This is a genomic window from Methylocystis rosea SV97 (assembly GCF_000372845.1).
GTDB lineage: Bacteria > Pseudomonadota > Alphaproteobacteria > Rhizobiales > Beijerinckiaceae > Methylocystis > Methylocystis rosea.
Genome location: NZ_KB889964.1, coordinates 113,494 through 344,179, shown reverse-complemented (window position 1 = coordinate 344,179; position 230,686 = coordinate 113,494). Strand labels below are relative to the sequence as shown.

Annotated in this window: 191 protein-coding genes, 3 tRNA genes and 24 pseudogenes (2 of these 218 running past the window's edge); 119 read left to right on the top strand and 99 right to left on the bottom strand. The window is 60.6% G+C overall.

The annotated features are described in order from the left end of the window. From A3OO_RS0120685 to gloB, 3 genes are all read right to left on the bottom strand, one after another. Positions 1–75: the start of a DUF5765 domain-containing protein gene (locus A3OO_RS0120685; protein ID WP_026223206.1), read on the bottom strand. It extends 765 nt beyond the left edge of the window; the window shows 75 of its 840 coding nt (coding positions 1–75); it begins with the start codon at positions 73–75; its stop codon lies beyond the left edge, outside the window. A 90-nt stretch (positions 76–165) separates the two neighbouring features. After that, positions 166–621: a cupin domain-containing protein gene (locus tag A3OO_RS0120680; protein ID WP_018409753.1), complete on the bottom strand. Its 456-nt coding sequence runs from the start codon at positions 619–621 to the stop codon at positions 166–168. Further along, complete coding sequence (gene gloB, locus A3OO_RS0120675) at positions 618–1,394, bottom strand: hydroxyacylglutathione hydrolase (protein ID WP_018409752.1); 777 nt, start codon at positions 1,392–1,394, stop codon at positions 618–620. Before gloB ends, A3OO_RS0120680 begins: the two co-directional genes overlap by 4 nt. Positions 1,395–1,498: 104 nt before the next feature. Between gloB and A3OO_RS0120665 the strand changes: the two genes are divergently transcribed. Further along, on the top strand, positions 1,499–2,254 hold the full coding sequence (locus A3OO_RS0120665) for a class I SAM-dependent methyltransferase (protein ID WP_018409750.1): 756 nt from the start codon (positions 1,499–1,501) through the stop codon (positions 2,252–2,254). A 172-nt stretch (positions 2,255–2,426) separates the two neighbouring features. Here the strand turns inward: A3OO_RS0120665 and A3OO_RS0120660 are convergent, their stop codons facing one another. Beyond that, on the bottom strand, positions 2,427–3,110 hold the full coding sequence (locus A3OO_RS0120660) for an alpha/beta hydrolase (RefSeq protein WP_018409749.1): 684 nt from the start codon (positions 3,108–3,110) through the stop codon (positions 2,427–2,429). Positions 3,111–3,691: 581 nt separating this feature from the next. On the opposite strand from A3OO_RS0120660, the gene A3OO_RS0120650 reads away from it, so the two are divergent. Both A3OO_RS0120650 and A3OO_RS0120645 read left to right on the top strand, forming a co-directional pair. Continuing rightward, the gene (locus tag A3OO_RS0120650; RefSeq protein WP_018409746.1) at positions 3,692–3,892 is read left to right on the top strand and encodes a DUF2905 domain-containing protein; all 201 of its coding nucleotides are present in this window, start codon (positions 3,692–3,694) and stop codon (positions 3,890–3,892) included. A gap of 56 nt (positions 3,893–3,948) precedes the next feature. Continuing rightward, a complete protein-coding gene (locus A3OO_RS0120645) occupies positions 3,949–4,737 on the top strand; it encodes a bestrophin-like domain (RefSeq protein ID WP_245257249.1) in 789 nt (262 codons plus the stop codon). Positions 4,738–4,746: 9 nt separating this feature from the next. On the opposite strand, the gene A3OO_RS0120640 is transcribed toward A3OO_RS0120645, so the two are convergent. Continuing rightward, a complete protein-coding gene (locus tag A3OO_RS0120640; protein WP_018409744.1) occupies positions 4,747–6,051 on the bottom strand; it encodes an SGNH/GDSL hydrolase family protein in 1,305 nt (434 codons plus the stop codon). A 154-nt stretch (positions 6,052–6,205) separates the two neighbouring features. Here A3OO_RS0120640 and A3OO_RS22465 point away from each other — a divergent pair, with 154 nt between their 5' ends. After that, positions 6,206–6,988 carry an FkbM family methyltransferase gene (locus tag A3OO_RS22465; protein WP_198008884.1) on the top strand — a complete coding sequence of 261 codons (783 nt, stop codon included), beginning with the start codon at positions 6,206–6,208 and terminating at the stop codon, positions 6,986–6,988. Between the two features lie 334 nt (positions 6,989–7,322). On the opposite strand, the pseudogene A3OO_RS24485 reads toward A3OO_RS22465, so the two are convergent. The 6 genes and pseudogenes from A3OO_RS24485 to A3OO_RS0120600 form a co-directional block, all read right to left on the bottom strand. After that, positions 7,323–7,712 (bottom strand): annotated as a pseudogene (locus A3OO_RS24485) (transposase family protein); the annotation flags it as partial. Next, entirely contained in the window at positions 7,711–8,391 is a 681-nt protein-coding gene (locus A3OO_RS22455) for a class I SAM-dependent methyltransferase (protein WP_245257259.1), read from the bottom strand. The gene A3OO_RS22455 and the pseudogene A3OO_RS24485, both read right to left, overlap by 2 nt. A gap of 295 nt (positions 8,392–8,686) precedes the next feature. Next, on the bottom strand, positions 8,687–9,523 hold the full coding sequence (locus tag A3OO_RS22450) for a class I SAM-dependent methyltransferase (protein WP_018409739.1): 837 nt from the start codon (positions 9,521–9,523) through the stop codon (positions 8,687–8,689). 157 nt (positions 9,524–9,680) lie between these two features. Then, positions 9,681–10,805, bottom strand: coding sequence for a class I SAM-dependent methyltransferase (locus A3OO_RS22770; protein WP_018409738.1), 1,125 nt, complete (start codon positions 10,803–10,805; stop codon positions 9,681–9,683). Between the two features lie 61 nt (positions 10,806–10,866). Beyond that, positions 10,867–11,715 carry a class I SAM-dependent methyltransferase gene (locus A3OO_RS0120605; RefSeq protein WP_018409737.1) on the bottom strand — a complete coding sequence of 283 codons (849 nt, stop codon included), beginning with the start codon at positions 11,713–11,715 and terminating at the stop codon, positions 10,867–10,869. A gap of 26 nt (positions 11,716–11,741) precedes the next feature. After that, a complete protein-coding gene (locus A3OO_RS0120600; RefSeq protein WP_156824988.1) occupies positions 11,742–14,456 on the bottom strand; it encodes a glycoside hydrolase family 99-like domain-containing protein in 2,715 nt (904 codons plus the stop codon). Between the two features lie 433 nt (positions 14,457–14,889). Between A3OO_RS0120600 and A3OO_RS0120595 the strand changes: the two genes are divergently transcribed. The 7 genes from A3OO_RS0120595 to A3OO_RS0120565 all read left to right on the top strand — a co-directional run bounded on the left by A3OO_RS0120595 (position 14,890) and on the right by A3OO_RS0120565 (position 23,576). Continuing rightward, the gene (locus A3OO_RS0120595) at positions 14,890–15,657 is read left to right on the top strand and encodes a TylF/MycF/NovP-related O-methyltransferase (RefSeq protein ID WP_018409735.1); all 768 of its coding nucleotides are present in this window, start codon (positions 14,890–14,892) and stop codon (positions 15,655–15,657) included. Between the two features lie 96 nt (positions 15,658–15,753). Next, on the top strand, positions 15,754–16,494 hold the full coding sequence (locus A3OO_RS0120590; protein WP_018409734.1) for a class I SAM-dependent methyltransferase: 741 nt from the start codon (positions 15,754–15,756) through the stop codon (positions 16,492–16,494). A gap of 219 nt (positions 16,495–16,713) precedes the next feature. Next, on the top strand, positions 16,714–18,495 hold the full coding sequence (locus tag A3OO_RS0120585; protein ID WP_083909833.1) for a twitch domain-containing radical SAM protein: 1,782 nt from the start codon (positions 16,714–16,716) through the stop codon (positions 18,493–18,495). A gap of 225 nt (positions 18,496–18,720) precedes the next feature. Beyond that, complete coding sequence (locus tag A3OO_RS23885) at positions 18,721–19,479, top strand: hypothetical protein (RefSeq protein WP_156824987.1); 759 nt, start codon at positions 18,721–18,723, stop codon at positions 19,477–19,479. 85 nt (positions 19,480–19,564) lie between these two features. Next, positions 19,565–20,551, top strand: a complete 987-nt coding sequence (locus A3OO_RS0120575) for a GSCFA domain-containing protein (RefSeq protein WP_083909832.1) — start codon at positions 19,565–19,567, stop codon at positions 20,549–20,551. Positions 20,552–20,612: 61 nt separating this feature from the next. Beyond that, entirely contained in the window at positions 20,613–21,689 is a 1,077-nt protein-coding gene (locus A3OO_RS24480) for a hypothetical protein (RefSeq protein ID WP_245257248.1), read from the top strand. Positions 21,690–21,803: 114 nt separating this feature from the next. Next, a complete protein-coding gene (locus tag A3OO_RS0120565; protein WP_018409729.1) occupies positions 21,804–23,576 on the top strand; it encodes a hypothetical protein in 1,773 nt (590 codons plus the stop codon). A 145-nt stretch (positions 23,577–23,721) separates the two neighbouring features. Here A3OO_RS0120565 and A3OO_RS0120560 read toward each other — a convergent pair whose 3' ends face one another. The 5 genes from A3OO_RS0120560 to galE form a co-directional block, all read right to left on the bottom strand. Next, positions 23,722–24,813, bottom strand: coding sequence for an IS5/IS1182 family transposase (locus A3OO_RS0120560; RefSeq protein ID WP_018407228.1), 1,092 nt, complete (start codon positions 24,811–24,813; stop codon positions 23,722–23,724). 505 nt (positions 24,814–25,318) lie between these two features. Then, positions 25,319–25,395 (bottom strand) — tRNA-Arg (locus A3OO_RS0120550). A 77-nt stretch (positions 25,396–25,472) separates the two neighbouring features. Then, positions 25,473–25,940 (bottom strand): SRPBCC family protein, encoded by a 468-nt coding sequence (locus tag A3OO_RS0120545; RefSeq protein ID WP_018409727.1) that lies wholly within the window; start codon positions 25,938–25,940, stop codon positions 25,473–25,475. A gap of 2 nt (positions 25,941–25,942) precedes the next feature. Then, positions 25,943–26,272 carry an ArsR/SmtB family transcription factor gene (locus A3OO_RS0120540; RefSeq protein ID WP_018409726.1) on the bottom strand — a complete coding sequence of 110 codons (330 nt, stop codon included), beginning with the start codon at positions 26,270–26,272 and terminating at the stop codon, positions 25,943–25,945. A gap of 85 nt (positions 26,273–26,357) precedes the next feature. Then, positions 26,358–27,347, bottom strand: a complete 990-nt coding sequence (gene galE, locus A3OO_RS0120535) for a UDP-glucose 4-epimerase GalE (RefSeq protein WP_018409725.1) — start codon at positions 27,345–27,347, stop codon at positions 26,358–26,360. Positions 27,348–27,562: 215 nt separating this feature from the next. On the opposite strand from galE, the gene galU reads away from it, so the two are divergent. The 4 genes from galU (at position 27,563) to murA (ending at position 31,396) form a co-directional block, all read left to right on the top strand. After that, positions 27,563–28,447 (top strand): UTP--glucose-1-phosphate uridylyltransferase GalU, encoded by an 885-nt coding sequence (gene galU / locus A3OO_RS0120530; RefSeq protein ID WP_018409724.1) that lies wholly within the window; start codon positions 27,563–27,565, stop codon positions 28,445–28,447. A 173-nt stretch (positions 28,448–28,620) separates the two neighbouring features. Then, on the top strand, positions 28,621–29,841 hold the full coding sequence (locus A3OO_RS0120520; protein WP_018409722.1) for a beta-ketoacyl-[acyl-carrier-protein] synthase family protein: 1,221 nt from the start codon (positions 28,621–28,623) through the stop codon (positions 29,839–29,841). A 53-nt stretch (positions 29,842–29,894) separates the two neighbouring features. Then, a complete protein-coding gene (locus A3OO_RS0120515; protein WP_018409721.1) occupies positions 29,895–30,101 on the top strand; it encodes a hypothetical protein in 207 nt (68 codons plus the stop codon). Then, positions 30,101–31,396 carry a UDP-N-acetylglucosamine 1-carboxyvinyltransferase gene (gene murA, locus A3OO_RS0120510; protein WP_018409720.1) on the top strand — a complete coding sequence of 432 codons (1,296 nt, stop codon included), beginning with the start codon at positions 30,101–30,103 and terminating at the stop codon, positions 31,394–31,396. The genes A3OO_RS0120515 and murA overlap by 1 nt, the downstream gene beginning before the upstream one ends. A 133-nt stretch (positions 31,397–31,529) precedes the next feature. On the opposite strand, the gene A3OO_RS0120505 is transcribed toward murA, so the two are convergent. From A3OO_RS0120505 to A3OO_RS0120495, 3 genes are all read right to left on the bottom strand, one after another. After that, on the bottom strand, positions 31,530–33,788 hold the full coding sequence (locus tag A3OO_RS0120505) for a transglycosylase domain-containing protein (RefSeq protein ID WP_342446772.1): 2,259 nt from the start codon (positions 33,786–33,788) through the stop codon (positions 31,530–31,532). A gap of 218 nt (positions 33,789–34,006) precedes the next feature. Then, positions 34,007–39,856, bottom strand: coding sequence for an alpha-2-macroglobulin family protein (locus A3OO_RS0120500; RefSeq protein ID WP_018409718.1), 5,850 nt, complete (start codon positions 39,854–39,856; stop codon positions 34,007–34,009). After that, a complete protein-coding gene (locus tag A3OO_RS0120495) occupies positions 39,853–45,018 on the bottom strand; it encodes a hypothetical protein (protein ID WP_156824983.1) in 5,166 nt (1,721 codons plus the stop codon). The genes A3OO_RS0120500 and A3OO_RS0120495 overlap by 4 nt, the downstream gene beginning before the upstream one ends. Before the next feature lie 180 nt (positions 45,019–45,198). Here A3OO_RS0120495 and A3OO_RS0120490 point away from each other — a divergent pair, with 180 nt between their 5' ends. Then, complete coding sequence (locus tag A3OO_RS0120490; RefSeq protein ID WP_051080429.1) at positions 45,199–45,591, top strand: SH3 domain-containing protein; 393 nt, start codon at positions 45,199–45,201, stop codon at positions 45,589–45,591. Between the two features lies 1 nt (position 45,592). On the opposite strand, the gene A3OO_RS24645 is transcribed toward A3OO_RS0120490, so the two are convergent. Continuing rightward, positions 45,593–47,845, bottom strand: a complete 2,253-nt coding sequence (locus A3OO_RS24645; protein ID WP_018409715.1) for a lytic transglycosylase domain-containing protein — start codon at positions 47,843–47,845, stop codon at positions 45,593–45,595. 218 nt (positions 47,846–48,063) lie between these two features. On the opposite strand from A3OO_RS24645, the gene dapA reads away from it, so the two are divergent. Then, positions 48,064–48,957 carry a 4-hydroxy-tetrahydrodipicolinate synthase gene (dapA, locus tag A3OO_RS0120480; RefSeq protein WP_018409714.1) on the top strand — a complete coding sequence of 298 codons (894 nt, stop codon included), beginning with the start codon at positions 48,064–48,066 and terminating at the stop codon, positions 48,955–48,957. Positions 48,958–49,006: 49 nt separating this feature from the next. After that, positions 49,007–49,483 carry an SsrA-binding protein SmpB gene (gene smpB / locus A3OO_RS0120475; protein ID WP_018409713.1) on the top strand — a complete coding sequence of 159 codons (477 nt, stop codon included), beginning with the start codon at positions 49,007–49,009 and terminating at the stop codon, positions 49,481–49,483. A gap of 72 nt (positions 49,484–49,555) precedes the next feature. On the opposite strand, the gene A3OO_RS0120470 is transcribed toward smpB, so the two are convergent. Beyond that, complete coding sequence (locus A3OO_RS0120470; RefSeq protein ID WP_018409712.1) at positions 49,556–50,167, bottom strand: LabA-like NYN domain-containing protein; 612 nt, start codon at positions 50,165–50,167, stop codon at positions 49,556–49,558. Positions 50,168–50,553: 386 nt separating this feature from the next. Here A3OO_RS0120470 and rpoZ point away from each other — a divergent pair, with 386 nt between their 5' ends. Continuing rightward, positions 50,554–50,940 (top strand): DNA-directed RNA polymerase subunit omega, encoded by a 387-nt coding sequence (gene rpoZ, locus A3OO_RS0120465; RefSeq protein WP_018409711.1) that lies wholly within the window; start codon positions 50,554–50,556, stop codon positions 50,938–50,940. A gap of 221 nt (positions 50,941–51,161) precedes the next feature. After that, positions 51,162–53,369, top strand: coding sequence for a RelA/SpoT family protein (locus A3OO_RS0120460; protein ID WP_018409710.1), 2,208 nt, complete (start codon positions 51,162–51,164; stop codon positions 53,367–53,369). 40 nt (positions 53,370–53,409) lie between these two features. Here A3OO_RS0120460 and A3OO_RS0120455 read toward each other — a convergent pair whose 3' ends face one another. Beyond that, positions 53,410–54,291, bottom strand: a complete 882-nt coding sequence (locus tag A3OO_RS0120455; protein WP_026223202.1) for an AraC family transcriptional regulator — start codon at positions 54,289–54,291, stop codon at positions 53,410–53,412. A gap of 113 nt (positions 54,292–54,404) precedes the next feature. Between A3OO_RS0120455 and A3OO_RS0120450 the strand changes: the two genes are divergently transcribed. From A3OO_RS0120450 to recO, 6 genes are all read left to right on the top strand, one after another. Beyond that, positions 54,405–55,160 (top strand): pyridoxine 5'-phosphate synthase, encoded by a 756-nt coding sequence (locus A3OO_RS0120450; RefSeq protein ID WP_018409708.1) that lies wholly within the window; start codon positions 54,405–54,407, stop codon positions 55,158–55,160. 250 nt (positions 55,161–55,410) lie between these two features. After that, positions 55,411–56,181: a signal peptidase I gene (gene lepB, locus A3OO_RS0120445; protein ID WP_018409707.1), complete on the top strand. Its 771-nt coding sequence runs from the start codon at positions 55,411–55,413 to the stop codon at positions 56,179–56,181. Between the two features lie 19 nt (positions 56,182–56,200). Further along, positions 56,201–56,908 (top strand): ribonuclease III, encoded by a 708-nt coding sequence (gene rnc / locus A3OO_RS0120440; RefSeq protein WP_018409706.1) that lies wholly within the window; start codon positions 56,201–56,203, stop codon positions 56,906–56,908. Next, positions 56,905–57,831: a GTPase Era gene (era, locus tag A3OO_RS0120435; protein ID WP_018409705.1), complete on the top strand. Its 927-nt coding sequence runs from the start codon at positions 56,905–56,907 to the stop codon at positions 57,829–57,831. The genes rnc and era overlap by 4 nt, the downstream gene beginning before the upstream one ends. 63 nt (positions 57,832–57,894) lie before the next feature. Continuing rightward, positions 57,895–58,101 carry a DUF1737 domain-containing protein gene (locus tag A3OO_RS0120430; protein ID WP_026223201.1) on the top strand — a complete coding sequence of 69 codons (207 nt, stop codon included), beginning with the start codon at positions 57,895–57,897 and terminating at the stop codon, positions 58,099–58,101. Positions 58,102–58,108: 7 nt separating this feature from the next. Continuing rightward, positions 58,109–58,840 (top strand): DNA repair protein RecO, encoded by a 732-nt coding sequence (gene recO / locus A3OO_RS0120425; protein WP_018409703.1) that lies wholly within the window; start codon positions 58,109–58,111, stop codon positions 58,838–58,840. 102 nt (positions 58,841–58,942) lie between these two features. Here recO and A3OO_RS0120420 read toward each other — a convergent pair whose 3' ends face one another. Then, positions 58,943–59,242, bottom strand: a complete 300-nt coding sequence (locus tag A3OO_RS0120420; protein ID WP_018409702.1) for a hypothetical protein — start codon at positions 59,240–59,242, stop codon at positions 58,943–58,945. Positions 59,243–59,431: 189 nt separating this feature from the next. On the opposite strand from A3OO_RS0120420, the gene parC reads away from it, so the two are divergent. Further along, a complete protein-coding gene (parC, locus tag A3OO_RS0120415; RefSeq protein ID WP_018409701.1) occupies positions 59,432–61,699 on the top strand; it encodes a DNA topoisomerase IV subunit A in 2,268 nt (755 codons plus the stop codon). A gap of 32 nt (positions 61,700–61,731) precedes the next feature. Here the strand turns inward: parC and A3OO_RS0120410 are convergent, their stop codons facing one another. The 4 genes from A3OO_RS0120410 to A3OO_RS0120395 all read right to left on the bottom strand — a co-directional run bounded on the left by A3OO_RS0120410 (position 61,732) and on the right by A3OO_RS0120395 (position 64,648). Continuing rightward, positions 61,732–62,139: a hypothetical protein gene (locus A3OO_RS0120410; RefSeq protein ID WP_018409700.1), complete on the bottom strand. Its 408-nt coding sequence runs from the start codon at positions 62,137–62,139 to the stop codon at positions 61,732–61,734. Between the two features lie 219 nt (positions 62,140–62,358). Then, positions 62,359–62,955 (bottom strand): hypothetical protein, encoded by a 597-nt coding sequence (locus A3OO_RS0120405; protein ID WP_245257247.1) that lies wholly within the window; start codon positions 62,953–62,955, stop codon positions 62,359–62,361. Between the two features lie 14 nt (positions 62,956–62,969). Then, a complete protein-coding gene (cysE, locus tag A3OO_RS0120400) occupies positions 62,970–63,809 on the bottom strand; it encodes a serine O-acetyltransferase (RefSeq protein WP_018409698.1) in 840 nt (279 codons plus the stop codon). 71 nt (positions 63,810–63,880) lie between these two features. Then, positions 63,881–64,648, bottom strand: a complete 768-nt coding sequence (locus tag A3OO_RS0120395; RefSeq protein ID WP_018409697.1) for an alpha/beta fold hydrolase — start codon at positions 64,646–64,648, stop codon at positions 63,881–63,883. Between the two features lie 161 nt (positions 64,649–64,809). Here A3OO_RS0120395 and A3OO_RS0120390 point away from each other — a divergent pair. The 3 genes from A3OO_RS0120390 to thrS all read left to right on the top strand — a co-directional run bounded on the left by A3OO_RS0120390 (position 64,810) and on the right by thrS (position 68,277). After that, positions 64,810–64,886, top strand: a tRNA-Arg gene (locus A3OO_RS0120390). A 428-nt stretch (positions 64,887–65,314) separates the two neighbouring features. Continuing rightward, entirely contained in the window at positions 65,315–65,566 is a 252-nt protein-coding gene (locus A3OO_RS0120385; RefSeq protein ID WP_018409696.1) for a hypothetical protein, read from the top strand. Between the two features lie 758 nt (positions 65,567–66,324). Next, positions 66,325–68,277 carry a threonine--tRNA ligase gene (gene thrS / locus A3OO_RS0120375; RefSeq protein WP_018409694.1) on the top strand — a complete coding sequence of 651 codons (1,953 nt, stop codon included), beginning with the start codon at positions 66,325–66,327 and terminating at the stop codon, positions 68,275–68,277. A 256-nt stretch (positions 68,278–68,533) separates the two neighbouring features. Here thrS and rpmB read toward each other — a convergent pair whose 3' ends face one another. Further along, a complete protein-coding gene (rpmB, locus tag A3OO_RS0120365) occupies positions 68,534–68,827 on the bottom strand; it encodes a 50S ribosomal protein L28 (protein ID WP_018409692.1) in 294 nt (97 codons plus the stop codon). A 383-nt stretch (positions 68,828–69,210) separates the two neighbouring features. Here rpmB and A3OO_RS0120360 point away from each other — a divergent pair, with 383 nt between their 5' ends. From A3OO_RS0120360 to A3OO_RS0120350, 3 genes are all read left to right on the top strand, one after another. Next, positions 69,211–70,101, top strand: a complete 891-nt coding sequence (locus tag A3OO_RS0120360) for an NAD(P)-dependent methylenetetrahydromethanopterin dehydrogenase (RefSeq protein WP_018409691.1) — start codon at positions 69,211–69,213, stop codon at positions 70,099–70,101. A 153-nt stretch (positions 70,102–70,254) separates the two neighbouring features. Continuing rightward, positions 70,255–70,764, top strand: a complete 510-nt coding sequence (fae, locus tag A3OO_RS0120355) for a formaldehyde-activating enzyme (protein ID WP_026223198.1) — start codon at positions 70,255–70,257, stop codon at positions 70,762–70,764. A 66-nt stretch (positions 70,765–70,830) separates the two neighbouring features. Next, positions 70,831–71,865, top strand: a complete 1,035-nt coding sequence (locus tag A3OO_RS0120350) for a hydantoinase/oxoprolinase family protein (protein ID WP_018409689.1) — start codon at positions 70,831–70,833, stop codon at positions 71,863–71,865. Positions 71,866–71,875: 10 nt separating this feature from the next. Here A3OO_RS0120350 and A3OO_RS0120345 read toward each other — a convergent pair whose 3' ends face one another. Genes A3OO_RS0120345 through A3OO_RS0120320 form a run of 6 tightly spaced genes read right to left on the bottom strand, consistent with a single transcriptional unit; the run spans position 71,876 to position 77,668 of the window. After that, positions 71,876–73,291, bottom strand: coding sequence for an outer membrane beta-barrel protein (locus tag A3OO_RS0120345; RefSeq protein ID WP_018409688.1), 1,416 nt, complete (start codon positions 73,289–73,291; stop codon positions 71,876–71,878). 50 nt (positions 73,292–73,341) lie between these two features. Beyond that, positions 73,342–73,923: a DUF447 domain-containing protein gene (locus A3OO_RS0120340; RefSeq protein ID WP_018409687.1), complete on the bottom strand. Its 582-nt coding sequence runs from the start codon at positions 73,921–73,923 to the stop codon at positions 73,342–73,344. Continuing rightward, the gene (locus A3OO_RS0120335) at positions 73,907–75,328 is read right to left on the bottom strand and encodes a DUF6513 domain-containing protein (RefSeq protein WP_018409686.1); all 1,422 of its coding nucleotides are present in this window, start codon (positions 75,326–75,328) and stop codon (positions 73,907–73,909) included. Before A3OO_RS0120335 ends, A3OO_RS0120340 begins: the two co-directional genes overlap by 17 nt. A gap of 12 nt (positions 75,329–75,340) precedes the next feature. Continuing rightward, complete coding sequence (locus A3OO_RS0120330) at positions 75,341–75,898, bottom strand: flavoprotein (protein WP_018409685.1); 558 nt, start codon at positions 75,896–75,898, stop codon at positions 75,341–75,343. Beyond that, positions 75,898–76,536, bottom strand: coding sequence for an amino acid kinase family protein (locus A3OO_RS0120325; protein WP_018409684.1), 639 nt, complete (start codon positions 76,534–76,536; stop codon positions 75,898–75,900). Before A3OO_RS0120325 ends, A3OO_RS0120330 begins: the two co-directional genes overlap by 1 nt. Further along, entirely contained in the window at positions 76,523–77,668 is a 1,146-nt protein-coding gene (locus tag A3OO_RS0120320; protein ID WP_018409683.1) for a (5-formylfuran-3-yl)methyl phosphate synthase, read from the bottom strand. Before A3OO_RS0120320 ends, A3OO_RS0120325 begins: the two co-directional genes overlap by 14 nt. 177 nt (positions 77,669–77,845) lie before the next feature. Here A3OO_RS0120320 and A3OO_RS22435 point away from each other — a divergent pair. Continuing rightward, a pseudogene (locus A3OO_RS22435) lies at positions 77,846–78,530 on the top strand (type 1 glutamine amidotransferase domain-containing protein). Between the two features lie 56 nt (positions 78,531–78,586). On the opposite strand, the gene A3OO_RS0120310 reads toward A3OO_RS22435, so the two are convergent. From A3OO_RS0120310 to A3OO_RS0120295, 4 genes are all read right to left on the bottom strand, one after another. After that, positions 78,587–79,903: a bifunctional folylpolyglutamate synthase/dihydrofolate synthase gene (locus tag A3OO_RS0120310; RefSeq protein ID WP_018409681.1), complete on the bottom strand. Its 1,317-nt coding sequence runs from the start codon at positions 79,901–79,903 to the stop codon at positions 78,587–78,589. Between the two features lie 20 nt (positions 79,904–79,923). After that, positions 79,924–80,790, bottom strand: coding sequence for an acetyl-CoA carboxylase, carboxyltransferase subunit beta (accD, locus tag A3OO_RS0120305; RefSeq protein WP_018409680.1), 867 nt, complete (start codon positions 80,788–80,790; stop codon positions 79,924–79,926). Beyond that, on the bottom strand, positions 80,787–81,653 hold the full coding sequence (trpA, locus tag A3OO_RS22430; RefSeq protein WP_040574164.1) for a tryptophan synthase subunit alpha: 867 nt from the start codon (positions 81,651–81,653) through the stop codon (positions 80,787–80,789). Before trpA ends, accD begins: the two co-directional genes overlap by 4 nt. Positions 81,654–81,801: 148 nt before the next feature. Then, positions 81,802–83,736 (bottom strand): potassium transporter Kup, encoded by a 1,935-nt coding sequence (locus tag A3OO_RS0120295; protein WP_018409678.1) that lies wholly within the window; start codon positions 83,734–83,736, stop codon positions 81,802–81,804. A gap of 310 nt (positions 83,737–84,046) precedes the next feature. On the opposite strand from A3OO_RS0120295, the gene A3OO_RS0120290 reads away from it, so the two are divergent. Next, positions 84,047–84,844, top strand: coding sequence for a dienelactone hydrolase family protein (locus tag A3OO_RS0120290; RefSeq protein ID WP_018409677.1), 798 nt, complete (start codon positions 84,047–84,049; stop codon positions 84,842–84,844). Between the two features lie 6 nt (positions 84,845–84,850). On the opposite strand, the gene A3OO_RS0120285 is transcribed toward A3OO_RS0120290, so the two are convergent. Together A3OO_RS0120285 and A3OO_RS0120280 are read right to left on the bottom strand one after the other, a co-directional pair. Then, on the bottom strand, positions 84,851–85,660 hold the full coding sequence (locus tag A3OO_RS0120285) for a cyclase family protein (RefSeq protein ID WP_018409676.1): 810 nt from the start codon (positions 85,658–85,660) through the stop codon (positions 84,851–84,853). A 39-nt stretch (positions 85,661–85,699) separates the two neighbouring features. Then, on the bottom strand, positions 85,700–85,906 hold the full coding sequence (locus A3OO_RS0120280) for a DUF1674 domain-containing protein (protein WP_018409675.1): 207 nt from the start codon (positions 85,904–85,906) through the stop codon (positions 85,700–85,702). 152 nt (positions 85,907–86,058) lie between these two features. Here A3OO_RS0120280 and A3OO_RS0120275 point away from each other — a divergent pair, with 152 nt between their 5' ends. Then, positions 86,059–87,405 carry an RsmB/NOP family class I SAM-dependent RNA methyltransferase gene (locus A3OO_RS0120275; RefSeq protein WP_018409674.1) on the top strand — a complete coding sequence of 449 codons (1,347 nt, stop codon included), beginning with the start codon at positions 86,059–86,061 and terminating at the stop codon, positions 87,403–87,405. A 2-nt stretch (positions 87,406–87,407) separates the two neighbouring features. On the opposite strand, the gene A3OO_RS0120270 is transcribed toward A3OO_RS0120275, so the two are convergent. Together A3OO_RS0120270 and A3OO_RS0120265 are read right to left on the bottom strand one after the other, a co-directional pair. Continuing rightward, positions 87,408–87,917, bottom strand: coding sequence for an RNA pyrophosphohydrolase (locus tag A3OO_RS0120270; RefSeq protein WP_026223195.1), 510 nt, complete (start codon positions 87,915–87,917; stop codon positions 87,408–87,410). 194 nt (positions 87,918–88,111) lie between these two features. Further along, complete coding sequence (locus A3OO_RS0120265) at positions 88,112–89,206, bottom strand: Ppx/GppA phosphatase family protein (protein WP_018409672.1); 1,095 nt, start codon at positions 89,204–89,206, stop codon at positions 88,112–88,114. Between the two features lie 244 nt (positions 89,207–89,450). Here A3OO_RS0120265 and A3OO_RS0120260 point away from each other — a divergent pair. Then, a tRNA-Gln gene (locus A3OO_RS0120260) sits at positions 89,451–89,524 on the top strand. A gap of 312 nt (positions 89,525–89,836) precedes the next feature. Here the strand turns inward: A3OO_RS0120260 and A3OO_RS0120255 are convergent. The 9 genes from A3OO_RS0120255 to A3OO_RS0120205 all read right to left on the bottom strand — a co-directional run bounded on the left by A3OO_RS0120255 (position 89,837) and on the right by A3OO_RS0120205 (position 99,229). After that, positions 89,837–91,426, bottom strand: coding sequence for a recombinase family protein (locus A3OO_RS0120255; RefSeq protein ID WP_018409671.1), 1,590 nt, complete (start codon positions 91,424–91,426; stop codon positions 89,837–89,839). After that, positions 91,423–92,004, bottom strand: coding sequence for a DUF2924 domain-containing protein (locus A3OO_RS22425; protein WP_018409670.1), 582 nt, complete (start codon positions 92,002–92,004; stop codon positions 91,423–91,425). Before A3OO_RS22425 ends, A3OO_RS0120255 begins: the two co-directional genes overlap by 4 nt. A gap of 3 nt (positions 92,005–92,007) precedes the next feature. Beyond that, entirely contained in the window at positions 92,008–92,601 is a 594-nt protein-coding gene (locus tag A3OO_RS0120245; RefSeq protein ID WP_018409669.1) for a DUF3489 domain-containing protein, read from the bottom strand. A gap of 316 nt (positions 92,602–92,917) precedes the next feature. Next, on the bottom strand, positions 92,918–94,009 hold the full coding sequence (locus A3OO_RS0120240; protein ID WP_018407228.1) for an IS5/IS1182 family transposase: 1,092 nt from the start codon (positions 94,007–94,009) through the stop codon (positions 92,918–92,920). 383 nt (positions 94,010–94,392) lie between these two features. Further along, positions 94,393–95,661 carry an NAD(P)/FAD-dependent oxidoreductase gene (locus tag A3OO_RS0120230; protein WP_018409668.1) on the bottom strand — a complete coding sequence of 423 codons (1,269 nt, stop codon included), beginning with the start codon at positions 95,659–95,661 and terminating at the stop codon, positions 94,393–94,395. Positions 95,662–95,776: 115 nt separating this feature from the next. Next, positions 95,777–96,082, bottom strand: coding sequence for an SRPBCC family protein (locus A3OO_RS22420; RefSeq protein WP_018409667.1), 306 nt, complete (start codon positions 96,080–96,082; stop codon positions 95,777–95,779). 68 nt (positions 96,083–96,150) lie between these two features. Beyond that, on the bottom strand, positions 96,151–96,642 hold the full coding sequence (locus tag A3OO_RS22415; protein WP_040574102.1) for an SRPBCC family protein: 492 nt from the start codon (positions 96,640–96,642) through the stop codon (positions 96,151–96,153). A 117-nt stretch (positions 96,643–96,759) separates the two neighbouring features. After that, a complete protein-coding gene (locus A3OO_RS0120215; protein ID WP_018409665.1) occupies positions 96,760–97,914 on the bottom strand; it encodes an NAD(P)/FAD-dependent oxidoreductase in 1,155 nt (384 codons plus the stop codon). Positions 97,915–98,503: 589 nt separating this feature from the next. Continuing rightward, entirely contained in the window at positions 98,504–99,229 is a 726-nt protein-coding gene (locus A3OO_RS0120205) for an SDR family NAD(P)-dependent oxidoreductase (protein ID WP_018409663.1), read from the bottom strand. Positions 99,230–99,486: 257 nt separating this feature from the next. Between A3OO_RS0120205 and A3OO_RS0120200 the strand changes: the two genes are divergently transcribed. Continuing rightward, a complete protein-coding gene (locus A3OO_RS0120200) occupies positions 99,487–101,046 on the top strand; it encodes a patatin-like phospholipase family protein (RefSeq protein ID WP_018409662.1) in 1,560 nt (519 codons plus the stop codon). A gap of 440 nt (positions 101,047–101,486) precedes the next feature. On the opposite strand, the gene A3OO_RS0120195 is transcribed toward A3OO_RS0120200, so the two are convergent. Further along, on the bottom strand, positions 101,487–102,401 hold the full coding sequence (locus A3OO_RS0120195; protein ID WP_018409661.1) for a sterol desaturase family protein: 915 nt from the start codon (positions 102,399–102,401) through the stop codon (positions 101,487–101,489). 124 nt (positions 102,402–102,525) lie between these two features. Here A3OO_RS0120195 and A3OO_RS0120190 point away from each other — a divergent pair, with 124 nt between their 5' ends. Both A3OO_RS0120190 and A3OO_RS0120185 read left to right on the top strand, forming a co-directional pair. Next, positions 102,526–102,996, top strand: a complete 471-nt coding sequence (locus A3OO_RS0120190; RefSeq protein WP_018409660.1) for an SRPBCC family protein — start codon at positions 102,526–102,528, stop codon at positions 102,994–102,996. 50 nt (positions 102,997–103,046) lie between these two features. Further along, the gene (locus A3OO_RS0120185; RefSeq protein ID WP_018409659.1) at positions 103,047–103,496 is read left to right on the top strand and encodes a PAS sensor domain-containing protein; all 450 of its coding nucleotides are present in this window, start codon (positions 103,047–103,049) and stop codon (positions 103,494–103,496) included. Between the two features lie 93 nt (positions 103,497–103,589). On the opposite strand, the gene A3OO_RS0120180 is transcribed toward A3OO_RS0120185, so the two are convergent. The 5 genes from A3OO_RS0120180 to A3OO_RS0120160 form a co-directional block, all read right to left on the bottom strand. After that, complete coding sequence (locus tag A3OO_RS0120180) at positions 103,590–104,180, bottom strand: cytochrome b/b6 domain-containing protein (RefSeq protein ID WP_342446773.1); 591 nt, start codon at positions 104,178–104,180, stop codon at positions 103,590–103,592. Positions 104,181–104,573: 393 nt separating this feature from the next. Next, positions 104,574–105,062: a hypothetical protein gene (locus A3OO_RS0120175; RefSeq protein WP_156824981.1), complete on the bottom strand. Its 489-nt coding sequence runs from the start codon at positions 105,060–105,062 to the stop codon at positions 104,574–104,576. Positions 105,063–105,280: 218 nt separating this feature from the next. Beyond that, positions 105,281–106,978, bottom strand: coding sequence for a DUF262 domain-containing protein (locus tag A3OO_RS0120170; RefSeq protein ID WP_018409656.1), 1,698 nt, complete (start codon positions 106,976–106,978; stop codon positions 105,281–105,283). After that, complete coding sequence (locus A3OO_RS23870; protein ID WP_156824980.1) at positions 106,968–107,168, bottom strand: plasmid mobilization protein; 201 nt, start codon at positions 107,166–107,168, stop codon at positions 106,968–106,970. The genes A3OO_RS0120170 and A3OO_RS23870 overlap by 11 nt, the downstream gene beginning before the upstream one ends. A 238-nt stretch (positions 107,169–107,406) precedes the next feature. Then, positions 107,407–108,333, bottom strand: coding sequence for an IS1595 family transposase (locus A3OO_RS0120160; protein WP_083909836.1), 927 nt, complete (start codon positions 108,331–108,333; stop codon positions 107,407–107,409). Between the two features lie 548 nt (positions 108,334–108,881). Here A3OO_RS0120160 and A3OO_RS22410 point away from each other — a divergent pair. The 14 genes and pseudogenes from A3OO_RS22410 to A3OO_RS23840 all read left to right on the top strand — a co-directional run bounded on the left by A3OO_RS22410 (position 108,882) and on the right by A3OO_RS23840 (position 127,790). Next, positions 108,882–109,978 (top strand): annotated as a pseudogene (locus A3OO_RS22410) (IS110 family RNA-guided transposase). Between the two features lie 337 nt (positions 109,979–110,315). Then, positions 110,316–111,489 (top strand): annotated as a pseudogene (locus A3OO_RS22405) (IS3 family transposase). A gap of 224 nt (positions 111,490–111,713) precedes the next feature. Next, on the top strand, positions 111,714–113,270 hold the full coding sequence (locus A3OO_RS0120140) for a SulP family inorganic anion transporter (protein ID WP_018409651.1): 1,557 nt from the start codon (positions 111,714–111,716) through the stop codon (positions 113,268–113,270). A gap of 410 nt (positions 113,271–113,680) precedes the next feature. Beyond that, positions 113,681–113,824 carry a hypothetical protein gene (locus tag A3OO_RS23855; protein WP_156824977.1) on the top strand — a complete coding sequence of 48 codons (144 nt, stop codon included), beginning with the start codon at positions 113,681–113,683 and terminating at the stop codon, positions 113,822–113,824. Between the two features lie 66 nt (positions 113,825–113,890). After that, positions 113,891–114,055 (top strand): hypothetical protein, encoded by a 165-nt coding sequence (locus tag A3OO_RS23850; RefSeq protein WP_018409649.1) that lies wholly within the window; start codon positions 113,891–113,893, stop codon positions 114,053–114,055. Between the two features lie 535 nt (positions 114,056–114,590). Beyond that, a pseudogene (gene fdhF / locus A3OO_RS0120120) lies at positions 114,591–117,459 on the top strand (formate dehydrogenase subunit alpha). Then, positions 117,456–117,746, top strand: coding sequence for a formate dehydrogenase subunit delta (locus A3OO_RS0120115; RefSeq protein ID WP_245257245.1), 291 nt, complete (start codon positions 117,456–117,458; stop codon positions 117,744–117,746). The pseudogene fdhF and the gene A3OO_RS0120115 overlap by 4 nt, the downstream one beginning before the upstream one ends. A 107-nt stretch (positions 117,747–117,853) precedes the next feature. After that, positions 117,854–119,617: a dihydroxy-acid dehydratase gene (gene ilvD, locus A3OO_RS0120110; RefSeq protein ID WP_040574100.1), complete on the top strand. Its 1,764-nt coding sequence runs from the start codon at positions 117,854–117,856 to the stop codon at positions 119,615–119,617. A 27-nt stretch (positions 119,618–119,644) separates the two neighbouring features. Then, positions 119,645–119,902 carry a hypothetical protein gene (locus A3OO_RS23845; protein ID WP_156824976.1) on the top strand — a complete coding sequence of 86 codons (258 nt, stop codon included), beginning with the start codon at positions 119,645–119,647 and terminating at the stop codon, positions 119,900–119,902. 44 nt (positions 119,903–119,946) lie between these two features. Further along, positions 119,947–121,050 carry a dihydroorotase gene (gene pyrC / locus A3OO_RS0120105; protein WP_051080425.1) on the top strand — a complete coding sequence of 368 codons (1,104 nt, stop codon included), beginning with the start codon at positions 119,947–119,949 and terminating at the stop codon, positions 121,048–121,050. Positions 121,051–121,232: 182 nt separating this feature from the next. Beyond that, positions 121,233–121,916, top strand: a complete 684-nt coding sequence (locus A3OO_RS22400) for a DUF6671 family protein (protein ID WP_245257244.1) — start codon at positions 121,233–121,235, stop codon at positions 121,914–121,916. A 567-nt stretch (positions 121,917–122,483) separates the two neighbouring features. After that, positions 122,484–124,019 carry an acyl-CoA carboxylase subunit beta gene (locus tag A3OO_RS0120095; protein WP_026223191.1) on the top strand — a complete coding sequence of 512 codons (1,536 nt, stop codon included), beginning with the start codon at positions 122,484–122,486 and terminating at the stop codon, positions 124,017–124,019. A 992-nt stretch (positions 124,020–125,011) separates the two neighbouring features. Next, the gene (locus tag A3OO_RS0120085; protein ID WP_018409639.1) at positions 125,012–126,649 is read left to right on the top strand and encodes a formylmethanofuran dehydrogenase subunit A; all 1,638 of its coding nucleotides are present in this window, start codon (positions 125,012–125,014) and stop codon (positions 126,647–126,649) included. Positions 126,650–127,526: 877 nt separating this feature from the next. Continuing rightward, a complete protein-coding gene (locus tag A3OO_RS23840) occupies positions 127,527–127,790 on the top strand; it encodes a hypothetical protein (protein ID WP_156824975.1) in 264 nt (87 codons plus the stop codon). 229 nt (positions 127,791–128,019) lie between these two features. Here A3OO_RS23840 and A3OO_RS22395 read toward each other — a convergent pair. The 6 genes and pseudogenes from A3OO_RS22395 to A3OO_RS0120045 form a co-directional block, all read right to left on the bottom strand. After that, positions 128,020–129,160, bottom strand: a pseudogene (locus A3OO_RS22395) (aminotransferase class III-fold pyridoxal phosphate-dependent enzyme). A gap of 170 nt (positions 129,161–129,330) precedes the next feature. Beyond that, positions 129,331–130,236 carry a sulfate adenylyltransferase subunit CysD gene (gene cysD / locus A3OO_RS0120065; RefSeq protein ID WP_026223190.1) on the bottom strand — a complete coding sequence of 302 codons (906 nt, stop codon included), beginning with the start codon at positions 130,234–130,236 and terminating at the stop codon, positions 129,331–129,333. 92 nt (positions 130,237–130,328) lie between these two features. After that, entirely contained in the window at positions 130,329–131,576 is a 1,248-nt protein-coding gene (ccrA, locus tag A3OO_RS22390) for a crotonyl-CoA carboxylase/reductase (protein WP_245257258.1), read from the bottom strand. Between the two features lie 173 nt (positions 131,577–131,749). After that, positions 131,750–132,388 (bottom strand): annotated as a pseudogene (gene bioD / locus A3OO_RS22385) (dethiobiotin synthase). Positions 132,389–132,668: 280 nt separating this feature from the next. Continuing rightward, positions 132,669–135,278, bottom strand: a complete 2,610-nt coding sequence (locus A3OO_RS0120050; protein ID WP_018409631.1) for a YbcC family protein — start codon at positions 135,276–135,278, stop codon at positions 132,669–132,671. Positions 135,279–135,296: 18 nt separating this feature from the next. Then, positions 135,297–136,886, bottom strand: coding sequence for an NADH-quinone oxidoreductase subunit L (locus A3OO_RS0120045; RefSeq protein WP_026223189.1), 1,590 nt, complete (start codon positions 136,884–136,886; stop codon positions 135,297–135,299). Between the two features lie 101 nt (positions 136,887–136,987). On the opposite strand from A3OO_RS0120045, the gene A3OO_RS0120040 reads away from it, so the two are divergent. Continuing rightward, positions 136,988–137,893, top strand: coding sequence for a LysR family transcriptional regulator (locus A3OO_RS0120040; protein ID WP_018409629.1), 906 nt, complete (start codon positions 136,988–136,990; stop codon positions 137,891–137,893). On the opposite strand, the gene A3OO_RS22380 is transcribed toward A3OO_RS0120040, so the two are convergent. Beyond that, positions 137,879–138,793 carry a LysR substrate-binding domain-containing protein gene (locus tag A3OO_RS22380; RefSeq protein WP_018409628.1) on the bottom strand — a complete coding sequence of 305 codons (915 nt, stop codon included), beginning with the start codon at positions 138,791–138,793 and terminating at the stop codon, positions 137,879–137,881. The genes A3OO_RS0120040 and A3OO_RS22380 overlap by 15 nt on opposite strands. 467 nt (positions 138,794–139,260) lie before the next feature. Between A3OO_RS22380 and A3OO_RS0120030 the strand changes: the two genes are divergently transcribed. From A3OO_RS0120030 to A3OO_RS0120015, 4 genes are all read left to right on the top strand, one after another. Beyond that, complete coding sequence (locus A3OO_RS0120030; RefSeq protein WP_018409627.1) at positions 139,261–140,847, top strand: MFS transporter; 1,587 nt, start codon at positions 139,261–139,263, stop codon at positions 140,845–140,847. After that, positions 140,847–142,436, top strand: a complete 1,590-nt coding sequence (locus tag A3OO_RS0120025; protein ID WP_018409626.1) for an efflux transporter outer membrane subunit — start codon at positions 140,847–140,849, stop codon at positions 142,434–142,436. The genes A3OO_RS0120030 and A3OO_RS0120025 overlap by 1 nt, the downstream gene beginning before the upstream one ends. A 55-nt stretch (positions 142,437–142,491) precedes the next feature. Continuing rightward, positions 142,492–143,685, top strand: coding sequence for an HlyD family secretion protein (locus A3OO_RS0120020; protein WP_018409625.1), 1,194 nt, complete (start codon positions 142,492–142,494; stop codon positions 143,683–143,685). 86 nt (positions 143,686–143,771) lie between these two features. Beyond that, the gene (locus A3OO_RS0120015; protein ID WP_018409624.1) at positions 143,772–144,473 is read left to right on the top strand and encodes a hypothetical protein; all 702 of its coding nucleotides are present in this window, start codon (positions 143,772–143,774) and stop codon (positions 144,471–144,473) included. Positions 144,474–145,261: 788 nt separating this feature from the next. Here A3OO_RS0120015 and A3OO_RS24125 read toward each other — a convergent pair. Further along, positions 145,262–145,606, bottom strand: a complete 345-nt coding sequence (locus A3OO_RS24125; RefSeq protein ID WP_198008880.1) for a hypothetical protein — start codon at positions 145,604–145,606, stop codon at positions 145,262–145,264. On the opposite strand from A3OO_RS24125, the gene A3OO_RS0120000 reads away from it, so the two are divergent. After that, positions 145,578–147,350: an ISKra4 family transposase gene (locus A3OO_RS0120000; protein ID WP_198008879.1), complete on the top strand. Its 1,773-nt coding sequence runs from the start codon at positions 145,578–145,580 to the stop codon at positions 147,348–147,350. The genes A3OO_RS24125 and A3OO_RS0120000 overlap by 29 nt on opposite strands. Before the next feature lie 100 nt (positions 147,351–147,450). Here the strand turns inward: A3OO_RS0120000 and A3OO_RS0119995 are convergent, their stop codons facing one another. Continuing rightward, a complete protein-coding gene (locus tag A3OO_RS0119995; protein ID WP_018409620.1) occupies positions 147,451–149,235 on the bottom strand; it encodes a PHA/PHB synthase family protein in 1,785 nt (594 codons plus the stop codon). Positions 149,236–149,646: 411 nt separating this feature from the next. On the opposite strand from A3OO_RS0119995, the gene A3OO_RS22375 reads away from it, so the two are divergent. The 3 genes from A3OO_RS22375 (at position 149,647) to A3OO_RS0119975 (ending at position 151,926) form a co-directional block, all read left to right on the top strand. Next, positions 149,647–149,877 (top strand): hypothetical protein, encoded by a 231-nt coding sequence (locus tag A3OO_RS22375; RefSeq protein WP_026223127.1) that lies wholly within the window; start codon positions 149,647–149,649, stop codon positions 149,875–149,877. A 491-nt stretch (positions 149,878–150,368) separates the two neighbouring features. Continuing rightward, positions 150,369–150,833 carry a hypothetical protein gene (locus tag A3OO_RS0119980; RefSeq protein WP_156824970.1) on the top strand — a complete coding sequence of 155 codons (465 nt, stop codon included), beginning with the start codon at positions 150,369–150,371 and terminating at the stop codon, positions 150,831–150,833. 439 nt (positions 150,834–151,272) lie between these two features. Further along, entirely contained in the window at positions 151,273–151,926 is a 654-nt protein-coding gene (locus A3OO_RS0119975; protein WP_245257257.1) for a diguanylate cyclase, read from the top strand. A gap of 250 nt (positions 151,927–152,176) precedes the next feature. On the opposite strand, the gene A3OO_RS0119970 is transcribed toward A3OO_RS0119975, so the two are convergent. Continuing rightward, on the bottom strand, positions 152,177–152,368 hold the full coding sequence (locus A3OO_RS0119970; protein ID WP_245257243.1) for a hypothetical protein: 192 nt from the start codon (positions 152,366–152,368) through the stop codon (positions 152,177–152,179). Positions 152,369–153,028: 660 nt separating this feature from the next. Between A3OO_RS0119970 and A3OO_RS23830 the strand changes: the two genes are divergently transcribed. From A3OO_RS23830 to A3OO_RS0119940, 5 genes and pseudogenes are all read left to right on the top strand, one after another. After that, positions 153,029–153,379, top strand: coding sequence for a nucleotidyltransferase family protein (locus tag A3OO_RS23830; RefSeq protein ID WP_156824969.1), 351 nt, complete (start codon positions 153,029–153,031; stop codon positions 153,377–153,379). 167 nt (positions 153,380–153,546) lie between these two features. Next, positions 153,547–153,855, top strand: coding sequence for a hypothetical protein (locus A3OO_RS0119955; RefSeq protein WP_018409613.1), 309 nt, complete (start codon positions 153,547–153,549; stop codon positions 153,853–153,855). A gap of 57 nt (positions 153,856–153,912) precedes the next feature. Continuing rightward, positions 153,913–154,497, top strand: a complete 585-nt coding sequence (locus A3OO_RS0119950; protein ID WP_018409612.1) for a hypothetical protein — start codon at positions 153,913–153,915, stop codon at positions 154,495–154,497. Between the two features lie 535 nt (positions 154,498–155,032). Beyond that, positions 155,033–155,317: pseudogene (locus A3OO_RS24465) on the top strand (IS21 family transposase); the annotation flags it as partial. An 11-nt stretch (positions 155,318–155,328) separates the two neighbouring features. Continuing rightward, the gene (locus tag A3OO_RS0119940; RefSeq protein WP_018409610.1) at positions 155,329–155,592 is read left to right on the top strand and encodes an ATP-binding protein; all 264 of its coding nucleotides are present in this window, start codon (positions 155,329–155,331) and stop codon (positions 155,590–155,592) included. Between the two features lie 274 nt (positions 155,593–155,866). On the opposite strand, the gene smbP (A3OO_RS22370) is transcribed toward A3OO_RS0119940, so the two are convergent. Next, complete coding sequence (gene smbP / locus A3OO_RS22370) at positions 155,867–156,220, bottom strand: small metal-binding protein SmbP (RefSeq protein ID WP_245257242.1); 354 nt, start codon at positions 156,218–156,220, stop codon at positions 155,867–155,869. A 477-nt stretch (positions 156,221–156,697) separates the two neighbouring features. Beyond that, positions 156,698–157,063, bottom strand: a pseudogene (locus A3OO_RS23825) (transposase); the annotation flags it as partial. A 275-nt stretch (positions 157,064–157,338) separates the two neighbouring features. Here A3OO_RS23825 and A3OO_RS0119910 point away from each other — a divergent pair. From A3OO_RS0119910 to smbP (A3OO_RS0119895), 3 genes are all read left to right on the top strand, one after another. Next, positions 157,339–157,950, top strand: a complete 612-nt coding sequence (locus A3OO_RS0119910; protein WP_018409605.1) for a replication-relaxation family protein — start codon at positions 157,339–157,341, stop codon at positions 157,948–157,950. Between the two features lie 18 nt (positions 157,951–157,968). Beyond that, entirely contained in the window at positions 157,969–158,289 is a 321-nt protein-coding gene (locus A3OO_RS0119905) for a hypothetical protein (RefSeq protein WP_018409604.1), read from the top strand. Between the two features lie 343 nt (positions 158,290–158,632). Further along, entirely contained in the window at positions 158,633–158,941 is a 309-nt protein-coding gene (smbP, locus tag A3OO_RS0119895) for a small metal-binding protein SmbP (protein ID WP_198008878.1), read from the top strand. 416 nt (positions 158,942–159,357) lie between these two features. Here the strand turns inward: smbP (A3OO_RS0119895) and A3OO_RS22765 are convergent, their stop codons facing one another. Together A3OO_RS22765 and A3OO_RS0119875 are read right to left on the bottom strand one after the other, a co-directional pair. Next, positions 159,358–160,185: an OmpA family protein gene (locus tag A3OO_RS22765; protein ID WP_026223187.1), complete on the bottom strand. Its 828-nt coding sequence runs from the start codon at positions 160,183–160,185 to the stop codon at positions 159,358–159,360. 478 nt (positions 160,186–160,663) lie between these two features. Continuing rightward, a complete protein-coding gene (locus A3OO_RS0119875; protein WP_018409598.1) occupies positions 160,664–160,924 on the bottom strand; it encodes a hypothetical protein in 261 nt (86 codons plus the stop codon). A gap of 210 nt (positions 160,925–161,134) precedes the next feature. On the opposite strand from A3OO_RS0119875, the gene A3OO_RS0119870 reads away from it, so the two are divergent. Both A3OO_RS0119870 and A3OO_RS0119865 read left to right on the top strand, forming a co-directional pair. Beyond that, positions 161,135–161,512 carry a phasin family protein gene (locus A3OO_RS0119870; RefSeq protein WP_018409597.1) on the top strand — a complete coding sequence of 126 codons (378 nt, stop codon included), beginning with the start codon at positions 161,135–161,137 and terminating at the stop codon, positions 161,510–161,512. A gap of 129 nt (positions 161,513–161,641) precedes the next feature. Continuing rightward, on the top strand, positions 161,642–161,989 hold the full coding sequence (locus A3OO_RS0119865) for a DUF3768 domain-containing protein (RefSeq protein WP_018409596.1): 348 nt from the start codon (positions 161,642–161,644) through the stop codon (positions 161,987–161,989). Between the two features lie 1,212 nt (positions 161,990–163,201). Here A3OO_RS0119865 and A3OO_RS24640 read toward each other — a convergent pair. The 7 genes and pseudogenes from A3OO_RS24640 to istA form a co-directional block, all read right to left on the bottom strand. Continuing rightward, positions 163,202–163,333: a hypothetical protein gene (locus A3OO_RS24640; protein WP_018409595.1), complete on the bottom strand. Its 132-nt coding sequence runs from the start codon at positions 163,331–163,333 to the stop codon at positions 163,202–163,204. Positions 163,334–163,434: 101 nt separating this feature from the next. Further along, positions 163,435–163,674 (bottom strand): annotated as a pseudogene (locus A3OO_RS23295) (DUF4167 domain-containing protein); the annotation flags it as partial. A 913-nt stretch (positions 163,675–164,587) separates the two neighbouring features. Continuing rightward, positions 164,588–164,781, bottom strand: a pseudogene (locus A3OO_RS22345) (cold-shock protein). Between the two features lie 586 nt (positions 164,782–165,367). Then, positions 165,368–166,404: pseudogene (locus tag A3OO_RS22340) on the bottom strand (IS110 family RNA-guided transposase). A gap of 648 nt (positions 166,405–167,052) precedes the next feature. Beyond that, positions 167,053–167,439: pseudogene (locus tag A3OO_RS23290) on the bottom strand (TniQ family protein); the annotation flags it as partial. After that, positions 167,436–167,873 carry a TniB family NTP-binding protein gene (locus A3OO_RS24120; protein ID WP_245257256.1) on the bottom strand — a complete coding sequence of 146 codons (438 nt, stop codon included), beginning with the start codon at positions 167,871–167,873 and terminating at the stop codon, positions 167,436–167,438. The pseudogene A3OO_RS23290 and the gene A3OO_RS24120, both read right to left, overlap by 4 nt. Positions 167,874–167,891: 18 nt before the next feature. Further along, positions 167,892–169,002, bottom strand: a pseudogene (gene istA / locus A3OO_RS24460) (IS21 family transposase); the annotation flags it as partial. A 426-nt stretch (positions 169,003–169,428) separates the two neighbouring features. On the opposite strand from istA, the gene A3OO_RS0119825 reads away from it, so the two are divergent. Together A3OO_RS0119825 and tnpC (A3OO_RS22330) are read left to right on the top strand one after the other, a co-directional pair. After that, entirely contained in the window at positions 169,429–171,033 is a 1,605-nt protein-coding gene (locus A3OO_RS0119825) for a SulP family inorganic anion transporter (protein ID WP_342446770.1), read from the top strand. Positions 171,034–171,397: 364 nt separating this feature from the next. Further along, positions 171,398–172,303, top strand: a complete 906-nt coding sequence (gene tnpC, locus A3OO_RS22330; RefSeq protein WP_342446769.1) for an IS66 family transposase — start codon at positions 171,398–171,400, stop codon at positions 172,301–172,303. A gap of 235 nt (positions 172,304–172,538) precedes the next feature. On the opposite strand, the pseudogene A3OO_RS24455 reads toward tnpC (A3OO_RS22330), so the two are convergent. Continuing rightward, positions 172,539–172,684 (bottom strand): annotated as a pseudogene (locus tag A3OO_RS24455) (helix-turn-helix domain-containing protein); the annotation flags it as partial. Between the two features lie 395 nt (positions 172,685–173,079). Between A3OO_RS24455 and A3OO_RS24895 the strand changes: the two are divergent. The 8 genes and pseudogenes from A3OO_RS24895 to A3OO_RS0119770 all read left to right on the top strand — a co-directional run bounded on the left by A3OO_RS24895 (position 173,080) and on the right by A3OO_RS0119770 (position 186,657). Further along, a pseudogene (locus A3OO_RS24895) lies at positions 173,080–173,830 on the top strand (IS5 family transposase). A 73-nt stretch (positions 173,831–173,903) separates the two neighbouring features. Next, positions 173,904–174,925: pseudogene (locus A3OO_RS22325) on the top strand (IS110 family RNA-guided transposase). A gap of 912 nt (positions 174,926–175,837) precedes the next feature. Then, complete coding sequence (locus A3OO_RS0119800) at positions 175,838–176,239, top strand: FixH family protein (RefSeq protein ID WP_156825001.1); 402 nt, start codon at positions 175,838–175,840, stop codon at positions 176,237–176,239. A gap of 53 nt (positions 176,240–176,292) precedes the next feature. Continuing rightward, positions 176,293–177,483: a TolC family protein gene (locus A3OO_RS0119795; protein WP_018409584.1), complete on the top strand. Its 1,191-nt coding sequence runs from the start codon at positions 176,293–176,295 to the stop codon at positions 177,481–177,483. Next, on the top strand, positions 177,480–178,904 hold the full coding sequence (locus A3OO_RS0119790) for an efflux RND transporter periplasmic adaptor subunit (protein ID WP_018409583.1): 1,425 nt from the start codon (positions 177,480–177,482) through the stop codon (positions 178,902–178,904). Before A3OO_RS0119795 ends, A3OO_RS0119790 begins: the two co-directional genes overlap by 4 nt. After that, positions 178,901–182,062 (top strand): efflux RND transporter permease subunit, encoded by a 3,162-nt coding sequence (locus tag A3OO_RS0119785; protein ID WP_018409582.1) that lies wholly within the window; start codon positions 178,901–178,903, stop codon positions 182,060–182,062. Before A3OO_RS0119790 ends, A3OO_RS0119785 begins: the two co-directional genes overlap by 4 nt. A gap of 666 nt (positions 182,063–182,728) precedes the next feature. Then, entirely contained in the window at positions 182,729–185,020 is a 2,292-nt protein-coding gene (locus A3OO_RS0119775) for a copper-transporting P-type ATPase (RefSeq protein WP_018409580.1), read from the top strand. Between the two features lie 431 nt (positions 185,021–185,451). Further along, a complete protein-coding gene (locus A3OO_RS0119770) occupies positions 185,452–186,657 on the top strand; it encodes a GGDEF domain-containing protein (protein ID WP_026223180.1) in 1,206 nt (401 codons plus the stop codon). A 42-nt stretch (positions 186,658–186,699) separates the two neighbouring features. On the opposite strand, the pseudogene A3OO_RS23280 reads toward A3OO_RS0119770, so the two are convergent. After that, positions 186,700–187,085: pseudogene (locus tag A3OO_RS23280) on the bottom strand (ISKra4-like element ISMet1 family transposase); the annotation flags it as partial. Positions 187,086–187,165: 80 nt separating this feature from the next. Here A3OO_RS23280 and tnpA (A3OO_RS0119765) point away from each other — a divergent pair. The 3 genes from tnpA (A3OO_RS0119765) (at position 187,166) to tnpC (A3OO_RS0119755) (ending at position 189,550) form a co-directional block, all read left to right on the top strand. Beyond that, positions 187,166–187,600 carry an IS66-like element accessory protein TnpA gene (gene tnpA, locus A3OO_RS0119765; RefSeq protein ID WP_026223174.1) on the top strand — a complete coding sequence of 145 codons (435 nt, stop codon included), beginning with the start codon at positions 187,166–187,168 and terminating at the stop codon, positions 187,598–187,600. After that, a complete protein-coding gene (gene tnpB, locus A3OO_RS0119760; protein WP_018409578.1) occupies positions 187,597–187,953 on the top strand; it encodes an IS66 family insertion sequence element accessory protein TnpB in 357 nt (118 codons plus the stop codon). The genes tnpA (A3OO_RS0119765) and tnpB (A3OO_RS0119760) overlap by 4 nt, the downstream gene beginning before the upstream one ends. Positions 187,954–188,020: 67 nt before the next feature. Continuing rightward, entirely contained in the window at positions 188,021–189,550 is a 1,530-nt protein-coding gene (gene tnpC / locus A3OO_RS0119755) for an IS66 family transposase (protein WP_018409553.1), read from the top strand. A 17-nt stretch (positions 189,551–189,567) separates the two neighbouring features. On the opposite strand, the pseudogene A3OO_RS24440 reads toward tnpC (A3OO_RS0119755), so the two are convergent. Both A3OO_RS24440 and A3OO_RS22315 read right to left on the bottom strand, forming a co-directional pair. Further along, a pseudogene (locus tag A3OO_RS24440) lies at positions 189,568–190,070 on the bottom strand (ISKra4-like element ISMet1 family transposase); the annotation flags it as partial. A gap of 126 nt (positions 190,071–190,196) precedes the next feature. Further along, positions 190,197–191,333, bottom strand: coding sequence for a sensor histidine kinase (locus A3OO_RS22315; protein ID WP_245257238.1), 1,137 nt, complete (start codon positions 191,331–191,333; stop codon positions 190,197–190,199). Positions 191,334–191,457: 124 nt separating this feature from the next. Here A3OO_RS22315 and A3OO_RS0119735 point away from each other — a divergent pair, with 124 nt between their 5' ends. After that, a complete protein-coding gene (locus A3OO_RS0119735) occupies positions 191,458–191,940 on the top strand; it encodes a response regulator (RefSeq protein ID WP_245257237.1) in 483 nt (160 codons plus the stop codon). A 162-nt stretch (positions 191,941–192,102) separates the two neighbouring features. On the opposite strand, the gene A3OO_RS24890 is transcribed toward A3OO_RS0119735, so the two are convergent. Next, positions 192,103–192,204 (bottom strand): ParB N-terminal domain-containing protein, encoded by a 102-nt coding sequence (locus tag A3OO_RS24890; protein ID WP_425338982.1) that lies wholly within the window; start codon positions 192,202–192,204, stop codon positions 192,103–192,105. A gap of 92 nt (positions 192,205–192,296) precedes the next feature. Further along, positions 192,297–192,617 (bottom strand): annotated as a pseudogene (locus A3OO_RS23270) (phosphate acyltransferase); the annotation flags it as partial. 621 nt (positions 192,618–193,238) lie between these two features. Between A3OO_RS23270 and A3OO_RS0119720 the strand changes: the two are divergent. The 3 genes from A3OO_RS0119720 (at position 193,239) to A3OO_RS23265 (ending at position 195,159) form a co-directional block, all read left to right on the top strand. Then, positions 193,239–193,613 (top strand): phasin family protein, encoded by a 375-nt coding sequence (locus tag A3OO_RS0119720; RefSeq protein WP_018409572.1) that lies wholly within the window; start codon positions 193,239–193,241, stop codon positions 193,611–193,613. A 522-nt stretch (positions 193,614–194,135) separates the two neighbouring features. After that, complete coding sequence (locus A3OO_RS24105; RefSeq protein WP_198008877.1) at positions 194,136–194,351, top strand: hypothetical protein; 216 nt, start codon at positions 194,136–194,138, stop codon at positions 194,349–194,351. A 652-nt stretch (positions 194,352–195,003) separates the two neighbouring features. Next, the gene (locus A3OO_RS23265; RefSeq protein WP_018409569.1) at positions 195,004–195,159 is read left to right on the top strand and encodes a cold-shock protein; all 156 of its coding nucleotides are present in this window, start codon (positions 195,004–195,006) and stop codon (positions 195,157–195,159) included. 152 nt (positions 195,160–195,311) lie between these two features. Here A3OO_RS23265 and groL read toward each other — a convergent pair whose 3' ends face one another. Further along, positions 195,312–196,943 carry a chaperonin GroEL gene (gene groL, locus A3OO_RS0119695; RefSeq protein ID WP_018409568.1) on the bottom strand — a complete coding sequence of 544 codons (1,632 nt, stop codon included), beginning with the start codon at positions 196,941–196,943 and terminating at the stop codon, positions 195,312–195,314. Positions 196,944–196,997: 54 nt separating this feature from the next. Then, positions 196,998–197,285, bottom strand: coding sequence for a co-chaperone GroES (gene groES, locus A3OO_RS0119690; protein WP_018409567.1), 288 nt, complete (start codon positions 197,283–197,285; stop codon positions 196,998–197,000). A gap of 765 nt (positions 197,286–198,050) precedes the next feature. Here groES and A3OO_RS0119680 point away from each other — a divergent pair. The 4 genes and pseudogenes from A3OO_RS0119680 to A3OO_RS0119665 form a co-directional block, all read left to right on the top strand. Continuing rightward, positions 198,051–198,350 (top strand): annotated as a pseudogene (locus A3OO_RS0119680) (glutaminase); the annotation flags it as partial. Positions 198,351–198,352: 2 nt separating this feature from the next. Further along, positions 198,353–198,517: a hypothetical protein gene (locus A3OO_RS24100; protein WP_018409564.1), complete on the top strand. Its 165-nt coding sequence runs from the start codon at positions 198,353–198,355 to the stop codon at positions 198,515–198,517. A 126-nt stretch (positions 198,518–198,643) separates the two neighbouring features. Continuing rightward, positions 198,644–198,766 carry a hypothetical protein gene (locus A3OO_RS24635; protein ID WP_280642665.1) on the top strand — a complete coding sequence of 41 codons (123 nt, stop codon included), beginning with the start codon at positions 198,644–198,646 and terminating at the stop codon, positions 198,764–198,766. 255 nt (positions 198,767–199,021) lie between these two features. Further along, the gene (locus tag A3OO_RS0119665) at positions 199,022–200,119 is read left to right on the top strand and encodes an L-dopachrome tautomerase-related protein (RefSeq protein ID WP_026223176.1); all 1,098 of its coding nucleotides are present in this window, start codon (positions 199,022–199,024) and stop codon (positions 200,117–200,119) included. 48 nt (positions 200,120–200,167) lie between these two features. Here the strand turns inward: A3OO_RS0119665 and A3OO_RS0119660 are convergent, their stop codons facing one another. Then, complete coding sequence (locus A3OO_RS0119660; protein ID WP_280642668.1) at positions 200,168–201,055, bottom strand: LysR family transcriptional regulator; 888 nt, start codon at positions 201,053–201,055, stop codon at positions 200,168–200,170. Between the two features lie 223 nt (positions 201,056–201,278). Between A3OO_RS0119660 and amoA the strand changes: the two genes are divergently transcribed. The 9 genes from amoA (at position 201,279) to tnpC (A3OO_RS0119615) (ending at position 208,626) form a co-directional block, all read left to right on the top strand. Then, a complete protein-coding gene (gene amoA, locus A3OO_RS0119655; protein ID WP_198008876.1) occupies positions 201,279–202,043 on the top strand; it encodes a bacterial ammonia monooxygenase, subunit AmoA in 765 nt (254 codons plus the stop codon). A gap of 15 nt (positions 202,044–202,058) precedes the next feature. Next, the gene (gene amoB, locus A3OO_RS0119650; RefSeq protein WP_018409560.1) at positions 202,059–203,294 is read left to right on the top strand and encodes a bacterial ammonia monooxygenase, subunit AmoB; all 1,236 of its coding nucleotides are present in this window, start codon (positions 202,059–202,061) and stop codon (positions 203,292–203,294) included. A 69-nt stretch (positions 203,295–203,363) separates the two neighbouring features. After that, positions 203,364–204,140 (top strand): bacterial ammonia monooxygenase, subunit AmoC, encoded by a 777-nt coding sequence (amoC, locus tag A3OO_RS0119645; protein WP_018409559.1) that lies wholly within the window; start codon positions 203,364–203,366, stop codon positions 204,138–204,140. A gap of 115 nt (positions 204,141–204,255) precedes the next feature. Then, a complete protein-coding gene (locus A3OO_RS0119640; RefSeq protein WP_018409558.1) occupies positions 204,256–204,642 on the top strand; it encodes a tautomerase family protein in 387 nt (128 codons plus the stop codon). Between the two features lie 53 nt (positions 204,643–204,695). Next, positions 204,696–205,742 (top strand): enolase C-terminal domain-like protein, encoded by a 1,047-nt coding sequence (locus A3OO_RS0119635; protein WP_198008875.1) that lies wholly within the window; start codon positions 204,696–204,698, stop codon positions 205,740–205,742. Positions 205,743–205,798: 56 nt separating this feature from the next. Beyond that, positions 205,799–206,167 carry a hypothetical protein gene (locus A3OO_RS0119630; protein WP_018409556.1) on the top strand — a complete coding sequence of 123 codons (369 nt, stop codon included), beginning with the start codon at positions 205,799–205,801 and terminating at the stop codon, positions 206,165–206,167. Positions 206,168–206,241: 74 nt separating this feature from the next. Then, positions 206,242–206,676 carry an IS66-like element accessory protein TnpA gene (tnpA, locus tag A3OO_RS0119625; RefSeq protein ID WP_026223174.1) on the top strand — a complete coding sequence of 145 codons (435 nt, stop codon included), beginning with the start codon at positions 206,242–206,244 and terminating at the stop codon, positions 206,674–206,676. After that, positions 206,673–207,029 carry an IS66 family insertion sequence element accessory protein TnpB gene (gene tnpB / locus A3OO_RS0119620; RefSeq protein WP_018409554.1) on the top strand — a complete coding sequence of 119 codons (357 nt, stop codon included), beginning with the start codon at positions 206,673–206,675 and terminating at the stop codon, positions 207,027–207,029. Before tnpA (A3OO_RS0119625) ends, tnpB (A3OO_RS0119620) begins: the two co-directional genes overlap by 4 nt. 67 nt (positions 207,030–207,096) lie before the next feature. Continuing rightward, the gene (gene tnpC, locus A3OO_RS0119615; protein WP_018409553.1) at positions 207,097–208,626 is read left to right on the top strand and encodes an IS66 family transposase; all 1,530 of its coding nucleotides are present in this window, start codon (positions 207,097–207,099) and stop codon (positions 208,624–208,626) included. On the opposite strand, the gene A3OO_RS24885 is transcribed toward tnpC (A3OO_RS0119615), so the two are convergent. Beyond that, positions 208,590–209,504, bottom strand: a complete 915-nt coding sequence (locus tag A3OO_RS24885) for a TniQ family protein (protein WP_026223173.1) — start codon at positions 209,502–209,504, stop codon at positions 208,590–208,592. The genes tnpC (A3OO_RS0119615) and A3OO_RS24885 overlap by 37 nt on opposite strands. Positions 209,505–209,743: 239 nt before the next feature. Then, the gene (locus A3OO_RS24095; protein ID WP_198008874.1) at positions 209,744–210,343 is read right to left on the bottom strand and encodes a TniB family NTP-binding protein; all 600 of its coding nucleotides are present in this window, start codon (positions 210,341–210,343) and stop codon (positions 209,744–209,746) included. 494 nt (positions 210,344–210,837) lie between these two features. Between A3OO_RS24095 and A3OO_RS24880 the strand changes: the two genes are divergently transcribed. Then, on the top strand, positions 210,838–211,305 hold the full coding sequence (locus A3OO_RS24880) for a hypothetical protein (RefSeq protein WP_156824964.1): 468 nt from the start codon (positions 210,838–210,840) through the stop codon (positions 211,303–211,305). Positions 211,306–211,326: 21 nt separating this feature from the next. Here the strand turns inward: A3OO_RS24880 and A3OO_RS22300 are convergent, their stop codons facing one another. Next, entirely contained in the window at positions 211,327–211,641 is a 315-nt protein-coding gene (locus A3OO_RS22300; protein WP_018409547.1) for an IS5/IS1182 family transposase, read from the bottom strand. A gap of 68 nt (positions 211,642–211,709) precedes the next feature. On the opposite strand from A3OO_RS22300, the pseudogene A3OO_RS22295 reads away from it, so the two are divergent. Beyond that, a pseudogene (locus A3OO_RS22295) lies at positions 211,710–211,971 on the top strand (transposase); the annotation flags it as partial. A gap of 236 nt (positions 211,972–212,207) precedes the next feature. Here A3OO_RS22295 and A3OO_RS0119575 read toward each other — a convergent pair. Continuing rightward, positions 212,208–213,260 carry an IS110 family RNA-guided transposase gene (locus A3OO_RS0119575; protein WP_018409546.1) on the bottom strand — a complete coding sequence of 351 codons (1,053 nt, stop codon included), beginning with the start codon at positions 213,258–213,260 and terminating at the stop codon, positions 212,208–212,210. Between the two features lie 65 nt (positions 213,261–213,325). On the opposite strand from A3OO_RS0119575, the pseudogene A3OO_RS22290 reads away from it, so the two are divergent. Continuing rightward, positions 213,326–214,248 (top strand): annotated as a pseudogene (locus A3OO_RS22290) (IS3 family transposase); the annotation flags it as partial. Between the two features lie 175 nt (positions 214,249–214,423). Continuing rightward, a complete protein-coding gene (locus tag A3OO_RS0119565) occupies positions 214,424–215,407 on the top strand; it encodes an NAD(P)-dependent alcohol dehydrogenase (RefSeq protein ID WP_018409545.1) in 984 nt (327 codons plus the stop codon). Between the two features lie 171 nt (positions 215,408–215,578). Here A3OO_RS0119565 and A3OO_RS0119555 read toward each other — a convergent pair whose 3' ends face one another. Continuing rightward, on the bottom strand, positions 215,579–215,821 hold the full coding sequence (locus tag A3OO_RS0119555) for a hypothetical protein (RefSeq protein ID WP_018409544.1): 243 nt from the start codon (positions 215,819–215,821) through the stop codon (positions 215,579–215,581). A 561-nt stretch (positions 215,822–216,382) separates the two neighbouring features. Between A3OO_RS0119555 and A3OO_RS23235 the strand changes: the two genes are divergently transcribed. Then, positions 216,383–217,125, top strand: a protein-coding gene (locus A3OO_RS23235) for an IS5 family transposase (protein ID WP_156824962.1) whose coding sequence is annotated in 2 segments (ribosomal slippage) — positions 216,383–216,713 and positions 216,713–217,125 — 744 coding nt in all. Because the reading frame shifts where the segments join, the coding sequence is not laid out codon by codon here. Positions 217,126–217,175: 50 nt separating this feature from the next. On the opposite strand, the gene A3OO_RS0119540 is transcribed toward A3OO_RS23235, so the two are convergent. After that, positions 217,176–217,649 (bottom strand): TonB-dependent receptor plug domain-containing protein, encoded by a 474-nt coding sequence (locus A3OO_RS0119540; protein WP_018409541.1) that lies wholly within the window; start codon positions 217,647–217,649, stop codon positions 217,176–217,178. A gap of 39 nt (positions 217,650–217,688) precedes the next feature. On the opposite strand from A3OO_RS0119540, the gene A3OO_RS0119535 reads away from it, so the two are divergent. Genes A3OO_RS0119535 through A3OO_RS0119525 form a run of 3 tightly spaced genes read left to right on the top strand, consistent with a single transcriptional unit; the run spans position 217,689 to position 220,839 of the window. Continuing rightward, the gene (locus A3OO_RS0119535) at positions 217,689–218,516 is read left to right on the top strand and encodes a chromate resistance protein ChrB domain-containing protein (protein ID WP_018409540.1); all 828 of its coding nucleotides are present in this window, start codon (positions 217,689–217,691) and stop codon (positions 218,514–218,516) included. After that, complete coding sequence (gene chrA / locus A3OO_RS0119530; RefSeq protein WP_018409539.1) at positions 218,513–219,889, top strand: chromate efflux transporter; 1,377 nt, start codon at positions 218,513–218,515, stop codon at positions 219,887–219,889. Before A3OO_RS0119535 ends, chrA begins: the two co-directional genes overlap by 4 nt. 59 nt (positions 219,890–219,948) lie before the next feature. Beyond that, positions 219,949–220,839: a DUF1259 domain-containing protein gene (locus tag A3OO_RS0119525; RefSeq protein WP_018409538.1), complete on the top strand. Its 891-nt coding sequence runs from the start codon at positions 219,949–219,951 to the stop codon at positions 220,837–220,839. Between the two features lie 155 nt (positions 220,840–220,994). On the opposite strand, the pseudogene A3OO_RS22285 reads toward A3OO_RS0119525, so the two are convergent. The 3 genes and pseudogenes from A3OO_RS22285 to A3OO_RS0119510 form a co-directional block, all read right to left on the bottom strand. Further along, positions 220,995–221,270, bottom strand: a pseudogene (locus A3OO_RS22285) (thermonuclease family protein); the annotation flags it as partial. A gap of 94 nt (positions 221,271–221,364) precedes the next feature. After that, positions 221,365–221,607 (bottom strand): hypothetical protein, encoded by a 243-nt coding sequence (locus tag A3OO_RS0119515; RefSeq protein ID WP_245257234.1) that lies wholly within the window; start codon positions 221,605–221,607, stop codon positions 221,365–221,367. A 24-nt stretch (positions 221,608–221,631) separates the two neighbouring features. Next, the gene (locus A3OO_RS0119510) at positions 221,632–222,216 is read right to left on the bottom strand and encodes a hypothetical protein (RefSeq protein WP_026223171.1); all 585 of its coding nucleotides are present in this window, start codon (positions 222,214–222,216) and stop codon (positions 221,632–221,634) included. Between the two features lie 211 nt (positions 222,217–222,427). On the opposite strand from A3OO_RS0119510, the gene A3OO_RS22280 reads away from it, so the two are divergent. Further along, a complete protein-coding gene (locus A3OO_RS22280; RefSeq protein ID WP_040574093.1) occupies positions 222,428–222,877 on the top strand; it encodes a hypothetical protein in 450 nt (149 codons plus the stop codon). A gap of 497 nt (positions 222,878–223,374) precedes the next feature. Here the strand turns inward: A3OO_RS22280 and merA are convergent, their stop codons facing one another. From merA to merT, 3 genes are read right to left on the bottom strand one after another with little or no spacing between them, the layout of a single operon-like run. Then, a complete protein-coding gene (merA, locus tag A3OO_RS0119485; RefSeq protein ID WP_018409530.1) occupies positions 223,375–225,213 on the bottom strand; it encodes a mercury(II) reductase in 1,839 nt (612 codons plus the stop codon). 3 nt (positions 225,214–225,216) lie between these two features. Further along, the gene (merP, locus tag A3OO_RS0119480) at positions 225,217–225,495 is read right to left on the bottom strand and encodes a mercury resistance system periplasmic binding protein MerP (protein WP_018409529.1); all 279 of its coding nucleotides are present in this window, start codon (positions 225,493–225,495) and stop codon (positions 225,217–225,219) included. A 17-nt stretch (positions 225,496–225,512) separates the two neighbouring features. Continuing rightward, positions 225,513–225,917, bottom strand: a complete 405-nt coding sequence (gene merT, locus A3OO_RS0119475; protein WP_018409528.1) for a mercuric ion transporter MerT — start codon at positions 225,915–225,917, stop codon at positions 225,513–225,515. Positions 225,918–226,202: 285 nt separating this feature from the next. On the opposite strand from merT, the gene A3OO_RS0119465 reads away from it, so the two are divergent. The 7 genes from A3OO_RS0119465 to A3OO_RS0119435 form a co-directional block, all read left to right on the top strand. After that, positions 226,203–226,682 (top strand): MerR family transcriptional regulator, encoded by a 480-nt coding sequence (locus A3OO_RS0119465; RefSeq protein WP_018409526.1) that lies wholly within the window; start codon positions 226,203–226,205, stop codon positions 226,680–226,682. A gap of 585 nt (positions 226,683–227,267) precedes the next feature. Then, entirely contained in the window at positions 227,268–227,414 is a 147-nt protein-coding gene (locus A3OO_RS23785; protein ID WP_156824960.1) for a hypothetical protein, read from the top strand. A 33-nt stretch (positions 227,415–227,447) separates the two neighbouring features. Next, positions 227,448–227,900, top strand: a complete 453-nt coding sequence (locus A3OO_RS22730; RefSeq protein WP_280642667.1) for a M28 family peptidase — start codon at positions 227,448–227,450, stop codon at positions 227,898–227,900. Between the two features lie 348 nt (positions 227,901–228,248). Next, complete coding sequence (locus A3OO_RS24090) at positions 228,249–228,854, top strand: radical SAM protein (protein ID WP_198008873.1); 606 nt, start codon at positions 228,249–228,251, stop codon at positions 228,852–228,854. Continuing rightward, positions 228,842–229,243 carry a radical SAM protein gene (locus tag A3OO_RS24085; protein ID WP_018409525.1) on the top strand — a complete coding sequence of 134 codons (402 nt, stop codon included), beginning with the start codon at positions 228,842–228,844 and terminating at the stop codon, positions 229,241–229,243. The genes A3OO_RS24090 and A3OO_RS24085 overlap by 13 nt, the downstream gene beginning before the upstream one ends. A 667-nt stretch (positions 229,244–229,910) precedes the next feature. After that, the gene (locus A3OO_RS22265; protein WP_051080427.1) at positions 229,911–230,297 is read left to right on the top strand and encodes a single-stranded DNA-binding protein; all 387 of its coding nucleotides are present in this window, start codon (positions 229,911–229,913) and stop codon (positions 230,295–230,297) included. Positions 230,298–230,654: 357 nt separating this feature from the next. After that, positions 230,655–230,686, top strand: the 5' end (the start) of a protein-coding gene (locus tag A3OO_RS0119435) for a ParA family protein (RefSeq protein WP_018409521.1). Its footprint extends 766 nt past the window's final position; only the first 32 of its 798 coding nucleotides appear in the window; the start codon lies at positions 230,655–230,657; its stop codon lies off the right edge, out of view.

Below are 230,686 nucleotides of genomic sequence, written 5' to 3'. Positions count from 1 at the left end.
TTTGAGCGCCGAATAGGCCGCGCCGGCGATCCCCGCCGTCGCCAACACCGCTGACGCCTCTCCACTCCAACACATTCGGACATTTCCTCATTTTTATTGTCTGCGACCCGATACACTATCCGCCGGGTCGGTCAAAGCCCCCGATCGGCTGAAAAGCCCTTGAGTTCAGGCTGGAACGTCGGGGGAGAAGTCCGCCGGCGCCAGCTCGAAGCCGGCGAATTCAAAGCCCGGCGCGACCGTGCACCCGACGAGGGTCCATTCGCTCGCCCCCCGGCCGAGGCTTCTCGCCGACTGCCAAACGCCTGCGGGGACGAAGGCCTGTGGCCGCTCGCCCGCCGCGAGTTCGGCGCCCAGGCGCAAGACTTCGGTCGGGGCGCCCTGCGTCGCGATCTTAAGCTCCAGCGCCGCGCCGGCGTAGAAGTGCCAGACTTCGGCGGCGTCGACCCGATGCCAGTGGGAGATTTCGCCGCCGGGCAGCAGATAATAGATCGCCGTCGAGGCGGCGCGGGGGCCGCCGACCGGCATGGGATCGCGGAAGGTCTGCCGATAAGAGCCGCCCTCGGGATGTGGCGCGAGATCGAGAAGCCGCACGACCTCCTGCGTCGAAAGCGCGCTTGTCATGCGGCGAAACTGTTCTTGCGTTCGCGCATCGCCGCGAACACGGCGAAAGGATCGGCGTCCTGCATGCCCATCGCGGCCTTCACGCTGGGGTCCTCGACCCGCAAGAACGGGTTTGTGGCGTTTTCCAGCGCAATCGTCGTCGGGAGCGTGAATTTTCCGTTCTCGCGCAGCTCGGCGACCGTTTGCGCCCGTTCGCGCAGCACCGGATTGTCTGGATCGACGGTGAGCGCGAATTTGGCGTTGGCCTGCGTATATTCATGGCCGCAATAGACGCGCGTTTCGCCGGGCAGATTGGCGAGCGCTTCGAGGGTGAGACGCATCATGTCCATGGTGCCCTCAAAAACGCGGCCGCAGCCAAGCGAGAAGAGCGTGTCGCCGACAAACACAATTTCATTGTCGCCGAAATAATAGGCGATGTGTCCAAGCGTATGGCCGGGCGTTTCGATGACGCGCGCGCGCGCCTCGCCGACTTCCACGCTATCGCCCTCTGAAACCGCGCGATCGAGCGGCGGGAGGCGGTGCGCGTCCTTGGCTGCGCCGATGACCTTCATGCGCGGAAAGCGCGACTTGAGCATCTGCGTTCCCTGCACGTGATCGGCGTGGTGATGGGTCAGCAGCAGATGCGTCAGCGGCCAGCCGCGCCGCTCCGCCTCTTTGGCGATCGCTTCGCCGTCCGGCGCGTCGACGCTCGCGGTCGCCCCGAGCTCCGGCTCATGAATGAGCAGGCCGAAATTGTCATTCAGGCAGATAAACTGCGCGACTTCCAATGCCATGGGCGTCGTCTCCTTGGGCGGCTGTCTATCATACCGCTTCGCAAAAAACGCGACAGCCGAACGCGAGAGACCGGCGCGCCTTGCGCCACTGATCGATTGAGTCGATGATCGAGGCCATGCTCGACGTCGTCAATTTGCGGGCCTTTTACGACACGGCGCTGGGGGAAGTCGCGCGCCGCCTGGTGTCGCGGCTGGTGCGCACGCGCTGGCAGGATCACGCCGGGCTGCGCGTGCTCGGTCTTGGCTATGCGACGCCTTATCTCGACAGTTTTCGGGAGAAGGCGCAGCGGGTTCTCGCCTTCATGCCGGCCACGCAGGGCGTCGTCCATTGGCCGCCCGACGGGCGCTCCGCCTCGGCCCTGGTGGAGCCGTCGATGACGCCGCTGCCCGACGCCAGCATGGATCGCATCCTGATCGTGCATGCGCTGGAGACGGACGAACATCCGCATGATCTGCTCGAAGAAATCTGGCGCATTCTCGCGCCCGGCGGCCGGGTGCTGATCGTCGCCCCGAGTCGCACCGGCCTTTGGGCGCGCGTCGACACGACGCCCTTCGGACAGGGGCACCCCTATTCGCGCGGCCAGTTGCAGCAGTTGCTGCAGGAAGCGCAGTTCCTGCCGCTTTATTGGGACGAGGCGCTTTACGTGCCGCCGTTCCAGCGCGCGTCGCTGCTGCGCTCGGCGCCGGCCTTCGAGCGAATCGCCGGCCGGTTCTCGCTGCCCGGCGGCGGCGTGCATATTGTCGAGGCGACGAAGCAGCTCTATCGCCCGGTGATGCGTCGCGCCGTGCGCCGCGTCCCGGTCGAACTTGAACCGGCGATGGAGCCGGCGGGCGCAGAGGCCGGGCTTGAGGGAATTTGAGGCTTCGGATGAGCTGTCGATTCGACGGCTCGGCTAGAGCGCTTCAAGACTGCTTGGACTCACGTGATCGATCTTGGACTCATGTGATCGATAAGGAATCGCTCAACATCAAAATGTTGGAGCAGGTTCTCATCGAAAAAGTCCGCCAATTTTTCGGAACCGGACCTAAACGTCACCGGCGGCGAAGCTCGACGGCGACGCCGAAGGATTGCGCCAGGAACAGGGCGCCGTGGATCAGCCCTGTTTCGTCGATTCCATGGCCAAGCCGCGCCGAGAGGTGCCATTGGGTCGGCACGCCGGAGTCGGCGAGCGCATTGGCGGACATGAGCAGCGCCTCGACGGGGATCATTTCGTCTTCTTCGCCGTGCGCCAAAAGGACGGCCGGCGGTTTCTCATAGGCCATCGGCGCTTCGTCCGCCTGCGCCGGCCCGAGCACATAGACGCCCGAATAGCCGAGAATCGCGCGCGGCGCGCGCTTGCGGCGCAGTCCCGTATGCAGCGCCATCATCGTGCCCTGGCTAAATCCGATGAGCGCCAGCGCTCTGTCGTCGAGGCCGCGCCGGTCGAGTTCGGCGTCGAGAAAGGCGTCGAGCGTCGGACGCGCAGCGATGCAGCCGCGCCAGCGCTCTTCGGGATCGCGCATGGTGAGCGGAAACCATTGTCGTCCGGTCGGCGATGCGGCGCAACGATCAGGCGCATGCGGCGCGACGAAATCGGCGTCGGGAAGGAAGGCGCTCCATTGGCGGCCGATGTCGATGAGATCGGCGCCGTCGGCGCCGTAGCCATGAAGAAAAACGACGAGCTGCTTCGGCTTGCCGGAGCGCGCCTGCACCTTGGGACCATCAATCGCCGCCATGAACCTGCGCCCTTCCGTCGCGTCGCATATGCGCTGGAAGGTTTATGCGCGAAGGTCCGCGCCGGCGCAACGGCGCGCGAAACTATAATGTCTTCACAAAAAACGAGACGATCTTGAACGCATAGATGCAAGCGGCGGCCAGCGTGCTGTGCTTGACCATGGTCATGGCGAGATAAATGTGATCAGGCCTCATGAAAACCCTCATAGTCGCACGCAACCGCTGCGCGCCGGCGATCGCATCAGGAGCGACCCATTCAACGAGACGGTTGCTTTGCAAAGCGTCGCGCGGCCTGCGTCTCCAACAGGCTCCCGCAAGAGGCGCGCCATGCGCCGTCAGTTCGATTGCGTCGGTTCGCCGCAGGCGAAAACCGAATGTCATGCGTCGAACCCTTCGCCGGCACCTAAACTTTGACAAAGCGCCTGGTCAAGCGAAGGGGGCTGAGATTCCTAGCTTTGCGACAATGTGTCACCTGAGAGCGGCTATCGCGAACGACCCGCCGGCGCTGCTGGCGATTTCGCTGAAATGCGCGACATAGCAACGTGAAAGTCATCGATCAGGAACGCGACGAAAGGCTTAACCTGTGGCCAAGTTTCTCATCATCGCCGGGCTCGTCATGGTCGGCCTCGGCATTCTTTGGATGGTCGGCGAGAGATTTGGCCTCGGGCGTCTGCCAGGCGACATCGTCGTCGAGCGCGGCAATTTCAAATTCTACTTTCCGCTCGCCACGTCGCTCATTTTGAGCGTCGTCGTCAGTCTGCTCTTGTGGTTCTTCAATCGATAAGGCCTTTGACAATTTGCCGCAGGCATTCGCTAATGCCGCCCAACAAGGAGGCGCCGGTGCCGCAAATCTTTAAGCATCTCTCCGTCATGCAAATGGCCCTGCTGTTCTGCCTGGGCTCGCTGGCCGGGACATGGCTCGGCGTATTTCTTTGTCGCCGCCTCGCCCACGAGCGGATACACGGCCGTCGCAACGCCAACGAGATGATTGGCCTGACATTGGCGTCCTTTTCGACGCTTTACGGAATTCTACTGGGACTGCTGGCGGTCGAGGCCTATCAAGATTTCTCCGCGGTCGCCGACGTCGTCTCAAAGGAAGCGCTCACGATCGCCGCTCTTCACCGAGACTTCGACGGCTTTCCGCAGCCGACCAGCAGCGAGCTTCAGGAAAAACTTCGCAGCTACGCACTCGAGGCGGTCGAGGCCGTACATCCGCCGCCTGATGTCCGTCGCCAAGCCCATTCACGTTCGCCGGGATTGACCGCGCTATTCGACCAGGTCATGAACTTTCAGCCCAAGCTCAAAAGCCAGGAGATGGTCCAAGCCGAGACGTTCTCGCGTCTTAATACGCTTGTCGAGCATCGCCGCTATCTCATCGCCGCCGGCGACAGCGGCATTCCGAAGGAGCTCTGGTGGGTTATGTGTCTTGGCGGATTCCTGTTGCTTGGCCTCGTGATCATTTTCGACATGGAACTTCATGTCCATCTGATCCTCAGCGGCGCTATTGCGCTCTTTATGGGATCGGTCGTGTTTTTGATTGCCGCGATGGACAATCCGTTCAACGGTGGGATGACGGTCGATTCAGGGCCGATCGAATCGGTGCTGCAGACTTTCGAGACTCCGCGCTGAGACCGCTCATCAGTCGCTGCACTTTTTTTCGAACCGCCATTCGTCAGCCAGCCGAGCGGCGATCGCCTTGGCGACAACGCGGTTGCCGACGCTTTCGCCGGTCGCCGGGTCGGCGGAAAAGTGAATATGATCTGCGTAAACCGTGTCTGGAGTCGCGGAGAAAACGTCCAGCAGGCTATGGACGGCGATTCCATCCTGCTTCAGCTTGAGCAGCGTATCGGCCATCTTGAGATACAGATCCTTGTAGCTCAAATCGCCAACCACGCCTTTTTCCTCTTCGGTTAGGGTCTTGCCGTAAACCGGCGCGGGCTGAATGAAGAACACCGCTTTTGCGCCCTGCGCCTGAGCAAGCGCAGCGGTCGTTTTGAAATATTTTTTATACTGATCAAGGTTGTACTCGTAGACTTCGTCGCGGCTCCATTCCTTGGGCACGGAAAAATTCGTCAGATGCGACTTATGAAGCGACGCCATGTTTTTCATAATTGAATCGTTGAGCTTGGTGCGGGCCACGTCGACCAAAAAGAATATCGCGTTCGATGACCTCAAAAGCGGCATATTGAAGTAAAACGAATAAAATGAGTTCAGCGCCGCGCCGCCGAGTATGGGCAAATAGCTGCCCGATGCAGATGGATTCACTAAGATAAAGTTGTTCGAAGGCCATTCGAAACGTTTTGACCAAGACGTCCATTTCTCGAGAAGCATATCCTTCTCATTGAAGCCTTCCAGGGTAACGATGCCATCGAAAACTTCTCCAAAGAGGAGGGTCATGATGGCCTGTTGCGGCTGCTTCCAGCCACCATCGGCGCCGTTATAAACTTCGAATGATTTCCGTCCCTCCGGAGGAGCATAGCATCTATTCAGCTGTTCTTCGAGGTATTTGGGTTTACCTTTTTCCGTTTGGCCAAACATGGCGGCCACCGATCCGCCGCTCACCATGATGCGAAACGTGTCGGTCTCCTTTTTGTAGGGAAAGTCGCGTCCGAACAAGCCGACATTGTTTATCTCGAACTCTGAATTCTCGCAGGGCGGATTATCCGCATGAACGTTGGTCAAATAAGGGTGAGGGTAAACAGTATCCATGTAGCGGCACTTGAGGTTTCTCTTCGACGTCATGTGCACCACGAACGTATTCGAACGGCTCTCTTCGCGCGTTTGCGGGCTAACGAGTTTTCCTTCGCTCAGAAAATAATAAAGAGTGAAGCCGGCTTCTACAGCAAGCAAACACAGCACGACCACAATGAAGTTAGCGGCGATGCGAACGCTGCGGCGCGGCGTTTTGGCCGGACTGTTTGTTGTTTCGCCTGTTCCGTTCATCAAAAGCCCTTTCCAATTGTGCCTGGCTCGTGCAAAAGAACTCCAACCACATCAGCCATGAGACTAAACGTGGTTTCGCCAATTAACAATGCGCTGGCGCCGCTCACATTCGCGCGCACAAAGCGAATAGCACCGAGAGTTGAAGGGCGCCGACATGTGGATCTCCTACGCTCAAAATTTCGAAGACGTCATGCTCGCACGCGCCTTCGCGGATCTCGCGGAAGGCGTCTATGTTGATGTTGGCGCATGGGACCCGGACCTCGAATCCGTGACGCGGCATTTCTACGAACGTGGGTGGCGCGGGGTCAATGTCGAGCCAAATCCTTATTATTTCAGGCGATTGCAGGAGCGGCGTCCGCGCGACGTCAATCTATCGGTCGCGGTCGGCGCGCGCGCGAGTCAGGCGACCATGACGCTCGTCCACGATACCGGCATGTCCAGCCTCGACGCCAAGGTGGCGGCGTCGCATGCGCCGCTCGGCTTCGAACAGGAGGAGATGCAAGTAGAGGTGCGCACACTCAACAGTATTTTTGAGGAGCAGGCGCCGTCCACAGTGCATTTTCTCAAGATCGACTGCGAAGGATCTGAGCGAGACGTCATCGTAGAGTTTGACCTTCGCCGGTTTCGGCCGTGGATCATACTGGTTGAATCCGTGGCGCCGGGCGTCGCCAGGACAGAGTCACACAGTTCGTGGGAACCGCATATTTTGCGGTCCGATTATGTGTTTGCCTACTTCGATGGACTCAACCGCTTTTATGTCGCGCGCGAACACGCCGACCTGCAAGAGCATTTTGCTGTTCCGCCCAACGTGTTCGACGATTTTTACGTCGACCGAATGATGCAGATGGGGCTGGCCCTGGAAGCCAAACGCAAGAAGGCCGCAAAGAAGGACAGAGCGGCCTGGTGGCGCACGCCATTCGTGGCGCGGCGCGGGTGATCTGATCCGGCGGCGTCGACGCTCCGCCGAAGTGGCGCCGCTGACGGGCAGCGTGCTCATTCAGCACAGCCCCCTGGCGCGCATCGGCGCCGCGGCGCAGGAGCGCAGCTCTTTGTCGTCGGCGAAGCGCCTCGCGCCGCGCGCGAGACGCGGGCAGTCGCTATTGACCCCAAGGCCGTCGCAGCGCTCGCGCTCGTCGCGGCGGCGCTGTGGCTTTGGTATGCGAGCCGCCTTGGCGGAGTCTGGCCGCCGGATGGCGACGGCGGGAATGGCGACTAGATCAAATATTGGTTGTTTGATCCCGGGATTTGATGGTGCGATCTTTTCTATGGAAGGGAAGCCGCGCAGGAAATGCGGCGCCGGCCAAGCAATCGGTGACGTTCCCGCCGGTGAGCAGGAAGGCGATCGGGCGACATTGCGCATCGGTCAACGCATGGACTTTCGTCGGGCTTACGCCACGCGAGCGCCCGATGGCGTGATTTTTCTCCCCCTTGCCGCCTTGCCGAGCGATGCGCTTTCACTGCCAAGGAGTCGATGAGAACCTCCGCCGGGGGCCCGCCAGCTAGCGCCCCCGCGTGGAAAGATCGACCCCTGACGCCTTTTTTGCCGCCCAGCGCACATAACGATTGTAGAGCGTCTTCTCGGGCCCATAGTCCGTCAGCCACTCGATCCAGCGACCGCCTGACTTGAGCACATAAACGATGTGTGCGTGAACACGCTCTTCAATCGCGAATTCCGACGACGACGGCTTGATAGACCGGCGGCGCGCTTGGAGCGAGCTTCAATAAGCGAAAATATTTCGACCACGCCTTTTCGATCCAAACCTTCGGAACCAGCGCATCTCCATAGACGTCCGCTGTCCGAACCCCTTCATCGACAGTCGTTAGATATAAGTATTCCCCCGCGGCAAAACTTGCGCGAAGGCTGGAAAGCCGGGGCTTGTATTGAGACAGCAGGCGCCAACGTTCGCTGCGGGATTCGATGTCGGGAATTTCGAGATAGTCGAGAAATGAATCGTCTTCCACAGTGAAAACGAAAATACAGCCCGGCGCCGCGACCCGATACATTTCGGCTATGAGGTTCGTCGCCACCGTCTCTGGGAGGTGAGTAAACACCGAAAGCGCCGAGATCACATTGAAATAGCCGTCGGGAAACGGCAAGCCAGCCCCCGCCTCGGTCAAGGTAAATTGACCCGGCACGCCAAGATACCGGCACAGCGTTATCGCGTTCGGGTCTATGTCGACTCCATAGAGATTTTCCGCTGGAACGTCGCGCGCGAAGGTCCGGGTGATCCGACCCCAGCCACACCCGATGTCGAGAACACGCGAGTCTTTACCTAACGGTCTGCCGGACGCGCGGGAATACTCCTCCGCGTATTCCCAGAAGGCATGGGCGCGCGACATCGACTCCTCGTCAACGGCGCCATTGTAACCCATCTGGATCGACGAGTGCGGAAACCGCGGGAACTCGACTCCATCGATATAAGGTTCACGCACGCTGCGCTGAAGCAGCGAAAGCCAAGCGTCTTTCGATACTCCGGAAAATTTATCGGTGATGGACATTCGATCGCCCTTGCGCTGCCGGACAGGTTTATGTCGACGGTGAACCGTTCCGCCGGTTTCGCCGCGAATCCGGCCAAGGCGAAATCGCCAGCCGCGCGACTACCGAGGAACATTCATATGGAATTTCCATGCATACCTAAATCAGAGGCTTTCTGCAAACCGTCACGTCGGTGTATTCGCCGATAACTCCATGATACTGATCCCAAAATCGAATAATGCGCACGTCGAATGGAGCCCACTCGGCAATTTGCTTGCTGATATCGTAACCGTAATAGAATGTGACCAATGATCCTTTGTCGCTAATCGGATTGCCATGATATTCGGGTGTCTCGATTAGATGTTCGACTTGCCCATCTGGGGTCAAGCGCGCGGTGCAAGCGGCTGCCTCCGCCCGCCATTTTTGAATCGGGAACGTATGTATGTAATATCCGCCCGGCTTGAGCGTCCGGTAGACTTCGGAATATGCTTTCTCTGGATGAAATACATGCTCCATGACGTCGAGCGTCACGACAAGGTCGAAGACACAGTCGCCAAACGTCTGATTTTCGAGATCCTCGTTTCTGTAACCGCCAATGTTCTCACCTAGCGGTTGATCCGGATAATATTGAGACGAGATATAGTTTGGAGCGCACTCCCGCAAACGCAGTGAAATTCCCCGTTCCGAGGGCGACGACTGGTGAATAGCGAGATGGCGCCAATTTGGTAGCGTTTCATTCATGACGAGAGCCACCGCGCGCTCCCGAACCGTGGACATACAGTTCCAGCATACGAGCGAATCGCGAAACCATTCCGAATAAGCCCGAAAAAGCTGATCCGTGTCGCAACAGGGACAATGACCCGCGAATTCATATTGGAACGCCGGGGCCTCCGCTTCCTGCGGCGGAGGCGCCGCCGGCGTATGGGCCGTTGTCGAGTCGCTCAGAGAAACGTCTTCGGCTGCAGCCGCGGCGTCTGCCTTCTCCACGTCCGACATGTCAGATCGCCTCGGTGTAGGCGCGTCAGATTCTCCTGCCGCGTCAGTTCCACCTAAAGTGTTCATTATAACGCTCCGTCTCGAAATAAAGACCGCCGACGCCGCGGATGAGGTCATCCTACTCGCAACACATCGTATGTCGATACCGTCGGCTGTCTCACTTACGGCGCCGCACCACCACCAAGTCCTGATAGAAATGGAAGCACCCGATGAAGTCGACGAGTTCGAACTCGTCCCCGAGTTTCTTTTCGATAAATGACCGCGTCAGCCAGACATTGCGGTAATAGTCGCCGGACACTCCGATGCTCTCGAGCTGATTGTTTTGCGCGGAATCGTAAATTCCCTGCTCCCTCCATGCCTCGAGAGTCGCGCGAGGCATCCCCGCATGAAGCGCGATCATCGCATTGTCGGATAAAACGGTGAAAAGCCCAACGCCGCCGGGTTTCAATACGCGCGCAAGCTCGGCGAGCCATATCGTCATGTTGTCTTCGGCCAGATGGCTGAAAACCGAATACGCATAGATTAGATCAACAGAATTTGCAGGCTGATCGAGCGGAGGCTTGGCGCCACATGCTTTGAAGTGCGGCCCGACATTAACGTTGGCCCACTCCACGGCGAAAGAGTCGATATCGAAACCAACGAGCGTTGAATTCGCGCCCAGATCTGCAACAACGTGGCGAGCGACGCGCGCCGAGCCGCAGCCCCAATCGAGGATTGTCGGAAAATCCGCAAACGTCTTCTTGAAGTTTTTCTTCATCGCCTTTTCGAAACCGCGAAAGATGGCGCGGCCGAACATCACGTAATGCAGCAAGTTCTCGGCGCCGATCCTGGCGGCGACGTCCGGCGGCGGACCTGCGAACGAGAGGTCACTCAAAAGAAGGTCGAGTGTGTAGCCTCGTTCCTTCAGGGGATTCAAAATCGCGCGCGACTCGATCGTGATCTCCCGCTCCTTGCGGATATCGTGTTCCGAGTGCAAAATATCGATCGTAAACGCCGATAACGCGGCATTGGGGTGCCAAGGATAAAGCTCCGCATAGACGCCGCTCGGCGCGAGCCGCTCCGGGACAAATGGCCGACCGTTCACGACAATGTGCGTATTTTCCACCCAGCCCCAATGAGGAAGACTCCAGCCGGCGATCGTCGTCTTGTCCTCCGATAGAACAACACTATTGACGTTCCATAAGAAAGGCGCTTCGGTCACCTCATAGAGGTCTGAATTGGGCACGAAAACGATCGGATCGATTGTCTGCGTGCGCACGGATTTGTGACTAAGCTCGTTCAAAGCTACCGCCTCCTGTCGATACACCCTAGAAAAGTCCGCTCAGCGCGGCAGACGAAAGCCGTCAGGCCTTCTGCGCTATGACGAGCGCTTGCCAGAACTGGTTCGGATCATCGATATACGCCCAAAGCCGGAAATACTTCTCCCATTGCGATTTTATGAAGCTTTCGGGAATGGCGGCGTCGCCGTAGACATCGGCGGTCATGTAGTCTCCGCCGCCCGAGGTCGGCATGTAACAGAAGCGCCCCGCGTCAAACTCCCTCAGCAGTTCTGACACTTTGGGTTTGAAGCGGGAGAGAGCGGCATGCCACTCAGATTCCGGACGTTCCGGAATCTCACTGATGAATTGTAAGAAGCGGCGAGGTTCGGCAGTGTAAGCAAGGACGCAGCCGCTGCGCGACACGCGGCTCAGTTCTGACATCCAGTGCGTTGCGATCGGTTCTGGCAAATGGCTGAACACCGAATAGGCGATGACCACGTCGAAGGAATTGTCCGGGAAAGGAAGCGCGCCGCGCGGCTCGATGAGTTTGTAGGTGCCGGGAACTCCGAGCATGCGACATAGCGAAAGGATCTCCGAATCGATGTCGACGCCATGCAATCCGGTTTCGGCGACGTCGTTCCAGAACAAACGCATATAGCGCCCCCAGCCGCAGCCAAAATCCAAGAGCTGCGTTCCCGCGTGAAGCGGATTGCCGAGGGCTTCTGCATATCCTTTTACATATTTGTAGAAGTTGAAACCTTCTCGAAGAGCGTGTTCGTCGGACGACCCTACCCAGCCTTCCTGGGTGCGGGCATGCGGGAAGCGCGGCATTGCCACGCCATTGATGTTTGGTTCGTACACGCTATCGATGAGAACTTTGAGCCAGGCCTCGTCGTCGGCAAGATTAAACAGAGCTTTTGCAGGAGGGAGCATCCTAATTTTCCTTCGGAGAATACGCGTTAATAGGGGGCAGCCGCGGACGTGGAAGTGCTGGCGTAGTTCGCGATTGTGAAGCCATTTGCGGCGACGAGCGTCGGGAACAGGCGCTCGAAAGCGTGAGCGAAGGTCCCGTCGATGGCGCCGAGTTCTGGCCCAAATTCGGCGCCTTCGTAAGGCAAATCGGCAACTTTTTTCATCGCCGACAACCGGAACCAGAACATGCTCCCCGCGACGAAATCGCGAAGCGGGAATCCTTCAAGCCCAGCTTTCGATAAAATCGTCTCGACATTAATTTTGTTGTCGCGCATGCCGACTGGATCTCTGATGGAGAACATCGCCTCGGTTGGCGCGACGAGGCCGACCTTTTGGTTGGCTGCAAAGGCGGCCAAAGCCGCCTTGACGGAGTCAGGACGACCGATCAGTCCGTCCAGGAGGCCTCGACGCCACTGGTGGCCGGCCGAAAGGTGCGTGGATTTCTTGGAGTGCAGCTTGCAGCCGATCTCATACCCGAGCCCGTCGGCGATTCGCAAAGCCTGGAGGAATGGCCATATGTCGCGGCCTTTATTTTCCGAGACGACGACCCTGACGGGATCGAGGAGGTCGATCAATTTCCTTGCTGCGGCCTCATCCCAGCTATTAGGGATTGACGCGATGACATCCATTCGAGCAACTTTCCTCGCTGCGTTGACTGCGGCGGCGAATTCCTCGATCAGATCCTCATAAAAAACGTGAATGCACAGTACGATTTTGGCCTTCTTTGTTCTTTTCGCGGCCACGCGACGCGCCAACGATGAGAGCGCCGCCTCGTTCGAGAGCCCCTCGGCGCGAACATTGGCCACGGCCGCGAGATAGCCGTAGCCAAATTTGCGGTCGGGTTCGAGGTAGGTGCCTTCCGCCCATTCGTTCCAAGCGTTGATGAAGACGAAGCGTTGGCCTTCGGCGTTGTTTTTTTTCGACCACTCGGTCGTCCCTTGGAGCCAGCGATGGAATTTCCTTGGGGTGGCGCCATGGAAGGTGTGACCCTGGGAAGGTTTGCGCGCTTCATTGTCCCAGCCCATCATCACGCCAGCGAAATACTCTCGCGGGCGTTTTTCGCAGCCAAGCTTTTCCAGTAATTTAAGGTAAGCGTCGACGGCTTCGCCATAGTCGTACACCTTGCCCCTGAAGTCGGGGTTCAACAGTTCCACCGTGTTGTTGATTTCACGAACGGCCACCGCATGAGGCGGAAATTGACAAACCGCGTCGAAGCCGATGTCTTCTGGATGGTCGAAACCGAATGCAGTCGTGGCGACCAGATAAAGACCCGGCAAACCAGCTTGCGCAGCTAAATCTCGCCAAATCTGGACCATGTTCTCAACGTCTGGAATAATGGTCGGCCGGTAGATCACAATCATCGGCTTTCCATCGACTCGGATATACCGAGGATCTCTCATGAAACGGTACAGATCGTTGAACACGCGGGCATGGTCTTCCGGCGTGTGGTTCTGTTTCATCAGGATATCTTTTTCGGCTCCATCCCAACGCCGAGTCCAGTTCTCGTTGGCCCAACACAAACAGAAGGGGAAATCGAACTCTTCGGCTTGTTGCGAGAGCAGAAATTCGATCGGCTTCTCGAGCAGCCTGTGGCCGTCGAACCAGTAATAGTGGAAACAAAATCCGGAAACGCCATAAAGCTTCGCCAATTCGATCTGACGCGCCATGACGTCGGGCACGCGCAGGTCGTAAAAGCCTAGTTCGCCCGGCAGCCGGGGCTGATATTGTCCGCTGAACTGGGGGACCGCCTTGGAAACGCCCCTCCATTCGGTGAAGCCCTTGCCCCACCACCGGTCATTTTCCGGGATCGGATGAAACTGCGGAAGATAAAAGGCCAAAATCGATGGATCGTTCGGCGGAACGCTGATCGCCTTCGCCGCCAGCGGAGCGTAGCTTGGGTCGCGGCCACCCATAGCGACGCTCACCTGCTCCTTATAAAGAGAGAAATAGGGATCGGATGCTCTCTCGATTGCGCGTTTCGACTCCAGGTTCGCCCCTCCCGCGTGGCGCACCCTTGGACTGCGGCTCAATGAGGAGAGCCCTGGCTTAGGGTCCCGGCCCTCGCGTGCGCCGAAATTTAAGTAATGGATGAGCGGGTTGGCGCCCGCGTCTCTCACGTCGGCATTGGCCTGCAGGTAGCGGGAGGTGCTAAAAGCTGGACTTGGGTTGTACCCAAGTCTCCAACCATATCGAATGAAGTGTTCGAGTGGATCCCCCCGCACATCGGGATAGTGGGATATGTAAAAATCCGGCTTGAATAGTTTCGACCGGTAAATGAGATCATACCCTGCGGCAAATTGGCGTGCCCCCTGCGGCAACAAAGCGTTCTTCGCGGCTTGGCCGATCCAATCGGTCGGTCCCACATCTTCTGGGGGCCTCGCGGAGCGCGTGTTGCGGTCTGAGCAGCTGATGAAATGCAGCAGCGGATTCGCACCGCTATGCGCGGCGTCTTCGTAAGTCTGAAGATACCAGATCGTGTTGAAGTTTTCGCTCGGATTGCGGCCTTCGCGCCATCCGCTCTCGAGATAATGCTTGGCCGCGTCGATTTTTGACTCGGCCACGTCGGGATATGCGGCGTAATAATATTGAGAATCAATCAGGCCACGTAGCCTCCGGATCTCCGGACGAATGAAAGCCATTGCGTCGGTTGCTTTTTTGGCGATCGACCCGAGTAAAAGCATGTTGGCCGCGGTTCGCTTCACAATCTGTAACTCCACAGAATTCCGTCACTTTTTACGACGAACCTCTCGAACATGCCAAGCCCCCAAAATTGGAAAATCGGAAAAGTGGCGTCGGTCGAGCAACGAAGCCTTCGGGGCGATGACTAGCGGAGGCAGCTTCACGCCCCACACACCGGGCCGGTCACCGTCTTTCGCTTTCGCACGAATCCTCGTGCACCCGGCTTTAAGTCTTGCCCGCGCCGCGTTATGCACTCATCCGCAAGACCATCAAACGCTGCGTGCGCCGGTATGGGTCTTTCCTAGCGTTCGGGACCATTGGGGTGTCCCCAAAATTCGTTTGCGCTGATTCGAAACTCAGATTCAAGCGGTCGAAGCTCTCAACATCGGATTCCGACGAAGGATGCGAAATCTTCTAAGTGCCACGGTGTAGCCGCACAACCAACAGAAGCCCCCTATGACGCCGAGCGATTTGTATCTCGATCTCGTCAAGCGAACTCTGACCAATCTCCTCTATATCGATGCGGAGCCTCGCTACGATCCCCAGAATGACGGCGCCGAATCGCGGCGGCTCCGCACGAACGGGCTGGATTGGCCGGCCTGGGGCCTCACGATGGTCGGCATGAAGCGCCTCGACAACATACAAACGCTCGTCGAGGCGGCGTTGGCCGAGGAAATCCCGGGCGATCTGTTCGAGGCAGGCGTCTGGCGGGGAGGAGCCGGCATCCTGATGCGCGCGATCCTGGCCGCCCACGCCGATACGACGCGGCGCGTCTGGCTGGCCGACAGCTTCCAAGGCTTGCCGAGACCGCATGTCGAACGCTTCCCCATGGACGCCGGGGACACTCATTATCAGTACGAAGCGTTGAAAGTGTCGCTCGAGACCGTGAAGGCGAATTTCGCGCGCTTTGGTCTTCTCGACAGCCGTCTCGAGTTCGTTGAAGGCTTTTTCAGCGAGACCCTCGATCGAGCCGCCGTCGAACGCATCGCCGTGTTGCGGCTGGACGGGGACATGTACGAGTCGACCTATGTCGCGCTCACCGCCCTCTATGACAAAGTTTCTCCTGGAGGCTTTGTCATCGTTGATGATTACGGCTATCTCGAATCCTGTCGACGGGCGGTCGCCGATTTTCTGTCGTCACGAAGCCTCGCCGTCGAACTCCATCAAATCGATTGGACCGGCGTTTACTGGAAAAAGCCGGTGTGCGGCGAGGGAGGGTCGTAGAATCACAACCTCCGCGCCGAAGTGCTGGAATTGCTTGTCGAATTTGATATGCTGAACATTATGAGATCGCTCGTGAGAATTTTATGCCGCTGATAAATGACGCCCGCTCGACTTCCCGCTGAATTATACCGTTACACGGTCGATCCTGGTTCGGATGCGGCGAGCGCGTGGGTGTGGCGCTTCATAGGCGATCAGCGCCGCGTCTTGGATTTGGGGGCGGGGCCTGGATCGATCGCCCGCTCCCTGGTCACGGACAAGGGCTGCCGGGTGACGGCGGTCGACGTCGACGCTGAGTGCGTCGACGTTTGCTCCGGCTTTTGTGAACGCGCCGCTCGCGTCGACCTGAACGAAGCCGATTGGCTGAGCAAGATTCCGACAGGTCCCTATGACGCCGTGATCCTCGCGGACGTTCTGGAACATTTGTACGATCCTTGGGCGGTCCTCGATTCCGCCAAGACATTGCTCGCGCCGGAAGGCGCCTTGATCGTGTCGCTCCCCCATTCGGGCCACGCGAGTCTGATTTCGTGTCTCCTCAAAGGCACGTTCCGCTATAGCGAATGGGGGCTTCTGGACCGAACGCATCTTCGCTTTTTTGGAATGAAAAACATCGAGGAATTGGTTACGGGAGCGGGTCTGAGCGTTATTGACGCCGGATTCGTTATGCGGCGTCCGGAAGAAACGGAATTCGCGGACCTCTGGGCCACTCTGTCAGACGAGGAACAAAGCTTCTTGCGCGCAAGCCGCTTCGCCAGCGTGTATCAAGTGGTGCTAAAGGCCGTTCCCTCCGAAAGGGAGAAGGAGACGCGCTCGTTGGAGGGTTTTCTGGAGCGACACTGAATCTGAGTGAGGGGTGAAGGCGTAACGGGTTGGTTGCCAAGCCATCCCCGCTCCGAGAAAGGAGCGTTACGCCATGACCGAGACTAAAGATGGCGCGTCTCACCGTAATTCAACATTTTCCCGCCACCCAAATCACGATGTCGCCACAATACTGCTCCAAAAAAAATTCAGACTTTCTCTATAGTTACCTGTGCTGCAGACAAATAGGAGCGTTTAGCCATGGCGGAAGGCGACGATGGGGACAAGACAGAGGAATTGCCGCCCACGTTCTGTATTCACCCGTTTATCGAGGTGAATGTGGCCACGGCCGGATCTGCGAGGCCATGCTGCGCTTACCATCCGCTCCTATCACAAGATGGGCGCGCGATGTCGGTCTATGAGAGTTCGCTTGAGGAGATATGGAACTCTAACGCGATGCGCTCAATTCGGCGTAATCTCGTGGAAGGAAGGCAGGATCCGGGTTGTGGGTATTGTTATGGACACGAGACAGCCGGAATTCCGAGCTTGAGGATAATCAACAGCCAAGCTTGGCAAGGCGGCTACATCAATCCCCGAAACGAAAGCTTCTCGGATTTGATTCAGCGTGCTCGAGATAATGATTACCGCATGCCGAATGGTCCCAATTGGGTCGATCTCGACGTGGGCAATTTGTGCAACCTTAAATGCAGGATGTGTATGCCGGCGTCGAGTTCGAGTATCGCCAACGATCCTGTTCACTCACGTTGGACGCCAGACTATGAAGTCGCGGCGCGGTGGCAGGGGACCGGAATGATTATCGCTCCGGCGCGTGTGCTGGGGGTTGGCTACGACGGCTTGTCTAAACTCGACGCATCAGGAGAGTCGCCTGTCGCTTGGATAAGCGGCGTGGCGACGATCAGCATGAAAAGCGCGCCGCGCGAAGTGTCGTCCATTCGAATCAAACTCGTTGGCGCGGAGCCGCAAAGCATAATCGAGATGTTTGTGAATGGCGTATCGATGTTTCGCGGCGAGATGTCTGGAGCGGCTCTGGAGCAAACAGTCGAATTGCCCAAGGAAACGATGGACGCGGATGAGCTTGTTCTTCGTATCGAATGTCCGACGCTCGTCGGCGTTGAAGAAGTGAAGTTGATCAGGGCGGAAACAGGAAAAAGCAAGGTAGGTCTGAGCCGTTTTTCGAGTGGCAGGCAATGGTTTAAAGATGAGGATTTTATTTTCAATGATCTACTTTATAAAGTTGGCGACATCACGAAAATCAACATGATCGGCGGCGAGCCGATGTTGATCAAGGAGGTTTTGTCCACCCTGAAATATTTGGTCAGCAAAGACCTTGCAAAAAATATTACCCTCACAGCGGTCACAAATGGGACCGTGGTCAGCGAAGAACTGTGTGAAATCTTGCCGAAGTTTAAGAGTGTCGTTCTAGGCATAAGCCTTGACGGCGTAGGCGGGGTGAATGATTACATTCGCGCCAATTCAGAATGGGCCCAAATAGATAGCAACATTAAGAAATTAAAACAAATTAACAACGCATATATTTATGTAAATATTACATATCAAGCGTATAATATGCTTCATCTGGCCCCATTGGCTAGTTATTGCTTGAAAAACGAATTGACTTTCCGTTACCATTTTCTTCAATCCCCTCGTCACCTCAGCTGTGCGGTGATGCCTCTGGCGGCGAGAAGAGAGGCCATCGTGAGAATGAATAATTTCCTCGCAGGCTGTTCGACTGAGGAAATCTATCATTTAGCACGTCTTAATATTAAGGGCTCCATCCATGAACTGTGCGGTTTGCTCCATGCGAATCAGGCCGAACCGGATCCTGCTCTTCTCGACGATTTCATCACCTTCACCAACGATATGGATGTCAGTCGAGGGCAAAACTTTTCCTTAGTGAACCCGGAGCTGCTGCAGTTCATTGAAGCTTCGGGTGTGAAATGGACTGATCAGACGCGTTTCGCCAAACCAAGTCTGGGGGCGCCGGCATTCCAGAGCATGGAGTTTGATAGCCTCGCGGGCTAGCGTGAATAAAATTCGCACAAATTTGCTTTTCAGGTGCGCCGGTTGATCGCTAGGACGTCAGCTATTGAATATCGATAAAGCAGGGCGGCTAGATTGATCAGTAAAGGGGTGAATGGGATAACGAGGCAAATAAGCTATCGTTCCTGAAAAAATAGACTGGAGCTGGGATCTTGTCAGCCAAATATTGGCTCAGCAGTCAAGATCGTCCACCAACAGGGGAATTGAATGACGTATGAAGACCCTATAATTATAGCCGGGCATTCTCATGCGGCTGCCTTAGGTCTCCACTTCGGAACGGGAGAAAAAAATGCAGTCTTAAAACCCCTTCTTCACGAGGGTTATGACGATTTCGTTGGATTGAGCTATACATTGCCGATTGATGCAGCATACTGGGATGCGCTATATGATGCATCTACAGACAAGTCAGTTGGCCTTCTCTACAACGGCAGCCAGCATATTCATAACTTCCTGTTGATACATGAACCTGAATTCGATTTTTGTTTGCCAAATTGCGAAGGGGGTGTTGATGAAGAAAAATTCATTGTTCCTAACCGAGTAATACGTGAGCTATATTTAGTTGGGCTTAATGAAATGCTTCAAATTATTCTTCGTTTAAAGGAAATAAAGGGGTGCAAGCCGTTTTTAATTGGCTCTCCCCCTCCGCGAGGAGATGATCAATTGCAATCGTCATATGAGGCGAAGGATTCGTGGTTTGAAGCATTTGCAAAGTTGCTGTTCATTAATTTGGATAATGTTAAGATTAGTAGCCCACGTTTAAGGTATAAAGCGTGGGTAATACTTCAGTTGCTGCTGGATGAAATTGCTAAACAGCATGATCTAATATTTGTCTCGGCGCCTCTCGAGGCGGGCGATGCTAATGGTTATCTGCGGCCCGAGTTTATTCAAGATTTCACCCACGCTAATGGGGGCTATGGAAAGCTAATGCTGGATCGTATAAGAGATAAGCTCGCCGCTAGCAACTAGGAGGACGCTCGTGCATCCGTATAAGAATGCTCCTTCTCGTAGTTTCTGGTCACGCTCTGTTTCGCAATCATTTCGACCGAATGAAATGATCGCCGTCGACTATCCTCTTATTAAACATGGCGACAAAGTCGCCTCGGCGGGAAGTTGTTTTGCGTCAAATCTAGTGCCTTATTTAACGCGTTCTGGCTTTACATATTTGCAAACTGAATTGCGTCACCCTAATTTTAGGCAAATTCCTGGAGAAAATCTCGGATATGATAAATTTAGCGCTGCATATGGCAACATCTATACAATTCGGCAACTCCTGCAATTATTACGTCGTAGTCGCTCCATGTATTGGCCTTCTGAAGATCGTTGGATAACGGGCGATGCGGTAATTGACCCGTTCAGACCGGGCTTAAAATATTACGCTACGTCGAATGAGGAATTTGAGCTTCTAACGCGACAGCATCTGAAAGCCTGCCTGCGCGTATTCTCTGAAGCCGACGTGTTCATATTCACGCTTGGCCTGACGGAAGCATGGGTGTCGCGCGAGGACGGGGCAGTTTTTCCCGCATGCCCCGGCACTATCGCCGGAACTTTCGATCCTGAGAAACATGTATTTAAGAATTTCACCGTTCTTGAGATGAGCGCCGACCTAAAGGATTTCATAAATGAATTGCGAGAGATCAACGCTGATGTCCGAATTGTTTTGACAGTTTCGCCTGTTCCGCTCGTCGCGACTGCGACCGCCAATCATGTGATTTGCGCATCGACCTATAGCAAATCTGCGCTTCGCGTGGTGGCTGAGGAGGTTTCGACTGCATTGAGGGAAGTGACGTATTTTCCTGCATATGAAATCGTTACCGGTCCGCAATCCCCGAAGGAGTATTTTGAAGCAGACCGGCGTAATGTAAGCGTTGCGGCGGTCGATCAAGTAATGGGAGTGTTTCTGGCGTGTTGTGAGCAGCCGCACGAGGGCGCCTCATCGGCCTCACAGACTGAAGAGATGCGGCTATCGGACGACATCGAGTTGCTGGCAAAGAAATTCGCTGACATCGAATGTGAGGAGGTGATGGTCGAAAAGAAATGACGGTCGGGTTATTCCGAATGAATAGCCCTGCGGCCAGATCTGAGGCGGGCCTGCTGTTACATTGCTGTCGGGAGGGCGACACCAAGGTATTCTTCGCACTAGCAAGGAGTCCATTCAAAAGATGACGTCGGCCAATGCAACGCGCCATGCAAATGAACGCAAGAAGCTCTTTGTGCACATCGGCATGTTCAAGACCGGCACTACAGCCATTCAGTATTTCCTCCAGGAGAACATGGAGAGGCTGTACGATCAGGGGGTTCTCTATCCAAAAACGGGGCGTCATCCGCACTCGCCCGTCCAGCACGGTTTGATCGGTGAGATGTTCCTGCCCCAGCCGCTTTCTGCGGGCGACTTCACCTTGCCAGGCCCCATCGATCGACAATCGACGTTGAAGGCGCTGCTCGACGAGATCGAGTCCAGCTGTGCTTCGCGCATAATCCTTTCGGCTGAAGCGCTGTGCATACTTCCGGCGGAAGGCGTCAAGGAGTTTGGGCAAGGGTTCACGGATTTCGATATCGTGCCGATAGTATATTTCCGCAACTTCGCGGATTTGGCGGACGCCTCGTACCAGACTCACGTCATCCACAACATTACAACCAAGCCTTTCAGCGAAATGGGCTTCGAACATTGGGTCGACATGGACCTCGTTGCGATGTGCCGCAACTGGAGCGCGATCGCGTACGACGGCAGGATTCTGGTGCAGGATTACGACGACCCTGACGAGCGCAACTCGATTCTGACTTTCGCCCGTATGACCGGTCTTGACATGAATAGGCTTGGCCCCCCGGACCGCGAGCAGAGACTGAACGTGTCGGTCAGCGCGACCCTCGTGGCGATCAAGAGCGAGCTTGTGCGCGGCGGCGCATCCGTTCTCGAGGCGGATCGTTTACTGGCTCAGCTTCAGATTCTTCCATTTGCGGAGCGGCAGACAATGCTGCCGCCCGCGTTGAACCGCGATTTGCGCCAAGCCTATACGAAGCAGCTGAGACTGCTCGCGGCCAGCGAGTTCGTCGTAGGGCTGGACGCAGTCAGGCTCGAACGGGAGCCGGAAGCGCCGCCGGAAAAGATTCAAATATCGAATCTGGTCGACGCGCTCTTCTCGATCGGACGGGCGGTAGCCCGCATGAAAAGCGCCTAGAGGATTTAACGACGAGCTTGATCGTCCATGAGCCAACCGGCGCATCATGGGCAATACGGTCGTGTCTCGAACTCTAATGCTGAGTCCGGTCGAGCCGGCGCCAAGAGGAACCGAATGATGGGCCGCTCTTTCGCGCTTGTTCTCCCGCGCGTGCTGTCTCTCGCTTTGGCGCTGATGGCGCCGCTCGCGCAGGCGCAGACCCTCGCGCCCGATCCGCAAACGCCCAACGCCTTTACGCCGCTTGCGCCGAGGGGCGACGGCGGCTGCTCCATCCTGCCGACGAACGGCGCGCCCGCCGCCGATCTCGGCCGCGACTGCGATTTCGCATTCGACGCGGCCTCTGGCCAAGTCTGGGGGCCGAAGCAGGCCGGGCAGTGGGGGTCAGGCGTCGTCATGGTGGTCGCGGCGCGGGCTTTCGCCGACCGCGCGTCCGGCGCTAACGTCATCGACGCTCAGTTGACCGGCCGCTCGAGCATCACCAACCCAACCCCAGCGCCTGGTTCGATCGCGGACACATATTCGGATTGGGGCGGCGCGCCCGGAAGCAACTGGAGCGTTCAACATTTTAATCGCATTCTATGCGGCGTCAGCAGCGCCACTGCGGACAATTTTCCGCCGACGACGAAGAGCTGGGCGGAGTCCGCCATCACGGGCTGGGATTCGACCGGACAGATCGCATGCGCCTCGACCATCGGCGCGGCGGCGGGCAATTTCGCCACGCGCACATCGGATCATCGAACTGCGGTTGGAAAGAGCAGCACAGGATCGGACGCGATCAACGCGCTTGCCATAAATGACGACACAGCCGGATACGCCATCGCCGCAGGCTCAGTCTCTCTCGCCTGGCACAAGCCGGGCGCGCTCGGCGTCACGCTCGCTTCACAGCTAGATATCACTGCAGCTGGGGCAATAGCGGACGTTCACCCCGCTACGGCTGCGTGGCCCCGCGGGACGGCCTTAGGGCAACTCATCACGTCCGGAGCCTATCCCAGCGCAGGACGGCCTTTGCAAAATCCAACCGCTGCGATCGCCTTTTGGCCCAGCGGGGCCGGACCCGTTTTTCGAAAGGGAATCGTCGCCGGTAAGTCGGCGTTCGATACCTCCGTCGGCTCTGGCGGGCGCGGCGTCTTTGCCGAACTCAGCGCGGGGCAGTCTGTTCGGTGGATCGACGACTCGAACGCCGTGCAGGCGGAGATGTGGGGGCAAAATTCCGCTGGCGTTGTGGCGAAGCCCAGCGTTCTCGTTTATGCCTCTAACGCAAAGATAAGAGTCAACGATACTGTTTCCTTGGAGACTGTCCTTACGCCTGCGGGATTGTCGTCTGGCGGAGGACCGCTTTATCTGAATCGAACCGGCGCACATGATGTGAATGTCGGTGGCAGACTGAACACGGTTTCCCTCGGACTTAGCGCGTCCGGCCTCAACAACGTTACAGCAGCGGGTTCGATCGGGCTTGGCTCTGGCGGAGTCGACGACCGAATTCATATGGACGCGGCGGGAAACATTTACCCCACGGTCACGAACTCGATTGTCAATGGCGCTTCGACTGCACGATGGTCGGAAGTCAATTCAACAAAAAGCTATGCACTGAATCAAATGGCGTATCCGGCGCTTCCGTCAATTGCTTCATGCGGGACAAGTCCTCCTGCTGTATCGCCTGGCAGCTCGAATAACGCGGGACGTTTCACGCTCGGAACGGGTTCGCCCACGGGCTGTGCGATCACATTCGCAGATGCGTTCCCAAACAATGCATATTGCACCGTTACCGTCGCGAGCGCCTACAAAGGAACCTATTACATTTCTGGACAAAGTAAGACGGGATTCGTTGTGACTCTTAGCGCGCCGACGGATTCCGTCGTTTTCCAATACACCTGCTTGGGGAATTGACCCTGAGGAAATCAGCTGGACGCCTCCAATAACCCTGTTTTCTTGGGTCGATAGCGCGGCATGACGCGGATCGACGTCTTCGCGCAGGGTGACATTTGGCCTTGCTGCGTCCCGTGCGTCGTTGAGCGGCGGCCATTCCCGTCGCTCATATTCCTGACGCGGGCGCCCCTCGCTCGTGCAGCCATACGAAGCGGCGCATGTTGTAGGCGAGATTGGCGAGCCCGATCTTGAGCCGCGCCCGCGCCAGGCCGATGGTTCGAACGAACAGGCCCATCAGCCCCTTCTGATGCGCGAACACATGCTCGACGGCGCTACGCACTTTCGACTTCTGCGCATTGGCGAAGCGCGTGCGCTCCGGCATCGCCTTGCCCTTGGGCTTCTTGCGATGAATGCGCGAGACGAAGCCGCGCCGCAACAGCATCGCTTCATTCTTCGCCGAGCGATACGCCGTATCTGCATAGACCTCGCTCGCTGTGTTGGCGCGGTCGAGAACATCCTCGAGCCTTGCGCCGTCATGCGCGGCGGCGTGTGTCGCCGTCCATTTGCGGATCAGCCCATGCGCCCGGTCGATCGACACATGGTTCTTGTATCCGAAGGCGGGGATGGCGAGATCGACCGGCGGAACCGAGCCGTCCTCCCGCACTTTGGCTTTCGTGTATTTGACCGTCCAGCGCGCATCGCGATCTTTCTGCGCGAGCTTCGCCGGCTTGTCCTTCCAGCCCTCTGGAATGCGGCCGTCCTTGATCGCCTGCTTCTCGCCGTTCGTATTGCGCTGCTTGGGCGCGGCGACAATCGTGGCGTCGACGATCTGGCCCGACATCGCGAGAAAGCCGGCCTCGCGCAGCGCTGCGTCAAACTGCTCGAACAAGACGTCGGCCGCATTCGCCTTCTTCAGCGCCTCGCGGAATGTCCAGATCGTATTGGCGTCGGGAACGGCGTCGGCTAAACCCAATCCGAGAAAGCGCATGAACGACAGACGGTCCTTGATCAGATATTCGCAGCGCTCGTCCGACAACGAATGCATGGCTTGCAGGATCAGCACCTTGAACATGAACACATGATCGAACGGCGGACGCCCACCCTTGGAGCGATCGGCGCGCGGCACTGCCGCCTCCAGCGCCGCCCGGAACATCTCAAAATCGACCAGCGCCTTCACGCGCTCAAGATCGTCGCCTTTGGCCGACAGCTCCGCCAGCCGTTCGTCGACGTCGAAAAATCCGGGCGTTCCCTTCGCCATGGCCGCGATCCCCTTGCGACATGACCAAGTGAATCAACTCAACGCCGATTTGGCCAGAGGTTTTTGGAGGCGTCCAGCTTTTGGAAACGGCTGAAATGTCGGCATCGCAATGATTTCGTTGTCCGGGCCGCCTATCCCCTGCAGGCGGCCGACGACTCGGTGTGCACGGAAGCAGCCGCAGCCGTACGTTCGCACCCGTGCGCTATTTCTCTGCTCAAGGATTCACACAGGATAGGCCACTCACGTCGACAAAAACTCTTTTTTGAGCAGTCGGTAAAGCCTGTCAGCCGACGCCATCAACGAGCGCACGATCGCGGACGCGCTTGGCCAGCGCACGATTGAAATGGCGCGGCATTATGCACGCGGCGCAGACCTTCGACCCAAGATGCGAGGCGTGGTTGCCAAGTTCGACGAAGAGCTGAACAAGCGCCGAACAAAAACTGTCAAACCTAGCTGAGGAATTTTTCAAACCTAGAACATTGATATTTATAAGTCTTGATATTATTGGCGGTCCCGAAGGGATTCGAACCCCTGACCTTCGGTTTAGGAAACCGCTGCTCTATCCTGCTGAGCTACGGGACCGCGTCGCCTCTCTCTAGCATAGAGCGCGTTTTTGAAAAATTGCGTTATGGGCTCGTCGGCGCCTGCGGGCGTGCTCCTCAGGAAATATTCCGCGCCACTTCTTCGAGCTGCGCGATGCAAGCGCCCCAGCCGTCGTAGAATCCCAGCTCTTCATGGCGTCGGCGTTCGGCGTCGTCCTTGTGCATGACGCGGGCGACGTAGCGCGTGCCGGCGCCCTCGTCCGCCATGGTCAGGATCGCGGTGAACGCGAGCCAGGGCGAGGCGGGACGCCAGCCGCCGACCAGCATCGAGGTGAAGACGATGCGTTCCTGCGGCGTAATGTCGAGAAAGCAGCCGGGATTGTCGCTTTCTCCGCCATCCGGACCGCTCATGAACGTGTGAAAGGCGCCGCCGGGACATAAATCGAAGGCGCGGACCTCCGTCGTCCAGGGTCGCGGGCACCACCATTCCTTCAAGAGCGCCGGGTCGGTCCAAGCCTTCCAGACGCGCGCGCGGGGGGCGGCCACGAAGCGGGAAATTTCAAGGTCCAGTTTTTGATCGCCCATCCCTAATCCTCGCTTTTTTCCAGGAACGCATCCAAACGATCGAAGCGCGCCTCCCAATGCGCGCGTTGCCGCGCGAGCCACGCCTGCGCGGCGTCGAATCTTTTTGGCTGGATGCGGCAAGTGCGCACGCGCCCGACCTTACGGCTCGTCACAAGCCCGCTCCGCTCCAGAGTTTGCAAATGCTGCATGACCGCAGGCAGCGACATGTTGAGCGGCCTGGCCAAGTCGCTGACATTCGCCGGCCCGCGCGCAAGGCGCTCGACCATGGCCCGCCGCGTCGGATCGGCGAGCGCCGAGAACATGCGATCGAGGCTCTCGGAACGCTTAGGCATCTGCTTAAGTATCATTGCGCGGCGTCAGCGGCAACAAAAACTTCACAAACCGCTTAAGTGTTGGGCGGACGATTACGGCGCTGCATCAGTCGCCGCGCGCGATCAGACGCTTTTCCCACTCCAGCGCCTGGCGAACGATCTCGTCGAGGTTGTCATGCTGCGGCGTCCAACCGAGCGTCCGGCGAATTCTTTCGTTTGCCGCGACGATCGCCGCGGGGTCGCCCGGCCGTCGCGGCGCCATCTCGACGTCGAAATCAACGCCGGAAACCCGCTTCACCGATTCGATCACTTCGAGAACGGAAAAGCCGCGCTCATAGCCGCAATTGGCGGTGAGATTGGCGCCGCCGTCGCGCAGATAACGCAAGGCGTCGAGATGGGCGCGCGAGAGGTCGGTGACCTGGATATAATCGCGCACGCATGTGCCGTCCGGCGTCGGGTAATCATCGCCGAAAACCTGCAGCTTCGGGCGCAGGCCGAGCGCCGTCTGCACGGCGACCTTGATGAGATGCGTGGCCTCGGGCGTCGATTGCCCCGAACGCCCCTTCGGATCCGCGCCGGCGACATTGAAATAGCGCAGGGCGACATAGGCAAGGCCGTGCGCGCGCGCCGTATCCTCCAGCATCCACTCGACCATGAGCTTCGATCGCCCATAGGGCGAAACCGGCTTCAACGGCTCGTCCTCGCTGACCGGATTTTGCAGCGGGTCGCCGTAGACGGCGGCGGTCGAAGAAAAAATGAAGCGTTTGACGCGACGCGCCACCGCCGTCGCGAGCAGGGTGCGCGCTTTCGCCGTATTGTTGAGATAATAGCCGAGGGGATCGGCGACGGAGTCGGGAACGACGATCTTTGCGGCGAAGTGAATGATCTCATCGACGCCGTGGCGCTCGATCAGATCCGCGACGAGATCCGCGTCGCCGAAATCGCCGACGACGAGCGGCGTCCCCTCCGGAACCGACCAGCGAAAACCGGTGGATAGATCGTCGAGCACGACGGGCGGACCTTCGCCGGCGTCGAGCAGTTCGAGAACCGTATGACTGCCGATATAGCCGGCGCCGCCCGTAACCAGAACCGTCATGCCGCAACCTTCCTCTCGTATCTTCGACAGATGTTCACGCCGCGGTCCTGACGCCTCATGTCTTTTGCGCCGTTCGCGTCGCGAACTCTACGATCCAGCCAAATCGTGCTAAACGGCCGAGTTTCAAGCCGCCTTCGGTCGACCTGGGCGAGTCGCCTCCGGAGCGATTCGCCGCTATCACCCCTTCGCCGTCTCACCTCTCAACGGGCTTCTCCATGAGCAAACGCATTCGCAAGGCTGTTTTCCCCGTCGCCGGCCTCGGCACGCGCTTTCTGCCCGCCACCAAGGCCGTGCCGAAGGAGATGCTGACCGTCGTCGACCGCCCGGTCGTGCAGCACGTCGTGGACGAAGCGCGAGAAGCCGGAATAGAGCATTTCATTTTCGTCACCGGGCGCGGCAAGGGGGCCATCGAAGATCACTTCGACATGGCCTATGAGCTTGAGGACACGCTGCGCCGCCGCAACAAGTCCAAGGAATATGAAGCCCTGATGTCGGACCTGCCGGCCGCCGGGGCGACAAGCTTCACCCGTCAGCAGGCGCCGCTTGGCCTCGGCCACGCCGTATGGTGCGCGCGCGACATCATCGGCGACGAGCCCTTCGCGGTGCTGCTGCCCGACATGATCACGCTTCCGGCGCGGGGCCAGAACGCGCGCTGTCTCGCCGAGGCGGTCGCGGCCTACGAAAAACACGGCGGCAATATCATCGCGGTGGAGGAAGTGAAGCCGGAAGAGACGCATCAATACGGCATCGTCGCGCGCGGCAAGGATTATGGTTCGACCTTCGAAATCACCGGCATGGTCGAGAAGCCGCCGCAGGGAACCGCGCCCAGTAATTTCATCATTTCCGGTCGCTATATTCTGGAGCCGGAAATTTTCGGGTTGCTCGAAAAGCATGAAAAAGGCGCTGGCGGCGAAATTCAGCTCACCGACGCCATGATCCATCTTGCGAAGACACGGCCCTTCCACGCCGTACGCTTCGACGGACGCACCTATGACACGGGCTCAAAGCTCGGGTTTCTGGCGGCCAATGTGGCTTTTGGGCTGGCGCGGCCGGACGTCGCGGAGGGCCTGCGCGCCGAGCTGAAGAAGTTGCTTGATTAGAGCGTACATCCAGAAAAGACAGTGGCTTGTGAGCGTCTTGGGCGAACGGCGGCTCTTGTCTGCGGCGCGGTCCGCCGTTTGACGCCGGCGCGCGCCTCATTAAACCTTCAAACGATTCTTAAGATCGGCGCGTCGCCGCGCGCGGTTGAAATCAAGCAAAGGATTGAACATTGATGCCGCAACAGGGCGCCGCGCGTAGAATCGTCATTACCGGAATGGGCGCGGTGTCGGCCGCCGGCATTGGCGCGACGCCGCTGTGGCGCGCGGCGCGCGACGGCGTGTCTTGCGTGCGCCCGCTGAAATCGGAGCGCCCCTATGTGGGGCGAATCAAGATCGCCGCGCAGGTCCCGGATTTCGATCCCGCCGCCTTTCTCGAAGCCGAACTACTCCCCTACTGCGATCCCTTCACCCAATTTTCCATTGTCGCCGCAGATGAAGCGCTGGCGCAAGCCGGGTTTGAGCGCAAGGCGGTCGGCGGGCCGCGCACGGCGGTCATCATCGGCACCGGCATCGGCGGCGCCACGACCATCGATAATAACGCCTATCTCGAATATAAGCTCGACGGCCGTCCCGATACGTTGACCGTGCCGCGCCTGATACCGAGCGCCGCGCCGACGACTCTCGGCATGCGCTACGGCGCCAAGGGACCGACCTTCGCGCTCGCCTCCGCCTGTTCCTCGGCGGCGCAGGCCATCGGCGAAGCCTTTGAAATGCTGCGCGCCGGCCGCGCCGATCGCGCGATCGCGGGCGGCGCCGAAGCCTGCGTGATCAACGGTTCGATTCGTTCGTGGGAGGCGCTGCGCGTTCTCACCCCGGATCTCTGCCGCCCGTTTTCGTCAAAGCGCAACGGCATGACGCTTGGCGAAGGCGCCGCTGTCTTCATCCTGGAGACGCTGGAAGGCGCGCTGGCGCGCGGCGCGACGCCGCTCTGCGAACTCGCCGGCTATGGCACGACAAGCGACGCTTTCGATCCGCTGCGCGCCGATGTCGAAGGCCCGTCGCGCTGCATGCGGCTTGCGCTCGACAGCGCCGGACTGGAGCCCGGCGACGTCGACTATCTCAACGCCCATGGCACCGCGACCTACGCCAATGACATCACCGAGTCCCTGGCGATGCGCGCCGTCTTTGGCGACGCGCCGCCGCCGGTTTCGTCAACGAAACCCGTGCATGGCCATGCGCTCGGCGCAAGCGGCGGGCTGGAGCTCGTCGTGACGATTTCCGCGCTGCGCGATCAAATCGCCCCGCCGACGATCAATTTTCTTGAGCCTGACCCCAAATGCGCGGTCGACGCCATTCCCAATGTCGCGCGGCAAATGCCGATTCGCGTCGCGCTCTCGAATTCTTTCGCCTTTGGCGGCATCAACGCCACGCTCGCCGTGCGGGCGATGATTTAATCGGGTAGGGCCCTAGAATCGCAGGAGTTTTGCACGAGGGGCGGTCGACCGCGATGACAGAGAACGACGAGCAGGGCAGGAGGGGCGCCCCAAAAGGGGCGGATTTTAGCCCGAAGTCTAACAGCGAGCCGAAGAAGAAGGCGGCGCTTGCCGCCGCCTTGCGCGCCAATCTTGCCCGTCGCAAGGCGCGCGAGCGCGCGCTGCGGGACCAGGCGCCAGCGAAACACGGCGAGGACTCGAAAACCGACAGCGAGGGGTGATGGATAAGATCAAGATCGTCGGCGGGACCAGGCTCAATGGCGTGATCCCGATTTCCGGCGCGAAGAACGCCGCCTTGCCGTTGATGATCGCATCGCTCCTGACGCGCGAAACCGTGACGCTCGCCAACATGCCGCTCCTCGCGGATGTGATGCTTCTCGAGCGCATTCTCGGCAATCATGGCGTGGATTACGCCATCGCCGGCAAGCGCACCGGCGAGTCCGTCGACGCCGGCCGAACCGTCCATCTCACCGCGCGTGAAATCGTCGACACCACCGCGCCCTATGATCTCGTCTCGCGCATGCGCGCCAGCTTCTGGGTGCTCGCGCCGCTTGTCGCGCGTTGCGGCGAGGCGCGCGTATCGCTGCCGGGCGGCTGCGCGATCGGCACGCGGCCGGTCGATCTGCTGCTCATGGCGCTGGAAAAGCTCGGCGCCAAACTCGACATCGAAAATGGTTACGTCGTCGCCTCGGCGAAGAACGGCCTTGTCGGCGCCGAGATCGACTTTCCTAAAGTCACGGTCGGCGGCACGCATACCGCGCTGATGGCGGCGTCGCTCGCGCGCGGGACCACCGTGCTGCGCAACGCCGCGCGCGAACCCGAAGTCGTCGATCTTGCCGACTGTCTCATAAAAATGGGCGCGCGCATCAAGGGCGCCGGCCAGTCGACGATCGAGATCGAGGGCGTGGGTTCGCTTTTCGGGGCAAGACACGCCGTCATGCCCGACCGCATCGAGGCGGGCACCTACGCCATGGCGGTGGCGATGACGGGGGGCGACGTTCTGCTCGCCGGCGCGCGCGCCGATCTTCTGCAGGCAGGGCTCGACGCCCTCGTGCAGGCCGGCGCCAGCATCACCGAGACGAATGAAGGACTGCGGGTGACGCGTAACGGCGCCGGCATTTCGCCGGTCGATGTCACGACGGCGCCCTTCCCGGCCTTCCCGACCGATCTGCAGGCGCAGTTCATGGCGCTGATGACGCGCGCCAAGGGCGTTTCGCGCATCACCGAAACGATTTTCGAGAACCGCTTCATGCATGTGCAGGAGCTCGCGCGGCTCGGCGCTCAAATCAAGCTTGAAGGGGACACGGCGATCGTGACGGGAGCCGATCACCTCGATGGCGCGCCGGTCATGGCGACAGATCTGCGCGCTTCCGTCTCGCTCGTCATTGCGGCGCTCGCCGCGCGCGGCGAGACGACGATTAATCGCGTCTATCATCTCGATCGCGGTTTTGAGCGCCTGGAGAAGAAGCTGCGCGGCTGCGGCGCGGAAATCGAGCGCATCACCGCGGCGGGGTGAGCGATCATTTTTGGGTTCTGTCATTTCCGACGCGCGATCACGAATCAGTAAAACCGTACTGTGATGATGACGCTCCCCTAGATCCCGATCAGGCCTTCAGCCTTTCGAGATTGACAGAGATGATAAACACCCCTCACTCGATCACAACCCTCACTGCGCGCGACGTGACAGGGGCGAGCGCGAGCCGCGCCTGAATGCGGTGCGCGCCGGGCGTCATCGGCCAGAACACGGTCTCGTTCGCTTGCGCCGTGGCGAAAGGTTCGCCGTCGATCGTCCAAACGATCTGCGAATCTGCGGCTGACGGCGCGAGCTTCAAGGCGAGTCGGTTGAAGCGCTCGGGCTGCTCCGGGTTTCGCCAGATATGCGTGTTGTGTTCCGGCGTCGTGATGACGAGCGGCGCGACGCTCATCGCTCGAGAGTTGCACATATGATCCGCTTCCTCACGCTGAGGAGCGCCTGAAAGGCGCGTCTCGAAGGCTGGCGGCGCGCAGAGCGCTGTTTCCGGAACATCCTTCGAGACGCCGCTTCGCGGCTCCTCAGGATGAGGACGCGGATCTTGCGTCTGGCTCCAATCGGCGTCTTCCGGCTTCACCCATTCGCGCAGCGTTTGCGCGCAGTCGGCGCCATCGCCAGCGCGACAGAGGTCGATGGCGATTCGTCCCGGCGGCGGCGCAAAAGTTTCCGGCGCGATGTCTCCGGGCTTGGCGTCTTGCAGCTTCGCCAGCACGCCATGGGCGAGCCGCGCCGCCGATGACACGCCCGTCATCGCGCGCATCGCGCCGGCGTCGCCGCGCCCGATCCATACGCCGACGATGAATTTATGCGAAAAGGCCATCGTCCAGGCGTCGCGATAGGCTTGCGACGTGCCGGTCTTCACGGCGACCGCGAACGGATATTCGAGCGGCCCGTAGCGCGGAAAGGACGGAAGCCGCGCCTGCGGATCAGAAAGCATCGAGGCGATCAGCCGTGCGCTGTCGACCGACAAGACGCGCCGCGCCGGTCGTCGCGATTCGTCGCGCGTGAACGCAAGGTCGCGCATGATCCCATCGTCGGCGAGGGCGGCATAGGCGCGCATCACATCTTCGAGCCGGGTCGGCAGCGCGCCGATCGCCATGGAGATCCCGAAACTCTCCGCCGGCGTTTCGAGATCGTGCAGGCCGAGGTCGCGAAGGAAATTGAAATTCGCCTCAAGGCCCACGCGCCGCAGCAGATTGGTCGCCGGCACATTGCGGGAATTGGCGAGCGCCTGACGTGGCGTGAGCGGTCCAAGATAGAGCCCGTCGGCGTTCGATACGCCCGAGGCCCCTTCGGGAATATCGTTCAAAAGATCCGTTGTCTTGAGAACGCCGCGCTCGAACGCCAGCGCATAGATGAAGGGCTTCAATGTCGAGCCGGGAGAACGCCGCACGCGGGTGAAATCGAAGGCCCCGGCCTGCGGGTCGTTGTAGTCGGAGGAGCCGACGTCGGCGATGACGGCGTTGGTTCCGCGCTCGACGACCATCACCGCGACCTGCCGCGCGCCGCGGCGGCGGAAATTCGATAGATAGCGGCGCGCGAGATGCAGCACGTCTCGTTCGATGGCCAAATCGATCGTCGCATTGATGCGTCGGTCGCCTTCCGCCGCCGGCCGCGCCAAGCCTTCATGCGCGAGCGCTTCGTAGCGCAGCGCCAGATGCAGAGTTTCGGGACGCCGCTTGGCGTCGAGCGGGCGCATATGATCGAGTTCGGCGCGCGCCAGCGCCGCCTGCGCGGCGTCGAGCGCGCCTTCGTCTTCGAGCCGCGCGACAGCATATCGCGCGCGCGCCGTCGCCAATTTAAGACCGCTCTCGCGTGTGATGTTCATCCGTCCTGGCGATTGCGGAATGGCGGCGAGCAGCGCCGCCTGCGCCCAGGAGAGGTCTTCGACCGGCTTGTCGAAATAAAAACGCGCGGCGTAGGCGACGCCATGTCCGTTCAGCCCATAGGGCGCAAGGCGCAGATAATGCGCGAGCGTCGCGTCGCGTCCGTGGCGCGCGACGATGGCGAGCGCTGTTCCCGCCTGCATCAGCTTTTCGGCGAAGCTGCGCGGCCTCTCCGTTTGCATCCGCGCAACCTGCATGGCGATCGTCGAGGCGCCTTCGCGTCTGCCGCGTGAGGTCAGATTGCGCCATGCGGCGCGCAGCAGTGCGCGGACGTCAACGCCGGGATGATCGTAAAAGCGGCGATCTTCGAGAGCGAGCGTCGCGCGCGCCACGCGCTGCGGAATGGATGCAAGCGGCCAGTAGCCATAGTTGACGTGCGTCGTGTTCGTCGCAGGATCGCGAGTCTTCTCGCCGATCTGCGTGAGAAAGGCGCCGTTGCGGTCATAGACGATGGCGCTGGCGCGCGGCGCGACAAGCTCGGCGCGTGACAACGCCTCGCGCGAGAGCCAGGCGGCGGTTGCAATGAATGTCGCGATGAGAGCAAGAAAGATGCAGTTCGCGAACCCTCTCCCGCTTGCGGGAGAGGGTGGCCCCGCGAAGCGGGGTCGGGTGAGGGCGAACCCAGCGACCCTCATCCGTCATGCTTCGCATGACACCTTCTCCCGCAAGCGGGAGAAGGCGCGCGTCGGCGTGACGTCGCTAACTTTCATTACTTCCCAATCTCCAGCCGCGCGCCGGCGCTCGTCGCCCGAAGGCCCTTCTTGTACATCGCCTCGACAATCGCTGGCGGCTGCGTATAGGCGCCCGCCGTCTGTGCGCGGAGGCGGAAGGCGAAGCGGTAGGCTCCCTTCGGCAGCGAATCATAGGCGTAGAACACCCGGTCATCGCCGAAGGCGACCCATGTCGGCGGCAGCGACGGCGCAATTGAGGGCTGCGCTTCAGCAGGCGCCGTGGCGAGATTGGGATTGAGCGGCTCGAAGCCCGCCGCGAGCGGGATCGAGATCGCGATATGGGTGCGATCTTCGGGATTGACCACTTCCGCCGTCTCTTCGATGAGGTCGCCCTGCTTCACCTGCAAAACGCTATCGCGAGCTTCGATCTTTTCCGGCGCCTTGCCGCTTTCGATGCGCCAGCCCTGCCGCGTGATCGTAAAGCCGTCGCTCGTCGCCTGAGCCTTGGCGCCCGGCTCCGCCGGCATGTAGCTTGTCTCGATCATCGCGACGAGCGGCGCGTTGGAGCCGTTGGCGATCTTCAGCGGCGCGTCGCTGCTGGAGACATGGCGCACGACCGGCGTATTGGCGTCGAGCGTCAGCGCGCGATCCTGTCCGCCATCGTTGAAGGTCACGCCGATCGCTGCGGTCGGCCGCCGCCACCCCTCGGCGAGCGCTTCGATGGCGGCGGCGTCGGCGTTGGTCGTTCCCCAGCCGTCGCCTTCGCCAAGCCGCAACAGAGCGTCGCGCAGCGCATTGGCGCGCGGATCGCCTGAGGCGGTGAGCGCCGCAGCGCGCACCATTTCGGCGAGGCTACGAGTCTCGGAAGGCAGAATGATCGGCGAAGCGCTTTCCGACGCCTGTCCCGCATAGACCTGCAGGCCATTGCGGCTGGCGAATTTCACGCGGCTCCACATCGTGTCGATCAGCGACGCGAGCGCGCGCTGATCGACATTGGGCAGAAGCGCGGCGGCGGCGGCCATCTGCGCGACGCTGAGATTGGGCAGGAAGTCGGCGCGCCGCGAAAATTCCGCGACATAAGAGTCGTCGAGCTTGCCGCCTTCAGCGAGCGCCGAAAGCGCCTCGACGCGCTCGCGCAACTCATCGCCCGAAAGCAGTCGCGGATAGTCGGAGCGCAGTGACAATTTCAGGATATTGGCGAGACGATCCAGTAGCGTCTTGTCGATCGGCTCTCCGGCGCGTTCCGCCCGCGCAAGGAAGTCATAAGACCAGGCGGTCAGCGAGACATTGCCGCGCGCCCGCGGCCAGAAGGCGACGAGCCCGTCCGCGTCGATCGACTGGTCGATGATTTGCGCCGTCGATTTCACATTGGCGGAGACGCGAACCTCGAGCCCCGCCGCCGCGAGAATTGGCCCGAAGCTTTTCAGCGCCAGACCGCCGCGCGCGAGCGACAGGCGTTGCTCGGTGCAGCCATAGGGATATTCGACAAGCGCGTTCAACCCGGCGACGAGCTTCACGATCGACGGATCGGCGGCGACGATCGTCTCGCGCGAGAAGCTGCCCGGCCGCGCCTGCTCGCCAGTGGGAGCAATCGTCTTGGTTTCGCCGGGCGCGATCTCGACCAATTCGAAGCGGCGCGTCGCTTCGCGATCCTGCTTCACCGGCAGGGCAATTTCGACCGCGTCTTTCGCGCGGTCGGCGTCACGCTCGATACGGAAGCCGAGCGTCGCGGCGCCGGCGAGTTGCGCCGGAGCCGCAGCGCGCAGATCGACGCGCACTGGTCTGTTCGGCGCCCATTCGATTTTGCGGCTGGTCTCGCCCGTGAGCGTCAGCGCGGGCGCCGCGATCGACGCCTTGCCGGCGCCGCCGGGTCCTTCGACGACGCGCGCGACGAGGCCGATGTCGAAGGAGTCGCCCGGCCGGATGAATCGCGGCAGCGCCGGCTGCGCAACGAGCGCCTGACGGATCAGCATCTCGCCGCCCGCCGCGCCGAAACGATCTGGCCCGCTCACCGCCTTGGCGCGCAGCTTGAACACGGTCAGCGTATCGGGAAGCTGCACCTTGATTTTGACGACGCCATCGGGGCCGATCTTCACGCTCGGCAGATAGATCGGCACAGGCGTGAAATTCTTGCGCACGGAGATATTGTTCTCGGCGCCCCATTCCTGCAGCTCGTCGCCGTCGCCGCCGGCGATCTCTTCGAGCGGAATGACGCCGAAAGCCATGTTGCGCGTGTCGCGCGCCGCCATTTTGGTTTCGCGCTCGACGATGAAGTCGGGCAGCGGATCGAGCGGGCGTTCCTTTGCAAGCGACAGCACCGCCTGATCGACCATCCAGAAGGTCGCTTCGCCGGCGAGCGGCTTGCCCGCGTCGTCGGAAAGCCGCAGGGCGACCTCGACCGCGTCGCCCGGGCGCGCCTTCGTAGGATGGTCGAGCTTCACATTGACGATGTTCTTGACCGGCGTCACCTCGATCCATTTCGTCGCTGCGATGGTGACAGGCTTGCCCTGGTCGAAGCTCGCCGTCGGCTGCGGCGGCGCATCCTTCAGCCGCCCGCGCATGATCAGGAAATGCACGGCGAGCTTCGGCGTCTGCTCCTTTTTCACCGGCAGCGTATAGCGCCCGAAACCATTGCTGATATCGACGAACTCATAGTCGTAGACGCCGTTCGGCTGTTCGACGATGGCGAGGGCGCGCGCGTTCTGGAACGGCGACTGGATGATGAGCGTCGCGGACTCGCCCGGCGCATATTTGTCCTTGTCGGTCGTGATCGTCGCGGATTCGGCGGGCGGCCGCGCGAAAGTGACAGGCGTATCGCCGCCGACGAAGAAGTCGACGCTCACCTGCTGCCGGCGCTTGAGCCTGTCATAGGCCTCGAGCTGCACGACATAGACGCCGGCGTCGTGCGTCGCCAATTCGACCTTCTGCGCCTCCTTGGCGCTCGTCACCTTGCGTTCGATCAGAACGTCGTCCTGCGTCTGCGTGACATATTTCGCCGCGCCCTGCGCGAAGTCGGAGGCCTGCAGCGTTGAAATCCAGTTGCGCTTGATGAGCCGCAGCGTCATCTCAAGACCGACGACCGCGTCCCCCTTGCCGTCAATGGCGATGAGCTCCGGCGTCACCGCGCCGGGACGCTCGACATAGCGGGGCGTCTTCACGCCGAGCACGAAGGGCGGCAGCGCGATGACATTCTGCACATTGCGCACTTCGATGCCGTCGTCGCCCGTCACCGTCGCTTCGATGGAGTAGCGGCGTGGCTGCGCGGTCGGCTCGATCGCGGTGTCGAAGGTCATGCGCGCGGCGCCGCCGGCGTCGGTGCGCTGATCGCGCTCGAGCACCGCGGTCGATTTAAACTTGCCCTCGCCGGAGAAACGCGCGTCGGTCGAAAAGAGAAAGCCTTCGCGGCCGGGCGGCGTAAAGACATGCGGGAACTGCGCGGCTCGCCATTTGACGGGGCGCTCCGCCGCAAGTCCGCCCGCGAAATAGCGGGCGAGGAGATCGACGTCGAAAGTCCCGTCGAGCGCAACGGTCTGCGGCGCGTTGAGCACGACCTCAAACGTCGGCAGGCGATAGGCTTCCTTCTTGAAGGTGAACTGGCCGCAGGAAATGTCCTGAGCCGGCTCCGTCGCTTCGCTCTCTCCCTCAGCGGCTTCCTCCGTTTCGGTCTTCTGCGCTTCCGGCTTCTTCGTCTTTTTCGGCGCATCCGGTTCGAACCGCGCAGAATAGTCGCCGGTCGCCTGAGTTTGCGCGTCGAATTTGTGATAGAAGCCGCCGGAGGAGTCGAGCTTCACCGGAATGCGCCATTCCTGATTGGCGGGCCCTGTCACGACAAGCGTTCCGCCGGTCTTCGTCAGGCTCAGCGCCCCGCCGCGGTAGCTGCGCACGAAGCCTTTGATGTGCGCGAATTCTTCCGGCCGATAAATGGGCCGCTCCGAGAAGAGATGGCAGAGCGTGCGCGGCTTTTCGGCGCGCGGCTGGTCAGCCTCGCTCGTCCAGGCGAGCCATTCCGATTCCGGCTTTGACCATATTTCCCGCGAATATTCCGATGGCGCGCTGTTGGGGTCGATGACGAGCGTGTCGAGCCCCTTGTTAGCCACGATGCGGCGCGCTTCGCCGGCGCCGCGCTTGTCGGGCGTCCAGGAAAGGAAGCCGGAAGCGTCGGTCGTTCCGCTCGCGAGCGTGACGAATTTTTCGTCCTTGATTCCTTCGACGCGGATTTGCACGCCGCTCACGGGCTGCGTCGTCGACAGCGACGTGACCGCGAAACGCACCCGCGTCGGCTCTTCGATGGCCGACAGCGAGAGATCTGTGATCTGCACGCGCAGCCAGCGGCGCTTGTCGTCATCAACCGCGCGCAGGCCGACGAGATAAGTCCCCGGCTGATCGCGGCCGCTGACTTTGGCGAAATCCTCCTTGAGATCGACGCCGAATTTCGCATCGGGGCCGTTGCGGCGGATTGGAAGATCGACCAGCCGCGACACCGCGGGAGATCCAAGCGATTTGATGCGCTGCTTGATCGCCTCCGCCTCGATGTTGGCGGTCTCGCTCCAGGATTTCGGCTCGTTGCCCGGCAGAGGCGGCGCATCGGAATCGCTCGTCTCGACGCCATGCGCCGGGAAGGGAAAGAAATCCCGCGACAGCGGATCGACGGCGTGGATGCGGATGTCGGCGCGATCATAGCCGCGCCCGCGCAGCGGCAGAAGTTGCGGGCCCAAGCGCTCGGCGACGCCATAGCCCGCGTCCCATTGCAGCGCCGGCGCGTCGCGCGTGAAGGCGAAGCGCTGCGAAAAGGCGCTCGCCAGCGCGCGTCCTTGCGAGTCTTTCAGCGCGCCTTGCGCGATGGAGAGTTCGTAAATCTGGTCCGACAGGAATTTCGCGACCATGCGCAGTCGCCTGCCGTCTGTTTCGACGGCAAGATCGTCGACGGGCGGCGTGATGCGCAGCGCCTCGCGCGCGCGCAGAATGTCGATCGTCTCGGGCGTCGCACTAAAGGAGAGCGTGAGCTGCCGCTTGCTCGCCGGCGCATAGGGGATGGCGGCGGCGTCGCCTTCTTCGTCGCCGCTCTCGGGCGTCGTAAGATAGGATGCGCAGCGCAGCACGTTTTCGGCGCGGTCGTCGCTCCAGCCGTGGCCGCAGCTCGCCTCAGTCGCCGCGAAGGGCGGAGCGGTGCGCAGCCGCAATTCATAGGTCTGGTCGTCAAGTCCGGCTTCGTCGGAAAGCCGCAGCCGCAGGATGGCGACGCGGCCGTCGGCGATCCGTTCACGGAAACGGATGACGTAGGTCTGCTCCTCGGCGCGCTCGCCCCGCTCCAGCGCGCGGATCTCATAGGCCGAAGCGCTGAGCATTTGTCCGCCTTGCGGCGAAACGCCAGGCGAAGGACGAACTTCGATCGTGAGCAGCCGCGTCAGCGCGGCGACGTCGACCGGCTCGGCGAATGTGAGGGCGATCTGCGTCAGTTCGAGCTGCGGATCGGCGCCCTCGGCTGGATTGGTGGAACGCGGCGTCGGCAGCAGCGCGACGAGTCTGGTCTCCGCCGCGCCGAGCTTCACGTCGACGCGCGACAGCGGTCTCCAGGCGTCGGCGGGACGAAACTGCAGCGCGCGCGGACCGAGCCAGCGCCATTCGCCGGCGGGCTGCGGGGTCATCGTCACAAATTTTTGCGGCGTGTCTTCCGCTCCGCCGGCCTTCGGCCCCGTGTCGCTGGAGAAGAAGACCGTCACCGGATCATAAGCGCGCAAAAACCGATCCGGCGCGACGCGCGCGCCATCGGCGCGTTGCACGCGGTCGAACACGGGCGGGGCCTCGGCGCGCAGCGGCGCCGCCGCGCCAAGAAACGCGCAAAGAGAGAGAAGCAGAAGTTTTTTCATCGCCGCGCCTTTCGAAATCATTGCGCCTTGCTTTTCTTCATGCCGGCCTTGTCGAGCAGCTCGGCGACGATCTCCGCAGGCGGCGCGTTCACAGGCGGCGACAGCCCGACGATCGCGACACGGATCGTCGTCGCAGGCGCCTCGGCGGGCGTGCGCGCCTCGATAAAATAGCGGCCCGGCGAAAGCGTCATCGTTTGCGCGACGCCTTCGCCAAGCGCCTTGCCTTGCGCATCCATGAGCCGCGCGCTGACGCGGTCGGGCTCCGCGCGCACGCCAAGGCCGATGTCGCGCGCTTCCTTCACCTCGAAGCTGAAGAGCGCGCTTGCGCCGGGCGAAATCGCCACCGCGTCGTTCACGCCTTCATGCGCCTCGATGACGGGCTGCGTCGAAATATCGAGCATGCCGGAGAGCGCGCCGTCGTAGGGCGCGTAAATGTCGAGCGTCGCTTCGCCCGGCTTCATGTAGCGATGAAGATCGACGCCATTCGCGAAGGCGTGCGTCTCGCGCCTGCCGTTCTGGGTGAAACCGACGATCGCCGGCGCGGCGCTTGTCGCTCTCAACAGCGCAGGTTTGTCGCCCTTGATCGAAAAGCGCATCGCCGCGCCCTCCAGCGCCACGCGCTGCGGAAGATTGAGCGTGCGCGCCGAAGCCGCGGGCCAGGGCGATGCGCCGGCGCGCTCGATCCAAAAGGCGACGAGGCCAGGGCCGTGTTCGATAATCGCTTCGCCGGCGCCGTCGAGCGTAATGTTCTCGCCGTGCGTGATCCGACCGCTGTTCGCAATGACGGTCGCCTGCGCGCCGCTGACGATTAGCCTGTCATTTTTCTCAGCGTCGAGCGGCAGCGACATCTGTCCGGCCGCCGGGAAGAACCGCGTAAATGCGCGCGTTGCGTCGAGCCTTTTGTTCTCGCCCGGCTCGCGCGCGATGCGCGCCGGCAGCGGCGTTTGCGTCATGTTGACGAGAAGCACGCGCGATTTGACGCCGTGCAGAAGGCGCGACGTGGCGGCGCTGTCGCCAAAGACGACGCGCGGCTGCGCAAAGGCGGCGAGTCCGCCCGCGAGGTCGAGCGCGAGCGGCCCCGCGGCTTCATCCATGTCGATAGGCTGGGCGCTCATCGGCGGGACGATTCCAGCGAACAACGCGCCGCCTTTGATCGCTGGCCGGTTGTCGACGTCAATGGCGCCAAGCGCGACGCGCATCGGCGCGCTGCCTTCACCGTTCCAAAGCGCCAGCGGCGAGTCGCCGGCAAGCGCCAGCGCCGCGCCCTTCGCCACGCCGACGCCGCGTCCGCCATCAAGCGCCGGCTGGGCGAAGGCGGAGCGCGCAAGCCACAGCCGCAGCTTGCCGACGGCTGGCGCGAGCGGAACGAGATGCGCCCGTTCGGCATCGCCGATCTCGAGCGAAATCTCGGCGCCCTTCCAATCGAAGGCGGCGACGTCGATTCGCGACGCGCAATCGCCCCGGCTCATCAGCCATAGTTCCTGCGCTTGCGGCGCGAGCGGTCCGGAGCGCGCCGCGCGCAACAATGTCCCCGCCATCGAGCCGGCGGCGATGTCGTCCTTCGACGCTAGGGTTACGAGGGCCGCGTCGGGCGTTGCGATCTTGGCGACGCAGACCCCCGCGACGCCGTCAACCGGATCCAAGGCGACTTCGCCAAGCTTGCGCGCGCGGCGTTCGATTGCGCGGACGGCGAGCGTGATCGGCGCGTCTTCGCCGCCGATCGCCCACACGACCGCGCGCATTTCGGCGTCGTTGGCCGCAGGCCATGCGGCGGCGGGCGCGCGTCCGCGCTCGACCCCGATGGCGCGCCATTGGCCGTCGGCGTCGCGCCGTTCGATTGAGATGGCGACGTCGGCTTCCGAACGCGCCGCGATGAGCGCGAGACTCGCCGAGGGAGCAGGCGGCAGAGAAAGGATATGCGCGCCGGCGCTGTTCAGCGTCTTCTCGCCCGAGAGCGCCAGTGCGCCGTCATTCTTCTCAATGGGCAGCGCCAGGCGAAGCTCGACGCCGCTGAGAGGCGCGTCCTCGCTTTCCGCGGCTTCTCCTTCATTGGAAACTTCTTCGGTTTCCTCGCTCGGCGCTTCTTCAGTCTCCACTGGGGCGCTTGGCTGTGCGCCGAGTCGTTCGAGTTCGAGCCGGTAATTTCCCGCTGGCAGGCGTCGCGACAGCGCGACATTCCAATCGTCGGCGCGCGGCTGCAGGCGCTCGATCACGTCGCCCCCGCCGTCTTTCAGCACGCCGATTGTTTCGATGTCTCCGAAGCTCGCAAGGTCGACGACGCTGTCATTCGCCAGCGAAAAATCGACGTGCGTCGGCGGTTGGACCGCACGCGGCGCATCCGGCTGCAATTCCTTCGAATTGAGTGAAATCTCGTAGTCGAGGCGATCGTCATGGGCGAGGCTTCGCGCCTCAACCCGATAGTCGCCCGCCGACAGCTTCGATTTGAACGACCTTCCCGCAGCAACCTTGCCGACGCTCTCCTTCTCGCCTTTGAAAATTTCGCCAGCCATGCCTTCGCCGATCGAAAGATCAATCTCCGCGTCGCCATGGAGCGCGAAGCGCCAGACGTCGGGCGCACGCGGCGCGTCGCGCGCCTGCGGCTCGCGCCATTGCAGTTTTTGTTCTTTGCCGAAGGGCAGGGGATGCGGACCATGGCCTTCGAGCGCCTTTGCGGCGATGATGGGCGTCAGTCGCGCAACCATGCGCGCTTCGACGTCTCTCGGCATGACGACCAGCCGATAGGCGCCTTTCTCGAACCGCCGCGTCAAACGCTGCATTTCGCCCGGCGCTGCGAGCGGCCAACCGTCGGCGTCCTCCAATCTCGCGCGCCATTTCTGCTTCAGGCCGAGAAGCTCGATGCGGTATTCGCCCTCGCGCGTGATCTCGATCGGCACGATGGCGCCCTTGCCGGAATCGAGCGTCGAGCGCGCGATTCCTGCATCGACAAGCTTCGCCGTCGGCGCGAGCGTCGCAGGCGAGACGGCAAGGCCGAGATGGCCTGAAGACTCCTTCGCTGTTACGGCCGCGCGATAGCCGCCGGCGCGCAGAAAGGCCGTCACCAGCGCGTTGTCGCCAGGCCCATTCGCTTCGCCTTCGCCAAGACGCGGCGAGACATTCGCGCCGACGCGCAGCGCGGTCTTCATGCGCCCGAGCGTTTCGACCCGGTAAAGGCCGCCTTGCGCGACGTCGAAGCGCAGACGTTTCGTTTCGTCGCGGCCAAGATCGAAAAAGGCCGGACGCGCGACTGAGGCTGAAAGCGGGGTGGACGCGGGCTTGCCTGCTTCATCCACCTTTGCCGGCGTCGGTTCGGCAACGAAGATGAGGCCCAGCGCGCGCGGTTTTTCGGAGGCCGCGATCTTTATTGTCGCCAGACGCTGCTCATTCTCTTCCCTTTGATCGGTGAGGGTCAGCACGACGTCGGCGTTATGCCCATCGTGCGCAATCACCTTGCCGGTCTTGGGCAGCCGCGCCGGCAGCGCAATGTCTTTACCTGCGTCCTGCCAGAGCGCCAATGGCGCCTTGTCGAGCTCAACGGGAAGCGCGACGACGCGCGGCCCGGTTAAGAGTTGCGGCGCGACATTCGTCAGGATGAGATAGGAGCTGTCCCTTTCGAGAGTCTGCGTCGCGAAGGAAATCGTGGAGCGTGAAGGCGCCGCCGCAGGCGCAGATACAGAGAGTCCGGGCGGGCCGAGCGTCACGTCGATCACGCCGCCGGAATCGCCCTTCGGCTCGAGCTTGAGAAAATAATAGCCCGCCTGGAGATCGTAGCGCGCGGAGTCCTTGCCGTCTGCGCGGGGCGGCAGCGCGCCAAGCGCCGGTTCGATCGAAGCGTCGACCTTGACGCCTTTCGCATCGATCGCGACAAGTCCATCGCGCGTCGCCTCGAAGAGGATCGATGTCGGCCCGAAGAGATTGAACTTTCCCCGCCACGCTTTTCCGGCGCCGATGCGCGGCGCGTCCGAGGCGATCACCCGCGTCTTGCCGTCCTTCTCGATCCGCGCAAAGAGCGCCGTGGCAGGGGCTTCGTCGCCGCCGTCGCCAGCAAGATCAACGCCGACGAGATGCGGTCCAGACGCTTCGAATGTTTCGCGGTCCGACTGACGCAGTCCACGCAGCGTGAACGCCTGACCCTCGTAGCCGGAGACTTCAAGACGCGCGTTTGTCTTGCCGTCGGACGCGAGCCTTACGTTTGCGGACGGCGTGCGGCTGTTCTTCGAGATCGTCGCAATATCTTTGACTTCATTGCGCCGCGCTTCAATCCGCGCCGGCGTCGTCTGCGCGAGGTCGAGACGAAAGGCGTCATAGCTTGCCGGCGCGCCGAAACGCTCGGCGCCGAAGGGGCCGATCACGCCCTCGGCGACGCCCGCCGCGAGCAGCGCCGGCTCTTCAAGGCGCAGCAAGAAGGGCTGCCCCGCGTCGCCTTGCGCCCAGACCAGCTTTTCGCCGCCATAGGCGGTGACGACATAGCGGCCCGGCTCCAGTGCGCCTTCAACGCGCAGTCGATTCATCGCGCGGCCCGGCTTTGTTTCGACCGTCTCCTGCTCGAAGGCGAGATCGACGAGTTCGCCGTCGCTACGCCAGACGCGCAAGTCGCTGAGCGCCCGGCCGATCGCCTCAAGGCTCACGCGACCCTCTGCGCCGACGTCGAAGGAATAGGAGCGTTGCTGCAGATCGCCGAGTTCACCGCTCTGGATGCGCCCTGGCGCGAGCGTCGGCTTCGACGGGCTGGCTTCGACGAACGCCTGCGCGGAGAGCGCGGCCTTGCCGCTCGCGCCTTTCACGCCGAAAACCCGTAGCTTGTAGACGCCCTTATCGAGCAACGCGTCGATGCGTCCGTCGCGCAGGCCGGGCGCGCCGCTTGAATCAAGCGGGCCGGCGATCATGTCAACGAGTTCGATGCGCGCGCCGGAGGGACTTTTTGCACGAATCGAATAGCGGCCTGGCGCTGGCACGGCGATGAGACTCGCGCCGTCGCGGTCCGCCGCCAACTCGCTTGGCGTAAAGCTGATCGAGCTTGGTTTGGCTCTTGTCTCGGCGATTGCATTCTGCGTGGCGCGCCACAACGGCTGCGCAAAATACGCCGCAAAGGCGGCGACAAGAGAAAACGCGATCCGCCGCATGAGCGCACCGTAAGCCAGCGGCGGACTTGCCGGAAAGGCCGCGCCGCCGCTGGAATGAAGCATAGGCCGCGCGCCGCGTCTGAGTCGAGAGCCACGCGCCTCTCGCTGCGCCGACGATTCGTCCATGCCGCTGTCCCACGTGCTTGTTTGGCCGGCGCCATTTGGAGCCGGCGGGAATATCTTTTAGGCTAGGTGCTGCGTCTGGGGATTGCGCGAGCGCACATCAAAACCAGGGAAGTCGGCATGCGTCGGTCGCTATTTGCCTTTGTTCTTTTCGGCGCGCTCTCCTGCGCTCAGCAGGCGGCGGCGATAAAGCTGACGCTCGCCTATCCGGCGGTGCTGCGCGCGGGTCCAGAGGAGAATTATGCGGCGATCACCACCGCGCCGGCGGGGACGGAAGTCAAAATCTTGCGCGACGATCCAAGCTGGACGCGCATCGCCATCGACAAGAAGCGTTTTTTTGTCGCGACCCTAGAGCTTGTGTTCATGTCGTCTAGGGTCACCCAGACGTCCGGCTGCGATTTCGGCTATCCCTATTCGGGCAGCAATCAATATTTTGCCGAGCCGCTGACGGAGCTGCGCCACAGCTGGCCGCTGGGCGAACTCCTCGGTTCTCATAACCGCTTTCCTTGCTAGATCACAGGCTGTCGCCGGCGCGGGCCAGTTCGACTTGCGGCGACCGCGTTCCCTTGTCCTCGAACTTCGCCCGATAGACGACGAAATTCTCCATCACTCGCTGCACGTAATTGCGCGTTTCGGTGATCGGAATCCGCTCGACCCAGTCGATCGGATCGACATTGGGCTTGCGTGGGTCGCCATAGGCGTCGATCCATTGTTTCACCCGACCGCCGCCGGCGTTGTAGGCGGCGAAGGTTAGGAGATAGGCGCCCCGATATTCGCCCAGCAGAATGCCGAGATGCGCCGCGCCGAGCTGCGCGTTGAAGGGCGGGTCGCTCAGCATCCGCGACATGTCGAAGCTGACGCCGCGCATAAAGGCGGTGTGCCGCGCCGTCGAGGCGATCATCTGCATCAGGCCCATGGCGCCGGCGGAGGAGACGGCCTTGGGATCGAAGGCGCTTTCCTGGCGTGCGACGGCGAAGACGATCGAACGGGACGCGGAGCCAGGAAGCGCGTTGAAATCGGGAACGCCATAGGCGGGGAAGGCGACGTCGTCGAGCGCGATCCCCCGATAGGAGGCGGCCTTGCCGTAAATGAGCGAGAGTTTCGCGTCGCCCTGGCGCGCGATGACATCTCCGAGCGCCGCGACCTGCGCCTCGTCCTGCAAGTATTTTGCGCCGTCGAGCGCAAGCGGCGCCGCGACCTCCTTCTCGCCCACGGAGAACAGCAGCTCCGCGACGCGAACCGCTTCGGTTCGGCGGTCGCCGGAGGCCGCTGTCGGCGGCGGGCGAAGCGGGCGCTCATCGGCGCCGAGGCGGGAATTGGCGAGCTGCCCATAGAACGTCGTCGAATGCGCGGCCGCCTGCAGATAGAAATTGCGCGCTTTGGAGTCGTCCTCGGCGTGCGCGGCTTCCGCCGCGCGTCCGAGCCAATAGTACGCGCGAGACTTCTGCAGCGGAGTCTCGGCGACCTGCGCAAGCCGCGTGAAATGGCGCTCGGCTTTGATCGGTTCGTTCAAGAACCGCAGAGCGATCCAGCCGGCGTTGAATTCGGCGTCGACCTTGTTGCTGGTCTTGGCGGCGGCATGATCCGCGCAAAGCGTGTAAGCGGTCTGCGGATCTCCCTGGTCGAGAAGCTTGCGGGCGACGATGCGCCGCTCCTCCCACCAGGCGTCGCCGTCGACGACCTTCTCGATGTCGCGCGGCGCATTGCGCAGCAGCGCGCCGGCTTCAGCGAATTTCTTGTCGTTACGCAGCTTGTGCACACGTCCGTAAAGCAGTCCGGGATCGTTCTGCACAGACGCCGGCAAAGAAGCCGCCAGCTTATCGACCCCGGAAATGCGCGCGCGGGCGAGCAGCGTGACGTCCTTGCCGGCGAGTTCGGCGCTGCGCAACGCGAGCGTATTCTTTCCGGCGTAGAGCAGACGATCGGCGCGGAACTTGTGATCGGCCGGCGTCAGAAACTCGCCGAGCTCCTTATTGAAGGTCGTATCGAACCCCTGTCCGATATCCTCGTTGCGCCAGGCGTCGCGCGCCAGCGCCGCCGCCGATTCGAAATCTCCCTCGCGAGCGATCGCCCGCGCCACGGCATATTTGCCAAAGCCGGTGAGCGGCTTGTTTTCCGCAAACCAGGCCAGCACGGTCTTGTCGGCGTGACGCTCGGCGACGAGCGCCTGCTCGCCGCGACGGCGCAACCAGTCGCCGGCGGGCCAATCCGGGTGAGCCGCAAGGAATTCGGCGATGCGCCTGAATCCGGCTTCGTGGGCATGAAGCCGAAGGCCGGTCCATCGCGCGGCGGCCTCCGCAAGCGGCGCATGGAGCCGCGACGCGGCGTCGTCGCCTTGCGCGAAATCTCCGGACCTGTATGCGGCGACCGCCTGGGTGAAAACCTCGGCGTCGTCTCCCAACAGGGCGGCGGCGGGACGCGCCATCGCGTCGACGTTGAGCCGGTTCTGCGCGGGCGCATAGGCGACGACCGGCGGCAGCGCGCCTTCATCGGCGGCAAAAAGCGAATTTTCCAGAGGATGCGCCGCCTCATCGTCGCCGCGTTTGCGGTCGACGAACTCGTGCACCGTCTCCTGCAACGTGCCGACCCGCGAGCGCCAGGCGCCGAGACTGAAGGGGATCGAAGGCGTCCAGCGCGAGGCGGTTTTGCGCTTCGCCTCGCCGTCGCCAAGACGGTCAAGGCCGGTGAAAGCGGGCGCCGCGATCACGAGGGCGGCTATGCCGACTGTCAGTTTGAACCGCGTCGCGACCCGTCGAGGCAACATCATCACCGCGTTTCCCTACTGGTGTGAAAAAGCTGCGCTCATTTGGTTTACGAAGGGTCAACTTCGCGCGCCCGCTGTCTTCGACCTCTTGTCGTCTCCCATTATAGCGTAAGGCTTTATAGCGTGGGGCTTTCCTCGACGCAGCCCAACCGCTATGAAGGGCATTCAATCTTAGCGACGCGATTACGGCGGCTCTGAGGCGTAGGGAAAGCATTGATTCTATGAGTGGAAAGCCGATTTTTCATGGGTCGATGACGGCCCTGGTCACGCCGTTTTCCCATGGAGAGGTCGACTATGACGCACTGCGTGCGCTGATCGATTGGCAGATCGAAAATGGAACGCATGGCCTCGTGCCCGTCGGCACCACGGGGGAGAGCCCGACGCTGAGCCATGAAGAGCATGGGCGCGTCATCACCGAGACGATCCGCGCCGCGCGCGGGCGCGTGCCGATCGTCGCGGGCGCGGGCTCGAACAACACCCGCGAGGCGATCGCCATCGCCGGCCATGCCGAGCGCGCGGGCGCCGATGGGCTGCTCATCGTGACGCCCTATTACAATAAGCCCAACCAGGAAGGGCTTTATCTGCACTTCAAGGCGATCAACGACGCCGTCTCGATTCCCATCATCATCTACAATATCCCGCCGCGCTCGGTCATCGATATGAGCGTCGAGACCATGAAGCGCTGCGCCGAGTTGAGGAATGTCGTCGGCGTGAAGGACGCCACGGGCAACATCGGGCGCATTTCGCTTCAACGCGCGGCGATGGGCCCGGAATTCATCCAGCTTTCGGGCGACGATCTCACGGCGCTCGCCTGCATGGCGGCGGGCGCGCATGGGTGCATCTCGGTCGTCGCCAACATCGCGCCGCGGCTTTGCGCCGATCTGCAGAACGCCTGTCTTGCCGGCGACTACGCCAAGGCGCTGGAGATTCAGGACAGGCTGACGCCGCTGCATGTCGCGACCTTCATTGAGGCCGGCGTCACGGGCGCGAAATATGGGCTGTCGCTTCTGGGCAAGGTTGAAGAAGAGGTGCGTCTTCCTCTGGTGCCCTGCACGCAACCCACTAAGGATCGCATACGCGCGGCGATGATCCACGCCGGCGTGCTCCCCGCCTAAGGCGCCAGATTCGCGTCTCTCCTTCATCGAGACGCTTTGAGGAAAATCAGTGGCCGCAAAGCCGGATCCGAATTTCAAGGTCGTCGCCGATAACCGCAAGGCGCGCTACAATTATGAAATCGGCGAAATTTTCGAAGCGGGGCTGGCGCTGACGGGCACTGAGGTGAAGTCGCTGCGCACGGGCAAGGCGACGATCGCCGAAAGCTACGCCCATGTCGATCGGCAAGGCGAGGCATGGCTGGTCAACGCCAACATTCCCGAATATCTCGCCGGCAATCGCTTCAACCATCCGCCGAAGCGGCCGCGCAAACTGCTGCTCAAGTCGCGGGAGATCGCCAAGCTCTCGCAGGCTATCGAGCGCGAAGGCATGACGATCGTGCCGCTGAAGCTCTATTTCAACGCCAAGGGCAGGGCCAAGCTGCAGATCGCCCTCGGAAAGGGCAAGAAGCTGCACGATAAACGTGAAGTCGAAAAGAAGCGCGACTGGAGCCGCGAAAAAGGCCGGCTGTTGCGCGCGCGCGGCTGACCCCGACCTACAAAAATTCGGCGCCCCTATATTGAGACGCCGAACCTTTGGTGTTCCGTTCGGACCTTGGCGTCACTCGCCTTCTTCTTCTTCGGCGTGAGCCGCTTGCGGCGCGGGACGAGGACGCTCCTGATACCGCTGCATGCGCTCTGCGCGCTCGCCGGGATCGCGGCCGATCTTGCCGACAAGATGGATAAGGTCGATGAATTCGTCGGCCTGCCGACGCAATTCGTCGGCGATCATCGGCGGCTGGGTGGTGATCGTCGAAATGACCGAAACCCGCACGCCGCGCCGCTGCACGGCCTCGACCAGCGACCGGAAGTCGCCGTCGCCGGAGAACAGAACCATGTGGTCGATATGCCCGGCCATTTCCATGGCGTCGACCGCGAGCTCAATGTCCATATTTCCTTTAACTTTGCGGCGGCCAAGCGAATCGACGAACTCCTTGGTCGGCTTGGTCACGACCGCATAGCCGTTGTAATCCAGCCAATCGATCAGAGGACGGATCGACGAATACTCTTGATCCTCGATTAAGGCGGTGTAGTAGAACGCGCGGATCAGGCGGCCCTTGCCCTGGAATTCGCGGAGCAAGCGCTTATAATCAATATCGAATCCAAGCGATTTCGCGGTCGCGTATAAGTTCGCGCCATCAATGAACAACGCAGTTCGTTCGATATCTGCCATTTTAGTCTCGCGGTCGGGTTAAGGTGTTAACGCGGGCGGCGCCGGCTAACGCCGTCAACCCGCAGTTCGGCGTTTCGCTCAATCTCAACGTCCGGCGCCTAAATTAACAAATCGCGACTGCGCCGTTCTCGCTGCATTCGCCGGCTAATCACAGCCATCTTTGAAAAGCGCCGCACGCATCTCTAGCAAATACATCGCCTCTCCATGTCACAGCGTCAAGAGGAACTGCGTTTTTTTACGGGGCCATGATTGGGCATTTTCTAGAAAAAATCCGCTCAGCAGCGTCAAAAAAAATCGCCCGCGCGTCTAGAGCCACGAGATTATTGCCTATTTTTCCTAATTGGCGTATCAGCGCCACTCCCGAACCGAATGGAGCTTGACAGCAGATGGCGCGCGTTACTGTCGAAGATTGCGTCGACAAGATCGAAAATCGCTTCGACCTTGTCCTTCTCGCGGCGCATCGGGCGCGAAACATCTCGTCTGGTCAGCCGATCCTCGTCGATCGCGACCGTGACAAAAATCCTGTGGTCGCCCTGCGCGAGATCGCAGAGTCGGCGCTCGCGCCGGAAGACCTCTCCGAGGATTTCATCCACTCGCTGCAGCATCACGTCGAAGTCGACGAGCCGGAGGCCGAAGCGGCGCCGGCCTTGACCCCCGCGGTCGCTGGCGAACTCGAAGTCGAGGGCCCATTCGACCGGATGACGGAAGAAGACCTGCTGCGCGGTCTCGAAGGGCTTGTGCCGCCCGCAGAGGTCGAGGACGAAGCGGAGTAGGTTCGCCCGATCCCGCCGGCGGGGCGTGCGCGACACGTCTCCGCCGGACGTCTCCTACCAGAGCTGCGCATTCGCGCATCGTCGTCGTTGGTCATGGCGGCCGGCGTGCGCTATTCTCTCAACACACTCGCCGCTCCGGCGCCGCTCGCTTGCCTTTTGCGTGGAATTTACGCTTGGGCGGCGGCCGGGTCGGCGCATAACCGGTCATTGGCGCCACGCGCATGATGCGTCAGTACGAGCTTGTCGAACGCGTGCGGAAGTATAACCCGCGCGTCGACGAAGATTTGCTAAACCGGGCCTATGTCTACGCGATGAAGGCGCACGGGGCGCAAACCCGCGCCTCAGGCGACCCTTATTTTTCCCACCCGCTCGAAGTCGCGGCGATCCTCACCGATCTGAAGCTCGACGACGCGACGATCGTCGCGGCCGTTCTGCACGATACGCTCGAAGACACTGACGCCACGCGCGAAGAGATCGACCGGCTGTTTGGCGAACAGATTGGCAAACTTGTCGAGGGCCTGACCAAGATCGAAAAACTCGATCTCGTCACCAAGCAGGCGCGGCAGGGCGAGAACTTCCGCAAATTGCTGCTCGCCGTCGCCGAAGACGTGCGCGTGCTGCTCGTCAAGCTCGCCGACCGCCTGCACAATATGCGCACGCTGCATTTCGTCCCGCAGGAAAAGCGCGCGCGCATCGCACAGGAGACGCTCGACATCTATGCGCCGCTCGCCGGCCGCATGGGCATGCAGCGCCTGCGCGAGGAGCTCGAGGGCCTCGCCTTCCGGCATTTGATGCCGGAAGCGCATCAGACCATCGAGCAGCGACTGCATGATCTGCGCGCGAAGAACGGACGCATCATCAAGCGCATCGAGGACGAACTCACCAAGGAGTTCGAGGCGCGCGGCATCACCGCGGCGGTCACCGGACGCCAGAAGACGACCTTTTCGGTGTGGCGCAAGATGGAGCGCAAGTCGATCTCCTTCGAGCAGTTGTCCGACATCTTCGGCTTTCGGATCATCGTCGGCGCGGTGGAGGATTGCTATCGCGCGCTCGGCGTCGTGCATACGAAGTGGCCCAACGTCCCCGGCCGCTTCAAGGATTACATCTCGACGCCGAAACAGAACGACTATCGTTCCATCCATACGACCGTGATCGGTCCTGGCCACCAGCGCGTCGAACTTCAGATTCGCACCGCCGAAATGCATGAGATCGCGCGCTTCGGCATCGCCGCGCACGCGCTCTACAAGGACGCGGTCGGCGCGCATGGCCGCGAGCAGCTCGCCAAGGAAAGCCGCGCCTTCCGCTGGCTGCAGGAAACGCTCGATCTCCTCGCGCATGGCGACAATCCCGAGGAGTTTCTCGAGCACACGCGGCTCGAACTCTTTCAAGATCAGGTGTTCTGCTTCACGCCGAAGGGCGGATTGATCGCGCTGCCGCGCGGCGCGACGCCGATCGATTTCGCCTACGCCGTGCACACGAAGCTTGGCGATTCAGCCGTTGGCGCGAAGATCAACGGGCGCGTCGGCCCGGTGTTGTCGCAGCTGAAAAACGGCGACGAGGTCGAGATCATCCGCGCCGAGGGGCATGTGCCCCCTGCCGCCTGGGAGGGCGCGGTGGCGACCGGCAAGGCGCGCGCCGCGATCCGACGCGCGACGCGCGACGCGGTGCGCCAGCAATATGCCGGGCTCGGCCGCCAGATCGTCGAACGCGCCTTCGAGCGCGCCGGCCGCGTCTGGAGCGAAGAGAAATTGAAGGCGGCGCTGACCCGGCTCGCGCGGCCATCGGTCGAGGATGCGCTCGCCGCCGTGGGGCGCGGCGAAATCTATTCGGGCGACGTCGTCAAAGCGGTCTATCCGGATTTCAGCGAAGAGCGCAAAGCCGCGCCCACCGCCATCGGTCCTGGGGAGCCGGGCTGGTTCGGCGTCAAGGCGAACGCCAATGTCGTCTTCAAAGCGCCCGGCGCGAAAGAGGGCAGCGGCGCAATTCCGATTCGCGGGCTGCGCGGCGACGCGCCGGTGCGTTTCGCGCCGGACGGCGGCGCCGTGCCGGGCGACCGCATCGTCGGCATTTTCACGCCCGGCGAAGGCATCACCATCTATCCGATCCAGTCGCCGTCGCTGACCGCGTTCGACGACCAGCCCGAACGCTGGCTCGACGTGCGCTGGGATATCGAAGCCGGCTCTTCGGCGCTGTTTCCCGTTCGCATCGTCGTCACCGCGCTCAACGAGCCCGGTTCGCTCGGCGCGCTCGCGACGCTCATCGGCGAGACCGGCGCCAATATCGACAACATCAGCTTCAAGGCCCATTCGCCGGATTTCCGCGAAATGACCTTCGATCTCGAAGTCGCCGATCTGAAACATTTGAATGGCGTCGTCACGCGGCTGCGCGCGAGCGCTTTGGTGAGCAAGGTCGAGCGGATGATTGGGTGAGGGGCCTCCGCAGAGCCGCGCGGCGGGTCCGCGACCCGCACTATTTGAGCGGCAGATAGATCTCGGTCAAATGGCGGTGTTCGGGCGTGTCGTGATCAAGGTTCAGATAGTGGAAATAGACCGGGAAATCCCGCAATTCCTCTCCCGATTCCGGTAGCCAATCCCGATAGAGCGCGTAAACGCTCTCGTCGATCCGGTCACGAGAACCGGCATGGATGGTCATGGCGCAGCGGCCGCCCGGGATCGTCTTGGTGACGACGCCGTGGTCATTGGCGGCAACCGGCGCCGGCGCCGATCCGCAAATATCGAAGCGGAACTCCTCGGGCGGCGTCGTGTTGGGGTCATTATAAGGCACGCCGTAGGTCTCGCATTGGCTGACCGGAGAAAGCCCCGACGATTTTCGCCAGGCGATGAAGCGCTGCACTGAATCGTTGAGCAGCGCCGGCGCGCCGCGATGTTCGAGCGCCGCGACCAATATTGGTTCGACGTCGATGATCTTAACGTCCATGTCTTCGGTCCTTTCGCTGGGTGGGAGGCTTATTCGAGATCGCGCGCTCCATGACGCCCAGTCCGGCTTCTTGCGAAACGCGCTGGGCGTCTGGCCGAACGCGGCTTTGAAGGCCCGGGAAAAGGATTCTGGGTTCTCGAACCCAGAATCCAAAGCGACGTCGATGATCGGCGCGGTCGGATTGAACGCCAGTCGATAAGAGGCTCTCTTGAGCCTCATGAATTGGATGTAGCGTGAGAGGCTAATCCCGCAGTTCTGGGAAAATTGCCGATGGAAGTGAAATTTTGAAAAGTTCGCGACGTCGCTCAGCACGTCGATGGTAAGTTCTTCGTCGAGATGCTTGTCGATGTAATCCAGCACGCGATTGATGCGTCGCGCATAGTCAGGTTCCTTTCGTCTTGTCCTGGTCTCCATGTTTGCATCGTAGCAAGCGCAACGGCCGGCTTCCTGACTGAAATTGCTCTTTGCGCCGCCGCGCCGGCCGCGCGCCCAATGACAAACCGTCCGCCCGCGCGCTATAGAGCGCAATGACCTCGCCGCCCCTTCGCCTTGGCGTTAACGTCGATCATGTCGCCACCGTCCGCAACGCGCGCGGCGGTCCGCGGCCCGACCCCGTTCGCGCCGCGCTGCTCGCCATCGAGGCCGGCGCCGATGGCGTCACCGCGCATCTGCGGGAAGACCGCCGTCACATCAACGACGCGGACATGGCGCGGCTGAAGGCGGCGATTTCGAAGCCGCTCAATTTCGAAATGGCGGCGACCGAGCAGATGCTCGACATCGCCGTCGCGACCGCGCCGCACGCCGTCTGTCTCGTGCCGGAAAAGCGCACGGAGCGCACGACCGAGGGCGGTCTCGACGTCGTCGGCCAGCACGACTACCTCTTGCCTTACGTCGATCAGCTGACGCGGGAAGGCGTGCGCGTCTCGCTGTTCATCGAGCCGTCGACCGAGGCGATTGACGCCGCCGTGTCGGTCAAGGCGCCTGTCGTCGAGCTCCATACAGGCGCCTGGTGCCACGCCGTCGAAGTCGGGGACATGGGCCGGGCCGAGGCGGAATTCGCGCGGGTCGCCGAAGCCGCCGCCTATGGCGCCGCCCTCGGCCTCGAAATTCACGCCGGGCACGGCCTCGATTATGAGACGGCGCGCCGCGTGAGCGCCTTGGCGCAGATCGTCGAACTCAACATCGGCCATTTTCTCATCGGCGAGGCGATATTCGTCGGGCTCGCCGAGGCGATCCGTCGGATGCGGGAGGCGATGGCGCAGGGCCGGGCGCAAGCCTTCTAGGGCCAAGGCGCGGCCTGGTGGCGGATCGCAAGCGCAGGCGCGGCGTTAGCGTTAATCCCGATCGGGCGGAGACGCGCTGGCTGAGCGCGCTAAGGTGGCGGGCGGTCATCCATTTGACGCCGGCCCGGGGCTATTCTTTGGCTCGGGCGAAGGTTCTCATGGAAGCTTTAGCGTGTTAAGCCGGGCGGCCGGGCGGGCCGACGCCGCCCCAATGCATGAGGAGTAAGTCGGCTTGAGCAGGAACGTTCCGGTGGCTGAAAAACGCGAAGAGGGCGGGGTTCTCGAAACCATCAAGGTCATCCTTCAGGCGCTGGCGATCGCGCTTGTCATTCGCACGCTGCTCTTTCAGCCGTTCAATATTCCTTCGGGCTCGATGATCCCGACGCTGCTGATCGGCGATTATGTTTTCGTGTCGAAATACGCCTACGGCTATTCGAATTACTCGATGCCGTTCGGCCCCGACATTTTTTCCGGCCGCATTCTGGCGTCGCCCCCCAACCGCGGCGACGTCATCGTCTTCAAGCTGCCGCGGGACAATGAGACCGACTATATCAAGCGCGTCATTGGCCTTCCCGGCGACCGCATCCAGGTCATCGACGGCCGGCTCTATATCAACGGCGTCATCGTGCCTCGTACGTCGCTCGAAAAGGAAGTGACGGAGAACCGCGAAGGCCGCGAAGTCCCCGTGACGACCTACGAGGAAACGCTGCCGGGCAACGGCGATCATCCCGCGGTCGAACATACGATCATCGAAATCGAGGGCGATCACGGCATCAACGACAACACCGAGCTGTTCGTGGTGCCGCCCGATCACTATTTCATGATGGGTGATAATCGCGACAACTCCACCGATTCGCGCATCGCGCCAGAGCTTGGCGGCGTCGGCTTCGTGCCCTTCGTCAATCTCGTGGGCCGCGCCGAGATCATCTTCTTCTCGGTCAGGAAGGACGAATCGGCGCTCGCTTTCTGGCGCTGGCCATGGTCCGTGCGGTGGGACCGGCTGTTCCGGCCCGTTCATTGATCGGACGCACAGGCGTGACATGACGCGCGGCCGCGACAAGGGGCTCGCTGATCTCGAGGCGCGTATCGGACATGACTTCGCCGATCCGGCGCTGCTCGGCCGCGCGCTGACGCATGTCAGCGCGTCGCCAGCCCGGCGCGATTCATACGAACGGCTGGAGTTTCTGGGCGACCGCGTGCTCGGCCTCGCCGTGGCGCACATGCTCTATGACGCCTTTCCAAACGAGAGCGAAGGCGAACTGTCACGCCGCCTGGCGGCGCTGGTGCGCAAGGAGACCTGCGCCGAAGTGGCCGAAGTCTGGGGCGTTGGCGCAGCGATGCGGCTCGGCGAGGGCGAGGCCCAGACCGGCGGACGCGGCAAACGCGCCTTGCTCGGCGACATTTGCGAAGCGATCATCGGCGCAGCCTTTCTCGACGGGGGCGCCGCTGCGGCTGAACATATCGTACGCAAGGCGTTCAGCGACCGTATGGCGGCGAGCGGCCAGGATTTGCGCGACGCGAAGACCGCCTTGCAGGAATGGGCTCAGGCGCGCGGCCTTGCGACGCCCCGCTACCGGCTCGTCGCCCGCAGCGGACCGGACCACGCGCCCTTCTTCGAGGTCGTCGTGGAGGTGCAGGGATTTACGGCGGCGCCCGGATCGGGCGCCTCGAAACGGGTCGCGGAACAGGCCGCTGCGGCGGCATTTCTGGCGCGCGAGGACGCGGCCACAGGGAAGGGCGATACATGAGCGGCGACGACGAATTGGCGCGGGAAGACACGCGCTGCGGCTTCGCGGCGCTGGTCGGCGCGCCCAACGCCGGCAAGTCGACGCTGCTTAATCAACTCGTCGGCGCCAAGGTCTCGATCGTCTCGCGCAAGGCGCAGACGACGCGGGCGCTCATTCGCGGCATCGCCATCGAGGGCGCGGCGCAGATCATCCTGGTCGACACGCCGGGCATCTTCAAGCCCAAGCGGCGACTCGATCGCGCCATGGTCGCGAGCGCGCTCTCCGGCGCGGCCGACGCCGACGTGATCGCGCTGCTCATCGACTCCCGCAAGGGGATCGACGAAGAAGTGGACGCGATACTGACGCAGCTTCAGCACGCCAAGGCGCCCAAGCTCCTCGTCCTCAACAAGATCGATCTCATTCCCCGCGAAAGGCTGCTGGCGCTGGCGCAAACGCTCAACGCGCGCGAAAAATTCGACGAAACGTTCATGATCTCGGCGCTGAAAGGCGACGGCGTCGACGATCTGCGCAAGGCGCTCGCGCAGCGCATGGGGCCCTCGCCCTGGCTCTATCCCGAGGATCAGCTCTCGGACGCGCCGCTGCGGCTGCTCGCCGCGGAAATCACCCGCGAGCAGATCTATGAGCGGCTGCACGACGAATTGCCCTATCAGTCGACTGTCGAGACCGACTCCTGGACCAATCAGAAGGACGGCTCGGCGCGCATCGAGCAGACGATCTTTGTCGCGCGCGACAGCCAGAAGAAGATCGTCATCGGCGAAGGCGGCCGCACCATCAAGGCCATCGGTCAGGCGGCGCGCCGCGAGATCGCCGAGGCCGCCGAACAGCCGGTGCATCTCTTCCTGTTCGTGAAGGTCCGGGAAAATTGGGCCGACGACCCAGAGCGCTATCGCGAGATGCGCCTGGATTTCCCCAAGGGCAAATAATATCGGCCAAGATGGGTGATTCGCGCGGCGCTGGAGAATCGAATGTCGAACGAACGCAAGGCGATGACCGCCTATCGTTTTCTCACCGGGCCAGACGACGCGGCGTTTTGCCATCGCGTCACGGAAGCGTTGAGCCTCGGCTGGCGACTCCACGGATCGCCGTCGCTCACCTTCGACCCGACGCAAAACCGGGTGATTTGCGGCCAGGCTTTGATCAAGGATGTCGAAGGCTTAGATTACAGGCCGGATATGAAGCTTTCCGAAGTGTGAGCCTGATATGGAATGGCGCGACGACGCTCTTATTCTCGGCGCGCGTCGGCATGGCGAAACGTCTGTCATCCTCGAAGTGATGACGCGCGGACACGGCCGCCATCTTGGTCTCGTGCGCGGCGGTCGTTCGCGCCGGCTCCGTCCGATTCTGCAACCCGGCAATCTCGTCGCGGCGCGGTGGCGCGCGCGTCTCGAGGATCATCTCGGCGCCTTGACGGTCGAGCCGCTCGCCGCCCGCGCCGCCTATTTCCTCGACCGCGCCGCGGCGCTCCATGGCGTCGTCTCGCTCTGCGCGTTGCTGCGTCTGCTGCCGGAGCGCGATCCGCATGAGGAATTGTTCGAAATGGCCGACGCCATTGCGACGCTGTTCGGCGACATTCGCGCCGCCGAAGGCGCCGCGACGATGTTGGCGCGATTCGAGCTTGCGCTGCTCGGCGCGCTCGGCTTCGGGCTCGATCTCAACGCCTGCGCGCTGACCGGCGCGAAGGACGATCTCGCCTATGTGTCGCCGAAATCGGGCCGCGCGGTGAGCCGCGCCGCCGGCGCGCCATGGCGCGACAAACTCCTGCTCTATCCCGACTTTCTTCAGCATGAGAGCATTGTGGCGGAACAGGCCGATCTCATCGCCGCGTTCCGATTGACCGGATATTTCCTGACGCGCGACGTGCTCAAGCCGCGCGGCGTCGCGCTGCCGGCGGCGCGCGAACTTTACGTCGGCGCTCTTTTGCGCGTGGCGTGAGGAAAAAAGAGCGGCCGCGTCGGCGTATCGCTTAGAGCGCTTCCCGATCACATGGAAATGCAGGTTCTCATCGAAAAGTCCGTCGACTTTTTCGGAACCTGCTTAGCGGCGCTTGTCCCCGCAAATATAGCGCGATTCATGGCTGCTGACGCCGTAGCCCTGATCGATGTCGACGAGCACCTCGCGGCAGATCGCCTGCATGTCTTCGTCACCGTCGCGCGCCTGAGGCGCGCGGTCCCGCGCCGCGAGCGCCGGGCCGGAGACCGTCGATCTATCCAGGGCGAATGAGGCGGAGGTGACAAGCAGCGCCGAGATGAGCGCCAAAAACAGTTTCTTCATGGACGCCATGTTTTGAAAGCCGCGGAAAACCGGCGAAAAGTCGACCGCGCCGATCCGCGCCATCGCTTCGCAGCCTTCTAAAGGACGAAACGCGGCGCCCGCAAGACATTATTTGTTACAATGCTGCACAAAACGCAGTCGATGCGTCGACAATGTCCTTTCACAGTTAAAGAGCCGCTTCGAAATCCTTCGCTTGCGCCGACGCCCTCGCGGCCATAGTACCGATCGCAAAGGCAGAATCGGGTTTTTGACATGGCGCAAAAAGGCGGCGCGGGAACGGGAAAAGGCAAGGGCGCAAGCGACGTTAGCGTGATCGCGCCCGTCGATCTGCGCGAGGCGCTTGAGGAGCGCTATCTGCGTTACGCGCTTTCGACCATCACCGGCCGCGCGCTGCCCGACGCCCGCGACGGGCTTAAACCCGTGCACCGACGCATCCTTTACGGCATGCATATCCTTCGCCTCGATCCCGGCGCGCCGTTCAAGAAATGCGCAAAAATCGTCGGCGACGTGATGGGCTCGTTCCACCCGCACGGCGATCAGGCGATCTATGACGCGCTGGTGCGCCTCGCGCAGGATTTCTCCTCCCGCTATCCGCTGGTCGACGGGCAGGGCAATTTCGGCAATGTGGACGGCGATTCGGCGGCCGCCTATCGCTACACCGAGGCGCGCATGACGGCGGTCGCGCGCTCTCTTCTGGAAGGCATCGACGAAGACGCGATCGACTTCATCCCCAACTATTCCGGCGAGGAGAAGGAGCCGGTGGTGCTGCCGTCGGCGCTGCCCAATCTGCTCGCCAATGGCGCGCAGGGGATCGCCGTCGGCATGGCGACGTCGATCCCGCCGCATAATCTCGCCGAGCTGTGCGACGCGGCGCTCTATCTCATCTCCCACCGCAAGGCGACCGCCGAACAGCTGCTGACTTTCGTGCAGGGCCCGGATTTTCCAACCGGCGGCATCATCGTCGACAAGCGCGACGAGATCATCGAGACCTATCGCACCGGGCGCGGCTCGTTTCGTGTGCGCGCGCGTTGGATGAAAGAGGAGCTGCCGCGCGGCGGATGGGTCGTCGTCGTCACCGAAATTCCCTACGGCGTGCAGAAGTCGCGCCTTATCGAACGGCTCGCCGAACTCATCTCCGAGCGCAAACTGCCGCTCGTCGCCGATGTGCGCGATGAATCGGCGGAAGACGTGCGCATCGTTTTCGAGCCGCGCGCGCGCACCGTCGACCCGGCGCTGATGATGGAGACCCTGTTCAAGCTCTCCGAGCTCGAAACGCGTTTTCCGATGAACATGAATGTGCTCGTCGACGGCGTGACGCCGCGCGTCGTTTCGCTCGACGAGGCCTTAAGGCAATGGCTCGACCATCGCCGAACCGTGCTGCAGCGCCGCTCGCGCCACCGCCTCGCCGCGATCGTTCGGCGCATCGAGCAGTTGGAAGGCATGGTCATCGTCTTCCTCAATCTCGACGAGGTGATCCGCATCATCCGCGAAGAGGACGACGCCAAGGGGGAATTGAAAAAGGCGTTCAAGCTGACCGATTTGCAGGTCGAATACATTCTCGACACGCGGCTGCGCGCTCTGCGCCGGCTCGAAGAAATGGAGCTGAAGAAGGAGCTCAGCGAGCTTTCGGCCGAGCGCAAGGAGATCGAGGCGCTGCTCGCCGATGAGGACAAGCAGTGGAAGACCATCGCCTGGCAGGTGCGCGAGCTGAAGAAAACCTACGGCCCGCAGACGCCGAAGGGCAAGCGGCGCACGACCTTTGAAGACGCGCCCGAGGCGATCGATCTCGACCTCGCCGAGGCGATGATCGAACGCGAGCCGGTGACCATCGTCGTCTCGAAGAAGGGCTGGATTCGCGCGCTCAAGGGTCATGTGCAGGATCTCTCGACGCTGCAGTTCAAGGGCGACGACGAACTCGGCGCCTCCTTCTTCGCGCAGACGACGTCGAAAATCCTGGCGCTCGCGTCGAATGGCAAGGCCTATACGTTAGAGGCCTCGAAACTTCCCGGCGGGCGCGGACATGGCGAGCCGATCCGGCTCTTCGCCGAGATCGAGGAAGGCGCCGACGTCGTCGCCGTTCTGCCGCATGTCGCGGGCGCCGCGCTGCTGCTGGTGACGAATGACGGGCGCGGCTTCGTCGTGAGCGAGGACGATCTTTTGTCATCGACGCGCAAGGGACGTGCGGCGCTCAACGTCGAGCCGCCCTCTATATTGAAGATCGTAACGCAGGCGGAGGGCGATCATGTCGCCATCATCGGCGAGAATAGAAAGCTCCTGGTGTTTCCCTTGAGCGAAGCGCCGCGCATGGCGCGCGGCAAGGGCGTGCGCATGCAGCGCTATAAGGACGGCGGCGTCGCGGATGCGAAGGTTTTCGCGCTGAAGGACGGTTTGACATGGACCGACGCCTCTAGCCGCGTCTTCACGATCGACAGAGCGGAACTCAAGGACTGGATCGGCCACCGCGCCGAAGCGGGACGACTGCCGCCGAGAGGGTTTCCGCGGAATAACAGGTTTGGGTGAAATCAGTCGGCGTTGGGGACCGTCTCGACGTCTTACTGCGTCGGCCCCATAGTGCCCGTGTCGCGCAGGCGATTGCCGCGCACCCAGCCTGTGACGCTGTCTGCGCTTTTCGGGCTCACATACATCACAGAGACCCAGCCGTCGGCCGTTTGAGCATAGGAGATCAAATTGTCGCCCGGCACGACGAAAACGCCCTTCATCGCGCAGTGGACGCTGGGCGCCGAGTAGAATTGCAGCCGTCCTGTCCCGATCACGACATTGCCGCGCGGCGGAGAAATCAGAGGCGCCGTGTTGGAACCCGCCGGGGGCTCTTTGCAGTTCTTGATGTCGCGCGCGAAAGCCGAGGGGCCGTGAAGCGTGGCGCCAAGCGCGATGGCGGCAAGCAAGACCTTCTTAACAAGCAAGACCTTCATAACAAGCAAGACCTTCTTAAGATGCATTTTCGTCTACTTAATTGTCCGACGCTGACGTGTGCGCCCCCCATCCGGCGCTTCGCGCCACCTTCCCCCGTTTCACGGGAGAAGGGAGAACGGCGCCGTCGTTGGCTGACGTCGAAGATTCACGAATCTTCATGACGCGCGCAACCTGCTCCCTCTCCTGCGCGAAGCGCGGGGGAGGGTTGGGGAGGGGGCTTTTCCTGCAAGCGTTTGGCAGGAACCTCAATCCGTCTTCGAAAAATCCGGGATCTTGAATCCAAGCTTGCCCTGTCGCCAGAGCGTGAAGGCGACGCCGCCGGCCACAACAACGAAAACGCCGAAAGCGATGTAGAGATAAATTTCCTCGTCGGTGACGAGGCCGACCGAGAACGGATGTCGGCCTTCAAAACTCTTGGCGCCGTCGTCGCTCGTCAGCTTGGCGTAGAGCACATAGGCGCCGGGCTCCCTAAAATTCTGGTCGAAATTCACCATGCCGTTGCGGAATTTCTGCACCGGCAGACGGCCGACGATATCGGCTTCGGGGTCGGCATCGCCGTTCGGCCCCTTGCCGCGCAGGATGCGGATGTCCCAATTCATGTCGCGCAATTCATTGTCGGCGGCGTCGAGCACGATGACGCTCGGGCCGACGTCGGGCAGCGCGATGCACTCCCGATCGACATTCTTCTTGGGCTGCATGGCGACGAATTTCATCGACTTGCCGCCAAGATCGATCGGACATTCCGGGTCGTAATAATGCCAACCGGCGGCTGTCGCGGCGCGTGGAGACAGCAACGACGCCGCGACAAAAACGAGCGCAAAGCTCAGGAGAATTTTGCTCAAGGTCAACTCCGCCTTCACATGCCGGCGTCGAGATAGGCCAGCATCTGATCCATGGCAAGCGCCGGCTCGGCGCAGCGCGCCTCGCCGACGATCCGGGCCGGCACGCCGGCGACGGTCTTGTTGGCGGGAACCGGGTCGAGCACGACCGAGCCCGCGGCGATCATGGCGCAGCGGCCGATCTCGATATTGCCGAGGACTTTCGCGCCGGCGCCGATCAATACGCCGCGCCTGACCTTGGGATGGCGGTCGCCGCGCGCCTTGCCGGTGCCCCCTAACGTCACGCCATGCAGCATCGACACTTCGTCTTCGACGACGCTGGTCGCGCCGATGACGACGCCGGTCGCGTGATCGATGAAAATGCTCTTGCCGATCACGGCGGCAGGGTGGATGTCGACCTGGAAGGTCTGTGACGACAGGCTCTGCAGGATCAGCGCGAAGTCGCTGCGGCCGTTCTTCCACAGCCAATGCGCCAGACGATAGGTCTGCAGCGAATGGAAGCCTTTGAAATAGAGCGCCGGCTCGATCAGCCTTGTGCAGGCGGGATCGCGCTCGAGCACGGCGAGCAGGTCGGCGCGGAATGCCTCGACCAAGCCCGGCTCGCGCGCGGCGCATTCTTCGAACGCCTGACGGATCGCGATATAGGGCGCCTCCGGCCGATCGAGCCGCTGCGCCACGCGATGCGCGACGACGCCCAAGACGCCGTTCTGCGACAGGATCGCCGGATGCAGGAAGCCGCCGAGTTCCGGTTCGCGCCGCAGCACGTCCTCCGCCTCCGCGCGCAGCCGCGCGAACAGCGGGTCATTCTGGGCGAAGTCGATGATCTTCGCGCCAAGTTCGCGCGTTTCGGCGCCCATCCGCCCCTCCTTGGTCAGGCAATGATATAGCGGAGCGCTCGGACAATAGCACGGGGCCCCGCCGGCGGCCGTTAAGGCCGTGTGTCCAGGAACTCCAGCACCGCCTGCTTGTAGATCCTGTCGCCGACCGCCCGGTTGTGGTCGCGGCCGGGAATATCGACCACGCGAGCATTCGGGAAGAACTCGGCCAGCGGGAGCGGGTCGCCGGCGACGTCGTCGCGCGTGCCGACGCAGATCAGCACTGGCGCGGTGATGCGCGCGAGCGACTCTGGCTCGACGGACTTGCGGGCGCCGCGCACGCAGGCGGCGAGGGCGGCGAGGTCGCTGCGGGTGGATTCGGCGAAGCCGCGAAAGATTTTGAGAGTCGAATCGTCGATGTCCTCGATGCGCTCAATCTCCATGGCTTCGGCGAGGCCACGCGGCAGGCCGGAGTTCTCGATGAGATTTTCGCCGATGCCGCCGAGGATCAAGGAGCGCACGCGCTCGGGCGCCGTCAGCGCCAGCACCGTGCCGATGCGTCCGCCGAGCGAATAGCCCATGACGTCGGCGCGCGGGATCGACAGATGGTCGAGCAGATGCACGATGTCGGCGGCCATCAGGTCGAGACTATATTGCGCCGGATCGTACAGCTTGGCGGAGCGACCATGGCCGCGATTGTCGAAGACAATGACGCGGCGGCCGTCTTCAGTCAGCGTCTTGACCCATTGCGTGAACAGCCAGTTCACGGCATGGGTCGAGGCGAAGCCATGCACGAGGACGATCGGTTCGCCGCGATCTTCCGTTAAAGGCTCGAAATCCACATAGGCTATCTCGACGCCATCCGACAGGAACGTTTCCATTATAAATCCCACTTAGAGCCTTTTATCTAAATGCTTGCGCCGTCGACGCAAGGCTGCGCGCGGCGAAAGTAAATGCGCTCTTGCCATTCGCGTCGCTTGCCGGTAAACGAGCCGGCACGTCGCCATAGCCCGTTTATCGCATCGGGGCTATGGCGAAGCAGGCGCCCGTAGCTCAGCTGGATAGAGCACCAGACTACGAATCTGGGGGTCAGAGGTTCGAATCCTTTCGGGCGCGCCATCCTATCAAAGCTCACAAGCCAAAAGGCTGACGAGCTGCTAGCCCTTCCCCGCGCGGGTCGCCCAAAAGTTGACGGCGAAACACGTCCTGAGCGCTCGCGATTACAATAACGCGCGGTCATAGCAAAACGCGGATGCCCCATCACCTGGGTCGCAAATCACGCTTCGGATTCTCGTGACTGGATGGTGGCGCGACACAAACCGAGACGCGCCGCTTTCATGTCGCTCCCTTCCAAGCCTGCATTGAGGGCAAAGGAGGCGCCGGTCTGAGCCAATTTCAACGATTGCTCCCGCGCGTCTGGCCGCCGTCCTCATCGATTCGACAACAGCTCACCGCCATTGCTGGCCTTGTCTGAACGGTAGATAGGTCCATATTTTCCGCAGGGCCGGCCGCCATTTGGGCCAAGTCGACTTGGTGGAGACGCCACAATGATCGAAACATTGATAGGACTCATCTTTCTCGTCATCATCATCGGGGTTTTTTGGTGGGCCGCGACGACCTTGCTCCGTGTCATTCCTCTCGCGGAGCCATTTCGAACAGTTGTTCACGTGCTCGTCGTTTTGGTCGGGGTGTTCATCGTTCTTTATGTGGCGCAGATGTTCCTGTCGGCAGCCGGCATTAAAGTGCCATGGCCCAAGATTGGCGAAGCGAAATCAATACACTTGATCATGCCTGCCTGAGTGATCCGTTCACAGTGAGGACTCGCGCAGCTGCACCGCTCGGGTGCTGCTGACGAGTCTACAACGCGTGCGGCCGTCGCTCTGAAAATTCCCCGCAACGATCTTCCCCTGTCGGCGCAATTTTGAACTCCTCGAGCACGCGCCTCGCGGTTTCCGCGCGTCTCCAGGGCGGTTGTTGTCGGGAATACTTCGCATGCGATGAGCGCTGAAGGCTTAGGTTGCTCGCAAAAGAATCCAGCGACAGGTTGGTCACGTAATTCACCGACTTCTTTTTTGTCCGACGGCGTCTCCCATATGATGTGCCTATTCGGCGTGGTCATTGTGAACAAGCCAAAGCCGTAGCCATCGCACTGAAGGGAATGTACATCATGGATACCCAGACGCTCCTCATCATTATTATTGTTCTTCTCATCCTTGGCGGCGGTTGGTACGGCCGAGGGCGTTGGTTTTAGTCCGAGAGGCCGACGCGCGCCGCATAACGCGGCTCTTGGCATGCCGTCTTACGGCGAGGTTACCCTGTTTTAGGGCGACTCTGTCTCCGATCGCGCGCGCCTCGGTATCGGTCCTAGAGGCGCGCTAGCTCAACCTTGACTTGCTTGCCGGTAAGCGTCCGGTAGGCAATACACGCTCCCAGGCGCGCCGCGTCTTCCTCCTCAGACACGCTTGCGCCGGCGCGCGGGCGGCGTTATGAAGGCGCCGTTCATCCAAAGCGACTTACGTCGACTCGTATCGGCGACTGAGCGCGACAGGAGCGTACTATGGTAGCGGTTACATTCCCCGACGGGGCGTCCCGTCAGTTCGAGCCCGGCGTTTCGGGCGTCGACATCGCCAAGAGCATCTCTCCCTCTCTCGCCAAGCGCAGCGTCGCCATGACGCTCGACGGCGCGCTCGTCGATCTGACAAGACCGATTGAGCGCGACTCGAAGATCGAATTCGTCACGCGCGAAGATCCGCGCGCGCTGGAGCTCATCCGTCACGACGCCGCGCATGTGCTGGCGGAGGCGGTGCAGGAGCTTTATCCCGGCACGCAGGTGACGATCGGCCCGGTCATCGAGAACGGCTTCTATTACGATTTCTTCCGCGCCGAGCCGTTCACGCTCGAAGACCTGCCGGCGATCGAAAAGAAGATGCGCGAGATCGTCGCGCGCGACGCCAAGATCACGCGCGAAGTGTGGAATCGCGACGACGCCAAGCAATGGTTTCTGACCAAAGGCGAGATTTTCAAGGGCGAGCTCATTGACTCGATCAAGTCCGATGAGCCCTTGAGCGTCTATCGGCAAGGCCAGTGGCTCGATCTCTGTCGCGGCCCGCACATGCCCTCCGTCGGCAAGGTCGGCACGGCTTTCAAGCTGATGAAGGTCGCGGGCGCCTATTGGCGTGGCGATTCGACGAAGCCGATGCTGTCGCGCATCTACGGCACGGCCTGGACGACGCAGGAGCAACTCGACGCCCATCTGCACCGGCTGGAGGAAGCCGAGCGGCGCGATCACCGCCGCCTGGGGCGCGAGATGGACCTGTTCCATTTTCAGGAGGAAGGCCCCGGCGCGATCTTCTGGCACCCGAAGGGCTGGGCGCTGTTCCAGAACGTCATCTCCTACATGCGCCGGCGCCTGAAGGCCGATTATCAGGAAGTCAACGCGCCGCTGCTCCTCGACAAGTCGCTGTGGGAGACGTCCGGCCACTGGGAATGGTTTCGCGAAAACATGTTCGTCTCAGCGCCCGCGCGCGAACAGACGGACGAAGATCGGCTGTACGCGATCAAGCCGATGAATTGTCCTGGCCATATCCAGATCTTCAAACACGGCCTCAAGTCATACCGCGATCTGCCGCTGCGCATGGCCGAGTTCGGCGTCGTGCATCGCTATGAGCCGTCCGGCGCGCTGCATGGCCTGCTGCGCGTGCGCGCCTTCACGCAGGACGATGCGCATGTCTTCTGCACCGAAGCGCAGATGGCCGAAGAATGCCTCAAGATCAATGATCTCATTCTGTCGACCTACGCCGATTTCGGCTTCGAGGAAGTCGTCGTGAAGCTCTCGACGCGTCCCGAAAAGCGCGTCGGCTCCGACGAGGCTTGGGACGAAGCCGAGGCGATCATGACGCGGGTCTTGAGCGAAATCGAAGCGGGCTCGGGCGGACGAATCAAGACGGGCATTAATCCGGGCGAGGGCGCGTTCTACGGCCCCAAGTTCGAATATACGCTGCGCGACGCGATCGGCCGCGAGTGGCAATGCGGCACGACGCAGGTCGACTTCAACCTGCCGTCGCGCTTTGGCGCCTATTACATCGGCCCGGACAGCGAGAAGAAGACGCCGGTGATGATCCACCGCGCGATCTTCGGCTCGCTCGAACGCTTCACCGGCATTCTGATCGAGCATTTCGCCGGACATCTGCCGCTGTGGCTGTCGCCGCTGCAGATCGTCATTTGCACGATCACGCAGGACGCCGACGACTATGCCTATGAGGTCGCCGCCGCGGCGCGAAAGCTCGGGCTTGCGGTCGAGGTCGACGCGCGCAACGAGAAGATCACCTACAAGGTGCGCGAACATTCGCTGGCGAAGGTTCCCGTGCTGCTCGTCGCGGGCAAGAAAGAGGCGGCCGAGCGCACGATCTCAATGCGCCGGCTGGGCTCGCAGGCGCAGACGCAGCTTTCGCTCGACGAGGCGTTGAAGCGGCTGGCGGAGGAAGCGACGCCGCCGGATCTGCGGGGTTAGTTTTATCGACGGGCTGACGCCGGGAGCGCAATCCCTCTCCCTTTGGGAGAGGGTGGCCCGGCGGGAGCCGGGTCGGGTGAGGGGTTTATCCCTCTACACGTCAGGCGCTTTCCCCTCATCCGTCGCGCTTCGCGCGCCACCTTCTCCCCATGGGAGAAGGGATGCCCGCCTTTTTCAGCGACAAACTCGGGGCGCGGCAAAACAAAAGCCCCGCCGCAAGGCGACGGGGCCAAATGTCAAAACAGAAGGCGAAGCTTTAAGCGCTCGCGGCCGCCTGCTTCTTCTCGATTTCGCGCTTGAGCGTTCGGGCGTTCTTCGACAGCTCTTCGGTCTTCGCCTTCGCGAGGAAGGCGTCAAGCCCGCCGCGATGCTCCACCGACCGCAGCGCCGCCGCGGAGATGCGCAGTCGCACCGAACGCGCCAGCGCCTCTGAGGCGAGCGTCACATTGACGAGATTGGGCAGAAACCGCGTCTTCGTCTTCCGATTGGAATGGCTGACGAGATTGCCGGACTGCACGCCCTTTCCGGTCAGCTCGCAACGGCGGGACATAATGGTTCCTTTCGCTCTATTCTTCCATGCGTGGACCGCGGCGCCAGTCGCCCACGATCGCCAGCAGAGGGTGAAAAAGACAGCGAGGCGCGACGACGATGCGCCGAGCCTCGATTGCGGGGCTTATAGAGGCAAAGCGCGGCCGCCGTCAACCAACAGCCGCCGCCATGGGGCCGCACGCTGCGGCGCACACGCCTCTAGACATCGGCTTCGTTCTGGGTTCTAAGCCTCCCACCGCTCCGGGCGAGGCCGAGGCGCGCGCCCGCGCGCCGTTCGTTTAGCCGGAATCATGGAGAGATCGAGGGGCTGGAGGTTATCTCCCGCCGCGCGTCGCCTATGGCCGCGTAAGACGCGAAAATCGAGGGAAAGGTTGGGGAGATTCAATGGCCAAAGCGATTCTGCACATGCTCAGCACGTTGAAGCATATGAGTCCCTTCGATGTGAACATGGCCCTCGACGCCGGCTATGACGCGGCGATTCCTTACACCAATGTCACGCTCGACGAAGTCACCGCGCTCGTGCAGGACGCGATGTTCTCGCGCGCCCCTTCGGCCGCGCTGCGCACCGGCATCTTTTTCGCCGGCCGCGACGCCGTGCTCGCGCTCGACATGATGGACACCGCAAAGAAAGCGCTGCTAAAGCCCTTCGAAGTGTCGCTCTTCGCCGATCCCTACGGCTCCTTCACCACCGCCGGCGCGATGGTCGCCTGCGTCGAAAAAATTCTGCGGGAGAAGAAACAGCGCGAGCTCAAGGGCGCGAAAGTCGTCATCTATGGGGCGACGGGCGTTGTTGGCTATTCCGCCGCGGTCATCTCGGCGCTCGAGGGCGCTGAAGTCACCGTCGTCGGCTATAGCGGCCTCGAGCGTGTCGCCAAGCTCGCCGACGAAATGTGCAAGCGTTTTAACATCAAGGTGGCGCCTGCCGACGGCTCCACGCCAGAACAAGTGCGGGAATTGCTGCGCCAGCATGAAATCGCGCTGTGCGCGGCGCGCGCCGGCGTCCAGGTGCTGTCGAAGGAAGATCTTACCGCCGCCAAGGATCTCTTGATCGCCGCCGACGTCAACGCCGTGCCGCCGCTTGGCGTTGAAGGCTGCGGTCTGCACGACAATGGCGTCGTGGTTTCGCCTCATGGCGCGCTGGGCATCGGCGCGCTGGCGATCGGCAACGTCAAATACGGCACGGAAGCTGGTCTCTTCAAGAAGATGGCGACGTCCGACGAGCCGCTTTGCCTCGACTTCCGTCACGCTTTCGCATTGGCCCGCGAACTCGTGTGACGTCTCGCGCGCTTGCCAGGTCTCGCGCCTTGGCAAGAACGCGCGAAAATGGTTGAGTCCGCGCCGCGAGCGTGGGCTCTTATCGCCGCGCGCCCCGCGTGCGGCTCGCTTAGGGCGCCTGTGAATCCGGCGCCAGAATTCTGGGAGAAAAACATGGCTTTGATCAACAAAATGCTGGTCGGCGAGTCGCTGGTCGGCGACGGTAATGAAGTTGCGCATATCGATCTGATCATGGGGCCGCGCGGCTCCGCGGCCGAGCTCGCTTTCGCCAACGCGCTCGTCAACAACAAGGACGGCTTCACGACGCTGCTCGCGGTCGTCGCGCCGAACCTGCTGTGCAAGCCCAACACGATCCTCTTCAACAAGGTGACGATCAAGGGCGCCAAGCAGGCCGTGCAGATGTTCGGCCCGGCGCAGCATGGCGTCGCCAAGGCTGTTGCGGATTCGGTCGCCGAGGGCGTGATCCCGATGGATGAGGCCGACGACATCTTCATTGCGGTCGGCGTGTTCATTCACTGGGACGCTTCGGACGACAAGAAGATCCAGGACTACAATTATACCGCGACGAAGGAAGCGATCGCGCGCGCCGTCAAGGGCGAGCCGAAGGCTTCGGAAGTCGTCGCTAAGCGCAACGAAGCCAAGCACCCCTTCGCGCCGAACTGATCCGCGCAGCATCTTCGAAATTGAAGGGGGGCCGCGCGGCTCCCCTTTTTCTTTTGGGAGTGGCGGATGGCGGCGGTCATCGGCTGGGATATCGGCGGCGCCCATATCAAGGCGGCGCGCGCGGATGACGGGCGCCTGACAGCGGTCGTTCAAATCGCCTGCGCCCCCCATGAAAGCGTCGCAAGCCTGGAGCAGGCGCTACGCGCCGCGCGTTCGGCGCTCGGCGAGGCAGAGCGTCATCGCGTCACAATGACGGCGGAGCTCTCCGACGCGTTCGAAACTAGGGCGCGCGGCGTCGTTACGGTGGCCGCCATCGCCGCGCGCGAGATCGGCGTTCCTGACATTCTTTTTTACGCCGGCGAACACGGCTTCATCAGCCGCGACGAGGTAGGCGCCCATGTCGACGCCGTCGCTTCGGCCAATTGGCGCGCCTCAGCCGAATTCGTCGCGCGCCATTGCGCCGAGGCGCTGTTCATCGACATTGGATCGACGACGACGGACCTTGCGCCGATTTGCGTCGGACGTGTCGCGGCGCTTGGGGCGAGCGACGCCGAGCGCCTCGCTTATGGAGAACTCGCCTACGCCGGATTTTCACGTGGCGCGCCTCAGGCCTATGCGGCGCGCGCGCCGGTCGCCGGACGGTGGACGCCGCTCGTCAACGAGGCCTTTGCGTCGATGGCCGACGTAAGGCGCGTGCTCGGCGATCTCCGCGAAGGCGAAACCGACGCCGACCTGTCGCCGACGGCGGACGGTCGCCCGAAGACGGTTGCGGCGTCGCGCGCGCGGCTGGCGCGTCTTGCCGGGCGTGACGCCGCCGAATTGAGCGATGCGCAATGGCGTGCCTTCGCGCTGTATCTTGCGCGCGCGCAATTGCGCGCCATCGAAGATCAGATGGCGCTGCCCCAATCGCGCGACGCGCTGGCGTTCGATGCGCCGATCATCGGCGCCGGCGTCGGCCGCAGACTCGCAGCGCGTCTGGCGCATGCGCAAGGCCGGACATTCATCGATTTCGCCGATCTGATTGCGGCGCCGCCTGCCTTGGCCGAAAGGGCCGCGAATTGCGCGCCGGCTTCGGCGCTGGCGTTGCTGGAAGTCCGGTAGCGCACAATAATCATTGGATTGTGAATGGCGCGATGACGTCCATCGAGAAAAGGCCCTGCGTGCGCTTTGGACCGTTCGGCCCGAAGAAGGGCGCCGCATCATTCACCGCCGCCTCCCATCGAAATTCGGGTCTCAGGATCAATCCTGAGAAATATGGAATCCCCGTCAGCTTTTGCGAAAAAGTGACTCCGGCGGTGATCGCAAGATAGCTCGTCCCTTGTCCCTGCGGCTGCACAATTACCGATGGAGCGGGAAAGCCGTGTTCGGAGTTGACGCTGTCGAAGTAGCCCGGATAGGCGGCGGCGAAGAAATTTTTGGCGTCGCGCCAAAATTCGACGCGGGCGCCGAGTTTGATCGAATCGTCGATCTTGTACGTCGCATATTGGGCGATCCCATATGCGTTGGCTCCGCGAGGATGTTGCGGGATGAGAGAAGTATTCAAACCGAAGCCGTTCGGAAGAGCGTTAAGCGCATCGAAATAGGATCCGAAAATCGATACGGGGTACCCGCCGCTTTCCCGAAAATAGCTGATGTCCGACGCGAAGCTCAGATTTTCGGTGACTTTCCAGGTCGCCGTCAAATTATTGTACATGAGCCAAGCGTTGTTAGGATTGCAGGCGCACGCCGCAGGAATGCCGCCGATGACGCCATCCGGCCAACCCACCAACAGAGGGTCTTTCACATTCGGATTTTCTGGTCCGGAATGCGTAATCGCGAGGATCGAAAGGTCGCCACCGAGCAGGTTCAAGGCAAATCCGGCATGGAACGAGGGCGAATTGTTGTTGTCGCCGGGCCAGCCCATTGTGGTGTCCACGCCGGAGACAATGCCGGCGTATAGATCGAGCCAGTCCGTTGCATGGACGATCGACATGATGCCGGTGTCGACGAAGGGTCCGAAATTCGAGCTATAGGAGCGCGTATAAAAAACATTGTCCTTCGACGTGAGCTTCTCGATGCCATTATAGCTCATGAATTGTCCGACAGTGACGTCGACGCCGCCCTCGGTGAGAATTGGCAGGTGGGCCTGGAGATTCGCCTCAACGATCGAAAGCTGCGTGCGATCGTGAATGAGGTATTCGGTCTGGCCCAGGAACTGCGTGTAACGAGCGTCTGTGCCGAGCATTCCGATGAAGCCAAGCCCGAAGTCCAGGCCGGTCGCCTTCTGGTCGAGAGGACGCTCCACATTCAGTATCGCTTGATTGAATTGCGGCCAGTTGGCGCGATCCGTTTCAAGATGACCGAAGTTTATCTTGTTATAGGGATGCGCGAAGTTGACGGCGACGCCTCCCGACAAAAAGCCGTCGATCGACAGGCTATCGAGCCAGCTTGGCGTAGACGAAGATGGCTTCGTCGCCGCGTCGCCGCAAATGGCCTGCGACGTCGAAAGGAGAATGATCGCCGCCATCGCGCAGACGTTTCGGTTCATCGCACGCTTCTTTCGTGGGGCATGCTTGCGAATCGAGCGACAAAGGTTCGCTAACGCGACGCGCGCTTTTCCGCTCGCTCCTTATATGCGTCAATTTTCTCCATCACCATGTTCCAGGCTTCGAGCTCAGCGTCGCCGGCGGTTTTGTCGATGGCGATCTGCAGATAGGCCAGTTCTCTCTCGATCTTTTCGGGCGGCAGCATGTCGAGCCGCGTCGCGAGAATCGCCGCTTCCAGCACGGCGGCGCGCGCGCGGTTCATGCCGAGAAAGGCGCGATGCGACTCAATCCGCCTCACTCTGCAGAAGAAGCGCGGCCGCGATTCATGCTCCTCGACGCGCGCGACGATGAGTTGGGCGTGCGCCAGCGCGGCGGAGAGGCGCGGCGCCGGCCAGTCTTCAATGTCGGTGAGCGGCCAGTTGCGTTGGCCGACGACGAGTCCGGCAAAAATCCGCGCGTCGTCGGTAAAGCTCGCCGTTAGTTTCGGGTTATGCGCGAGATTGAACAGAGTCGAAGATGGACGAAACGGCGCGGCGATCCAGAAGCCATGTTCCTCGATCAATCCGAGCGGCGCGATATGCGGTCGACCTTCCGGCGACAGCGTCGTGATGACGCATTCATGTATCAGAGGCATCTTTTGCAGGTCCTTCGCCCGCTTTGCGCATCGTGTGACCCATTTCCTTGAAGCGCGTCGCGTCCTCTTCGTTGATCTCCGTCGCGACGCCGAAGTCGAGCGGTTCATCTTGACGATAGCGCTTGCCGAGCTTGTAGGCGATCTCGGCTTTCATCAATTCCGCGCCAAGATAAAAAGCGTGGGCGCCGTCATGTTCGACGTCAAGATGCGGGAAGAGCGCCATCGCGTCGGCTGCGACGTGGTGGAACCCTTTGGCGTAGATATGCACGCCGTCCTGCGTCACATCTATGCGGAAATTAGCATCGCGCAGTTCGCGCGCAAGCGCGGCAATCTCTTCCGGCGTTGCAGCATAGGGTTTGCGGTCGTGGATCTGCAGCAGGGCGTCGCTATAGCCCTTTGGCAGAGCGCGGTCGGCGCGCGCCGCAAACATCAAACGTCTTGCGGCGTCGTGCTCCTGCAGCGTTCGCCGCGTATGAGGGGACACCTGCACCGTGAGTAGATGCCGTATATCGAGTTCGGAACATATGCCGAGCATAGCCGCGGTGACGCCGGCGGAGTCGGCGTCGGTAAGCTCCGTGAGATTGCCCGTTCCCATCATGATCTCGGCCTCAGGCTCGCGGGCGCGCAGTTCGACGTAGCGGGCGATCGAGGCGGCGAGGCCGAAGTGAATCGGATCGAGAATCGGATCGAGAATGGCGCTGATTCCGCGCTCGCGCGCGCGGCGTGCGGCGTGCTGCAGCGAGTCGAGATCGCCGTGCGGCCGCGGCGTCAGAATCGGAATAATGGGCGAATTGTCGGGAAGGATCGACAGCGTTTCTTCGTCCAAACTCAAGAGGTGATCGACGCCGGCCTTCGCCGCGCGTTCAAGCTCGGCGACATTGGCCGAGTCGACGCTCACCTTCAGGCCGTGGACCTTGAGCGCCGCGATCGCGTCCTCGAGATGATCGAAAGGCGTATCCGGCAGACAGCCGAGATCGATGACGTCGGCGCCGCCGGCGGCGAGTTCGCGCGCCTTGACCGAAATGTCCGCGACGCTCATCTTTGACGCGTCGACGATCTCGGCAAAAATCTGCATGTCGTAGCGTGAGAGATCCGGCGCCGCGCCGCCGCGCCCGAGATAGGCGGGAAGATCGGCGATCTCTTCCGGCCCGCGTTCAAAGGCGACGCCGAAATCCTCGGTCAGCACGGCGAGATCGGCGCGACAGCGCCCCGGCAAGATGACGCGGTCAGCCTGCACGGGTCGCGGCAGGCGCCGGTGAATGATCTCCTGTGTCATGAGCGCCGCGACCTTCACCCCAATGTCGTGGATACGCCACTCCTGCGCCGCTTCGCCGAAGCTCGCGACCAGGCGCTCCAACCGTGGCAGTGCAAGATGGCCGGTGAGGAACAGCAGGCGCTCGCTCATGCGGAGCTTTCGTTAAGGTTGCGGCTCGACTTCGCGGCGGCGGCGCTCCACCGCCTCCTGCAGCGCCGCGAGGCTTTCGACGACCTGCGTCGCTTCGAAGGATTTGAGCGCGTCGGTATTCTGCAAATCGATGCGGCGCGGATAGACCATCACCATGCCTTTGGGCGCGCGCGTCTCGAGTTCGGGCGCGGTGTCGCAGGCGAAGACGATCGTCGGCACACGGCATTTGCCGGCCTGCGCGAAGACATTCGTCGCAAGATTGTCGGAAATGCCGGCGACGCATTTCGCGACGGTGTTCGAGGTCGCGGGCGCGAGAACCAGCGTGTGATAGAAATTGTAGTAGAAATTTCCGACCGGTGCGGCGCTCGCGGTGGTGTCCTTAAAGATGCGAACCGTCTCCGGCAGATCGAGATCGTGCTTATACATGCGCACGACTTCCGCCGCCGCCTTGCTGACGAAAAGATCGACGTGATCGAGCGAGCGGATCATCTCGAGACATTCGGTGAAGAAATGCCCAGATCCGGTGAGCGCCCAACCCCAGCGCGGCGTGACTACTTTCTTTTTTGTCATCAGGCGAACTTCCGCGTTGGAAAATTTGCGATGGCTGCGCCCGGCGGGACGCCGTCGGCAAGGAGCGCGGCGGCGTGCGGGAGAGACGAGGGGCCGGCGAGGAAGAGCGGCGTCCCATCGAGATAATCCGGAAGCGCCGGATCGATAACGCCCTTGCGCATAATCTCGCTCAGTAAGGCGCCATCGCCGACATCGACGCTCTTGATGAGCGCGAGCGCGCAAGCGCCCATTTTTTTGGCAAGCCAGGCGGCGAGACTGTCGGAGGTGACGTCCCAGGATGGCGCAATGTCATCTGCGGCGGCGACCATTGCGCTCGGCCGCCAAATGGCGATTTGTCCTCGGGCGTGCGCCGCTGAGATTGCGCCACGAGAGGCCGCGAGCTCCAGCGAATCGTCACGATTCGCGAGCGCCAGCGCATATTGCTCCATCGCCAGAACCGCCATGGCGTGCGCGGTCGCATCGTCGTAGCGCATTGTCGGCTGCGCGGCGCGCACCGCGTCGGCGAAGGGTCCGCCGCCGGGAACGATCGTCAGCGGCCGCGGACAGCGCTTCAGCGCCGCAAGCCAATCGGCGAGCGCCGGGGAAGCATGCAGGCTCCCGCCGAGTTTTACGACGAGGGGCGCGTTACTTGACGGCATCGATGCGCATCGGCGCCGGCTGCAGGCGACGCGCGTCCTCATGGGCGCGCGCGCGGCGGATTTTCACGCCGACAGCGCCTGGCGCGACATCGAGCTTTTCGACCTGGACAGTGACGGCGCGCACCCGTTCATGCAGCAGAACGCTTTCGGCGAGGCGCTCGGCGATCGTTTCGACCAGCTCGATATGGCCGCCGGCGAGAATCATTTTGATCGCGTCCATGATCACGTCGTAGGAGAAGATCGAGCGCATGTCGTCGGAACCGTTGATGCGGGTCACGTCCGCTTCTACGTTGAAACGCACACGTTGCGTATGGCCGTGTTCGTGGGCGTAGGCGCCGATCTCGACGGGCGCCACATAATCCTTGAGAAACACGCAATCGGTGTCGTTCGCGCCCGCAGGTTCGATATAGCCGCGGCCGAGGAACGACAAATGGGCGAAAAAATCGGCGTGCGCGCCTCGGGTCGATGGGATCAGATCGCGGATCAGCGTCGTGGCGTGGGAGTCGATGGCGGCGCGCCGCTCGCCATGCGCGCAGAGCGCGCCGCGAAAGCCAAGCACGTCGGCGCCCGTGACAAGCAGGCGCGGCACGTCCGGAGACTCCAATGCGCCGGCGAGCCCGGAGGCGAGCCCGAGCGCGCGGCAGCGCGCCACGAATTCGGACAGTGCGCCGACGCTCATATAGTCGAGCAGTCGGCCCTTGCCCTTATGCGCCGTGTCCAGCATCGCCCCATGAAAGCCGGCGCCAGCCAGCGGCTCAAGGGTGTCGAACTCGGGGCCGAGATCGGCGAAGAGCACGGCGACGAGCCGCGTTTTTGCGGTCAGCGGCGCCAGCGCCTCGATGATCTCGACGGCGTCGGGCGTCGCCGGCAGGGCAAACTTCACATAATCGACGCCTGCTGCGACGACCTCTTCAAAGTCGCGCAGCGCATGCGCGACGTCGTGCGGCAACTCGACGACGGCGCTGACCGGGCGGCGGCCGTCGACGAAGGCGACAATATCAGCGACGGTGTCCAGGGGTAGGGCGCCCAGCGCGCCGCGCGAGGGCGCCTTGCAATCGATGATGTCGGCGCCGCGCGCGAGGGCGATCTCCGCCTCGTCGCGGGAGAGAACGCTCGCCAACATCAGGGTCATGAGTTCTTGGCTCCAGTCGTTGCGCAACGCGCATCTGCGCGCTTGTGGAGCAAATTTTTCCCGAATCCAAGTGGCCTCGGCGCCTACCGTCCTGCTCGCGCTGCGCGCCGCCGGACCATTGCGTCATTTTTTCGCAAGCCCAAGCATGCGAACATACTCCCGAAACAGGAGAAATCCGTGAAAATTCTCATCGTCCTCACCTCGCATGACAGGCTCGGCGACACAGGCCGAATGACAGGCTTCTGGCTGGAAGAGCTCGCAGCGCCCTATTACGTCTTTCTCGACGCCGGAGCCGAGATCACGCTTGCCTCGCCCCAAGGGCGGTCAGCCGCCGTTGGACCCAAAGAGCAATGAACCTGAATTTCAGACCGATCTCACCCGCCGGTTCCAAGCGGATGAGGCCGCCAAGGCGCGCCTCGCCGACACGGCGCGGCTCGATAGCGTCCGTCAGGACGATTTCGACTCGGTCTTCTATCCCGGCGGCCATGGGCCGATGTGGGACCTCGCCGAGGACCCGAATTCGATCAGGCTGATCGAATCCTTCGTCCGCGCCGACAAACCCATCGCGCTCGTCTGCCACGCGCCGGGCGTGCTGCGCCATGTCAAAGGTCCGGATGACCGGCCGCTGGTCGCGGGCAAGACGGTGACAGGGTTCACCAATGGCGAGGAGGAGGCGGTTGGCCTCACCCACGTCGTTCCGTTCCTTGTCGAGGACGAGCTTCAGGTGAAGGGCGCGCGCTTCTCGAAGGCGGCGGACTGGGCCCCACATGTCGTCCGGGACGGCCAGTTGATCACAGGCCAGAACCCGGCTTCCTCCGGTCCGGCGGCCCGCAAGCTTGTGGAGAAGCTTACAAAAGCGTGAGACCCGGCTGTCTCGGCGATGTCGCGGCGCGGGCGAAACGGGCGGCGAGCACGGTTCTATTCCACCAGCGAGCCATTGGCCGCCAGCACCGAGGCGGCAAGATAGAGCGAACCGGCGATCAGCACGCGCGGCGGCGCGTCGAAGCTGCGCGTCGAAAGGAGCGCGAGCGCTTCCTCGACGCCGGACGCTGCGGCGCCGGGCATTCCCTCAGCCCTGGCGAGGTTCGCGACATCCTCGGGCGGCCAGCTCTTATGCTCGCCCTCGACCGGCACCGCGACAACCTCGCGCGCCAGTCCGACGAAATGCTTGAGCAGCGCGCGAATGTCCTTGGTCGTCTGCGCGCCGCAGATCAGGGCCAGCGGCCGCGGCGCCTTGTCGTGGAACTCGGCCATCGCCTCGGCCAGAACGCGGCCGCCATCCTCATTATGGCCGCCGTCGAGCCACACCTCGGCGCCGGGCGGCGCGAGATCGACGATCTTTCCGCGCGTGAGCCGCTGCAGCCGCGCCGGCCATTCGGCGCGCGTCAGCCCCGCCTCGATCGCCGCGGGCGGAATCTCCGGGGCGACGGCGCGCAGGGCGGCGATCGCGCCGGCGGCGTTTTCATGCTGGTGGCGTCCGGCGAGCCGCGGCAGCGGCAGATCGAGCAAGCCGCGCTCGTCCTCATAAACGAGGCGCCCGTTCTCGTTGGAGATGTGGAAGTCCCTGCCGGCGACGATCAGCGGCGCGCCGACGCGTCGCGCTTCTCGCTCCAGCGCCCTTTCCACGGCCTCCGACTGGAAGCCGATCACGGCCGGCGCGCCCTTCTTCAATATTCCGGCCTTCTCATAGGCGATTTTTTCGACCGTATCGCCAAGGAACTCGAGATGGTCGAGGGAGATCGAGGTGATGACGGCGCATTTGGGCTGCGAGATGACATTGGTCGCGTCATAGCGCCCGCCGAGGCCCGTCTCGAGCAGCAGCCAGTCGGCCGGCGCTTCGGCGAAGAGCAAAAAGGCCGCCGCCGTCGTGATCTCGAAGAAGGTGATCGGCTGCCCCGCGTTCGCCTGTTCGCAGCGTTCGAGCGCCGCCTTCAGACGCTCGTCGTCGACAAGCGTTCCGCCGCCGTCGGCGCCAAGACGAATCCGCTCATTGAAGCGCAGCAGGTGAGGGGACGTGTAGACATGCACGCGCTTGCCGGCGGCTTCGAGCATCGCGCGCAGAAAGGCGATCGTCGAGCCTTTGCCGTTGGTGCCGGCGACGTGAATGACGGGCGGCAGTCTGAGCTCCGGTCGGCCGAGCGCGGCGAGCAGCCGCTCCGTGCGGCCGAGCGACAGGTCAATCCTCTTGGGATGGAGCGTGAGGAGTCGCGACAGGATCGCGTCGTGCTGATCCATTGCGGCTGCGCCTCGCGATGTCAGGCGGCGGCGCGTCGCGGCGGCGACTTGGTCAGGAGACCGCACAGGCGCGCCAGCGTCTCGCGCAGCTCCTGACGTGGCACCACCATATCGACCATGCCGTGATCGCGCAGATATTCGGCGCGCTGGAAGCCTTCGGGAAGCTTCTCGCGGATCGTCTGCTCGATGACGCGGGCGCCGGCGAAGCCGATGATCGCGCCGGGCTCGGCGATCTGTACGTCGCCGAGCATGGCGTAGGACGCCGTGACGCCGCCGGTCGTCGGATTGGTGAGCACGACGATATAAGGCAGGCGCGCCTCGCGCAGGCGCTGCACGGCGATGGTCGTGCGCGGCATCTGCATGAGCGAGAACATGCCCTCCTGCATGCGCGCGCCGCCGGACGCCGTGAAGATCACGAAAGGCGTACGTTTGGCGAGGGCGTATTCGCAGCCGGCGATGATCGCCTCGCCAGCGGCCATGCCGAGCGAGCCGCCCAGGAATTCGAAATCCTGAACGGCGACGGTGACCGGCGAGCCTTCGAGATTGCCGAAGGCGACCGTCACGGCGTCCGCCATGCCGGTTTTGACCCGATATTCTTTCAGCTTGTCGACGTAACGCTTGATGTCTCGAAACTTGAGGGGATCCAAAGGCGCTTCTGGCGTCGGAATCAGCTCGCATTCGGCGTCGTCGAAAAGGCTTGCGAGCCGCGTCTCGACGGGACAGCGCATGTGGTAGCCCGAGCCGGGCACGACATAGAGATTGGCCTCGATGTCCTTGTGGAAGACGAGCTGGCCGCTCTCGGGACATTTCACCCAGAGATTTTCCGGCGCTTCGCGCTTGATCAGCGCCTTGATCTTCGGCGGGACGACGTTCGAATACCAATTCATGACACGAGCCTCGTCAGCCAACTCATCACGCCGCCTTTAGGGCGGGCGTCGCGCACGCCTTCGGCGATGGACGCGACGAGCGCCGTCACAGCGTCAACGCTCGAAGGTCCGGCGCGGCCCTCCGCGTCGAGCGAAGCCTTGAGCGCTTGGACCAGCGCCGTGCCGACAACGACGCCATCGGCGTTACGGGCGAGCTCGGCGGCGTTCTCCGCATTTTTGACGCCAAAGCCGACGGCGATCGGCAGCGCCGTGTGCCGCTTGATGCGCGCAACAGCCTGACTGACGCCAGCGTAGTCGGCAAGCGCCGCGCCGGTGATGCCGGTAAGCGACACATAATAGACGAAGCCGCTTGTATTTTCGAGCACCTTGGGAAGCCGCTTGTCGTCGGTTGTCGGCGTTGCGAGGCGGATGAAGTTCAGCCCGGCCTCGCGCGCGGGGGTGCAGAGTTCCGAGTCTTCCTCCGGCGGCAGGTCCACGACGATCAGGCCATCGACGCCGGCGTTCCGGGCGTCGCGCAGGAAGGCGTCGACGCCGTAAACATAAATTGGATTGTAGTAGCCCATCAGCACGATGGGGGTGGCGTCGTCTCCGGCGCGAAAGTCGGCGACGAGCTTTAAGGTCTTCTTGAGCGTGGTCCCCGCCTTGAGCGCGCGCAGGCCCGCCGCCTGGATCGCCGGTCCATCCGCCATCGGATCGGTGAAAGGCATGCCGACCTCGATGACGTCCGCCCCGGCGCCGGGCAGGCCGCGCAATATGTCGAGCGACGTCGCGAGATCCGGGTCGCCCGCCATCACAAAGGTCACGAGGGCGGCGCGCCCTTCCTTCTTGAGGGCGGCGAAGCGATCATCGATGCGGGTGGGCATAAGCGACAGACGTCCTTCGTAAGCCGGCGAATTCTTCAAAAGGCCCTCTCGACCGGGCGCCGCCGGACCTTTTCGGCTCTCAGGCGAGCCACGCGGGCCGCCGTTGCTTAGTGCCTGGGTCCCGTCCCGTCCACTGTTTTCGCGCGCGCTAAATCGTCACTTGCGCGCCCAATTCGACGACGCGGTCGGACGGGATTGAGAAGAAGTCCGTCGCATTGGCGGCTTGGCGGGTGAGCGCGACATAGAGCTTGTCCTGCCAGACGGGCATTTCGGAGGAGGGGCTTTCCTTGATCGAACGCCGCCCCAGGAAGAAGCTCGTGGTCATGATGTCGTATTTGAACCCGGCCTTGCGCATGGCGGCGAGCGCGGCCGGAACGCGAGGACTCTCCATAAAGCCGTAGTGGAGCGTGGCGCGGTAGAAATCGTCGCTGAGCTTATCAATTTCAAAGCGCTTGCCCGGCGCAACACGGGGCCGGTCCTCCGTTTTCACGCAGATCACCAGCACGCGCTCGTGCAGAACCTTGTTGTGCTTGAGATTGTGCATCAGCGCGGTCGGCGCGACAGCCGGATCGCTCGTCAGAAAGACCGCCGTGCCGGGCACGCGCGTCGGCTTCGACTTCTGCAGCATCGCGATGAGCTCCATCATTGGAATGGAGTCGCGATGGGTTTTCTCGGCGAGAAGACGCGTGCCGCGCGTCCAGGTCCACATGATGATCATGACGCAGCCGCCGAGCGCGAGCGGCACCCAGCCGCCATCTTTGACCTTCATCAGATTGGCGGTGAGAAAAGCGAATTCGACGACCAGGAAAGAAGCGGCGAAGAGGATCGCCGCGAACAGCGGCCAGCCCCATTTGCGCCAGGCGACGATGAACAGCAGCGACGTCGAAAGCACCATGGTGCCGGTGACTGCGATGCCATAGGCGGAGGCAAGCGCCGACGAGCTCTTGAAAGCGATGACGAGCAGCAGCACGCCGATGAGCAGCAGCCGGTTGATGCGGCCGATATAGATCTGGCCCTCCTGCGACGCCGAGGTATGCGTCACCTCCAACCGGGGAATGAGGCCAAGCTGAATCGCTTGCCGCGCCAGCGAGAACGCGCCGGTGATCACCGCTTGCGCGGCGATTGTCGTGGCCAACGTCGAAAGGACGACAAGCGGCAAAAGCCCCCAGTCCGGCGCGAGCAGGAAGAATGGGTTGCCGACGGCTTCGGGGCGCGACAACACGAGCGCGCCCTGACCAAGATAGTTGAGCAGCAGCGCCGGCAACACGAATCCGAGCCAGGCTATACGGATCGGCCCGCGACCGAAATGCCCCATGTCGGCGTAAAGCGCCTCGACGCCGGTGACCGCGAGGAAAACCGAGCCGAGGACGGCGAAGCCGAGCCAGCCGTGGGTCACGAGAAAGGCGATGCCTTGCCGCGGATCGAAACTGCGCAGCACCTGCGGCGCTTCGGGAACATGCATCGCGCCCAACACGCCAATGGTCAGGAAAAAGACGATCATGATCGGCCCGAAAAAAGCCGCCACACGCGCCGTTCCGTGACTTTGCACCCAGAATAGCGTGACGAGAATGAAGATGGTGATCGGGAGAACGAATTCGCTGAAGCGGTGAGTGACAAGCTCCAGGCCTTCGATCGCCGACATCACCGAGATCGCCGGCGTGATAATCGCCTCGCCGGCGAAGAGCGCCGCGCCGCCGACGCCGAGCATGAAAGCGACTTTCGTGCGACGTCCCATGGCGGTCTGGGCCAAGGCCATCAGCGAAAGGATGCCGCCTTCGCCGCGGTTGTCGGCGCGCATGACGAAGATGACGTATTTGATCGTCACCGTGAAAATCAGCGCAAAAATAAGCAGCGAGATGGCGCCGATGACGGATTCCTCCGTCAGCGCGTCATGCTCCACCTGATGGGCGAGCGACTCGCGCAGGGCGTATAACGGGCTGGTGCCGATGTCGCCATAGACGACGCCGATCGATCCGATGATGAGGCCGGCGAGCCCGCCCTTGGCGCGCTCGTCTCCGAGTAGCGCATGAGCTTGCGTCCCATCGCCGCCGGAGGCGGGACCGGCGTCGGATCGCTGCATCATGGGAGGTTTCCTTTGATAGGAGCCGCCGCGCCTTTTATCGACAGTCTCGGAAGAGGGCGCACGCCCGGGGCGAGAACGAGGGCGACCAAGGCTTCCTCTCTCCTTCGGCGTGGGTCCGCCGATGACGGTGCGGCGATATACGAGGTTTTGCGCGCAAAGAGAAGTCGAGGTTGCGGCGCAATATTGGCGCGCCAGACTTTACGCGCCCTAAAGGGGTTCGCGGCGATCGGAACTTCGTCATGGTCGGCCGGCTGGACACGGCCCGTCCGTTTCATAGCTAATCCTCGACGTCAGCTTTGTAGGAGGCCTCGTGACCTTCCCTTCGAACAACCAAGCCCGGTTCGCCCAAGCGGCGGGCGCGCCCGCGCCAAGCGCCATCGCCACGGACGTCGAAGGTCTCGAGGCCGGCATGACGAAGCTGCCGGGCGGCGCGCCGGCCTACTTCGCTCGGCCACTGGCGGGAGCCAATTTCCCGATCATTCTCGTGGCGCAGGAAATCTTTGGCCTGCACGAACATATCCGCGACGTCGTAAGGCGTTTCGCGAAGCTTGGCTTTGTCGCCATCGCGCCCGACTTCCTCATTCGCTACGGGGATCCGCAAGAAGCGCCAGACATAGAGGCCATTCGCGCCATCGTCGCCAAGGTTCCCGACGCCGAGACGATGGCGATATTCGATCAGGCGCTCGCTTGCGCCGCGACGAGAGGCGGAGACGCCAAACGCGCGGCGATCACCGGATTTTGCTGGGGTGGGCGCATCGCCTGGCTCTATGCCGCGCACAATCCGCAACTCCTCGCCTGCATTCCCTGGTACGGGCGGCTTGATGGGCCGCGTACGCCGGCGCAGCCGCGCTGGCCAATCGACATCGCGGGGGAGCTGAAAACGCCGACGATGGGGTTGTACGGCGGCGCTGACCCGAGCATTCCCGCCGAACTCATCGAGACCATGCGCGCGCGTCTGAAGACGGCGCAGGCGCCTGCCGAGATCATCGTCTATGCCGATGCGCCGCATGCGTTCTTCGCCGATTATCGTGACAGCTATCGGCCGGACGCCGCCAGCGACGCCTGGGAAAGGGCGCTGGCCTTCCTGCGCGCCAAGGGCGTCGGGTAACCGCGTTTACCGCGGGACGAGCGCGATGATGCGGGCGGGGCCGCCTGAGCCTTTTTCGATCTTCATCGGCAGGGCGATGACGACCGCGCCGGTCGGCGGCAGCTGATCAAGGCTGGTGAGGTTCTCGAGCCCGCCGATATTGGCGGCGCCAATGATCCGGTGCACCAAAAAATCCTGTGATGGTCCGTTGTCGACGCTCGCCGTGTCGACGCCGATGAGGTTGGGGCGGCGCTCTTTCGCGAGCCAGGCCGCCGCCTCCGGGCCAAAAGACGGAAAATGGAGGTGGGTTGCGCCGCCCGGCGTGTCGTCGCCGAGATAGGCCTTCTTGTCAGGCCAGCGTGCGCTCCATCCGGTGCGCAGCAGCACGATCGCTTTGTCGGGAATGCGGCCATGCGCCGCCTCCCAGGCGGCGATGTCTTCGATCGTCAGCAGATAGTCCGGGTTCGCCGCGGCCTTGGTGGCGACGTCGATGACGATCGCCGGACCGACGAAGCGCTCGACCGGGATCTCGGAGTTCGTCCAGTGGCCCTCGGCGAAATGCATCGGCGCGTCGAGATGCGTGCCGCCGTGCTCGGGCGAACAAAATTCGTTGGCGAAATAGAAGAACCCGGCCTTGGTCGGCCCCTTGTGCAGCACTTTAAGCTCGAAACCCGACGGCGACGTCGGCCAGTAGACGGTTTCGGCGTTGAAGGCGTGGCTGAGGTCGACGACCTTGCTCGACGCGAGATCGAGGCTCTGCGCTTGCGCCGGCTCCAGTCGGGCGGCGGAGAACGTCAGACACAGCAACAGACCGCCTAACGCTGTTCGTTTTTTCATATCGGGACGCTCTCCAGAAACGCGCTCGCGCGCATCGGATCAAAAATCGCTAGCAATTCCTTTGACTTCCCAATCGCCGTAGCGCGACGGGTCGGGTCCGTCGCGGCCGCCAAGTTCTTGCGGCGGGGCGGGAGCTTGCTCGGCCTCACGGCGACGCGCCTGCGCTTCGGCCAATGCGCGCTGCGCGGCGGGCGGCGGCTGCGCGCGCCGCTCTGTCGAATTCGCTGTGTCTTCTGCCTTGGACACGGTCCGATCCTGTGTGCATTCATCGCCCGCCGCCGCGCTATTGTGCTATGATTCGGTTCGGTCGCGGAGGGAGAAGCCGTTTGGCGAACAGCGACAGTAGATCAATTTCCGCCCGGACCAAATCGGCGCGTCAAGGGACCCGGCAAGGTTTCGTGCCCGCCGAAGCGGTGCGGGAGGCCGAAGCCGCGAAGATTCCCGGGTTGCCGGCGCGCCTCGCCGCCGCCAACATCATCGGCGACATCGTGCAGGGCGGCCATCGTCTCGATGAGTGTTTCGCCCCGAACGCCGTTCCTTCGCGCCTATCCGGGCTCGACGCCCGCGACGTGTCGCTCACGCGCTCGATCGTCACGGTCGCGGTGCGCCGGCTTGGCCTCATCCGCTACGTGCTTGCCGAACTCCTGGAAAAAGGGCTGCCGCGTCAGGCCGCGCGGCTTGAGTTCTCGCTGATCGCCGCGGCCGCGCAAATCCTGTTTCTCGACGCGGCCGATCACGCCGCCGTCGATCTCGCGGTGCGCGCGGCGCGCCTTGAACCGAAAACCGCCGGCTTTAGCGGGCTGGTCAACGGCGTGCTGCGCAATCTCGCGCGACGTCGCGAGGAATTCCTGGAGATCGCCGCGAGCGGCGAGCATGATGCGCCGCCGTGGCTGGCGCAGCGCTGGCGCAAGCATTATGGCGAAGACACGGGGCGCGCCATCGCGGCCATGCACATGCTCGAGCCGCCCCTCGACGTGTCAGTCAAAGACGATCCCGAAGGCTGGGCCGAGCGGCTCGACGGCGTCGTGCTGCCGACGGGCTCGGTGCGGCTGCGCAGCCACGCGCCGATCAGCGAACTTCCGGGCTATGAGGACGGCGAATGGTGGGTGCAGGACGCCGCCGCCGCTCTGCCGGCGCGCCTGCTGGCGCCGCGGCCGGATGAGCGCGTGCTCGACATGTGCGCCGCGCCTGGCGGCAAGACGGCGCAGATGGCGCTTGCCCGCGCGCAGGTGGTCGCTCTGGACCGTTCGGCGGAGCGCCTGAAGCTGCTCGCCGCCAATCTCGCGCGGCTACAATTGCACGCGGAGGTTGCGGTCGGCGACGCCGCCGCCTATCAGGCGCAGCCTTTCGACGCGATTTTGATCGATGCGCCCTGTTCGGCGACGGGAACGATCCGGCGTCATCCCGACGTGTCCTGGACCAAGAAGCCGGGCGACATCGAAACGCTCGCGAGCTTGCAGACTAAGCTGCTCAATCGTGCGGCGCTCCTGACGCGGGCGGGCGGGCGCATCGTCTATTGTTCCTGCTCGCTGGAGCCTGAGGAAGGCGAACAGCAGATCGCCGCGTTTTTGCGCCGCAATCCCGATTTTCGTCGAATGCCGATTGATCCTGGCGAGGGCGTCCCGCAGGAGTTTATCAACCGAGACGGCGATCTGCGCACCTTGCCGCATTATTGGCCGAACGAAGATGCGCGCCTTGCCGGCATCGACGGATTCTTCGCCGCCCGGCTGCTGCGGTCGGCCTAGCTTTAGGCCCGCGCCGCGACGAGGGGCGCGAATTCCTTCACCACCTGCTCATAGACGATCCGCTTGAACGGCACGATCAGCTCTGGCAGCGCCGAAAGCGTCTCCCAGCGCCAGGCGTCAAATTCAGGTTTGTGCGCGCCGTGGCCCGGTGCATGAATATCGATCTCGCTTTCGTCGCCGGTGAAGCGCAGGGCGAACCAGCGCTGGATTTGGCCGACATATTTGCCGCTCCAGCGGTTGTTGGAGTTTCTAGGGAGATCGTAGCAAAGCCAGTCAGGAGCCTCGCCGAGAAGGGCGACGCTCGACACATTGGTCTCTTCGTGAAGCTCGCGTAGCGCCGCCTCATAGGGCGTCTCGCCCTCGTCGATGCCCCCTTGCGGCATCTGCCAGAGATAGGGCGGGCGGGTCTGGTCGTGGGCGCCTTTGGCGCGCCGCCGCCCGATAAAGGCGAGACCTTGCGCATTGAGCAACAAGACGCCGACGCAGGGCCGATACAATCCGCGTCCGCTCATCGCCGCGCCTCGCGGCAAGGCCAATGTTGGCGCGCTCCATCGACTGCGTCTGTCATCCGCTCCCCAAGCGTTCGAATTTTGTCCGGGGACATTTCTGACGCCTCGCGCGCCCGCCGTCGAGCCGCCAGAGAAAGAATCTGCTCAGACATTTTGTTCCCTGTCGAGCACATGATTCGATGCCAAGGGGCAGCGCTCTAGACGCGCCGCGTCAGCGCGCCATCTGCCTCCATCAGCTCCAGCAGCATGCCTTCCCGCAACCCGCGGTCGGCTATGCGCGTCCGCTGCGCCGGAAAAAGCGCGCGAATCGCCTCGAAAATCGCGCAGCCGGCAAGGACGAGATCGGCGCGTTGCGGTCCGATGCAGCCGTTGGCGACGCGCTCATCGAAATCCATGTCCCGCAGCCGCAGGATCGCCCGGGTTGCGTCATCGTCGCTCATCCACAGGCCGTCGACGCGCCAGCGGTCGTAACGCTCGAGCCCAAGATGAACGCCGGCCAGGGTGGTGACCGTTCCCGACGTGCCCAGAAGATGGAAGCGCGGACAGCGGCGCTCCGAGGCCATGCGCCGCGCGAAGGGGGTAAGAGTTTCGCGCACCTGTTGAGCCATGGCCGCGAAGGTCTCGGCCGAGACGCAGCGGCCGCCGAAATGCTCCGCGAGCGTCACGACGCCGAGTTCGAGCGACGTCCAGGCGCGAAAGGCGTAAGCGCCATTTTCGCTGCGCCGTTCGCGCGTCAGCCATACGAGCTCGGTGGATCCGCCGCCGATGTCGAAAAGCAGCACGCTCTCGGCGGCGGGATCAGCGAGCGATCCGCAGCCGCGGGCGGCGAAGCGCGCCTCGGTTTCGCGGTCAATGATCTCGAGCTGCAGTCCGGTGCGTTCGCGAACGCGCTCGACAAATTCATCGCCGTTCGCGGCGCTGCGGCACGCCTGGGTCGCGACAAGCCGGGCGCGGGTGACGCCGCGCGCATCCATTTTTTCGCGGCAGATTTCGAGCGCTGCGATGGTGCGCTCGATCGCTTCCTCGCTGATCCGGCCAGCCTTGCCGAGGCCTTCCCCCAGCCGCACGATGCGCGAGAAGGCGTCGATAATGCGCAAAAAATCATTGTTGCGCCGGCGCGGCCTGTGCTCGGGCCGGGCGATCAGCAGCCGACAGTTGTTGGTGCCGAGGTCGAGCGCAGCATAGGTGTGGCGCGCGTCGAGCGCGCCAGAAGCGACGCCGGAGTTGATGTGAAGCTCGGGCGCGGCCTGCGCCGACGCCGACGCCGTAGACGGTAGACCGGTTTCCCTCACTCGATCCCTTCCGCGAAGCGCTCCATCCCGCCTTGCGCCGCATCGACGGGAGCGGAGCGGCGATCATCGTAACGCCAGAAGGCTGGCGTAAATTTCTTTCATGCAGGATCGGCGCGCCGCCCGCAAGGGCGTTTCCTGAGGGCATTTAGAGCGCCAGCGGCGGGCGTTGGCGGCCGGAAGGTTGACACTGTCGGCGGCGCTCTCTAAGTCACCAGCCGTTCGCGCGCGCTCTGCGCGGCGCCGTTGGGGGATAGTTCAACGGTAGAACAGCGGACTCTGACTCCGTTAATCTTGGTTCGAATCCAGGTCCCCCAGCCAATTACTTCCCAAATATAGAGACTTCTCCGACATACCCACAATGGCCCGCATTCCGTGGGGGTTTGCGCGGGCGAAAATTGGAGACCGGCGAGGCGGGGCGGTTCCGCCCCTTTTTCGGCCCGTGGTCTCCAACCCGGATTTTTGAATTTTCGAATTTCCGTCTCGACCGACGCGGAGACGAGGTTCGCTCATGGCTGAGACCGGTTCGACGCGGCGAGGCTCAAGGGGGTGGGGACGAACGTCGGCGCGCAGCTGAAGATTGCGCGACGCTGACGTCCTGCGCCGGGCGGCCCTTATCGATTCTGGGTAAGGTCAGGCTGAGAGGAAGAGCCGCTCCTGTTCCGCCCAGCTGAGCGGAAGATCGGAAAGAAGCCTGGTCGCGGTGAGATTTGTGGGCGCGCGGCTATCGGCGATCGCGTCGACGATCTTCGGCGAAAGATAGGCGAAAGACGCCAGCCGCCGAACATATCTGGCTCCCAGTCCTTCGCGCGTGGCGATCGTTGAAAAGTCGAGTGTCGGATCTTTTGCCATCGCGTCGATCCAGCCGCGCGCTCTGGCGACGGCGCGGAGCAGGGCGGTCCGTGAGACCTCATCCATGCCAGGGGCGGAGCCTGGGATATGAATCGCGCCTTTTCGGACGGCGCCGCCGGGCGTGAAGGGGATCACGATGGCGGATGCCGCAGGCGGTTCGCCAGCGCCAGCTGAGTCATTGCCGGCGCTTGCAATGGGAGAGAACGCGATCTTGATTTCCCCTCGGCCGATGATGGCGCGCGCAAGGCTATGTTCCAAAAGTTCGCGGTCTGAGCATTGGATGGATTGATTGTCCGAATGGTTCTCGCGCAGGGCATTCACGACAAGTCGCTCGACATCGGGCGCCGAGACGCGCGGCGCGGCGCCCGCTTCCTGCTTGCGCCCCTGCAGCAATGCCTGGGAGACATAATAACGGTAGCGCACACCCTTCTTGTTGGCATGCATCGGCGTCATCGGGTTGCCGCGATCGTCGAAGATTTTGCCACAGAGGAGCGAGGGCGACGACCGCCGCGAATTGGAGCGCGCGGCGGCTTGTTCTTGTAGTCGTTGTTGAACAGCCTCGAAGATCTCCCGGTCCAGAATCCCTTCGTGTTCGCCTCGATAGGCTTCGCCGCGATAAACGATGTCTCCGACATAGATCCTGTTCTTCAACAGATAGAACAGCGCGCCGACGCCGAAGCGGGGGACGGGCGCGTCCGGGGGCGCGGCCCGCTTCGCCTTGGGCCGAACGCCCTCCCTCTGCAGGAGAGCGGCCAGTTCCACGATCGAGCCGACGCGCAGATAGGCGGTGAAAATCCTTCTCACGACGGCTGCATCTTCGGGAACGATCTCCAGCTTCTTGTCGACGCTGCGATAGCCAAGCGGCACGGGGCCACCGACCCAGATGCCCTTTCGCTTGGACGCAGCGATCTTGTCCCTCACCCGCTCGCCGATCACCTCCCGCTCGAACTGGGCGAAGGACAACAGGACGTTTAGGGTCAATCGACCCATGCTCGACGTGGTGTTGAAGGACTGGGTGACCGAGACGAAGGAGACGCTACATTCGTCGAAGAGTTCGACGAGCTTGGCGAAGTCGGCGAGAGACCGGGTGAGGCGATCAACCTTGTAGACGACGACGACGTCGATCTGCCGCGCCCGCACGAGATCCATCAAGCTCTGGAGGGCAGGGCGGTCGAGGGAGGCTCCGGACAATCCGCCATCGTCGAAACGGTCGCGAAGCAGCGTCCAGCCCTCATGGGCCTGGCTTTTGACATAGGCCTCGCAGGCCTCCCTCTGGGCGTCGAGGGAGTTGAAGGCGAGATCGAGATTATGCTCGGTCGATTTTCTTGTGTAGATGCCGCAGCGCTGACCCTTGGGAGCCGTATGCTTCACGGCGCGCCTCCCGTCCGGACGCTGGAGCGGCGGCCCGATCGGGAGGAAGGCGTCGCCGGGCGGGCGCGCGCATCGCCTTTTTCCTCGCCGGCTTTTTCTGGCGTCGATGCAGCGTCCCCGGTTCCGGCTTTCGTCCGCAAGCCGAAAAAGCGGGGTCCGCTCCAGCTGACCCCGGTGATCTTCTTCGCGATCGTGGACAGGCTGTCATAGGTTTCGCCTCGCCAGCAAAAGCCGCCGGGGACGACCATCACCTCGTGCAGCACGCCCTTGTGTTCTCGAACAATGACGGAGCCGACCTTCACCTGTCGGGGCGGCTCCGCGCCGGGCGAGGCCGCCGTGGACCGCAACAGGCGGGACGTCTGCCGCGCAAGCCCGCCATAAGCCCGTTCCTGGATGTGATAGGCGATGGCACGAGCGAGCAAGTCCTTTGAGAAGGTGGGAGACGGATCGCAGCCGAAGACTTCCCGCCAGCGCATTCGCAGCTCAGTGACGTTCATCGCGCCGACCCGCGCGATCTCCGCCTCGATATCGTCAGCTGGCGCGATCGCCGGCTGTGCGTTCTTCGCAGACCGGGCCATGGATCACGCCGCCGCCGAGGCTGACGCCTTCCCGACGATCCGATAGACGGCCACTTCGCCGTCGCGCGTGCGTTCGATCGTGTATCCCCGCTTGCGCAGCCCCGTGAGCGCCGCCCGCGTCGTATGGGGCAACCATCCCGTCGCTTCGATCAGCGCATCGAGCGTCGCGCCGGTCTTCACACCCATCATCTCGATCAGCAGCGCCTGCTTCGATCCGGCGCGGGGAGCTTGCATATCCGCGCTGGCTGTCGACGCATGGTCTTTGCTGCGCGCTTTTGACCGACCCCTCGATTGAGATGATTCAGACGCATTACTGACCTTCAGCGGCCTGGCCGGCGCCTGCTCTTCTTCATCGGCGCCGATGGCTTTCCGTCCGGCTACTGTGATGACGAGGCTGATCGGTCGATCGCCCTCCATCCGCCAAACCGGCATGCCCGGCTTGGCCTTCATCTCACGCATGAGCTTGCGCGCCACGAGGCTCGCGCGGACTTTCGCCGCGGCCGCTTTGTTCATCTTTGCCGGCGCGATCGCCAACCCATCATCCCGCGCTGCGGCGGCCGACAAAACAATCAACTGGGAGTCGGTAAGCTTCGACATGATCTTCTCCTCACGTGGAAGACAGCATGCGCTGTCACCAGCGCGACCCCGCAGTGGCCTCATGGGCCAGCAGGGTGAGGAGAAGGTCGGCGCAATCGCCGCCGTCGGTCGTCAGGAACGCTCCGTTCCGCAGGGAAGTCCAGTGATTTCTGGCGAGTGGGGGCTAACCTGGAGCGGATAGAGCAGCTGGACGCCTCCAATAACCCTGTTTTCTTGGGTCGATAGCGCGGCATGACGCGGATCGACGTCTTCGCGCAGGGTGACATTTGGCCTTGCTGCGTCCCGTGCGTCGTTGAGCGGCGGCCATTCCCGTCGCTCATATTCCTGACGCGGGCGCCCCTCGCTCGTGCAGCCATACGAAGCGGCGCATGTTGTAGGCGAGATTGGCGAGCCCGATCTTGAGCCGCGCCCGCGCCAGGCCGATGGTTCGAACGAACAGGCCCATCAGCCCCTTCTGATGCGCGAACACATGCTCGACGGCGCTACGCACTTTCGACTTCTGCGCATTGGCGAAGCGCGTGCGCTCCGGCATCGCCTTGCCCTTGGGCTTCTTGCGATGAATGCGCGAGACGAAGCCGCGCCGCAACAGCATCGCTTCATTCTTCGCCGAGCGATACGCCGTATCTGCATAGACCTCGCTCGCTGTGTTGGCGCGGTCGAGAACATCCTCGAGCCTTGCGCCGTCATGCGCGGCGGCGTGTGTCGCCGTCCATTTGCGGATCAGCCCATGCGCCCGGTCGATCGACACATGGTTCTTGTATCCGAAGGCGGGGATGGCGAGATCGACCGGCGGAACCGAGCCGTCCTCCCGCACTTTGGCTTTCGTGTATTTGACCGTCCAGCGCGCATCGCGATCTTTCTGCGCGAGCTTCGCCGGCTTGTCCTTCCAGCCCTCTGGAATGCGGCCGTCCTTGATCGCCTGCTTCTCGCCGTTCGTATTGCGCTGCTTGGGCGCGGCGACAATCGTGGCGTCGACGATCTGGCCCGACATCGCGAGAAAGCCGGCCTCGCGCAGCGCTGCGTCAAACTGCTCGAACAAGACGTCGGCCGCATTCGCCTTCTTCAGCGCCTCGCGGAATGTCCAGATCGTATTGGCGTCGGGAACGGCGTCGGCTAAACCCAATCCGAGAAAGCGCATGAACGACAGACGGTCCTTGATCAGATATTCGCAGCGCTCGTCCGACAACGAATGCATGGCTTGCAGGATCAGCACCTTGAACATGAACACATGATCGAACGGCGGACGCCCACCCTTGGAGCGATCGGCGCGCGGCACTGCCGCCTCCAGCGCCGCCCGGAACATCTCAAAATCGACCAGCGCCTTCACGCGCTCAAGATCGTCGCCTTTGGCCGACAGCTCCGCCAGCCGTTCGTCGACGTCGAAAAATCCGGGCGTTCCCTTCGCCATGGCCGCGATCCCCTTGCGACATGACCAAGTGAATCAACTCAACGCCGATTTGGCCAGAGGTTTTTGGAGGCGTCCAGCTGACTCTTAATCAGCGGGTCCAAGGTTCGAGCCCTTGTGCGCCCACCAATAAAATCAAATAGTTAGCGATTTCGCTCGTCTGGAAGATAAGGATTGGTGACCAAATGGTGACCAATAATCCTACTCTTTTGGCTCACGCTTAGCCCTGTCGCCTCCAAACAGCTGCCCCCAGCAAGATCGACATAGCTGAATAGCGAACCTGTTCGCTTGTCCCCGCCTCGCATGATCCATCCCCGCTGCCGCAAGCAGAGTGAATCACAGCGAGTTTCGAGTTTCCAAGCGCCAGCGACTTTTTCAACAACCTGCTAGAGGCGTTTTTCATTCTGGCGCGGGCTTCCGCCGCGCCAGAATTCGCGCAGTGGTTTATTTGCAAAACGGGCGACCGAAAATTCACCGAGGTCTACATCTCGGGTGCGGCCTTCCGAAACCAACTCCGCAATGAGCTCCCCAAAGATTGGCGCGTATTTAAGCGCTTGGCCCGCCCCCAGACAATGGAACAGATTCGAAATTTGGTCGTCCGGGCCGAGAATGAATTTTAAGTCGGGGGTAATATCGAAGTAGGAGACATATCCACCGCCGTAAATTGGCGTGCCCATGCCGGGGAACCGATCCCGCACCTTCTCGCTATATCGTGCTAACTGTTGCTGCGTCACGGCATAGTTGCCAGCGTCGTAGATGATGTCGGCGCCGGCTGGGTTCATCAGGCTACGACCAAAACTAGCCGCGATTTTATGCGATCCTCTTTCACGCGGCTGATGCATGTGCAGGATAGAACCTCGCCAGCGCCGGAAATAAGCGAGATTGACGTAATCGGCGATGATAGGGAGGCTTTCGGGTAGGTCTGAGGAACTGATTAGCCAATTCGCCGCGTAAACGGGTTCGAGCGCCACGGGAATGTGCAGCCCTAGTGGGGCGAACAAATCGGCGCTCCAACCTCCAGCCGCATTCACGACAAAATCACAGCGAACCTCGCCATGATTGGTCCGGACGCCGCATAGCGCGCCGCAACCGTCCAAGATGAAATCTTCAACGCGTGTGTGCTCATACAACGTCACTTCATTTACCGCGACTGCCGCTTGCATGGTGCGCAGAACGTCGGATGCTTCTAATTGCAGAACCTCAGGCTCGAAGAAATAAAGCTCCTCAGGATCGAGCCGCAGCTTGCCGCTGGTCAGTCGATTCGCTTCCGCTTGATCGATCGCATCGAAGTCGATCCCGGCTCCTTGCATCGAGCTCTCGAGATCCCGCCAAGGATTGACCCCGCCGGTTGAAGAAGCGCCCGAGCCGATCCAGATCGCGCCGACTTGATCCCACGCTACCGACACTCCCCAGACCTGTGAGAGATCCTTCCACATATTGGTCGATCTCGCAGCAAGGCGCGCGGCAGCCACGGAGGAATTCGCCGACCGAACGATGGCGCTATGGCGTGAGCTTAGGCCAGCGCCAAGAACGGCTTTTTCGACTAGGCAGACTTTGCCCCTTCCAGCGGCACCCTGTCTGCGAGCGAGGGAGACGGCCGTGGCCACGCCAAGGCAGCCGCCTCCGATCACGATCGTGTGAAAATCTTTTTGCATCGTGCAGCACTGCTTCCGAGGGGTTTATCGCCTGAGAGATTAGTCTGTCGACTGAGCAAAAGGGCTGATTCCTTTTCTTGTGGGCTGCAACAGGCGGCCGATCGAAATGAGAGCGCTATCGCTGCCCGTAGACATCTTCAGCGCGTTTCGCGAAAGCATCAGCGTATTTTTGGAAGGCCGCGTCGAACATCGCTCCCATTACGAGACCAAGAGCCACGCTCTTTAATTCATAGCTGATCGGGAACTCCACGATGGAGCGTGCCGGGCCCCCGTTGTCAGAAGGCTCGTCGAGAAACGACCAGCGGCTCTCCATTTTCTTGAAAGGGCCATTGACATATTCGACCAAAATTTCGTTTTTTTCTGAATTGCAAGTCACGCGACTGGTAAAGCGCTCGCAAATCGCTTTGAAGCCTACTTCCATTTCAGCGACGATAACCTCAACGCCTTTTGCGGGAAGGTGGTGCTCGATCCAAAAACGATTGCCATCGACTACCCGTTTTCGATCAACCGTTTGATATTTCTGACCGTCGACTCCGCGCCTTCCTCGATGGCGACCCGAATCAATTTTTCGAAGGGACGCATGAACAATTCAAGTTCAGGAATTTCGAAAGTGAAGACGACGCGCGTGCACGGAGTGGATAACCGAGCGTCGCTTACATCATACGTGCACTTGAAAGCGCCGGAGCCTGATGCGTCTCCAGCACGGCCGACGCCAGCAAAAATGGCGCGCCGATTGCACTGAAACTCAAGTACTTTGAAGTCGGACTCGGAACGTCGACCGCAGTCAACTCTGACCTGCCTTCCCATGGTCCCGACCCCAACCGGACCATCCGATAATCGCTTAAGCTCTCTCACCTCCGGCGACCACCTCGGGTAATTGTTAAAGAAATCTTCCCCAATAAAGCGAAATACTTCGTCAACAGGTTTACGTATAATCCCACTTGCCTTCCCAACCACCGGTTTGCTCGGACCAAGAAACACTGTTCGCTCCCAAAATCGTTCGGATTGCGCTCGTATGCGTCCGACCCGTTTTCCCTTCACGCGCCTTCATTGCTCCGGTGGAGCACAACCAAGTCCCGGCCAATTGCAAGACGCTTACTAAAGGACGTAGGTATCTATGCCCGCTAACAAGAGATCGTATTGCGCTTCAATCACCTCTTTCGCGAGGCCGGCCGGTAGCCCCGCAACGACATTGCTTTCGAAGCCCAGCCATCCGATGGCGTCTGAAGGCCCCATGCTAATGACATAGCCGAGTTCCCGATGAAGATAGGGCTCCATTATCTTCAGAGGACCGGCCGCTCTCAGAATATTTCTAGCAACAAGCCTGCCTTTGCGCACAGCGCTTTGAGCGGACATAGCGTTTGAGCCGACCCCTCGGTAACGAGAACAATCGCCGGCGGTGAATACGCGGTCGAGCGTCTCGCCATGGGTCACGATTTGACCAAACCAGTTGGTCTCAAACCGCAAGACAGGGTCTTTGCCAATGAAGAGAAGTGACAAGTCCGAGGGCAACTCCATCACTTCGTCTGTTTCTCGATCTTCGACGACAAGGAGACCGGGTTCCTGAGCGAGAAAACGACAATTCGGTCGATATTCGATGCTCAAATCGTCCAGCCGCGATTTGACGTAACGTCCCATTTTCGAATGGAACTGCTCAAGCGGCTCGGCTCCTCCATCGACCAGCCGAAGCGTGCATGAAATTTTCCGAGCTCGCAGATGATGAGCAATCTCGAAAAGGAACTGCACGCCAGTCGCTCCGCAGCCAACGACAGTCAGCCAAGGTTCGTTTGAACCAGCGTTGGCTATATGCTTTTCTAAGAGCTCTGGGCCTCCTGACGCAATAAAATCGCTGAGGTCTAGAATTTGTGGTCCTTTTTCGACAAGCTTCGATTGAGCGCCGGTAGCCATTAGAAGGAAATCGAAGGCGACCGTTTGATTGCCTACGTCCAATCTGCGATCCCGATTCCATTGCCTGACCGTGCTCTCGTCGAATTCTAACGCTTCCTGAATGTGGCGCATATTGAAACGCTTCTCCAAAGCCTGGAACGATACTTGAAAATCGGTCAGCGGTCGTCGAAAGGTCTCATGGAGATGCGATATCTTAAGATGGTGCGAGCGCGGGTCGATCAACGCAATCTCTGCGTCGGGCCGATGCTCGCATAGGGCTTCGAGCGCGGCCAACCCCGCATACCCTCCGCCGACAATTGCGATCCGCAATCTATCGTGGCCGGCTACATAAAATGGCACGAGCATGTTTTCGCTCCGGTGTCTTTGATCTGAGTAAATGCGCTATAATATTTATTTTGCAGCCATCAACGAGAAGGATTTCTCGGGAGCGCTCTCTTCGGCGCGGCAAAAGACTTTCTTGAAATGGTCAGATGAGACGGGACCTAATCGACGATTCTTTCGGATCAGCGAAATCCTGAATGTTCTTTAAAGAAGCCACATGAAGCTCGGTGCTCGCAGGAAAATCGGGCGACGCAATTGCCGGCAGATTTCTCACCTAATTACGAGCTTCCTAAAACAGAGATTTGAACTTAGAACCGATGATGCCCCTCTGTCATTCCGACGGCCCTCGCGAAGTCCAGGATCCACCTCTTAGTCGCCAGGTGTCTAATCCATCGCTGATTGTGACTAAGGGTGTGAGGACAAGCCCCATTAAGATCGCCCCCGCCATAGCGGCAAGCGTAGCTGCGTCCCAGATCAATTTCATTGGTCCTGACTCCGACCACTGGGCGCTTAATTAGGCCTCCATCTTTGGCGCGCAGCGTCGCCATTCCGCCAATGATCTTGTAAATCCCGCCATTGTCGCCGCGGCCTTGGCGCTCCGTTTGACAATTACTCACCCCCTCGTGCGTAGCGTCGACCGGCCCCCATCGACCCCCATAATCTGACCGGTGATCCAAGAGGCCTCATCAGAAAGGAGAAACGCTCCGAGCGCCGCAACATCATCGGGTTCGCCGAGACGCTGCAGCGCATGCATTTGCGCGATCGCCCCTGCCATCTGATCAGACGCCAACAAAGCCTTCGCAAGCGGCGTTCGGATCAGCGATGGAGCAATGCAGTTGACCCGCACTTTCGGAGCAAGTTCAGCAGCAAGCGATAGCGTCAGTCCCTCAACCGCGCCTTTAGCCATTGCGATTGACGCATGGCCTGTGAAGCCTTGCGTGACGGCGATCGTCGAGAATAGGAGGACGGAAGCCGGCGCAACCTCACGAGCCTTTAATGCCGGCAAGGCATTCTTTAGAGAAAGCGCCGCTCCGAGAGCATTTACCCTGAAATCGGCGATGAAATCCGCCTCGGTGAGCTTGGCCAGCGGCTTCAGGTTGATGGAGCCGACACAATAGGCGAGGCCCGAGAGCTCGGGACCGGCGGCCTCGGTCGCTTCCGCCAATCCCGCTGCATTGGTCACATCGGCAATGGAAAAACTTGCGTCAATTTCGGTGGCGAGTGCGGCGAGTTTGGCTTCGCTTCGGCCCACGAGATGGACAGAATGGCCCCTGTGGCGAAGGCGGCGCGCGAGCGCCGATCCAATAGCGCCTGATCCACCGTAGATGAGATAGGTCATTACCTGGACTCGATGATGGCGACCGCCGATGGCCGCGAAGCCAGGCTGCTGCGCTGTTCAAACAAGGTCGCGCTGGCCATTTGCGGCAATCATATATCATCCGCCATAGGCGGTCTAATGTGCAGGAGCAGTGCGTCGCTCTCCTGAGCCTGCAGGCGGGGCTTTATCAGCAGCTGTGACCGGCGGGCGACTGCCTGAAAAGAATGCGTAGAGAAGCCATTTTTGAGCTTCGAGGGGCAGACTGAGGACAAGAAGGGATGGAAAAGACTCAATCACGCCGCCCACGCGGAATTTGGCTGGCCATGTCCGGCGGGGGGCTCCGGGCGGCGCTCTTCCATTACGGCGCGCTCAAGCGTCTCTATGAACTTAATCTCCTCGAAGATGTGACCGTCATCTCGGCGACGTCTGGCGGGGCGTTGATTGCGGCCTTGATTGGGTTGCAAGGGCCGCTGACCAACGGCGACGCGGAGAAATGGGAGAATTTCGAAAACACGTTTCTGAGCGCCGTGACGCGCGGGCTACTTGGCCCAACGATGTGGTCATTGGCGGCCTGGGCTTTCCTGCTCCTTTCTGCGACAGTGGGCCTTGCCAATCTCGCGCTGTCTCTGTGGATCGGCAGCAGTCCGGCCCTTACGGTCCTCTTCTGGATTTGCTATGCGGCTTGTGCGGGTTCGATTTTGGTCACAGCCGCTTGGATGCATTGGGGAACCAAAACGCCAAATAGACCAGCGCATCTTTCCGAGACGCGCCGCTTCGCTCCCGACTTTCAAACGATCAAAGGAATTTATGGCGCCGTCGAGGATCGTATCCACCACTGGCTCAATGCCGTCCTGCTTCAACTCGATCCCAGTTACGTCAGGTGGCATTTTCTGAATCGACTCTTATTTTTCGATGCTGTTCTCGCCGACCTAAAGCTCGGCATGAAGATATTTATCTGTGCGGCTGATCTCAACTCGGGCCGAGAGCTTGTCTTCACGGAAAAGTTGCTGGGCGAACTCAGCGCTTCGGGTAGTCCTCGCCTCTGGCGGCAATACAAGGGCGAAGTCGTGATGGGGAATAGCGCCTTCACGACCATCATTGGCGAGGATATTCCCGTCGCGACTGCTGTCGCCGCAAGTTCGGCGCTTCCGCCATTTTTCACTGCGGTGCCGGTGTTCGTCGCGGGAAGATTGGCGGCAAACTGCGTCGATGGCGGCGTTATCGACAATCATGCTCTCATTATCGCGCGACAAATGGCGAAATACGCCGACGAACAACATGCAGACGCTCAGGGCAAGGCCTTCGCCAATTCGGTCGGACACGTGCTGGCGCTCGACGCCTCTTCGCCTATGGAGTCGTATGAACGTTTTTTTTGGCTTCGTACCTCGACTTTGCTCCGTCTTGGTGACGTCTTGCACAATCGCCAGATACAGGGCGTTCTCGAAGACCTTGACGACATCCAGCGCTTATTCGACGTGTCAGCGCACGCTGTCGCGCTTCGGGTTACCCCCGATGAGTCATGCGCGCTCAAGAATTCTGAAGTCATTTTTCGAGCAGCGCGGATTCGGACCCACTTTGACCGCTTCAGTTCCATAGAATGCGCGGTGCTTGCTTACCTTGGCTACTATTGGGCAAATCGGTGGGCTGTAAAGGAGTACCCTGACCGAAAGGAGCGCCATGCCACTGTCCCTCTGCGCGGGATCGAAAACATCTTGCCAGAGCGATTTGCCCCTTCGCCGGACGCGCTCACCGAGAGCATAATCCTGGCGCACCTGCGTTACTCGCATCTGCGCGTAGGCGTCTGGCGTCGCATTCGTCGTCTTTTTGCGGCGGCTTAGATGAAGAAAAACCTTTAGAGACCGGAACCGCTGTGGCACAAAGCGTCCCTTCCCCTCGCCATGCCACGCAGATCTTGCGCGAGTTTTACAATGACGGGCAGCAACCAATAACACTAAACAAAAAATCGCCAGGTCAGATAGCCTGGCGATCCTTCACCACGTGGGGCACTCCCATAAAATGAGCTTCCCTCCCCTATACTACCATCCTCTGCAAACCGTCGGTTTACGAGCCGCAATGAGGGCGACTCCGACGATCAGAACGGCCAGGCCATCCCAAAGTAGGATATCGATCACGGTTACCTCCATTCGAACGAAGCTGACGCGGATCGTTTACGTTTTGTGGATTGAAGGTAGTGACCCGTCTCCTCCTGAGCCCACCGCGCGTTCGCCATTCAGCAATCGTTTTCGGTCACCTGACTGCGGCGCCATGCGGCGATACACTAACTCTTGCGTCGAGGCACGAGGTGCAGGAATTTAGCCAGCTGACGTTCCGTCAGGAAGGCAAGGCTGAAGAGCTGAACCAGATTTTCCGCTTCGATCAACTCCAAGCCGATGTTGGCGGGAACCAGCTCTTTCCGCGTACCGAAAATCAGATCCCAGATCGAGAGGACGATCCCGTAGTTGCTGTCGTGCTCCTCGCGCAGCGTCGAATGGTGCGCGCGATGCAAATAGGGCGTGATAATCACATAAGATAACCATTTCTCGCCGGGGAAGGTGAAGTTCCCGTGATGGAACAGCACGAAAAACATCCGGACCACTTCGCAAGCCACGACGATGCTCGCCGGCACGCCGAAGAGGATGACGCAGAAGCATTTCACGAATACCTCTAGGAGCTGGTCGAGGACGTGGAACCGCAACCCCGTGGTGACGTGATAGGTCTTGTCGCTGTGATGGATCTTGTGAAAGCGCCACAGGAACTCGTATTTATGTCCAAGCCAGTGCCAAACAAAGACGGCGAAATCGAAGAGAATGAAACTCAGGATCCATTTGAGCGGTCCGTCGTCCATTTTTCCGAGAAGGCCGTATTGGGAATAATTTGAAGCGACAATTATTAGGCTCGAGATCGACAATACACTCATTATGATGTTGTTTATCAAAAATGTTCCTGTGTTTGTCTTGAAGGACTTTTTCAGCTCATCCTTTGACACCTTCATGTATGGGAAGTGTTTTTCCACAACCAGCAGGACCGCAAACAAAATGACGGCCGCGCCAAAAAGGTAGCCTTCGATACCCGACGTGCTCATTGTCGAACTCCCAAGAAGCGCGCCGGGCAGGATCGAGGCATCGCATTGCGCACGAATGCCGGCCAGAGCCTCAGTTGTCTCATGGATCTCCGCGCAATCCTCGCCATTCACAAAGCGTAAGTGTCAGCGTCGCACCCTCAGCGCAAATCTCCGAAGAATGGCTAGGATTGACAGTTACAACCCGTTAGAGAGGTTATAAATGGGCCGATAGAAGACGTCGATCAAGGGGGGTGGCATGCTGGGTATCGGAGGAGCGAAGCCAGTCGCCGGACAAGCCGATAACGTGGTCAAATGCTCAATTGCAGAGGCTTATGATTACATCGGCCGGAGGTTTTTCGAAAACTATCGCAAATGGTGCCCTCAAGTGGTCGAGGTGGAGGAACTTACAAAGCCGCCTACGCATCTCGGGACAAGAGGCAGGCAAGTGACAAGAGAAAGAGGGATTGATTGCGAATCGACCTTTGAAGTCTCGGAGTTCGCCCCCAACAGCAAGTTCGAGATCAAAGGCGTCGCGGAACCGTTTCGATCCGCGTATGAACTGACCGGCGAGGGAGATGGTGCCACTCGGGTTAGCTTCACTTTCGAGCTTCAGCAACTCGATCTGGCAATGCGGCCGTTCCAAAAGCTGATCCGAACCGCATTGCAGGATGGCGCGATTCAGACGATCGAAAACATCAAGGCTCTTCTCGAAGGAACGCCCGCCTAAACGACGTGCGACGAACGCGTCAGGGAAGAAAAGGACTAGGGAGAAAACATATGTTCATCGTCCAAAAGGACAGCGGCGTCATCCCGCGTGTCTTGACGCAGATCCTCGATTCATGTGTGAACGGCGTGACCTTGACAGACCCCGACATAGAAGATGCGCCGATCGTCTATGCCAACAAGGCGTTCGAAGACATGTGCGGCTACCCGCAGGAAGAGATTGTCGGTCGCAACTGTCGCTTTTTGCAGGCCATGGACCGGGACCAGCCGGAACTTGATCAGCTGCGCGCCGCGATCAAAAAGCATGAACCGATCGAAGTCACTCTGCGCAACTACCGAAAGAATGGGGAGCTGTTCTACAACAGGCTTGTCGTCAAGCCGCTCTTCGACGAGCGGGGCAACGTCGTTTATTTCCTGGGCGTTCAATATGACATCACCGAACAGGTGCGCGCTCAGGAGGAGATCAAGAGCCTGACCGAGAAGCTCAATGTCACAGGAAAATAGCGGTTGCCGTGAGGGCGGGCGCTGTCAGCGCTCGTTCTCTCGTTTGAACCTGTGCCGCCGGGATACGGCCGCGAGTCCCTCTCAAAATCGTCATCAGCGATTGAGCTTTTCTTGCTGACGCTTTGGCAACCGACCGGTGAACATGGATTGAACGGTCCCTTTCACGGCAAAGGCCGCGCTGACGTGAACGAAGATAAACAAGACGAGGACCACCATTCCGTAAAAATGGATATAGCGGGCTTGATCATAGCCTCCGAAGAAATGCGTCAATCGCTGAAACTGGACCGGCTTCCAAAGGGCAAGGCCTGAAAAGAACAGCAATATGACGTCCAAGATGACGATGACGTAAAGAATGCGCTGGATGAGATTGTATTCGCCAGTTCCATGGATCAGCAGATGTTTCATCTCCAATCTGATGTTCCGGTAGGCGGCCATCGCTCCGATGTTCAGCAGTTTTCGAACGAAATGCCCGGAGAAGATTCCGTAAGTCAGATAGGCAAGCCCGTTCATGATCAGCAACCACATCACCGCGAAATGCCAGGCGAGAGCGCCGGCGAGCCAGCCTCCCAATGTAATGTCGGGCGGAAACCGGAAATCGTATAGCGGCGAGGCGTTATAAATCCGCAACCCGCTCATCAACATGGCGATCGCAGCGAAGGCATTGACCCAATGCGTAATCCTCACGAAAAGAGGATGAATAAGTTTTCCTCGATTGAGTGATGTTTTCGTTTCGAACTTTTGGATCACGTTGATTGTGCCTCCTGGCTTTTCTTATTCGTCGAAAAATTCGCTTTAAGACTTTGCCCTCCAGCCAAGGGGCCTGCGAATGTGGCAAGGAATAGCCAGCTATCGTCGGTAGCCGATCGCGATGTGAATGACTGACGTCCGCCATAGATCGGCTTAATGTAAAAAGCGAACGCGCCGCCTTACTCCGTGATGGGTCCAGGTATAAGCCCCTAATCCGCCTGATCGGGTTGTCGGCAGAAGAGACTGAGCCGTCCTCCAGTGTCACAAAGCTCAGGGAAGTGAATTCCCGTCCGCGCTCCACGCCTCCGCGCGCAGAAATTCCGATTAAGGTCAGGGCTTGGCGCGACACGCTGCGATGGCTTCCTGCCAAGACTTGCGATTGTTGTTGACTTGTATCTGGAAGCAATTGACCGTCGCGTAAGGATCACTCGTGCATGCGCAGAGGTCGTCGAGGTTCTTCTGCTGCCAGTGTTTCGAGGCAGAATTGTCGGGATCGTCTATTCTCCAAAGGATGTTGTCCTGAACCAGTTCGTCGCAGGTGCGCTTCTTCGCCAAGTCACAAGCCGCCCGCGAGGAAGGCGCGTTAGAAGAGGAGTCGAGTGCCAGAACGGTCGACCGAAAACTCCTGGCGTTCGTCTGGGAGGCCAAATCACTAGCCTCGGATTTTGGAACCACTCGGCCGTCGATTGCTCCGTAGGGATCCGGTTGCGCGCTCGCAAAACCGAACGGCATGATCGTCGCCGCAAACATTGCTGCAAGCACGCATGGAACCAGCCGGGATCGATTGAGCATAGACATGTAATGCGCCGGGTATGTCATGAAACATCCTCCGATCATGATGCGAGTTATCGGCTTCAGCACGTCCAGCTTAACGGCGCACGCTCAACCAGCTTTGCCGGCGGCCGGACGCTCTGTCGATGATGGCCTATGCGTGCTCACCATCATGGCGACGACCCAAAACGCGCACAACCGTCTCGGGTTTCTTCGACGCGGCTGTGAGCGTACAAACTGTAAGGGAATTATCCCCTTGAGACAAGTTAAATTGGCCAAGCCAATATCGCCCATTCGGCCATGTGCGCTTGCCTTTCTTCTATTTTTTCCGATGACCAAGTGTCAAAATCCGATATGTGGTTTGTAAAGTGGTATGGCGACACTCGTAACGCAGGTTTTTTTGCATCAAAGCTATCATTATCAATCGTTGAATTTGGAGTTCTCTGCAAAAGGCAAAGATTGCCTAGGCGCTTTCCGAACCTTTCAGCATCCTCTTCGCTAAATGTCGGCCATGTCCCCGCCATCCTATTTTTCGGAAGGACATGCTCCAAAGTGATGGAAGCTTCGTCATCGTTTAGAACAAACCACGGCTCGCTGTCTTTCGCATACGCTGCCTCGATGGAGCGAAGATAATATCGAGCATAGTCAGCCTTTGACGATCTAGCAGCTGCAAATGTGTCTCTAAAATCGCTATCGCTTACGATTACTCTGCCAAGGATTGTGCGTAGCTTTGCAACCGTATTCGTCTCTTTCTTGAAAACAGAGAGAGCCGCAGCTGCGAAAGTCTGCTCGTTTGTCCCGCTGCGCGTGGCAGAGGCGATTAGTAGCCTCACGGTAATAGACAGCACGAGACGGAAAGCTTCCGCCAATTCGTTCTGAGGAAACTCAAGAGCAAGCGCGAGCACGAGCGGGCGGACGGGCTTTATGTCAAACTTATTGATTATCCGCAGTGCCTTTGTGGTCGCTGCTGGGTGTCCTGTCCAAAATTCAGAGTCGGTTCTATAAGTTGCGACATAAACTCGCGACAGGCGTTCAAGTTCAGATAAGAACGTTGCCGCGTTTGCGTCGCCGCGAACGGTTTTCTGAGTTTCTTCGTAAATATCCTCGGCGCGAACAAAATTCCTAGTAGCAATAAAAACGTGTCTGAGGAAATTAATGAGTCGATCATCGTCACTCATTTCTTCCAAATTGTCCCGAACCGACGACCACTTTGCGATTGCTTCAGCTATTCGCTTATCCGACTGCCCAAATAGATAGCTCTTTACCAGATCGGCTTGGTTTGTTTTCATTCCCCGATCATTAAGAGTTTCAAACATTTTGAAAGCTTGTGATGCATTCTGAGCCTGCAACAGAACGACAGTGGCGTTGGTCTCAATAAACTCAATCCAATCGTTAAACCGCGAGGGCACATCTGCCACAGCAAACTGCTTAGCTGCATTTTCAACCCACAGCTTAGCAATATTCGATGCATTAATCAGAAGACGATGCGACTCTCGTGTAGGAGGTAACTTTTCTCTCTGAGAGCCATGATCTATAAGACACTCAAAAAATGCATTGTCATCAATATTCAACGCTAGCCTAGGGACCCTTTGGCCAGCAACCCTATCAATTGTTGACAGAAACTCGTTATTTATAGACTCGACAATAATATTCGCGGACGTTATAGTTGATAAATAGTTACGTATAGCTGATATCAAAATTGCAGTTGTAGTCAGGCGCTGCTGACCATCGACAATCTCCAATACCTTACTTGATGGATTGCTTATTGTGACAATTGTTCCTAAAAAATAGTCTTTATTCTCGAATTTTGCGTTTGAGAAGTCAGCAAAAAGCTGCTGGACCTCTTCCGTATCCCAGGCGTATTCCCGTTGATATGGCGGCACTTTTAGGCGATGCAGCTTCAACACAGAGCCGATGCCCATGGAGCTGAAATCAAATCCTCGGACCGAAGCATCAGTCGCCATCCTTTGCCTTCATTTCTTCGATGAATGGAACCTTGAGGCCGGATGATTGTAGCTCGTCTCTTGCAACTCTGCGTAGCCGATCCCGCACCCAAGCGGAGATCGAAATCCCCGCTGAGCTAGCGGCCATCTCAAATGCTTTCTTCTCAGATTCGCTCATCCGGACCTGAAGAGTGTAGTCTTTTTCGCCCATTCCACGGCCTTTGTGTTGCACTATGCATTACCACGGATCACCGCAGCCCGTATGTGTCGCTATCCGCATTACATCAATCTAACTCGCGATGGTGTATCATCATTGCCGGAGGTTCGGATGGTATCTTTGTGCGAGGCGGTTAAGCAGAATAAAATGGCTGATTTCGTCCAGCAGGAAGAATCTCGCGGCGTCGGCCCAATTGACCGCGCTGCGTTCGATTCGTTGACGGCGGCGCTAATCAAAGCGCCGCTATCAGAAGATCGAACATCGCGTTCCGCATCTGGCGATGGTTCGAGCGGAAAGAAAACTCTCCGAGGTAGCGGTCCATGTGCTTCGCGCTGATATGAATATGCGTTGAAGCGACCGACTTCTTAAACAGTTTCCAAAAGCTCTCGACATTGTTCGTGTGATGCGTCGCGTCGTGGCGATAGTCGTAATAAGCCCATTCCTTCGCGCCGTGCTTCACCGCGCCATGCTTGTAACCGTCGCCGGTCAGTAAGCCATAGCTGTAAAGCTCATCGGTCGAAACCGTCGCGCCCTTCTCGACATTCTCAAGAACGACGCCGCGCAGCGTCTCTTGCTTCACGTTCGGAATGACTTGCGTCGCGATCTTGCCGCCACGTTCCTTGAGGCCCATGACAATCGTCTTGCCTTCCGCGCCGCGATCGCGCTTGCCGGAACGCTTGCCGCCCACATAGGCTTCGTCCAGCTCGACGTGGCCCTTGAGCATTTCGAAGCCATCGGCCTTCGTCATGAGGTCGCGGATTTGCTGGCCAATGCGCCACGCCGTCTTATAGGTGACGCCGAGCGTCCGTTGCAGTTCCTTGCCGCTCACGCCGTGACGCGTCGCGATAAAGAGGTAGATCGCGTAAAACCACGTTTGCAGCGGCGTCCGGCTGTCTTGAAAGATCGTCCCCGCGCACGGATAGACATGATCGCCACAAGCGGCGCAGGCGAAGGCGCGGCGGCCTGTGATCTTGTGAAAGGTGCTCTCGACGCCGCATTTGCCGCAGACGTGGCGAAGGCCGTAACGGACTTCCATAACCCGGATAAGGCAGGCGTCGTCATTCGGGAAGGTCGCGAAAAAATCGCGGACTGAAAACGCTTGGACGCTGCTTTCGCGTTGTCCGGCTTTCGATGGGCGGGTGCGCTTACGAGTCGTCATCTGCATAGCTCCAATGACGGAAACTATGCCATAGCCTCATACTTGCGTCAATGGGATAATCCCCAAATATAATGCCGAACAGCAATATCCGGAATGCTTCTAACCGGGCTAACTTTATGATTGAAGACGTAATTCCATGCATGGACCACAAAGAGGATAGGATGACGAAGCATGACCGTATTCCCTTCGATGCCTTGCCGTGTCGGCTCAGGCTTTTGTGCTTCTAGGCTTAAATACCATGCATTATATACGAGTGTTGAGCTATCTGGATCAGTCGATAAATGGACAATTGAAACCCAATTTTCGACATCCATGCAAGCGTTCAAACATGTGCCGCGGCGCTCTTGCGACGCCGCAGAGCACGGAGGAGTGCATGGCGCTTCAGAGCTACGTTCGACGCCGGAGGCTAACGGACACAACGAGGCCAATCGTCTGCGCCATCGAACGACAACGCGCGCCTTCGAGCAATTAGTAAAGGAAGATATAGGGAAGAAAGTCCCGGGACGATGCCCAGTCAGGCGGGCCCGCCGTAGTCGGGACAGGCCGCCATCCCAACGAGGTGCACGCTCTACGTGTCGATCGATGAGACGGCGGTTTGCGTCGTCGACGACAAGGGCGCGGTGCATCTTCAAACGTCGGTTGCGACCGATGCGGGCGCGATCATGAAGGCGCTAAAACCCTTTTTGTCGCGGCTGCGGCGCGTCGGTCATGAAGCCGGCGCCTTGTCGCCCTGACTGCATCCGGAACTCACGGCGCTCGGACTGCCGGCGGTGTGTCTAGAAACGCGCCACGTGCACGCGGCGATGTCGGCGCAGCGCAACAAAACGGATGTGACAGACGCGCTTGGCATTGCGCATATTGTGCGCACCGGCTGGTTCAAGGCCGCCTTCATCAAGAGCGAACCTTGCTATCGCATGCGGCTTTTGCTGACGCAGCGGCGCAATCTCAAACGCAAAATTCCTCGACATCGAGAACACGATCCGCCACTCGCTCAAAGCCTTCGGCGTACGATTGAAGGGAACGTCGCGAGGCGAGTTTGAGCAGGCCGTGCGCGAGTCAGTCGCCAATGATCCGCTGACCAGCGAGTTGATGGAAACGATGCTGATTGCTGATGGCGCGCGCGGCGTTATGGAAGCAGTATTGTAAGCTGCACGATCTGGTCGTGAAGTTCGTCTCCCGCAGCGAACTCTGCCGGCGCTTCATGGCGATCCCGGGCGTCGGTCCAGTGACGGCGTTGAGCTTCATGACGGCGATCGACGATCCGTCGCGATTCCGGCGCTCGCGTGACGTCGCCGCCTATTTTGGCTTGACGTCGAAACGGCGTCAGTCGGGCGCGTCGATCGACGTTCAGGACCGCATCAGCAAGGCCGGCGATCCCCAGATGCGACGCGCGCTTTTCGAAGCGGCGGGCGTCATGCTGACGCGCTTCAAGGGCAAGGACAAGCTTAAATCATGGGGATTGACGCTGGCGAAACGCGGCTGTCATCGCAAGGCGACCGTCGCTGTCGCGCGCAAAATGGCGGTCGTCATGCATGCGATGTGGCGCGACGGCGCCGTCTATGTCGGCGACGCCGCGGCGCGCGAAGCCGACGTCGCCGCGCGGGCGGCCGTCAAAAACCGCAAGCTTCTCGGCGCACACGCATGACGCCGCGACGCGCAAACATATTGCAGACGATCACGCAAAACGCGATCGTCTTTTGAGCAAGGAGCTCCGCGCAAGCGGATGAGAACTGGTGCAGACCAAGGACGACGGGAAGCACGCTATCTTGCCTGTGGCCGGTCAACCGGACCACGCCGGATTGCCTGTGACGCTGCCCCGTGAATCCGATGGCAATATGCGCCGCGACGGATCCGATGTGGTTTGGCTGTTGCAGCCGACCGACACAAAACAAGCCGTCGATGAGCGCGGAAGAGTGTGGTCTGCCCCCTGAAAAGTGATCCTCCGTGAAGTATGGCTTTTGAGCCTATGAGGAGGATTTGAGATGGGCAGGAAACGGCACAAGCCCGAGGAGATTGTCGCGAAGCTTCGTCAGGTCGACGTGCTGACGACGCAAGGGCAGTCGGTTGCGGAAGCCATTCGATCGATAGGCGTTACGGAAGTGACGTATTACCGCTGGCGCCAGGAATATGGCGGGCTGAAGAGCGACCAGGTCAAGCGGCTGAAGGATCTCGAGCAGGAGAACGCCCGGCTTCGTAAGGCGGTGTCTGATCTGACGCTTGAGAAGCTGATCCTGAAGGAGGCTGCGTCGGGAAACTTTTAAGCCCCGCCCGCCGTCGCGCCTGCGTTGAGCGCGCAAGGGAGGCGTTCGGCGTGTCCGAACGCTTCGCCTGCCGCGTGCTCGGCCAACATCGTTCGACGCAACGTAAGATCGCCAGGACGCCAGATGACGAAGCGGCTCTGACCGCCGACATCATCGCGCTCGCCCTCCAATATGGGCGATATGGCTATCGGCGCATCGCGGCGATGCTGCACGACGCCGGCTGGGCGGTGAACCTCAAGCGCGTCGAGCGGATCTGGCGGCGGGAGGGGCTGAAGGTCCCAGCAAAGCAGCCCAGGCGAAAGCGGCTGTGGCTGAACGACGGATCATGCATTCGGTACGGCCGGAACATCCGAACCATGTTTGGTCCTACGACTTCGTCGAAGACCGAACACATGACGGACGCAAATATCGCATGTTGAACATCATCGATGAGTTTACGCGTGAATGCCTGGCCATCCGGATCAATCGCAAGCTTAACTCGACGGACGTCATCGACCTGCTGTCCGATCTGTTCATTCTGCGCGGCGTTCCTGGCCATGTGCGATCAGACAATGGCCCCGAGTTCATCGCCAAGGCCGTGCAGGATTGGATAACCGCTGTCGGCGCCAGGACCGCTTACATCGAGCCAGGCAGTCCATGGGAGAATGGCTATTGCGAGAGCTTCAACTCGAAGCTTCGTGACGAACTGCTCAACGGCGAGATCTTCTACTCGCTCAAGGAAGCGCGGATCATCATCGAAAGCTGGCGGCGTCATTACAATGAAGTGCGGCCACATTCGTCGTTGGGGTATCGGCCGCCAGCCCCGGCGGTTCTGTTCCCCGAGCGCCCGGCTGCGCAACCCCAGCCAGCTCCGCCGGGCGCTCAGCCGCTGGTCCAAATGCCGCTCTTAAACTAACATTCGAACTGGATCACCCGATGGGGGCCGACCACGATGACAGGAGCCGGAATCGTCAGAAATTCAACAAAAGGCGTGCTTGGCGATGGCGAAGGCCAGCTCGCCGGTCAGCGCACTCTCAGGTAGACCAGAGGACGAGACGCAGGACCGACCTTCGCAGTATTTTTAATTCGCTGGTGGAGACGAGGGCGCAAGCGTCGCAGCCTGATGCGCGGGAGCAAACAGTGAAAACGCAAGCTTCATTCATCGCCACGCTTCGTCATTCGTGGAAAGAGGACGTTCTCGCTTCCGTCGTGGTGTTCCTGGTGGCCCTGCCGCTCTCCTTGGGTATCGCCATCGCGTCAGGCGTTCCAATCGACAAAGCGGCTTCGGTGGGCCTCATCACCGCCATCATCGGCGGCCTCGTGGTGGGGCCCTTGTCCGGCAGTCCGCTACAGGTGAGCGGACCAGCGGCCGGCTTGGCGGTGATGGTCGCCCTGTTCATCCAGGAACATGGTTTCGAGACGCTGGGACTCATCGTCTTGCTGGGCGGCTTGATGCAATTGGCGACCGGCCTGCTGCGCCTGGGTCCAGTGTTCCGCGCCGTTTCGCCCGCCCTGATCCAGGGGATGCTGGCGGGAATCGGAATCCTGATCTTCGCCTCGCAATTCCACGTCATGGTGGACGATCTGCCGCCGGGCACCGGCAAGGAATTCGGCGGCGTCATCAATCTCTGGTCGCTGCCGCAAGCTGTATGGAAAGGCGTTACGGAACCGGTCCATCGTCCCGCGGCGCTGATCGGCCTGCTGACCATCGCCACGGTGACGCTGTGGACCCTGTTCACGCCCAAGAAGCTCAAGCTGCTGCCGGCTCCGCTCATCGGCGTCGCCGTCGCCACCGCCGCCGCATGGCATCAAGAATTGGACATGAAATACGTTCCGGTACCCGAGCAATTGCTGCACGCGGTCAGTTGGCCGACGATGGCCGGGTTCAGCCGGCTGAGCGAGGGCGCGATCTGGCTGGCGGGACTGTCCCTGGCCTTCGTCGCCAGCGCGGAGTCGCTGCTCACCGCCACGGCGGCGGATTCGATGCAGCGCCATGCCGAGCGCACAAACTATAACCGCGAGCTGATGGCGCAAGGAACCGGCAATGTGCTCTGCGGCCTCATGGGCGTGATCCCGATCACGGGCGTCATTGTCCGCACGTCGGCCAATATCATGGCGGGCGGCCGCACCCGAATGTCCGCCTTCCTGCACGGAGTTTGGCTGTTGCTGTTCGTGGCGCTGCTTCCGGGCGTCCTGGGCACGATCCCGGTCGCCGGTCTGGCAGCGGTGCTGGTTTATACCGGCGTCAAGCTGGCCAAGCTGCAATTCGCCAAAATTCTTTGGGACCAGGACCGGGGGGAAGCCGCCATTTACGTCATAACGCTCGCCGGCGTCGTCGGACTGGACCTGCTGACCGGTATCATGCTGGGAATAGGTCTGGCTTTCGCCAGACTGATGTACAGCTTCTCCCACCTCGAAATCCGGATCGACGAGGACAAGGAAGCCGGCGTCACCGAGATTCATCTCAAAGGCGCCGCCTCCTTCATACGTTTGCCGCAACTGGCCGCGGCCCTGGAGAAACTGCCGGCAAACGCGCATGTGCATGTGCATCTGCACGAGTTGACCTTCATCGACCACGCCTGCCTGGATCTGCTGGTCAAATGGGAACAGCAACGCCAGACCGCGGGAGGCGAACTGATCCTCGACTGGGGTGCTCTGCACGGCGTCTTCCAGCGGCACGCCTGGCGCGCGCCGTAAGCGCGCAGGTCGCACCGTCGCGGCCACAGATTGCGCCGCGCCGAGATCAGACCGGTGAGCGTTCAAATGTGGCCTCATGATAGATCTTCTATTTTAACGCCTTCCATGAACACGGCGTCTTAATGCGATTATTTTTGGATAGGTGCGCCATATTAAGAAACGCGCACGTTAAGAAACGCGCACGAAATTTCGCGCCATGGCGCGCTGAGCTGCTCGGTCAAAGGCTAATCGTCGAGCCCTACTCTTCGAGCTCTTCGAGCTCTTCGAGCGAGCTCAAGCGGCCCGCGCCTGCCCGTTGGCGTAAGTTCTGCAAACTGGCCCTGAAATTCTGGACTGGCGAAACACGGCGCCGCGCTTGGCTCCTGACCCTGTTTGTCGCCTTATTCATCGCTTTGCAGCTGGCGGCGCAGTTGAGCATCAACGTCTGGAACCGGAGTTTCTTCGACGCCCTTGAGGGCAAGAACGTCGACGCGCTGTGGTGGGCCGTCATTGTGCTGCCGGCGCTTGTCGTCTTCAGCGGCCTCGCCGTCACCGGTTGGGGGCTGGAGGACTAGCGCTACTACCGTCTCGAAATCGCCGCCGATGAGCAGACATCCCCGGAATATAGAATTGCGAAAGACGTGCAGCTTGCCGTCGACCCGCTTGTCGAATTCGCCGTCGGCTTTTTGACCGCGTTGGCGACTGCCTCGGCCTTCATCGGCGTTTTATGGACTGTCGGCGGCTCGTTCGAGCAAAACTTCTTCGGCGCGCAGATTTGCCTGCCCGGATATTTGGAGCCGTTTTGAGATTCCTGGCGAGCCGGATGTGTGAATCTATTGGCGACAACCCGAATCGGAGGTTGTCGCATGCAGGCATCGCTGCTGGAGATTTTGCGCGAGATACCTGACCATTGTCGCCGGGAAGGCGCAAGCGCTTCGATTTGGCGATGGTTAGCCCCCCAGTCGCGAGAACGTCTAACAATTTCGGCGAAATCCGGATGTGGCTGACGATATTGCCTAAATGCAACGGACTATTCGATAAATCGAAATTTGAGAGAAATTCGAGCGCGACTAGATTTAGTTTCAATGTGATTTCTGCGGCAATTGCAGTCCTGGTTTCCTGAATTCGACATTGAACGGCGGGGGTCACAACTCCATGCTCCTCGTGCCGCCCGATGGGTGAAACAGGCCGCGCTCCTCGACCGGGCCATCGGTTGCGTTATATCGGGAGATTGAGTCCGTCACAGATCGAACTAACTGAGCAGGAAGGAAAGCCGCGCCCTTCAAATGGGGATTACCTTTTGAAAAAAAAGAAGAGTATCTTGTGTTGGTGAGGTGGCAAATGTGGTCTGAACTGCGCGGACTGAAAGACGAGATTGATTTTGGTACACCGCCGCGAGACGGGTCACCCGTACCGCTCGAAATCGATAGCGTCGCGGTCACCGTTCCCGCTGGAAGCTCCGTCATGCTTGCGGCAGCGGCGGCAGGCCGACCCATCCCGAAACTCTGCGCGACCGACATGCTGGAAGCCTTCGGCAGCTGTCGCGTCTGTCTCGTAGAGATCGAAGGCCGCGGCGGGTTCCCGGCGAGCTGCACCACGCCGGTCGTCGAGGGCATGAAGGTCAAGACCCAGACCGTGGCGCTGCAGCGCCTGCGCAAGGGCGTTCTGGAGCTTTACCTCTCCGACTTCCCCGAAAGCGAGATGGCCGACGGGTGGAGCGAGTTCCACGAAACTCTGAAGGCCGAAGGGGTCGCATCCCATCCGTACGGCAAGGGCGGCGCCAATCACTTCGAAGCGCCCGTCGACGCCTCCAACCCCTACTTCCTATTCGATCCCGCCAAATGCATCGTCTGCAGCCGCTGCGTGCGCGCCTGCGCCGAGGTGCAGGGGACCTTCGCAATCACCATCGCCGGCCGCAGCTTCGAATCCAAAGTCGTCGCAAGCCAGGATCAGCCGTTCTTCGAATCGGAATGCGTGAGTTGCGGCGCCTGCGTGCAGGCCTGCCCGAGCCATGCGCTGGTCGAGAAGAGCCTCTTCGAGGGAGAGTACAAACATGCCGAACCCGCTGAAGCCTGAGAAGTCGGTCGTCACGACCTGCGCCTATTGCGGCGTCGGCTGCGGCTTCAAGGCTGAGACGCGCGCGGGCAAGATCGTGCGCATGACGCCTTGGAAAGAAGGCAAGGCGAACCATGGCCACAGCTGCATCAAGGGGCGCTTCGCCTATGACTATTACAATGCGCCCGATCGCGTCCGAACGCCGCTGATCCGCGCCTCTATCGACGACCCGTGGAAGCCGGTGAGCTGGCAGGAGGCGTTTGACTACGCGGCGAGCGCGTTCAGGCGCATCCAGGCCAAATACGGCGTTAAGTCGGTCGGCGCCGTCTCCAGCTCGCGCTGCACGAATGAGGAAATCTTTCTCGTTCAGAAATTTGCGCGCGCGGTGCTCGGCAACAACAATATCGACAACTGCGCCCGCATCTGCCACTCGCCGACGCAATTCGGCCTGACCAACACCGTCGGCGCGGGCGCGGCGAGCCAGCACTTCGATTCTATCCTTCAGGCCGACGTCATCATGGTTGTCGGCGCCAATCCGACCGAGGGCCATCCAGTTTTCGGCTCGCTGATGAAGCGGCGCATCCGCCAGGGCGCGAAGCTCATCGTCATCGACCCGCGCAAGACCGAGACCGTGGAATCCGCCCATTGCAAGGCCGACGTCCATCTTGCGATCCGTCCCGGCACGAATGTCGCGATCCTCGACAGCATCGCGCATGTCGTCGTGCGCGAGAGACTCTACAACGAAGAATTCGTGCGCGCCCGCTGCGAGGTGAACGAGTTCGAGAACTGGACGGCGCTTGTCGGCTCCGACAAATATGCGCCGGAAGTCATCGGGCCGCTCGCCGGCGTCGATCCGGCGGACATCCGCAAGGCGGCGCGGATGTATGCCGGCGGTCCCAACAGCGCCATCTATTACGGCCTCGGCGTCACCGAACATTCGCAGGGCTCGACCGGCGTGATGTGCCTTGGCAATCTCGGCCTCTCCTGCGGCATGCTGGGGCGCGAGGGCGTTGGCGTTAATCCACTGCGTGGTCAGGGCAATGTGCAGGGCGGTAGTTGCCTTGGCAGCTGGCCGCATGTCTTCAGCGGTTACCGCTTCGTCACGGACGATGAGACCCGTTTGAGCTTTGAAGCGGAATGGGGCGTGACCCTCGACGCCGAGCCCGGCCTGCGCCTGCCCAACATGCTCGACGCCGCCGTCGCGGGGTCCTTCAAGGGCATGTACATCATGGGCGAGGATCCGGTGCAGAGCGATCCGAACCAGCACCATGTCATCGCCGCGATGAAGAACATGGAGTGCGTCGTGCTTCATGACCTCTTCCTCAACGAGACGTCGAAATATGCCCATGTCTTCTTCCCCGGCTCCTCGTCGCTGGAGAAGGACGGCACCTTCACCAACGCCGAGCGCCGCGTCTCGCGCGTGCGCAAGGTTGTGGAGCCGCTTGCCGATTATCAGGACTGGGAGATCACCGTAAAGTTCATGAACGCCATGGGCTACAACGTCACCTACAACAATCCCGGCGAGGTGCTGGATGAGATCGCGCGGCTCTCGCCCGCCTATCGCGGCATGAGCTTCGCGCTGATCGACCGCGTCGGCTCGGCGCAATGGCCCTGCGACGAAAACGCGCCGGAGGGCACGGAGGTGCTGCATCGCGTGAAGTTTCCCCGCGCCAACGGGCTCGGCGCCTTCATGCTCACCGAATATGTGCCGACAGCGGAGCGCACCAACGACAAATATCCGCTGCTGCTGACGACGGGCCGCATCCTCTCGCAATACAATGTCGGCACGCAGACGCGGCGCACGCCGAACTCCATGTGGCATCCGGAAGACGTGCTCGAGATCAACGAGCAGGACGCGATGTCGCGCGGCGTGAGCGACGGCCACTGGGTGAAGTTGTCGAGCCGCTTCGGAGAGATCGAGCTGCGCGCGAAGATTTCCGAGCGCGTGAATCCGGGCGTTGTCTACACAACGTTCCACCACGCGAAGTCGAAGGCCAACGCCGTCACATCGGATCTCTCCGACTGGGCGACGAACTGCCCCGAATACAAGGTCACGGCGGTCGATGTCGTTCGCACCAACGGCCCCGCCGCCGACAGCGTGCAGGAGGCGGAAAGGCCGCGTATCGATGAACTGGAGCCGGCGGAATGCGCATGACGCAGTCGCCTTCGCAGGGCGCCGACATTCCTGTCATGGCGCTCGATCGCATCGTTCTGATGGCCAATCAGATCGGCGATTTCTTCGCCCCCTATCCGCCCGAAAGGCGTGCGGAAGGCATCAGGAATCATCTGCGGACCTATTGGGATCCGAGGATGCGCGCCGAGTTGCTGGCGCTGATCGAGACGGGGGGCGCGGGCCTCGCGCCCCATGTCATGGAGGGAGCGAAACTGCTGCTGAACGATACCCATTCCAAGCCCGGCTATTACGGACCGCCGAAGGCTTGATCTGTCGGCGGAGTCGGTCGGTGGGCGAACGGCGGGAGTCGGGGAGGCTCTCTCTCGATAAAATGAAAGTTGAAGGCCTGGTGGCGCAATCAACCGAGAGGCGTTTAATGGAGGATCACGATCAATCGGCGGGCCCGGGAGCGTTCCTTGCACAGGGCGCTGAAGAAAAGAGGGGTCTCCCCAGCCGGCACACAACTGTTGGTCCTACGCGCGCACCACATCGTTCGTTTCTTTACGCCATGGGCCTGTCCGCACGGGAGATCGCCAATCCTTTTGTCGGCGTTGTCACGACTTGGAATGAAGCGGCTCCGTGCAATATCTCGCTGTCTCGCCAAGCGCAGGCGGTGAAGAAGGGCGTCGCTGCAGCCGGGGGCACGCCGCGCGAGTTCACGACTATCGCCGTGACCGACGGCATCGCCATGGGCCATGCCGGCATGAAGGCGTCACTTGTTAGCCGTGAGGTTATCGCGGACTCGGTTGAACTATCGGTCCGAGGTCATTGCTACGACGCGCTCGTTGGACTCGCTGGATGCGACAAGACCCTGCCTGGACTGATGATGGCCATGTTGCGGCTCAACGTCCCATCAGTGTTTCTCTATGGGGGGTCAATCCTTCCGGGACGGTTTCGAGGGAGAGACGTCACGGTCCTTGATGTGTTCGAGGCCGTCGGCGCGCATGCGGCTGGCGCAATAACCGATGCGGATCTCGCCGAGCTCGAAATGGTCGCTTGTCCATCTGCAGGCTCCTGTGGCGGTCAGTACACCGCCAACAGCATGGCCTATGTATCGGAAGCAATAGGCCTCGCGCTGCCCGGGTCCGCCAGCACGCCGGCGCCGTACGATTCCCGCGACCGCTTCGCGGACGCCGCCGGTCGCGCAGTAATGGCGCTCCTCGCGAAAAGGTTACGGCCTCGAGACATTGTTACGCGCAAGGCCCTCGAGAATGCGGCGGCGGTTGTCGCGGCGACCGGCGGGTCGACCAACGCCGCGCTGCATCTGCCGGCGATAGCAAATGAAGCCGGCATCCCTTTTGATATCTTCGATGTTGCGGCGGTGTTCCGGCGGACGCCGCTCATCGCCGACCTCAAGCCAGGCGGTCGCTATCTCGCAAAGGACGTGCACGACGTCGGCGGCGTGCCGGTGGTGCTAAAATCCCTTCTGGACGGCGGCTTTCTGCATGGCGAGTGTTTGACCGTGAGCGGACGAACATTGGCCGACAACCTCGCGGAAATCGAAGTTCCTGAGAACCAGGACGTGGTTGTGCCTACAAAAAGGGCGATCTCACAAACCGGAGGACTCGTCGGGCTTGAGGGCAATCTCGCCCCGGAAGGCGCGATCGTAAAAGTGGCGGGACTGCGAACTTTAGTTTTCTCCGGGCCTGCGCGCGTCTTCGACACGGAGGAGGAAGCCTTTGAGGCCGTAATGCAAAAGCGTTACCGGTCGGGCGAAGTGCTCGTCATACGCTACGAGGGTCCGCGCGGCGGCCCTGGCATGCGCGAAATGCTCTCCACGACGTCGGCGATTTACGGTCAAGGATTGGGAGAGAAGGTCGCGTTGATTACAGACGGCCGCTTTTCGGGAGCTACCCGCGGCCTTTGCGTCGGCCATGTCGGACCGGAAGCCGCCGTCGGCGGACCTATCGCGCTCATAGAGGACGGCGATGTGATCGAAATCGACGCAAGGCGCGGCGCATTGTCGGTGAGGGTCGATGCCGAAACGATGGGCGCGCGCCGTGACCGCTGGCGACCGCGCGAAAACGCATACCAGTCTGGGGCGCTGTGGCGGTACGCGCAGACGGTCGGGCCGGCCGGGAAGGGCGCTGTTACACACCCGGGAGCGGGAGCAGAAAGCCACGTCTATGCCGATATTTGAGAATCGGTCCAGACCTGAGTTCGGGCGATGATGGTCGCCATGTTTGGCGATTTCGATTCTGCTTTTCCCCAAGAAAGTGACAAAGGCATTTTGCTTTCTCCGATGGGTCGTCCTGTGACTACGGACGAAATGATCGTATCTGGTCGTGACGGCTATCAGGCAGTTTGTGCGAAAAGCCGAGGTCATTGCCTTGCCTTATCAGGACAACCTAACCGCGACACCCCGCGCTCGGGGGGGCTCATGATTGGACCATCCAGATACGAATTGCTTGGTTTACTCAAGTGACCAAGAAGGCGGGTGGCCTTAGGTCTTAAACATGGTCGACTGTCATGTCTGGTTTTAGCGACCCGGTGACGATTAGGACTCCGACGCCCGGCGCGGCGACCAGATTGGTCATCCGGCAGCCGGACGATTGGCACGTGCACCTGCGTGACGGCGCCATGCTGGGGACAGTGGTCAACGAAACAGCCCGGCAATTTGCGAGGGCTATCGTAATGCCGAACCTCGTTCCGCCGGTGACGACGGTTGCCGCCGCGGAGGCTTATCGCTCGCGCATTCAGGCGGCGCTCGCGCCGGGTCTCGCGTTCACGCCGCTCATGACCGCGTACCTCACCGACACTATTGAACCAGGCGAAATCGAGCGGGGCTTCGGATCTGGCGTATTCACAGCGGCCAAGCTCTATCCGGCGCACGCGACCACCAATGCCGCGCAAGGCGTGACCGATATCGAGCGCATCTATCCTGTCCTCGAGGTGATGCAGCGACTTGGGATGCCGTTGCTGGTGCACGGTGAGGTCGTTGACCACCGCGTCGACGTCTTCGATCGCGAGGCTGTTTTCATCGAGCGTGTTCTCGCGAAACTTCTCGCGGCATTTCCGGCGCTAAGAGTGGTGTTGGAGCACATAACGACCGAGGAGGCGGTCGCGTTCGTCGAGACCGCCGGACCGAACCTCGGCGCGACGATCACGCCGCATCACCTGGTCATCAATCGAAACGCGATGTTCGAAGGCGGTATCCGCCCGCACCTGTACTGTCTTCCCGTCGCCAAGCGGGAACGGCATCGACTGGCGCTGCGCCGCGCCGCGACATCGGGCAATCCGAAGTTTTTTTTGGGCACGGACTCAGCGCCGCACGCGGTGGATGAGAAGGAGTCCGACTGCGGATGCGCTGGCATTTTCAACGCTCCCGTGGCGTTGGAAACTTACGCCGCGGTTTTCGACGAGGAAGGCGCGCTGGAGAGACTGGAAGCCTTCGCCGCCGAACATGGTCCCCGCTTCTACGGTCTTTCCCTCAATACGGGCTCCATCGTCCTCGAACGGATATCGCGACGAGTGCTCTCAACCATGGTTGTCGCCAACACTCGCATCATACCATTTCAGGCGAACGCTACCCTCGCCTGGACGTTCCGCGGGCGATCCATCGGCGGTTACTAGCATGGCCGAATCGCGCCATCCCTACGCGGGTCGAACGGCCGTGATCGCCACGATGCACCGCAAAGGAAGAGGCCGTTGCGCCCGCGCTCATGTCGACGCTCGGCTTAATCGTCACGTCAACGCCTGGACTAGATACTGATCAACTTGGCACGTTCTCTGGAGAGATTCCGCGCGAGGGCACGATGCTCGACGTCGCCTTGCGCAAAGCGCGTTTGGGCATGAGCGCCGCAGGTGTGCCGCTTGGGCTTGCGAGTGAAGGCTCATTTGGTCCGCATCCCGCTATTCCGTATATTCCTGCGGGCATGGAGCTCCTGGTCTTTGTCGATGACGAGAGGGGAATTGTTGTCACCGAAAGCTTAGTCGCCGAGAAGACGAATTATGATCATCTGGTCATCTTGCCCGGGGCAGCATCCGAGGCGTTTTTGCAAAGGATCGGTTTTCCGACCCATGGGCTGATCGTGCGGCCGAACGAAGGTGAGGTGGCGTCTGCTCTCGCTAAGGGCATTGTCGACCCCGACCGCTTAAGGCGCGCCATTGAAGCAGCCGCTGCTGTATCATCGGATGGCCGGGCGCGCATGGAGACGGACATGCGCGCTCATTTCAACCCGACGCGGATGGAGAGTCTTGCCATTTTGGCCGAACGCCTGGCGCAGCGCTTGGCGCGGCAATGCCCGGCCTGCGGCGCGCCGGGTTTTGGTCGGACCGGATCTCGCGCGGGTTTGGTCTGCGAAGACTGCGGCGCGCCCACTGAGTTGGTCCTTGCGGAAATATTAGGGTGTCCCGCTTGCGATTATACGGAAGAGCGCTCTCGAGGCGATGGACTGCAGCGCGCGCCGGTTCAGCACTGCCCTCTGTGCAACCCATGATGCATTGTGAGAATACCCAGCTCCCGGACCTTCCGGTGACACTGACCCAGTGTCACTTTCCTCGCAGGATTCTCCGTGAGGTGGAGAGCAAGCTTCGCCGGTGACGCGGTCACGCGCACCGTTTCAGCAAGAGGATCTGTGGCCTTGTGGGATCGACCCCTTGACGGACCATCTTCGGCCTCATGGCTTCGCACTGGAGGGTCTGCGCGCGCGCTGCATCCGCAGTAGATTGATCTTTCGCTTCACCGAATGGAGTATCTTCGCGAGATCCGGGCCGATTACGACCCCATGCGAGTTTTTTTGAAACAAATTCTTAGACATTTTGAAACTTTGCAACGCTGGAAATCCGCCTAGACTGGCAAAGACATGCAATCCTTTACGCACTCAGACGCCAAAGTAATGGCTCGAATGAATCGCGTAAAGTTGAGGAGCGGACATCACGACGAGGGATGGAGGCCAAATGAAGGGCATTTGCGATGGATTTGCGCAACATATGTTGAATCTCAGGAGATTTCGGCGGTCTTGTCGGTGCGATCTTCGCTACGAAATGCGTAAGGACAATATTTGGTGAAACATATTCTAGAGGGGCTCGAACGGCGGCGCGCGTCCGCGCGGCTTGGCGGAGGCCAAAAGCGGATTGAAGCGCAGCACGCCCGCGGCAAGCTCACGGCGCGAGAGAGAATCGAACTGCTGCTCGATCACGGCTCGTTCGAAGAATTCGACATGTTCGTCGCCCATCGCTGCACCGATTTCGGCATGGATCAGGGCGAGAAAATCTCGGGCGACGGCGTCGTCACCGGTTGGGGGACGGTCAACGGACGCGCCGTCTTCGTCTTCGCCAAGGATTTTACCGTCTTCGGCGGCTCACTCTCCGAGACTCACGCGCAAAAGATCACCAAGCTGCAGGACATGGCGCTGAAAAATCGCGCCCCGATCATCGGCCTCTTTGACGCGGGCGGCGCACGCATCCAGGAAGGCGTTGCGGCGCTCGGCGGCTATGGCGAGGTCTTCCAGCGCAATGTGCTGGCCTCGGGCGTCATTCCGCAAATCTCGGTGATCATGGGCCCATGCGCCGGCGGCGACGTTTACTCGCCGGCGATGACGGACTTCATCTTCATGGTGCGCGACACGAGCTATATGTTCGTGACCGGACCCGACGTCGTGAAGACCGTGACGAACGAGACCGTCACGGCGGAAGAGCTCGGCGGCGCTTCGGTGCATACGACCAAAAGCTCGATCGCCGATCGCGCATACGACAACGACGTCGAAGCGCTGCTGCAGATGCGCCGGCTGATCGATTTTCTGCCCTCATCAAATCTGGAGGAGCCGCCGGAATGGCCGGCGTTCGACGAGGCGGACCGCATGGACGATTCGCTCGATACGATCATTCCGGATAATCCCAATAAGCCATACGACATCAAGGAGCTCATCCATAAGGTCGTCGACGAGGCTGACTTCTTCGAGATTCAAGAAGCGCACGCCCGCAATATTGTGATCGGCTTCGGCCGCATCGAAGGGCGCACGGTCGGTTTCGTCGCCAATCAGCCCCTCGTGCTCGCCGGCGTGCTCGACATCGACGCCTCCAAGAAGGCGGCGCGTTTCGTGCGTTTTTGCGACTGCTTCAACATTCCGATCGTCACCTTTGTCGACGTGCCGGGTTTTCTGCCCGGCACCGCCCAGGAATATGGCGGATTGATCAAGCATGGCGCGAAGCTGCTGTTCGCATACGCCGAAGCGACGGTGCCGAAAGTGACCCTCATCACGCGCAAGGCGTTCGGCGGCGCCTATGCCGTCATGTCCTCGAAACATCTTCGCGGCGACGTCAACTACGCCTGGCCGTCGGCGCAGATCGCCGTCATGGGCGCGAAGGGCGCCGTCGAAATCATCTTCCGCGCCGACATTGGCGACGTAGATAAAATGGCCCGCCGCATCAGCGAGTATGAACAGCAATTTCTGTCGCCTTTTGCGGCGGCAGAAAGAGGTTACGTCGATGCCGTGGTTGCGCCGCGGGACACGCGAAAGCGAATCGCTCGCTCACTCGCCCTGCTCCGTGGAAAGGGTTTTGAGAATCCGAGGAAGAAGCATGATAATATCCCGCTATAGCATCTGTTTTGGCTTGTATATGGCTCGTTCGAACGGGGAAGCCAAATAACGTTGTCTGCGTTGCGATCACGCGCGAACTCTCCGCCTTCGTTTGGTGATCGCGACGAATGATGCCCTCTTCGCCGTCGCCTGACGGCTTGGCCCGTAAAGGCATGGCGGAACCACGCACGCGAGCACGAACATCTGCGCCTGGCGGAGACGGTGGCGCGGTATTGCAACGCTCGCTGTGATTGTGCGGCCGGCAAAAATCGACGCTCGGCTTGAGGCAGAGCCAGGCCCGAGACCAATACGCGGTCTTACGCCAACCGCGCATCAGAGTCCGATCAACCGGCGTCTCGAGGCTCCCGCCTCCGGTTATGTGGCCACATGGCTTCGACCGCCGCCGCGTTGAAAAAGGACATGAGAAAATCGCGCCGAGCCCGCCGCTTCAACCATTCTCAAGGGTCGTCGTGCGAAGGAAGGAGGATCACTTCGGCGGAGATTCTATCCTGCGCGAGACGCGCGGCCCTCGCACGCAAGGTGGACGGCTCGCTATGAACCAAAAAAATCGTCGTGCGCGACGCCGCAGCGGAAGCCACAGCGCTTCATCGCGATGAAACTGTCGGGCGTCACGGACAGCGAGTCGATTCCGCACTCAACGAGGAACTCGGCGAATTCCGGACGGGCGCCTTTGTATGGGCGCGCCCCGACGGCGGGGCGCGCCCATACAAACGAAAAACGAGTTCGTCATTATGAAATAGATTATTCGATAAAGAGAAATTTAAACAAGGTTTGCGCGCGTCTAGTATTAGGCGAGTAATTGTTACGTCGAGGGGAATTTGTCTCTTTTTCCGAGTCGGGCAGCGACATCTTCGGGCTGGCGTCACGCATGATGCGGTGCTGATGAGTCAGGAAACCGGCGGCATGACGCTGCGCAGGGCAAGCGCGCCGACGGACGCGCCGAGCGTGGCGCAGGCGATCGGCGCCATTATGGCGGAAGTTTCGGAGGGCGCATGGCGCTGACAGTTTTGCGCGGCGGCCATATCGTCGATCCGGCGACCGGCCAGGACGCGATCGGCGACGTGTGGTTCGAGGACGGCCGCATCGTCGAGCGGCCCGACGGGCGCAGCGCCGACAAGGAGATCGACGTCTCCGGCCATATCGTCATGGCCGGCGCGATCGATATCCATTCGCACATCGCCGGCGGCAATGTGAACACGGCGCGACTGCTGCTGCCGGAGCTGCATCGCGCGATTCGCGCGCGGCTCGCCGACACGCCGCTGTCGACTGCCAAATGGTCGAGCTACGAGACCGGCCGTCTCTACGCCCAGATGGGCTTCACCACGGTCGTCGAGCCGGCGATGGCGCCGCATCACGCGCTGCAGACCCATCTCGAATTCAACGACGTGCCGATCATCGACAAGGGCGCGCTCACCGTGCTCGGCAATGACGACTTTCTGCTCGGCATGTTGCGCGACGGCGAGACGGACGGCGCGATCAACGATTATGTCGCGCAGACCGTCGAGAACACCCGTTCGCTCGGCCTCAAGTGCATCAACCCCGGCGGCGTCGAAGCCTTCAAGGAGAACATGCGCGCCTTTGGGCTGGACGATGTGGTGCCGTTTTACGGGCTGACGTCGCGCCAGATTTTCCAGGCGCTGCAGAAGTCGACTCAGGCGGTGGGCATCGCCCATCCGCTGCATCTGCACATGAACAATCTCGGCCTTGCCGGCAATATCGACACGGCGCTCGCGACGATCGACGCGGCGCAGGGGCTGCCGCTGCATCTCGCGCATGTGCAGTTCTACGCCTATGGCAAGGAAGGCAAGAACGGCTTCTCGTCGGCCGGCGCGCTCTTCGCCGAGAAGATCAACGCGAATCCAAATGTTTCCGTCGACGTCGGCCAGGTGATGTTCTCGGACACGGTGACGATTTCGTCCGACGTTCTGAAACAGTTTAACAGCCTGCCCGGCGCGATCCCGAAGAAGGGCGCGATCTTCGACGGCGACGCCAATGGCGGCGGCATCGTGCCCTACGTCTATAAGGTTTCAAATTACTACAACGCCATCCAATGGGCGGCGGGCCTCGAGCTCTTCCTGCTCATTGAAAATCCCGAGCAGGTGTTCTTCACCACCGACCATCCGAACGGCGGTCCCTTCACGACCTATCCGGAACTCTTCGCGCTGCTGATGAGCGCTGATCTTCGCGCGCAGCATCTTGCGCGCCTTCCGGCTGAGGTGCTGGAGCACACCACGCTGCCGTCGATTTCGCGCGAATACACGCTTTACGAAATCGCGCAGATGAGCCGCTCCGGCGCCGCGAAGCTCTTTGGCTTTGTCGATCGCGGCCGGCTCAGTCCAGGCGCCGTCGCCGACATCGCCGTTTATAAACCCGGACGCGACGTCGCCGGCATGTTCCGGCGCGCGGCCCTCGTGTTCAAGGATGGCGCTCTCGTCGTGCGCGATGGCCAAGTCTCGCATTACACGCGCGGCAAGACGCTGCATATTCGCCCGCGCTACGATGGGCAGATCACGAAGCGTCTCGATTCCTATTACGACGAGCTTTACGGCCTGCCGCGCAGTATTTTCGACGTGCCCGACGCGGCGCTGCCGCACAAGGACGCCTTTGCGGAGGTTCCATGCCGGATATAATTCGCAACGGCGTGACGATTGACGACAATTTCGCCGAAGCCTTCCCCATGAGCGGAGGGGTATGCGCTTTATGCTATCGACGACAGCGGCGCTCTGGACGGTGGCATCGAGATAAGGATGCCCATGCAATCGACGGGCGCTTCTCGGGCGCTACACGGAGCGTCCGAGAGGACCTTAGAGTTGAATGAAGAGGACACTGCGCCGATGTTACACTTCGATAAGTGCCTTCTGCTCTTGGTTCGATCTGGTAGTGACATTCCCCGCGCTTGCTGGGAAGCCGGAGAGTTTCTAGCGTTTCGCGCGCGATTCCCAACAAGTCATGAGGAGCACCATCCGGAGTTTGTCGGAATATGGGTCGACCCGTTGGTGGTCGATTCACCCCCCGAGCTTTTGGGTCGCACCTCGGCATATGGCCATCGTGCATTCCGGATCCGCGAGTCCTTCGGCTCGAGTGGGATATGGCTATTGTGTTGGCTAGATGCTGTACATGGAAGCACCTCAGCGGATCTCGGAGCTTTACGTGAATCGTTGGTGTTAGCCTTGGTTGAACATCAGGCACTTCACCAACATCATACTACTCCGCAGTTCGCTCCAGTCTTCGATGCGGCCGATGGGTTGGCGCATATTTGTCTTCAGACCGAGCGGCTACGAACATTGTTTGCAGAAATAATTGGCGAGCCCCTCACATGGAACAGAACGACTGGATCCATACGGCGTGTGGACGAATTCGAGCACGCAGAGGCCAGCAGCGAAGTTGACGACTGATCTGAATTAAACTTTATGAATTGATCGCGTTTTCTGCGGTCAGGCGAGTCCCCGCCTAAGCGGAGCGGGATCTAGCGCCAGAGTTCTAGGCGCGATCGAATAGGAGCCCCGAATGAGAATTAGAGAAATGTCGGCGGCGGTGGTCGCGCTTGCCGGCCTCTTCCTTCCGCTTGAACCCGCGATGGCGCGCGACCGCTTTGAGTTCGGAAATCCGCGCGCTCATTCCGGCGCTCATGGAATCAAGAACCATCGCCACAATGGCGTCTGGATCGATAATGACCGCGGACATTGGGGCGCAGATCGCGGCCGGCGCTGGGGCCATAGCCACGATCACTTCAGCCCGCGGGGACATGGCGGCCATCACTGGGGCTGGTGAGGCGCGTGGCGCGGAGTCCGACCGTTTTCGAGTCAAGGCGGGACGCTTTACGCTTTAGAAACGTCACCGGACGGCGGCTTCCCAAGCAGGCGCTTGAGTTGTGCGACAACGGCTTCGATCAGTCCGCTGCGGGCGCGCCGGGTCGATCTCGACGGCCGCCATATTCGCCATCACCTTGGCGAGATTACCGGTGGGAAGCCCCGCGCTGACCTCAATGCAGGATCGCCACTTATAAAGCTTTGGCAGTCGCCACGACTGCATCCGTCAATGCCCGCAGTTCTGCATCCTGAATGTTCAGCGCGGGAGTGAGGTAGATGCAGTCCGTCAACGTGCGAATCCATACGCCCTGCGCGAGCAGACTGGTTCGGACCCTTGCGTGATCCAACGGGCTATTGAATTGCACGACACCAATCGTCCTAGCACTCGTACATCGATGACTCTTGGTAGATCACGGCAGGGTTCAAGGTCGCGCTTCAGCGCGAACTCTACTCGCTGCGCCTGCTCCAACCTGGGCTCGCTCTCGAATAGATCCAGAGATGCGTTCGCGGCGCTGCAAGCGAGGGGATTTGCCATATAGGTCGGGCCATGCATGAGGGCTTTCTGGTGATCGTCGGACCAGAACGCCTCGAAAACATGAACACGAGCGAGCGTGGCCGCCAACGTAATTGTGCCTCCAGTCAGCCCTTTCCCGATACACCGGTGAAAATCTCGTCGGCGATCATAATGATGTCATGTTTTGTGCAAAGATCTCGCACACTCCGCAAGGTCGCCGCATCATGAAATTTCATGCCTCCCGCGCCCTGCACAATGGGCTCGATGATAACAGCAGCGATACGATCTCGCTCACGTCTCAGCAAATCATCTAGGGCTGTCTGTGTCTCCTTGTCGCGGGGGAGATCGGCCAAAAAATTCTTTGGAAGGTAATTCCCGAAGTGGCTGTGCATGCCCTCGTCCGGATCGCAGATCGCCATGCACGCAGTTGTGTCCCCATGGTAGCCATGGCGAAAGTGGACAAATTTTGTGCGCCCCGTTTCTCCCTTGTTCAACCAGTACTGCACAGCCATCTTGAGCGCAACTTCTACCGCGACCGAACCTGAATCGACGAAAAACACCCGGGTAAGATCGCCGGGAGAAATCGCGGCGATCCGTTTGGCGAGACGCAGTGCCGGTTCGTGGGTTATTCCTCCAAACATGATATGTGGCATACGCTCCATCTGCGTGCACATAGCAGCCAGAATGTGCGGATGATTGTAGCCATGACATGCCGTCCACCAGGAACCTACGCCGCCGATTAACTCGCGTCCGCCTGCAAGTCGAATGCGTGCGCCGCGTGTTGCGTCAGCGAGCAAAGGCCGCGGCTCGGCTTTCATTTGGGTGTAAGGCAACCAAATATTGGCGCCATCGACACCTCCCCCATCCTCCTCACTATACGAGTGCCCGTCGTTGGAGCAGATCATGCAATTTCTCTAGGATTTACTTCCATAAATGGCGCGCGGTCTCCAGCTCATGACATTTTAGCCTTCACCAATTAGCGGTGGTGCTAGAAATAGCCTTCACGCTTCTTTTGCTCGAGCGAACCGCCGTCCTCGCCGTCGCTGATGCGCCCCTGCCGCTCAGAGCATTTCGAACGCAATGTTTCCTCGACGACGGTTTCGATATCGGCCGCTTCGGACACGATCGCGCCGGTGACCGGCCAGCAACCGAGCGTCCGAAAGCGGACTGTCTTCATCACGACCTGCTCGCCGGGCTGGAATCGCATCCTGCTTTCGTCGTCGACGACGACGAACGAACCCTTTCTCTCGACGACTGGCCGCGGCGACGCGAAATAGAGCGGCGCCAGTTCGATCTTGTGCATCAGCACGTAATCCCACAAATCCGCCTCGGTCCAGTTTGACAGCGGAAACACCCGGGCCGATTGCCCTTTGCCGAGGCGCAGATTGAACTGACGCCAGAACTCGGGCCGCTGCTGACGCGGATCCCAGACGTGCTTGTCGCTGCGCACTGAAACGATCCGTTCCTTTGCCCGCGACCGCTCTTCGTCGCGCCGCGCGCCGCCGAAAATCACATCGTATTTTCCGTGATCAAGCGCCGCTTTCAGCGGCTCGGTGCGCATGAGCAGCGTATATCGGTCGCCATAATCAAACGGGTTTATGCCGGCGGCGCGCCCGTCTTCGTTCGCATGGGCAATCAGCGTGAAGCCATGCGTTAGCGCGAATGAATCGCGAAAGTCGATGAGGGCTCGGAACTCCCAGGTCGAGTCGATATGCAGCAGCGGGAATGGCGGCTTGGCTGGATAAAAGGCGCGGAGCGCGAGATGCGCGAGCACGGTTGAATCCTTACCCGCTGAAAACAGCATCACCGGTCGTTCGGCTTCGGCTACGGCTTCACGAAGAATATGGATGGACTCCGCCTCGAGCCGGGAAAGATGAGAAATTTGGCCCTTCAAAACGACGCCTTTCCTCTCACCCACAGCGGAGCCCTTTGCGGTCGACCGCCGAGCGATCGGCCGACCCGGCGCCGGTCGCCAGTACTCGCCAATCACGCCGATTCGGAGACGCGTGCGCCTTCGCGCGCCGCGGCGATCGCCTCGCTGAATGTCTTGAGCCCGGGCTTTGGCGCCATAACGAGCGCCGCCATGTTGCCGGGCGCATGTTCGTTCTTCCACATCTTGGTGTGGGCGAGGGGAATCTTCTCCCAGGAAAAGACTTCCGACATGCAGGGGTCGATGCGGCGGTCCAGGACGAAGCGATTGGCGGCCGACGCCTGCTTCAGATGCGCGAAATGCGAACCCTGAATGCGCTTCTGCCGCATCCAGACATAGCGGGCGTCGAAGGTGAGGTTGAAGCCGGTCGTGCCGGCGCAGAACACCACCATGCCGCCGCGCTTCACCACGAGGCAGGAGACCGGGAACGTCTGTTCGCCCGGATGTTCAAAGACGATGTCGACGTCCTTCTTGCCGGTGATGTCCCAGATCGCCTTGCCGAAGGCGCGGGCGTTCTTGGTCCATTCATTGAACTCGGGCGTGTTGACCTTCGGCAACTGGCCCCAGCATTTGAAGTCCTTGCGATTGATGACGCCCTTGACGCCAAGCGACATCACGTAGTCGCGCTTGCTCTCATCCGAGATGACGCCGATGGGGTTGGCGCCCGAGGCGGCGCAGAGCTGGACGGCGAACACCCCAAGGCCGCCGGAGGCGCCCCACACCAGCACATTGTCGCCCGGCTTCAACTGGTGCGGCGCGTGGCCAAAGAGCATGCGATAGGCGGTGGCGAGCGTTAAGGTGTAGCAGGCCGCCTCCTCCCAGGTGAGGTGCTTCGGGCGCTCCATGAGCTGGCGGTCCTGGACGCGGCAGAACTGGGCGAAGGAGCCGTCCGGCGTCTCATAGCCCCAGATGCGCTGCGAGGGCGAGAACATCGGATCGCCGCCGTTGCACTCCTCGTCGTCCCCATCATCCTGGTTGCAGTGGATGATGACCTCGTCGCCGACCTTCCAGCGCTTCACCTTGGAGCCGACCGCCCAGACGATGCCCGAGGCGTCGGAGCCGGCGACGTGATACGGATTCTTGTGAACGTCGAGCGTCGACACCGGCTCGCCCAGCGACGCCCAGACGCCGTCGTAATTGACGCCGGCCGCCATCACGAGCACCAGCACGTCGTGGCTGTCGAGTTCCCAGGTCGGCAAGACCTCGAGCTGCATGGCGGTCTCCGGCGGCCCATGCCGCTCCTTGCGGATCGCCCAGGCGTACATGTTCTTCGGCACATGCCCGAGCGGCGGAATCTCGCCCATCTCATAGAGGTCTTTCTTCTTGGTCAAATTTCCGTCTCCTTGACGAGTTGCGCTGGTCGAAAGGCGCCGCCTTTTGGCTGGCGGCGCGGCATTTAGTTTGACGCCCTTCCAATGGAGAGCCGTCGAACTGGGAATGAGGGAAGACCGGCTCTCCGGCGAACCGGGAACAAATTCTATTGCTTGGCATATTGCTCGAATTCGGCGACGCGAAAGCTCGCATTGAAGGTCGCGCGCAATGTTTCCCGCGTGAGAAGGGCGACGAACGGAAGTCGGCCGAGAACGCGCGCGCCGCCCATGGTCCCGATCGTGGCCTGGGTGTTCTCGTTCTCCTCGCCGACGAAGGCGACGCCAAGCAACGCAATATTCCGTCGCCGCAGCGCCTCGATCGACAGGAGGCTGTGATTGATGGTTCCGAGAGACGTTCGCGCCACGAGAATGACGGGAATTCTCCAACGCGCCAGCATGTCGATCGTCGGAACTCGAAGGGTCAACGGCGTCATCACGCCGCCGGCGGTTTCAATGACGAGCGGACGATCGCATTGGGGTAGCGCGAGGCGTTCTGGATCAATCTCGACGCCGTCGATTTCGGCTGAATAATGCGGCGAGACCGGTGTGTTCAGGCGCCATTTTTCGGGCAGCACGCGCGCCGGTGAAAGCCCGGATAGCCGGGCGACGGTTTGCGAATCCGTCTCGCCGTCGAGACCAGACTGCACGGGTTTTCAGTAATAGGCGTCGAGCGCCTGGGCGAGCGCGGCGGAGAAGATCGTCTTTCCCACCCCCGTGTCGGTTCCGGCGATCACGAAACTCGTCACTAGTCGATGCCTCCCTCAGCTTAGTTGCGACGGCACGGTGTCGTAGCCGACCCTCAGTGCGCGCAATGCGCGGAATGTTACGACTGCGCCACAAACCGCACACTCCGGCGCTGCAAAACAGACGATCGCAGCAGGAAATGTATCGATCCAGTTCCCATCGAAAGGCTAGGCAAACATCGTGGGTCTGAAAAATTCAAACTTTAGAACGGGTCATTCGAAATAAGCTAACAGAATCATGTGTGACGCCCGAACTCGTTGAGCCGGTGGCGGCAGCGCGCGGCTAGACGCTGTTCGTAGTGTCGTCCGCCACGGCTCGCCAATCGCCAAACGTATGATAGCTGCGTATCGTATCCCCCACGTCGTCGAAGCAGTAAAGGTGGAGCCAACGATTGTTCACGAGATCGCGAACGGTATCGTTCTTACGGATAATCTCCTCGATTGCGGCTTCCGGCGCTTCGATGAAAACATTGAGCCGCAATGGCTCGTGAATGAAGCGCTTGCCGTCATGGACGGACTGCCATGGCAGGCCCACCTTAAGATCGCCAGCGTTTCCCTCAAGAACGCCAATCTGGCCCACGACGTTGTGCAGCGTCTTATTGCCGCTGCCGAAGACGCGATTGTTCACCGTCGAACCGAAATATTGGAGGTTAATCCAGCTCGCAACGACCATCGGCGCCGTCATGATCAGCTCCAGCACGCTATATCCGTCATCCTTCGTGTGGTCATAGCTGTGCAAGAATGCGCGCCCGCCGAGATCGAGCCCCCGCGTGCGCTCGCGCCGCGCGGCGATAAACGCCGCATTGCCGGCGAGACCCCATTCGGGACGAACCTGTGACCAGTCGCGGCTGCGCGCGACAATCTTCGCATCGATCCCTTCCTGTCCGGCGAGCCCGAGGATCACGGAGCGCTCCATGCGAGCCAGCGAAGAGGCTTTAGCCAGCCAGGCTTTGAGTTCGCTAATGTCCTTGGTGTGCGACCTAGGGGCCTTTTCGACGTCATACAGTCGCACCTCGTCCGTCGTCGTATCGTGCAAGGCGCCTAGGAACCATGTGTCATGCGGAATATGGATTCCCTTGAGCGCAAGGCCTTCTCGCACATGGGCGTCATTGAGGATGGTCGCGGCGACTCGGGCATTGGCTTCGCCCGTGTGTCCGCCGCATGCGCCGCAATCAAGCCCCGTGGCATGCGGGTTATTAACAGTCGTGCTTCCATGCCCGGCAAGCATCACCAGACGCGCGAAATTCTCCGTCATCGACATGGCCTTGAGAACGGCCACCGCCATGGCGACGCGCTGACTCTCCGTGAAGCCGGTGTTGCGTCCACCGACAATCCGCGGCTCAACGCTCGGGCCCACACGCTCGATCACGGCGCGATCAAGGCCATCGAGATTGGGATGCGGCGCGACGCGCGTCAGGCCCAGACTGTCGGAGAGGATCTTGCCGGCGTAGAGGAATGCCGCCGATTCGACGAAGGCGAAGGAGGAGACTGCGGAAAGCTTGAACGCCTTCCAAGCCTTGCTCGCACGACGCCGGAGCAGACGAAGACCAAGAACCTCTTCCTTTTCTTCCTCGGATGCCTCGCCTACCGCTTCGCATACGATGAAAGCCGGCCTCAGGAGTACCGGACATTGTGCGCCGCCCTTGCTGTGGCCGATCGGCACATACTCGATCGGGAAACCGAAGAAGCCCGCGAAGCCGATAGTTTCCACTTGCGGGCAAACGGTCTCTAGTGCGCGGCGGTAGATTTCAGAGCGGACGTCAATGCAAAACGCCGCCTGCAGAACTGCGCGTTCCTTCTCGCGCCTTTTAGTCCGCTTCATATTTTCATGCAGTCTTGCGACAAGCCGCCGCTGAAACGCGATTTCATAAGCGTCCTGCAGGATGAGATCGATGGTGAGATCGGCATCGTTATTAAGGCATTCATCCTGCGGCTTCGCGGCGGCGATACGCATCGCTTCCGACCATGCGGAAGAGAAGGCTGCGTCGGAACGGGACTGGAACAGGCCATATCCATAAGCAACACGAATGGCCAGGAGCTGCGTCAGCGTGTCGTTGGGTTCGCCATAAAGCTCCGAATTCCAGACCAGATACCGCGCATAGGCCGCCCAGCCGCCAATGTCGAAGAGCGTCCGGTGCAGATAGTCGTCGATCGCGCGATCGGCAATTCCTAGTTTTTCGATCACGGCCCCGATGGTTTCCACTGGGTCATCAGGCAATGCGACAATGGCGCGGCGGAATCCACGCACACCCATGGCTTCTGGATTGCGATCATAGCGCGCGGCGGCGCGCCAGGCGGCATAAGGCTTCATGTCGCGATTGGGCATACGCCAACTAGCCTGGCCGTCATCAAAATAGGCCGCGCACCACCGCGAAATATCGTCGATCATAAAGCCGACCAGCGACGCTTGCCGGTCTCCATCGGCAAGCGCGTCGAGCACCTCGGCCACCGTCGCAATCGCCGCATGATTGGGGGCGTCAGCTTTTGCAGCACTCGCCGCCGCCTCCTTCAGTGCGGCGACGTCAGCCGGCCCGTCAGTTGTGTTCGACGATCTAGCGAGCGCGGCTTCAAGGTCGGCGTCTGAAATAGCGCCGGCCTCGATCGCTTGCCGGTAAAAGCCGCGCGGCATGAGCATTCGGGTTTTTGCCACACGCTTGAGGGTCGCCGCGGTGCTGGCGAACGACTGGTTAGCAAAGCCAAGAAACGGATTGACGGCGACAAAATGCTTCAGCGGCCAAAGCGGAGCGATCTTGTGACAAGCGCGGTCGATCGCCACTTGCAGCAGCTTGCGCCTGGCCGGCGAGTCGGAGAATCGCGGAAATTCTTCCGGCGCTAGATCGAGTGACGCCGTATCGGTGATAGTGTCTTTCAGTTCGCTTTTGAGCTGGAACATGCTTGCTCTCCGGCGTCATCAGTTGGGTTGGACGGCGGGTGGCCGGCGCCGCCAGAATCTCAACACAAGCCGGTTCGCGATGGTATTGAGATAAAGACCCTGCGAAAGGTGGACATAGGCCGCTTGCCAGACGGGCTCTTTGGCGTGCCACGCAATGACATTTTGAAACACCGTCACGGCGCAGAAGGACAAGATCACGCTCGCGAAAATGAGATAGCCCACAAAGCCATGAATAGACATGGGGGCGGGAAGGCTAGAGGCCATCAGCCGCTCGGCGGCCTCGTGCAAGGTGAAGAAGGCGACGGCTGCCAGAGCGGCAAGCGAAATGGTCTTGCCGATCACATAGCCGCTCGGCCGCTCGTCGATAGCGTTGGCGACCATATGCGCCAGCCCCATCATCAAGATCATTGCAAGAGCCAGGGCGCCGGGCTTCTCGCTGAAGCTCGCGCCGAAGAGCGGGCTGACAACGAAGGCCACCGCGATGGTTGCAACGAGCGCGAGTCCGAAGCGCTCCGGATGTGGCTGCCCGCCGGGGCTCGGCGTCCATGAGGCGCGCGCGAGATCGATGATGCTGCCCGACGAAAGGAAGGCGTGCGCCTTGTAGAGCGAATGGGCGACGATATGCAGGATTGCAGCGGGGAAGGCGCCGAGCCCACATTCGACCATCATAAAGCCCATCTGCGCGACAGTAGAATAAGCGAGCGACACCTTCACCGAGGTCTGGGTCAGCATGACGACCGAGCCGAACAGAGCCGTCGCGCCACCAACAACCGCGAGCAGATGCAGCGCCCCATGAGAGAGCGCCACGAGATCCGCAAGTCGAAGCACAATGAAGCCGCCGGCATTGATGACGCCCGCATGCAGCAAAGCGGACACCGGTGTCGGCGTCTCCATGACCTCGATCAGCCAGCCATGGGTTGGCAATTGCGCGGATTTCAGCAGCGCCGCCATGACAATCAGAACCGCGGCGGTTGTGACGTTGGCGTCGTAGGCGCGCACTATCTTCGCTTGCGCTAAGAGCGCGGAAAATTCAAGCGTGCCAAATGTCGATAGTAGAAGGGTGGCGGCGCCGATGAGACATAAGTCAGCGATACGACTCGCAATGAATTTCTTTTTCGCAGCGAGTTGTGCGGCGGGACGCTCGCCACAAAAAAGTAAGAGCTTGTTGAGCCCGATGCTCGTCGCAATCAAGGCAGCGATGAGCTGGACAAGATTGCCGGAGATCACCGCGGCGAGCACTGCGGCGAGCGTCAGAGCTATGAATTTTAGAAAGCGTCCATGGTTTGGGTCGCCGTCAAGGTAGTTTCGACTATAGTAAAGGACGATCAATCCGATGAAGGAGACGAGCACCAGCATCGTCGCCGAAAGCGCATCGACATAGACGCCGATGCCGACACCGCTGACGCCAAGCGTGACGCTGACCAAGGGACCATGAAGCGCGACGATTGCTGTGGCGCACAGCGCAACGGCGAGGGCCATCGATGCTGCAAGCAGCGTTCTTCTCGCCATCTGGTCGGGCGCGGCATTGGCCTGTCCGGACGGCGTCATCCCGACCCACGCGAGCGACAGCGGCGCCAATAGTACAGACCAGCTTGCAAGTTGAACCATGACCGGCTCCATCAATGTCGACGGAGCGGAAGCTAGATCAAGCCCATCGTTCTGAAAAATGCTATTATTGCAATCCACCATTCTGTTTGATAGAACGATGTATGGCTTTCCTGAACTATCACCACCTGCGGTATTTTTGGGCAATCGCCAACGAGGGCGGCCTAACGCGAGCAGCGAAATTGCTCAACGTGTCGCCGTCCTCCTTGTCCGTCCAACTCAAGTCGTTGGAGGAACAACTCGGTCAACCACTATTTGAGCGGGACGGCCGCGCTCTGCGATTGACTGAAGCAGGTCGTGTCGCGCTCGACTATGCCAATACGGTCTTCAAGTCCGGCGAGGAATTGCTGAGCACGTTTAAAAGTTTGAGTCTCGGTGATCGGCATATGTTGCGAATCGGTTCCGTCGCAACGCTGTCGCGCAACTTTCAGATCGAGTTCCTCAAACCCCTCATCGACCGTCACGATGTGGAGCTCCAGCTAAAATCCGGGACATTGAACGAGCTTCTTCAAAAGCTCGAAGCCCATGCGCTCGACCTCGTGCTGTCAAATCAGCCTGCCACGATGGACATGAATTTCGAATGGCAGAATTTGCTCGTCGCGGAACAGGCAGTCAGCATTATCGGTCATCCAAATCTGTGGAATGGAAGGAAGGCAACCGCGTCGACGTTCCAGTTCCCCAACGATCTCACACAGGTTCCGATCGTTCTCCCCGCGCGGGGCGCAGCGATCAGAATAGCCTTCGACCGTATCCTCGAAGAAGCTGGAATCAGTCCGATCATTCTGGCGGAGGTTGAAGACATGGCGATGCTTCGTCTCATCGTCAGAGAGAGCCACAGCGTAACGCTCGTGCCGCCAGTCGTTGTCAGGGATGAACTTGAGTCCGGCGTTCTCGTCGAACATTGCAAGCTTGAACGGATAAGGGAGTCCTTTTACGCCATCACGCGAAAGAGGCGCTTTGCAAATCCCTTATTGACGGAACTAGTTGGCTCGCGACTACCCATCAGTTAAGCGCTCTACCAGGGAAGACATGCCGCGAATTATCGCCGCCACCGCCGGATTCCTCTGATTGGCGACGGCGAAAACGCGTTCCTGAACGCCCTCTATTTCAGCCACGAAATCGAGTCCATAGCGCTCAAGCATTTCGCGTCGCATCACACTCGGCGCAAAGACAAGACCCTCGCCGGTTGCGGCGATACTCTTCAACAAAGAGTTATCCTCGATTTCCGCTCTGACTTGCGGTTTTAATCCGTGGCTATGGAACCAGCGATCCTGCGACTGTCGCAAAAGTGTGTTGGAGGTCGGTAAAATAACTGGCGCGTGATGCAGCGTTCGCGGAAAGCCATCCCGATATGCGGCAACGAGGTTTGGCGCGCCAAATATGGACATCTCCAGCGTGGCAAGGAGCTGACTGGAAAAGCCGCGCCTTACGGAAGCTGGTGGCGCATTCAAGAGCGCGAGATCGCAAGTCAACGGACTCAGCTCCGAAAGCGAACGCTCGTCGCTACTGAAACATATGAGCATAGGCGACTGCGACATATTCAACAGTGGCGTGAGCAGCCGGCGCATAACCAAGGTGTCAAGCGCGTTGCAGACGCCTATCCGTAGTTCCAGCCGACGTTCTGCGTTTTCGCCCTTCAGCCAGTTGCGCAGCTCGTCGCCTATCCTGAATATTTCATCCGCGTAACTGACAGCCAGCAGGCCTTTTTCGGTCAGAACCAGCTTCCGGCCCTCTCTATGAAAAACCTTATGGCCGATCGACTTTTCGAAGACGGCCAGTTGGCCGCTGATTGTCGGCTGCGCCAGTCCGAGCATACTGCAGGCGTTCTTAATTGAGCCCATTTTGGCGACGGCCCAGAAATAATAGAGATGCTGGTAGTTAAGGCGTTCCAAGTCCAAGTCCGGCTGCATTCTCCTTCCCTACGAGCCGCTTGTCGCTATGAAAATTTCGTTTTAGTGAATGAACATTTTCATTTCATAGAACGATGCCGGATCCTGTCTTTTATAGACTCGGTTTCGGTTAACTTTGATCAATCAACAAGTTCACTTCGTTCCAGATCGCTCGTGCGGCTTCATTTTGAAAGCTGAGGATTAAAAAAATGCGATCGGGAGCTCGTTTTTCTGTTTGCTGCTGCTGAGTTTTTCGATACCGATAGGACGTGGCGTTTAGGGTCCGCACGGGTTAGCACTGCTTTGACGTCGTCGTGAGAGTGAACTATGCGCGCCATAGGCCGGCCAACTAAGTCAACGCCTCTGCCGTACGGGTCCCGTTCCATTTGGCGCCTCTGTTCACATCGGATGTTCGGTTCCGCATCACACGCCAGCCTTTCGGATAAGCTGGATGAGCTGTCGCGGGCTGGGGAAATGCGCCGAACGGCATGATCGTGTCATTCGATAGGCTGGTTGGCGGCAAGCTGCTTCTGTTTCTTGGCGCGCTGGGGATTGGATACGTCGACGTTTTGTCGAATGTCTCCGGCCATAGCGTGCTGACGCCTTACTCTGCCGGTTCGCTTGAAGGCGTCACGCCGAGCTTCGGCGCTTGGGGAACGACCTTCTATCTCATCGGCGTAGCGCTTGGCGTGCCGCTCGCGAGAGTCCTAGCCGGTCGCTTCGGCGAATATCGCGTGCTGACGTTCGGCTATTTATGCTACGCGATCGCCTCGCTGATTTGCGTCTCGAGCGAGAGCGTCTTTATGTACGCCCCGACGAGATTCGTCTTCGGGGTTTTCGGCGGCTTTCTTGCGGTCGTCAGTCAATCGGCGGCGCTGGGCGAACTGCCAGAAAAGCAGTACAGGATCGGCCTCGGCTATTGGGCCGCGCTCGGCATATTGCCTTATACGCTAGCGGTGTTTCTCGGCGGCTTCTGGGCCGAGTATTTTTCCTGGCGCTGGCTCTTTTACGCCAACGCGACACTGGGCGTTCTCATCTCGGCGATCATTGGCGCGCTGCTTTATGGCCGCGAATATAAGCGCAAGATCGTGCGCTTCGACGCCGTGGGCTATGTGCTGCTCGTGATCACCTTGATCGCCATGCAGATGATGCTGAGCCTGGGCAATGATTTCGATTGGTTCGGCTCGTCACTGCTGTCGGTCGCGCTGATCACCGTCATGTTCTCTCTACCTCTCTTCATCATCTGGGAATGGGGCGAACGCCACCCGATCGTCGACGTGCGGCTCTTTTCGCGCTCGAGTTACGCCATTGGCGTCCTCAGCGGCTTCCTCGGCTTTCTCGTCATACAGGGGCTGATGTCGCTGCTGTCGGTGCAGATGCAGCTTTTGCTCGGCTACACGTCCTCGCTCGCAGGCCATGTCTATCTGGCGATGATGGTCGCGGGCCTGCCGCTCGCTGGCTTCATGTACGAGATTTCGAAGAAGCTCGATGTGCGCTTCGTGATCTGCATGATGTGCGTGTGCTCGTCGGTCGTGCTCACCTGGCTCGGGCTCTTCGACAAGAACGCTTCATACGATAAGCTCGCTATACCGGTTGTTTTCCTGGGCTTTTGTGTCGCCGCGCTATCGGCGCCGACGTCGACCCTCGCGACGTACGGGTTATCAGGACCCGCGTATAAGCGGGCGGCGGAAGAGTTCCTGCTGTTTCGTCTCGTCGGCGGCGCTTTTGGCATCGCGTTTCAGAGCGTCGTCTACTTCCGCCGCACGCCGTGGCATCAACTCAACCTATCCGAATATCTCGGCGGCCGTCGCTACGCCTCGCTGGACACGCTGGCGGCGTTGACCCAGCAGCTTCAGTCGTTGGGCCTGTCTGAATCGGTCACGCGTCGCGTGATTGCGCGCGCCATCCGCCAACAAGCGGGCATTCTTGCCATGGATGACGCATTTCTGCTCGGCGCCGTCATTATGTTCCTGCTTGGCGGCGTCGTCTGGTTTGCCAAACTCCAAAAATATCCAGCAGAGCTGGCGGGCGGCTCGGCGCCTCCGCCCCATCAGACGATGGCGGCGGAGCATTGATGGTTCTCGTTCGTAAAATGCGTCGGCTCGCAGCCAAACTCAGGCGCGCGACCCGCGTCAGCGTCGCCGCGGTCTCCTGTGCTTTGCTCGCAGCGTGCATGCCCATCGACAGAGCGGACCGCTCACAATTCATCGAGCAGCCCGCAATGACCGGCACGCTCTCGCAAGCGGGCCTTCCCGTCGTAGAGGGCGAGACGGCCTGGCCGCAGGAGGAGTGGTGGCGCGCCTTCCGCAGCGCCGAACTCGACGCGGTCATCAGCAAAGCGCTGTCCGACAATCAGAACTACCGTAAGGCGCAAAACGCGCTCCGGGAGGCCGACGCCGCCATTCGTGTTTTCGGCGCCCGTCTCCTGCCGGAAATCAATTCAACTTTCGGCATGCGGCAGTCGCGCAATCCCCTGCATGGCGTCGTTGCTTCCTACAATCCGGAGCAAGGCGGTCTGGAAAAGACCATGGCCTTCATCAATCCTCTGGCGCTGACCTGGGAGCTGGATTTCTGGCAAAAGAATCGCGCGCTACTCGACGCCGCGATCGGCGAGGCCGCCGCGCAGGCGGGCGAAACCGAGCAGAGCCGGCTTCTGCTGACGACCGGAGTCGCGCGAGCCTATTTGCGCGGCTACGCGCTGACACAGCAGTCGGGCCTCGCAACAACGTCGGTGAAAATGCGCCGAGAGCTGCGCGCGCTCGCCGAGACCCGCTATCAGACCGGGCTTGATACGCTCGATGGCGTTCAGATCGCGCGCACGAATGAAGAGGTCGCCGTGCGGCGCGAGGCGACTGTCAAGGCGGCGATCACGCTGCAGCGCGACGCGATTGCGCGGCTTATGGGCGAAGGGCCTGACGCGGGCCTCGCGGTTCTCAACGGGCGCGGCAGCGTCGTGCTGGCGCAGCCCGCATTGCCGAAAGCTCTGCCGATCGAATTGCTGCGGCGACGTCCTGATCTCGCGGCCGCGCTCGCGCGGGCCGAGGCGTGGGCGGCGCGCGTTCACGTCGCGAAAACTCTGTTTCTCCCCTCCGTCGATCTTGCGCTTGGGGGCGGCTTCGAAGGCTCCGTCACCTCGACAAAGATTAGTAAACTCGCGGGTTTTCTCTTCAATCCTTCCGCGCTCGGCTATGTCGCCGCCCCGACCATTCGCCTGCCCGTCTTCCAGGGCGGCCGGCTGAGCGGCAATCTCGAAGTGCAGCGCGCGGAATATGATCAGGCGGTCGACGCCTACAATGACACGCTGCTGCAGGCCGCGCAGCAGGTCGCGGATGCGATCGCCAATCTCAGGCGTGCGCGCTCGGAATTCGACGCGCAAAGCCGCTTCGTTCGAGCGCGCCGGACCGAACTGGCGTTGTCGAAGGTCCGGCTGCGCGACGGCCTGCGCGACCAGCGAGAAATCCTGCAGGAACGCGCCGACCTGCTCGACGCGATCTTTACCCTGCGCGGGCTCGATGGCGATCGTCTGATAGCCGCTGTCGATCTTTATCAGGCGCTTGGCGGCGGCTTTGCAGGCGGCCCGGGGCCGGATTTTCCGAAGCCCGCGCCCGAGGCCGATCCAATCACGCCCGTTGTCGAAGGAATCCAGTCGCTGACCGGCGGCTGAGACGAGATTGCACGGGACGAAATGTTGATGCGGCAAGCGGTGGTGTGATTAGTCCATGTCTCTGTCGAGAAAAAGCATCCGCGCGAGAAGGTCCTTTCTTCTTAAAGTCGTCTTCCTGGCAATTGCGGTCGCCGCGTTCCTAGCGCTGTTCAAATGGCTCACTTATGACCGTGACCGCGTCACGACGGACAACGCCTTTGTTACGGGCAACATCATTCCGGTGATGGCGGACGCTACGGGCGTCGTCGCCGCTGTGAATGCCGAAGAAACACAGCTCGTCAAAAAGGGCGATGTGCTGGTTCGGCTCGACGCCCAGCGCGCGCGCGCGGTGTTGGGACAAGCCGAGGCGGAACTCGGCCGCGCCGTGCGCGCCGTCGGCGCGCTCTTCGCCAATCGGCAGCAGGTATGCCAGAAACTCGCCTCCCGTACGGCGATACGCGAACGGACACGGCACGATCTCGCCCGTTATCGGTCGGCCGCGCCGAGCGGCGCCGCGTCGCGCCAGCTTCTGCAGAACACCGAGGACCAGCTCGCGGCGCAGGAAGCCGATTGGCGCGAGACGCGCGCCGAGCTACAGGCGTTCGATGCGCGCCTCATCAATGCGACGCGCGTCAGCCATCCCGATATCGAGGCGGCGAGGGCGCGCTTTAACGACGCCTATGTCGAAACGCTGCGCCAGAGCATTCGCGCGCCGGCGACGGGCTATGTCGCCAAGCGCCGCGTTCAGGTCGGCTTCCGCGTCAAGCCCGGCGACCAGATCATGAATATCGTGCCGCTGGACCATCTCTGGATCGAGGCCAATCTCTGGGAGAACCGTCTCGAGAGCATTCGGCCGGGGCAGAAGGCGGAGATCATTGTCGATCTCTACGGGAGCAAGCGAACCTATCATGGCGTCGTCGAAGGCGTCGTGCCAGGCTCGGGCAGCGTGTTCGCCACGCTGCCGCCGGACAACGCCACCGGCAACTTCATCCGCATCGTGCAACGCATCCCGGTGCGCATCGCGATCGACCCGGAAGAGCTGAAAAAGCAGCCGCTGCGGCCGGGACTTTCGACGATCACGACGATCGACGTGAACAGCACGCCCGCGTCGCCCAATGACTCGATCGTCAAGACGGCGACCAGCGAATATACGACCGAAGTATTCGACAAGGATCTGGCTGAAGCAAGGGCGCGCGCCGAAGCCGTGATCAAGAACAATTTGCTTGACGCGCCGGATGCGGCGGAAGCCTGCGCCGTCGCGGTGAAATGAGTCGCAGCGGCGCGGCCCTTTGCGCTAAACGGACCAGACTGAGTTTCCGGTCCGATCGTTGCCTTGCGGGCGTCGGAGCAAGCTGAATGGAGCGAAAGCAACACCTTCAGAACATTCTGCTCGGCCTGCTTTCCGGGCCGCTGCTTGCCGCGCTGATCCTTCTCGTTCCGATGGGGATTCTGACCGGCCTGTCGGTCGTCCTCGATCCGTCGCTCGCAATGTACGAATTCGTGCCGGAAGAGGTGCTTCTCGTCCCCTTCATTCTTCTCGCCGTTCTCATCTCGGCGGCCAACGTCCGCCTTGCCGTCGTCATGTCCCGTGACACGAAAGCCGGTCGCATCATCAAAGTGAGGACCGACCGCTATGTCGATGATCCAAGCGGCGCGCAGAATATTCACGGCCATCGGGGCCGCGCGTTTGCTGATGAACTGAAGCATTTCATCGCGAGGCGCGAAGAAAAGGCCGTCTCGCTGAGCAAGCCCATCGGCGAGGATTACGGCTGGGGTTTCTGGCTTCGGGAGAAAGCCTTTTCCCCCGTCTGGGTAGCCATCGCGCATACCGGCAACCCTAAAGACGACGAAAGCGTAGAGGAATTTATCGTCGCCATCACGCTGGAGCCGCCTATCCTGCCATGGCGACGTCTGCGCTATAAGCCCGATTTCGCGCTGAGAGACGAGGTCGAGCAGCGCGTGACGGAATTTCTCGCCGAGAAAAATATTCCCTTCGCGATCGAGTGGGAGGAATGGGTTGATCCCGAGCCTCATCCGCAACCGCCGCCGAGATTTTGACAACACCAATGTTAGTCGTTTTGGCGCGGTTGGGACATGATCGTCTTTTGAGCAAAGGAGCTCTCCGCGCAAGCGGATGCGAACTGGTGCAGACCAAGGAACCACGGGAGCACGCTATCTTGCCTGTGGCCGGTCTGCCGGAGACCGAGCCGGCATAATGGCGTCTGTTCAATGAAGGTTCAGGGAATTTGTCCCAGGTTGGACATTACAAATGGGGCGTCTTCGCGTTCTTGGACTACGACGGCGAACCGATCTATGTTGGTCAAACGAACGAGGTGCTGCGTACGCGACTGGTCGTCATCTTACCAATCAGCGCACGAACGCAGTAGCGATGTTCTCGACCCTTTCGAAGTGCTGGAGATCGAGGCAGCGCTATCACAATTTCAATAGACCAATCGCTATGACATCAGCGCTCATCAACATTTGCATGCGCTGAAGCGTTGATAAAGCAGCGCGCAATTGGGCAGTCCCGAATTCAAAGCGGTCCTGAACGAAAAGGATCCGCCGGCCGGTTCCCTTGTAGTTGAAGCGCCGCGATCGTTGCGGGGCCGATCGTATCGGATCGCCTCTATGAGCTGAACCCATCCGGATTTTCGAATCGCCCGAGGGGCGCTCATTATATCGCGTCTCGCGCAGGTGATTGCAGAACGAAAAGTGGAAGGAGGCCTCCGCCTCGTGCTGCAAACCCAAGCGTTGCGTCTCCAGTGGCTTGCAGCACGCCGTTACGATGCACTGGGCGGTGCCGGCGTCTGTCGGACGTGGCGGTGACGAAGACTGTCACGTTGCGCTTAATTGCAAGGAGAGCATGCAAGGTTGTGGGGAGTATGTAAATTTTCGAAGGTTAAGGTCGCCTCTTTGGGAAAGGCGAGCCTATGCGAAGGCTGGTTTGGCGGGTGAAGCTTGTCGTGGACTTCGGGGACGAAGCGGCGGAAACCGAGGTCGAGGTGGCCCGGATCGAAAGAGACGAGTTCACGGTCCCGGAAACGCTTGGTCTGTCGCTTGGCGAAGGGAAACGCCTTACCGCTGCTATTCAAACGGAAATCGTCCGCGCGCAGGCGGCGACGATGGGCGAGCGCTTCCGTTGCTGCGCATTGCGGATCGACCTTGTCGAGCAAAGGATACAGATCGGTCACCTTTCGATCCCTCTTCGGCGACGTGCCGCTTCGAGTTCGTCGGTTCGCGAACTGCCAATGCTGCCGTGAAGTCGCGGGTGAACCGAGAAGTTTTTCGGCGTTGACGCTTGAACGCGGCATAGCGCCCGAACTCGCCTACGTCACCGCCAAATTCGCCGCGCTCGCGCCGTTTGCTAAGGTGGCTGATCTGCTGGCCGAGTTGCTGCCCGTCGGGGGCGCCGTCAATGCCGGCACGGTGCGCAATCGAACCCGCCGTGTCGGCGAGCATATCGCGCGACTGCGTCCCGAGGGAGCGGCGGATCCCGATATTGACGCAGTGACTCCCGCAGTCGTGATCGACCTTGATGGAGGCTATCTGCGCAGCCGACATTGTCGCCCAGAACGGAATTTCGAAGTGCTGGCGGGCAAGGTGCTCAATGTCGATGGATCGCAGCATCGCTTCGCCTTTGCTCGCAACGGCAACTCTGCGAGCAAATTTGCCGATGCGGTTGTGAGCGCGGGCGTCCGTCTCGGCACGTCAGCGACGGTGCTTTGCGACGGCGACCCTGGACTGTGGAAGTTGCAGCGTCAGGTCATGCCAGAGGCGACTCTCGTCCTCGACTGGTTCCATATCGCCATGCGTTTTGAACACGCCCCGCAGGCGGCGCGCGGCCTTGGCGCCGGCACTTTCAGCGACTACCTCCAAGGCCATCCAATCCGCGAACTCGAGAGCGCCAAGTGGAGAATCTGGCACGGCCGCTCGAGCGCATGTCTTGGGCGCTTGGCGCGACTGATGCATTGGTTCGACGCCGCTCATGTCAGAGACGTCAAAGGCGCCGCCGCGGTCCAGCGACATATCAACAATCTGATTGAATATCTCTACGCCAATGAACTTGCGCTCGTGAACTACGGACGGCGACGCCGTGATCGGCTGCCACTTTCAACCGCATTTGTCGAAAGCGCAGTCAATGAAATCTTGTCAAAACGCATGATCAAGAAGCAGCAGATGCGATGGAACAGGTGGACCGTGCAGCCCTTTCTGGACGTGCGTGTCGCCGTTCTCAACAAGACGCTCGCCGGCTCGTTCAGGCGGCTCTATCCAGACTTCCAACCAGACAATAAAAATCACCCAAAGCAGCTCGCAGCGGGACAAACCCCACGACTCTGCATGCTCCCAAAGGCCGCCGGCCTTGCCGGCGGCCCAGCTCAAGGGAAAAGAGCCCAAGGTGGACTATGCAAGCGTCAGCATCCACACTTGGTTTCACACGCCTTTTTGGTCGCCTTTGGCCCCTCGAGCTGGCCAGCGGCGCCATACGCTTGGCTGGCCTTGATGTATTCGTCCTCGCAGGCCCTCATGCAAAGGGCCTGCTTGTCATCGTCATTGACATTGCAGCTGACAGATTGGAGGAGGCGGTTTGCGTGGATTCCACCTTTGCCAGACGACAGCATGCCTTCAAAGGCAAAGCTCGGTCCGGTCGCTCCAGCGATGATCAAGCCAGCTGTCAAAAGAGCGCGTAGTTTCATGTTCTCGTTTCCTCTCCCGCCCCAAGATCGGCGCACCTCGTTGTCTGGGCACCCAGGATTGGGTGTCGGGATCCAACGAAATAATTTTGCCCGACATCCACCAGATACCTGCCTTGCTAAACCACATATGCCCAACGTCGACGACTATTGGAAAGGTGACTCTTCGACGCACAAATCTGCTGATTTGCCGGAGCCGCCGAACTCTGAATCTGATGGGTGGATTACGGCACGGTCAAAATGACCAAAACTCCATGCATAGTGACAATGGTCCCAGGGTCGTCGCATCATGAAACGGCTCGCCAGCCTTTTATTTCGGACGCGGGCAAGCCCGTGTTGCTGCTTCAAACATCCGATCTCACCCGGGCGTAGGAGCCCGGCGCGTCCTCGATCACGGTCAGCCTGCCAGCCCCGGGCTCGCGCGCGGGCGTCCGGTCGGAGGCGAAGCCGGTCACCCATTCGTCCCAGACCGGCCACCACGAGCCCTGTCGCGCAGCGGCGCCAGAGAACCATTGGTCGGGCGTCGCCGGCAGGTCATCATTGGTCCAATGCCCATATTTGCCGCCCGGCGCGTTGATCACCCCAGCCATGTGGCCAGAGGCCGCTAGAACGAATTTGACCGGCCCCTTGTAAAGGCGAGTCGCTGCATAGGTCGACTTCCACGGGGCGATGTGATCCTCCCGCGTCGACAGGATGAAGGTCGGCGTCGTGATTTGCGTCAGGTCGAGCGGCATGCCGTATAGGCGGATGCCGCCGGGCTTCGCCAGCAGATTCATCTGATACATATTGCGCAAGCAGAAAGAATGCATGGCTGCCGGCATGCGCGTCGAGTCGGCGTTCCAGTAAAGGAGGTCGAACGGCAAATGCTCCTTGCCGAGGAGATAATTTCTCACCACAAAGGACCAGATCAGATCGTTCGAGCGCAGCATGTTGAACGACATCGCCATGTCCTGCGCCTCAAGATAGCCCCGCTCCTTCATGCGCTCATCGAGCGAAGCGAGCTGCTCATTGTCGATGAACACTGCCATGTCGCCGGCATCCGCGAAGTCGACGAGCGTGACGAAATAGGAGGCGCTAGCGATCCGCTCGTCGCCGCGCGCGGTCATATAGGCGAGGGTCGAGGCGAGCAACGTGCCGCCCAGGCAATAACCAACGGCGTTGGCTGAACGTTCGGCCGTCGCCATCTCGATCGCGTCGAGGGCTGCGAGCGGACCCTCCTGCATATAATCCTCGAAGCTCTTCTCGGCGAGCTTCTCGTCGGGATTGACCCAGGAGACGACAAAGACGGTGTGGCCCTGGTCAACGGCCCATTTGATAAAGGAGTTCTTCGGCTGCAGGTCGAGCACATAGAATTTGTTGATCCACGGCGGGACAATCAGCAACGGTCGGCGACGCACGTCGGGGGTCGTCGGCGTATATTGGATGAGCTGCATCAGTTCATTCTGGAAGACGACCTTGCCCGGCGTCGCAGCTATGTTTTCACCGAGGCGAAACGCCGCCATGTCGGTCATGGTGATCGACAGCCGACCCTTGCCGCGCTGCAAATCCTCGAGCAGGTTCTCGAGTCCGCGCAGAAGGTTCTGTCCGCCAGTCTTGAGCGTCGCAGTGAGGACCTCGGGATTGGTGGCGAAGAAATTGGACGGGGAGAGTGCGTCAACGAACTGGCGCGAATAGAAGTCGACTTTGCGCGCAGTCGCCGGGTCGAGCCCCTCGACGCCGCGCACCGCCGCGAGCACAGCCTTGGCCCAAATGAGATAGCTCTCTTTGATGAAATTGAAGACCGCATTCTCAGTCCAGTCGGGATGTTTGAAACGCTTGTCTTCCGGCGGTTCATCGGTCCCGGTGCCATGCCCCATCAAGCGCTCCGCCGTCGTCTGCCAGACGCGCAGGCTATCGTTGAATAGATCGATTTGCGTGCGGGTGACCGGCGCTGGATCGGTCATCATCTTCGTTGTCAGTTCGAAGAAGGCGCCGCCGAGCGTCGTCACATCGCCCATGCCGAGCCGCGCGATATCCGGACGATCGAGCAGGAAGTTCTGGACGAGCCGCTGGCTTTGTTCAGCGATCTTGCCGAGTTGCGTCGCGAGAGCTGCTGCATCCCATGTTGGCTGCGTCGAATTCTGAGCCATATGCTTACCAGTGGTCTATTTTCCGTCCATCCAATCCTTTTCGTCTCATCTGGTCAAATGCTGAGCGCGAGCGGACTTTCCAAAGGTCGATTACGGGTTATGGGCCGCGCTGCAGCTTGATCCGCTTAACTCGATGAAAGGAGGTCAAGGAGACGGGAATTGACGGGCTGTCGGGAGTAGGCGTCATGGATGGCGGGGTGTCTCCCAGGGCGCCAGTGGTCGGAGTAGGGTGGAGACGTCGAGGGGATGAAGCGGGGCGGCGTCCTATCTGGCCGCTGCCAAGGGAGCTCGTAGCTATATGGAAGATCCAGGAAAAGGGTTGACGATCTCGGCCCAGCCGTGCGGTTGTTCAACGAACTGATAACGGCTGGCATCCCGAGAGCCCGGCTGGTCTTCGCCTTGAACCACGTATTGACCGACGCCGAGGAACAGGCCGCGCGCGAGTATTTGCGCGAGGCTGGCTACGAGGTCTTGTCGGGTTTCCTGCCGTCGAAGACCTCCTACCGCGACGCCCAGAACCACGGTCGCAGCGTGACGGAGACGCGGATCGACGCGCTGAACGCCAAAGCCCACCGGCTGATCCAGTCGCTCATCAACAAGGTCGACGCTATGGCCGATCACCCTGCGTCGCCCCCGGATTAGGGGCGGGGGATAACGTCAAGTTAAATGGATTTTGGACGATATGATAGCGGTGTCGGATCATGAGACATGCACGTGATGGCGTGAGACCAATGCCAGCACGGGCAAACGGCCGCAAAAGCTGGAGTCGTAACTCCCACAAATAAAATCGCCGCGGCTATTGCAGGAATGCTGATCCATTTCCGCGCCATGTGCTCATCTCCGCTCAGGTGTCCCAGTATTGTGTGCGTGCGCACGATCGGCCTAGCCAGGGCGCGGTTCAAGATCGGGCTCGCCAATCTCGCCTACAACATGCGCCGCTTCGTATGGCTGACCGTCCGAGGCGCGCCCGCGTAAAGGACATGGGCGATCGGGTTGGACGTCGCTCACCAAGCGAGGGGGCCTTCGAAGCTAAAACGCCGACCTTCCATAGACGCGAACACGTCAGGCCGCCTCACGCGAACCATCTGCCACCGCGCCTTTCCGCCGAAGCCCCCGCAGCGCGCCTTCTCTGCTTGCCCGCTATCTATCTCGACGCGTGTCGCGCCCAAGGCATGGCGCCGGCTGGCGTTGACGCCACGCAAGAAGCGCGGCTCATGCGCGCGCTCTTGAAGGAGCCGGATGTCGCCGCATTGCGCGAGGCGCGCGTCGCTCTGGCGATCGACGACGGCGTCCGGCGCGAAGCGGCGAAGGCGGCGCGATTCATCGTCGACGCCGCCGTGGTCGAGCGGGCGCGCGCGCATTTCACGGAAGCTGGCGCGATGGACGCCGCCGACATGCTTGACGCCTATCTTGATTTACGGCGCGCCGGCGGCTGGGCGCCGCCGCACGAAGCGCCGACTCTCGCCGCGCTCGTCGCGCGCGCCGGCGTCGAACGCGACGCCGCGCGGCTCGAAGCCGAAAGCCTTGCGCAGGCGCCGCCGGCTCAGGAGCGGTCGAAGGGATTATTTGCTGCGATGCGCGGCTTGTTCGGACGCTGATTGGTCAAGGCCGCGCGACCGTTCGCCTGAACAAGCGCTGGAGACCGCTGTCTCCGGTCTCTCGTCAGAGCCGCCGAATCAATTTGCCTCCCCGCTCGTTGCAAAGCGGCGAAAGCGACAGTCACTTCTCAAGAATGTGACACTGAAATGGAATATTCTGTCTCGGAACAAATGGCGCAAGAAACGCTGAAAACTTCGGTGCCCCATGCCCTTTTCGAAATTGAGCCGCGAGCAAAAGCGGACGATTCTGAGTGAGCTCCGGCAGTCACTGTTTCAGCACGAACTTTGGTACGAGAATTTCAACAGAACGATCATTTGCGATCAGGTTCCCGACGAGCGGGACCTCCAGGAAGATGCGAACCACAGGTGGCCGCTCGGACAATGGCTGCATGGCGCCGGCGCCAGTCGCCTGGGTTCGCATCAAAGTTTTTCCCAGATTTTGCTTGCGCATGAGCTTATGCACCGGCACGCGGCAATCATGTTGCGAACCGCGTCGGAGCACCGGTCCATTCCTCTCGACGACTATGAATTATTCCTGTCGGCCCTCAAGCAGGTCCGCGCCCAATTAGTGACGATCAAGCACGAACTCGAGGATGCACTTCGTAATCGGGATCCGTTGACAGGCGCGGGCAACCATATCGCAATGTTGACAGCGTTGCGCGAGCGGCAGGCCCTCGCGCCAAGACCCACATGCCTCGCGATGATGGATCTGGATCACTTCAGGGAGGTGAACGACACATACGGCCACACGCTCGGCGATGAATTTCTCGTGCAATACGCGGAATTCGTGATGTCCCACTTGCGGCCCCATGATGAGTTTTTTCGCTTTGGAGGCGAGAAGTTTCTCTACTGCGCCGCGGATGCGGACCTGGAACAGGGACGCGCAATCGCAGAGCAGCTACGAAAAGGCTTATCGGACAGGGAATTCTTCGTCGAAGGCTATTTGCCGCTCACGGTAACGGCTTCCTTCGGGCTTACTCTCCTCGACCCATCCGTTCCCGTCGAGCAATCGATCGAGCGCGCCGACCAGGCGTTGCACGACGCCAAAGCCGCAGGTCGCGATCGGATCGCGAATTGGCAGGCGCCAAACTAAGGCCAATCCAAAATGGGACGAACGCGCGCGCCCGCCGAGGCGGCTTGCCACTCGCACAGCGGCAATCGACCCCGCCCGGAGGGCGGCTCCTGCTCAATCTATTCAAAACGTGGTTGTCAGGCGACGCTTGCCGGAACGTTCGCGTGTTCTAGATGAAGCTAACCTGCAATACAGGAACTTCGTTCAACCCAATGTTATCATTAATGTTTGGTAACACAGGAGCTGGAGTTCGACGAACCTAGTCCTACGGTCAGGCATTTTTGGGCATGTCATCTACAAGCGCCTGGAGTTGGTCGTGCCACTTTTTCATTTTTTCTAACCATGCCTTATTTTCTTCGCTCGGCTTTGCCTCGGCAAGCGCGTGATGTACTAATTCGAGTTCCTCCAATAGCGCTTCTTTTCTGTCACTGAAGGTTGCGACGAGCCTTGCTCGGCTATGCATGTACGCCTCCATGGATAGGAATTTTAGATTCGACGCGGCGACGCTATCGAGCGCCAGCAAGCACAATCACGAGAAAATTATGGACCGTTTGCGCTCGGACCCGGGAGGCGATTCATTGCGTATAAATTATAGAGCTCCCGGTTAACGGAAGCTAGAGCGTTGGGTAAATCGGAAGACGCTTTTCTGTGATGGAGAACGCAACGACATTCCCGCAACGGCATTCGGCCGCAGCGACAGCTTGCCTGATTTCATCCGCTGCATTCAGAAAGCACAAAAGGAAATGTCCGCTAGCTGGACCTTCGATATCCGCGCCATAGGGCACATGGTGCCCAACAATTGCCCGATAAGCGTTGGCGAACATCGACGCACAGCGGGGCGCTCATGAATGTCGACCCCAATGAAAAGATTGCTAGCGTGACAATGCGCGAAATTCGGCGCGTATTTCGTTTGGTGATCAGGCGAGAGGCTTTTAGACGAACTGCTAAAGCGAGACTTAATCCAGCAAGCTAAAGGTATGGAGACGGAAAGTTACTACACTTTGACATTAAAAGGATGCGCTGTTGCGAATGCAAATTTCGGTAAACGTTCGGCCGAGAAGTGGGAGCAAAGCTGATAGAGTCCGTGAGGAATCGTGCCGAGGAATTGAACGCGGATGAGTGGATGCCGCTGTTGGTCGAAGAAATCCGTATCTTCGGTAGCTGGGTTACCGGGTCTCATGACCTCGGTGACATCGATTTAGCGGTAGATTTCCAGCGCCGATACGGCATTGAATACCACATTGAACTGACTGAAATCTTGGTTGAACGGGATGGCTACGAAGGATCGTTTTTTGACCGCCTGTGCTACGATGCTGTCGCCGCGCGAAGAAAGCTCAAGGGCCGGGACTGGCGGATTTCTGTCCACGACCGCGGAGGAACTCATCGGTCTCGGTGTCGAAAGCCAGCAAATATTCAAGGCCGGCGCAATTTCTCGCGGAAACCTGCAGCAATGACGGACATTCAGCATAATTAGCATCGCCCCGTGGAAACCCGCCATCAACTTGGTCCCTCCAACTATCGCTGACCTTCGCGCTGAGGGCGACGCCGCAAAGAAGAGCGCCCGGCCTGTCCCGTTCTCATCGGCCGCCCTACATCCCACTGGTTTGTTGTGAGCAGCGGATCGAACGGGAAGATTGTCTCATGTCCGGCACGATCATAAATCTCATCATCCAAATTGTGGCAGGAGCCATTGGCGGAAACGCTGCTGGCGGATTCCTAAAGAACTTAGACCTCAGCACTCTCGCTAAGACAATCACTGGCGCCGCCGGCGGCGGCATTGGCGGAACGATCCTCCAGGGCTTGATCCCTGCGCTCAGCAGCGCGGCCAGCAGCGGGGGACTCGATATTGGCGTGATGCTGGGCAATTTGGCTGGCGGCGGCATTACCGGCGCGGTCGTCACCACAGCCTATGGTCTCATAAAGAATGTGCTCATGAAGAAAACGGGCTGATCACAGCCACGGCGAAGGCCGACTTCGATTCGAGAACGCAGAGCTGTCGGAGGACCCATGGAACCAAACAAGATCACACTTGAACAGCGCCGCGAATTTAGCGAGGTCGTCGGCCTGTTCGACTCGATGGACAACCTGCAGTCCGCCATTGACGATCTGCTCACCCACGGATTCGACCGCTCGGAAATTAGCCTGCTCGCCGAAGATGCGACGGCGCGCGAAAAGGTTGGCGCGAAACGCTCGGTCGAGATCGAGGACAGCGATGAAGCGCCGCGCATCTCCTACATCGAAAACGAGTCGCTTAATGAAGGCAAAGCTTCGCTCATCGGTCTGCTCTTCTATGTCGGCGCCATAGCCGGCGCGATCGCCGTCTGGACCATCTTCGGCAGTTTCGCCGAGGCAATTTTTGCGGGCATTGTCACCGGTATGGTCGCCAGCCTGATCGGCATTGGAGCCATCAAACTCATTCAACGTCGTCAGCGCAATTGGGCGCAAGCGCAATTGGCGCGCGGCGGGCTGCTGCTGTGGGCGCGGACCTGGACCGAAGAACATGAACGCGTCGCCATGGACGCCATGCAGCGAAATGGAGGCCACGACGTCCATGTTCATACGGCGGAGCATAGGCCTGACGATCCAGACTGAACGCTGTCAGATCTGTTCTAACCTATGAAACTCGAACGCTTCGGCAGGGTAAGGCGTATCCTCTATCGACACATGAACGCACTAACGCCGACGAAGCTCATGTCCCTTTGAAGCCCGCGTCGACGAGGTTTTGCAAACCGGTTCTATGACGTCCGCGGCCTGTAGCGGTGGCCAGAAAGGTCAAAGGAACGAAACGAGCAGCGGAAGTCGTAGTCATGGATGCGCGTGCGGCTCCGGGCGCGTGCGGCACGAAAAAGCCCGGCCATTTCTGACCGGGCAGGAGTTTTGCGTTTGAAAGGATCGTCGCCCGTTAGAGCGACAGGCCAATTCGTAGTCGCGCCGAGGAGCGCGCATTAGCGCTCGAGCTGCCTGCTCATCGAATGCTTTGATCGCCTCCGCTGTTTCCGACACAAGATTTAGCGCGGCGACGAGCGCGGTGCTCTCAGGGGCAGACTGATGAGCCAAACCATCGTTGCTGCCGATGGCTTCGTCCGTGGCTTGGTGGTTCAATCGGGCGCGTTCATTGTGACGCCAGATCGGCCCGGCGACGGCGGCGCTCTGCGAGCAAATTCTGGAGGCGCGGCCTCATCCCGAACAGGGCTATCGCGCCTGTCTGGGCATTGTTCGCCTCATCGGCCCCTATGGGTCCGAACGCGTCGAAGCCGCGGCGGAGCGCGCCATAGAGATCGGCGCGAAGACCTACGGCTCGGTCAAATCCATCCTCGACAACAAGCTCGATCGGAAGCTGGCGCCAAAGCGCGCCGCGGACACGGCTCCGATCCTTCACCCCAATATCCGCGGCCCGCGCTACTACCATTAGGAGACAGCGACTTGCTTAAACATCCCACCCTCGACCAGCTTCACGTCCTCGGCCTTTACGGAATGGCCAAGGCTTTCGCCGAACTCGCAGAGACAGATGAGGCGAAAGGGATCGACCGCAGCGACTGGCTCGCGCTGCTGCTTGATCGAGAAGCGTCTCTTCGACGCGACAAGCGGCTGACGGCCAGGCTGCGCGTCGCTCGGCGAATGTCCTTCACGACCTGCTCGGCGGACAATTTCGGGGTTCCGGATTTCTGGCTCATCTCCACTCCTTGACGGTTACGATGAGCCAGAAATCCTCCTTTCCTCAACCCGCCCGATTTGTCTCAAAGGCGCTGACGCCGGACATGAATGCATCTTCGCATTCAATCACCCGTTCGAGGTAGCGAGCGTATTTAATCCCCGTCTGCTTATCGGTGGCCACCGCTGTGGGGCCTCCGGGAAGCGAGATCATCGCTGATCTTAATGGCGGCGGCCGGGGTAGCGGCAGGAGGCTGACCAGCCTCCATTATAGCCGGCTCTGCAGACTGTGCAGAGGCAGAGGCCTAGTCTAATCTTTTTCTGCTGCCTGCAATTCATGTCGAGCAATCACGGCATGGGTTACACCTTTTGAGAGTCGGCCGGCGTGTCCGGTTCCCCTCGCAAGGCTCATCGCCTTTTTTAATTCGTTGATGGCGGCTACTTTGTGATGGTTGAACTTTTCCTTGTTCGCCGCTTCTGCGTGCTCGAGAGCGCTTTGGAGGTGGTCTGCGAATGACGACGCCATCCCCTTCCTACCTTCGGCAATGCCCTCTTCGAGTTCCTTAGTAGCTTCGGAGATATGCGAACTTTGTGCAAGAGATAAGCCCGGCACCATCATAAGGCCGAGACTAATGAGACCAGCCATAAGGTTGCGATTGAGCATTTCACATCTCCCTTGCTTTAATTCAAAAGCTGGCCCCTGGCCCAAAACGCGAGGCAACCAGTTGTAGCTTCATTGATCTACTTTTCGATGTCCCATTTGAATAGGCTCGCGGACCGCTGCAAATTGACGCATTATCCGGCTTCATTGCATAAGCGCAGAAGCCGAGACGTTTCTCAAAAACTCAAAAGATGGTGCAAATATCAATGTTGCTCCTCATGCCTCCCCAGTTGCGGGGCCGTGGGCCAAAACGTCGTGATCGGCTGTTATGCTAATTAGCCGACATTCACCGGATACCGGCGGTCTTGAGCCAGAGATTGCCGCCTTCGACGGCTGCTGGCAAGGCTGAATCTTCGACGCAGACGCCAGCGAGCCCCAATTTGATGATAACGGCGCGCCCAGCGCTGAAAGTTCGGATTTTCCTGTCATCGAGGCGCATGTCTCCCGTGGTTTGCAGCGAACGCGTGAACGTTGAACGCCTTACGCTGTCGACGTCACCGGCGGCGGTCGCAACCCTGCGATGAGCCGCAAAATGTCGGCGAAGAGATTTCGAGGAATGGCCACCTCCGCCATCTGGAACGAGACATAGCGCGCGTGACCGACGACCTTCGCGCCGATCTTGATCAGCTTTTCGCGCAGCGTGGTCATAGACCAGTGCTTTATCGGCTAAGGCATCGCCAGCGTGCGCAGGAAGTTGCCGAGATTGTAGGCCAGCGCGTGAAGCTGAAGGCGCACAGCGTTGGCGGCGAAGGAGCGACCTGACAGTCGCGTCCATTTGATCGCGCCCTTGCCTTCCTTGATGTACTGCTCGCATGCGCCGCGCTTGCTGTAGAAGGCCACCTCCCTTCATTTTTGCGTCATTGTCGGCATGAGAAAGTGAGGTGGTGCGCGAGCTTCTTGTAAATGGTGCGCAACGAATCCGAATACGACAAGGCACCGCGTACCGCCATTGTTCGGTAGCGGCGGCGAGGCAATGATCGTCCCCTCACCCCCTTTAGACACGATCAAGCGGTTGATAACTTTTTTTCGTAGAGCGTCGCGTGACATCGCTGTGCATCGATGCGCAACAGCTCACTTGCGTTACGTTTACTTCCGCTCAGCGTTGCGTCTTACCATCATGTATGAATCCCACACTCACACGAAAAAATCGTTCTCGCTGTATTCCGACACCGAGCGGCCGACGCACGGAAATCACCAGCAATGACATCTACGGCGTTTTCGAACCATTGAGCCGTCATGCGCAGCTCACGACCAAGCAGCTCGTCGCGTATGATCGCCGGTATGCGACGAAGACACGTAACCGACTGACTGCCCTTTTTCACGAGGAAGGCCAATGGCTCGGCCGCTTGGGGCAAGAGGTGAAATTAGCGAACTATCTGGCACACGACGAAATTCATCGGTTAGAGGCCGACGCCGCGCAACTGCTCATCACAAAAGGCGTCATCCCAAATGCACAATGGGTATTCCACGTGCGTATCGGCGGCCACAGCACCACGCCGTCGCGGATCATCCGTCTCACGCATGATCACATGGCATCCCACATCGTGCTCGATATTGAGATCGGCGCGCGTGATGACGAAGCGGCGCGATTTATAAATCACATTGAGATCGTTCAAGCTGCGCCGGAGGCGACACGTGCGCTCAGAAATCCGCTGCGCATTCCCGGTCCCGAGACCGCCGGTGCGACGAAATGGATCGAGCCCGACGCGCTGTTCGCACTCGGGAGCCGATAGTATGCGGGCTAGGCGGACATGGGTACCGAGAGCATTGATCCAATCATCCGAGCAAGGATACTCGCTTATCGCGAGGTCGTGGCCTCAGGCATCATTGACGATCATCTCGGCATCGACAATCTCACCGTGCTCTTCGTCACCACGAACGAGACGCGTATGCGCAACATCATGAAAGAGCTGCGCACCATCGCCCACAATGGCAAGACGCCGATGTTCGCGTTCGCGAGCCGTCCCGACCTCGCCACGATTATGCACGCGCCTGCACCGATCGGCGACATGTTCCGCACTTCATGGGAGCGCGTCGGGTATGAACCCCTCTCGCTTGTACGACCGAATTAAAAAGCCACACGCATGCGTGTGGCTCAGGATTTATTCGTCCCGCTCTTTTGGCGGAACGAGAATGAACTGTCCGTCGAGCGGCAGGAAATTCAGCCGCACAACCAACCCATCGCCGTCATTGAAGCGCCAGGCAGCTCCGATCGTCGTCATGAACTCATTGTCCGGCGATTGCTTCGCCCGCGCGTGGTACACGGGGCGGGAGCCCTTCGGCTTGTCTTCGTTTCTCTTTTGCGTCAACCGAGCCGGGGAACGTCCGGCGAATTACGGATCATTTCGTTCAACGATTGGGAGGAGACACAAATGATATCTCGCCGTCTTACCGCCGCAGCATTAGGCCTTGCGCTTGCGCTCGCCGCCGCCCCCCCAATTGGGCTGGGCGAGTGACCATCTGAAGCAGGCGATCTGGGAGACCAAGGAAGCGATCGCCACTGGCAACCATGGCCAAGCCGCATCCTTCGTCGAGCATTCAGTCGAGGCAGTTCATCATGCGCACGCCGCCCAGGCACAGCATCCGAGCGATCATCTTAAGAAAGGGATCGCTCATCTGAAAAAGGGGATCAAACTGGCCAAGCGGACCAGCTCCATTCACCGCGTGGAAAAGGCGACAGCGCATGCGGAAACGGCGTTGTCGCATCTTGAAGCCGTCAGGTAAGCTCTGGCGAACAACGTTTCCGTCGTGGCGCGGCCCAGAAAATGAGGTGCCGGCCGCGGCGGTTCTTTTATGCGGCGTTCGCCGCCCGAGCTTCACATCGAAGAAATCAACTCGCTGCGAGCCGGGATGGGTGCACAGACGGTAGGCGCGATCATCGATGCGCTAAAGTACCAACCCAAAGCCTTTCAAATCAGGCTCAATGACCGCTCCCCAATATTGAGAGACGACCTTAGTTGGTGGCAGCACATCATCTCGGCGCATCCAGAGTTCGCATGGATCAGAACTCAATTTTAGGATGAGGTAACAGCAGCGCGGAAGCCGGAACCCGCGTCGCCGGTGTGGCATGGGCTCTGACTGGGGCTGCGCCCCCTTCATATCAAAGTGCGCGGTTCATCGAACGCTAAGCCTAAGGACAATCATTTCTTCCTGACATAGATCCAGACACAGCCTGGCCGTGCAGTTGTCGATGCGCGCAGGGAGGCTCTCCCCTCGCCCGCCACTGCAACGAATGAATGTCTGATACCGACGTGCGTCAACTCTCTCTGGACTGTCTTGGCGCGTTGCGCGGACAGCCGCGCGATTTCGCTGGCGCTGCCACCAACATCACTGTGCACGCCGATCACAGTGTGCGTCCCCGGATATTCCCTCAATATCCCCGCAAGTCGTTGCAGTTCTTCGTGCGCCGTCGCTGTAAGCGTCGCTCCGCCCAGATCGAACGCGACCCGACCGAGATCGAACGAGGCTTCCTTCCCGGGTCCGTGTTCTAGGAACGAGCGGAGTTTGGTCTCAAAGTCTGGAGCCGCAACAGTCTTTGGATTTGCAGTGGCAGCAGCTTCGCTTTTCGGCGGCGGCGCTGACGCTTTCTCGGAGGAATTCTCTCCAAGGACGGACAGAGACTCAAGGTCATTTGTCTTCGAAGTAGAGCCGATGGTAAGGCTCGATAGAACTTGAGGCGTGAACAGCCACACCAATACCATGATGATGCCGACGGCGGCCGCGAGGCCCAGGGCCGTCGCGAAGGGATGAAGGCCTTTTTCCTCGAAGAGCATCGGGTCCTCTTCAGCTGCCGACCCATACTCTCCCTCGGATGGCGGGATTTTTCCTCTGTACTGGCTCCATACCCACGCCTGCGGCACGGCCGTATCCCGGGCTTCGTGCTCTTCTTCTCCCCTCGCGCCCATCGTCGATCTCACAGCCCCGACATTCGGAAAAGCCACGCCAGAGTTTCCTTCAGTGACCGGCATCACGCCTATGCTCTATCTAGAGCCACAAGCGCGGGAGTTGATCCGATGAACATCGAAGCGATCGTCTTCTACTCCTTCTCATCGACGCGGTCAGCGCCAACGTCGTGGTGCGCTTCGGGCGCGATTGGTACCTGCGGCACTTCCGCACCATCTCGCGCTGGTTTCCGCCGGCTGAGGGCTGGGCACTCTACTACCTGGCGCTCGTATTGTGGGTCGGCTCGCTCCTGTACCGTGCCGGCATGCTGTTCTAATCCTGGAGACGATGTCGTAAGCGACATGGTAGCGGGAATATGCGAACGTGACGAACACCGTCAGCGTCGGCACCGCAATCTCGGCATTGTCACACTACTCGGCGGCGCAACCACCACCGCCGTCTCGGTCGACACCAGCGTGCCCGGCGCGCACACGATCATCTATACCGTCACACACGCCGGCACGGCCAACGGCCCTTGCTCACGAGTGCGCCGCCGGCTCCGCTCTATGGCGGTACCGTTTCCACGTGCGAGTTTGCTGCATCGGTCTTGTCCCGCGCCGCGGGGCCGGGCGAAAAGAGCCACATCAACCACGCGACGACGAGTATCCCGGTCGCGAGTCCGACGGCGACATATATCGCGCGTTGCCCTGCGCCCGCGAAAACCGTCAGCGCCGTCCGCTCAGCCAGTCGGCGCTCATCAGCGGATTGCGGCAGCTCTCCCTTGTACTCACTCCACACCCAAGCGTGAGAAATCTCATCTTGCACGATGCCCTCCCTTGTATTGGCTCCACACCCACGCTTGCGTCACGCTCCCCTCCCAGGATTCAACCACCGCCCATTTCTCCGCTCTCGGCTTAGCCTGTTGCACCGTCTTTATTTTTGCGCCGCAATAGGAATGCTGTGCAGCGCACACTACGTACAAAAGAGGCGCAGCGACCGGAATCACCCAGGCGCGCAGGGCCAAAAGGACACCAGATGTCACCCAACTTCAACGAGATGCAGACGCAGTTCTCAAATCAGTTCGAGGCCGTTAACGCGGCGAACGCCTCAACGGTGAAGGCGTTGCAGGCCATTGCGACCGAAAGGATGGAATATTCGAAGAAGTCCTTCGAGAACGGCCGCGTGCTGCTCGAGAAGCTGCTCTGCGTAAAAAAAATCGACGAGGCGATTCAGTTGCAGTCGGATTTCGCCAAATCAGCCTATGAGGATTTCGTCGGGGAAGCCACCAAGATCGTCGAGATGTATTCGAGCCTCGCCAAGGAAGCCTTCAAGCCCACCAACGTCGTGAGGGCTGCACACCCACCAGTAACCGCTCCCCCATCGAAAGCGCCGTACACTGATCCGTTTAATTGATCTCAGACAGTTATCTGTATCCGCCTCGCCGGGTGTCCGGATGGGCGTAAAATAGCAAGAGGTCTTATTGCAGCCTCTTCCCCATGCTTCGGCGCACGACTAGCGCGCGTCGATTGCGGGGAGGAGCCCGTGTCGCACACTGACAATGATGCGCGTGCGCGCATCCGTGAACTCAATGACTCGCTCCGCAAGAGCGTCGATCCGAAGCTTGGGACATTTGTGCTGACGGCAGGCGTGGACGCCTTGCCGCCCGACATTAAGATGATGGCGATCCGCGAGACGCGCACCTTCAACGATTTCTCGGAAGAGAATGACCCGCACGGCGAACACGACTTCGGCTCGTTTGAACTCGGCGGCCAGCGGTTCTTCTGGAAGATCGACTACTACGATCCGAATCTCGAATTCGGCTCGGAAGACCCCGCCGATCCGACGAAGACGACTCGCGTCCTGACCGTCATCCTCGCCGAAGAGTATTGAGCCATGGTGAAAAACTGCAGCCCCGCAATGAGCGGGGCTCTCTTCTTATTTCCGCGCGCGCCTTCAATTTCCCACGCCCCAGGCCGCCCCGGAAGAGGTCGGCCTTATCCGCACTCACGTTACTTTCGTATGAGCACCATCGCAGAGCTCAACGACGCATTTCGTCATCAGGGAGTGCTCATTGTCGAGCCGACAGCCAGCATCTGATCGTCGTCGATCCGTCCAGAATAGCTGTGACAAATAGCGGAATTGACCGAGGCAAACCATATGCTGTTGTGTGGGGAGCGTCCTGTTACGCCGTCTTTGACGGAACGTTTCCGATCGGTGTTCGGGTTTTGCCGCATCACTGAACGCTTGTCGGCGGCCGCCCGCGAAGCGAAGTGCAACAGGGCGCACCGAGCGTCTGCCCGACATAGCCGGCATCTCGGGAAAGACGCGTTTCTAGCATTGCGCGACTCTGCTTAAGCTTGCTACGAAAGACACGAGCGTTTTCCACTCCGTCTCTTCTGACAAGGAGCCTTCGGGAAAACCGAATAGGCGAAGCGTTAAGACACCGTCCGATTAAACTTCACACGGCGTCGATCGATAACGTCGCCAATAAGTCCGTGCGAAGCATCGATCGCCGCGGCTAGGTCTGCAGCGTCAACGACCGCAAGGCCGTCCTGCTCACGCTGCAGGGCGGCGTCTAGACATCAACTATAGCGCGAGCGTCAGCGTTGATCGCATGTTCTGTTCGCATAGATCCACCTTCAAATACCATGACGCCGACGGCGTCACCCGCCGAACATAAGAGGCCGCCCGCCGCCTGTAAGGGCCGGGGTAACTGTGTCAAGTTGCACGTAAATGCAAGAATGCGCTGGTTCACGCGTGTTACTGCAGCTTATTTGAGAATCATTTTCAAGCTATCAGCGCTATTCGCATAAGGAGTTCAGCAAATATGACAGTTTGCCATTATCAAATTAAGCGCAGCAAACGCGTCCAGATTATCAAATTAGACGCACGCTATCAAATTAGGTACATGCTTAAGCTATTGAAATATACGAATCTTGGATTATCGCATTTAAGCGCAGCGTGACAGGCTGATCGCGAAAAATCACGGCGACGACGACCTTATTGCCGCGGGAGCGTTCTTACTTTCTGCCCACGCGCGATCGGCTAATCCATCAGTTGCCCGGCATCTCGCCGAGACGGTGTGCAACGCATGTCATCAGATTAGACCTGTTTCGGCGCCCTAAGTCCGAAATCCAGCGCGCCGAATTTCGTGGGCATCAGCCGCCTGCCTTCGACGAACGAACTCACGATCAAAGTTTTTATCCGCGCTTCGCACCCGACAATGCCAAACATTATGCTGACTCCGGAAAAGTCCGATTCTGTCGCCGCATATACCGAGAGCCTCGCAAGGAAATAGTCTTCTCTAGCGAAGGCCTTCAAACCGCCTGTTCCCTCAGCAGCCTGAAGTAATGCTCTGCGTGCTGCAAATAGTTCTCGATTTCGGTTGCATCGCCGGTCGATCTGGCGGCGCGCGCGAGCGCCAAATAGCGTTCATAGCTTCCTTTGGCGTCGATAAACCGAATGCCTGCGAGTCTGCCTCGCTTCTGATCTGACGCTTCTGATCGACCCGAAAATGGTCCGACGGCCGAACCGTGTCCACCAATTTTAGTACCTCTATGCGTGCCGTTTTGCATGATTACTCCTAAGTCCGTTGCGGTCGTTGATCTGCGAATAATCAGAGGTCCGGCATACGAATGTCGATATTGCCCCGGTTGATCGCCTTTGATCCAGGATGCGGGTCTAAGGCCTACGATCAGATCCATGAAGATTTATTGGGGCGTTTGCGCGGTCATTTGATAGCACCGCTTCGCCACGCGGCAGTGTCTTTGCACCGCCGGCAGATGCGCTCACCCGCCCAGGCGCTAAGAAACGACGATCGGCAAACGAGGCATTTTCTAATGGCTTGTTCAACGGTTCGCGTCACCGCTGATTCTTCATGCCGCCCGCCCACGGCTGCGTTGTGCCGCTCGGATGCGCAGTTGGACGTGGGTAAAGTGTTTGATCTTTCCCAGAGGCTGCGCATGTTTTGGTCAAATCTCCTGAGAATCAGCGTTCTCTCTGTTTGCGTTTTTCGATATCGGAAATATGTATGCCGCCACTCTCTGCAGCGTAACGCCAAATCGGCTATAATTCCTATCTGAAGTTCAGACGTCGAATGATATGCGCTTGCGCTCGACGAGCTTTCCGAAATTGTGTGGTGGCGTTAACTCGCTGAAGCGTCTGATTCACTATTGAAATTGAAACTCTGCTCGGGCAATCGCGAGCGAGATAACCGCTTCGAAAAAGGGTTGCATGTGCTTCTTTCTGGCAGTCGTCGCAAAAGCGCGATGAACGCTCTCGCGAAAACTGATCTGCTTGCGCCGCTGGTCGGCGCGCAATCAGCGTCTTTACTTCAGTCGATCAAAACCCAACGCGCCGCGAAGTAGGCAACTGCGCCAATTGCGACCACTGCGATCATGCCGATCGGAGTCGCAGCGTAACTTGTCAACTCGAGAATCGCTCCCATAACTTTCTCCTTTTCTCACATTTGTCTTCTTTGTCTTCGGTTCAAGCCGCGACCGTCAAGCGATCCGCCGATGACTTGCCGCGCCGGCCGTCAGCGGTGACCTCGAATGCAAGCTTCTGCCCCTCGGCGAGGTCGCTAAGCCCTGCGCGCTCAACCGCGCTGATATGAACGAAAACGTCGGCGCCACCTGATTTCGGCTGAATCCGAAACCTCTTTGCGGGTTGAACAGTTTCACGGTACCGGTCTACATGACATGTCCTTTCCAAGAACAAGCAATCAAGCGCCGGCAACACGCCGTACCCTGCATATCGATGTTCAGGAGAGAAGTCGTGAGCGGCAACGCCAGAACTGGCGCGATTGCGCATTCGTTCGGCCGAAAACTCGATTTTTCGTACGTAAGCACCCACCCCTTGAAATACAAGCGCTGCTGTATGAAGGTATCCGTCCGATGCCCCCCATGACCCCCGCCTTTCGAATCCGATTGGGGAGATAGGACAGTGCAACTATCCGGGTCCTCTCTATTCGGCCCTTGGGAGTCAAGCGCGTGCATCCGCTCAGCTTCTCCGACGTTGACGGTTGATGACATTCGCGGGTCCGCGCTTCTCTTCGGGATAAGCCGTCTGGCTCTCCCAGGATGGGATCAGTAGAACAAGGTGGCTCAATCTTCCTTCCTCGCGTCCTGATTGCGCTATGCGCGATTGGCACAAGACCCATTTGCGAACTCACCTCATCCATCGTCCCGCGAAGGACATCTTTCCGCCTATCGGCCGAACTCCTATGGCTACCTCTCCTTTTTGAAGGCCGGGGGCTCCAAATTCAGTCTACGCGGCCGCCGAAGGGACCTTGTTCGTCCAGCGGAAGACGGAGCCGTCGACCCACATCCGGTGCATGATGACAGCTAATCGGCGCGCCAGCGCGACAATCGCCTTTTGACGCCCGCGTCGTTTGGCGACGTTCATTGCCCAGGCCTTTAGCCATGACCATTTTCTCACGCGGGTCATCATGACTTGTGCGGCCTCGTAGAGAAGCGAACTCATCATTGCGTCTCCGCATAGAGAAACGCCGCAATCCGGCAGCTTTCGCCAGATTGGTGCAATCGGGGCGTCAATCCCAATGATGGACCGACAGCTTTCGAGTTCTTAAAGCGGGCGGGAATGTCGATGGTGGCGCTGAACGCCAGAGACACGACAGGCCCAACCCCGGGGATCGTCACCAACCGTCTGCAAACTGCATCGTCGCGGACGATTGCCAGTAATTTTCGATGGAGCGTGGTGAAAGACTCGCGAAGCTTCTGTCGCGCGGTCAGCAACGGTTCCATAATTTCGATAAGCTCAGGTGCATCGGCGACGAGCTCACGGATGCGCTCGTCGAAATTTCCTACTGCGACGACGCCGACCTTGAGTCCAAAATTGCGTAACAACCCGCGTATTTCGTTTTCGAAGGCTACAGCGTTTTCCTGCAAAAGCTTGCGTGCGGTGAGAAGGGCCCGGCGCTTTTGGCTAGTCAGCGTTTTTACGTGTACATGGCAAATCAGATTGACCCGCATCATTTGAGCTATGCCGCGCGCGTCGTTGCGATCACTCTTGTTCACCTGCGCTTGCAGGAAAGCCTTCGTGTGGCGCGTTTCAATACAGATCGCTGGCAATCCCGCCCCAGCCAAGCCACTGAACAACCATTGCGACAACGGGCCCGCTTCCAAGCCAATGCGTTCAAGTCGCCATTTGGGATTCTTGAGAGCGCCAACCAGATCTTCAGGATAGCTTGGCGCTTTGCATTCACTGCAAATCTTGCCCGCTTCATCCACGATGCAAATCGAGTTCTCTTTGACCGAGACGTCCAGACCAGCAAAATATTTCATGCTGCTCTTCTCCACTGCGTAAGCCTGTTGCAATCCCGTCGAGTTTAGCATCAGCCGGGAGCGCGCAGTCCTCAACATCGTCTGGGGAAACGGCGCCGGCATACCCCATCTTCCTCTGTCGGGAGCCATCTTGGCTTGAGATATTCGATTCCGAATTTCCCTCGCGGCTTGAGCTTCGAGACGAGCTGTCTCGCATAGGCGCTCGAATGTGCTTCGCCCTCGCAGGATCGTCTCATCTCGAACCGCGTTGAGGATGGCGGGATTGGCGATCGCTCGCGAGATGCCAGCCAAAAGCGCCGGGCGGAACGAGATAGGAAGAGCGGCAACAGCCGCATGATTGATCCTGCGTTTGATTGGCCGCGCGAGATTGTCGAATTTGGGAAAGATCGCGCCAAGCGCCCATCCGGCCGCAGGTTCACGGCCATTCGCACCGCATGGCCGCCACGTATGCACGAGCAGCGCGCGCATGAGCGCGATCGGCGAATAATCGAACGAGTTATCGCCACGAAGGAAAAACTCGACGATCGCCTCGCCGGCAACAGCTTCCTTCCACACATCAGCGAAGGGGCTCGTGTCCTGCAGTGTTTCGCCAGTATCGGGGCGCTCGCTTGTATCCGATAAAGGCGCGCCGCAAGCGGGGCAGGTGATGCGCCAGGCCTTCCGCCAATGCTTCGGGACCACGCCGGACGCTCCGTCGCGCGCGTGCCGGTCTGCGCAGGGTCGGCAAATCTGCGGCGCTCTGTTGCGGCAAATTAATTCGGCGGAACCTGCTGGCGTCTCAATGAACGTCATCTCGATCAGCGCGATCGGATCGCATCGGAGTTTTTCAGATAATCGCGCGACCTGCGCTAACCCCAGCCGATAGTCGAGAAGCGAGAGATTGCGTGTGCCGGGCATCAGCCATTTGGCGAAAAACGGCTTCGACACCCCATAGTAGGCCGCGTGCCTCGCCAACCACGACGAGAGCAGCTCGTCGTCGACCGGCCTCAGCACCACTGGCAACGGCCTATAAGCATCGTCTTCGTCGTCGATCATTGGAAAGCGGCCTCGTCCTCCCCCACAGGTTTGTATCGTTCCAGCGCTTCGTCGGTGATCCGTTCGACCCCAGTTTCGATGGCTTCGATCGCCACGTCATTGAGCATGCGGAATATCCGTGCGCTGACTCCACCGCTGACCAACAGAATGCGGCGCAAGCCTTTCGCCGTCAGAACGCTCGGTTCCTTCAGTGGCAGGTTTCGCACGATGGCGAGAACGAGTTGCTCGAACTCTTTGTCCGCTATCCACCGCGGTAACGAGATGGAGTCGAAGCGTCGCGCCAATTGAACGTCGCCATTGATCGCTTGGCGCGCTTCCATGATCCCAAAACAAACCAGAGACAGTTTCAGTTCGTTGCTCAAATAGCGCAGCGTGTTGAAAACGACGCGCTGGTCGCGCCAGGAGGCGGCGAGAACATTATGGATCTCGTCCAAACCAACACTTGGACGCCGGCGCCCGAAGCAGCGGGCGTGTTCCGCGACAATCCTGCCATCCTGCCGAATGACGATGCGATCGGCGTAGGCGTGGATCTCGACCGGGCGGCCGACAGCGCCGGCGTTCACCGAGTATTTGTTGTTGTCGAAGCGGACCAGGCACGTCTTCGACACGGAAGCCGGCAGCGCGTGGAATCCGTCGAAGCGTCCGCGATAGGGAATGAGCCGGGGGCGCTCCTCCTCGAAGACCTCCCAGACGGTTCTGTCGGCGCGCTCCGGATGGGCGTGCGCCTTGGCGTAGGCGATGCATTTATCCATCAGCCACGCATTCAGTTCGTCGAAGGTCTTGAACCGCAGACGCGGCGTGAAGAAGCGCTCGCGCACGAGGCCGACCTGATTTTCGACCTGTCCCTTCTCCCAGCCCGACGCCGGCGTGCAGGCTACAGGCTCGACGAGATGGTGCGAGCACATTTGCAGAATGCGGCGATTATATTGCCGGTCCTTGCCAACGAAGATCGTTTCGACCGCCGTCTTCATGTTGTCGTAGACCCCCGGCCGCAGGCGCCCTTGAAGAAGGCAAAGGCACGCTCATGCGCGTCGAAAACCATCTCCTGTGTCTCGCGCGGATAGGCTCGGGCGATAAACATCCGGCTGTGACAGAGCCGCAGATGCGCGACCTTCACGGTCATGGTCACGCCGTTCATCAGAACGATCTCGTGGCTCCAATCAACTGGTAAGCCTCGCCCGGCGCAAAGCTCAGCGGCACAAAGGCGCTCGCCGTCTCGCTTGCATGGTCTCGCGCCCAACTCCGCGCGTAACGCCGCACCGCGTCGTAGCCGCCGTCATAGCCAAGCGCCCGCAGTTCTTCGAACACACGGATCAGCGTCAACCGCTCGCGCGCCGGCTTCGTTGCGTTCGCCGCAAGCACTCGGTCGATCTCAGTCTTCCAGGCGCCGAGCTTGGGACGCGGCTGAATCTCCCGCTCGTAGGAAAACGACGTCTCGCCTGATCGCAGAACCTTGCGAACCGTGTTGCGCGATATCTTCAGATCACGGGCAATCTCCTTGATCGACTTGCCCTTCTGGAAATGCTCCCGCCGGATCCGGCCAATCGTCTCCACAACAAGCATCCCCCACCGCCCGCTCAATGCCAAAGCGGGCAGACCTGCAAACAGTTCAGATGGGGGTCAATTTTGGACGCCGATCCCCCGGCTTAGGGGGTCAAAATTGCACGCCTAAACACACTCCGGCGGGTCCAAGCGGAAGTCGCTCAGGAGCAAGTTCGCACCCTCTGCGATCACGCCGAGAAAATCGCGTGCGGCTTGAGCGTCGCTGAACAGGCCACCCTGGGTTGTCCCCCCATTGGCGGGCCTCGTCAAGGACGATCATCCCCGAGGCCAGAAACAGAAAACCGGCGATGACAGGAGCCGGAATCGTCAGAAATTCAACAAAGGCGTGCTTGGCGATGGCGAAGGCCAGCTCGCCGGTCAGCGCACTCTCAGGTAGACCAGAGGACGAGACGCAGGACCGACCTTCGCAGTATTTTTAGTTCGCTGGTGGAGACGAGGGCGCAAGCGTCGCAACCTGATGCGCGGGAGCAAACAGTGAAAACGCAAGCTTCATTCATCGCCACGCTTCGTCATTCGTGGAAAGAGGACGTTCTCGCTTCCGTCGTGGTGTTCCTGGTGGCCCTGCCGCTCTCCTTGGGTATCGCCATCGCGTCAGGCGTTCCAATCGACAAAGCGGCTTCGGTGGGCCTCATCACCGCCATCATCGGCGGCCTCGTGGTGGGGCCCTTGTCCGGCAGTCCGCTACAGGTGAGCGGACCAGCGGCCGGCTTGGCGGTGATGGTCGCCCTGTTCATCCAGGAGCATGGTTTCGAGACGCTGGGACTCATCGTCTTGCTGGGCGGCCTGATGCAATTGGCGACCGGCCTGCTTCGCCTGGGTCCAGTGTTCCGCGCCGTTTCGCCCGCCCTGATCCAGGGGATGCTGGCGGGAATCGGAATCCTGATCTTCGCCTCGCAATTCCACGTCATGGTGGACGATCTGCCGCCGGGCACCGGCAAGGAATTCGGCGGCGTCATCAATCTCTGGTCGCTGCCGCAAGCTGTATGGAAAGGCGTTACGGAACCGGTCCATCGTCCCGCGGCGCTGATCGGCCTGCTGACCATCGCCACGGTGACGCTGTGGACCCTGTTCGCGCCCAAGAAGCTCAAGCTGCTGCCGGCGCCGCTCATCGGCGTCGCCGTCGCCACCGCCGCTGCATGGCATCAAGAATTGGACATGAAATACGTTCCGGTACCCGAGCAATTGCTGCACGCGGTCAGTTGGCCGACGATGGCCGGGTTCAGCCGGCTGGGCGAGGGCGCGATCTGGCTGGCGGGACTGTCCCTGGCCTTCGTCGCTAGCGCGGAGTCGCTGCTCACCGCCACAGCGTCGGATTCGATGCAGCGCCATGCCGAGCGCACAAACTACAACCGCGAGCTGATGGCGCAAGGAACCGGCAATGTTCTCTGCGGCCTCATGGGCGTGATCCCGATCACGGGCGTCATTGTCCGCACGTCGGCCAATATCATGGCGGGCGGCCGTACCCGAATGTCCGCCTTCCTGCACGGAGTTTGGCTATTGCTGTTCGTGGCGCTGCTTCCGGGCGTCCTGGGCATGATCCCGGTCGCCGGTCTGGCGGCGGTGCTGGTTTATACCGGCGTCAAGCTGGCCAAGCTGCAATTCGCCAAAATTCTTTGGGACCAGGACCGGGGGGAAGCCGCCATTTACGTCATAACGCTCGCCAGCGTCGTCGGACTGGACCTGCTGACCGGTATCATGCTGGGAATAGGTCTGGCTTTCGCCAGACTGATGTACAGCTTCTCCCACCTCGAAATCCGGATCGACGAGGACAAGGAAGCCGGCGTCACCGAGATTCGTCTCAAAGGCGCCGCCTCCTTCATACGTTTGCCGCAACTGGCCGCGGCCCTGGAGAAACTGCCGGCAAACGCGCATGTGCATGTGCATCTGCACGAGTTGACCTTCATCGACCACGCCTGCCTGGATCTGCTGGTCAAATGGGAACAGCAACGCCAGACCGCGGGAGGCGAACTGATCCTCGACTGGGGCGCTCTGCACGGCGTCTTCCAGCTGCACGCCTGGCGCGCGCCGTAAGCGAGCAGGTCGCACCGTCGCGGCGACAGATTGCGCCGCGCCGAGATCAGACCGGTGAGCGTTCAAATGTGGCCATCATGATAGATCTTCTATTTTAACGCCTTCCATGAACACGGCGTCTTAGATGCGATATTATTTTTGGATAGGTGCGCCATATTAAGAAACGCGCACGTTAAGAAGCGCGCACGAAATTTCGCGACATGGCGCGCTGAGTAATCGTCGAGCCCTACTCTTCGAGCTCTTCGAGCGAGCTCAAGCGGAGGGGCGCTGTTGCTCCAGAGCTCAAGCGGCCCGCGCGTGCCCGTTGGAGTAAGTTCTGCAAACTGGCCCTGAAATTCTGGACTGGCGAAACACGGCGCTGCGCTTGGCTCCTGACCCTGTTTGTCGCAAGGCGCGGAGCAGCACGCATCCGGATTGCTTGTTGTGCTCAACTGCTTTGATTCTGGTTCCCTCGACGCTGTTCTTTCTGAGTAAGCGTGATCGAGGCCGATTATGGACCGTGGTGCGCGATGAGAGGCCCTACGGGTCGACGGCGCCCCCGGCGGCCTTCTATCTCTACTCGGCGGACCGCAAGGCGGAGCATGCCCGTGCCTTGCTGAAAGATTGCCGCGGCCACCTGCACGCGGACGGTTATACCGGCTTGGGCGGCCTCTATGAGGCCGATCCAAAAACGGGCGAGCCGGCGCCGTTCAAAGAGGTCGCGTGCTGGGCGCATGCCAGGCGCAAAATCTACGACGTGCATGTGGAGACAAAATCACCGGCGGCGGCACAGTCGCTCGACATGATCGCGCGGCTCTTCGCCATCGAGGCCGACATTAAGGGTAGATCGCCGGCCGAGCGCGTCGCCGCGCGCCGCGAGCGGGCAAATCCCCTTCTGGATGAACTGCGCGTGTTCTTTGATGCGACGCTGGCGAAGATCAGCGGCAAGAGCGACTTCGCCAAAGCCATCCGCTATGCGACCTCCCGCTGGACGGCTTTGACTCGCTACGTCGATGACGGACGTCTCGAAATGTCGAACAACGCCGCCGAACGCGCCATCAGACCCCTTACTTTGGGCAGAAAGAATTACCTATTTGCCGGCTCCGACGACGGCGGACGTCGAGCCGCGATCATGTATACGCTGATCGAAACGGCGCGCTTCAACGGAATCGATCCGGAAACCTGGCTTGCGGAGGTCATCGCCCGCATCGCCGATCACCCGATCTCAAAGCTTGACGAACTGCTCCCTTGGAAATGGGAGAAAGCCGCGCCTCAAGCCATCGCCGCTTAGCCACCCGTGGTCGTCCGATCACGCTTACCTTTCTGAATGCCAAAGCAGCACTGCAAATCCAAAGAGCTCGTGCTAAGCAATTCAGAGCGCGAGCAGCGCGTGTACAAGTGGTACGGCTCCAACGCTCGCCGCTTCTGCAAGCGCTTGCCATCGAGCTCATCCGCTCATCCATTTGAAGCTTCGCTTATTTATACTCAGCTAATGCGGCGGCTGATCCGTCTGGCACCTGAACCAGTTCGCCGCCTTTGTCATAAAGGTCCTTGAAGCGATAAAAGCTGTCGCGGCTAACCCATGATTTTGCAAGCCTGGCTGACGTTGCCAAGCTGCTTGGCCAGCTCGAGCAGGCCTGCCTTGGCGGATGATTTTCTGTTCCAGGGTCATTTCGGTGTCTCCTGGAGACGCCGTGGCGGGGGCTGCGCTGCCCCGACCAACTCCGCCCCCGCCACGGCTCCCACGCGTGGCAAAAACAACCGTCCGTCAGATTAAGTCGAAACTTATACATATCGCGACTCTGGATCGCGAGTCACTGTCGCGGGGATATCCGCCAAATAATTGGCTGCCGTCGCGCAGGCAATCGCGCGGGCGTTGTCAGTCATGGCGTAACGCTCCTTGGGGAGGTTCGGGCAGGTTTGGTCACTAACCCCGTTACGCCGCCTTCCTCACGCCGTCATCACCCAGATTCCGCTATAGCTCATAGTCTTCCCTAGGGCTCGGACCCATAAAGTTGTTGGCTTGAGCGCGACGTCGTGATTCACAGCTTCCGAAAGGAAGCGCCCATGATTCCCGACCGTTTTTGGCTGACCGACGCCCAGTTTGCGAAGATTGCGCCGCACCTCCCCACTGACACGAGGGGCAAGGCGCGGGTCGACGATCGGCGCGTGATCAGCGGGATTGTCCACGTGCTGAAATCCGGCGGGCGCTGGATCGACGCGCCGGCGGAATACGGGCCGCGGAAGACGCTCTACAACCGTTATGTCCGGTGGGCGGCCAAGGGCGTGTGGGTCAATCTCTTCCAAGCGCTCGCGCAAGCTGGCGGCCCGCCGCCGCAGCTTCTCATCGACTCCTCCGCGGTCAAGGCGCATCGCTCCGCCAGTGGCGGCAAAGGGGGGAGCGCGCCCAGGCGATCGGTCGATCGCGCGGCGGACGCACGACCAAAATCCATGCGCTGACAGACGCTCAATGCGACCCGTCGCCTTCATGCTCACGGGCGGCAATGTCGCCGATTGCACCGCTGGCGCAGAGCTTCTGTCGAAGATGCCCGCTTGTGACATCCTGCATGGCGACAAAGGTTACGACAGCGACGTCATCCGCCGGCAGGTCGAGAATGCCGGCGTGATGCCGAACATCCCGCCCAAGGCCAATCGCAAATGGAAGAACTGCTTCTCGCCTTTCCTTTACCGAAACCGAAACGCCATCGAGCGCATGTTCTGCCGGTTGAAGGACTTCAGGCGCATCGCCACGCGCTACGATCGAAGCGCGACTAACTTTCTCGCAGCCGTCTGCATCGCGGCGACAATCAGCTATTGATGGGGTGGACGCCCCCGGCGGCATCACTGTGCCAAAGTGGCGGTGTTGAGAACACCTTTTTGAGGAGGCGTCCGTGGGAGAGGTTAGCATGATCGGCTTGGATATCGCGAAGAACGTCTTTCAAGCTCATGGAGTTGACGCCTTAGGGCGCGTGGTGTTTCGAAAGAAAATTGCCCGACGGAAGCTCATCGAGTTTTTTGTGACTCAGCCGTCTTGCCTCGTGGCGTTGGAAGCATGTGGCGGAGCCCATCATTGGGGACGGGAGATCAGAAAGTTGGGCCACACCGTCCGTTTGATACCCCCTGCGTATGTAAAGCCCTTCGTGAAGCGGCAGAAGAATGACGCAGCCGACGCCGAGGCCATCTGTGAGGCGGCGCAGCGGCCATACATGCGGTTCGTCGCGGTCAAAGACGAAGCGCAGCAAGCGAGCTCGGTCGTCTTTCGAGCCCGTGACCTTCTGGTGCGTCAGCGTACGCAATGCGTGAACGCCTTACGTGGCCACTTGGCGGAGTACGGATGCATCGCGCCCAAAGGGATGACGCACGTCGAAACGCTGATCGCCTTTGTCAAAGACCGAACCAACGCTCTGCCAAACGGTGCGAGGTTGATGCTCGAAGTTCTAATCCGATCGCTGGCCTCTCTGAAAGAAAACATCGCCGTGCTCGATGCCGAAATTGTTCGTCGCGCAAAAGAAGATCCGGTAGCTCGTCGGCTGACGACGGTTCCAGGTGTCGGACCGATCACGGCGGCGGCGATTGCAGCGCTAGCGCCGCAGGCAGAGTCGTTCAAGCGCGGACGCGACTTCGCGGCCTGGCTTGGCCTCACGCCTCTTCAAAGATCCACAGGCGGTAAGACCCGGCTCGGCGCGACCTCAAAAATGGGTGAGCGAACAATACGTCGGTTGCTCATCATTGGGGCAAGCGCCGTTGTTCGCCAGGCTTGCAGACGGAGCGCCGCATCGAGCCCGTGGCTCAATCGGATGTTGGCTCGCAAGCCGCGGATGCTGGTCACGGTCGCTGCTGCGAACAAAACGGCTCGCAAATCTGGGCGCTCTTAGCGAAGGGTGGAATCTATCAGGCTCCAGCGGCGGCGTAAGCAGTCGTACGCTGCGAGGTCGTCGAGGACGTAGGGTGGTCGAACGGAAAATATGGCGCATCAGTCGGTGAGACGGGGTCAGTCAGCCAGTTCATAACCAAGTGCTCCAAGCACGCGCTTCTGATTTGGAGCTGATCCGCGAACTTCCATATGGGCCTGCGGCGTCTGTGCGGCCGCATTCGAGGCCGGACAGATGTCAGCACCCAACTACGCGCCGTGGGTTCCGAAAAAATGCCTTGCGTCCAAAGGGGCGTCCACAGATGGTTATGAGTCTGGACCCTAGGGCGGCGGATCAAAAAAATGAATTGGGGCGCGGCGCTTGCCACGGCAGTTTGTGGCTGACAGAGTGGAGAAATGCTCCGCTGCCTTCGCCTTTTGATCTCTGCGGTTATTCTCACTACAGCTTTAGCTGGGGCGGGCGGAGCTTTTGCCGCGAAGATGAACCATGCCTGCATTGAAATGGGCATGGACGATTGTCCCGGCCACCACGCCGATGACGGCGCAGCACTCCCCGTCTGCGCTGAGATCCTGTGCGGACCAAGTCAAGCGGCGCTTCCGCAGTTTCAACCATTCGTTGATGCCGTTCTTTGGGTGTGTGCGCCGTCGCTAATTCCCTCCGACGACATTGAGCGCGGCGGATTACGAAGCCCGCCAGCTCTCCGACCTCCAATCGTCTAAAGCCGAAAGACCAATCTCGCTCACGGTAGCGCCGGGAGCAGATTTGGCGCGACTTCAAGCGGTCGCCGGCTAGCCCGACGGGAGATCGATTCCAGGCTCCCCTTCCCGCAAGAACCAGCGCCGTTGTCGCATCGATCGCGCGAGCCGCGATGATGTCCCTTATCGGGATTGAGCGCAGCTCTGCGATCCGCCCGACGACCATGCGCATTAATGCGATACGGAGAGAATCTGATGATGCTCGTGACCTCGGGCAAGGCGCGCTTATTCGCGCTGGTCGCGGTTGCCATCTTGAGCTCAGCGCCGCGCGCTCGCGCCAACATCAACGACTACGAATTCCGACTCGTCGAAGCGCAATTCAAGACGGGGCAAGCGATCGTATCGGTGAGTCTCGTCCATAAGCCCGACGACAAGCCGGCGCCGAACGCGGTGATCTTCGCGACGCGTCTCGACATGGCTCCAGATGGCATGGAGTCGATGACCAGCATGATCGAACCGGCGCCAAGCCCCGATCCCGGAGTTTATCGCTTCCAGGTCGATCTGACTGATGCGGGAACGTGGCGGATATCGCTCGCTGCAAAGGTGCAGGGCGAGAGCGGCACGCTCCAGAGCCGGCTAATTCTAAAGGTGGCGCCATGAGTCGAGGGCCGCGCCTTCGCGCCATCTCATTTGTAGGGTCGGCGGCGATATTGATGGGCTCAACATCGCTTTCGGCGACTGAACGAAACTTGCCCGGCGCCTCCGTCGAAAGCGTTGTCGCGCTTGCGAAGCAGCTAAGCCCCGAACTGGCTGCGGCCGCGCTGGATGCCGATGCGGCAGCGCATAGAGTGGGCGCGGCTGGCGTGCTCGCCGATCCGACGGTAACGCTGCAGGCGTGGGACGTGAATGGACGCGGCGTCGGCCAACGTTGGATCGGCTTCGAACAGGAATTCAAACTTTGGGGCAAACTCGACCTGGAGCGCGGCGTCGCAGAAGCCGACGCCGACGCTGCGAGGCATCAGAGTCGCGCCGTCGCCACAGATTTGATCGCCCGCGTCAAAACCGCTTATGCGCAATACGCCGCTGCGTCTCGGGCAATCGACCTCTCGGCTGGATTGAAGCGCCGGCTCGATGAAATTCTCGGCTTGTTGCGCTTGCGGTATGGCGCAAGCTCCGTCGACCAGCAGGAAGTGATCAAGGCCGAGATCGAGGCGGCGACGGCTGAAACAGAGGTCGTACGCCGTCAAGGCGAGGCAAAGTCGGCGTCCGCTCGCTTAAACGCCTTGATCGGTCGCGGCTCGCAAGAGCCGCTCGCTATTCCCAGAGGGTTTCGGCCGCTGAAGACAAAGCTGATGCTCGTCAGTGTTCAGGAGCTCGCGAGAGCCGCCAATCCAGCCCTCGCCACGACCAACGCGCAGGTCCGCGCGGCGACCGGAACTAAAGAGCTCACGGACCTGAATTACTACCCAAACGTTACCGTTGGAGCAACCTTTGTGCAGCGTCCCACCGGCGACAACACCGGGCAATTCATGCTTAATTTCAAAGTCCCGCTGCAATATGAGGCAAAGGACGCCGAACAGCGCGCCGCCAGTTCACGACTCGGCGCCGCCCAGATGCGCTACGACGCCATCCGAATCCGGCTCGACGGCGATGTCGCCGAGGCATGGTTCGGATTGGAAGCGGTGCGCAAGGCGATCCGCATTGTCGAACAACGCCAGCTCAATCCGGCGCGCCTGTCGGTAGAGACGGCACGAAGCGGCTTTGCAGCCGGAGCCGCCGACTTGACGACGTCTCTGGAAGCTGAACGACGCGTGCAAGCGATCGAACTCGAAATCCTTAAGCTTAGAGTCGAAGAGCAAGCCCGATACGCTGAGCTTGAACGTCTGGCGGGAGGCTCACTATGACTCGCCGTCACATCATTATTCTTTTGGGCTTTGCGGTCGTCGCGGCCAGCCTCGCTTGGTTGGTCGAGGGACGTTTCAAATGGGTCACACCTACAGGAACGCTGGGCGACGCCGGGCCTGGTATCTCGGGCAAGGCGCCTGCAACGACAGGCCGGATCATTTACTACAGGGATCCCGACGGTCGCCCAGCCTATTCCTCGACTCCCAAGAAGACATCGGCAGGCAAAGATTATCTGCCGGTGCGCGCCAGCGAGGATGTGAGTTTCGAGGAAAAGCCTCCTGCAGGCGCCGCCAAGAGAGGCGGCGAGCGACGCGTGCGCTTCTATCGCCATCCAATGGGCCTGCCTGACACATCGCCCGTTCCCAAGAAGGACGAGATGGGAATGGATTACATTCCCGTCTACGAGGACGAGGCGGAGAACGGCGCGACCATCACGATCAGCCCCGGAAAACTACAAAAGACCGGCGTTCGCTCCGAACCCGTCCAACGCCGGACGCTGAGCGTCCCTGTTCGAGCGACGGGCAGGATCGACTTCGACCCGCGACGTATCTCGATCGTCTCCCTGCGCTTCGAAGGCTTCATCGAGTCGGTCGGGAAGTTTGCGGAGGGCGATTACGTTCGCAAGGGCCAGACGCTGATGCGCGTGTATGGGCCGAATCTTTCGAGCGCAGCCGCCGAATATGTCGCCGTCCTCAACATGCGGCGTGGCGGCGGGATCGACGCCCAGCGTCTGGAGGGAGCCAAGCGGCGGCTCGTCAATCTCGGCCTCGACGAAAGCGCCATCGCTGTGATCGGGCGCGCCCGCAGCGTTCCACGTGTGATTGCATGGCCCGCGCCGCAAGACGGCCATGTCCTGGAGCGGGCGGCGACTAACGGCATGCGCGCCGCGCCAGGGGACATGCTGTTTCGCATCGTCGATCATTCCCTAGTTTGGGTTCTGGCTGACATCGCCGAGCGGGACATCGCCTTGATCCAGCCCGGACAAAAGGTCGACGTGCGGCCACGGGCTTACCCAGATCGAGCCTTCAAGGGGCAGGTCGCTCTGATTTATCCCCATCTCAATATGGAGACACGAACGGCGCGCGTCAGAATCGAACTGCCGAACCCCGACGGGTTGCTGCGGGGAGAAATGTATGCCGACGTCGAGATCGCAGCCGGCGGAAACGAGAAGGTGCTAACGGCGCCAGAAAGCGCCGTCATCGACACCGGTAAGCGGCAAGTGGCGATTGTCGACAAGGGCGAAGGGCGATTCGAGCCGCGCGAAGTCAAGATCGGCCGGCGCGGCGAAGGCTTCGTCGAAATCAAGAGCGGCGTGAGCGAAAACGAACGCGTGGTTACGGCCGCAAACTTCCTCATCGACGCCGAAAGCAATTTGAAGGCGGCGTTACGAGCCCTCGACCAAGGGGAGGCGGGCAAGTGATCGCCCGTCTCATCGCCTGGTCGGCGCGCAACCTTTTGCTCATATTCGTGGGCGCTGCCTTCGCGGTCGCAGGGGGCGTCTATGCCTTGCGCACACTGCCACTTGACGCCATTCCCGATCTCTCCGATGTGCAAGCGATCGTTTATACGGAATATCCGGGCCAGGCGCCGCAAGTCGTCGAGGATCAAGTCACTTATCCGCTCACCACTTCGATGTTGACCGTTCCGCGCTCCAAAGTGGTGCGCGGATTTTCATTCTTCGGCGTATCCTTCGTCTACGTCATCTTCGACGATGGCGTCGATATTTATTGGGCGCGCTCGCGCGTCCTCGAATATTTGAGCGCGGCGAGTAAGAGATTGCCGGCGGGCGTGACGCCTGTTCTTGGTCCCGATGCGACGGGCGTCGGCTGGGTCTATCAATATGCGCTCATCGCCAAGGATATGACGCTCGCCGAATTGCGCTCGATCCAGGACTGGACGATCCGCTACGGCCTCGCCAAGGCCGAAGGCGTCGCTGAGATCGCGAGCGTCGGCGGTTTCGTCAAGCAGTATAATGTCGTTGTCGATCCTAACCGACTACGCGCGCTCGGCATTCCACTGTCGAAAGTGCGCGGCGCCATCCGCGCCAGCAATACCGATGTCGGCGGTCGCACGGTCGAACTTTCCGAATTTGAATTCATTGTGCGTGGACGAGGCTATCTGCGCAGCGTGAGCGACCTGGAAAGTATTGTCCTGCGCGTCGAAAACGGCACACCACTTCTCCTGAAGGATGTCGCGCGCGTCGAGCTCGGCCCCGACGAGCGGCGTGGCGTCACCGAACTCAATGGCGAGGGCGAGGTTGCGAGCGGCATCGCGCTACAGCGTTATGGCGCCAATGCGCTCACAGTGATCGACAATGTCAAATCGACCCTTGCGCAGATGGCGACAAGCTTGCCCAAGGGCGTTGAGATCGTCTCGGTTTACGACCGCTCCCAGCTCATTCATGCAGCCATCGAGACGCTCAGGAGCACACTTGTCGAAGAAGGCGTCATTGTCGCTCTCGTCTGCGTCGTCTTTCTAATGCATGTGCGCAGCGCACTCGTCGCCATCATCATGCTTCCCATTGGCGTATTGATGGCTTTCGCCGCGATGAAGGCGCTGGGAATCGGCTCCAACATCATGAGTTTGGGCGGCATCGCCATCGCCATCGGCGCAATGGTGGACGCCGCCATCGTTATGATTGAGAACGCGCATAAGCATCTGGAGCGCGCGCTTCCCGACAAGCGGCGTATCGAGATATTGATCGATGCTGCGACCGAGGTTGGCCCCGCGTTGTTCTTCAGCCTGTTGATCATTACGGTTTCGTTCCTGCCGATCTTCACGCTCGAAGCGCAAGAGGGGCGTTTGTTCAGCCCGCTCGCCTTCACCAAGACGTTCGCTATGGCGGCGGCGGCGCTTCTTTCCGTGACGCTCGTGCCGGCGCTGATGGTCGTCTTCGTGCGCGGAAAAATTGTTCCCGAGGCGAGGAACCCCATTAATCGCGCACTCATCTGGCTCTATCGGCCGATCATACGTCTGGTGCTCAAAGCGAAAGTCGCCACTATTCTGCTGGCGCTGGGCGCGCTAGCGCTGACCATCATTCCGGCCCGCCAGCTCGGTAGCGAATTCATGCCCGCTCTCAACGAGGGCGCGCTTCTTTACATGCCGACGACGCTGCCGGGGCTCTCGGTCACCAAGGCCGCCGAACTCCTGCAAACGCAGGACCGCATCATCAAATCCTTCCCCGAGGTTCAGTCCGCCTATGGCAAGGCTGGGCGCGCTTCCACCGCGACCGACCCGGCGCCGCTCGAAATGTCCGAGACCGTCATCCAGTTGAAGCCGAAGGATCAGTGGCGTTCTGGAATAACGATCGACAAGCTCATTGCAGAAATGGATGCGGCGCTGCAATTCCCCGGCGTGTCGAACGCCTGGACCATGCCGATCCGAAACAGGATCGACATGCTGGCGACGGGGATCAGAACGCCGATCGGCGTCAAGATTTTTGGCCGCGACCTGTCGCAAATGGAGGGGCTCGCGCGCCAAGTCGAGGCCGTCTTGAAGCGCGTGCCCGGAACTTCGAGCGCCTACGCCGAACGCGTCATCGGCGGCTATTATCTGGATATTGTTCCCGACCGCGCGATGCTCGCGCGCTACGGCCTCATGATCGGCGACTTGCAAGAGGTTATCGCGACGGCTCTTGGCGGCGAGACCATAACCACGACCGTCGAGGGGCGTGAACGCTATGGCGTCAATATTCGCTATCCACGCGACTTTCGTTCTGATCCGAGGGCGATCGCCAGCGAAGTGCTGGTCGCCATGCCGGGCGGCGGGACGGTTCCGCTCGGCGAGGTGGCGAGGGTGGAACTCGTTCGTGGTCCAACTTCGATCCGCACCGAAAACGGCCAGCTCGCGGTCTATATCTTCGTCGATATTCGGGACCGCGATCTTGGCGGCTATGTCGCAGAAGCGCGTAAATCGGTCACAGAAGCGATCGAGTTCCCGCCCGGTTCTTATGTCACGTGGAGCGGCCAATTCGAATATCTGGAGCGCGCCGACGCGCGCATGCGGATCGTCGTGCCCCTGACGCTGCTCGTCATTTTCCTGCTGCTCTATCTGAATTTCCGCCGCTTAACCGAGACATTGATTGTCATGCTGTCGCTGCCTTTCGCACTGGTCGGCGGCGTGTGGCTGATGTGGTGGTTGAACTTCAACATGTCCGTCGCGGTGGCGGTGGGATTCATCGCGCTCGCCGGCGTCGCCGCCGAAACCGGCGTCGTCATGCTTATCTATCTCGATCACGCCATGCGCGAAATTCAGGCTGCGCGCGAGGCCTCGCGCGCCGCTTTCACGAAAGCCGATTTGCATGAGGCGATCATGCTCGGCGCTGTCGAACGCGTGCGGCCGAAGATGATGACGGTTGTCGCGATCATGGCGGGGCTCGTGCCGATCCTCTGGAGCACGGGCGCAGGATCAGAAGTTATGCAGCGTATCGCCGTTCCGATGATTGGCGGGATGGTGTCTTCGACGGCTCTGACGCTCATTGTCATTCCGGCGATCTATGCGCTGATCAAGGGGTTTGGCCTGCCTCAAAAAGGAGAGGTCAAGCAGGAGTTGGGGGGAACTATCCACGCAGCTCCATAGAACAATGCACAACAATCTTCACAGGAGGAAAGACTAATGCTTAGACTCTCTATTGCCTTAGCGACGATGCTGGCCCTATCCGTTCCCGCGATGGCCCAAGAGCTCCAGGAGCACGACCCGCAGACTCACGGAATGGTCCCCGGCGGGCATGGCCGTCACATGCATCGTGATTGGAGCACTCCTGGCCAACACAGACATAATGTGTGCTGGCACCGCCATCATGGAAAATGGGTGTGGGTCTGTCGCTGATGGAGAGAGCTTCGTGATTGAACGCATATTCGATGCGAAGCTGACGTACGGTAATTGTCGTCGACAATAATGGAACGGTCCGACCATCGATTTGCTGTCGGGCCGTGTTCCTTAGGCAAAAGTACGAGGCGCGGAAGGTCTCATCGGCGTGATATCATCCAAGGAGTCCGCGCCCCTCATAAACCGTCGAGCAAAATGGCGGACCGCATCCAGTGACTTGCAGTTCCGCCGTTAAACTTTGCGTTGTTGATCTTTTCGAGCGACGATACACGACGACATCGGTCGAGCGGGAGCCTCCGCAGCCAATGGTGTCGAGGCCGTGACTGAAGGAACCGCCATTTCTGGAAGCGGGGCGGCCGTATTGCCGAGTGAGCAACGACGATCGACCTTGCGCAAAGGACGCCTAGATCAATTACGATGCCGCTTCTGACGGCGCAAGGAAGGATGAACCGAGTGGCCCACGAGCATCGGCATGATCGCGCCTCGCATGAGGAATCGAAGACGGCCCGTGGCGGTGTCACAATCGAGGATGCGCATCAAGACCCATCCCATGTAGCGGACGTTATCTACACATGCCCGATGCATCCGCAGATTCGTCAGATCGGGCCCGGAAATTGTCCAATCTGCGGCATGACGCTTGAGCCACTCGTCGCTTCGACCGAAGCCGAACCGAACGCCGAACTCGTCGACATGACTAGGCGGTTCTGGATCGGGCTGGCGTTGGCGGCGCCGGTGCTCGTCTTGGAGATGGGCGGACATTTATTCAATCTCCATCACTTGCTAGCGCCGCAGGCGTCGAACTGGCTTCAGCTCATTTTGGCGACGCCGGTCGTGATTTGGGCTGGCTGGCCGTTTTTCGTTCGAGGCGCGCAATCGCTCGTGACACGTAATCTGAATATGTTCACGCTCATCGCCATGGGAACGGGCATCGCCTGGATTTACAGCGTCATCGCAACATTGGCGCCGTCGCTCTTCCCGCCGGCATTCCGCAACCTCGATGGCTCTGTCCCGATCTATTTCGAGGCGGCGGCGGTTATCACCGTCCTTGTTCTGCTTGGACAAGTTCTTGAATTGCGCGCGCGGGAACAGACCGGCGGCGCCATACGCGCGCTCCTCGATCTCGCGCCAAAAATGGCGACTCGGATTAACGCTAACGGATCCGACGAAGAAGTTGTGCTGGATCTTGTGAAGGTCGGCGAGCGCCTGCGCGTCCGTCCAGGAGAAAAGGTTCCTGTGGACGGCGAACTCGTCGAGGGCCGCAGTTCGGTCGATGAGTCCATGGTCACCGGCGAATCCATGCCGGTGACGAAGATTGCAGGCGACAGAGTCATCGGCGGCACGCTTAATCAGACTGGCGGCTTTGTGATGCGCGCGGAGAAGGTTGGCCGCGACACCGTGCTCTCAAGGATTGTCGAGATGGTCGCTTCCGCGCAGAGAAGCCGCGCGCCAATACAGCGCCTCGCCGATCAAGTGGCGGGATGGTTCGTGCCCGCCGTCATTCTCATCGCCGTTCTTGCATTTCTTGCCTGGGCAATGTGGGGACCGGAACCACGTATGACTTTTGGGCTCGTTGCATCCGTTTCCGTCCTCATCATCGCCTGCCCTTGCGCGCTCGGTCTTGCGACGCCGATGTCGATTATGGTCGGTGTGGGACGTGGCGCGCAGTCGGGCGTGCTGATAAAAAGCGCCGAGGCGCTGGAGCGCTTGGAAAAAATAGACACGCTGGTTGTGGACAAGACCGGGACGCTCACCGAAGGCAAGCCGCGCGTAACGGCCATCCTCGCCGTCGCCGGAATCTCCGAGGAAGATCTGTTGGCGACGGCGGCGAGTCTTGAACGCGCCAGCGAGCATCCGCTGGCGCTGGCGATCGTTCAGGCGGCAGCCGAGCGCGGGCTCGCGCTCAAGGGCGCGACGGATTTCGATTCCCCCGTGGGCAAGGGCGTCATCGGCCGGGTCGAAGGCGATGCGGTCGCGATCGGCAATCGTCGATATCTCGTGGAGCTCGGCGTCGATGCGACGCCGCTCGATAGCGACGCTGAGCGCCTGCGGGAAGACGGCGCGACAGCGATCTTCGTGGCGATCAACGGAAAGATTGCTGGCGTCATTGCCATTGCCGATCCGATTAAACCGACGACGGAAGCCGCGCTGCAATCGCTGTGCGAAGATGGCGTCGCCGTGGTGATGCTGACCGGCGATAACTGGACAACGGCGCGCGCCGTCGCCAAACGCTTGGGGATCGGCGAGATCGAAGCTGAGATCCTCCCCGAGGACAAGAGCAAAGTCGTGACCCGCTTGCGTGAGGCGGGTCGAATCGTCGCCATGGCGGGAGACGGCGTGAATGATGCACCTGCCTTGGCCGCCGCCGATGTTGGCATCGCCATGGGAACCGGAACCGATGTCGCGATCGAAAGCGCGGGGGTGACTTTGCTGAAGGGCGATCTCGGAGGCATCGTGCTTGGCCGACGCCTCTCCAAGACAACGATGCGCAACATCCGCGAGAATCTGTTCTTTGCATTCATTTATAATGCCGCGGGCGTGCCCATTGCGGCTGGCGCGCTCTATCCGATCTTCGGGCTACTCTTATCGCCGACGATCGCCGCCGCGGCGATGGCGCTGTCATCAGTCAGCGTCGTCGTCAATTCCCTGCGACTAAGGCGAGCCGAACTGGACCCCGAAAGAAAAATTGAGATGCCGCCATATTCGACCTAAGCAGAGGGCTATAGGACTATTCGGTGCGGAGGCAGTCACCACTCCCACAGCGCCGGCTGTTCTGTCACCACTTTGCCACGCACAACTCAAGAAGCATCCGTCATTTGCGGAACTCTCGCCCGTGTCATGAGAGCAAACATTTTAACCCGCATTCGCCGGATGAACTCTGATTTGGGCCGCCGCCAGTCTTGTCGACGGCGTAAAGCGTTCCCGCGTCATGAGTTCGAGCCAAAGGACGGGAGGAGTGCGTCCAGATGACAGGCAACTTGGCTGTTTCCCTTGTCAGAACGACGGCACCAGCCGTTGTGCTTTCCGTGACCGCGAGGCCTTGTCAAAGGCTCCAAATAGGCAGAGGATGGCATCCAAATCGGGGTCTTAAACTCGGCAGTTTTTTCTTAATGTCGGCTTCTTAATGTCGGCCAGGAAGCCCGATGCGGGACGTCCTCAGAACATACAGTTTGCCCTGCGGGCCTGCAATGCGCTGGCTCGTCAACCCGGGTCCAGGCGCGCCCCGTGACATTCAAGTGGCGTTGATTGGCGGATTGTTCGGGACTCTTCCTGTTTTCGCCGCCGGCGTCATCAATACGATTGCAGTGGCGGCCGCCATCGCCATTCGACAGCCGACGCCGCCGTTCATCTTTTGGCTCATCCTTGAGGTCGTGATCTGCGCGTCGCGGCTTACGGTGTTGTTGTTCGCGCGCCGCGCCGCCTCGGAGCGTCGCTTGACGCCGACGAACCTCTATCTCTGGCTCGGCCTGTTGTGGAGCGCCAGCATCGGCTATGGCGGGTTTGTCAGCCTGACCTTGGGCGACTGGGTGGTCGCCACAGTCGCCTGTTCGTCTGCCACGGCGATGGTCGGCGGCGTCTGTTTTCGGACTTTCAGCGCGCCACGCCTCGCGACCGCGATGATGCTGCTCAGTCTGGGCCCATTTGTTCCCGCGGTCATCATCGCGAGCGAGCCTTTGCTCTATGTGGTCTTGCTGGAGGTGCCGCTTTATCTCATGGCAATGAGCGCTGCCGCCTTTACTCTCAACAAGATGTTGGTCGCGACGATGCGCGGGGAGCGCGAGAACGACCATCGCGCGAAGCACGACTCGCTGACCGGGTTGTCGAATCGCGTCGGACTTGCCGCCGCCGTCGACGAGAACCTGAAAGGCGCGCCGCCGCGCGACGGCGCTCTGGCTGTCCTTTTTCTCGATCTCGACAACTTCAAAGGCGTCAACGATACGTACGGACACGCCGCCGGAGACAGGCTGCTCAAATCGGTCGCGGAGCGCCTCCGCCATTCCTTGCGCGCGACCGACGTGGCGGCGCGAATTGGCGGCGATGAATTCGTGGTGCTCGCCAAGGGCTTGACCAGCGAGCAGGCGGCGGAGCTGAGTCACCGGCTGACGAATTCTATATCAGCGCCCTATGACCTCGGCGACGGCGTTCGTGCGACGATCGGCGTAAGCGTCGGCGTAGCTCTGGTGCCGGAACATGGCGCAGACGCCGAGGCTCTTCTCGCTGTGGCCGACGAAGCGCTTTATGAGGCGAAGGTGCAACGGCAGGTGCGCGTGCTGCATGCCCGCCTTAAGGAGGATCAGTCACGCCGCATTGCGCCGACGGCGCGTGGCATAAGTCCCAGCACGCAATAGCGCCCCTCACGGTGGCCGATCGTCTACAACTCCGAATCCTCGCGGCTTGACGGCGACCCTTCGAAGCCTTTTCATGATCTCGGCCCCGTCGGAGATTGCGGTCACTTCGCCTCGCCCAACGTATCTTCGTGTTGGAGCGCTTGAAGCGCCCGTGATCGCAATTCGTGCTTCGACATGTCCGCTGTCGCAAAGTAGTGACCGGGCGGCGAGCCTCGCCGGCCACAGCCGCAGCGGGCGACAGCGATCTCAAATGTCCGTGCCTTTTCTGACCGGCTGCAGCGTACATGCGCCGTGTCGATGCTCACGACAAATTCTCGCTCCGGATCGTTGGGGAGATCGAGCTCAGATTGCTTGTGTTCGGATGATGATGGCGGGTCGAACCATGCGCGCTGGCGCGCCTTCTCATCCAGCGGTTCACCCAGTTTAATCCGTAAGCGCTGTTACGGCCCCACCTTCAAACGCGAGATGAAAGCGGCGAGTCTGATCTCCTGATTTGGAGATAAGGCTCGTGTCTAGACTTGATCCTTCGATTGAGCCGAACGGCTCCGGGTTACGGCGCATCGAGGTGATCACTGGAGCTGGCGGGCGGCGCCGGTGGTCCGAAGGGGAGAAGGCGCTGGCAGTCGAAGAGTCGCTGGCTCCTGACGCGGTCGTCTCGCAGGTCGCGCGTCGACATGGCGCTACGCCACAGCAACTGTTCACCTGGCGAAGGGAGGCGCGCCGGAGGGCAGAGGCGGCGGGCGCCCCGCCATTTGTTCCGGCAATTGCGGAGAACGCCGTCACCGCTGTGCACGCGGCGGCGCGTGGGCCGAAGGCGGAGCCCGCCGCTCCCGTCGTGGAGATCGAGATCGGCGAGGCGCATGTGTGGATCTGGCGTGATGCGGACATCGGCATGGCAACGGCGATCCTGCACGCCTTGCGAACCTCGCCAGGCGCAAAGTGATCGGCCCGACGGGCGCGGTTCGCGTCATGGTGGCGACGAAGCCCGTCGACTTCCGTAAGGGCGCGGAGGGTCTCGCGGCGCTGGTGCGCGAGACGATGCAGGCCGATCCCTTCGACGGCGCGATTTACGTTTTCCGCGCCAAGCGCGCGGATCGGGTTAAACTCGTGTTCTGGGACGGCACGGGCGTATGCCTCTTCGCCAAGCGACTGGAGGACGGCGAGTTCCGCTGGCCCAAGATCGATGACGGCGCCATGCGATTGTCGGCGGCGCAATTTTCGGCGCTGCTCGAGGGGCTCGACTGGCGCCGCGTCCACGGCGCGAAGGAGACGTCGGCGCCGACCTTGCCGGGATGATGCGACACAGTGAATCAGGGCGTCGAAGAGCGTCGAAAGACGGCGGAAAATATGGTCTTCTGCGTTTATGGCGCAGGCGATCGAGACGCTTCCCGACGATCCGAACGAACTGAAGGCGATGCTCCTCGCCGAGCGGGCGCGCAACGAGCGCCTCGTTCAGATCATCAAGGAGATGCAGCGCCATCGCTTCGGACGGCGCGCCGAAACGCTTCCCGAAGACCAGATGCTGCTCGCGCTCGAAGAGGTCGAGCAGACGGAAGCCGGCGCGGCGGCGGCGACGGAAGCAAAATCCGCCGCCGAACGCGAGAAGGCGGCCAGAAAGCGCCGCACGAACCGTGGCGCGCTGCCGGCGCATCTGCCGCGCATCGAAACCATCGTCGACATCGACGAGAAGGCCTGTCCCTGCTGCAAGGGCGCGCTCCACCGGATCGGCGAGGATGTCTCCGAGCGGCTCGACGTCGTCCCGGCGCAGTTCCGCGTGCTGGTGACGCGGCGTCCCAAATACGGCTGTCGCGCCTGCGAGGGCGCAATCGTGCAGGCGCCGGCCCCGGCGCGGTTGATCGAAGGCGGACTGCCGACCGAGGCGACCGTCGCCCATGTGCTCGTCTCCAAATACGCCGATCATCTTCCGCTGTATCGCCAGGCCCAGATTTACGCCCGGCAGGGGATCGCCCTCGACCGTTCGACGCTCGCCGACTGGGTTGGCCGCGCCGCCTGGCATTTGCGGCCCGTGCATGAGCGGCTTCTGGAACACATCAGGTCGTCGACAAAAATCTTCGCCGACGAGACAAGGGCGCCGGTGCTCGACCCCGGGCGCGGGCGCACCAAGACCGGCCAACTTTGGGCTTATGCGCGCGACGACCGGCCATGGGGCGGCGCCGATCCGCCGATCGCCGTCTATGTCTATGCGCAAAACCGAAAGTCCGAGCAGCCGCTCACGCACATTGCCGGCTTCACGGGTGTCGTGCAGGTCGACGGTTACGCCGGCTATCGCGCGCTGGCGCAGAAGAACAGCGTGTCGCTCGCCTTCTGCTGGTCTCACGTTCGCCGGCGCTTTTACGAACTCGCCGCGGCAGGTCCTGCGCCGATCGCCAGCGAGGCGCTGGCGCGCATCGGCGCGCTCTACGCCATCGAGAGCGACATCAAAGGTCGGAGCCCGGATGATCGGCGCGCGGCGCGACAGGAAAAATCCCGCCCCATCCTCGACGCCCTCGAGCCATGGCTGCGTGAAAAGCTCGCGCTGATCAGCCAGAAGACCAAGCTCGCCGAGGCGATCCGCTACGCGCTCTCGCGCTGGGACGGCCTGACGCGCTTCATCGACGACGGGCGCATCGAGATCGACTCGAACATCGTCGAGCGCGCGATCCGCCCCATCGCGCTCAATCGCAAGAACGCGCTCTTCGCCGGCTCCGACGGCGGGGCCGAGAACTGGGCGATCGTCGCGTCGCTCATCGAGACCTGCAAACTGAACGGCGTCGATCCGATGGCCTATATGGCCGATGTCCTCGCGAAGATCGACGGACATCTCGCGAGCAAGATCGACGAGCTCATGCCATGGGCCTACGCGCAGCCGGTCGCTCTCAAAGACGTGGCCTGAAAACAGCGCTTACGTTTCATCGTTCGGTGACGCAGGGTCATGAACGATTCCGTTGAAGGGATCGGGAGAAACTCCGCCAGCACATCCGCTGCCTTTCGGTAGGGCATCATGCTGCCCATGCGAGCCGACAATTCCATCAACTCCGGCGTCGCCTGATCGGGGCAGATATCGCGCAAAACGGCCGAAGCGTCACAAAAATAGGGAAGACAGCGCCGACAATTCATGATCCGCGGGTTGCTGACTTCGACACGTCCATAGACCGTCCGGATCTTGCGCTTGCCATAATCCTTGATGCGCCGAACGTCTTGCAATCGGTGCAATACTGCCTCGTCAGGACGTAGGCCTCGCATTGCTGCTTCACCACAAGCTGCTGCAATAACGCCATGATCGACTTGCCATCCGAAATTGAAAAACCGAGTTCGCCCTCCGACAGCCGATTGAACGGCTTTTCGATTACCATCTCAGCAGTGCCGCATCCGCTGAATTCGTCCAAGCCTTCAATCATGATCTTCCAGCGCATTGCCGTCCTCCGCAGGGTCGGCCATTTCTTGCGTCGGAAATCGTAAACGTCCGCCGTAACCCAGTTAGTTTTACGGTCCCGCGGCGTACCCCACCCCAGAAGGGCTGCTGTTCGCATAAACGCCGGTTATGGAAATTGGCTCTTGCTCATTGCGTGATCTGGAAACTCGACAGGCTGGCTCGGTCGCTCAAGTGGCTTATCCAAAAGAAGCGTTACGAAGAAGATCGTTCCCACACCAAGCTGAGACCTAACTTCTATCCGCCATCCGTTGTGGTCAGCGATCGTTTTGCAGATCGCTAGTCCGATTCCTGTGCCTGGATAGTAGGCCTTGCTGTGGAGTCGCTTGAAGGGCTCGAAAATGTCTCGAGCGTATTTCTCTTCGAAGCCAATTCCGTCATCGGCGATCGCAAGGCGCACATGGGACAAGTCAATGGGAACGGCGGAAATCTCTATCCTCGGAATCTTTCCAAGCTTACGGTATTTGATCGCATTCGAAACGATATTCTGCAGCAAGCGGGAGAATTGCGATCGATCGGCTCTGATCGCAAAGCCTGAAAGTTCTATATTTATCCGAGCCTGAGCTTCATTGATTAGTTCCGACAGGTTGGTCAGGGCGAGTTCAACCTCCTCCCGAAGATTCAGGGTTTCGAACTGGGGTTCGCTGTTGACCGCGCGGGAGAAGATGAGGACATCGTCGACGAGCTCGCGGGCACACAGCGCGGAAGTCCTTAGGACTTTGGCCGCACGTTTTATGTCTGCTTGATTGGAGTTCCTAACAGCTTCCTCCAGTAGATCCGCAAAGACCGCGATCTTGCGCAACGGCTCTTGAAGGTCATGCGACGCCACATAGGCGAACTGCAAGAGGCGTGCATTGGCGCGCTCGAGTTCGCTGGCATGCTGCGCCAGGGCGTTTTCCGCTTCGCGGCGCGGAGTAATATCGACGACCGTGGCCAGGACGATTAGTTCAGCCTTGGTTTCGATCGGCGTCAGCCCAATTTCGACCGGGAACTCTGTTCCGTCCTTGCGTACTCCCTTAAGATCGCGACCAGCGCCCATTGGCCGCTTGCTCGGATCGGCAAAGAAGCTTCGTCTTAACGCGGCGTGATTGCCTCGCAAGCGTGCTGGAACGAGAACATCGATTGATCGCCCGATCAAGTCGTCATTGGCGTAGCCGAACATTCGTTCCGTCTCGGCATTGGCGAATTCGATGAGGCCGTCAAGGCTTGTCATGATCATGGCTGCAGGAGAAGCCTCGACCGCCAAGCGGAAGCTATCGTTGCCTATGCCGTTCGGTCGCATATGTTTTACCCCAGCGTGCTCTCTTGCGGTTCGTCCATGTTAGCTTGAAAGCCTCCAGCGACGCTGTTTAAGGTTTCGAGCGCAGACCATGTCGAGTGCTCAAGACCAAGAAGAGATGGTGCTTCATATGCCGGCCATTGAAACAAAGAAAAGGCTAGTCCGGGTTTTGCTCATTGAGGACGACCTCGATGACGTTTTTCTGTTCACGCGAGCGCTCGAAGGAGTCCAGCTTGCTCTGGGCTTTGATATCGTTTGCGAACAGATCGGGAATGGACTCGACGCGATCTATCTGGTGTCGCGACAGGACCTCATGGACAAACTCCCCGATGTCCTGGTGCTCGATCTCAACATGCCCCGACTTGATGGAATCAAATTCTTACGGTCGCTCCGTCAGTCTCTGCTCCTGAAGGACCTGCGCGTCTTCGTGTTGACCACCTCCACTGAGAGCGCCATCCATGCCGAAGCCATGCAGGCGGGAGCTGAAAAGGTCTTCGTCAAGCCCGATAGCGCCGAAGCCCTACTGGCGATCGCTCGAGAAATCGTCGAGAAATCGACGAACCAATCAGCATAGCACAAGTTCAGACTCGCCGATGGCGCTCTCGCTCCGCCTCTCCGATTCCCGCTTTGTGCCGCAATTGACCGAACCAAGGTCCGGAGGCTTTTAGTCGTCATCAAACGGCGGCCGTCGCTGCCCAAGCCCCGCCGGAAAGCGTCGCTAAGTTCACGGATACGCTTAAGCCAAGCGCGGCGTGTGGACGTGTTCACATGGGAGCACGATGGCGGGCACTGAGTCGAGGCCGGATAGTCGCGCTGCCCTAAACCGGCGCGCGCCCATGATGGTGAAGTAACGCCCCGAAACCCAGCCAGCCATCGATCCCCCTCCTCAGCCGGCGCGTTCGACGATGTTGGCGAACACAGCCGGAATCTCGCGGCCTTGCACAGGGCCGCCGCCTCGATCGTCGAGGGGATTTTCGCCTCCACCGTCTCCACGGCCGAGAGAATCGCGACTTTGGGTCGCGCAATTCCGATGGCGTGCGCAAGATCGATAGCGTTTCGAATAATGTCGCGCTTGTCATCGAGGCAGGGCGATATGTTGATCGCTGCGTCGGTGATGAGCAGCGGTTTGCAATAGGTCGGCACGTCCAACACGAAGACATGACTGATGCGCCGCTCCGTGCGCAGGCCAGTCCCCTCCCGCACGATGGCGCTCATCAACTCGTCGGTGTGCAGCGCGCCCTTCATCAGGGCGGCAATCGTCGGCGAGGCCGAGCAAACGCCGGCGAATTCTACGAGCGTCTGATAATGCCAGGGAGTAAGGAGACAGCGAAGAGTGCGATGGCGATCCAGAAGAGGACGCGCGCACCCTTCATGGCGACGCCTGCGACACTGCGAGGAACTCGGCCTCGATTGGTCCGAGCAACCTGGACCAACGGGCCGGGTGTGAGGCGCGCGTCACAAACGACAGGTCAAGTCACTGTCGCGGGGATATCCGCCAAATAATTGGCGGCCGTCGCGCAGGCAATCGCGCGGGCGTCGACGGAGGCTGCGAAGCCCGGCGCTTGAAGAAAAAAAGCCCGGCCATCTCTGACCGAGCTACTCAGTACTGACTAACGCTTAGCCGGTGAGAGCACCGGTGCATCAACCTCAGTTGGCGTCTCCTCGGCAAATGCAAGCGTGGCCGCAAATGCAAGACGGCGACGTGTATTCATCCGAGTTCTTTGCACCTATGCGCTTTGGCCTCATCTCAGGCGGGCAACCAGCTTTTATTTTTGCGCCGCAATAGGAATGTTGTGCAGCGCACCCCATGTAGACCAGGCATGGCGACCGGGATTCACCCGGGCGCACAGGAACAAAAAGTGGGGACACAAAATGTCTACGGCCTTCAACGAGATGCCGACACTGTCCAATCCATTCGAGACCATTACCGCGTCGAACGAGTCAGCGGCCAAAGCGCTACAGGCCATCGCGACGGAAACGACGGACTATTCCAAGCAGGCCTTCGAGAAATGCCGCGTGCACTTCGAAAAGCTGATGGGCGTGAAGAAGTTCGACGAAGCGATCCAGTTGCATTCGGATTTCGCCAAAGCCGCCTATGAAGATTTCGTTGCGCAAGCCACCAAGGTTGGCGAAATGTATTCCAACCTCGCTAAGGAAGCCTTCAAGCCGCTCAAAGCCGCATCGCCTGTAATGCCGTGGGCTTCCGCTCCCCCGTCGAATGCGCCGGTTGCGGCGAGGCAGAGCTGATCTTAGGCATCGACGAGATGCATGATCGCATAATGACAGAACGCGCCGAGGCCGAAGCAAAGGCAGCGCGGTTGTTCTACGGGAACCAAGGCGAGCCGATATTTCTTATTGATCACGCTGACGAACTTGCCCGCATGAGAGCGCGCGCCTACGAGCTAGCGCTTGCAATCGACGGGCTTGAACTTCGCGAGGGGCGGCCGCACACTGGGCGACTCCAAGCCGCGTGCGGCGTCAGACGCCGCTCCCCCCTCAAACGGGAGGGGTTTTGGTTTGGCGCCCCTCCTGAAGGCTGGGTATTTCCCCTCGATTGGCTCCCGCGCAACGCATAAAGCCCGGCAATTTCTGACCGGGCGACATTCGCGACACCCCTCGAAGAGGGGTGTCGCGCGGGTTGCGTCGACTTTGCTGCTTATGGAATTAGCGCCGCCCCGATCGGCTTACCCAAAAACGCAATACGCCCCGACGCCGGATGTAAGCGCGGGGCGTTTTTTCTTTGAGCATGGATCATGGCGAAGATCGACCTTGCCCCTCGCGGCGCGCTGCGACGAGCGCCAGCTTACACCGTGCGCGGAATCCTGCCAACTCGATCCGAATGAACTCGAGCAGGCGTTTCGTCGTCATGCGGAAAGTCTCGACGTTTCCTGCGCCGCTGCGCCGTCCCGCTTCATCGCCATCGACGGAAAGACGTTGCGGCAAAGCTTCGTGCGCTGCCTTACGCTCGGCGTGCAGGCGCAATGACCGGACTACTTCAAGTGCCGGCTTCGCCGGCGGCATGCGTCAGGGCACACGCGCGATGGCCCGCGCCACGGCATCGCCGATCACTTCGGCTGGGCGCTTCTCGCCTTTAGGGCCGCGAGGCATTTTTCACCTCGTTCAACATCTTAAATAGCTCGTCTGGTGTTTCCTTCAGGTGCGCGTAATCATTCCCGGCACCCGTGAACGTCACCCGCGATCCTGTCGCATGCGGTGACACGATGGGTACAAGAGAGAAATAGATATGATTTATCGTAGTCCCATCATACGACATGCACTTAAACTATTCGGATGCCATGGCCTTCTCCCATGTTTCGCGCTTAGCATACCATGGGATTGATGCCCGGCACGAGCGATCGAATGACGACCAAGAGGACTTCGTAGATGCTGTGACCCACAAGCGACGAGACGCGAAGTCGGTGATCCCGATTTCGACCCTCGGCCAGCCCGGCGCCGCATGCGCGCCCGGCAGCGAAGTTAGGAACAATTAGCCGGTTAGAATTTTGAGCATGCCGGCGGCGCGTTGAAATCGACGCGAATTTGCAAACTCCGGCAAAGGTCCTGGGAAGTGCTCGAATTCGTGCCTTAGGAGTCGACGACCGATTCGTGCTGTTCTGCCACGGAAACTCGCGCCTCCGTGGAGATGACCGATGGCGCGGACGTTTTCGTTCATATCGGCGCGGTCGAGCGCGCCGGCCTGCGTGACCTGCGCGAACGCCAGAAGGTGCGCTATGAACTCACCCAGGACCAGCGGTCAGGCAAATCTTCTGCCGATCAGCTCAAGGAAATCTGACAAGACACGCTGGCGGCGACTTTCCGTCGCAAGCGGCTTCAATAACGAAAAGGGTCGCCGTTCTCGGCGACCCTTCTTTGGGTTGGAGGGACCGAAGGACCCTGGAGGGGCTCCAAGGTCCTAGAGTCTTCGCCTCTGCGGATATATCGTCCTCAAAAATCCATTCCGCCCATGCCGCCGCCCGGCATTGCGGGGGCGTCCTTCTTCGGGTGTTCGGTGATCGTCGCCTCGGTGGTGACAATCAGGCCGGCGATCGAGGCCGCATCCTGCAACGCGGTGCGCACGACCTTGGTCGGATCGATAATGCCGAGCTTCATCAGGTCGCCGAATTCGCCTTTCTGCGCGTCATAGCCGAAGCCGTATTCCTTCGACTCCATCAGCCTGCCGACGACCACGGCGCCGTCGCCGCCGGCGTTGTCGACGATCTGGCGCGCCGGCATCTGGATCGCCTTGCGGACGATGTCGACACCGGTCTTCTGGTCGGCGTTGCCGGTGACCAAATAATCGAGCGAGGCGATGGCGCGCAGCAGGGCGACGCCGCCGCCGGGCGACACGCCTTCCTCGACCGCCGCGCGCGTGGCGTTGAGGGCGTCGTCGACGCGGTCCTTCTTCTCTTTCACTTCGACTTCCGTCGCGCCGCCAACGCGGATCACCGCGACGCCGCCCGCGAGCTTGGCCAGACGCTCCTGCAGCTTCTCGCGATCATAGTCGGAGGTCGTCTCTTCGACCTGCGCCTTGATCTGCGAAATGCGCGACTCGATGTCCTTCTTCTCGCCGGCACCGTCGATGATCGTGGTGTTTTCCTTGTCGATGCGCACGCGCTTGGCGCGGCCGAGCATGGCGAGCGTGACGTTCTCGAGCTTGATGCCGAGGTCCTCGGCGATCAACTCGCCGCCGGTGAGGATGGCGATGTCTTCGAGCATCGCCTTGCGGCGATCGCCGAAGCCGGGCGCCTTGACGGCGGCGATCTTCAGGCCGCCGCGCAGCTTGTTGACGACGAGGGTCGCGAGCGCTTCGCCTTCGATGTCCTCAGCGACGATGAGCAGCGGCTTGCCGGTCTGCACCACCGCTTCGAGGATCGGCAGCAGCGGCTGCAGCGTCGAAAGCTTCTTCTCGTGGATGAGAATGTAGGGATCGTCGAGTTCGGCGATCATCTTCTCGGCATTGGTGATGAAGTAGGGCGACAGATAGCCGCGGTCGAACTGCATGCCCTCGACGATCTCGGTCTCGGTTTCTAGCCCCTTGGCCTCTTCTACCGTGATGACGCCTTCATTGCCGACCTTCTGCATCGCCTTGGCGATTTCCTGGCCGATGAACTCGTCGCCATTGGCCGAGATCTTGCCGACCTGCGCGATTTCCTCGTTCGAGACGACTTTCTTCGAGTTCTTTTTGAGATCGGTGACGACGGCTTCCACCGCGAGGTCGATGCCGCGCTTCAGATCCATCGGGTTTAGGCCGGCGGCCACTGCCTTGGCGCCTTCGCGGGCGATCGCCGCCGCTACGACGGTGGCAGTGGTGGTCCCGTCGCCAGCAGCGTCGTGCTGCTTCGACGCGACTTCGCGCACGAGCTGGGCGCCGAGGTTCTCGAACCTGTCGGCGAGCTCGATCTCCTTGGCGACAGTGACGCCGTCCTTGGTGATGCGCGGCGCGCCATAGGACTTCTCGATGACCACGTTGCGGCCCTTCGGACCGAGCGTGACTTTCACGGCGTTGTTGAGGATTTCGACGCCGCGCAGAATGCGGTCGCGCGCGTCAGTGGAAAAGCGAATGTCTTTGGCAGCCATGGCGTGGAACTCCGAGAGTGTGCAAGAGCAGGAATGAGCGAAAGGGCGGCGGGGTCAGTCGACGACGCCCATGATGTCGCTTTCCTTCATGATGAGGAGGTCTTCGCCGTCGATCTTGACCTCGGTGCCGGACCATTTACCGAACAGCACGCGGTCGCCGGTCTTCACGTCGAGAGGGGTGAGCTTGCCGCTCTCGTCGCGTCCGCCGGGACCAACCGCGACCACCTTGCCTTCCTGTGGCTTTTCCTTCGCGGTGTCGGGAATGATAATGCCGCCTTTGGACTTTTCTTCGCCCTCGAGGCGTTTGATGACGACGCGGTCATGCAGCGGACGGAAGGCCATATCGGTTTTTCCTTATTCTGGGCCGGCGGCAGTCGACGGGAACCGTCGAACGGCAAAGCGATGATCAAAACGAGAGGGTTCTGGCACTCAATTTCCTTGAGTGCCAGAACCCTCTCCAGGAATAAGGATGTCCTTGAGCGTTTACAAGACGCCCCGCCCCAGCTGTCGATGGGCAGTTCAATATGGACTCCGGAACGTTGGGACGATTCTGGTCACTCCATGTGAGATCCTTGGGCACGCAGTCTCGATTGAAAGAATCAGGCAGTGCTCAAGCGCCATGGGCGAAACTGACATTGCGGTCGAAAATGCTTTGGTCGATCGACCGGTCGACGAGTTCCATTTTGAGTGCCCAAAGCGCGTGCACCAGTCTCGATTGAAATGCCCGAAAGTGGCACTTCAGTCTCAGCGACGCCATTGAATTTCAATGACGGGCGAGTCCCGCCTTGAAGTGCCAATCGACAGGTGGTTCTAAGGGGAACTTTGTCCCGACTAGGCGATGCCTGAATTGATGGAGCTTTCAGTTCGCTTGGGCCGTTTGTTGCCGTACCACAAGGCGGCGGACGACGCGGTCGCCTGAAGGAAATTTCAGTAGTCAAGAACCTCAGCCATGACATGGTTTTCGGCCAATTGCGCGAGATGGAGACCTGGACGGGTGATCTTCCTTCTAGGCCTGAGGTCGCATCACAGGCATATACTTTGCTGAAACATTTGATCGGAACGTGAAAGCAGTTCTTCATGCCCCAGCAGTAAGAAATTGGAGACGCCGTGCATTCCCCGCTTCGCGACTTTTTGCCCCGCTGCCATGATCAATTCGCGGCCGACGATTCCGGCGCAGTGGCAGACTACATCCCAGAACTCACCAGGGCCAACCCAACCCATTTCGGCATCAGCCTCGCGACAATCGATGGATTTGTCTACGAGGTTGGTGACAGCGCCGCGCCCTTCACGATCCAGTCGATCTCTAAGGCGTTCGTGTTCGCGCTTGCTCTTGAAACGCTCGGCCACGAGCGCGTGGAAGCAACAATCGGCGTCGAGCCCAGCGGCGAAGCATTCAATTCGATCCGACGGTGGTCGCGGCGGTAGCCGCCTTTGGCGTCGCGCATCAGCTTGGCGTCGGCCTCGGCGGCGCGCTTGCGCAATTCCGCGATGTGCTCCGGCCGGCGTTCCGTGCGCTCTTAGCGGTGATGGAGAACCGAGGAAAGGATGTGCTCAAGTCGTTCGGGCTTGAGTAGCCGCCGCTCGATATGGTCGGCGACTCCATGGGTGCGGTTTGTCCCTTGCAGCCGGTCTCGCCCTGCCGGGCCTTGGTCGAGCAGGTGTAATAGCGGTAGCGCCCGCTTTTGCCGGTGAGCAGCGTCATGGCCATGCCACAGCCGGCGCAAAAGCAGATGCCGGTCAGCAGCGTCGGCTCCGGGGGGCAGTCGCTCGTCGAACCACTGGTCGCCGGCGCATCCCCAGAATTGATTTCTGATCGGGACTAAAATGCACAGCGGCGATGCCTTTTAGCGCGGCAAATCGGCTCAACAAACAGTCCAAGGTGGAAGATCGCAACCAACGCCAGAGCCGCCTCGGCCTAGGCGCCGGTCACATGTGGACACGGAGCCGAAGATCAAGGGAGCACGCTTTCCCAGTGCTTTGTATCGAATCCATTAATGACGCCATGAGCAAGCATCATGCGCCGAGTAACGTTCGACAGGATAGAATCCGTCGGCGTCCAAAGCCGTCCCGGAGTTCCCATGCGAACGAGCCTAATCCTCCTGTCAATGCTGGCCGTTTTTGTGAGCCGAGCGGAAGCCGCGCAGCAGCCCAACTACGAAATCATAGCGAGGCTCGCGCAAGCGCCCGGCAACGTCACGGTCACCGGGAGTGGCAAAATTATCATGAGCCAGCATCAGTTCTACGAACCGAATTACTCGGTCGTTGAGCATCGCGACGACGGTTCTCTCGCGCCCTTTCCGAACAAGGAGTTCAATGACCGGCTGAGCCATTCTGAGCTAAAGCTGGATTCTGTTCTTGGCATTAGGAGTGACGCCAACGGCGTTGTCTGGATGCTCGATAATGGCCTGCGCAGCGGAGTCACGCCAAAACTCGTCGGCTGGGATACGAAGGCCGACAAGTTGCACCGCGTTATCTATTTGCCGCCGCCTATCGCGCCCAAAGATGCGTTCGTTAACGATTTTACCGTCGACGGCAAGCACAACAAGATATTCATCGCCGATCCCGCAGGTGGAGCAAATGCAGCGATTATCGTGGTGGATTTGCAAACGGGCGCCGCGCGTCGCGTGTTGGAAGGTCATTCCAGCGTTGTGCCCGAGAAAATCGATCTCGTCATCGATGGGCGCCCCATTCAGGTGAAAGACTCCGCCGGCTATCTCGTGCGACCCCATATCGGCGTCAATCCGATCACAGAAGATCTGCAGAACGAATGGGTGTATTTTGGTCCTATGCACGGAACGAGCCTTTACCGCATAAAGGCCGCTGATGCGGCCGATGAAGCTCTCGACGAAAGGCAGCTTGGTGCGCGGGTTGAGCGCTATAGCGCTAAGCCCATTTGCGATGGCATTAGCATCGACAGGGACAATAACATCTACCTCGGCGATCTTGCAGAAAATGCGATCGGGGTCATCAAGGGGGATCGCAGTTACCAGCGAGTCGCACAAAACGAAGAGTTATCCTGGGTCGACTCTCTCAGTTTTGGGCCGGGAGGCAAGCTCTATACCGTCGTCAATCGCTTGCACAAATCCGCTGTTCTAAACGGCGGAGAGTTATTGTCGAAGCCGCCGTATTTCCTCATCGACGTCAAAGCGATGGCCCCCGGACTCGCGGGCAGATGAGGCTTTGGCTTACCGGCAAAAGGCAAAGGTGTCGTCAAGCTCAGATAGCTAAACACGCAGGTTCCGGGAAACTTCGACGATTTGATCACGCAACCAGCGATGGGCGGGGTCGAGATCATGGAGCGGGTGCCAGACCATGACGAGGTCATAGGCCGGCAATTCGATCGGGATGGGCACAATTTTCAGCGGGGCAAGGCCGATAAAGTCAAGGGCGATCCGCTCCGGCAGGGACAAGATCATATCGGTCTTCGCCACAATGAAGGGGGCCGAGAGGAAGTGGGGCACGATCAACGCGATACGGCGCGCCAGCCCTCTCTCGGCGAGCCACTCGTCGATTAGTCCAACGCGTGTGCCGGTACGGGAGATCAACATGTGCTTGCGCGAGACATATTCCTCAAGCGTTAGCCGACCGCTTTTGCCGACCGTATGCTGCCTGCAGACGACGCAGGCCATGCGGTCTTCAAAAAGTTTCGTTCTGCTCAAATAGGCAGGCGGCTTCAGTATCGCATCGAAGCCCAGCACGACATCGAGATCATTGTGCTCAAGATCCGCTTCGGGAAAGGGCAACTCGGTTCTCTTGACATGGATGTCGATGCCCGGAGCGCCCAGCGCAATGCGCTCGACGAGCGGAGGGAGCACCAGCAGGTCCATGTAATCGGTTGCGGCGATCACAAACCGTCGCCTGCTTTGTGCAGGATCGAATTCTTCCGGCGCACGGATCAGCCGCTTGATGTCGCGTAGTAGGGCCTTCACCGGGTCGACCAGCGACAGCGCGCGCTCTGTCGGCTTCATGCCTCCCGGGGTCTTGACGAGTAGTGGATCGTCCAACTGTTGTCTGAGCCGCTGCAAGGTATGGCTCATCGCCGACTGCGTAACGAACAGGCGTACGGCGGCGCGCGAGACGTTCTTCTCCTCCATGAGGAGATCAAACGCCACGAGCAGGTTGAGATCAAAATTATGCAGTTCAGTCACCGTTTAGCCTCATCACCTCTCTTGCCCAGCCCGACGATGTGCGCCTGTGATTTTTATTCATAGGCCTATCAAAACTCGCCATTTCACGCAGAGCCTAGCCTCGCATAGCTTCCCGAAAGTTGCGCCGTCTCGTCGTTCGCCATTCTGGCCGCCGCTCGGGAAAGAGCCGCACAGAGAGCCAACCTTCGTGGAGGACCGCATGACTGGCAAATCCCTAGATATTCCAGCACGGCCCTATACAGGGGAAAAGTCGAGACTGAGCCGCGCTTATGACTATCTGATCCTGGTGCTCGCGTTATTCCTTTTCATTGGCTCCTTCCACTTGCATGTTGCTCTGACTGTCGGCGACTGGGACTTCTGGCAAGACTGGAAGGATCGGCAATGGTGGCCGCTTATCACTCCCCTGATGATGATTACCTTCCCCGCGGCGGTACAGGCCGTGCTTTGGCCAAATTTCAGGTTGCCGCTTGGCGCGACGCTTTGCATTTCATGCTTGCTGATCGGCACATGGATCACGCGCTTCTTCGCCTATCACATGTGGAACTTTTTCCCGATAAACGAAGTCTTGCCAGCCACGATGTTGCCGAGCGCCCTCGTCCTCGACGCGATTCTGATGTTGAGCAACAGTCTGACTGTCACGAGCATCTTTGGCGGCATGGCGTTCGCCCTGCTTTTCTATCCGACCAACTGGCCGATTTTCGGCATGTTTCACGTGCCGGTGGAGTATGGCGGCGCGCAGCTCACCGTGGCCGATCTCTTCGGCTTTCAATACATCCGCGCGGGGACGCCTGAATATCTTCGCATCATCGAGCGTGGAACGCTGCGAACCTACGGCCAATATGCAACGCCGTTGTCGGCGTTTTGTTCGGCGCTGCTTTGCACCCTGATGTATCCGCTCTGGTGGTATCTGGGAAAAGCATTTGCGACGACAAAGTACGTCAAGAATATCTGAGGGAGAGACAACGAGATGAAAAAGTCGCTCAAGTCTCTTTTCAGTGCCGTTTACCTCGGATTATGCGCCGGAGCGCTTGCTCCCGAAGCAGCGCTCGCCCATGGCGAAAAGGCCCTGGAACCTTTCGTACGTATGCGTACGATCCAATGGTACGATGTGGCGTGGTCGAAGGCAAAGCTCAATGTCAATGAAGAGGTTGTCATCACCGGTAAGTTCCACGTCAACGCGGACTGGCCGCGCGGGGTGGCGCAACCGGACGCGACCTATCTGAATGTCTCCGCTCCGGGGCCCGTCTTTATTCGAACCAAGCGTTACCTCAACGGACAATCGTCCGTCAGCTCCTCCGCTTTGAAACTCGGCGGCGACTATGACTTCAAGATCGTGATGAAGGCCAGGATCCCTGGTCGGTTCCATCTGCATCCGTTCATCAACCTGCATGATGCGGGCTCCGTCGTGGGCCCGGGCCAATGGATGGAAGTCGAGGGCGATGCCTCCGCATTCACTAACCAGATCAAGACGCTCGATGGCAGCGTGATCGACATGGAGACATACGGGCTCGCGAATGGCGTCGCCTGGCACGGCTTCTGGATCGCGCTCGGTTCGGCGTGGCTACTGTGGTGGGTCAGGCGTCCGCTGTTTATTCCACGCTATAAATTGCTGCATGCCGGCCAAGAGACGAGCCTTATCTCCACGCTCGACCGGAAGATTGGCGCGGCGATCATCTTCGCAGTTCCGATGATCGTATTCGGCGCGAACTTCGTAACGGATCTAAAATATCCAAACGCCATCCCTCTGCAAGCCGCAATGGATCAGATCGATCCGCTTCCGCCCGCCGTCGACGTCGGAGCGGTGCAGGTCAAGATTCAGCGCGCCGAATACAATGTGCCTGCTCGAGCAATGATCATGACCGCGCTGCTTCATAACGGCTCCGACCATCCCGTCCGGGTTGGCGAGTTCGCGACCGCGAATGTGCGCTTCCTTAACCCCGCGGTTGTCCAGCCGCCACAGGACGAGGGCGCCGCTTTGGCTGCACGCGAAGGGCTGAGCATCGACACGGCCGATCCCATTGCGCCGGGCGAGACGAGAACGATCCGCATCACGGCCGAGGATTCGCTTTGGCAGCGGGAGAGGCTCGATGGCCTGATCCGCGACGCGGATACGCGGATGGGAGGCTTACTCTTCCTCTATGACAACGCGGGCCGACGCTATGTCTCCAGCGTGTCCGCTCCGGTTATCCCGAAATTCTACTGACAATCTCGCGCAGCCGGGCGAAGAGCGTCGCCCGCGTGAAAACACTCCAAGCCAACCAAAGGAGCGGCCATGAGCACCACCGCGCAAACCATCTCCCAATCCACCCCGCAAGCGCCTTTCAATCTGCCCTGGTATCTGAGAGACCTACCGAAATATCTCCTGACCTTCGGCGTGATGACCGTCATCTACGTCGGCTTTAGGATGTATCAGGGCGCTTATGCTATTTCGACCGGCCTAGATTCTTCCGATCCCGCGTTCGACGTTCATTGGATGCGATTGCTCTACCTCGAAGGTGCATTTCTGTTGATCGTGTTTCCGACGCTGTGGGGCTATGTTTGGTTCACCCGGGACCGAAACCTCGACAAGATTACGCCAAAGGAGGAGATTACGCGCTACTTCACGCTGACGATGTGGATCAGTATCTACACATTCGCCGTTTATTGGGCCGGCAGCTATTTTGCGGAGCAGGACAATTCCTGGCATCAGGTTTCCGTCCGCGACACGCCTTTCACCGCCAACCACATCATCGAGTTCTACTTCAACTTTCCCTTCTACATCCTGATGGGCGGCTCGGCGTGGCTGTACGCGAGGACGCGCCTGCCGCTTTACGCCGAGGGGATTTCCCTCCCTCTGACGCTTGCGGTCGTCGGTCCGTTCATGATCTTCGTTAGTGTGGGATTTAACGAGTGGGGCCATACCTTCTGGTTTCGGGAGGAGTTCTTCGCTGCGCCGATTCACTGGGGTTTCGTCACTGGCGTGTGGTTTGCTCTTGGTGTCGGCGGAATTTTGCTGCAACAGGTGATGCGTCTCATTCAACTGTTGGACCAGATCGAGGACGCGGCCTGACAAAGGCGCCTGCAGCGCGTGCGTGCGTCCCCACGAACCTCGGGGCGCCCGTTTTCTAGAGCGATCCGTACTGAAGCTGCGCCCGATCCGCATCGCCCAAAATAGGAGAGCTCAAATGCCTCTCGTGCGTATCGATCTCATCGAAGGCAAACCTTTCGAATATTGTCGCGGCATCGGCGATGTCGTCTATCACGCGATGACCGAGGTCTTGAAGGTTCCAAAGGACGATCGCTTCCAGGTGATCGCCGAACATCCAGAACACTCCCTCATTGCCGACGAGAATTACCTTGGAATCAAACGCACGCAGGACTGCGTGTTCATCCAGATCACGCTCAATGCAGGTAGGTCGGTCGAGCAGAAGAAATCTTTTTATCGTGCGGTGACGAAAGAACTTCATTCCCGCCTGGGACTTCGCGTTGAGGACGTTTTCATCAGCCTCGTCGAGGTTCCCAAGGAGAACTGGTCGTTCGGGAACGGCGAAGCGCAATACGCTGATATGTGAGTCTTGGAATGACAATTGGCCGACTGACAATCAAAAGCATCAGGGCTCGGCCCTTGCTGCTCAAATTGGAACGCCCGATCGTGGCCAGAATAGCGACGATCTCCGACTGGCCTGTGATCCTCATCGATCTGTTCACAAACGAAGGAATCGTTGGGCGCAGCTACCTCGAACCGTACACGGCAAAGGCGATGAAATATATCGTTGCCGCCTTGGAGGATTTTGGCGAGCTTGTCGATGGTCATGCCGTCGCGCCGACCGAGATATTCGAGCTAACCCGCAAGTCTCTCCATTTCGTTGGCTACCAGGGCTTGAGTATGATCGCCGTTTCGGGCCTCGATATAGCGGCGTGGGACGCCTTGGCGAAGGCCGCGAATCTACCCTTGTGCGTGCTCCTCGGAGGCACGGTTGGGCCGGTGAAGGCATATAACAGCAACGGTCTTTGGCTGACTGATCCAGCGCAATTAGGGGAGGAAGCAGCGAGACTCATCCAAGAAGGAGGATTCGCCGGACTGAAAATCCGGCTAGGCCGCGCAACCGCAGATCAGGATTTGCGCGCTATCGAGGCGGTGCGCGCTGCAGGTGGCCCCGATGTTCATTTGATGGCGGATTTCAATCAAGGGCTCGATCTTGCTGAAGCGCTCGTGAGATGCCAATCGGTCGACAGCTTGGGCCTGGATTGGATCGAGGAACCCATCGTTTACGACAATCTGGATGGATATGCGCGCCTCGCTTCGCAACTGAAAACGCCGTTGCAGATAGGAGAAAATTTCTACGGTCATCGGGATCTGCACCGTGCGCTTCAAATGAAGGCATGCGACCTCGTAATGCCAGACTTCATGAGGATCGGCGGCGTAACCGGCTGGCTAAAATCGGCAGCCATTGCGGCGGCGTTCGGGGCGCCCATTTCTACGCACCTCTATCCAGAGGTCGGCGCCCACGTTATGCGGGTTTCAGAAACGTCGCATTGGCTTGAGTGGCAGAATTGGGTCAATCCAATCCTTAAGCAGCCCTATGAGGTCGTGGACGGCATGTTGCATATACCCGCTGTCGCCGGAGTAGGACTTGATTGGGATGAAGCTGCTATTGGAGTCAGGGACTGACCGCTTGTGCGGCGCACGCTCCAGAAAAACGACCTGAACGCGAACCCTCGAAACGAATGCTGGCCGATCGGAAAAGGAGCGGAATCGGCGCGCCGATCGCGCGGCAGAAAAATTGCCGCACAGAAGCGCGCCCGGTCATAGCGCCGCAGCAAAGCAATATTGCCCATCTTCGTCGACCGGGGCACGCCAATAAATTCAATAGCTTGAGTGATATGAAATGTCGCACGAACGCCGCATACGGAAAATATGCGGAAAATACGTTGCGCGACTGGAGCCGCCAAATGCCTTCGCAGGCGCGCGAACTGCTTGTCGGGAGCCATCTTGGCTTGAGAATCCGATTCCGAATCGAAGAAGCCATTGAACGTGAGAATATTGAAGGTCATATCCTCACGTTTAATGGCTTTGCCTCGTTGCTTGAGCTGTAAGCGCTGTTACGGCCCCACCTTCAAACGCGAGATGAAAGCGGCGAGTCTGATCTCCTGATTTGGAGATAAGGCTCGTGTCTAGACTTGATCCTTCGATTGAGCCGAACGGCTCCGGGTTACGGCGCATCGAGGTGATCACTGGAGCTGGCGGGCGGCGCCGGTGGTCCGAAGGGGAGAAGGCGCTGGCAGTCGAAGAGTCGCTGGCTCCTGACGCGGTCGTCTCGCAGGTCGCGCGTCGACATGGCGCTACGCCACAGCAACTGTTCACCTGGCGAAGGGAGGCGCGCCGGAGGGCAGAGGCGGCGGGCGCCCCGCCATTTGTTCCGGCAATTGCGGAGAACGCCGTCACCGCTGTGCACGCGGCGGCGCGTGGGCCGAAGGCGGAGCCCGCCGCTCCCGTCGTGGAGATCGAGATCGGCGAGGCGCATGTGTGGATCTGGCGTGATGCGGACATCGGCATGGCAACGGCGATCCTGCACGCCTTGCGAACCTCGCCAGGCGCAAAGTGATCGGCCCGACGGGCGCGGTTCGCGTCATGGTGGCGACGAAGCCCGTCGACTTCCGTAAGGGCGCGGAGGGTCTCGCGGCGCTGGTGCGCGAGACGATGCAGGCCGATCCCTTCGACGGCGCGATTTACGTTTTCCGCGCCAAGCGCGCGGATCGGGTTAAACTCGTGTTCTGGGACGGCACGGGCGTATGCCTCTTCGCCAAGCGACTGGAGGACGGCGAGTTCCGCTGGCCCAAGATCGATGACGGCGTCATGCGATTGTCGGCGGCGCAATTTTCGGCGCTGCTCGAGGGGCTCGACTGGCGCCGCGTCCACGGCGCGAAGGAGACGTCGGCGCCGACCTTGCCGGGATGATGCGACACAGTGAATCAGGGCGTCGAAGAGCGTCGAAAGACGGCGGAAAATATGGTCTTCTGCGTTTATGGCGCAGGCGATCGAGACGCTTCCCGACGATCCGAACGAACTGAAGGCGATGCTCCTCGCCGAGCGGGCGCGCAACGAGCGCCTCGTTCAGATCATCAAGGAGATGCAGCGCCATCGCTTCGGACGGCGCGCCGAAACGCTTCCCGAAGACCAGATGCTGCTCGCGCTCGAAGAGGTCGAGCAGACGGAAGCCGGCGCGGCGGCGGCGACGGAAGCAAAATCCGCCGCCGAACGCGAGAAGGCGGCCAGAAAGCGCCGCACGAACCGTGGCGCGCTGCCGGCGCATCTGCCGCGCATCGAAACCATCGTCGACATCGACGAGAAGGCCTGTCCCTGCTGCAAGGGCGCGCTCCACCGGATCGGCGAGGATGTCTCCGAGCGGCTCGACGTCGTCCCGGCGCAGTTCCGCGTGCTGGTGACGCGGCGTCCCAAATACGGCTGTCGCGCCTGCGAGGGCGCAATCGTGCAGGCGCCGGCCCCGGCGCGGTTGATCGAAGGCGGACTGCCGACCGAGGCGACCGTCGCCCATGTGCTCGTCTCCAAATACGCCGATCATCTTCCGCTGTATCGCCAGGCCCAGATTTACGCCCGGCAGGGGATCGCCCTCGACCGTTCGACGCTCGCCGACTGGGTTGGCCGCGCCGCCTGGCATTTGCGGCCCGTGCATGAGCGGCTTCTGGAACACATCAGGTCGTCGACAAAAATCTTCGCCGACGAGACAAGGGCGCCGGTGCTCGACCCCGGGCGCGGGCGCACCAAGACCGGCCAACTTTGGGCTTATGCGCGCGACGACCGGCCATGGGGCGGCGCCGATCCGCCGATCGCCGTCTATGTCTATGCGCAAAACCGAAAGTCCGAGCAGCCGCTCACGCACATTGCCGGCTTCACGGGTGTCGTGCAGGTCGACGGTTACGCCGGCTATCGCGCGCTGGCGCAGAAGAACAGCGTGTCGCTCGCCTTCTGCTGGTCTCACGTTCGCCGGCGCTTTTACGAACTCGCCGCGGCAGGTCCTGCGCCGATCGCCAGCGAGGCGCTGGCGCGCATCGGCGCGCTCTACGCCATCGAGAGCGACATCAAAGGTCGGAGCCCGGATGATCGGCGCGCGGCGCGACAGGAAAAATCCCGCCCCATCCTCGACGCCCTCGAGCCATGGCTGCGTGAAAAGCTCGCGCTGATCAGCCAGAAGACCAAGCTCGCCGAGGCGATCCGCTACGCGCTCTCGCGCTGGGACGGCCTGACGCGCTTCATCGACGACGGGCGCATCGAGATCGACTCGAACATCGTCGAGCGCGCGATCCGCCCCATCGCGCTCAATCGCAAGAACGCGCTCTTCGCCGGCTCCGACGGCGGGGCCGAGAACTGGGCGATCGTCGCGTCGCTCATCGAGACCTGCAAACTGAACGGCGTCGATCCGATGGCCTATATGGCCGATGTCCTCGCGAAGATCGACGGACATCTCGCGAGCAAGATCGACGAGCTCATGCCATGGGCCTACGCGCAGCCGGTCGCTCTCAAAGACGTGGCCTGAAAACAGCGCTTACCTTGAGCTTCAAGCCTGGCTGTTCGCATAGGCGTTCGAACGCTATTCGCCCCCGGAGCGTTGTCTCCTCCCAAACAACATAGAGGATTGCGGGATTGGCGATCGTTCGCGAAACGCCGCCAAGAGCGCCGGACGGAATGGGATCGGAAGAGCTGCAACGGCGGCATGGTGGATCCTGCGCTTGATAGGCCGTGCAAGCTCGTCGAATTCGGGAAAGATCGTGTTAAGCGTCCAGCCGACAGCGGGGTCGCGATCATTCGCGCCGGGAGGGCGCCGGGTCTGCACGAGTAGCGCGCGCATGAGCGCGACCGGGGAATAGTCGAACGAGCTGTTGCCGTGAAGGAACGTTCGATGACCGCCTCGCCGGCAACAACTTCTTTCCACACATCCGCGAATGGGCTGGTGTCGCACAATGTTCCGCCGGTATCGGGCCGCTCGTTCGTGTCCGACAAAGGCGCGCCGCAAGCAGGGCAGGCGACCCGCCAAGCTTTTCGCCAATGCTTTGGGACCGCGCCGGATGCGCTATCGCGCGCGTGCCGATCGGCGCAGGGCCGGCAAATTTGCGGCGCTCGGTTGCGGCAGATTAATTCGGCGGATCGTGCTGGCGTATCAATGAACGTCATCGCGATGAGCGCGATCGGATCGCATCGGAGTTTTTCAGATAGGCGCGCGACCTGTGTCAACCCCAGCCGATGGTCGAGAAGCGAGAGGTTGCGCGTGCCGAGCATCAGCCATTTGGCGAAAAACGGCTTCGACACCCCATAGTAGGCCGCGTGCCTCGCCAACCACGACGAGAGCAGCTCGTCGTCGACCGGCTTCAGCACCACTGGCAGCGGCCTACGAGCGTCGTCCTCGTCGTCGATCATTGGAAAGTCGCCTCGTCTTCCCCCAAAGGCTTGTAGCGCTCCAGTGCTTCGTCGGTGATCCGTTCTTCGCCGCTTCGATGACTTCGATCGCCACGTCATTGAGCATGCGGAATATCCGTGCGCTGACTCCACCGCTGACCAACAGAATGCGTCGCAAGCCTTTCACCGTCAGAACGCTCGGTTCCTTCATGGCAGGTTACGCACGATGGCAAGGACGAGTTGCTCGAACTCTTTGTCCGCTATCCATCGCGGTAACGAGATGGAGTCAAAGCGGCGCGCCAATTGCACGTCGCCATTGATCGCCTGGCGCGCTTCCATAAAATCCCAAAACAAACCAGAGACAGTTTCAGTTCGTTGCTCAAATAGCGCAGCGTGTTGAAGACGACGCGCTGTTCACGCCAGGAAGCCGCGAGCACGTTATGGATCTCATCCCAAACCAACACTTGAACGCCGAGGTCGTTCAGCAGGCGGACTGTGGTCCTTTCGAGTTCGACAATTGTGGCGCGCGGGTTCTGCGGCGTGCCCAGCACCGCGAGAATTTGCGCGAAGAGACGGCGCTCATTGGGCGTCCCGCCAATTCGACAACCAACAATTTCGCCTTCGGTCCGTATGGCTTTTCGCGGGCGCTCAGCACGTAGTCGTCTTGGAACTTTTCCACCAGCACGGATTTGCCCATTGTTGGGAGCCATCTTGGTATGAGAATATTGAACGTCGCACCAAAAAAGCCATCGAATGTGAGAATATCGCCTTCGCGAACGTCGTCCGCGCCGCCCATCGGCGTGCAGCAAATCTTCAAAAAGGTTGAAGCACCAAATTCTCAAATTAAATGGCGTCAGCAAGCCATATTGTCAAATTAAATGGATATTCCCAAGCATCATGGCTCCGATTAAATCGTTGATTTTCTTGAAATCGAATTCTCACGCCAACATGGCTCCCGACAGTCAGGTTCGCGCGCCTCGATTTCGACCCTGTAGCTGTTTGGTGCCGCACGATACGGTGCCTGCAAGTCGATTGATGGCGTTGATGGCGGGGCGAGCAACCCCCGAGCTTGAGCGCGTACAAGCGGAATTGGGCGCACGGCTTTCATTTCGCGAAGCGAGCCCGGTTCTTGATCTTTTCGTGCCCGCAACCCGCCCTCACAATCACAAAAGCGTTCGAAATCGCCTCGCGCGGGTTGCAGATCACATCGAGACGAAAGACCTGTCGAGTCCACATCGCATGAGCCGCGTCGGACCAGGCCCGATGTCCGTTTTCATTGATGGCGCCTATATACGCCCCGTTCCGGGATTTCAGACTCGACATTTCGAGATCATCATGGGATGCGTCGATACCGATGAACGCGTGGCACGCCTTTGTGTCCGCGCCAAATATTTCGACGAGCAAGGTCGATATTATTCGAGCTGCGTTACGCGCCCAGGGTTGGATTCCCGGCAGAGACATCACAGTCTTCAGCGATGGCGATCCCGCGCTCAGAGGCGCTGTCGTCAGCGCGGAAAGACAGCAAGTCACGCATATTCTCGACTGGTTTCACATTTCAATGCGCGTACGTCACATTGAGCAGACTTTCGAAGGCATCCGTCAATTCGAACCAGAATTGAAGTCTTGGCTCCTGACATCGGCCTATTGCGACGTGCCGCGCCTACGTCATCTCCTATGGAGCGGCTACGTTGACGAGACCCGCGACGCGCTCAGGCTGATGAGCTATTGGGTTCGCAGCGCCGTCTCCGAACATACCCACGAGATCAACGCAAAAATGAAACGATTTCTGGTGCTCATCGACGAGTTGGCGACATACCCATGAGCCGATCCACAAAGACGGGGTTCATGAACAGGGACTTATACAGGTCAAGCGTTTGAGCATGAGGCGGATCATGGCGAGACGGACGAAAGCGGCGATGGTGGTCGCATAGCGCTCAAAGTCGTGCATGAGGCGACGGTTTCGGCTGATCCAGGCGAGCGTTCGTTTGACAATCCAGCGCCTGGGCAGCGCAACGAAACCTTTCGCATCGGACCTTTTGACGATCTCGATTTTCCAGGACCCGGTCGCGGCGATGGTACGCGCCATTTTCGGCCCCTGATATCCGGCATCGGCGAAGATTTTTGCGATGAAAGGGAAGCGCCGCCGCGCGCTTTGCAATAGATGACCTGCCCCTGAGAAATTCCTCCAGAAGCGATTAGAGTCCGGCCCATTACAGGACGGACACGATGAAGAAGAAGCGGTTCACGGAAGAACAGATCATCGGGATTTTGCGGGAGCAGGAGGCCGGCGCGAAAGCGGTGGATCTGGCGCGCAAATACGCGGTGTCGGAAACGACGCTCTACAATTGGAAAGCCAAGTTCGGCGGCATGACGTCTCCGAGGCCAAGCGCCTAAACGCCTTGGAAGATGAGAACGCGCGGCTGAAAAAAACTTGGCTGAAGCCATGCTGGATTCGGCGGCGCTTCGTGAGCTGCTTTCAAAAAATGTATGGTCCGCCCCGTCCGTGCAAGGGTCGCGTTCGTTCTGACGTTCCAGTCTGCATAAATGTATCCGGCCTCTCGCGAGCGAGCTGCTGTTGCAGCCAGGCCATGATGAGATACGCACACGCCGTTCTCGAATAATGGTGCGGGCGCGAAGCCCGGTTTTTTGCCCAGAGCTTACGGCGCGCCGATCAACTGTTTCGTCATCACTCTCCCGAACCTCGCAGTCTGTTGAAAAGGGCAATCAGGCTGCTGCCGGACCGCGCTTCTCATAGGTTGCGCCGGGCGTCGTCATGACCACCCAGGCGATGCGCGCGACCTTGGCGGCAAGCGCCACGACCGCTTTGTTGTTGTGCATTCGGCTCTGAAGCCGCCCCAACCAACCGCCGAGCCGATCGCGCGATCGGTCCAAGTGTAACAGGCATGACCGGGAGCCGTGGATCAGAAGCCAGCGCAGATAGGCGTTTCCTCGCTTGCTGATCCCGAGCAATGTCGTCTTGCCCCCGGTTGAGTGTTCGCGCGGCGTGAGCCCGAGCCAAGCCGCCATATCTCGAGCTTTTTTAAACTGCGCGCCTTTGCCCGCCGCTGCGAGCAGCGCCGTCGCCGCGAGCGGTCCAATGCCCGGGATCGTCATCAGACGCCGGGCGGTGTCGTCAGCCGCCGCTGTCGCTTCAATCTCGCGCGAGGTCTCGGAGATTCGCGCTTCGAGCTGTCGCACGTCTTCGAATAGGCTGGCGAGCAGTCTGCGCATCGCTGGCGTGAGATCGTTCTCTTCATTCGCCAGGACCTTTGGCAGGTCTGCCTTGAATCTGCCGACGCCCTGATGCATCGCTATGCCATATTCCAGGCAAAAGGCGCGCATTTGACAGACGAGGCGTGTCCGCTGGGCCACCATCCGGTCACGGACGCGATGCAGTGCCTGGAGATCGATCTGCTCCGGCGAGCGCACTTCGACGAAGCGCATTGTTGGCCGCGAGACCGTCTCGGCGATTGCTTCCGCGTCGATGATATCGTTCTTGTTGGACTTGACGTAAGGTTTGACGAACCTCGCGGGGACGATCCGGACCCTGTGTCCGAAGGCTATAATCTTTCGCGCCAGCCATTGGGAGCCTGGACAGGCTTCCATGCCAACGACTGTCGGCTTCGCGCGCTCAAAAAATTGCAGCAGCGTATCCCGCCGAAAGCTCGCTCGCTGGATCGGCGAGCCAGATGCGTCGATCCCGACCACGTGGAAAACATTCTTGCCGATATCGACGCCGAACACGGCTGCGTCCTTTGGTTTGTTACGTTCCGCCATAGCCTATCCTCCTGTGCCAAGGGGCCGCATTCTGCGGCGGGAGGACGGGGCGGACCATCCCATTAATGGTAGGGCCCGCCGTCAAGCGCGACGCCGTCGCGCACCTTCGGCCGTGATGGGCCTGTCGGAACGTCGAGCCTGCCAAATCGTCGAGGTGGATCGCAAGACCGTTCGCTATTCGCCGCGGCGACCGACGGACACGGAGCTTCGCGCCAAGCTGCGCGATCTCGCCAACGCTCGCCGACGCTTCGGCTATCGGCGGCTGTTCGTTTTGCTGCGGCAGGAGGGCGAGCGATCGGGCAAGAACCGCATCTATCGGCTTATCGCGAGGAAGGGCTGACGGTGAGGAAGCGCCGCGCGCGCCGCCGCGCCGTGGGAACGGGCGCCGATCCCCGTCGAGGCGAAGCCCAACGCGCGCTGGTCGCTGGACTTCGTGCACGACCAGTTCCCCTGCGGGCGGCGGTTCCGCATCCTCAATGTCGTCGATGACGTGACACGCGAATGCCTGGCCGCGATTCCGGACACGTCGATCTCGGGCAAGCGCGTCGGGCGCGAGCTGACGACGCTGATCGCAAGGCGCGGCAAGCCGGGCATGATCGTCTCCGACCATGGGACGGAGTTCACTTCGAACGCCATCCTATCGTGGGCGAACGAAAACAAGGTCGAGTGGCATTACATCGCGCCGGGCAAGCCCATGCAGAACGGCTTTTGCGAGAGCTTCAACGGTCGCATGCGCGACGAACTGCTCAACGAAACGCTGTTCTTCGGGCTCGATCACGCCAAAGCGGCGATCGGGGCTTGGGCGGACGATTACAACCACGAACGCCCGCATTTGTCCCTCGGCTACGCGACGCCGGCGGAATATGCGGCCAATCTCACCGCAACAGGCGATCGGCTGCGCAACCCCGACCAGCTGCGCCGATCGCCTGTTGCTGCACCCGCGCCCTCGGGCGTATCAACCGCCGGGACTCAACTTGCTACTGGATGAAAGTTCGGGGGCAGGTCAGATGGACTGATGACCCGCGGGGAACGGGCGGCACTCCCTATATGCAGTGGCTACGACAGATGCTGGACGAAACCGAGGCGCACTCTCTTTGAGCAGTGACGCAAGCATGATCGAATCGGCGCCGCGCCTAAGGCGAGGCAAAAGATGGAACTCGCGCATGAAAGCGATCGCGATCGATGATTACGGCGAAGCGGGCAATCTGAGCATGCGAGACTTGCCAGATCCGCAGCCAGGCGACGAGGAGATACTGGTTCGTGTGCGAGCAGCCGGCGTGAACCCCTTGGATTGGAAAATTCGCCAAGGCCAATTGCGATTCTTCCTCCGCCTGCGCTTCCCCTATGTCTTAGGGTCGGATATCGCCGGCGAGGTCGTGTCGTCAGGCAGGCTTGCCACAAAGTTCAAGGCGGGCGATGCCGTTTTTGGCTTCAGCGATCCGAGGCGGGGCGGTGGTTACGCCGAAATCGCGGTCGTGAAGCAGGCGACGGCAGCCTCGAAGCTCGAGTCGCTGGACTACGCCGAGGCCGCTTCATTGCCGGTCGCAGGTTGCGCTGCCTTGCAGGCTCTGCGTGACCTCGGCGATGTCTCCCGAGGCGCAAGGGTTCTCATCCATGGCGGGGCGGGTGGGGTCGGCCACTTTGCCGTACAGATCGCCAAAGCGCTTGGCGCAGTGACCACTGCCACCTGTGGCCCTTCCAATGTCGAGTTCGTCCGTTCACTCGGAACGGATGCGGTCATCGACTACCACCAGCGTGATTTTCTTGCTGGCGAGGACACTTACGACGTCGTCTTCGACGCCGTGGGCAAGACTTCATTCTCCGCCTGCCGAAAGATTCTGGCACCGGGCGGCATCTATATCACGACGTTGCCGAGCCCGGAGTTCTTCCTCTCGAGCGCCATTCAGAAGATTGCGAAGATATTCGGCAGAGCCAAGCAGGCCAGGCTGCTCATGGTTCGTCCCAACAGCGACGATCTCACGTATCTCGGTCAACTGGCGGACGAGGGAAAACTAAAACCGGTCGTATGCGTTAGGCTTCCCCTTGAACACGCGGCAGAAGCCCACCGCGTCAGCCAAGCCGGCCACGTGCGTGGAAAGATCGTCTTGGAGATATTTGATCACGCGCAATCTGGCCCGCCCGCCTGACTTGATTGCCTATGGAGCGAATTGTTGGAACCGGAATGTGATGCGGCTTGGCGCCGGCGCTTTCCGCGTGGTCTTTTGGCCGCGCCGAAAGAAGATGTCGCGTCGCCTGCGTTCGTTCCACTGACCGTCGACGATGATCTACAACGTTACGCATCCCTTTGACAGTGGCGGCTATCGCGCGCCTTCAAGAATGATCCTGGCGCTCGGATCGTGCGGCCCGTCGCGGTCCACTTGATGCGGATAGCGACGCATGACGTCGCGCGGCCTGGCGCTCAAGGCTTCATCACGCCTGTGCTCGCTTACCGCGTCGTCCCAAACCTGGCCAAAATCATAATGACGCTCATAGGCAAAAGCCGATCCAGCCGAAAGCGCGACGCCTAGCGCCGCAGCGGCAAAAACGTTTTTAAAGGACATCCTTCTCTCCATCTTCGTCACGCGCTCGCTGGCCGCGTTGCTTCAGGTTGAAGTCTATGGCGCGCCCAGCGACCACACGCAGAGGGACGACCTCCTCTGGTGTCGGGTCGCGCCGCCATTGCGAGCGGAACACCTGAACCAGCTGCGAAGGTCGAAGTCTGGGGACGAAGTTTAGCCGGTAACGCGGTTTGTGAAAAATTCAAAGATTACAACAATTCCTTATGTGAAACAGAAGTAGCGCATGGACTCACTCCTCAACGGTTGTCTTCATTGCTCATCTCCGGGTTTGGTTTTGACCCCTGCGCATATGCGCGCCGGGTCGCGTCGTCGTCTTCCGGATTATCTCGCCAAGACGGCTCCCGTAGCGATGCCAGCGTTCATTGATCGGCGTCAAAGTTTGCCAGGGAAGCTAAATTCGCACAAACTCCGCGCGCCTATTTCCTGGTCATTCGGGAAAGGCAGGGAGGAACGTAGTCATGAACCGCAGAATTTTCGCTCTCGCTCTAGGGTTTGTTGGGATTTGGGATTCTCATCTGAGCTTGGCTGTAATTCAAGCTTTTGATGAACCGATTCGTTTTGACTGACGCCCAATGGGCGAAGATGGAGCCCTTTTGTCTTGGCAAACAGGGCGATCCCGGCCGCAGCGGCAACAACAACCGTTTGTTCGTGGAGGCGGTGTTGTGGATTGCTCGCACCGGCAGTCCGTGGCGTGATCTGCCGCGCGCATTCGGGCATTGGAACAGCGTGTTCACACGGTTCCGCGACTGGGTGAAGGCGGATGTCTGGAAACGGCTGTTTGACGCCGTCTGCGACGAACCCGACATGGAATACGCCATGGTCGACGCCACCATCGTCAAGGTTCACCGTCACGGACAGGGCGCAAAAGGGGGACTTCGAGCCAGGCCATCGGCCGGTCAAAAGGCGGCATGACCACCAAAATCCTGGCGCTCACCGATGCGCTCGGCAATCTCGTGCGCTTCACGCTCATGCCCGGACAGCGTTTCGATACAGTTGGCGTTGCGCCGCTCCTTGAGGGCGCCGCTTTCGGCGCGCTGATCGCCGACAAGGCGTTCGACAGCAACGCCATCATCGCCGATCTCGACGTGCGCGGCGCCAAAGTCGTCATCTCCCAACATCCGCGCCGGGCAAAACCTCTTGCCATTGACGAGGAGATGTACAAATGGCGGCATTTGATCGAAAACTTCTTCGGCAAACTCAAGGAGTTCAAACGCATTGCGCTCCGCGCCGACAAAACCGATCAGAGCTTCGCCGCCATGATCCACGTCGCCGCCGACAGGCCCTAGACCGCTCGCCAGTTTCAGATAGGTGTCATTTGGCTTAACGAGATGGAGGGTCAATGGTCGCAGCTCACATAGCCGACACAAAAACAGCTCGTCACGAGGGAGTAGATCGCCTCGTCGGGATCTGGCGGGTCGGATATGATCGAGGCCTCCTGACCGCCCTTGCGGGAGCAGTTGAAAATCAGATAGCCATGTGACTCGCGATCCGGGCCGAATGGCGTGAGGACGTAACGCGAGTCGTCTTGCCCAGGCTTTGGTCGAATAGACGTGCCGCCGAGGCGGCTGGTCTGCCCCCTGGCGACCAGGAATACGGCGGGCTGGAAGGGCCCGGTCGTGCGGCCCTGGATGTCCTGAAAACGATCGCCGGGGAATTTTTCGACGATTTCGATGCTGGGAAGATATCGAAGCGTTTCCACGGCGTTGGAGGCGTTGACCTGCTCGGTGATTTGCTTCGCGGTGATGGTCTGGACGACGGCTGGAATATTGTCTTCACCCCATGGGGAAGCGATCTCCCCATGAGGCGACATGCCCAAGAATCGCGTCCGGTTTTTCACCAGGGGCGCGCCATGTCGTCAATCAACGCCATCTCTTCCGATAAGCTCGCGCGCCTCATCGGCGTTCCACATTGTCCTGCGCTCATCGATGTGCGGACCGACGGGGAATGGGAAAGCGATCCACGCTTCGTTCCCGGGGCAGCGCGACGCCCTCACGCTTCTGTTACCGAATGGGCCGGCGAAATTGCCGGCCGCGCTGTCATCATCATTGATCAGAAAGGCGACGATCTCGGCGAAGGTATCGCCGCCTGGCTGCGGCATGCCGGCGCCGATTCAGCCGAGGTGCTGATCGGAGGACATGTCGCCTGGGCGCAATCGAACGGGCCGCTCGTGCCAGAGGCTAATTTGCCGCCGCGCGACGCACTGGGGCGCGCCGTATGGGTCACGCGCGCGCGCCCAAAGGTTGATCGGATCGCCTGTCCCTGGCTGATCCGTCGTTTCGTCGATCCGGCCGCCGTCTTTCTGTTGGTCTCGGCGGCGGAGGTTCAAGGCGTCGCCGAACGTTTTTCCGCCGCTCCCTTCGATATCGATGGCGCCTTCTGGAGTCATCGCGGCGAGTGCTGCACCTTCGATACGATGCTGGACGAGTGGGGGCTCGCCCTGGAGCCGCTGCAAAGGCTCTCGGTCATCGTGCGCGGCGCGGATACGGCGCGGCCTGATCTCGCGCCGGAGGCTGCGGGACTTCTTGCCGCCTCGCTCGGACTATCGCGCATGTATCCCGACAATCTCGACCAGCTTGATGCCGGACTGGCGCTTTATGACGCCTTCTATCGATGGTGTCGCGATGCGACAGACGAGCCGCACAACTGGCCTGCGACCAAATCCGGGAAAACCACATGAACGCGCCGACGAAAATTCAGGCGGCGGATCACGGCGTCTCGTTGCGGGAGGCGTTGGGCGTCTGGGCGCGTATCGCTCTGCTGAGCTTTGGCGGTCCCGCCGGCCAGATCGCGCTGATGCACAGGGTTCTGGTTGAAGAGAAGCGTTGGCTCTCCGAAACGCGCTTCCTGCATGCGCTCAACTACTGCATGCTCCTTCCTGGCCCTGAGGCGCAGCAACTCGCCACTTACGTGGGTTGGCTGATGCATGGGACGCGCGGCGGCGTGATGGCGGGAGGGTTGTTTGTCCTGCCGGGCGCTGTCGCGATCATGGCGCTAAGCATCATCTATGCGCTCCTTGGCAAGCTCGGTTTCGTCGCGGCCGCGTTCTTTGGACTGAAGGCCGCCGTGTTGGCGATCGTTCTACAGGCGGTGCTGCGCGTCGGTAAGCGGGCTCTCAGGAACCGCATCATGCAAGGGCTCGCCGTCGCCGCCTTCGTGGGGATTTTCTTTTTCGACGTTTCGTTCCCGCTGATCATCCTGAGCGCGGGTCTGATTGGATATTTCGGCGGTAGGGCGAAGCTCTCACAATTCGCCGGCGGCGGACACGGCGGCGCAAACGCATCGGCTGACGGCGGCAGTCTGCTTGGGGACGGGTTTTCCGCGCTTGCCACGCCTTCGGCCGTGAGCGCGCTAAAGGTCGCAGCGATTTGGCTCATTCTCTGGCTTGCGCCCGTCGCGGCCCTGCTCGCATTGCTCGGGCCGGCCAACGTCTTTAGCCAAATCGCGGTCTTCTTTAGCAAGATGGCCAGGGTGACTTTCGGCGGCGCCTATGCGGTGCTCGCTTATGTGGCGCAGCAGGCGGTCGACAATCTCCATTGGCTGCAGTCGCGCGAAATGCTCGACGGTCTTGGGATGGCGGAAACCACGCCTGGGCCCCTGATTATGGTGCTGCAATTCGTGGGATTTCTGGCGGCCTATCGCCAACCAGGCGCATTGCCGCCGTCAATCGCCGGCGCGCTCGGCGGGCTGCTTACGACATGGGTGACCTTTGCACCCTGCTTCTTGTGGATTTTCCTTGGAGCGCCCTTTGTCGAGAAGATGCGCGGCGACAAGGCGCTCGCCGGCGCGCTCGTAGCGATCACGGCGGCAGTCGTCGGCGTTATCCTCAATCTTGCGATCTGGTTCGCAATCCATGTTCTGTTTTGCGAAGTCGTAGCGGTGCACGGGTTTGGGCTTTCATTTGCGGCTCCCGTGCTTGCGAGTGTCAATCCTTGGGCGCTACTTCTTACAGCTGGCGCGATGATCGCAGTGTTCCGCTTCAACGTCGGGATGTTACAGACGCTCGCCGCCTGCATGGCGGCGGGCTTGCTGCTCTATCTATTCGGTGCGTAGCCCTTCGGCGTTTGGACGGCCGCCTTCTCAACCAAAATCCATCGCTGGGAGGATGTGACATGCAGATCAAGGTAGTTCTCAAAGTAGCGGCGCTCGGCTGCTCTCTTCTCGCTTCTGTGGCAGCGGCCGGCGAATTCGACGCCAAGCAGGTCGACGCCATTTTCGCCAGAACGCCTGCGCAGGCGGATGGCGTTTATCGCTATGGCTTCCCGCGCTCAGACCTGAACGTCGTTGTCGATGGCGTGACGATCAAGTCCGCCCTTGCGCTCGGCGGCTGGGTGGCGTTCCGGCCTGCGCACGGCCAAGCAGCGATCATGGGAGATCTCGTCGTGACGGAATCGGAGGCGAACCCCGTCATGACGACACTTCTGTGGGGGGGTATCCAGGTCACGGCGCTTCACAATCATCTTCTGCGAGCGTCGCAGCCGATTTTCTACATGCACGTCGCGGGCCATGGCGAGGCGAGCAAATTGGCCGAAACAATTCGCGCCGCGCTCGCCCTTACCAAGACGCCGCCAGCGCCAAGCGCCGCGCCCTCGCGCGACCTGCCGCCACTCGATCTCGACGCCACCAAGATCGACGAAGCTCTCGGCACAAAGGGCAAGGTGAATGGCGGCGTCTATCAGTTCAGCATCCCTCGCGCGGACAGAGTGGCTGAGGGTGACATGGTCGTGCCTGCGTCAATGGGATCAGCAAATGTGATCAATTTTCAGCCAACGGGCGACGGCAAAGCTGCAATCGCGGGCGATATCGCGGCGCTGGGTAGCGAAGTCGTCGAGCTGACAACCGCGCTGCGCGCCAATGGAATCGAAGTTGCTATTATTCACAATCACATGCTGAACGAAGAACCGCGGACGTTTTACGTGCATTTCTGGGCGCATGATGACGCAGTCAAACTCGCTGTAGCCCTGTGGGCAGCGCTCGACAAGACGAACGTCTCGAGAAAGTAAATCTGACGAACGTGAACGCCGATCTTTCAGCTGGCGAAGCTTCTGCGCATCGCGCATCGGCGAGCTTCCCCACATCGGCAAAAAGCGCCGCCGTTAATCCACGGTGGGAAGGTTCTCTTGCAGCGGCGCTGGAGGAGGTGAAGCCGCAGCCCAGGCTATCGAATGGCGTCGCATTGCTCTTTGCGCCATTCCCAAGGTGCTTGAGTATGTCCTGCCCACATGCCGCGACGATTGTTCTTGGCCTCCTGCTCGGCGCCGATATAGTCCGAGGAATAGCGGCGGTACGCGAAGGCCTGGCCGCTTTTTACCAACCAAAGCCCTATATCCTCGCCCCGGACCATACAGGCAGCGACGGTCCGCCCGTAGCGGTCAATATCCTTCTCTCCACACGACACCGGGGACTGACCGACAAATTCGTCTAACGCCATCGCAGCTTTCTGTCCTCACCATAAGAGAGAAGCTCAGAATCGGATGTGCCGTAACTCATGGTGGCGCCCCAGAGCCGCACACAGCGGGAAAATTTGGTCAGCCATCAACCTTGATCACCAATTTCTTAGTTCGCGAATCTATGACCACGACTTCCGCTGCTCGTTTCGTTCCTTTGACCTTTCTGGCGACCGCAACAGCGTCGCGGACGTCATAGAACCGGTCGTGCAGAACCTCGTCGACGCGGACTTCAAAGGGACATTCGACGAGCTTCGTCGGCGTTACTGCGTTCATGTGTCGATAGAGGATACGCCTTACCCTGCCCGAGTGTTCGAGTTTCATAGGTTAGAACAGATCTGACAGCGTTCAGTCTGGATCGTCAGGCCTATGCTCCGCCGTATGAACATGGACGTCGTGGCCTCCATTTCGCTGCATGGCGTCCATGGCGGAGCGTTCATGTTCTTCGGTCCAGGTCCGCGCCCACAGCAGCAGCCCACCGCGCGCCAATTGCGATTGCGCCCAATTGCGCTGACGACGTTGAATGAGTTTGATGGCTCCAATGCCGATCAGGCTGGCGACCATACCGGTGACAATGCCCGCAAAAATTGCCTCGGCGAAACTGCCGAAGATGGTCCAGACGGCGATCGCGCCGGCTATGGCGCCGACATAGAAGAGCAGACCGATGAGCGAAGCTTTGCCTTCATTAAGCGACTCGTTTTCGATGTAGGAGATGCGCGGCGCTTCATCGCTGTCCTCGATCTCGACCGAGCGTTTCGCGCCAACCTTTTCGCGCGCCGTCGCATCTTCGGCGAGCAGGCTAATTTCCGAGCGGTCGAATCCGTGGGTGAGCAGATCGTCAATGGCGGACTGCAGGTTGTCCATCGAGTCGAACAGGCCGACGACCTCGCTAAATTCGCGGCGCTGTTCAAGTGTGATCTTGTTTGGTTCCATGGGTCTTCCGACAGCTTTGGGCTCTCGAATCGAAGTCGGCCTTCGCGTGCTCCTGCCTTTTTTTACCCCGGCATTTGACCCATGGCCGCCGTTTCGAACGCCAGCATGCCTCCGCTCGGAGCTTTCGACAAGGCTAAGCCGTGTCGAAGAATTGAAAAATTGTAGGTAAAAATTATAGATAGGATCGGCGAAGCCGGCGTCGGCTCTGGCGATGTCGGAATTTCTTTTCGGCGACTCCTCTGCGCGGGCATTGAACATCCGGAAGCTCGCTGGCTATCACCGCCGCACAGGCGAAGGCAAGCACGCCTGTGAGCGCGGCAGACGCTCTGAAAAAGCAAGTCGACGCGCTCATGTCAGCTTGGAACAAGGCTCGCGCGGAGGCGCGCGAGGAATTTCTCGCTCGGATCGTCCGCCGATGATAACCTCAAAATCGCCATTCGTCCTGCACCCTTGGGTTCCAAACTTCGCCTCTGGCATTCTCGTGGACGCTCATGCCGTTTACTATCGGATTCAAAGCATCCCACTCGACCTGGAAATTGAAGGAGGAGTCGCCAAGCGTTTTGGCAGTCGCGAAGCCGGACAGCAGTGGGAGTTCGATCTGATCCCTATGGCGAGATGGACGTATTTTCCATGGAATGATTACATCTACGACTTGGCCTGATCGGCGCAAGCTACGTCACGGGGATTTCAGAGTTCGAACGACAGTTTGACAGCAGCGGGCATAGCTCTCGTTTCCTGAGCCTGCTCGTTCCAGAAATCACCGTTTCTCCGTATAAAGAAGCGCCGTTTGAGGTTTTCGTTCGCGTCCATCATCGTTCCGGCGTCTACGGCCTCATTAACGGAGTCCATGGCGCGTCAAACTACATTTCAACGGGCATTCGGTTTACTGCGTTTTGAAGTCACAATACCAGAGCCGCCATCAAATCGGCCGCGCCGGGGGGTCGCTGGCGCCTTCGGTGGCGAGTTTCCTGAGATCGTCACCAATTTCGGCGACGACGCGATTTTATTCCCCTTGCAGGGTAGCGCGCAGGGCTTCTTCGCCGCCAGTCGCGCGCGCCGCACGCCAACGATCAATCGCGCCCAGCGCTGCGCGGCGTTCAGCGGACGCCAGTCGGCAGAGCTGTCGACGCAACAGGGCGCCATGCGTTCTTTCATCGCTTACCCCGCGCAGCAGGACAGTTGCTTCACGTCCTTGTTGAAGGTCTGCGCCGCGAGCTTCAGCCCCTCGACCATCGTCAGGTATGGAAACAACTGGTCGGCCAGTTCCTGCGCAGTCATTCGCGCCCGGATGGCGAGCGCCGCGGTTTGAATGAGTTCGCCGGCTTCGGGCGCGACCGCTTGCGCGCCAATGAGGCGGCCCGAGCCGGCCTCCGTGACAAGCTTGATGAAGCCGCGCGTGTCGAAATTCACTAAGGCGCGCGGCACATTGTCGAGCGTCAATGTGCGGCTGTCGGTCTCGATGCCCTCATGGTGCGCTTCCGCCTCGCTGTAGCCTACGGTGGCGACTTGTGGATCCGTAAACACCACCGCCGGCATGGCGGCCAGATCGAGGGCGGCGTCGCCGCCGCTCACATTAATGGCCGCGCGGGTGCCGGCCGCCGCCGCCACATAGACGAATTGTGGCTGATTGGTGCAGTCGCCGGCGGCGAAAATATGGGGCGCGCTGGTGCGCATGCGCGTGTCGACGATGATTGCGCCCTGCGGGTTGACGGCGACGCGGGCGGCTTCCAGCGCCAGGCCGCACGTGTTCGGCGCGCGGCCTGTGGCGACTAGCAGCTTGTCGGCGCGCAATTCGCCGTTACCGGTCGTGAGCACGAATTCACCGTCCGCGAACGCCACGTTGCTCGCTTGCGTGTGCTCCAGCACTTCGACGCCCTCCGCCCGGAAAGCGGCCGTGACCGCCTCGCCGATCGCTGGGTCTTCGCGGAAGAACAGCGTGCTGCGCGCGAGGATCGTCACCTTGCCGCCAAGCCTCGCAAAGGCTTGCGCCAGTTCGACGGCTACCACCGACGAGCCGATCACCGCTAGGCGCGCAGGGATTGTGTCGCTCGCCAGCGCCTCGGTCGAGGTCCAGTAGGGCGTCTCTTTCAGTCCGGGAATGGGCGGGACGGCCGGGCTCGCGCCCGTGGCGATGAGGCAGCGGTTGAAACTGATTTCACTTTCGCCGCCTTCGTTCAGCCGGACGATCAGGCTGCGACCGTCTTGGAACTTCGCCTCGCCACGCAGCACGGCGATGGCGGTATTGCCTTCAAGAATGCCTTCGTATTTGGCGTGCCGCAACTCATCGACGCGCGCCTGTTGTTGGGCGAGCAGTTTTCCGCGGTCAATTGTTGGCTCGCTCGCCCCAAGGCCCTCGTCGAAGGGGCTCTGCCGGCGCAGATGCGCGACATGAGCGGCGCGGATCATGATTTTGGAGGGCACGCAGCCGACATTGACGCATGTCCCCCCGATCATCCCACGCTCGATCAGCGTGACCCGCGCGCCGTCTTCGGCAGCGCGCAACGCGGCCGCCATGGCTGCTCCGCCGCTGCCGATGATCGCCACTTGCAACGGCGCCCCCCAGCGCTCTTGCTTGGCGTTTCGATCGAGTATTTTACCAGGCCGTCTCTCTGGAGGGCTGGCGGCGCGGGCGCGTTTTGCGACAACTGCTTGATAGCCTGCGGCCTGCACAGCGGCGGAAAGCGCCGCGGGGTCGAGCGCCCCGTCGCCGCTGACTCGCGCCGTCCCTTCGGCGTAGGACACATTCGCCTCATGCACGCCGGGGGCTTTGAGCAAGACCTTTTCGACATGACTCGCGCAGCTGCCGCAGGTCATGCCGGTGATCTGCAAGACCACACTATTCCCTTCGCGCCTTCGATCGGATGAGGCGGGGGATTCCTCAGAACCGATTCGTTGCCCGAGAAAATGGCGCAGGCGCGCGAGAAGCGGCATGGTGTGGCCCATCGCGGCGCTAAACGAATGTGCGAGCGCTGTCTTGATCGAAGGTGTTTCGTCCATGGCTCACTTCTTCAGTTCAGAAGGATAACCGGCTCCTTCGGTCGCCTTGGTTAGCGCTTCGACGTTTGTTTTCGCATCGTCATAGGTCACCATCGCTTCCTTCGTCTCGTAGCTCACCTCGGTTGCTTGCACGCCCTCAACCTTGCTCAACGCCTTCTTGACGGTGATTGGGCAGGCGGCGCAGGTCATGCCGGAGACCGACAGGGTGATCGTTTGGCTGGCTGCCCAGGCCGGCGCACTGAAAACGGCGGACAAAGCGATCATCGCGGCGAGTTTTTTCATGATTGGGGGGCCCTCTTTCAGTAGAACAACGGAAGCACGTAGGGGAAAACGGTCGACCCTCCGATCAGCACCGCAACGCCCCAGAAGATCACCTTGTAGGCTGATCTCACCTGCGGCGCGGCGCAGGCCTCTCCCGGTTTGCAGACCATGGCCGGGCGATAGATTCGACGCCAGGCCAAGAACAGCGCAACGAACGCGGCGCTGAGGAACAGCGGCCGGAACGGCTCGAAAGCCTTGAAACTGCCGAGCCAGGCGCCGCTGAACCCAAGGCTCACCAGCACGAGCGGACCAAGGCAGCAGGCCGACGCCAAGATCGCAGCGACGCCGCCGGCGGCGAGCGCCTTGCGGCCGGACGCTCGGTTCGCCGCCGGATGGTCAGATAATCGGTCGGACGCTTTTTCGGGCATTATCTGTTCGGACATGGTTTTCCTCGCTTCTTTCCAAAGAGCCGTCGGAATCAGTCCGCGCCAACCTCAGGCGCGAACCCAACGGATGAAAAGGAAGAGCAGGGCGGCAATCCCAGCCGTCACTGCTAACCCGATCGGCGTCATCGCCATCTGGATGAGGCCAAGACCTTCGCCGTCACACATCGTCGCACCCTCCCATCGTGCTGCTTGCCAGCGCCGTCCGGCCGGAATAATCAGACCCTAGGGCCTGTAGCCGCTACAGGGTCAAGAAGATTTTTCACGAGCGCCAAGAGGCCGGACATGAAGCAAAAAAATGGGCTCTCGATTGGCGAATCGTCGAAGCAGAGCGGCGTGAACATCGAGACCATCCGCTACTACGAGAAGATCGGAGTCATGCCGGTGCCTGATCGTAGTGCGAGTGGGTACCGGCTCTACGGCGCGGACCATCTCAAGCGCTTGAGCTTCGTGCGGCGCAGCCGGCAACTTGGTTTCAGCCTCGATGAAATTCGCGGCCTGCTTCGCCTCGTGGATGGACACGCTTACACCTGCGCGCAAGTTCGTGAGCTGACGCTGGATCACCTGGCGGAGATTCGCCGCAAGATCGCGGATTTGAAGCGGCTCGAAAGGGTGATGGCGGAAATGGCGGCTCAGTGCAGCGGGGACCGGGTGCCTGAATGCGCGGTCATTGACGCTCTCTTCGATACGCGGCCGCCAGCCGTTGAACCCTCCGGGCGTCAACCGCCAATGCCGACGGCAACCTCAGTCATGAGGCGGCGGTAGCGTCGGTACATTTTTCCTCGCTCCAACTCATGCGGCGGCCTGCTCATGGGCTGTCCTTCTTTTTTGGTGCGAGCCGCTTGCCTCACGCCTGCGCACGCCGAACTGCGACGGCCTCGGCCTTTAGGCACTGGACGTGAAGCTCGCCGCGATTGGCAGGATCGTGAACGATCAGCATATGCAGACCATCCGCAACGGCGTTTACGCGGCCGGGGCGGCGCCACTGCGATTTTCCCGGACATGTCCGCTTTCTTGTCCGACAATCATCCTGCCCGGCTTGCCATTGTCAGACATAGTTTCCGGACAGATTGGCGATCGACCGTGAAATGATCGATTGCCGACAAATGATTGGAGGGCGCGCAGGCGCGAGGGGGCTGATGAACGGCGCCACGCGCAATCAGCCGTTCGAGGCGCCTGACGAGCCACGCTCGTTCGCGCCGGCTTACCGCCGACGCCAAAAGCCAAATCGCGCCTCAATCGCGTCAATTGTCTCTTCTGCCGCAGGAGCTTACGGTGGTATCTCACGCTGCCAGCGACTGTGTCCCAAGCTTCTGGGGTCGATCAATGGAGACCGAAGCGCAAGCCTCAATGCAGAACCTCCGAGCTCACGTCGAACAGCTGGCTGGCGAGATCGGCGAGCGCAATGTTCACCATTCCCGAGCGCTGCAGGCGGCGGCGTCATATATCGAGCGTCAATGGGAACAGCAGGGCTATGTTGTCGAGCGATTGGCGTAAGAAGTTTCGGGAGTTCGCTGCCTCAATCTTGAGATAACGCGCGCCGGCGGCGCGCGGCAGCCAGAAATCCTTCTGATGGGCGCACACTACGACACGGTCATTGGCAGTCCCGGCGCCAACGACAATGCGAGCGGCGTTTCGGCTCTCCTTGAGATGTCTCGTCTATTCGCCAGCGTCGAGCCGGCGTTGACTATCCGCTTCGTCGCTTTCGTCAATGAGGAGGCGCCGTTCTTCACCAGCCGCCAGCAGGGAAGCATGGTGTACGCCGAGGCGGCTCGCCGGCGAGGAGATGAGATAAGACTCATGGTCTCGCTCGAGACGATCGGTTGGTACTGCAATGAGGCGGGCAGTCAAAGATACCCGCCGCTGTTTAATCTGTTTTACCCGGACTGCGCGGACTTCCTCGGCTTCGTTTCGAATTTCGTTCAAGGGCGGCAATGCGTCGGCTTGCAAAGGCGTTTCGCGCGAACTCGGATTTTCCGTTAGAGACCGCGGCGACGTTTCAATCTGTCCCAGGCGTCTCTTGGAGCGACCACCGGTCGTTTTGGAGCCAAGGCTATCGCGCCATGATGGTTACAGATACGGCTTTCTATCGATATCGTCATTATCACATGACCAGCGACACCCCTGACAAACTCGCGGCGCGCGCGCACGAAGCAGAGTCCACGCTGGCCGTCGTGAAGCTTGCAATATCTGGGGCAGAGATCGCACTGGATGCGGCCGTCGGCGAGTCTTTCCCAATAACGGCCCGGGACGCCGACCAGGGCCTCGCGCAAGGGTGCGCTTTGTGGTTTGTTCATGGGCTCCAAATGGAAGCGTCGGGGCGGATTTTCAATGAAAAGCGCGATGGCCGTCATGCAAGTCGCTGTCGGCGCCACCGCAGACTCGCAACCGCGCGGATTCTTCGAACCCACTTATCTTCGCCTGCTGCGCTCGGGCGACTTCACTGAGCGCGCTCGCTCCGCGCGCCGACATCTGAAATATTGCGATCTCTGCGCCCGCTATTGCCGGGTCGATCGGCGGCACTCCATTCGCGGCGCCGTCTGCCGCACCGGCGAGCGGGCGGTCGTCTATTCGGCCGGACCGCATCATGGCGAAGAGGATTGCCTGCGCGGCTCGCGCGGTTCGGGCACGATCTTCTTTTCCTGGTGCAACCTGCGTTGCGTCTATTGCCAGAACTGGGAAATCGCCTGGCGAGGTGACGGCGAGGAGACGAGTGACGAACAGATCGCCGAGACAATGCTGCGATTGCAGGCTCTCGGCTGCCACAACATCAATCTGGTGACGCCCAGCCATGTCGTCGCCCAGACTCTCGCCGCGGTGAACATCGCGGCGCGGCAGGGGCTCCGTCTGCCGCTTGTTTACAACACCAGCGGCTATGACAGCATGGGGCGCTCGCGCTGCTTGACGGCGTCGTCGACATCTACATGCCCGACATGAAATATGGCGATGAGACGTTGGCTCGCAAATACTCGCATGTGAGGGATTACGTGCGCGTCAACAGGGAAGCGGTGCGCGAGATGCATCGGCAGGTCGGCGACCTCGTGATCGACGCGGAGGGCCTCGCCGAACGTGGACTTCTTGTGCGTCATCTCGCCTTGCCGAACGGCGTCTCCGGCGTGGAAACAGTGACGAGGTTCTTGGCCGAAGAAATCTCGCCCGACACGTACCTCAATCTGATGGGACAGTATCGCCCCTGTCATCGAGCCAGCGAGCATGCGGAGCTGGACCGCAAAACGACTCGTGCCGAATTTGCAGAGGCGCTCGCGATCGCTTGGCGCTATGGCCTCCATCGCCTCGATGGGGGTTCGTTGCAAGGGACCTGGTGATGACGCCGATCGCTGACCGAGCATGACAGCGGGCGGCGCCGACGCGGTTCCCGCTCTTTCTGGGGTCCTTGGTTTGCCTCCTTCAGCGCCGAACGCCCCCTAATGCGTTGCTTCGGGCGTTATCGCTACGGGCGAGCGTCGCTTCCAGTCGACGAGGACGTGGCCCCGCCATCTCGCTTCGGCCCACATCATTGCCGCCGCGCCACCGTGATCGGGCGGTTTCGCACGCGTGACTATGTCCGCATTCGGCGTCGTCCAAACGGATCTCGTTCCGGAAGACGTAGTCGTTCCCGTCGGCCTACGGTCTCGGATAGCTGGCTCCGCTGAAATCGAAGCGCTGGCTCGCCGAGCCTCACAAGAGCCTAGCGTTTCCGACGATCCGAATCTCCCGCGTCTTCGCGTATCGCTCTCCTTGTGAACGCCCGCCTCCGGTTGCATGGCGTTTCGTCCTATGGCCGCAGTCGCCGCCCAAAACCCTACGTCCGCGACAATTTTCCCCTTGGCGTTTAAGCGCCAATTCCTCGCGCGGCAAAATTGTCGCAGCCTTCGGGTCCTTCGCTCCGCTTCGGCCTCGCGTCGTTCCGGCGCTTCGGTTCGGGCGGCGCCTTTGCGGCCATCACGGACAGCCATCGCAACCGGGGCAGCCGCCCCAACGATGGAGAGCAAGATGAAGACTTTCGCCGAATTCCAGATCCTCGGCCGCATTGGCAAGGTTCGCGAAGTCGGGCAGACGACGCGCGTTTCGATCTGCGCCAACTACGCCTTCAAGGACCGCAACGGCGAGACCAAAGACAAGCCCTATTGGAACGAGATCACGATCTGGAGCGAGAGCGCCCGCAAATATGTCCGTGACTATGCGAAGCCCGGTGATCTCGTGGTGGCGCGCGGCACGCTGAAGCAGGGAAGCTTCGAGAAGGACGGCGAGAAGGTCTACACGGTCGATCTCAACTGCGACGACTTCTCAATCCTCGCCTCCGCCAAGACGGACCAGTCCGACAGGGACGAGGCCGACGCGGCGATTGAGGCGCAGAAGAAAACCGCGAAGCGCAAGTGACGCGAAGAGCGGGGCGGCCGCGCGCCGCCCCTCGATTGCGCATTCGTTTCCGGCAGCTCGACTCGCTGCCCGAGTTTGCCCAGGGCAAACTTTTTTTTGCGCTGCGGGCAGAGCGGTCCGAGTTTGCCGGGGGCAAACTTGTTGGACGCCAAATCTTAATCTCAGATCTCCCGGAGCGGCGGGAGTGAGTTTGCCCAGGGCAAACTTTCTTGGCGCGAGGCCTTACCTTCAGAATTCCTGGAAAGGCGCTTCCCTCTCTTACCCCTGTGAGATTTCGCGGTGGTTCTCCTTGGGCGTGCTGGGGCAAAAAGCTCCGGCATCATAGCGATTCGAATCGACAGAACCGAAGGACACACAATGAGCGCCGCCAATCGTGATCGTCGTGACGG

Bases quoted from the DNA above. Each gene is read 5' to 3' on its own strand.
- A3OO_RS0120680 (WP_018409753.1), bottom strand. From the start codon at position 621: ATGACAAGCGCGCTTTCGACGCAGGAGGTCGTGCGGCTTCTCGATCTC.
- gloB (WP_018409752.1), bottom strand. From the start codon at position 1,394: ATGGCATTGGAAGTCGCGCAGTTTATCTGCCTGAATGACAATTTCGGC.
- A3OO_RS0120665 (WP_018409750.1), top strand. From the start codon at position 1,499: ATGATCGAGGCCATGCTCGACGTCGTCAATTTGCGGGCCTTTTACGAC.
- A3OO_RS0120660 (WP_018409749.1), bottom strand. From the start codon at position 3,110: ATGGCGGCGATTGATGGTCCCAAGGTGCAGGCGCGCTCCGGCAAGCCG.
- A3OO_RS0120640 (WP_018409744.1), bottom strand. From the start codon at position 6,051: ATGAACGGAACAGGCGAAACAACAAACAGTCCGGCCAAAACGCCGCGC.
- A3OO_RS22465 (WP_198008884.1), top strand. From the start codon at position 6,206: ATGTGGATCTCCTACGCTCAAAATTTCGAAGACGTCATGCTCGCACGC.
- A3OO_RS22455 (WP_245257259.1), bottom strand. From the start codon at position 8,391: ATGTCGCGCGCCCATGCCTTCTGGGAATACGCGGAGGAGTATTCCCGC.
- A3OO_RS22450 (WP_018409739.1), bottom strand. From the start codon at position 9,523: ATGTCGGACGTGGAGAAGGCAGACGCCGCGGCTGCAGCCGAAGACGTT.
- A3OO_RS0120605 (WP_018409737.1), bottom strand. From the start codon at position 11,715: ATGCTCCCTCCTGCAAAAGCTCTGTTTAATCTTGCCGACGACGAGGCC.
- A3OO_RS0120595 (WP_018409735.1), top strand. From the start codon at position 14,890: ATGACGCCGAGCGATTTGTATCTCGATCTCGTCAAGCGAACTCTGACC.
- A3OO_RS0120590 (WP_018409734.1), top strand. From the start codon at position 15,754: ATGACGCCCGCTCGACTTCCCGCTGAATTATACCGTTACACGGTCGAT.
- A3OO_RS0120585 (WP_083909833.1), top strand. From the start codon at position 16,714: ATGGCGGAAGGCGACGATGGGGACAAGACAGAGGAATTGCCGCCCACG.
- A3OO_RS23885 (WP_156824987.1), top strand. From the start codon at position 18,721: ATGACGTATGAAGACCCTATAATTATAGCCGGGCATTCTCATGCGGCT.
- A3OO_RS0120575 (WP_083909832.1), top strand. From the start codon at position 19,565: ATGATCGCCGTCGACTATCCTCTTATTAAACATGGCGACAAAGTCGCC.
- A3OO_RS0120565 (WP_018409729.1), top strand. From the start codon at position 21,804: ATGATGGGCCGCTCTTTCGCGCTTGTTCTCCCGCGCGTGCTGTCTCTC.
- A3OO_RS0120560 (WP_018407228.1), bottom strand. From the start codon at position 24,813: ATGGCGAAGGGAACGCCCGGATTTTTCGACGTCGACGAACGGCTGGCG.
- A3OO_RS0120545 (WP_018409727.1), bottom strand. From the start codon at position 25,940: ATGGGCGATCAAAAACTGGACCTTGAAATTTCCCGCTTCGTGGCCGCC.
- A3OO_RS0120540 (WP_018409726.1), bottom strand. From the start codon at position 26,272: ATGCCTAAGCGTTCCGAGAGCCTCGATCGCATGTTCTCGGCGCTCGCC.
- galE (WP_018409725.1), bottom strand. From the start codon at position 27,347: ATGACGGTTCTGGTTACGGGCGGCGCCGGCTATATCGGCAGTCATACG.
- galU (WP_018409724.1), top strand. From the start codon at position 27,563: ATGAGCAAACGCATTCGCAAGGCTGTTTTCCCCGTCGCCGGCCTCGGC.
- A3OO_RS0120520 (WP_018409722.1), top strand. From the start codon at position 28,621: ATGCCGCAACAGGGCGCCGCGCGTAGAATCGTCATTACCGGAATGGGC.
- A3OO_RS0120515 (WP_018409721.1), top strand. From the start codon at position 29,895: ATGACAGAGAACGACGAGCAGGGCAGGAGGGGCGCCCCAAAAGGGGCG.
- murA (WP_018409720.1), top strand. From the start codon at position 30,101: ATGGATAAGATCAAGATCGTCGGCGGGACCAGGCTCAATGGCGTGATC.
- A3OO_RS0120500 (WP_018409718.1), bottom strand. From the start codon at position 39,856: ATGATTTCGAAAGGCGCGGCGATGAAAAAACTTCTGCTTCTCTCTCTT.
- A3OO_RS0120495 (WP_156824983.1), bottom strand. From the start codon at position 45,018: ATGCTTCATTCCAGCGGCGGCGCGGCCTTTCCGGCAAGTCCGCCGCTG.
- A3OO_RS0120490 (WP_051080429.1), top strand. From the start codon at position 45,199: ATGCGTCGGTCGCTATTTGCCTTTGTTCTTTTCGGCGCGCTCTCCTGC.
- A3OO_RS24645 (WP_018409715.1), bottom strand. From the start codon at position 47,845: ATGATGTTGCCTCGACGGGTCGCGACGCGGTTCAAACTGACAGTCGGC.
- dapA (WP_018409714.1), top strand. From the start codon at position 48,064: ATGAGTGGAAAGCCGATTTTTCATGGGTCGATGACGGCCCTGGTCACG.
- A3OO_RS0120470 (WP_018409712.1), bottom strand. From the start codon at position 50,167: ATGGCAGATATCGAACGAACTGCGTTGTTCATTGATGGCGCGAACTTA.
- rpoZ (WP_018409711.1), top strand. From the start codon at position 50,554: ATGGCGCGCGTTACTGTCGAAGATTGCGTCGACAAGATCGAAAATCGC.
- A3OO_RS0120460 (WP_018409710.1), top strand. From the start codon at position 51,162: ATGATGCGTCAGTACGAGCTTGTCGAACGCGTGCGGAAGTATAACCCG.
- A3OO_RS0120455 (WP_026223202.1), bottom strand. From the start codon at position 54,291: ATGGAGACCAGGACAAGACGAAAGGAACCTGACTATGCGCGACGCATC.
- A3OO_RS0120450 (WP_018409708.1), top strand. From the start codon at position 54,405: ATGACCTCGCCGCCCCTTCGCCTTGGCGTTAACGTCGATCATGTCGCC.
- rnc (WP_018409706.1), top strand. From the start codon at position 56,201: ATGACGCGCGGCCGCGACAAGGGGCTCGCTGATCTCGAGGCGCGTATC.
- era (WP_018409705.1), top strand. From the start codon at position 56,905: ATGAGCGGCGACGACGAATTGGCGCGGGAAGACACGCGCTGCGGCTTC.
- A3OO_RS0120430 (WP_026223201.1), top strand. From the start codon at position 57,895: ATGACCGCCTATCGTTTTCTCACCGGGCCAGACGACGCGGCGTTTTGC.
- recO (WP_018409703.1), top strand. From the start codon at position 58,109: ATGGAATGGCGCGACGACGCTCTTATTCTCGGCGCGCGTCGGCATGGC.
- A3OO_RS0120420 (WP_018409702.1), bottom strand. From the start codon at position 59,242: ATGGCGCGGATCGGCGCGGTCGACTTTTCGCCGGTTTTCCGCGGCTTT.
- parC (WP_018409701.1), top strand. From the start codon at position 59,432: ATGGCGCAAAAAGGCGGCGCGGGAACGGGAAAAGGCAAGGGCGCAAGC.
- A3OO_RS0120410 (WP_018409700.1), bottom strand. From the start codon at position 62,139: ATGCATCTTAAGAAGGTCTTGCTTGTTATGAAGGTCTTGCTTGTTAAG.
- cysE (WP_018409698.1), bottom strand. From the start codon at position 63,809: ATGGGCGCCGAAACGCGCGAACTTGGCGCGAAGATCATCGACTTCGCC.
- A3OO_RS0120395 (WP_018409697.1), bottom strand. From the start codon at position 64,648: ATGGAAACGTTCCTGTCGGATGGCGTCGAGATAGCCTATGTGGATTTC.
- A3OO_RS0120385 (WP_018409696.1), top strand. From the start codon at position 65,315: ATGATCGAAACATTGATAGGACTCATCTTTCTCGTCATCATCATCGGG.
- thrS (WP_018409694.1), top strand. From the start codon at position 66,325: ATGGTAGCGGTTACATTCCCCGACGGGGCGTCCCGTCAGTTCGAGCCC.
- rpmB (WP_018409692.1), bottom strand. From the start codon at position 68,827: ATGTCCCGCCGTTGCGAGCTGACCGGAAAGGGCGTGCAGTCCGGCAAT.
- A3OO_RS0120360 (WP_018409691.1), top strand. From the start codon at position 69,211: ATGGCCAAAGCGATTCTGCACATGCTCAGCACGTTGAAGCATATGAGT.
- fae (WP_026223198.1), top strand. From the start codon at position 70,255: ATGGCTTTGATCAACAAAATGCTGGTCGGCGAGTCGCTGGTCGGCGAC.
- A3OO_RS0120350 (WP_018409689.1), top strand. From the start codon at position 70,831: ATGGCGGCGGTCATCGGCTGGGATATCGGCGGCGCCCATATCAAGGCG.
- A3OO_RS0120345 (WP_018409688.1), bottom strand. From the start codon at position 73,291: ATGAACCGAAACGTCTGCGCGATGGCGGCGATCATTCTCCTTTCGACG.
- A3OO_RS0120340 (WP_018409687.1), bottom strand. From the start codon at position 73,923: ATGCCTCTGATACATGAATGCGTCATCACGACGCTGTCGCCGGAAGGT.
- A3OO_RS0120335 (WP_018409686.1), bottom strand. From the start codon at position 75,328: ATGAGCGAGCGCCTGCTGTTCCTCACCGGCCATCTTGCACTGCCACGG.
- A3OO_RS0120330 (WP_018409685.1), bottom strand. From the start codon at position 75,898: ATGACAAAAAAGAAAGTAGTCACGCCGCGCTGGGGTTGGGCGCTCACC.
- A3OO_RS0120325 (WP_018409684.1), bottom strand. From the start codon at position 76,536: ATGCCGTCAAGTAACGCGCCCCTCGTCGTAAAACTCGGCGGGAGCCTG.
- A3OO_RS0120320 (WP_018409683.1), bottom strand. From the start codon at position 77,668: ATGACCCTGATGTTGGCGAGCGTTCTCTCCCGCGACGAGGCGGAGATC.
- A3OO_RS0120310 (WP_018409681.1), bottom strand. From the start codon at position 79,903: ATGGATCAGCACGACGCGATCCTGTCGCGACTCCTCACGCTCCATCCC.
- accD (WP_018409680.1), bottom strand. From the start codon at position 80,790: ATGAATTGGTATTCGAACGTCGTCCCGCCGAAGATCAAGGCGCTGATC.
- trpA (WP_040574164.1), bottom strand. From the start codon at position 81,653: ATGCCCACCCGCATCGATGATCGCTTCGCCGCCCTCAAGAAGGAAGGG.
- A3OO_RS0120295 (WP_018409678.1), bottom strand. From the start codon at position 83,736: ATGATGCAGCGATCCGACGCCGGTCCCGCCTCCGGCGGCGATGGGACG.
- A3OO_RS0120285 (WP_018409676.1), bottom strand. From the start codon at position 85,660: ATGAAAAAACGAACAGCGTTAGGCGGTCTGTTGCTGTGTCTGACGTTC.
- A3OO_RS0120270 (WP_026223195.1), bottom strand. From the start codon at position 87,917: ATGAGCGGACGCGGATTGTATCGGCCCTGCGTCGGCGTCTTGTTGCTC.
- A3OO_RS22425 (WP_018409670.1), bottom strand. From the start codon at position 92,004: ATGGCCCGGTCTGCGAAGAACGCACAGCCGGCGATCGCGCCAGCTGAC.
- A3OO_RS0120245 (WP_018409669.1), bottom strand. From the start codon at position 92,601: ATGTCGAAGCTTACCGACTCCCAGTTGATTGTTTTGTCGGCCGCCGCA.
- A3OO_RS0120240 (WP_018407228.1), bottom strand. From the start codon at position 94,009: ATGGCGAAGGGAACGCCCGGATTTTTCGACGTCGACGAACGGCTGGCG.
- A3OO_RS0120230 (WP_018409668.1), bottom strand. From the start codon at position 95,661: ATGCAAAAAGATTTTCACACGATCGTGATCGGAGGCGGCTGCCTTGGC.
- A3OO_RS22420 (WP_018409667.1), bottom strand. From the start codon at position 96,082: ATGGAAGTAGGCTTCAAAGCGATTTGCGAGCGCTTTACCAGTCGCGTG.
- A3OO_RS0120215 (WP_018409665.1), bottom strand. From the start codon at position 97,914: ATGCTCGTGCCATTTTATGTAGCCGGCCACGATAGATTGCGGATCGCA.
- A3OO_RS0120205 (WP_018409663.1), bottom strand. From the start codon at position 99,229: ATGACCTATCTCATCTACGGTGGATCAGGCGCTATTGGATCGGCGCTC.
- A3OO_RS0120200 (WP_018409662.1), top strand. From the start codon at position 99,487: ATGGAAAAGACTCAATCACGCCGCCCACGCGGAATTTGGCTGGCCATG.
- A3OO_RS0120190 (WP_018409660.1), top strand. From the start codon at position 102,526: ATGCTGGGTATCGGAGGAGCGAAGCCAGTCGCCGGACAAGCCGATAAC.
- A3OO_RS0120185 (WP_018409659.1), top strand. From the start codon at position 103,047: ATGTTCATCGTCCAAAAGGACAGCGGCGTCATCCCGCGTGTCTTGACG.
- A3OO_RS0120175 (WP_156824981.1), bottom strand. From the start codon at position 105,062: ATGACATACCCGGCGCATTACATGTCTATGCTCAATCGATCCCGGCTG.
- A3OO_RS0120170 (WP_018409656.1), bottom strand. From the start codon at position 106,978: ATGGCGACTGATGCTTCGGTCCGAGGATTTGATTTCAGCTCCATGGGC.
- A3OO_RS23870 (WP_156824980.1), bottom strand. From the start codon at position 107,168: ATGGGCGAAAAAGACTACACTCTTCAGGTCCGGATGAGCGAATCTGAG.
- A3OO_RS0120160 (WP_083909836.1), bottom strand. From the start codon at position 108,333: ATGACGACTCGTAAGCGCACCCGCCCATCGAAAGCCGGACAACGCGAA.
- A3OO_RS0120115 (WP_245257245.1), top strand. From the start codon at position 117,456: ATGACGCAGTCGCCTTCGCAGGGCGCCGACATTCCTGTCATGGCGCTC.
- ilvD (WP_040574100.1), top strand. From the start codon at position 117,854: ATGGAGGATCACGATCAATCGGCGGGCCCGGGAGCGTTCCTTGCACAG.
- A3OO_RS23845 (WP_156824976.1), top strand. From the start codon at position 119,645: ATGATGGTCGCCATGTTTGGCGATTTCGATTCTGCTTTTCCCCAAGAA.
- pyrC (WP_051080425.1), top strand. From the start codon at position 119,947: ATGTCTGGTTTTAGCGACCCGGTGACGATTAGGACTCCGACGCCCGGC.
- A3OO_RS22400 (WP_245257244.1), top strand. From the start codon at position 121,233: ATGCTCGACGTCGCCTTGCGCAAAGCGCGTTTGGGCATGAGCGCCGCA.
- A3OO_RS0120085 (WP_018409639.1), top strand. From the start codon at position 125,012: ATGGCGCTGACAGTTTTGCGCGGCGGCCATATCGTCGATCCGGCGACC.
- A3OO_RS23840 (WP_156824975.1), top strand. From the start codon at position 127,527: ATGAGAATTAGAGAAATGTCGGCGGCGGTGGTCGCGCTTGCCGGCCTC.
- ccrA (WP_245257258.1), bottom strand. From the start codon at position 131,576: ATGGGCGAGATTCCGCCGCTCGGGCATGTGCCGAAGAACATGTACGCC.
- A3OO_RS0120050 (WP_018409631.1), bottom strand. From the start codon at position 135,278: ATGTTCCAGCTCAAAAGCGAACTGAAAGACACTATCACCGATACGGCG.
- A3OO_RS0120045 (WP_026223189.1), bottom strand. From the start codon at position 136,886: ATGGTTCAACTTGCAAGCTGGTCTGTACTATTGGCGCCGCTGTCGCTC.
- A3OO_RS0120040 (WP_018409629.1), top strand. From the start codon at position 136,988: ATGGCTTTCCTGAACTATCACCACCTGCGGTATTTTTGGGCAATCGCC.
- A3OO_RS22380 (WP_018409628.1), bottom strand. From the start codon at position 138,793: ATGCAGCCGGACTTGGACTTGGAACGCCTTAACTACCAGCATCTCTAT.
- A3OO_RS0120030 (WP_018409627.1), top strand. From the start codon at position 139,261: ATGATCGTGTCATTCGATAGGCTGGTTGGCGGCAAGCTGCTTCTGTTT.
- A3OO_RS0120025 (WP_018409626.1), top strand. From the start codon at position 140,847: ATGGTTCTCGTTCGTAAAATGCGTCGGCTCGCAGCCAAACTCAGGCGC.
- A3OO_RS0120020 (WP_018409625.1), top strand. From the start codon at position 142,492: ATGTCTCTGTCGAGAAAAAGCATCCGCGCGAGAAGGTCCTTTCTTCTT.
- A3OO_RS0120015 (WP_018409624.1), top strand. From the start codon at position 143,772: ATGGAGCGAAAGCAACACCTTCAGAACATTCTGCTCGGCCTGCTTTCC.
- A3OO_RS0119995 (WP_018409620.1), bottom strand. From the start codon at position 149,235: ATGGCTCAGAATTCGACGCAGCCAACATGGGATGCAGCAGCTCTCGCG.
- A3OO_RS0119970 (WP_245257243.1), bottom strand. From the start codon at position 152,368: ATGCATAGCCGAGCAAGGCTCGTCGCAACCTTCAGTGACAGAAAAGAA.
- A3OO_RS23830 (WP_156824969.1), top strand. From the start codon at position 153,029: ATGCCGCTGTTGGTCGAAGAAATCCGTATCTTCGGTAGCTGGGTTACC.
- A3OO_RS0119955 (WP_018409613.1), top strand. From the start codon at position 153,547: ATGTCCGGCACGATCATAAATCTCATCATCCAAATTGTGGCAGGAGCC.
- A3OO_RS0119950 (WP_018409612.1), top strand. From the start codon at position 153,913: ATGGAACCAAACAAGATCACACTTGAACAGCGCCGCGAATTTAGCGAG.
- smbP (WP_245257242.1), bottom strand. From the start codon at position 156,220: ATGCTCAATCGCAACCTTATGGCTGGTCTCATTAGTCTCGGCCTTATG.
- A3OO_RS0119910 (WP_018409605.1), top strand. From the start codon at position 157,339: ATGAATCCCACACTCACACGAAAAAATCGTTCTCGCTGTATTCCGACA.
- A3OO_RS0119905 (WP_018409604.1), top strand. From the start codon at position 157,969: ATGGGTACCGAGAGCATTGATCCAATCATCCGAGCAAGGATACTCGCT.
- A3OO_RS22765 (WP_026223187.1), bottom strand. From the start codon at position 160,185: ATGCCGGTCACTGAAGGAAACTCTGGCGTGGCTTTTCCGAATGTCGGG.
- A3OO_RS0119870 (WP_018409597.1), top strand. From the start codon at position 161,135: ATGTCACCCAACTTCAACGAGATGCAGACGCAGTTCTCAAATCAGTTC.
- A3OO_RS24640 (WP_018409595.1), bottom strand. From the start codon at position 163,333: ATGTTTGGCATTGTCGGGTGCGAAGCGCGGATAAAAACTTTGATCGTG.
- A3OO_RS0119800 (WP_156825001.1), top strand. From the start codon at position 175,838: ATGCTCGTGACCTCGGGCAAGGCGCGCTTATTCGCGCTGGTCGCGGTT.
- A3OO_RS0119795 (WP_018409584.1), top strand. From the start codon at position 176,293: ATGGGCTCAACATCGCTTTCGGCGACTGAACGAAACTTGCCCGGCGCC.
- A3OO_RS0119790 (WP_018409583.1), top strand. From the start codon at position 177,480: ATGACTCGCCGTCACATCATTATTCTTTTGGGCTTTGCGGTCGTCGCG.
- A3OO_RS0119775 (WP_018409580.1), top strand. From the start codon at position 182,729: ATGCCGCTTCTGACGGCGCAAGGAAGGATGAACCGAGTGGCCCACGAG.
- A3OO_RS0119770 (WP_026223180.1), top strand. From the start codon at position 185,452: ATGCGGGACGTCCTCAGAACATACAGTTTGCCCTGCGGGCCTGCAATG.
- tnpC (WP_018409553.1), top strand. From the start codon at position 188,021: ATGGCGCAGGCGATCGAGACGCTTCCCGACGATCCGAACGAACTGAAG.
- A3OO_RS0119735 (WP_245257237.1), top strand. From the start codon at position 191,458: ATGTCGAGTGCTCAAGACCAAGAAGAGATGGTGCTTCATATGCCGGCC.
- A3OO_RS24890 (WP_425338982.1), bottom strand. From the start codon at position 192,204: ATGGGCGCGCGCCGGTTTAGGGCAGCGCGACTATCCGGCCTCGACTCA.
- A3OO_RS0119720 (WP_018409572.1), top strand. From the start codon at position 193,239: ATGTCTACGGCCTTCAACGAGATGCCGACACTGTCCAATCCATTCGAG.
- groL (WP_018409568.1), bottom strand. From the start codon at position 196,943: ATGGCTGCCAAAGACATTCGCTTTTCCACTGACGCGCGCGACCGCATT.
- groES (WP_018409567.1), bottom strand. From the start codon at position 197,285: ATGGCCTTCCGTCCGCTGCATGACCGCGTCGTCATCAAACGCCTCGAG.
- A3OO_RS24635 (WP_280642665.1), top strand. From the start codon at position 198,644: ATGGCCATGCCACAGCCGGCGCAAAAGCAGATGCCGGTCAGCAGCGTC.
- A3OO_RS0119665 (WP_026223176.1), top strand. From the start codon at position 199,022: ATGCGAACGAGCCTAATCCTCCTGTCAATGCTGGCCGTTTTTGTGAGC.
- amoB (WP_018409560.1), top strand. From the start codon at position 202,059: ATGAAAAAGTCGCTCAAGTCTCTTTTCAGTGCCGTTTACCTCGGATTA.
- amoC (WP_018409559.1), top strand. From the start codon at position 203,364: ATGAGCACCACCGCGCAAACCATCTCCCAATCCACCCCGCAAGCGCCT.
- A3OO_RS0119640 (WP_018409558.1), top strand. From the start codon at position 204,256: ATGCCTCTCGTGCGTATCGATCTCATCGAAGGCAAACCTTTCGAATAT.
- A3OO_RS0119630 (WP_018409556.1), top strand. From the start codon at position 205,799: ATGCTGGCCGATCGGAAAAGGAGCGGAATCGGCGCGCCGATCGCGCGG.
- tnpC (WP_018409553.1), top strand. From the start codon at position 207,097: ATGGCGCAGGCGATCGAGACGCTTCCCGACGATCCGAACGAACTGAAG.
- A3OO_RS24885 (WP_026223173.1), bottom strand. From the start codon at position 209,504: ATGATCGACGACGAGGACGACGCTCGTAGGCCGCTGCCAGTGGTGCTG.
- A3OO_RS24880 (WP_156824964.1), top strand. From the start codon at position 210,838: ATGAACGCGTGGCACGCCTTTGTGTCCGCGCCAAATATTTCGACGAGC.
- A3OO_RS0119575 (WP_018409546.1), bottom strand. From the start codon at position 213,260: ATGGCGGAACGTAACAAACCAAAGGACGCAGCCGTGTTCGGCGTCGAT.
- A3OO_RS0119565 (WP_018409545.1), top strand. From the start codon at position 214,424: ATGAAAGCGATCGCGATCGATGATTACGGCGAAGCGGGCAATCTGAGC.
- A3OO_RS0119555 (WP_018409544.1), bottom strand. From the start codon at position 215,821: ATGTCCTTTAAAAACGTTTTTGCCGCTGCGGCGCTAGGCGTCGCGCTT.
- A3OO_RS0119540 (WP_018409541.1), bottom strand. From the start codon at position 217,649: ATGTCGCCTCATGGGGAGATCGCTTCCCCATGGGGTGAAGACAATATT.
- A3OO_RS0119535 (WP_018409540.1), top strand. From the start codon at position 217,689: ATGTCGTCAATCAACGCCATCTCTTCCGATAAGCTCGCGCGCCTCATC.
- chrA (WP_018409539.1), top strand. From the start codon at position 218,513: ATGAACGCGCCGACGAAAATTCAGGCGGCGGATCACGGCGTCTCGTTG.
- A3OO_RS0119525 (WP_018409538.1), top strand. From the start codon at position 219,949: ATGCAGATCAAGGTAGTTCTCAAAGTAGCGGCGCTCGGCTGCTCTCTT.
- A3OO_RS0119515 (WP_245257234.1), bottom strand. From the start codon at position 221,607: ATGAAACTCGAACACTCGGGCAGGGTAAGGCGTATCCTCTATCGACAC.
- A3OO_RS0119510 (WP_026223171.1), bottom strand. From the start codon at position 222,216: ATGGAACCAAACAAGATCACACTTGAACAGCGCCGCGAATTTAGCGAG.
- A3OO_RS22280 (WP_040574093.1), top strand. From the start codon at position 222,428: ATGTCGGAATTTCTTTTCGGCGACTCCTCTGCGCGGGCATTGAACATC.
- merA (WP_018409530.1), bottom strand. From the start codon at position 225,213: ATGGACGAAACACCTTCGATCAAGACAGCGCTCGCACATTCGTTTAGC.
- merP (WP_018409529.1), bottom strand. From the start codon at position 225,495: ATGAAAAAACTCGCCGCGATGATCGCTTTGTCCGCCGTTTTCAGTGCG.
- merT (WP_018409528.1), bottom strand. From the start codon at position 225,917: ATGTCCGAACAGATAATGCCCGAAAAAGCGTCCGACCGATTATCTGAC.
- A3OO_RS0119465 (WP_018409526.1), top strand. From the start codon at position 226,203: ATGAAGCAAAAAAATGGGCTCTCGATTGGCGAATCGTCGAAGCAGAGC.
- A3OO_RS23785 (WP_156824960.1), top strand. From the start codon at position 227,268: ATGCAGAACCTCCGAGCTCACGTCGAACAGCTGGCTGGCGAGATCGGC.
- A3OO_RS24090 (WP_198008873.1), top strand. From the start codon at position 228,249: ATGAAAAGCGCGATGGCCGTCATGCAAGTCGCTGTCGGCGCCACCGCA.
- A3OO_RS24085 (WP_018409525.1), top strand. From the start codon at position 228,842: ATGCCCGACATGAAATATGGCGATGAGACGTTGGCTCGCAAATACTCG.
- A3OO_RS22265 (WP_051080427.1), top strand. From the start codon at position 229,911: ATGAAGACTTTCGCCGAATTCCAGATCCTCGGCCGCATTGGCAAGGTT.